222 protein-coding genes, 3 pseudogenes and 1 other annotated feature (2 of these 226 only partly in view) are annotated in these 230,686 nt (G+C 36.2%); of the genes and pseudogenes, 13 read left to right on the forward strand and 212 right to left on the reverse strand.

All coding sequences use genetic code 11. The annotated features are described in order from the left end of the window. From ACFQ3N_RS05490 to ACFQ3N_RS05560, 15 genes are all read right to left on the reverse strand, one after another. On the reverse strand, positions 1 to 1,555 hold the 5' portion of the coding sequence (locus ACFQ3N_RS05490; RefSeq protein ID WP_390360311.1) for a dynamin family protein. It extends 2,111 nt beyond the left edge of the window; only the first 1,555 of its 3,666 coding nucleotides appear in the window; it begins with the start codon at positions 1,553 to 1,555; its stop codon lies off the left edge, out of view. Positions 1,556 to 1,997: 442 nt separating this feature from the next. Beyond that, positions 1,998 to 2,462 (reverse strand): CBS domain-containing protein, encoded by a 465-nt coding sequence (locus ACFQ3N_RS05495; RefSeq protein WP_390360313.1) that lies wholly within the window; start codon positions 2,460 to 2,462, stop codon positions 1,998 to 2,000. A 59-nt stretch (positions 2,463 to 2,521) separates the two neighbouring features. Beyond that, positions 2,522 to 2,983: a flavin reductase family protein gene (locus ACFQ3N_RS05500; protein WP_390360315.1), complete on the reverse strand. Its 462-nt coding sequence runs from the start codon at positions 2,981 to 2,983 to the stop codon at positions 2,522 to 2,524. Positions 2,984 to 3,718: 735 nt separating this feature from the next. Next, positions 3,719 to 5,248, reverse strand: a complete 1,530-nt coding sequence (locus tag ACFQ3N_RS05505) for an acyl-CoA carboxylase subunit beta (protein WP_390360317.1) — start codon at positions 5,246 to 5,248, stop codon at positions 3,719 to 3,721. A gap of 19 nt (positions 5,249 to 5,267) precedes the next feature. After that, positions 5,268 to 6,047: an enoyl-CoA hydratase gene (locus ACFQ3N_RS05510; RefSeq protein WP_390360319.1), complete on the reverse strand. Its 780-nt coding sequence runs from the start codon at positions 6,045 to 6,047 to the stop codon at positions 5,268 to 5,270. A 209-nt stretch (positions 6,048 to 6,256) separates the two neighbouring features. After that, positions 6,257 to 6,469: an acetyl-CoA carboxylase biotin carboxyl carrier protein subunit gene (locus ACFQ3N_RS05515; protein ID WP_390360321.1), complete on the reverse strand. Its 213-nt coding sequence runs from the start codon at positions 6,467 to 6,469 to the stop codon at positions 6,257 to 6,259. 13 nt (positions 6,470 to 6,482) lie between these two features. Further along, entirely contained in the window at positions 6,483 to 7,838 is a 1,356-nt protein-coding gene (locus tag ACFQ3N_RS05520; protein ID WP_390360323.1) for an acetyl-CoA carboxylase biotin carboxylase subunit, read from the reverse strand. 10 nt (positions 7,839 to 7,848) lie between these two features. Then, entirely contained in the window at positions 7,849 to 9,483 is a 1,635-nt protein-coding gene (locus ACFQ3N_RS05525) for an AMP-binding protein (RefSeq protein WP_390360325.1), read from the reverse strand. Positions 9,484 to 9,507: 24 nt separating this feature from the next. Further along, positions 9,508 to 10,650 carry an acyl-CoA dehydrogenase family protein gene (locus ACFQ3N_RS05530; RefSeq protein ID WP_390360327.1) on the reverse strand — a complete coding sequence of 381 codons (1,143 nt, stop codon included), beginning with the start codon at positions 10,648 to 10,650 and terminating at the stop codon, positions 9,508 to 9,510. Between the two features lie 75 nt (positions 10,651 to 10,725). Beyond that, positions 10,726 to 11,355: a TetR/AcrR family transcriptional regulator gene (locus ACFQ3N_RS05535; RefSeq protein WP_390360329.1), complete on the reverse strand. Its 630-nt coding sequence runs from the start codon at positions 11,353 to 11,355 to the stop codon at positions 10,726 to 10,728. Between the two features lie 171 nt (positions 11,356 to 11,526). Continuing rightward, entirely contained in the window at positions 11,527 to 13,980 is a 2,454-nt protein-coding gene (parC, locus tag ACFQ3N_RS05540; protein ID WP_390360331.1) for a DNA topoisomerase IV subunit A, read from the reverse strand. Positions 13,981 to 13,999: 19 nt separating this feature from the next. After that, complete coding sequence (gene parE, locus ACFQ3N_RS05545) at positions 14,000 to 15,952, reverse strand: DNA topoisomerase IV subunit B (protein ID WP_390360333.1); 1,953 nt, start codon at positions 15,950 to 15,952, stop codon at positions 14,000 to 14,002. A gap of 449 nt (positions 15,953 to 16,401) precedes the next feature. Beyond that, a complete protein-coding gene (locus ACFQ3N_RS05550; RefSeq protein WP_390360335.1) occupies positions 16,402 to 16,818 on the reverse strand; it encodes a CoA-binding protein in 417 nt (138 codons plus the stop codon). Positions 16,819 to 16,838: 20 nt separating this feature from the next. After that, on the reverse strand, positions 16,839 to 18,362 hold the full coding sequence (locus tag ACFQ3N_RS05555) for an ABC transporter permease/substrate-binding protein (RefSeq protein ID WP_390360337.1): 1,524 nt from the start codon (positions 18,360 to 18,362) through the stop codon (positions 16,839 to 16,841). Continuing rightward, entirely contained in the window at positions 18,359 to 19,426 is a 1,068-nt protein-coding gene (locus ACFQ3N_RS05560; RefSeq protein WP_390360339.1) for an ABC transporter ATP-binding protein, read from the reverse strand. Before ACFQ3N_RS05560 ends, ACFQ3N_RS05555 begins: the two co-directional genes overlap by 4 nt. A gap of 1,007 nt (positions 19,427 to 20,433) precedes the next feature. Between ACFQ3N_RS05560 and plsY the strand changes: the two genes are divergently transcribed. From plsY to ACFQ3N_RS05580, 4 genes are all read left to right on the forward strand, one after another. Continuing rightward, the gene (plsY, locus tag ACFQ3N_RS05565) at positions 20,434 to 21,018 is read left to right on the forward strand and encodes a glycerol-3-phosphate 1-O-acyltransferase PlsY (protein ID WP_390360341.1); all 585 of its coding nucleotides are present in this window, start codon (positions 20,434 to 20,436) and stop codon (positions 21,016 to 21,018) included. A 92-nt stretch (positions 21,019 to 21,110) separates the two neighbouring features. Continuing rightward, complete coding sequence (gene folE2, locus ACFQ3N_RS05570) at positions 21,111 to 22,043, forward strand: GTP cyclohydrolase FolE2 (protein ID WP_390360342.1); 933 nt, start codon at positions 21,111 to 21,113, stop codon at positions 22,041 to 22,043. A gap of 17 nt (positions 22,044 to 22,060) precedes the next feature. Next, positions 22,061 to 22,294, forward strand: a complete 234-nt coding sequence (yidD, locus tag ACFQ3N_RS05575; protein WP_390360344.1) for a membrane protein insertion efficiency factor YidD — start codon at positions 22,061 to 22,063, stop codon at positions 22,292 to 22,294. Between the two features lie 28 nt (positions 22,295 to 22,322). Further along, on the forward strand, positions 22,323 to 22,610 hold the full coding sequence (locus ACFQ3N_RS05580; protein ID WP_390360346.1) for a HesB/YadR/YfhF family protein: 288 nt from the start codon (positions 22,323 to 22,325) through the stop codon (positions 22,608 to 22,610). 27 nt (positions 22,611 to 22,637) lie between these two features. Here the strand turns inward: ACFQ3N_RS05580 and ACFQ3N_RS05585 are convergent, their stop codons facing one another. The 7 genes from ACFQ3N_RS05585 to ACFQ3N_RS05615 form a co-directional block, all read right to left on the reverse strand. After that, a complete protein-coding gene (locus ACFQ3N_RS05585; protein WP_390360347.1) occupies positions 22,638 to 22,937 on the reverse strand; it encodes a hypothetical protein in 300 nt (99 codons plus the stop codon). Continuing rightward, positions 22,937 to 23,362 (reverse strand): acyl-CoA thioesterase, encoded by a 426-nt coding sequence (locus ACFQ3N_RS05590; protein ID WP_390360349.1) that lies wholly within the window; start codon positions 23,360 to 23,362, stop codon positions 22,937 to 22,939. Before ACFQ3N_RS05590 ends, ACFQ3N_RS05585 begins: the two co-directional genes overlap by 1 nt. A gap of 133 nt (positions 23,363 to 23,495) precedes the next feature. Continuing rightward, on the reverse strand, positions 23,496 to 23,726 hold the full coding sequence (gene tlp / locus ACFQ3N_RS05595; protein WP_390360350.1) for a small acid-soluble spore protein Tlp: 231 nt from the start codon (positions 23,724 to 23,726) through the stop codon (positions 23,496 to 23,498). A 154-nt stretch (positions 23,727 to 23,880) separates the two neighbouring features. Continuing rightward, a complete protein-coding gene (locus ACFQ3N_RS05600) occupies positions 23,881 to 24,015 on the reverse strand; it encodes an FbpB family small basic protein (protein WP_390360352.1) in 135 nt (44 codons plus the stop codon). An 82-nt stretch (positions 24,016 to 24,097) separates the two neighbouring features. Next, the gene (locus ACFQ3N_RS05605; RefSeq protein WP_390360354.1) at positions 24,098 to 24,679 is read right to left on the reverse strand and encodes a redoxin domain-containing protein; all 582 of its coding nucleotides are present in this window, start codon (positions 24,677 to 24,679) and stop codon (positions 24,098 to 24,100) included. 211 nt (positions 24,680 to 24,890) lie between these two features. Continuing rightward, positions 24,891 to 27,596, reverse strand: coding sequence for an aconitate hydratase AcnA (gene acnA, locus ACFQ3N_RS05610; RefSeq protein WP_390360356.1), 2,706 nt, complete (start codon positions 27,594 to 27,596; stop codon positions 24,891 to 24,893). 261 nt (positions 27,597 to 27,857) lie between these two features. After that, positions 27,858 to 28,964, reverse strand: coding sequence for an ATP-binding protein (locus ACFQ3N_RS05615; protein WP_390360358.1), 1,107 nt, complete (start codon positions 28,962 to 28,964; stop codon positions 27,858 to 27,860). 232 nt (positions 28,965 to 29,196) lie between these two features. Here ACFQ3N_RS05615 and ACFQ3N_RS05620 point away from each other — a divergent pair, with 232 nt between their 5' ends. Next, positions 29,197 to 29,625, forward strand: a complete 429-nt coding sequence (locus ACFQ3N_RS05620; protein ID WP_390360359.1) for a DUF2621 family protein — start codon at positions 29,197 to 29,199, stop codon at positions 29,623 to 29,625. Between the two features lie 269 nt (positions 29,626 to 29,894). Here ACFQ3N_RS05620 and ACFQ3N_RS05625 read toward each other — a convergent pair whose 3' ends face one another. The 9 genes from ACFQ3N_RS05625 to ACFQ3N_RS05665 all read right to left on the reverse strand — a co-directional run bounded on the left by ACFQ3N_RS05625 (position 29,895) and on the right by ACFQ3N_RS05665 (position 36,140). Next, positions 29,895 to 30,371: a CcdC family protein gene (locus ACFQ3N_RS05625; RefSeq protein WP_390360361.1), complete on the reverse strand. Its 477-nt coding sequence runs from the start codon at positions 30,369 to 30,371 to the stop codon at positions 29,895 to 29,897. 24 nt (positions 30,372 to 30,395) lie between these two features. Continuing rightward, positions 30,396 to 30,782, reverse strand: a complete 387-nt coding sequence (locus ACFQ3N_RS05630) for a response regulator (RefSeq protein ID WP_390360363.1) — start codon at positions 30,780 to 30,782, stop codon at positions 30,396 to 30,398. Positions 30,783 to 30,806: 24 nt separating this feature from the next. Further along, positions 30,807 to 31,232: a Na(+)/H(+) antiporter subunit B gene (locus ACFQ3N_RS05635; RefSeq protein WP_390360364.1), complete on the reverse strand. Its 426-nt coding sequence runs from the start codon at positions 31,230 to 31,232 to the stop codon at positions 30,807 to 30,809. A 74-nt stretch (positions 31,233 to 31,306) separates the two neighbouring features. Continuing rightward, entirely contained in the window at positions 31,307 to 32,011 is a 705-nt protein-coding gene (locus ACFQ3N_RS05640; protein ID WP_390360366.1) for a cytochrome c biogenesis CcdA family protein, read from the reverse strand. Positions 32,012 to 32,192: 181 nt separating this feature from the next. Further along, positions 32,193 to 32,414, reverse strand: a complete 222-nt coding sequence (locus tag ACFQ3N_RS05645) for a YneF family protein (protein WP_390360367.1) — start codon at positions 32,412 to 32,414, stop codon at positions 32,193 to 32,195. Between the two features lie 44 nt (positions 32,415 to 32,458). Next, positions 32,459 to 32,911, reverse strand: a complete 453-nt coding sequence (gene sirA, locus ACFQ3N_RS05650; RefSeq protein ID WP_390360368.1) for a sporulation inhibitor of replication protein SirA — start codon at positions 32,909 to 32,911, stop codon at positions 32,459 to 32,461. Between the two features lie 150 nt (positions 32,912 to 33,061). Beyond that, positions 33,062 to 35,062 (reverse strand): transketolase, encoded by a 2,001-nt coding sequence (gene tkt / locus ACFQ3N_RS05655; protein WP_390360370.1) that lies wholly within the window; start codon positions 35,060 to 35,062, stop codon positions 33,062 to 33,064. 118 nt (positions 35,063 to 35,180) lie between these two features. Continuing rightward, entirely contained in the window at positions 35,181 to 35,414 is a 234-nt protein-coding gene (locus ACFQ3N_RS05660) for a DUF896 domain-containing protein (RefSeq protein ID WP_390360372.1), read from the reverse strand. 87 nt (positions 35,415 to 35,501) lie between these two features. After that, on the reverse strand, positions 35,502 to 36,140 hold the full coding sequence (locus ACFQ3N_RS05665; protein ID WP_390360374.1) for a YneB family resolvase-like protein: 639 nt from the start codon (positions 36,138 to 36,140) through the stop codon (positions 35,502 to 35,504). Positions 36,141 to 36,438: 298 nt separating this feature from the next. Here ACFQ3N_RS05665 and lexA point away from each other — a divergent pair, with 298 nt between their 5' ends. Further along, entirely contained in the window at positions 36,439 to 37,062 is a 624-nt protein-coding gene (gene lexA / locus ACFQ3N_RS05670; RefSeq protein ID WP_390360376.1) for a transcriptional repressor LexA, read from the forward strand. An 87-nt stretch (positions 37,063 to 37,149) separates the two neighbouring features. Here the strand turns inward: lexA and glnA are convergent, their stop codons facing one another. The 43 genes and pseudogenes from glnA to pnp all read right to left on the reverse strand — a co-directional run bounded on the left by glnA (position 37,150) and on the right by pnp (position 84,264). Continuing rightward, entirely contained in the window at positions 37,150 to 38,487 is a 1,338-nt protein-coding gene (gene glnA, locus ACFQ3N_RS05675) for a type I glutamate--ammonia ligase (protein ID WP_390360378.1), read from the reverse strand. Positions 38,488 to 38,610: 123 nt separating this feature from the next. Further along, positions 38,611 to 39,003 carry a MerR family transcriptional regulator gene (locus ACFQ3N_RS05680; RefSeq protein WP_390360380.1) on the reverse strand — a complete coding sequence of 131 codons (393 nt, stop codon included), beginning with the start codon at positions 39,001 to 39,003 and terminating at the stop codon, positions 38,611 to 38,613. 187 nt (positions 39,004 to 39,190) lie between these two features. Continuing rightward, positions 39,191 to 40,414: a methionine gamma-lyase family protein gene (locus ACFQ3N_RS05685; RefSeq protein WP_390360382.1), complete on the reverse strand. Its 1,224-nt coding sequence runs from the start codon at positions 40,412 to 40,414 to the stop codon at positions 39,191 to 39,193. Beyond that, on the reverse strand, positions 40,407 to 41,657 hold the full coding sequence (hflX, locus tag ACFQ3N_RS05690; RefSeq protein WP_390360384.1) for a GTPase HflX: 1,251 nt from the start codon (positions 41,655 to 41,657) through the stop codon (positions 40,407 to 40,409). Before hflX ends, ACFQ3N_RS05685 begins: the two co-directional genes overlap by 8 nt. 87 nt (positions 41,658 to 41,744) lie before the next feature. Next, positions 41,745 to 42,665 (reverse strand): stage V sporulation protein K, encoded by a 921-nt coding sequence (gene spoVK / locus ACFQ3N_RS05695; RefSeq protein WP_390360386.1) that lies wholly within the window; start codon positions 42,663 to 42,665, stop codon positions 41,745 to 41,747. 101 nt (positions 42,666 to 42,766) lie between these two features. Further along, positions 42,767 to 42,994, reverse strand: a complete 228-nt coding sequence (gene hfq, locus ACFQ3N_RS05700) for an RNA chaperone Hfq (protein WP_390360388.1) — start codon at positions 42,992 to 42,994, stop codon at positions 42,767 to 42,769. A 39-nt stretch (positions 42,995 to 43,033) separates the two neighbouring features. Then, the gene (gene miaA / locus ACFQ3N_RS05705) at positions 43,034 to 43,969 is read right to left on the reverse strand and encodes a tRNA (adenosine(37)-N6)-dimethylallyltransferase MiaA (RefSeq protein WP_390360389.1); all 936 of its coding nucleotides are present in this window, start codon (positions 43,967 to 43,969) and stop codon (positions 43,034 to 43,036) included. Positions 43,970 to 43,993: 24 nt separating this feature from the next. Then, positions 43,994 to 44,443 (reverse strand): Dps family protein, encoded by a 450-nt coding sequence (locus ACFQ3N_RS05710; protein WP_390360390.1) that lies wholly within the window; start codon positions 44,441 to 44,443, stop codon positions 43,994 to 43,996. A gap of 57 nt (positions 44,444 to 44,500) precedes the next feature. Then, on the reverse strand, positions 44,501 to 46,324 hold the full coding sequence (gene mutL / locus ACFQ3N_RS05715) for a DNA mismatch repair endonuclease MutL (protein WP_390360392.1): 1,824 nt from the start codon (positions 46,322 to 46,324) through the stop codon (positions 44,501 to 44,503). A 21-nt stretch (positions 46,325 to 46,345) separates the two neighbouring features. Further along, on the reverse strand, positions 46,346 to 48,934 hold the full coding sequence (gene mutS / locus ACFQ3N_RS05720; RefSeq protein ID WP_390360394.1) for a DNA mismatch repair protein MutS: 2,589 nt from the start codon (positions 48,932 to 48,934) through the stop codon (positions 46,346 to 46,348). 111 nt (positions 48,935 to 49,045) lie between these two features. Next, a complete protein-coding gene (locus ACFQ3N_RS05725; protein ID WP_390360396.1) occupies positions 49,046 to 49,615 on the reverse strand; it encodes an outer spore coat protein CotE in 570 nt (189 codons plus the stop codon). A 184-nt stretch (positions 49,616 to 49,799) separates the two neighbouring features. Further along, on the reverse strand, positions 49,800 to 50,228 hold the full coding sequence (locus ACFQ3N_RS05730; protein ID WP_390360397.1) for a RicAFT regulatory complex protein RicA family protein: 429 nt from the start codon (positions 50,226 to 50,228) through the stop codon (positions 49,800 to 49,802). Position 50,229: 1 nt separating this feature from the next. Next, on the reverse strand, positions 50,230 to 51,798 hold the full coding sequence (gene miaB / locus ACFQ3N_RS05735) for a tRNA (N6-isopentenyl adenosine(37)-C2)-methylthiotransferase MiaB (RefSeq protein ID WP_390360399.1): 1,569 nt from the start codon (positions 51,796 to 51,798) through the stop codon (positions 50,230 to 50,232). Between the two features lie 228 nt (positions 51,799 to 52,026). Then, on the reverse strand, positions 52,027 to 52,287 hold the full coding sequence (locus ACFQ3N_RS05740) for a stage V sporulation protein S (RefSeq protein ID WP_390360401.1): 261 nt from the start codon (positions 52,285 to 52,287) through the stop codon (positions 52,027 to 52,029). Positions 52,288 to 52,393: 106 nt separating this feature from the next. Then, positions 52,394 to 53,191 (reverse strand): TIGR00282 family metallophosphoesterase, encoded by a 798-nt coding sequence (locus ACFQ3N_RS05745; protein ID WP_390360403.1) that lies wholly within the window; start codon positions 53,189 to 53,191, stop codon positions 52,394 to 52,396. Positions 53,192 to 53,574: 383 nt separating this feature from the next. After that, a complete protein-coding gene (gene rny / locus ACFQ3N_RS05750) occupies positions 53,575 to 55,137 on the reverse strand; it encodes a ribonuclease Y (RefSeq protein ID WP_390360405.1) in 1,563 nt (520 codons plus the stop codon). Positions 55,138 to 55,612: 475 nt separating this feature from the next. Further along, on the reverse strand, positions 55,613 to 56,647 hold the full coding sequence (recA, locus tag ACFQ3N_RS05755) for a recombinase RecA (RefSeq protein ID WP_390360406.1): 1,035 nt from the start codon (positions 56,645 to 56,647) through the stop codon (positions 55,613 to 55,615). An 854-nt stretch (positions 56,648 to 57,501) separates the two neighbouring features. Further along, a complete protein-coding gene (locus ACFQ3N_RS05760; RefSeq protein ID WP_390360408.1) occupies positions 57,502 to 58,746 on the reverse strand; it encodes a competence/damage-inducible protein A in 1,245 nt (414 codons plus the stop codon). Further along, entirely contained in the window at positions 58,746 to 59,324 is a 579-nt protein-coding gene (gene pgsA, locus ACFQ3N_RS05765; RefSeq protein ID WP_390360410.1) for a CDP-diacylglycerol--glycerol-3-phosphate 3-phosphatidyltransferase, read from the reverse strand. The genes ACFQ3N_RS05760 and pgsA overlap by 1 nt, the downstream gene beginning before the upstream one ends. An 80-nt stretch (positions 59,325 to 59,404) precedes the next feature. Further along, positions 59,405 to 59,734, reverse strand: a complete 330-nt coding sequence (locus ACFQ3N_RS05770; RefSeq protein ID WP_390360725.1) for a RodZ domain-containing protein — start codon at positions 59,732 to 59,734, stop codon at positions 59,405 to 59,407. 393 nt (positions 59,735 to 60,127) lie between these two features. After that, positions 60,128 to 60,340: pseudogene (locus tag ACFQ3N_RS05775) on the reverse strand (helix-turn-helix domain-containing protein); the annotation flags it as partial. 5 nt (positions 60,341 to 60,345) lie between these two features. Then, positions 60,346 to 61,137: a DUF3388 domain-containing protein gene (locus ACFQ3N_RS05780; RefSeq protein ID WP_390360412.1), complete on the reverse strand. Its 792-nt coding sequence runs from the start codon at positions 61,135 to 61,137 to the stop codon at positions 60,346 to 60,348. A gap of 220 nt (positions 61,138 to 61,357) precedes the next feature. Then, complete coding sequence (locus ACFQ3N_RS05785) at positions 61,358 to 61,618, reverse strand: DUF3243 domain-containing protein (RefSeq protein WP_390360413.1); 261 nt, start codon at positions 61,616 to 61,618, stop codon at positions 61,358 to 61,360. A gap of 179 nt (positions 61,619 to 61,797) precedes the next feature. Continuing rightward, positions 61,798 to 62,514 carry an elongation factor P 5-aminopentanone reductase gene (gene ymfI, locus ACFQ3N_RS05790; RefSeq protein ID WP_390360415.1) on the reverse strand — a complete coding sequence of 239 codons (717 nt, stop codon included), beginning with the start codon at positions 62,512 to 62,514 and terminating at the stop codon, positions 61,798 to 61,800. A 9-nt stretch (positions 62,515 to 62,523) separates the two neighbouring features. Then, positions 62,524 to 63,807: an EF-P 5-aminopentanol modification-associated protein YfmH gene (gene yfmH, locus ACFQ3N_RS05795; protein WP_390360417.1), complete on the reverse strand. Its 1,284-nt coding sequence runs from the start codon at positions 63,805 to 63,807 to the stop codon at positions 62,524 to 62,526. Beyond that, entirely contained in the window at positions 63,800 to 65,089 is a 1,290-nt protein-coding gene (gene yfmF / locus ACFQ3N_RS05800) for an EF-P 5-aminopentanol modification-associated protein YfmF (protein WP_390360419.1), read from the reverse strand. Before yfmF ends, yfmH begins: the two co-directional genes overlap by 8 nt. Before the next feature lie 137 nt (positions 65,090 to 65,226). Then, positions 65,227 to 66,186 carry an ABC transporter permease gene (locus ACFQ3N_RS05805; RefSeq protein WP_390360421.1) on the reverse strand — a complete coding sequence of 320 codons (960 nt, stop codon included), beginning with the start codon at positions 66,184 to 66,186 and terminating at the stop codon, positions 65,227 to 65,229. After that, entirely contained in the window at positions 66,187 to 67,233 is a 1,047-nt protein-coding gene (locus ACFQ3N_RS05810) for an ABC transporter permease (protein WP_390360423.1), read from the reverse strand. Beyond that, complete coding sequence (locus tag ACFQ3N_RS05815; protein WP_390360425.1) at positions 67,233 to 68,759, reverse strand: ABC transporter ATP-binding protein; 1,527 nt, start codon at positions 68,757 to 68,759, stop codon at positions 67,233 to 67,235. The genes ACFQ3N_RS05810 and ACFQ3N_RS05815 overlap by 1 nt, the downstream gene beginning before the upstream one ends. A 160-nt stretch (positions 68,760 to 68,919) precedes the next feature. Beyond that, positions 68,920 to 70,002: a BMP family lipoprotein gene (locus ACFQ3N_RS05820; protein ID WP_390360427.1), complete on the reverse strand. Its 1,083-nt coding sequence runs from the start codon at positions 70,000 to 70,002 to the stop codon at positions 68,920 to 68,922. Positions 70,003 to 70,127: 125 nt separating this feature from the next. Continuing rightward, positions 70,128 to 70,853: a GntR family transcriptional regulator gene (locus ACFQ3N_RS05825; RefSeq protein ID WP_390360429.1), complete on the reverse strand. Its 726-nt coding sequence runs from the start codon at positions 70,851 to 70,853 to the stop codon at positions 70,128 to 70,130. 316 nt (positions 70,854 to 71,169) lie between these two features. Beyond that, positions 71,170 to 73,458 (reverse strand): FtsK/SpoIIIE family DNA translocase, encoded by a 2,289-nt coding sequence (locus ACFQ3N_RS05830; RefSeq protein ID WP_390360431.1) that lies wholly within the window; start codon positions 73,456 to 73,458, stop codon positions 71,170 to 71,172. 125 nt (positions 73,459 to 73,583) lie between these two features. Next, on the reverse strand, positions 73,584 to 73,790 hold the full coding sequence (locus ACFQ3N_RS05835) for a YlzJ-like family protein (RefSeq protein ID WP_390360433.1): 207 nt from the start codon (positions 73,788 to 73,790) through the stop codon (positions 73,584 to 73,586). After that, on the reverse strand, positions 73,787 to 74,536 hold the full coding sequence (locus tag ACFQ3N_RS05840) for a ClpP family protease (protein WP_390360435.1): 750 nt from the start codon (positions 74,534 to 74,536) through the stop codon (positions 73,787 to 73,789). The genes ACFQ3N_RS05835 and ACFQ3N_RS05840 overlap by 4 nt, the downstream gene beginning before the upstream one ends. A gap of 112 nt (positions 74,537 to 74,648) precedes the next feature. Next, complete coding sequence (gene dapA, locus ACFQ3N_RS05845; RefSeq protein WP_390360437.1) at positions 74,649 to 75,515, reverse strand: 4-hydroxy-tetrahydrodipicolinate synthase; 867 nt, start codon at positions 75,513 to 75,515, stop codon at positions 74,649 to 74,651. A 17-nt stretch (positions 75,516 to 75,532) separates the two neighbouring features. Continuing rightward, positions 75,533 to 76,774: an aspartate kinase gene (dapG, locus tag ACFQ3N_RS05850; RefSeq protein ID WP_390360439.1), complete on the reverse strand. Its 1,242-nt coding sequence runs from the start codon at positions 76,772 to 76,774 to the stop codon at positions 75,533 to 75,535. Between the two features lie 15 nt (positions 76,775 to 76,789). After that, positions 76,790 to 77,836 carry an aspartate-semialdehyde dehydrogenase gene (gene asd / locus ACFQ3N_RS05855; RefSeq protein ID WP_390360441.1) on the reverse strand — a complete coding sequence of 349 codons (1,047 nt, stop codon included), beginning with the start codon at positions 77,834 to 77,836 and terminating at the stop codon, positions 76,790 to 76,792. A 54-nt stretch (positions 77,837 to 77,890) separates the two neighbouring features. Next, positions 77,891 to 78,496 carry a dipicolinate synthase subunit B gene (gene dpaB / locus ACFQ3N_RS05860; RefSeq protein WP_390360443.1) on the reverse strand — a complete coding sequence of 202 codons (606 nt, stop codon included), beginning with the start codon at positions 78,494 to 78,496 and terminating at the stop codon, positions 77,891 to 77,893. After that, positions 78,493 to 79,377, reverse strand: a complete 885-nt coding sequence (gene dpaA / locus ACFQ3N_RS05865) for a dipicolinic acid synthetase subunit A (protein WP_390360445.1) — start codon at positions 79,375 to 79,377, stop codon at positions 78,493 to 78,495. The genes dpaB and dpaA overlap by 4 nt, the downstream gene beginning before the upstream one ends. A gap of 155 nt (positions 79,378 to 79,532) precedes the next feature. Then, positions 79,533 to 79,772, reverse strand: coding sequence for a YlmC/YmxH family sporulation protein (locus tag ACFQ3N_RS05870; protein WP_390360447.1), 240 nt, complete (start codon positions 79,770 to 79,772; stop codon positions 79,533 to 79,535). 75 nt (positions 79,773 to 79,847) lie between these two features. Next, positions 79,848 to 81,071 carry a M16 family metallopeptidase gene (locus tag ACFQ3N_RS05875; protein ID WP_390360449.1) on the reverse strand — a complete coding sequence of 408 codons (1,224 nt, stop codon included), beginning with the start codon at positions 81,069 to 81,071 and terminating at the stop codon, positions 79,848 to 79,850. A 22-nt stretch (positions 81,072 to 81,093) separates the two neighbouring features. Beyond that, a complete protein-coding gene (locus tag ACFQ3N_RS05880) occupies positions 81,094 to 82,041 on the reverse strand; it encodes a polysaccharide deacetylase family protein (protein ID WP_390360451.1) in 948 nt (315 codons plus the stop codon). A 108-nt stretch (positions 82,042 to 82,149) separates the two neighbouring features. Further along, on the reverse strand, positions 82,150 to 84,264 hold the full coding sequence (pnp, locus tag ACFQ3N_RS05885) for a polyribonucleotide nucleotidyltransferase (protein ID WP_390360453.1): 2,115 nt from the start codon (positions 84,262 to 84,264) through the stop codon (positions 82,150 to 82,152). A 98-nt stretch (positions 84,265 to 84,362) separates the two neighbouring features. Here pnp and ACFQ3N_RS05890 point away from each other — a divergent pair, with 98 nt between their 5' ends. Beyond that, positions 84,363 to 84,497: a hypothetical protein gene (locus ACFQ3N_RS05890; protein ID WP_390360455.1), complete on the forward strand. Its 135-nt coding sequence runs from the start codon at positions 84,363 to 84,365 to the stop codon at positions 84,495 to 84,497. Between the two features lie 118 nt (positions 84,498 to 84,615). On the opposite strand, the gene rpsO is transcribed toward ACFQ3N_RS05890, so the two are convergent. The 55 genes and pseudogenes from rpsO to flgB form a co-directional block, all read right to left on the reverse strand. Beyond that, entirely contained in the window at positions 84,616 to 84,885 is a 270-nt protein-coding gene (rpsO, locus tag ACFQ3N_RS05895) for a 30S ribosomal protein S15 (protein WP_390360457.1), read from the reverse strand. 176 nt (positions 84,886 to 85,061) lie between these two features. Next, on the reverse strand, positions 85,062 to 86,000 hold the full coding sequence (gene ribF / locus ACFQ3N_RS05900) for a riboflavin biosynthesis protein RibF (protein WP_390360459.1): 939 nt from the start codon (positions 85,998 to 86,000) through the stop codon (positions 85,062 to 85,064). A 644-nt stretch (positions 86,001 to 86,644) separates the two neighbouring features. Then, positions 86,645 to 87,541, reverse strand: a complete 897-nt coding sequence (gene truB / locus ACFQ3N_RS05905; protein ID WP_390360461.1) for a tRNA pseudouridine(55) synthase TruB — start codon at positions 87,539 to 87,541, stop codon at positions 86,645 to 86,647. Between the two features lie 96 nt (positions 87,542 to 87,637). Next, positions 87,638 to 87,979, reverse strand: a complete 342-nt coding sequence (gene rbfA / locus ACFQ3N_RS05910; RefSeq protein ID WP_390360463.1) for a 30S ribosome-binding factor RbfA — start codon at positions 87,977 to 87,979, stop codon at positions 87,638 to 87,640. Between the two features lie 144 nt (positions 87,980 to 88,123). After that, the gene (locus ACFQ3N_RS05915; RefSeq protein WP_390360465.1) at positions 88,124 to 88,402 is read right to left on the reverse strand and encodes a DUF503 domain-containing protein; all 279 of its coding nucleotides are present in this window, start codon (positions 88,400 to 88,402) and stop codon (positions 88,124 to 88,126) included. Then, positions 88,402 to 90,579, reverse strand: coding sequence for a translation initiation factor IF-2 (infB, locus tag ACFQ3N_RS05920; protein WP_390360467.1), 2,178 nt, complete (start codon positions 90,577 to 90,579; stop codon positions 88,402 to 88,404). The genes ACFQ3N_RS05915 and infB overlap by 1 nt, the downstream gene beginning before the upstream one ends. A gap of 16 nt (positions 90,580 to 90,595) precedes the next feature. Continuing rightward, a complete protein-coding gene (locus ACFQ3N_RS05925; RefSeq protein ID WP_390360469.1) occupies positions 90,596 to 90,898 on the reverse strand; it encodes a L7Ae/L30e/S12e/Gadd45 family ribosomal protein in 303 nt (100 codons plus the stop codon). Further along, positions 90,888 to 91,169, reverse strand: a complete 282-nt coding sequence (gene rnpM / locus ACFQ3N_RS05930) for an RNase P modulator RnpM (protein WP_390360471.1) — start codon at positions 91,167 to 91,169, stop codon at positions 90,888 to 90,890. Before rnpM ends, ACFQ3N_RS05925 begins: the two co-directional genes overlap by 11 nt. A 15-nt stretch (positions 91,170 to 91,184) precedes the next feature. Beyond that, a complete protein-coding gene (gene nusA, locus ACFQ3N_RS05935; protein WP_390360473.1) occupies positions 91,185 to 92,279 on the reverse strand; it encodes a transcription termination factor NusA in 1,095 nt (364 codons plus the stop codon). Positions 92,280 to 92,294: 15 nt separating this feature from the next. Further along, on the reverse strand, positions 92,295 to 92,765 hold the full coding sequence (rimP, locus tag ACFQ3N_RS05940; protein ID WP_390360474.1) for a ribosome maturation factor RimP: 471 nt from the start codon (positions 92,763 to 92,765) through the stop codon (positions 92,295 to 92,297). A gap of 272 nt (positions 92,766 to 93,037) precedes the next feature. After that, positions 93,038 to 93,910, reverse strand: a pseudogene (locus ACFQ3N_RS05945) (STAS domain-containing protein). A 146-nt stretch (positions 93,911 to 94,056) separates the two neighbouring features. Continuing rightward, positions 94,057 to 98,349 carry a PolC-type DNA polymerase III gene (locus ACFQ3N_RS05950; RefSeq protein WP_390360476.1) on the reverse strand — a complete coding sequence of 1,431 codons (4,293 nt, stop codon included), beginning with the start codon at positions 98,347 to 98,349 and terminating at the stop codon, positions 94,057 to 94,059. Between the two features lie 116 nt (positions 98,350 to 98,465). Continuing rightward, the gene (gene rseP / locus ACFQ3N_RS05955; protein ID WP_390360478.1) at positions 98,466 to 99,725 is read right to left on the reverse strand and encodes an RIP metalloprotease RseP; all 1,260 of its coding nucleotides are present in this window, start codon (positions 99,723 to 99,725) and stop codon (positions 98,466 to 98,468) included. A 133-nt stretch (positions 99,726 to 99,858) separates the two neighbouring features. After that, on the reverse strand, positions 99,859 to 100,635 hold the full coding sequence (locus ACFQ3N_RS05960) for a phosphatidate cytidylyltransferase (RefSeq protein WP_390360479.1): 777 nt from the start codon (positions 100,633 to 100,635) through the stop codon (positions 99,859 to 99,861). Between the two features lie 15 nt (positions 100,636 to 100,650). Continuing rightward, positions 100,651 to 101,412 (reverse strand): isoprenyl transferase, encoded by a 762-nt coding sequence (locus tag ACFQ3N_RS05965; RefSeq protein WP_390360481.1) that lies wholly within the window; start codon positions 101,410 to 101,412, stop codon positions 100,651 to 100,653. Between the two features lie 454 nt (positions 101,413 to 101,866). Beyond that, entirely contained in the window at positions 101,867 to 102,424 is a 558-nt protein-coding gene (gene frr / locus ACFQ3N_RS05970; RefSeq protein WP_390360483.1) for a ribosome recycling factor, read from the reverse strand. Positions 102,425 to 102,426: 2 nt separating this feature from the next. Further along, positions 102,427 to 103,149, reverse strand: coding sequence for a UMP kinase (pyrH, locus tag ACFQ3N_RS05975; protein WP_390360485.1), 723 nt, complete (start codon positions 103,147 to 103,149; stop codon positions 102,427 to 102,429). A gap of 133 nt (positions 103,150 to 103,282) precedes the next feature. Further along, positions 103,283 to 104,167, reverse strand: coding sequence for a translation elongation factor Ts (gene tsf / locus ACFQ3N_RS05980; RefSeq protein ID WP_390360487.1), 885 nt, complete (start codon positions 104,165 to 104,167; stop codon positions 103,283 to 103,285). A 101-nt stretch (positions 104,168 to 104,268) separates the two neighbouring features. After that, a complete protein-coding gene (gene rpsB, locus ACFQ3N_RS05985; RefSeq protein ID WP_390360489.1) occupies positions 104,269 to 105,015 on the reverse strand; it encodes a 30S ribosomal protein S2 in 747 nt (248 codons plus the stop codon). A gap of 193 nt (positions 105,016 to 105,208) precedes the next feature. Then, positions 105,209 to 105,664, reverse strand: a complete 456-nt coding sequence (locus ACFQ3N_RS05990; protein ID WP_390360491.1) for a DUF6115 domain-containing protein — start codon at positions 105,662 to 105,664, stop codon at positions 105,209 to 105,211. Positions 105,665 to 105,674: 10 nt separating this feature from the next. Next, on the reverse strand, positions 105,675 to 105,989 hold the full coding sequence (locus ACFQ3N_RS05995; protein ID WP_390360727.1) for a hypothetical protein: 315 nt from the start codon (positions 105,987 to 105,989) through the stop codon (positions 105,675 to 105,677). Between the two features lie 14 nt (positions 105,990 to 106,003). Continuing rightward, entirely contained in the window at positions 106,004 to 106,810 is an 807-nt protein-coding gene (locus ACFQ3N_RS06000) for a FapA family protein (RefSeq protein ID WP_390360493.1), read from the reverse strand. A gap of 92 nt (positions 106,811 to 106,902) precedes the next feature. After that, on the reverse strand, positions 106,903 to 107,370 hold the full coding sequence (locus tag ACFQ3N_RS06005; RefSeq protein WP_390360495.1) for a flagellar assembly protein A: 468 nt from the start codon (positions 107,368 to 107,370) through the stop codon (positions 106,903 to 106,905). 26 nt (positions 107,371 to 107,396) lie between these two features. Continuing rightward, on the reverse strand, positions 107,397 to 108,170 hold the full coding sequence (locus ACFQ3N_RS06010) for a FliA/WhiG family RNA polymerase sigma factor (RefSeq protein WP_390360497.1): 774 nt from the start codon (positions 108,168 to 108,170) through the stop codon (positions 107,397 to 107,399). Between the two features lie 39 nt (positions 108,171 to 108,209). After that, on the reverse strand, positions 108,210 to 108,707 hold the full coding sequence (locus ACFQ3N_RS06015; RefSeq protein WP_390360498.1) for a chemotaxis protein CheD: 498 nt from the start codon (positions 108,705 to 108,707) through the stop codon (positions 108,210 to 108,212). Then, positions 108,700 to 109,335: a chemotaxis protein CheC gene (locus ACFQ3N_RS06020; protein WP_390360500.1), complete on the reverse strand. Its 636-nt coding sequence runs from the start codon at positions 109,333 to 109,335 to the stop codon at positions 108,700 to 108,702. The genes ACFQ3N_RS06015 and ACFQ3N_RS06020 overlap by 8 nt, the downstream gene beginning before the upstream one ends. A gap of 4 nt (positions 109,336 to 109,339) precedes the next feature. Continuing rightward, complete coding sequence (locus ACFQ3N_RS06025; protein WP_390360502.1) at positions 109,340 to 109,810, reverse strand: chemotaxis protein CheW; 471 nt, start codon at positions 109,808 to 109,810, stop codon at positions 109,340 to 109,342. A 23-nt stretch (positions 109,811 to 109,833) separates the two neighbouring features. After that, complete coding sequence (locus ACFQ3N_RS06030) at positions 109,834 to 111,855, reverse strand: chemotaxis protein CheW (protein ID WP_390360504.1); 2,022 nt, start codon at positions 111,853 to 111,855, stop codon at positions 109,834 to 109,836. A 1-nt stretch (position 111,856) separates the two neighbouring features. Next, the gene (locus ACFQ3N_RS06035) at positions 111,857 to 112,924 is read right to left on the reverse strand and encodes a protein-glutamate methylesterase/protein-glutamine glutaminase (RefSeq protein WP_390360506.1); all 1,068 of its coding nucleotides are present in this window, start codon (positions 112,922 to 112,924) and stop codon (positions 111,857 to 111,859) included. Positions 112,925 to 112,929: 5 nt separating this feature from the next. After that, entirely contained in the window at positions 112,930 to 113,793 is an 864-nt protein-coding gene (locus ACFQ3N_RS06040) for a MinD/ParA family protein (RefSeq protein WP_390360510.1), read from the reverse strand. Continuing rightward, entirely contained in the window at positions 113,786 to 114,901 is a 1,116-nt protein-coding gene (gene flhF, locus ACFQ3N_RS06045; protein ID WP_390360512.1) for a flagellar biosynthesis protein FlhF, read from the reverse strand. The genes ACFQ3N_RS06040 and flhF overlap by 8 nt, the downstream gene beginning before the upstream one ends. Further along, on the reverse strand, positions 114,898 to 116,931 hold the full coding sequence (flhA, locus tag ACFQ3N_RS06050) for a flagellar biosynthesis protein FlhA (protein ID WP_390360514.1): 2,034 nt from the start codon (positions 116,929 to 116,931) through the stop codon (positions 114,898 to 114,900). Before flhA ends, flhF begins: the two co-directional genes overlap by 4 nt. A gap of 19 nt (positions 116,932 to 116,950) precedes the next feature. After that, on the reverse strand, positions 116,951 to 118,039 hold the full coding sequence (gene flhB / locus ACFQ3N_RS06055; protein ID WP_390360517.1) for a flagellar biosynthesis protein FlhB: 1,089 nt from the start codon (positions 118,037 to 118,039) through the stop codon (positions 116,951 to 116,953). Position 118,040: 1 nt separating this feature from the next. Continuing rightward, positions 118,041 to 118,820 carry a flagellar biosynthetic protein FliR gene (gene fliR, locus ACFQ3N_RS06060; RefSeq protein ID WP_390360519.1) on the reverse strand — a complete coding sequence of 260 codons (780 nt, stop codon included), beginning with the start codon at positions 118,818 to 118,820 and terminating at the stop codon, positions 118,041 to 118,043. A 3-nt stretch (positions 118,821 to 118,823) separates the two neighbouring features. After that, positions 118,824 to 119,093: a flagellar biosynthesis protein FliQ gene (fliQ, locus tag ACFQ3N_RS06065; RefSeq protein WP_390360521.1), complete on the reverse strand. Its 270-nt coding sequence runs from the start codon at positions 119,091 to 119,093 to the stop codon at positions 118,824 to 118,826. Between the two features lie 34 nt (positions 119,094 to 119,127). After that, positions 119,128 to 119,793: a flagellar type III secretion system pore protein FliP gene (fliP, locus tag ACFQ3N_RS06070; RefSeq protein WP_390360523.1), complete on the reverse strand. Its 666-nt coding sequence runs from the start codon at positions 119,791 to 119,793 to the stop codon at positions 119,128 to 119,130. Continuing rightward, positions 119,786 to 120,442, reverse strand: coding sequence for a flagellar biosynthetic protein FliO (locus ACFQ3N_RS06075; protein ID WP_390360729.1), 657 nt, complete (start codon positions 120,440 to 120,442; stop codon positions 119,786 to 119,788). Before ACFQ3N_RS06075 ends, fliP begins: the two co-directional genes overlap by 8 nt. 13 nt (positions 120,443 to 120,455) lie before the next feature. Further along, the gene (locus ACFQ3N_RS06080) at positions 120,456 to 120,818 is read right to left on the reverse strand and encodes a response regulator (RefSeq protein WP_390360525.1); all 363 of its coding nucleotides are present in this window, start codon (positions 120,816 to 120,818) and stop codon (positions 120,456 to 120,458) included. 20 nt (positions 120,819 to 120,838) lie between these two features. Then, the gene (fliY, locus tag ACFQ3N_RS06085; RefSeq protein ID WP_390360527.1) at positions 120,839 to 121,996 is read right to left on the reverse strand and encodes a flagellar motor switch phosphatase FliY; all 1,158 of its coding nucleotides are present in this window, start codon (positions 121,994 to 121,996) and stop codon (positions 120,839 to 120,841) included. Continuing rightward, positions 121,986 to 122,984: a flagellar motor switch protein FliM gene (gene fliM, locus ACFQ3N_RS06090; RefSeq protein ID WP_390360529.1), complete on the reverse strand. Its 999-nt coding sequence runs from the start codon at positions 122,982 to 122,984 to the stop codon at positions 121,986 to 121,988. Before fliM ends, fliY begins: the two co-directional genes overlap by 11 nt. A 33-nt stretch (positions 122,985 to 123,017) precedes the next feature. After that, positions 123,018 to 123,437, reverse strand: a complete 420-nt coding sequence (gene fliL, locus ACFQ3N_RS06095) for a flagellar basal body-associated protein FliL (protein WP_390360531.1) — start codon at positions 123,435 to 123,437, stop codon at positions 123,018 to 123,020. Further along, a complete protein-coding gene (locus tag ACFQ3N_RS06100; RefSeq protein WP_390360533.1) occupies positions 123,430 to 123,648 on the reverse strand; it encodes a flagellar FlbD family protein in 219 nt (72 codons plus the stop codon). Before ACFQ3N_RS06100 ends, fliL begins: the two co-directional genes overlap by 8 nt. A gap of 45 nt (positions 123,649 to 123,693) precedes the next feature. Then, positions 123,694 to 124,803, reverse strand: coding sequence for a flagellar hook-basal body complex protein (locus ACFQ3N_RS06105; protein ID WP_390360535.1), 1,110 nt, complete (start codon positions 124,801 to 124,803; stop codon positions 123,694 to 123,696). An 84-nt stretch (positions 124,804 to 124,887) separates the two neighbouring features. Beyond that, positions 124,888 to 125,265, reverse strand: a complete 378-nt coding sequence (locus ACFQ3N_RS06110) for a TIGR02530 family flagellar biosynthesis protein (protein ID WP_390360537.1) — start codon at positions 125,263 to 125,265, stop codon at positions 124,888 to 124,890. Position 125,266: 1 nt separating this feature from the next. After that, positions 125,267 to 125,743: a flagellar hook assembly protein FlgD gene (flgD, locus tag ACFQ3N_RS06115; protein WP_390360539.1), complete on the reverse strand. Its 477-nt coding sequence runs from the start codon at positions 125,741 to 125,743 to the stop codon at positions 125,267 to 125,269. 9 nt (positions 125,744 to 125,752) lie between these two features. After that, complete coding sequence (locus tag ACFQ3N_RS06120; protein ID WP_390360541.1) at positions 125,753 to 127,099, reverse strand: flagellar hook-length control protein FliK; 1,347 nt, start codon at positions 127,097 to 127,099, stop codon at positions 125,753 to 125,755. A gap of 27 nt (positions 127,100 to 127,126) precedes the next feature. Next, complete coding sequence (locus ACFQ3N_RS06125) at positions 127,127 to 127,711, reverse strand: MotE family protein (protein WP_390360543.1); 585 nt, start codon at positions 127,709 to 127,711, stop codon at positions 127,127 to 127,129. Positions 127,712 to 127,719: 8 nt separating this feature from the next. Beyond that, entirely contained in the window at positions 127,720 to 128,166 is a 447-nt protein-coding gene (gene fliJ, locus ACFQ3N_RS06130) for a flagellar export protein FliJ (protein WP_390360545.1), read from the reverse strand. After that, the gene (gene fliI, locus ACFQ3N_RS06135; protein WP_390360547.1) at positions 128,166 to 129,485 is read right to left on the reverse strand and encodes a flagellar protein export ATPase FliI; all 1,320 of its coding nucleotides are present in this window, start codon (positions 129,483 to 129,485) and stop codon (positions 128,166 to 128,168) included. Before fliI ends, fliJ begins: the two co-directional genes overlap by 1 nt. Beyond that, positions 129,482 to 130,240, reverse strand: coding sequence for a flagellar assembly protein FliH (fliH, locus tag ACFQ3N_RS06140; RefSeq protein ID WP_390360548.1), 759 nt, complete (start codon positions 130,238 to 130,240; stop codon positions 129,482 to 129,484). The genes fliI and fliH overlap by 4 nt, the downstream gene beginning before the upstream one ends. Further along, entirely contained in the window at positions 130,233 to 131,243 is a 1,011-nt protein-coding gene (gene fliG, locus ACFQ3N_RS06145; protein ID WP_390360550.1) for a flagellar motor switch protein FliG, read from the reverse strand. The genes fliH and fliG overlap by 8 nt, the downstream gene beginning before the upstream one ends. A 14-nt stretch (positions 131,244 to 131,257) precedes the next feature. Continuing rightward, positions 131,258 to 132,853, reverse strand: a complete 1,596-nt coding sequence (gene fliF / locus ACFQ3N_RS06150; RefSeq protein ID WP_390360552.1) for a flagellar basal-body MS-ring/collar protein FliF — start codon at positions 132,851 to 132,853, stop codon at positions 131,258 to 131,260. Between the two features lie 105 nt (positions 132,854 to 132,958). Beyond that, on the reverse strand, positions 132,959 to 133,216 hold the full coding sequence (gene fliE, locus ACFQ3N_RS06155; protein ID WP_390360731.1) for a flagellar hook-basal body complex protein FliE: 258 nt from the start codon (positions 133,214 to 133,216) through the stop codon (positions 132,959 to 132,961). Positions 133,217 to 133,279: 63 nt separating this feature from the next. Next, positions 133,280 to 133,735 carry a flagellar basal body rod protein FlgC gene (gene flgC, locus ACFQ3N_RS06160; protein WP_390360553.1) on the reverse strand — a complete coding sequence of 152 codons (456 nt, stop codon included), beginning with the start codon at positions 133,733 to 133,735 and terminating at the stop codon, positions 133,280 to 133,282. Positions 133,736 to 133,737: 2 nt separating this feature from the next. Then, a complete protein-coding gene (gene flgB / locus ACFQ3N_RS06165; RefSeq protein ID WP_390360554.1) occupies positions 133,738 to 134,136 on the reverse strand; it encodes a flagellar basal body rod protein FlgB in 399 nt (132 codons plus the stop codon). Positions 134,137 to 135,695: 1,559 nt separating this feature from the next. On the opposite strand from flgB, the pseudogene tnpA reads away from it, so the two are divergent. Next, a pseudogene (gene tnpA, locus ACFQ3N_RS06170) lies at positions 135,696 to 136,082 on the forward strand (IS200/IS605 family transposase). 117 nt (positions 136,083 to 136,199) lie between these two features. Here tnpA and codY read toward each other — a convergent pair. The 23 genes from codY to smc all read right to left on the reverse strand — a co-directional run bounded on the left by codY (position 136,200) and on the right by smc (position 160,833). Continuing rightward, entirely contained in the window at positions 136,200 to 136,979 is a 780-nt protein-coding gene (codY, locus tag ACFQ3N_RS06175) for a GTP-sensing pleiotropic transcriptional regulator CodY (RefSeq protein WP_390360556.1), read from the reverse strand. Between the two features lie 30 nt (positions 136,980 to 137,009). Next, positions 137,010 to 138,401 (reverse strand): HslU--HslV peptidase ATPase subunit, encoded by a 1,392-nt coding sequence (hslU, locus tag ACFQ3N_RS06180; protein WP_390360558.1) that lies wholly within the window; start codon positions 138,399 to 138,401, stop codon positions 137,010 to 137,012. Between the two features lie 20 nt (positions 138,402 to 138,421). Beyond that, positions 138,422 to 138,967: an ATP-dependent protease subunit HslV gene (hslV, locus tag ACFQ3N_RS06185; RefSeq protein ID WP_390360560.1), complete on the reverse strand. Its 546-nt coding sequence runs from the start codon at positions 138,965 to 138,967 to the stop codon at positions 138,422 to 138,424. Positions 138,968 to 138,989: 22 nt separating this feature from the next. Then, positions 138,990 to 139,901, reverse strand: a complete 912-nt coding sequence (gene xerC / locus ACFQ3N_RS06190; RefSeq protein ID WP_390360562.1) for a tyrosine recombinase XerC — start codon at positions 139,899 to 139,901, stop codon at positions 138,990 to 138,992. A 403-nt stretch (positions 139,902 to 140,304) separates the two neighbouring features. After that, positions 140,305 to 142,383, reverse strand: a complete 2,079-nt coding sequence (gene topA, locus ACFQ3N_RS06195) for a type I DNA topoisomerase (protein WP_390360564.1) — start codon at positions 142,381 to 142,383, stop codon at positions 140,305 to 140,307. A gap of 105 nt (positions 142,384 to 142,488) precedes the next feature. Beyond that, positions 142,489 to 143,355 (reverse strand): DNA-processing protein DprA, encoded by an 867-nt coding sequence (gene dprA / locus ACFQ3N_RS06200; protein WP_390360566.1) that lies wholly within the window; start codon positions 143,353 to 143,355, stop codon positions 142,489 to 142,491. Between the two features lie 126 nt (positions 143,356 to 143,481). Further along, positions 143,482 to 144,384 (reverse strand): succinate--CoA ligase subunit alpha, encoded by a 903-nt coding sequence (gene sucD, locus ACFQ3N_RS06205; protein ID WP_390360568.1) that lies wholly within the window; start codon positions 144,382 to 144,384, stop codon positions 143,482 to 143,484. Positions 144,385 to 144,456: 72 nt separating this feature from the next. Then, positions 144,457 to 145,617 (reverse strand): ADP-forming succinate--CoA ligase subunit beta, encoded by a 1,161-nt coding sequence (sucC, locus tag ACFQ3N_RS06210; protein WP_390360570.1) that lies wholly within the window; start codon positions 145,615 to 145,617, stop codon positions 144,457 to 144,459. A gap of 111 nt (positions 145,618 to 145,728) precedes the next feature. Next, positions 145,729 to 146,010 (reverse strand): EscU/YscU/HrcU family type III secretion system export apparatus switch protein, encoded by a 282-nt coding sequence (locus ACFQ3N_RS06215; protein WP_390360572.1) that lies wholly within the window; start codon positions 146,008 to 146,010, stop codon positions 145,729 to 145,731. Next, positions 146,007 to 147,812: a hypothetical protein gene (locus tag ACFQ3N_RS06220; RefSeq protein ID WP_390360574.1), complete on the reverse strand. Its 1,806-nt coding sequence runs from the start codon at positions 147,810 to 147,812 to the stop codon at positions 146,007 to 146,009. Before ACFQ3N_RS06220 ends, ACFQ3N_RS06215 begins: the two co-directional genes overlap by 4 nt. Before the next feature lie 17 nt (positions 147,813 to 147,829). Further along, a complete protein-coding gene (locus ACFQ3N_RS06225) occupies positions 147,830 to 148,600 on the reverse strand; it encodes a ribonuclease HII (protein WP_390360733.1) in 771 nt (256 codons plus the stop codon). 745 nt (positions 148,601 to 149,345) lie between these two features. Then, a complete protein-coding gene (gene ylqF, locus ACFQ3N_RS06230) occupies positions 149,346 to 150,194 on the reverse strand; it encodes a ribosome biogenesis GTPase YlqF (protein WP_390360576.1) in 849 nt (282 codons plus the stop codon). 6 nt (positions 150,195 to 150,200) lie between these two features. Continuing rightward, positions 150,201 to 150,761, reverse strand: a complete 561-nt coding sequence (gene lepB / locus ACFQ3N_RS06235; RefSeq protein ID WP_390360578.1) for a signal peptidase I — start codon at positions 150,759 to 150,761, stop codon at positions 150,201 to 150,203. Between the two features lie 471 nt (positions 150,762 to 151,232). Further along, entirely contained in the window at positions 151,233 to 151,577 is a 345-nt protein-coding gene (gene rplS, locus ACFQ3N_RS06240) for a 50S ribosomal protein L19 (protein WP_390360579.1), read from the reverse strand. 475 nt (positions 151,578 to 152,052) lie between these two features. Beyond that, complete coding sequence (gene trmD, locus ACFQ3N_RS06245; RefSeq protein WP_390360581.1) at positions 152,053 to 152,790, reverse strand: tRNA (guanosine(37)-N1)-methyltransferase TrmD; 738 nt, start codon at positions 152,788 to 152,790, stop codon at positions 152,053 to 152,055. Next, a complete protein-coding gene (gene rimM / locus ACFQ3N_RS06250) occupies positions 152,790 to 153,305 on the reverse strand; it encodes a ribosome maturation factor RimM (RefSeq protein ID WP_390360583.1) in 516 nt (171 codons plus the stop codon). Before rimM ends, trmD begins: the two co-directional genes overlap by 1 nt. An 11-nt stretch (positions 153,306 to 153,316) precedes the next feature. Then, a complete protein-coding gene (locus tag ACFQ3N_RS06255; RefSeq protein WP_390360585.1) occupies positions 153,317 to 153,706 on the reverse strand; it encodes a YlqD family protein in 390 nt (129 codons plus the stop codon). A 76-nt stretch (positions 153,707 to 153,782) separates the two neighbouring features. Beyond that, positions 153,783 to 154,010: a KH domain-containing protein gene (locus ACFQ3N_RS06260; protein WP_390360587.1), complete on the reverse strand. Its 228-nt coding sequence runs from the start codon at positions 154,008 to 154,010 to the stop codon at positions 153,783 to 153,785. 14 nt (positions 154,011 to 154,024) lie between these two features. After that, complete coding sequence (gene rpsP, locus ACFQ3N_RS06265; protein ID WP_390360589.1) at positions 154,025 to 154,297, reverse strand: 30S ribosomal protein S16; 273 nt, start codon at positions 154,295 to 154,297, stop codon at positions 154,025 to 154,027. Between the two features lie 232 nt (positions 154,298 to 154,529). After that, complete coding sequence (gene ffh, locus ACFQ3N_RS06270; protein WP_390360591.1) at positions 154,530 to 155,873, reverse strand: signal recognition particle protein; 1,344 nt, start codon at positions 155,871 to 155,873, stop codon at positions 154,530 to 154,532. A 13-nt stretch (positions 155,874 to 155,886) separates the two neighbouring features. Further along, complete coding sequence (locus ACFQ3N_RS06275; RefSeq protein ID WP_390360593.1) at positions 155,887 to 156,204, reverse strand: putative DNA-binding protein; 318 nt, start codon at positions 156,202 to 156,204, stop codon at positions 155,887 to 155,889. 47 nt (positions 156,205 to 156,251) lie between these two features. Further along, complete coding sequence (gene ftsY, locus ACFQ3N_RS06280) at positions 156,252 to 157,250, reverse strand: signal recognition particle-docking protein FtsY (protein ID WP_390360595.1); 999 nt, start codon at positions 157,248 to 157,250, stop codon at positions 156,252 to 156,254. A gap of 16 nt (positions 157,251 to 157,266) precedes the next feature. Then, positions 157,267 to 160,833, reverse strand: coding sequence for a chromosome segregation protein SMC (gene smc, locus ACFQ3N_RS06285; protein WP_390360597.1), 3,567 nt, complete (start codon positions 160,831 to 160,833; stop codon positions 157,267 to 157,269). A gap of 253 nt (positions 160,834 to 161,086) precedes the next feature. Between smc and ACFQ3N_RS06290 the strand changes: the two genes are divergently transcribed. Then, positions 161,087 to 161,311 (forward strand): DUF1128 domain-containing protein, encoded by a 225-nt coding sequence (locus ACFQ3N_RS06290; RefSeq protein ID WP_390360599.1) that lies wholly within the window; start codon positions 161,087 to 161,089, stop codon positions 161,309 to 161,311. Positions 161,312 to 161,382: 71 nt separating this feature from the next. On the opposite strand, the gene rnc is transcribed toward ACFQ3N_RS06290, so the two are convergent. From rnc to sdaAB, 9 genes are all read right to left on the reverse strand, one after another. After that, positions 161,383 to 162,066 (reverse strand): ribonuclease III, encoded by a 684-nt coding sequence (gene rnc / locus ACFQ3N_RS06295; protein WP_390360601.1) that lies wholly within the window; start codon positions 162,064 to 162,066, stop codon positions 161,383 to 161,385. Between the two features lie 94 nt (positions 162,067 to 162,160). Then, on the reverse strand, positions 162,161 to 162,397 hold the full coding sequence (gene acpP, locus ACFQ3N_RS06300) for an acyl carrier protein (RefSeq protein WP_390360603.1): 237 nt from the start codon (positions 162,395 to 162,397) through the stop codon (positions 162,161 to 162,163). 61 nt (positions 162,398 to 162,458) lie between these two features. Beyond that, positions 162,459 to 163,199, reverse strand: a complete 741-nt coding sequence (gene fabG / locus ACFQ3N_RS06305; protein WP_390360605.1) for a 3-oxoacyl-[acyl-carrier-protein] reductase — start codon at positions 163,197 to 163,199, stop codon at positions 162,459 to 162,461. Further along, positions 163,199 to 164,140, reverse strand: a complete 942-nt coding sequence (fabD, locus tag ACFQ3N_RS06310; RefSeq protein ID WP_390360607.1) for an ACP S-malonyltransferase — start codon at positions 164,138 to 164,140, stop codon at positions 163,199 to 163,201. The genes fabG and fabD overlap by 1 nt, the downstream gene beginning before the upstream one ends. Next, entirely contained in the window at positions 164,137 to 165,144 is a 1,008-nt protein-coding gene (plsX, locus tag ACFQ3N_RS06315; RefSeq protein WP_390360609.1) for a phosphate acyltransferase PlsX, read from the reverse strand. Before plsX ends, fabD begins: the two co-directional genes overlap by 4 nt. After that, positions 165,128 to 165,721 (reverse strand): transcription factor FapR, encoded by a 594-nt coding sequence (gene fapR / locus ACFQ3N_RS06320; protein ID WP_390360611.1) that lies wholly within the window; start codon positions 165,719 to 165,721, stop codon positions 165,128 to 165,130. Before fapR ends, plsX begins: the two co-directional genes overlap by 17 nt. 92 nt (positions 165,722 to 165,813) lie before the next feature. Then, the gene (recG, locus tag ACFQ3N_RS06325; protein ID WP_390360613.1) at positions 165,814 to 167,847 is read right to left on the reverse strand and encodes an ATP-dependent DNA helicase RecG; all 2,034 of its coding nucleotides are present in this window, start codon (positions 167,845 to 167,847) and stop codon (positions 165,814 to 165,816) included. Between the two features lie 15 nt (positions 167,848 to 167,862). Further along, positions 167,863 to 168,738 carry an L-serine ammonia-lyase, iron-sulfur-dependent, subunit alpha gene (gene sdaAA, locus ACFQ3N_RS06330; RefSeq protein WP_390360615.1) on the reverse strand — a complete coding sequence of 292 codons (876 nt, stop codon included), beginning with the start codon at positions 168,736 to 168,738 and terminating at the stop codon, positions 167,863 to 167,865. A gap of 20 nt (positions 168,739 to 168,758) precedes the next feature. Further along, positions 168,759 to 169,421 carry an L-serine ammonia-lyase, iron-sulfur-dependent subunit beta gene (gene sdaAB, locus ACFQ3N_RS06335; protein WP_390360617.1) on the reverse strand — a complete coding sequence of 221 codons (663 nt, stop codon included), beginning with the start codon at positions 169,419 to 169,421 and terminating at the stop codon, positions 168,759 to 168,761. Between the two features lie 138 nt (positions 169,422 to 169,559). Here sdaAB and ACFQ3N_RS06340 point away from each other — a divergent pair, with 138 nt between their 5' ends. Continuing rightward, the gene (locus tag ACFQ3N_RS06340; protein WP_390360619.1) at positions 169,560 to 170,846 is read left to right on the forward strand and encodes an NCS2 family permease; all 1,287 of its coding nucleotides are present in this window, start codon (positions 169,560 to 169,562) and stop codon (positions 170,844 to 170,846) included. Positions 170,847 to 171,460: 614 nt separating this feature from the next. Here ACFQ3N_RS06340 and ACFQ3N_RS06345 read toward each other — a convergent pair. Both ACFQ3N_RS06345 and ACFQ3N_RS06350 read right to left on the reverse strand, forming a co-directional pair. Beyond that, positions 171,461 to 173,128, reverse strand: coding sequence for a DAK2 domain-containing protein (locus ACFQ3N_RS06345; RefSeq protein ID WP_390360621.1), 1,668 nt, complete (start codon positions 173,126 to 173,128; stop codon positions 171,461 to 171,463). Between the two features lie 127 nt (positions 173,129 to 173,255). Beyond that, positions 173,256 to 173,618, reverse strand: a complete 363-nt coding sequence (locus ACFQ3N_RS06350) for an Asp23/Gls24 family envelope stress response protein (protein ID WP_390360623.1) — start codon at positions 173,616 to 173,618, stop codon at positions 173,256 to 173,258. A gap of 323 nt (positions 173,619 to 173,941) precedes the next feature. On the opposite strand from ACFQ3N_RS06350, the gene rpmB reads away from it, so the two are divergent. Next, on the forward strand, positions 173,942 to 174,130 hold the full coding sequence (gene rpmB, locus ACFQ3N_RS06355) for a 50S ribosomal protein L28 (protein WP_085992429.1): 189 nt from the start codon (positions 173,942 to 173,944) through the stop codon (positions 174,128 to 174,130). An 800-nt stretch (positions 174,131 to 174,930) separates the two neighbouring features. Here the strand turns inward: rpmB and spoVM are convergent. From spoVM to ACFQ3N_RS06430, 15 genes are all read right to left on the reverse strand, one after another. Beyond that, positions 174,931 to 175,014 (reverse strand): stage V sporulation protein SpoVM, encoded by an 84-nt coding sequence (gene spoVM, locus ACFQ3N_RS06360; RefSeq protein WP_390360735.1) that lies wholly within the window; start codon positions 175,012 to 175,014, stop codon positions 174,931 to 174,933. Between the two features lie 31 nt (positions 175,015 to 175,045). Then, complete coding sequence (locus ACFQ3N_RS06365; RefSeq protein ID WP_390360625.1) at positions 175,046 to 175,714, reverse strand: thiamine diphosphokinase; 669 nt, start codon at positions 175,712 to 175,714, stop codon at positions 175,046 to 175,048. Positions 175,715 to 175,719: 5 nt separating this feature from the next. Further along, the gene (rpe, locus tag ACFQ3N_RS06370; protein ID WP_390360627.1) at positions 175,720 to 176,382 is read right to left on the reverse strand and encodes a ribulose-phosphate 3-epimerase; all 663 of its coding nucleotides are present in this window, start codon (positions 176,380 to 176,382) and stop codon (positions 175,720 to 175,722) included. 2 nt (positions 176,383 to 176,384) lie between these two features. Beyond that, a complete protein-coding gene (rsgA, locus tag ACFQ3N_RS06375) occupies positions 176,385 to 177,260 on the reverse strand; it encodes a ribosome small subunit-dependent GTPase A (protein ID WP_390360629.1) in 876 nt (291 codons plus the stop codon). Beyond that, on the reverse strand, positions 177,261 to 179,258 hold the full coding sequence (gene pknB / locus ACFQ3N_RS06380) for a Stk1 family PASTA domain-containing Ser/Thr kinase (RefSeq protein WP_390360631.1): 1,998 nt from the start codon (positions 179,256 to 179,258) through the stop codon (positions 177,261 to 177,263). It lies immediately after the preceding gene. Beyond that, entirely contained in the window at positions 179,252 to 180,013 is a 762-nt protein-coding gene (locus ACFQ3N_RS06385) for a Stp1/IreP family PP2C-type Ser/Thr phosphatase (protein WP_390360633.1), read from the reverse strand. Before ACFQ3N_RS06385 ends, pknB begins: the two co-directional genes overlap by 7 nt. A 125-nt stretch (positions 180,014 to 180,138) precedes the next feature. Next, positions 180,139 to 181,488 carry a 16S rRNA (cytosine(967)-C(5))-methyltransferase RsmB gene (rsmB, locus tag ACFQ3N_RS06390; protein WP_390360634.1) on the reverse strand — a complete coding sequence of 450 codons (1,350 nt, stop codon included), beginning with the start codon at positions 181,486 to 181,488 and terminating at the stop codon, positions 180,139 to 180,141. Next, positions 181,489 to 182,427, reverse strand: coding sequence for a methionyl-tRNA formyltransferase (fmt, locus tag ACFQ3N_RS06395; RefSeq protein WP_390360636.1), 939 nt, complete (start codon positions 182,425 to 182,427; stop codon positions 181,489 to 181,491). 620 nt (positions 182,428 to 183,047) lie between these two features. Then, positions 183,048 to 185,456 (reverse strand): primosomal protein N', encoded by a 2,409-nt coding sequence (gene priA, locus ACFQ3N_RS06400; RefSeq protein WP_390360638.1) that lies wholly within the window; start codon positions 185,454 to 185,456, stop codon positions 183,048 to 183,050. Beyond that, positions 185,453 to 186,661, reverse strand: a complete 1,209-nt coding sequence (gene coaBC / locus ACFQ3N_RS06405; protein WP_390360640.1) for a bifunctional phosphopantothenoylcysteine decarboxylase/phosphopantothenate--cysteine ligase CoaBC — start codon at positions 186,659 to 186,661, stop codon at positions 185,453 to 185,455. Before coaBC ends, priA begins: the two co-directional genes overlap by 4 nt. A gap of 74 nt (positions 186,662 to 186,735) precedes the next feature. Beyond that, positions 186,736 to 186,936, reverse strand: coding sequence for a DNA-directed RNA polymerase subunit omega (gene rpoZ / locus ACFQ3N_RS06410; RefSeq protein WP_390360642.1), 201 nt, complete (start codon positions 186,934 to 186,936; stop codon positions 186,736 to 186,738). Next, entirely contained in the window at positions 186,933 to 187,553 is a 621-nt protein-coding gene (gene gmk, locus ACFQ3N_RS06415) for a guanylate kinase (protein WP_390360644.1), read from the reverse strand. The genes rpoZ and gmk overlap by 4 nt, the downstream gene beginning before the upstream one ends. An 18-nt stretch (positions 187,554 to 187,571) precedes the next feature. Continuing rightward, positions 187,572 to 187,832 carry an extracellular matrix/biofilm regulator RemA gene (remA, locus tag ACFQ3N_RS06420; RefSeq protein ID WP_390360646.1) on the reverse strand — a complete coding sequence of 87 codons (261 nt, stop codon included), beginning with the start codon at positions 187,830 to 187,832 and terminating at the stop codon, positions 187,572 to 187,574. A gap of 106 nt (positions 187,833 to 187,938) precedes the next feature. Further along, entirely contained in the window at positions 187,939 to 188,820 is an 882-nt protein-coding gene (locus ACFQ3N_RS06425; protein WP_390360648.1) for a YicC/YloC family endoribonuclease, read from the reverse strand. Between the two features lie 113 nt (positions 188,821 to 188,933). Beyond that, a complete protein-coding gene (locus ACFQ3N_RS06430; RefSeq protein WP_390360650.1) occupies positions 188,934 to 191,588 on the reverse strand; it encodes a calcium-translocating P-type ATPase, SERCA-type in 2,655 nt (884 codons plus the stop codon). 126 nt (positions 191,589 to 191,714) lie between these two features. On the opposite strand from ACFQ3N_RS06430, the gene ACFQ3N_RS06435 reads away from it, so the two are divergent. Continuing rightward, positions 191,715 to 193,421: an Rqc2 family fibronectin-binding protein gene (locus ACFQ3N_RS06435; protein WP_390360652.1), complete on the forward strand. Its 1,707-nt coding sequence runs from the start codon at positions 191,715 to 191,717 to the stop codon at positions 193,419 to 193,421. A 642-nt stretch (positions 193,422 to 194,063) separates the two neighbouring features. Here ACFQ3N_RS06435 and ACFQ3N_RS06440 read toward each other — a convergent pair. Both ACFQ3N_RS06440 and ACFQ3N_RS06445 read right to left on the reverse strand, forming a co-directional pair. After that, complete coding sequence (locus tag ACFQ3N_RS06440; protein ID WP_390360654.1) at positions 194,064 to 194,483, reverse strand: organic hydroperoxide resistance protein; 420 nt, start codon at positions 194,481 to 194,483, stop codon at positions 194,064 to 194,066. A 63-nt stretch (positions 194,484 to 194,546) separates the two neighbouring features. Further along, the gene (locus ACFQ3N_RS06445; protein ID WP_390360656.1) at positions 194,547 to 195,407 is read right to left on the reverse strand and encodes a LysR family transcriptional regulator; all 861 of its coding nucleotides are present in this window, start codon (positions 195,405 to 195,407) and stop codon (positions 194,547 to 194,549) included. Between the two features lie 119 nt (positions 195,408 to 195,526). Here ACFQ3N_RS06445 and ACFQ3N_RS06450 point away from each other — a divergent pair, with 119 nt between their 5' ends. Continuing rightward, positions 195,527 to 196,288 (forward strand): class I SAM-dependent methyltransferase, encoded by a 762-nt coding sequence (locus ACFQ3N_RS06450; RefSeq protein ID WP_390360658.1) that lies wholly within the window; start codon positions 195,527 to 195,529, stop codon positions 196,286 to 196,288. Between the two features lie 61 nt (positions 196,289 to 196,349). On the opposite strand, the gene pyrE is transcribed toward ACFQ3N_RS06450, so the two are convergent. From pyrE to ACFQ3N_RS06610, 32 genes are all read right to left on the reverse strand, one after another. Beyond that, positions 196,350 to 196,964 (reverse strand): orotate phosphoribosyltransferase, encoded by a 615-nt coding sequence (gene pyrE / locus ACFQ3N_RS06455; RefSeq protein WP_390360660.1) that lies wholly within the window; start codon positions 196,962 to 196,964, stop codon positions 196,350 to 196,352. After that, positions 196,948 to 197,664: an orotidine-5'-phosphate decarboxylase gene (pyrF, locus tag ACFQ3N_RS06460; protein WP_390360662.1), complete on the reverse strand. Its 717-nt coding sequence runs from the start codon at positions 197,662 to 197,664 to the stop codon at positions 196,948 to 196,950. The genes pyrE and pyrF overlap by 17 nt, the downstream gene beginning before the upstream one ends. After that, positions 197,664 to 198,572 (reverse strand): dihydroorotate dehydrogenase, encoded by a 909-nt coding sequence (locus tag ACFQ3N_RS06465; protein ID WP_390360737.1) that lies wholly within the window; start codon positions 198,570 to 198,572, stop codon positions 197,664 to 197,666. The genes pyrF and ACFQ3N_RS06465 overlap by 1 nt, the downstream gene beginning before the upstream one ends. Continuing rightward, positions 198,572 to 199,327 carry a dihydroorotate dehydrogenase electron transfer subunit gene (locus tag ACFQ3N_RS06470; protein ID WP_390360664.1) on the reverse strand — a complete coding sequence of 252 codons (756 nt, stop codon included), beginning with the start codon at positions 199,325 to 199,327 and terminating at the stop codon, positions 198,572 to 198,574. Before ACFQ3N_RS06470 ends, ACFQ3N_RS06465 begins: the two co-directional genes overlap by 1 nt. Continuing rightward, on the reverse strand, positions 199,324 to 202,524 hold the full coding sequence (carB, locus tag ACFQ3N_RS06475; RefSeq protein ID WP_390360666.1) for a carbamoyl-phosphate synthase large subunit: 3,201 nt from the start codon (positions 202,522 to 202,524) through the stop codon (positions 199,324 to 199,326). The genes ACFQ3N_RS06470 and carB overlap by 4 nt, the downstream gene beginning before the upstream one ends. Then, the gene (locus ACFQ3N_RS06480; protein ID WP_390360668.1) at positions 202,517 to 203,617 is read right to left on the reverse strand and encodes a carbamoyl phosphate synthase small subunit; all 1,101 of its coding nucleotides are present in this window, start codon (positions 203,615 to 203,617) and stop codon (positions 202,517 to 202,519) included. Before ACFQ3N_RS06480 ends, carB begins: the two co-directional genes overlap by 8 nt. Continuing rightward, positions 203,610 to 204,893: a dihydroorotase gene (locus ACFQ3N_RS06485; RefSeq protein WP_390360670.1), complete on the reverse strand. Its 1,284-nt coding sequence runs from the start codon at positions 204,891 to 204,893 to the stop codon at positions 203,610 to 203,612. The genes ACFQ3N_RS06480 and ACFQ3N_RS06485 overlap by 8 nt, the downstream gene beginning before the upstream one ends. Beyond that, on the reverse strand, positions 204,893 to 205,777 hold the full coding sequence (locus ACFQ3N_RS06490; protein WP_390360739.1) for an aspartate carbamoyltransferase catalytic subunit: 885 nt from the start codon (positions 205,775 to 205,777) through the stop codon (positions 204,893 to 204,895). The genes ACFQ3N_RS06485 and ACFQ3N_RS06490 overlap by 1 nt, the downstream gene beginning before the upstream one ends. A 16-nt stretch (positions 205,778 to 205,793) precedes the next feature. After that, complete coding sequence (locus ACFQ3N_RS06495) at positions 205,794 to 207,173, reverse strand: solute carrier family 23 protein (RefSeq protein WP_390360672.1); 1,380 nt, start codon at positions 207,171 to 207,173, stop codon at positions 205,794 to 205,796. A 200-nt stretch (positions 207,174 to 207,373) separates the two neighbouring features. After that, entirely contained in the window at positions 207,374 to 207,916 is a 543-nt protein-coding gene (gene pyrR, locus ACFQ3N_RS06500) for a bifunctional pyr operon transcriptional regulator/uracil phosphoribosyltransferase PyrR (protein ID WP_390360674.1), read from the reverse strand. A 263-nt stretch (positions 207,917 to 208,179) separates the two neighbouring features. After that, positions 208,180 to 209,088 carry an RluA family pseudouridine synthase gene (locus ACFQ3N_RS06505; RefSeq protein ID WP_390360675.1) on the reverse strand — a complete coding sequence of 303 codons (909 nt, stop codon included), beginning with the start codon at positions 209,086 to 209,088 and terminating at the stop codon, positions 208,180 to 208,182. Beyond that, the gene (lspA, locus tag ACFQ3N_RS06510) at positions 209,085 to 209,561 is read right to left on the reverse strand and encodes a signal peptidase II (RefSeq protein WP_390360677.1); all 477 of its coding nucleotides are present in this window, start codon (positions 209,559 to 209,561) and stop codon (positions 209,085 to 209,087) included. Before lspA ends, ACFQ3N_RS06505 begins: the two co-directional genes overlap by 4 nt. Before the next feature lie 169 nt (positions 209,562 to 209,730). Beyond that, the gene (ileS, locus tag ACFQ3N_RS06515) at positions 209,731 to 212,487 is read right to left on the reverse strand and encodes an isoleucine--tRNA ligase (RefSeq protein ID WP_390360679.1); all 2,757 of its coding nucleotides are present in this window, start codon (positions 212,485 to 212,487) and stop codon (positions 209,731 to 209,733) included. A 53-nt stretch (positions 212,488 to 212,540) separates the two neighbouring features. After that, positions 212,541 to 212,764: a binding site (T-box leader), on the reverse strand. 65 nt (positions 212,765 to 212,829) lie between these two features. After that, complete coding sequence (locus ACFQ3N_RS06520; RefSeq protein WP_390360681.1) at positions 212,830 to 213,333, reverse strand: DivIVA domain-containing protein; 504 nt, start codon at positions 213,331 to 213,333, stop codon at positions 212,830 to 212,832. Between the two features lie 211 nt (positions 213,334 to 213,544). Beyond that, positions 213,545 to 214,321, reverse strand: a complete 777-nt coding sequence (locus ACFQ3N_RS06525; protein WP_390360683.1) for a YlmH family RNA-binding protein — start codon at positions 214,319 to 214,321, stop codon at positions 213,545 to 213,547. Positions 214,322 to 214,332: 11 nt separating this feature from the next. Beyond that, positions 214,333 to 214,599, reverse strand: coding sequence for a YggT family protein (locus ACFQ3N_RS06530; protein ID WP_390360741.1), 267 nt, complete (start codon positions 214,597 to 214,599; stop codon positions 214,333 to 214,335). Positions 214,600 to 214,605: 6 nt separating this feature from the next. Next, positions 214,606 to 215,034, reverse strand: coding sequence for a cell division protein SepF (locus ACFQ3N_RS06535; protein ID WP_390360685.1), 429 nt, complete (start codon positions 215,032 to 215,034; stop codon positions 214,606 to 214,608). A gap of 24 nt (positions 215,035 to 215,058) precedes the next feature. Next, positions 215,059 to 215,733 carry a YggS family pyridoxal phosphate-dependent enzyme gene (locus ACFQ3N_RS06540; RefSeq protein ID WP_390360687.1) on the reverse strand — a complete coding sequence of 225 codons (675 nt, stop codon included), beginning with the start codon at positions 215,731 to 215,733 and terminating at the stop codon, positions 215,059 to 215,061. A 27-nt stretch (positions 215,734 to 215,760) separates the two neighbouring features. Beyond that, positions 215,761 to 216,570, reverse strand: coding sequence for a peptidoglycan editing factor PgeF (gene pgeF, locus ACFQ3N_RS06545; RefSeq protein WP_390360689.1), 810 nt, complete (start codon positions 216,568 to 216,570; stop codon positions 215,761 to 215,763). 49 nt (positions 216,571 to 216,619) lie between these two features. Continuing rightward, positions 216,620 to 216,892, reverse strand: coding sequence for a YlmC/YmxH family sporulation protein (locus tag ACFQ3N_RS06550; protein WP_390360691.1), 273 nt, complete (start codon positions 216,890 to 216,892; stop codon positions 216,620 to 216,622). A gap of 181 nt (positions 216,893 to 217,073) precedes the next feature. Next, positions 217,074 to 217,886, reverse strand: a complete 813-nt coding sequence (sigG, locus tag ACFQ3N_RS06555) for an RNA polymerase sporulation sigma factor SigG (RefSeq protein WP_390360693.1) — start codon at positions 217,884 to 217,886, stop codon at positions 217,074 to 217,076. 87 nt (positions 217,887 to 217,973) lie between these two features. Continuing rightward, positions 217,974 to 218,693: an RNA polymerase sporulation sigma factor SigE gene (gene sigE, locus ACFQ3N_RS06560; RefSeq protein ID WP_390360695.1), complete on the reverse strand. Its 720-nt coding sequence runs from the start codon at positions 218,691 to 218,693 to the stop codon at positions 217,974 to 217,976. Positions 218,694 to 218,760: 67 nt separating this feature from the next. Beyond that, positions 218,761 to 219,684, reverse strand: a complete 924-nt coding sequence (spoIIGA, locus tag ACFQ3N_RS06565; RefSeq protein ID WP_390360697.1) for a sigma-E processing peptidase SpoIIGA — start codon at positions 219,682 to 219,684, stop codon at positions 218,761 to 218,763. 492 nt (positions 219,685 to 220,176) lie between these two features. Next, positions 220,177 to 221,310 carry a cell division protein FtsZ gene (gene ftsZ / locus ACFQ3N_RS06570; protein WP_390360698.1) on the reverse strand — a complete coding sequence of 378 codons (1,134 nt, stop codon included), beginning with the start codon at positions 221,308 to 221,310 and terminating at the stop codon, positions 220,177 to 220,179. A 130-nt stretch (positions 221,311 to 221,440) separates the two neighbouring features. Further along, positions 221,441 to 222,724, reverse strand: a complete 1,284-nt coding sequence (gene ftsA, locus ACFQ3N_RS06575; RefSeq protein WP_390360700.1) for a cell division protein FtsA — start codon at positions 222,722 to 222,724, stop codon at positions 221,441 to 221,443. Positions 222,725 to 222,898: 174 nt separating this feature from the next. Further along, the gene (locus ACFQ3N_RS06580; protein WP_390360702.1) at positions 222,899 to 223,684 is read right to left on the reverse strand and encodes a cell division protein FtsQ/DivIB; all 786 of its coding nucleotides are present in this window, start codon (positions 223,682 to 223,684) and stop codon (positions 222,899 to 222,901) included. A 166-nt stretch (positions 223,685 to 223,850) separates the two neighbouring features. Next, entirely contained in the window at positions 223,851 to 224,963 is a 1,113-nt protein-coding gene (spoVE, locus tag ACFQ3N_RS06585; protein ID WP_390360704.1) for a stage V sporulation protein E, read from the reverse strand. A 77-nt stretch (positions 224,964 to 225,040) separates the two neighbouring features. Then, the gene (gene murD, locus ACFQ3N_RS06590; protein WP_390360706.1) at positions 225,041 to 226,393 is read right to left on the reverse strand and encodes a UDP-N-acetylmuramoyl-L-alanine--D-glutamate ligase; all 1,353 of its coding nucleotides are present in this window, start codon (positions 226,391 to 226,393) and stop codon (positions 225,041 to 225,043) included. Then, positions 226,390 to 227,376, reverse strand: coding sequence for a phospho-N-acetylmuramoyl-pentapeptide-transferase (gene mraY / locus ACFQ3N_RS06595; RefSeq protein WP_390360707.1), 987 nt, complete (start codon positions 227,374 to 227,376; stop codon positions 226,390 to 226,392). Before mraY ends, murD begins: the two co-directional genes overlap by 4 nt. A 34-nt stretch (positions 227,377 to 227,410) precedes the next feature. Further along, positions 227,411 to 228,778: a UDP-N-acetylmuramoyl-tripeptide--D-alanyl-D-alanine ligase gene (locus tag ACFQ3N_RS06600; protein ID WP_390360709.1), complete on the reverse strand. Its 1,368-nt coding sequence runs from the start codon at positions 228,776 to 228,778 to the stop codon at positions 227,411 to 227,413. Next, positions 228,778 to 230,250, reverse strand: coding sequence for a UDP-N-acetylmuramoyl-L-alanyl-D-glutamate--2,6-diaminopimelate ligase (locus ACFQ3N_RS06605; RefSeq protein ID WP_390360711.1), 1,473 nt, complete (start codon positions 230,248 to 230,250; stop codon positions 228,778 to 228,780). The genes ACFQ3N_RS06600 and ACFQ3N_RS06605 overlap by 1 nt, the downstream gene beginning before the upstream one ends. A gap of 134 nt (positions 230,251 to 230,384) precedes the next feature. Next, positions 230,385 to 230,686, reverse strand: the 3' portion of a protein-coding gene (locus ACFQ3N_RS06610) for a stage V sporulation protein D (protein ID WP_390360713.1). 1,651 nt of this gene lie beyond the right edge of the window; the window shows 302 of its 1,953 coding nt (coding positions 1,652-1,953); the start codon falls outside the window, past its right edge; its stop codon occupies positions 230,385 to 230,387.

Here is a 230,686-nt window from a genome sequence, read left to right on the forward strand (position 1 = left end):
CCCGTTTCATCTTTTGTGACTGGACTTCTTGCAGTTGATCAAGTTGCTCTTTATAAATAGTGATTTCTTCATTGTTTTCCTGAAGGACAATACCATACACGTACTTCCACAGCTCACGTGCCTTTACCTTAAATTTATTTTTACTAACTGAACTGACATCATTCGTATAATGTAAGATATAATCACCATTTACTGTTGCACCCGGTTTTATCAAGTTAATCAGTTCTTCACCGGTAAATGTTACGCTTAACTCCTGAACACGTTTTTGGACAGAAGCATCAGTTACATTGTAGTTTTTCCATAATTTGATGAATTTTTCACGCAGTTTCCATTGAATCCCGGAATTTATATTTTCTTGTAAAGGAGTTAAGAAAGCTTCTAAGCGCTTATTTTTCTCCTCAGCAGTTTTACGTTTTGTTGCGAATAACCCAACTTTAAAATCACTTTGTTGTGATTCTAAAAATGAAGCGGCTTTATCACGTAATTCAGCAGGCATAATATAGGCGTTTTTTAGAGTTGTGTTTAATTCCTTGAGAAACTTCTTTTCTATTTCCACAGGTTCATTTTGTAGATTTGTTATTTTTTCTTTAAGTTTATCTATTTTTGTAAACATGTTCTCTTGGTCATGATCAGCTACAAAGCTGGACATTTTATCTTCATACTCTACTGATAAATAATGTTTATGTTCTTCCACAACCCCGTTCACAGCTTGTTCAATCCCAAAGTATTTGTCCTTGTTTGTAGCCATTATGGATAATAAAGCTTCCTGTATTTTTGTAAATTGATTATGGTCAGCAGTGGAGTCAATTAGAGATGAATAAAGAATAGCTTCAGGAAATATATTCCATTGATCAAACGTTTGTTTAATTTTTTCATCAAACGTATTAAACGGTAATTCTGTTTCATCATGCTTATCTATTTGGTTAACAATCACATAAAAAGGAACGCCTTTTTCCTGCAATAATTTTAGGAATTGCAGGTTAACTTCCGATTGAACATGATTATAATCCATCACATAAAATAGTACGTCTACTAGGTGTAAAGACCCCTCTGTAATTAACCGATCTGCATCATCTGCAGCATCAATTCCCGGTGTATCAAGTATGGAGCAGTCTTGAGGAATAACATTATTTAGAGTACTTAATTCGATATTTTTTATAGTATCTTTATCTTTGCAATACTCCTTAATCATTTCAATATCATATGGTGCTTTATATTCTAATGGCTCATCATGGTGAAAGAATATACGGGCTGCTCCTTCACCAGAAGTAATTTTTACAATGTTTGCGCTGGTTGGAATTGGGCTTTTAGGCAAAATATCCTCACCTAAGAGTGCATTAATCATAGAAGATTTCCCAGCAGAAAAATGACCAGCAAAGCTGATCATTAACTCCTGATTTTCCAATTTTTCATATAAATCAAGGATTTTATTAGCGCTCTTGTGGTCGTTTTGTTTATACATTGTTTCATGTATTGCTACTAAAGACGATAGTTTAGTAGCGGGTTGCAACTTTTCTTTTATCATCACGGTGTACATATCCTTTCTCAATACCATACTGCGTCTATTATACGGAATTTAATACTAAATTTCTACCATCTAAAATTTATCGAACTTAGGCGAGAAGACTCCTTCCTCAAAACACGTCAGTGTTTAGGTGGGAGAGGATGTCAAATATGAGGATATTTTTGCATTCTATTTTTATCCTTTAATTCAAGTCCTCTTGATAAAATGTAAAATGAGAAAATAACTAGTACAAAAGCTAATAATGGATAAAACAGTATCCATTGATAATCATATACCAATTATAGAGAATAAAAATATCATTCGTTTTAACCCCTGTTTCATCATTCTTGGTAGCTATAATGTCGTAAAATTCAATAATATTAAAGACCATTGCTAAAATAATTCGTCAATATTTACTATAATTCGACAATTATGAATTCATATATAAAAACCCCCGCAAACTGGTTGCGGAGGTTTTGTTTACAATTACAGTTTATAGATTAGCTACTAGTTTTGTGGATATATATCGTATAATATCTCCACGACTTATTACCCCTACGACTTTGTTCTCATCATTAATAACTGGTATCTTTTTTATCCTATATCTAGAGAAAATTTCTAATGCATCTTCCAACTGACCCTCGGAACGAACGGTGTGAATTACCTTCTTATGCATTATTTTTTCAACTGGATGTTCAATGGTATATTCAAGTTTTTGCCTCAAGTCTTCTTTTTCACTAACAAGAACTAATGTAAAAACATCATAAACTGTTCTTCCCTTTGGTTGGACATAGCGGATGACATCACCATCACTGATCATCCCAATAAGTTTATTATTGTCGTCAACCACCGGGACACCACCGATTTTATGTTCAACAAGGATTTTTAGTAAATTTTTAATTGATGTATCCTTTGTTACACAAATGACATCGGTTATCATAAAATCTTTGATCTTCATTACTTCACCTCTAGTTTTAATTGGTAACGTTGTGTGGGTTATTAGTGAAAAAACACTATTTACGGCTTTAATGTTCGATATTGACCACCGTGATACAGAATTGGATTACCGTCGTTAACTTGAAAATCAGTTACTTCAGCTATAAAAATCATATGGTCCCCAGCTTTAGCTGTTTCCTTTACATGGCATGCTAAAGTGGCAATTGAATCTTCAATAACAGGGATATGATCTAATGTTTTGAAATTGATCTCTCTATCTTTTTCTATTTGTTTAGCAAAAATCATGGATAATTCTTTTTGATCTTCTCTCAAAATACTCAATCCAAATTTATTTGTTTCCTGTAATTTAGTATACATTCTTGCTTTTTCATCAATAGATATAGCTATTAATTTGGGATCTAATGACACAGACATAAAAGCATTGACAGTCATTCCCATAATTTCATTATCGTCTTCAGTTGTTACAATAGTGATACCCGTTGCAAATTTACCCATTGCATCACGATATATTCTATTATCCATTTTTAAGATGTCCCCCTCTTTTCATCATGTACCACTGTTATTTTAGAATATCATTTATATGGATACATTTGAACAAAGAAGCATTATTGGTTAACATAATTATATTATCGAAAACTTGTGAGAGTATATTCTTTTATTTCTATTTTATGTAAATAATATTATTTCGTTATTATAAATAACAAAAAGAACCTTTGTATCCATTTAAGAATACGAAGGTTCTTTATAATGTCTAGGAAATTATAAAGTCAGGAGCCTGTAGATAATTTATTGACTGTGTAAGCCGCGTCCAGCTCCGACGTACAGGACGTACTAGTGCCGATGACGCCACAGGATAAGGAAAGCTCCCCTGAAAAGCATCGCACGCAGAAAAAGCGCTTTTCTTTTTCAAGGACGTGGCGTTTTCATCGGCCAGCGCCCGTACTGCTAGCGGGCTTCCTTATCCTCCTTACGATAAGTCAACATCGAATCGCTTAGCAAAGGAAGGCCGACTAAAAGCGGGCTCCCGACTCAACGTCGGCATACCCCTATGAAGGGGCATGTTTCCTTTTAGATGAACTTGACTTTTCGCCAATAATGGCGAAAGTCAGAGTGAATCTTATACTCTGGAGTGAATCTCATGCGGATTTGGAAGATCGACTAACTTCGCCGCTTTGCGCGAACGTCGACCCACCCGCGATGCGCGGACGCAGCCATACGTCGCTAAACGGGCGCTTGCGCTTTTGTTCGTACGTAACATTAAACTGGGTACACCCCATGTTTACGTTCTGTGAACGTTACGTTTTTTGACTCATACATGTTAAATCTCTTAATCAATTCATCTCTTAGTTTATCAGGATCTACAATCGCATCAATTACCATTTCAGAAGCTAACCTGTAAATATCAATGTTATCTTTATACTCTTCTTGTTTTTCCTTTATAAAGGCTGGTCTTTCCTCCTCTGGTAACGCTGCAATCTTATTTGCATAAACAGCATTCACCGCTGCTTCAGGTCCCATTACAGCTATTTGTGCCGTAGGTAATGCAATGCAGCAATCTGGTTCAAATGCAGGGCCTGCCATAGCATATAGACCTGCTCCATAAGCTTTTCGGACTACTACAGAAATTTTTGGAACTGTAGCTTCACTCATAGAAGCTAGCATTTTAGCGCCATGACGAATGATTCCCGCACGCTCTACCCTTGTTCCAATCATAAATCCAGGAATGTCCATTAGGAACAACAACGGAATATTAAAAGCGTCACATAACTGAATAAATTTGGCAGCCTTATCCGCTGAATCAGGGAATAGTACTCCACCTTTCATACGAGGCTGATTTGCAATAATCCCTACAGACTTACCGTTCATTCGCCCCAGTCCGGTAATTAATTCAGGTGCAAATTTCTTTTTAATTTCACAAAAACTATCTTCATCTATGATTCGATCGATGAAATCATACATATTAAAAGGAGCATTTTGGTTTTCAGGTATTAGGTCTGTTATAGTTTTTTCAAATGACTTTATTTCCTTTGGTTCAACTTTGTTAGGTTTTTCTTTAAAGCTAGCAGGGAAATAACTTAAATAATTACGGGTATAGCTAATAGCTTCCTCCTCAGATTTCACCAGCACATCTCCACAGCCTGAAATAGAACAGTGCATCTGAGCGCCACCCATTTCTTCTAGACTAACTTTTTCTCCAATTACCTTTTCAGCCATTCGAGGGGATCCAAGATACATAGATGCATTGCCGTCAACCATTATGACGATATCACAAAATGCTGGAATGTAAGCACCACCAGCAGCCGATGGTCCAAATAGTAGGCATACCTGCGGAACACGACCAGAAAGTTTTATTTGATTGTGAAATATTCTGCCTGCTCCACGTCTGCCAGGGAACATTTCAACCTGATCTGTAATTCTTGCTCCTGCTGAATCTACTAGATATAACATTGGTATGTCTAATTTTTCTGCTGTTTCTTGAATACGAATTATCTTTTCTACTGTATGTTTGCCCCATGAACCAGCTTTTACTGTTGAATCGTTTGCCATGACACATACAGCTTGGCCGTTGACTCTACCAATTCCAGTTACGACACCATCTGAAGGCAAACTATCATCCATACAGTTTGCAAAAAAAGCATCTTCAATATCGATCTCTTCATCAAATAATAATTTTAAGCGGTCACGAACAAATAATTTACCTTTTTCTTCGTTTTTTTGGTGATATTTCTCGTGTCCACCTTTTTCTATTTTTTCCACTCGTTCTTTTAAGTCTTCTACATATGACATGTTTTGTGACCTCCTGCGATTATTTACCTTTATATACAGGTTTTCTTTTTCCTCTGAATGCTTGTAATCCTTCTGTACGATCGCCTGTTGGAATCGTTTCTTTATAGCACAAGTGTTCTATAGCTAAACCTGTTGTAATATCTGTTTGAAAACCTTGATTAATAGCTGTTTTTGCCTGTTTTATTGCGACAGGACCGTTGTTACTTATTAATCTGGCTATTTCAATGGCACTTTCTACTACATCATTGGATATTGTTTTCTTTTCAATCAAACCAATCTCAAGTGCTTCCGTTGATGTTACCGGCTTTGCTGTATAAATCAGACGTTTTGCCTGCCCTAAACCAATCAAGCGGGAAAGGCGTTGTGTACCGCCCGCACCAGGTATAATAGCAAGTGAGGTTTCAGTGAGTCCCATCTTTGCGTTTTCTGATGCAATTCGAATGTCACAAGCTAGTGCAAGTTCTAGACCACCACCAAATGCAACACCATTCATAGCAGCTATAACTGGGATTTTCAGTTGTTCAACAGTAGTTACCGACTTACCAATGTAACTTACAGCACTAATAACTTGATCATCAGACATTTCTTTTCTTTCCTTTAAGTCAGCACCAGCACAGAAAGCCTTTTCACCTGCTCCGGTAATAATGACACAGCGAATCGTTTCGGTTTGATCAATACGTTGCAGGTGATTATTTAGTTCATCCAGTAAATTTTTCGACATTGCATTGGCTACTTCTGGGCGGTTAAGTGTGAGTATTGCAATGTGCTCTTCTATTATTTTGTAGTCAATTAAAGGCACATAAACACTCCTTTCCTCTATCATTATTTTTATTAGAAAACTGGGCTTATCGTTAAAGGGATTCTTAGTAAGCGTACTTTGCTTTCTTAGAGTCCCTTATGCTCTGGAGTGCAATCCTTTATGGAGAAAGCCTTAGTTGCACTTATGTAGATAAGAAAATTTTTTCTTTCTTATCTACTAAAATAGGATAGTAGTTTAGGCTCTATTTATTATCCAACAATTGCAATAACATCGCCTTCATTAACGAAGTCGCCCTCAGCTACTTTTAATTCCTTAACTGTACCTCCTGTTTCAGTTGCAATTGGTATCTCCATCTTCATAGACTCAAGTATGACGATATCTTGCCCATCCTTTACCTCTTCCCCTTCACTAACTGTTATTTTCCATACACTTCCTGCCATAGTTGCTTTAATTTCTTCCATGATAAAATCCTCCTTATTTTGTTTTAATCAGTGGTAAATAATAATCTTGCACAAAAGATGTCAACGTATTTCCTTTTTTAAACTGCTCATGTTCAATCGTTTTTAGTAACATTGGTATATTTGTTTTTATACCTTCTATTTTATACTGTAATAGAGCATCTTTTAACATGGAAATAGCCTCATCTCGATTCGATCCTTTCACTATTAATTTAGCAATCATTGGATCGTAGAACGGTGTGACATCATAATTATTTGTTACAGCTACTTCGTTTCTTATGTTCTCTCCTGTTGGTATGTTGAACGTATTTATATGCCCAGGTGATGGAAAGAATGTTTCTGGGTCTTCTGCATAAATTCTTACTTCAATAGCATGCCCATCAATTTCCAACGTATTTTGATCGATATCGAGTGCTTTACCGTTAGCTATATCGATTTGCTTTTCTACAATATCCAACCCGGTAATTTCTTCTGTTACTGGATGTTCAACCTGGATACGTGTATTCATTTCTAAGAAGTAGAATTTTTCATGATCATCAACTAAAAACTCAATTGTTCCTGCATTGATATAACCTAATGCTTTTGCTGCCTTAACGGATGCCTCGCCCATTGCATCTCTAGTTGACTGTGAGATGAATGAAGATGGAGCTTCTTCTATTACTTTCTGATTTCTTCGTTGGATAGAACATTCTCGTTCAAACAAGTGAACGACATTACCGTGTTGATCGGCTAAAAGCTGTATTTCGATATGTCTAGCATTCTCAAGCTTTTTCTCCATAAACATAGCACCATCTCCAAAAAAGGTTTGGGCACGTTTAGAATTATTTGCGAATGCTTTTACCAATTCATCATCAGATGTTACAACCTGCATGCCTATTCCACCGCCTCCAGCAGAGGCTTTAAGCATAATGGGATACCCAATATCTTTAGCAATCTTAATTGCTTCATCAGAGTCACTTAAAGCTCCATCTGTACCAGGAACTACAGGGACCCCAGCTGCTTGCATGGCTTTTCTGGCTTCGATTTTACTTCCCATTTTGCCCATCACTTCTTCTGTTGGTCCAATAAATAGAATGCCTGATTCTTTACATTTCATTGCAAATTGACCATTTTCACTTAAAAATCCATATCCTGGGTGAATGGCATCAACACCTGCTTCTTTAGCAATAGAAATAATTTTATCGACATGTAAATAGCTTTCATTAACACGAGATGGGCCAAGCAAATAACTTTCATCTGCCATGGAAACAAATGGAGCTTTTTGATCTGCTTCAGAAAATACTGCAACTGTATGAATACCCATTTTAGCGCATGTACGAATAATCCGGGAAGCAATCTCCCCTCTGTTTGCAATCAGTACTTTTTTAATCATCTACTCTCTCCTATTTGTTAAATTGTTGAACTGCTATTTCTTTTAGTTTAAATTTCTGTATTTTTCCACTTGCAGTCATTGGATACGCGTCAACAAATTCAATATACTTAGGGATTTTATGGTGTGATATTCTACCTTCGCAATACGATTTTACATCATTTTCAGTTAACAAATTACCTTCTTTTAAGATAATCCAGGCCATTACTTCTTCACCATATTTCGCATCTGGCAGTCCAATTACTTGCACGTCCATTATTGCTGGGTGTTGATAGAGAAACTCTTCAATTTCTCTGGGATAAATATTTTCGCCCCCTCGAATGATCATATCTTTCATCCGTCCGGTAATTTCCATATAACCATTTTCATCTATTTGCGCAAGATCTCCAGTATGAAGCCATCCAGCAGTATCAATAGCTGCATTTGTAGCATCAGGGTTGTTATAATACCCTTTCATAACATGATATCCTCTAGTACACAATTCTCCAGGTACTCCTTGTATCTGTTCTTCGTTTGTGCCAGGTACCATTATCTTCACTTCAACATTCGGGTGTGGTTTTCCAACAGTACTAGCCTTCACTTCGATTGGATCATCAGTTTTTGTTTGGGTAATAACTGGTGATGATTCTGTTTGACCATATGCAATGGTGATTTCTGATGCCCCCATTTTTGTCATCACATCATTCATCACTTCAATTGGACAAGTTGATCCTGCCATGATACCTGTACGTAAATATGAGAAATCATACTTAGAGAAGTTCGGATGATTCAGTTCTGCGATAAACATTGTAGGTACACCATGTAACCCTGTACATTTTTCCTCAGAGACTGCTTTCATGACTTGATCAGGATCAAACTGTTCCAAAATAACCATGGTTGCCCCTTTGGAAACCGCAGCAAGTACACCTAATACACAGCCGAAACAGTGGAAAAACGGAACAGGTATACAAAGGCGATCGTTGTTGGTCAATTTCATACAGTCTGCTATTTGATTGCCATTATTGACGATATTATGATGAGTTAGCATAACACCTTTAGGAAAACCGGTTGTTCCTGAAGTATATTGCATATTGATAACATCATCATAATGTAATGAGTTCTGCCTTACTATTAATTCTTGATCAGATATCGTATTTCTTTTATCAATTAATTCATTCCAAGTATAAGCATTTGAATAATCATCATCACTTATGACAATTATGTTTTTTAAAAATGGAACTTTATCTGAGTGTAGGTTACCTTTCTCAGCTTGATCAAATTCAGGGCACACCTGTTTTAAAATGTCAATATACGATGTTCCTTTATATGATTCTGCCAAAATAAGTGTAGTAGCTTCAGATTGTTTTAATAGATACTCTAGTTCATTTGCTTGATAACTTGTATTTACTGTAACGAGAACTGCACCCATTTTTCCAGTTGCAAATTGTGTTGTAAGCCACTCTGGTTTATTATCAGACCAAATCGCAACATGTTCACCTTTTTCAATCCCAATAGACATAAGACTTTTTGCTGCTTGATTAGCCATTTGATCAAATTCTTTGTATGTTTTTCTTAAATTTAACTCAGGATAGATAACTGCTTCTTGATCTGGATATAGATTCACTTGTTCTTCTAATAATTCGCCGACAGTTGCATTGATAAGAACCATGAATTTTCCCCTCCTGTATCTATTCTAGCAGCCTAGTTGTCTTGCAATTACCATTCGTTGAATTTCCGATGTTCCTTCGCCAATTTCTAATAGTTTCGCATCACGCAAATACCTTTCCACTTCATACTCACGCATGTAGCCATAACCACCGTGAATTTGAATGGCTTGATTAGCATTACGAAAAGCAGTCTCAGTGGCATATAATTTTGCGTAAGCAGCTTCTTTTGAGAATGGTTTGTCATGATCTTTTAGCCATGCAGCTTTGTACACCATGTTCCGTGCAAGTTCTACTTCCATAGCCATGTCTGCAAGCTTAAATTGAATTGCTTGAAAGTCAGATATAGGTTTACCAAATTGTTTTCGTTCTTTTGCATAATTTAATGCTTTATCCAAAGAAGCTTGAGCAATACCTAAACCAAGTGCAGCTATAGATATTCTCCCACCATCCAAGGTATAAAGAAATTGCTTAAAGCCTTTTTCTGGATCTCCCAGTAAATTTTCCTTTGGCACACGAACACTGTCTAATACAATCTCGGCTGTGTCTGAACCACGAACACCCATTTTGTCATAATTACTTGTAATCGATATTCCGTTCGAATCGGTTGGAACGATAATTGCTGAGATAATATTTTTTCCACGATGATCTTTACCTGTGACAGCGGTTACAATTATTGTCTTTGCAAAACTAGCATTCGTGATAAAGCATTTTTCGCCATTTATTATGTAATCATCGCCATCTTCCACGGCAGTCGTTTTCGTACCACCTGCATCAGATCCTGCATTTGGTTCTGTTAGACCAAAAGCCCCTAAAGCTTTACCTTCAGCCATTGGTGTTAAGAACTTTTTCTTTTGTTCTTCTGTTCCAAAATAATAGATTGGGCTTGCCCCAAGTGATACTGTAGCAGCAAAGCTTAACCCCGTGCTTCCGCAAACACGGCCAACTTCTTCTACTGCAATAGCATAGGAAAGTGTGTCGCCATCAGAACCACCATATTTTTCTGAGAAAGGTATTCCCAACAGACCCAATTCACCCATTTGCTCAAATATGTCTAATGGAAATTTAGCTTCTGTATCAATCTCAATCGCCCTTGGCTTTATTACGTTCTCTGCAAAATCTTGTACCATTTTTCTAATCATGGTTTGTTCTTTCGTCAATTCAAAGTTCATGTTGATCCCCCTTATAAATTGTAAACACAAGACCGACTGGTTGGTCTGTTCGGATGAATAAAAAAAACTGGATTGTCAAATAAAATTAAGATCACTGCTTGACTTTGTATTGTCTTCCAACAACGAACGCAATATCAAATCGACAAAAATGTCACCAATTTCATCTATTGTTTTTGAACCTGATTGCTTATACCATTTGTATGTCCAGTTTACCATTCCTAAAATAGCCATACCAGTAATTTCAGTGGACAAATCTTCTCTAAACTCCCCTTGATTCTTTCCTTCTTGTATTACTCCAATTAATAGATGTTTGAACTGGTCACGTTTTTTCTTTATTAATGTCTCATATTGTGGTTTCAGGTATATATTCTCCTGATAGAAAACAGATATATGAGGTTTATACAGATCAAATACCTTCACAAAATCCTTAACAATTGCTTGAAGCTTTTTTGTCGGTGAATGATACGTATTACTTGCTGTGGTTGCTTTTTCTAACACATAGGTTATAAACGTATCATGTATGACAAACAATAATTCATCCTTAGAAGTAAAATGGTGATAAAATCCACCTTTAGAAGTGCCAACCTCTTCTACAATTTGATTTACTGTAACACCGTGAAAACCATTCTTTTCAAACATTGGTAATGCAGTATGAATAATTTGTTTTCGTAAATCCGTTATAAACCCTCCTTCCATAAAATTCATAATAACTTTAACATAGTTTTCAGAATATATAAAGTGTTTTAAATAAATATTAGAAAACTTGGCTTATCGCCAAGCTTTAGTTGCACTTAATGCAGATAAGAAAATTTTATGCTTTCTTATCTGCTAAAAAAAGACAGCTTCAAATTACGAAGCTATCTTTTCCTATAGTAATTATTCATCTATGGAGTCCATAAAAGGTTTTGAATAAGTTGCTTTCTTCCAAACGTCGGTTACTTCGCCTTGATTGTCAGTATCAATGACAAATGAACCGTTACTATATCTGTCACTAGTTGAAAGTTCTAGCGGAAATAGACTGTGTGTTTCCCCCTTACTTGTTTCAAAACTAATGGTGTCGTTTTCATTAATCACAAAAAATCCTTTTACACGATGTGGTTTATTTTTCAGTTCACGTAGCATCACTAAACCACGTTTTGCACGACTCGATTTTTCAAACTCCCTTAATCGCATTCGTTTACATGCGCCACGTTGTGTCACCACTAAAATCGACGGTTCAGATAGATCATCAAATACTTGTCCATTAACGACGTATTCATCTTCTTTTAATTGAATTGCTTTCACACCTGCTGCCCGTTGACCAACAACAGAAACTTCGGATTCGTGGTACCATAATCCATAGCCTTTATTGGATGCAAGGAACACATCAGAATTACCATTAGTCTGATAAACATTAACAACTTCATCATCGTTTTTTAAATTTAATGCAATCAATGCTTTAGAATAGCGAGTTGCATCATACAGGCTTAATTCACTACGTTTTATCATTCCATTTTTGGTGAAGAACAGAAGGTAATTATCTTGATCAAAGTCACGAACCGGTATCGTTTGAATGATTCGTTCATTTTTATCGATCGAGACAATATTTGAAATATGTTGTCCAATATCCTTCCACCTAATATCCGGTAATTCATGAACTGGTAGGAATAAATATTTCCCCTGGTTTGTAAACAGAAGAATCTTATCTTTTGTATTTAGTTCTAGTAATCCAACGAGATGATCCTCATCTTTAATAGCTAAATCTTCACCGTTTGAGGCCCCATAGGAACGTAAACTTGTGCGTTTGATATACCCGTCTCTAGTTACAGATACTAGTATGTCTTCACTAGCAACTGTGACCTCGATATCTATCTTTAACTCTTCTATTTTGTTTTCTATAACTGTGCGACGTTCATCAGAAAAAGTCTTCTTGAGCTGTCTTAAATCTTTCTTGATGGTTTGATATAGCTTTTTTTCACTACCTAAAATAGATTCCATTTCCACTATTTTTTTACGTAATTCGTCCGCTTCTTTTTCAAGAGAAGTTATGTCAGTATTAGTTAATCTATATAATTGCAGCATTACAATCGCTTCTGCTTGTGCTTCAGTAAACTCATATTTATCAATAATGCGTTTTTTGGCATCTTGTTTATCCTTTGAAGCGCGTATGGTTGCAATTAATTCATCTAGTATGGAAATGGCTTTAATTAGCCCTTCTACTATGTGTGCTCGTTCATTAGCTTTTCTTAAATCATACGTTGTTTGCCTAACCATTACTTCCTTTTGGTGTGATATGTAAGCATCAAGCATCGATGGTAACGATAATACTTTTGGAGTCTTATCTTGAATGGCTACCATATTGAAGTGGTATGTAACCTGTAAATCTGTATTTTTATACAAGTAGTTTAAAATACCTTCACTATTTACTTCTTTTTTTAACTCTACAACGACACGAAGCCCCGTTCGATCGGTTTCATCACGTACTTCCGCAATTCCTTCTACCTTACGATCAATCCGTAACTCGTCCATTTTTTTAACCATGCTCGCTTTATTAATCTCATAAGGTATTTCATCAATCACAATTTGTTGTCGATTCCCTCGGATATCTTCTACTTTTGCTTTACCACGAACCATAACTTTTCCGCGTCCTGTTTCATATGCTTTCTTTATTCCTTCCATACCTTGAATTATTCCGCCGGTTGGAAAGTCTGGACCTTTTATCACTTTCATTAATTCTTCTACTGATACAGTAGGTTTATCAATTTTCATAATTACCGCATCAATTACTTCTGCAAGATTATGTGGTGGAATATCAGTTGCATACCCTGCAGAAATTCCTGTTGACCCATTAACTAATAGGTTGGGAAATTTAGCAGGCAATACAACTGGTTCTGAATCGGTATCATCAAAATTTGGTATAAAGTCTACTGTTTCTTTTTCAATATCACGTAACAGTTCAGAAGCTATTTTCGATAGTCTTGCTTCTGTATAACGCATTGCAGCCGGTGGATCTCCATCGGTACTACCATTATTACCATGCATCTCCACTAACACATTTCTTACTTTCCAATCTTGACTAAGACGAATCATCGCTTCATATACAGATGAATCCCCGTGTGGGTGATAGTTACCAATTACAGTACCCACTGTTTTTGCTGATTTACGGAAGTTTTTATCATACGTATTTTTTTCTTCATGCATCGCATATAGAATCCTGCGCTGTACTGGTTTTAATCCGTCACGTGCATCTGGTAAAGCTCTTTCCTGAATAATGTATTTACTGTACCTTCCAAACCGGTCTCCAATTACTTCCTCTAATGGAAGGTCTAAATAGTTTTCTGGCTGTGACAAAACAACCCCCCCTTTTTAATTAACTGTGAAGTTTATCGTTTTCTAATATATTTGCGTCTTCGGTCATACCAAATTCTACATGGCCTTCAATCCATTTTCTTCTTGGTTCAACCTTGTCTCCCATTAAAGTTGTTACTCTTCGTTCAGCTCTTGCAAGGTCTTCAATTGTCACACGGATCAATGTTCTTGATTCTGGATTCATCGTAGTTTCCCAAAGCTGATCTGCGTTCATTTCGCCTAAACCTTTATAGCGTTGGATAATATATCCGTTTTTAAATTCTTTTATTGCTTTTCTCATTTCATCATCATCCCAAGCATAGACAATTTTCTCTTTTTTACCTTTTCCTTTTGAAACTTTATATAAGGGTGGCAATGCGATATATATTTTTCCGGCTTCAATAAGGGAACGCATATATCGGTAAAAAAATGTCAGTAATAATACTTGAATATGAGCACCATCTGTATCAGCATCAGTCATAATTACTATTTTATCGTATTGTACATCTTCTAAATCGAAATCTCCGCCGACACCAGCACCAATTGTATGAATGATGGTAGAAATCTCTTCATTTTTTAAAACATCCTGAAGTTTAGCTTTCTCTGTGTTAATAACTTTACCTCTTAAAGGTAATACGGCCTGAAATTTACGATCTCTTCCTTGTTTAGCTGAGCCCCCTGCAGAATCACCCTCCACTAGGTACAATTCATTCTTTTTGGGGTTTTTAGACTGTGCTGGAGTTAACTTGCCACTTAAAATTGCATCTTTCCTTCGCTTTTTCTTACCCGACCTTGCATCTTCTCGAGCTTTACGTGCCGCTTCACGAGCTTCTTTTGCTTTGATTGCTTTACGGATTAGCAAATTTGAAACGTCTGGATTCTCTTCTAAGAAATAGGAAAGTTTTTCAGATACGACTGAATCTACTGCAGATCTCGCTTCAGATGTGCCTAATTTCCCTTTTGTTTGTCCCTCAAATTGAAGGATTTCTTCTGGAATACGAACAGAAACAATCGCTGTGAATCCTTCACGGATGTCTGTTCCTTCTAGGTTTTTATCTTTTTCTTTTAAGAGCGAAGTTCTTCTCGCATAATCATTGACAGTTCTTGTAATAGCAGTTCGGGCGCCTGACTCATGCGTACCACCATCACGTGTACGGACATGATTCACAAAAGAAAGCATACTTTCTGCATATCCATCATTAAATTGAAATGCAAAATCAACTTCAATGTCATGCTGTTCCCCTTCAAATGAAACAACTTGATGAAGTGTATCCTTTTCCTCATTTAAATAATCTACAAATGACTGCAACCCATCTGGAAACTGATACTCTTCCTTTAGTTTTTCGCGTTCATCAATAGCTTCTATCTTTAAGCCTTTTAATAAAAAGGCAGCCTCACGTAAACGTTCTGTAAGTGTTTCAAAATTGTACGTCGTATTAGAGAATATAGTTTCGTCAGGTTTAAAGTGAATAATAGTCCCCTTTTTCTTGGTCGGTCCTTTTTTTTCAAGTTTTCCAACTGGTTTCCCACCATGTTCAAACCGTTGATAGTATGTATTTCCATCACGGAAAGTGGTAATTTCCATCCACTCAGACAAAGCGTTAACAACAGAAGCTCCGACGCCGTGAAGGCCACCACTCGTTTTATATCCGCCTTGACCAAATTTACCTCCTGCATGTAATACAGTAAATATGACTTCCATGGTTGGCTTTCCGGTACTGTGCATTCCAGTAGGAATACCTCTACCACTATCTTCAACTGAAATGCTGTTATCCTTATGTACAGTTACTTTTATTCTTTCACCATAACCAGCTAAGGCTTCATCAACTGCATTATCAACAATTTCAAAAACCAAATGATGCAATCCACGCAGATCTGTACTACCTATATACATACCGGGTCTTTTCCTGACTGCATCTAAACCTTCTAGTACTTGTATGGAATCATCTGTATATTGTAATGATTGTTTTGACATGTAACTTTTGACCCCTTCCTTTTTTCCTTACCCCTTCACTTATCGTTCTATTATAATAATAGAACGAACGTTTGCCAATTTATTTTTATTTATTCGTCCTATTCTTAAACATGTTAATAAGTATACTACATTTAAAAACAGATTGTATAGAGAACAAAAACATTTGAACATACAAAGAACAAAAGCTAGAAGCGCCTTGAAAGACACGACAAGTATAAGCGTGGATGCCTTTATCACACCCTGGAGTGTCTTGAAAACACCACGTCCTTGAAAAAAGAAAAACGCTTTTCTGCGTGTGATGTTTTTCAGGGAAGCATTCCTTGTCCTTTACGTCGAATCTGGAGGTGGTATTCACAGTTAATACATTAATCCAGTCTCGGAAATTTTATGATTTTGCCTGTACGAATCAAAAAGGATGACCACTCACAGTCATCCTTTAAACTCGCTTATCAGTTTAATAATACAGAGTGTACCACTTTAATGCACATATCCATTATTACAGTGAAATTTCTCTCCTTCAAGTAATCATGTGCTTCTTCATTTACAATTCCTTGTTGTGCCCAAAATACGCGGCAGTCTGTCTTTGCTGCCTCTTTGGCAATCTCAGGCAGATGCTCAGGCCTTCTGAAAACATTTATAATATCAATTTCTCCCGGAACATCCGTTAAGGAAGGATACGCTTTTTCCCCTAATACTTCATTAACGGTTGGGTTAACCGGGATAATCTTATAACCGTTTTCTTGCATTATTTTGGAGACCTGATGTGATGTACGGTTAGGATTATCAGATAATCCTACAACAGCAATCGTATTAGCTGATTCAAGCACTTCTTTTATAGTTTCGTTTGTTGGGTTTTCCCAAGACATATAACAACACTCTCCTTTTATTATTCTATAATTCCTTGTTCTGTTAAAAATTCTCTTGCTACTTCACGGGGCTCTCTGTCCTCATAATCAACTTGGTAATTCATTTCACGCATTTCCTCATCCGTTATTTTACCACCAAGTTTATTTAATATAGCCTCTATTTCGGGATATTTGTCTAACGTATCATTTCTTAGAAGTGGTGCACCCTGGTATGGTGGGAATAAGTTTTCTGCATCTTTTAATGTAACGAGATCCAATTCAATCATGTAACTATCTGTGGCGTATGCATCAATAATATCGACTTCACCATTTGATAAAGCATCCTGTCTAAGACCTGGTTCCATTGTACGGATGGTATCCAAATTTAGATCATACACATCTTGCATGCCTACATATCCATCATAGCGATCTTTAAATTCCAAGGTAAATCCTGCCGTGACTCGATCTTCAATACCCTTGAGATCACCAATTGTTTCCAAATTATACTGTTCAGCAAATGATTGAGTGGTTGAAACGGTATACGTGTTATTAAACTGCATTGGTTGCAAAAATGCCATATTATATTGTGCATTCATTCCCTGCTCTGCTTGTTGATAAACTACCTGAGAATCATTACTCTCTGTTGCTTGATCTAGATGAGTAACAATTGCTGTTCCTGTAAATTCTGGGTAAATATCAATACTTCCTTGTTGTAATGCAGAAAACACAAAAGCAGTTTTACCAAGACTAGGCCTTAGTTCTACATCTAAATCAGTCTCTTCTTCGATTAATAGCTTATACATGTTGATTAAAACCGTGGGCTCTGACCCTAACTTTGCTCCGATTACTAAATCTGTATTTTTAGATGAATTGATCATAAACGGCGAGGCAACTACTAATACCGCAATAATTAACATCGCAATGAACGATTTAAACCCAGCTTTTTTGGAGATACGTTCAAAACCTCTCAAAATAATATCTAAAATAATTGCTAACAATGCTGCTGGTATAGCTCCTAATAGAATTAAATTAATATCAGCACCACGATCAAGGCCTAAGAGTATCAATTCCCCAAGCCCACCTGCTCCAATTAATGCAGCAATCGTAGTCGTTCCAACAATTAAAACCATTGACGTCCGGATCCCCGCCATTATTACAGGCATTGCGATCGGCAATTCCACTTTTGTTAATCGTTTAAACGAATTCATACCCATACCTGTTGCTGCTTCTTTCAAAGCAGGATTAACTTCTTTAATGCCTGTGTATGTATTTCTTAATATAGGTAAAAGACCATATGCAGTTAACGCTATAATAGCAGGGGTTGTGCCAATACCAAAAAATGGTATCAAAAAAGCTAAAACGGCTAGACTCGGTATTGTCTGCATAATAGCAGATATACCAATAATAGGTTCGGCAATTCGGTTATGTGTTGTCAACAAAAGACCTAAAGGTACAGCAATGAAAATCGCTATTATAAGTGACATTAATGAAATTTGTAAATGCTCCCAGATCGTTTCAAGTAAAATATCCTGACGCTGCTGGAAAACAGAAATAAATTCATTCATTTCTGAATCACCCCGTTTTCAACCTTAGTCTTTGTTTTTAAGAAGGACACAATATTTCTATTACTAAGTGTACCGATTAGTTGTTGGTTTTTAACAACCGGGAAAATCTCCTGATCACTTGATTGAATCACTTCTGTTGCCTTATAAAGTGGCATATCATTTGCTAATATCTCACTATCAATCTGTTTCCCGTCCTTCATTGCACCGATAAAAGTATGATCTTCATCACTGATCATAAACATCCCAGTCTCGGCAAACTCATGCTGATCTACATCTTTCTTACGTAACACTTGTTTACCTGATCGATCAGCAATTACATCAATCGCGGTTTGCCAAGGTGATTTTCGTTCACCAATAAAGTCTTTTACGAAATCTGTTTTCGGATTGAGAATTAATGATTGAGGAGGATCTATTTGCACTACCCTTCCATCCTTCATTAAGCATACCTTATCACCTAGAGCCAAAGCTTCATCCATGTCATGGGTTACAAAGACTATTGTTTTTTGTATTTCTTTTTGTAACGAACGAATATCATGTTGTAATTGTTCCTTACTTATTGGATCTAATGCACTAAAAGGTTCATCCATTAAAATAATATCCGGATCTGCCGCTAAAGCCCGGATCACACCAATTCTTTGTTGTTCTCCACCAGACAATTCTCTTGGCATTCGCTTTTGATATATGTTGGGATCCAGTCCTACCATATTTAATAATTCACTAACACGCTTACGAATATCTTTTCGCTTCCACTTTTTCATTTCCGGTACAACTGCAATATTTTCTTCGATCGTCATATGAGGAAATAATGCTATTTCCTGCAATACATACCCGATGTTCCACCGTAATTCATGGATATTATAATCCTGTACGTCTTTATTATTTATGTATACGGAGCCAGACGTTGGTTCTATTAAACGATTAATCATTTTCATTGTTGTTGTCTTACCACATCCACTTGGTCCAATTAACGTTACGAGTTCCCCGTTATTTATTTGTAAAGAAAAGTCTGTTAACGCTTTTGTTCCATCTGGATATTCCTTATTTACATTTTTAAATTCTATCATCTACATCCTCCCTTAAAACTTATTTTTAGTAGATAATAAACTTACTTATCTACATAACTGCATTTAAGGCTTTCGACATTAAGGCTTGGTGATAAGTCAAGTTTTCTAATCAACATGTTATTACCCTATTATAGTATAATCAAAACATCTTTTAAAAAAGATTGTTGCCCTACGACTATTCAACAGTTGATATAAAATGCGACATAACTTGAAAACACGATTAGTGCTCCGCTACCACTACGGAAATACACTTCGCTTTCACCCATCCGGGTACAAGTGCGACATCTGCTTCGTTTCACTGCGCAGTGTCTTCTACCCGTGGGCGGCTGATGAGCCTCCTCGAGCTAACGCTCTCTGGGGTCTCAGGCTAGGAGGCTGTCCGATGGAATAATTTCTGTGAATATATATGCATTCACACTGAATTATTAATGTATAATCCACCATATTTTGAATAAATATTCGGCAATTTCACTTCGTCGGACAGCCTCCTAGGCCTCTGCTCCCACAGGATAAGGAAAGCTACATAGCTAGACATCGTACGCAGAAAATCGGTTTGTATTTTCGAGGAGTCTACGTGTATTTCCTCCGCTGTTATTTCTGTTACTGTCGTGGGACTGTATTAGTATTAATAGAACCCCTTACCAGTCAGGGTGAGCGGAGGGAGGTGACTCCTGCGGGAACAGCACGTGTCTGAAGACACCGAAGCGGTGGTTTTCCGCTTCGGAGGCTGAAGCCGTGCCCGCGGAAAGCATCCGCCCGTAGCGATCCCAGACGGCGACAATAGCACGCGTTCTTAGAAATAAGCCTAAAGTTACGTCGCAGTTTATATCTATTATGTAACAATTAATATCAATAGTAACAAACTTGCGAAATAAACCTAAAATAATCATAAATTGGTTGCTAGCATCTTGCATTTAGTTTTATCTTTTAGGTTCTTTACTTCTCTACTTCATGATAAAATAAGATTATGCTTATTTACTAGAATAATTACGAAAGAAGGACATAATATGGATTATCTTATTTTTGCTATCATTTCATATTTATTAGGCTCTATTCCCTCTGCACTTATTGTTGGGAAGTCGATATATAATATTGATGTGCGTCAGCATGGCAGTGGTAATTTGGGAGCAACAAATGCATTCCGTGTACTTGGTGTTAAAGCCGGTAGTATTGTTACAATTGCAGATATTTTAAAAGGAACAGTTGCAACCATTATTCCAATCTTATTGGCTGCTGAAGTGTACCCACTACTAATTGGACTTTTTGCAGTTTTAGGGCACACTTATCCTATATTCGCTAAATTTAAAGGTGGAAAGGCAGTTGCAACATCTGGGGGAATTATCTTAGCAGTTAGCCCCTTACTATTTCTAATTGTAATTGCTACGTTTATCATCACACTATATATATCTAAATATGTGTCTCTATCTTCCATGGTTACGGGGTTAGTTTCTGTTCTTATGGCATTTTTATTACAAGAGGAAATAGGACTCATTGTTATTATGTCAGTATTAGCTATTTTTGTGTTATACCGCCATTCAGAAAATATTAAACGTATTAAAGATAAAACGGAACCAAAAATAAAATGGATGTAAAGTGTGTACTATACTGTAAAACCAATCAATTGAATAATAAAAATGACTTCAGTATACTTTGAAATAGGCAATAGGAGAAAGGGGACACCGTTATGGATAAAATACAAACATTCCCAAATAAATCACTACCAAATAAAGCACTACGACATAAATTATTCGGATCTGTTGAGCCAGGGCCAAGATCAAAACCTGTTGAGAAAAGTGATATGGCAGATTTACAAAATACTAAAAAGGACTTTTTATTTGATTTAGATGCTGTTGGTATCGCTAACGTGAAGCACCCTATAGTGATAAAAAGCAAGCTAAAACCTACTAGTCAAACAACGATTGGCACCTTTCAATTTACATCTAGTATTGATAAATCAAGTAAAGGTACGAATATGAGTCGTTTCACTGAACACTTGAACATGTATCATGAAAAAGGGTTTACTGCAGATTTTAAGTCACTGAAACAATTTACCAAAGAGTTAGCCGTTCGACTAAAACAAAAAGACGCTACTACCATAATATCGTACCCATGGTTTTTCGAACGTCGGGGCCCTCATTCAAACCTTCCTGGGATGAATCACGCTGATGTAACAGTTACTGTATCGTATGATAAAAAAGCAGGATTTGATATGAAAGCTTCTTTATCTGGACTTATTACAACATTATGTCCTTGTTCAAAGGAAATTAGTGAATACAGTGCCCATAATCAACGTGGGCGTGTTACGATGGAAGTTGATTTAGACGAGTCCTTTGATGAAGACCATATGGACTGGAAAGAATTGCTGTTAGAAGCAGCTGAAAGTAATGCTAGTGCTCGACTACATCCCGTTTTAAAACGTCCCGATGAAAAAATGGTCACCGAACAAGCGTACGAGAACCCACGATTTGTCGAGGATATGGTTCGGTTAGTGGCTGCTGATTTGTATGAAATGAATTTTGTGACACAGTTTCAAGTAGTTTGTAGAAATGAAGAGTCTATTCATATGCATGATGCTATTGCATCTGTAACCTATAATAAACTTAATAATAATCTATAAAGGAATCGGGTATTATTATGAAGTATATATTTATCGGCTTAATTAAATTTTACCAGAAAGTAATTAGTCCATTTAAGCCACCCACATGTAGATTCTTTCCGACATGTTCAGAATATGGGTTAGAAGCCTATAAGCGATTCGGTGTATTTAAAGGCAGCTACTTAACTATAAAACGAATTAGCAAATGCCACCCTTTTCACGCTGGTGGAGTCGATTTAGTACCAGAAAAAAAGCGAAAAGAAACTAATTAAAGTGGCTATTTACTAGGAGTGTGACTACGTGAAATTACTTGTTACGAAAGAGGCAGCAAATTGGTATAAAGAAGAATTCGACGTACAACAGCCCACTTCTTTACGTTTTTATGTTCGATATGGATTTGGTGGGATTATACCAGGTTATTCTCTAGCTATTACAACAGATAAAATGGATGATGTATATGCCTCCTGTGAAGTAGGAGATATTACTTTTTTCATCAAAGAAAAAGATGCTTGGTATTTTGATGATAAGAACCTTACAATAGAATTCAATCAAGAAAAACAGGAACCAGAATTTATCTACGATGAATAACCTATAAAGGGCGTTTGAAAACGCCTTTTATAGGTTAAATTTTTTGATATGATCCAACTGATTTTCCTTAAGTAATATTTCCCTTTGTCTTTCACCAAACAAATCGAAATGTGGATATACAGGATCATTATGTATCCATTCTGCTTGTAAACCGTATTTCTCACCCCACTTTATAAGCCTTTCCATATTATTACAACCAACTTTTGTTACTGTATAACAATTTGGAAATCGTTCATCAAGCCAATAATGGGTTAGAATAGATATATTCCCTTTCCGGACCTGGTCTTTCCAGACTCTCAATTCAATTTTATTAATCCCAAAAGCCATCAAGATACCCCATTTAATTGTTGTATATATGCTTCATGCCAATCAGGGAATTTTTTTCTTAGAGAAAGTGGACGAAAACTATCTTTTTTCACAATTACATGTTTTGTTGTTCCACTTACTGCAACGTCTCCCTCTTGATTTAGGATGTTATAACCATAAATCGTTCGTACTCCATCATATTGTTCAAGCCACGTCTCAACTGATGTTTTTTCACCATATCGAATCGGCTTTTTAAACGAAATTTGGGCATCGACTACAGGTGAAACGATATGGTGTTTTTCCATATCATTATAATTAAACCCAAGATGCTCAATAAATTTTGTCCGTCCTATTTCAAACCATATTAAATAATTAGCATGATAGACAACGCCCATCTGGTCTGTTTCTTGATATCTGACTTCAATCGGCGTTTTTACTTTATTCAATTTTCCTTCCTCCTTGTATCTCATTCCCTATTTATAATATATTCTAGCATAATTTGTATATCAAATCAGACTATGTTGCTTTAGGAATAAGTAACGACAGCCTTAAATCTTAAAAGGCTGTCGTTACATTTAATTAATCTTGATTATGATGATATTCGTCCCTAATCTCGTCACGCATCCCTTCAATCGCTTCTTCTCGCCGTTTATTTTTAGCTTTAATATTTTCCTTTTCCTCACCGGAAGAGAATTGCATGGTTTCGTGTGCTTTTTCAAGATTTTGAATCGTATCCTGAACCATACCTTGTAATTTTTCTACATTATCGCTACGATCGTCTGGTTTTGGTTGGTTATTTCTTTCTGTCATTTGAATTCTCCTTTTATATTACAAATTGATGAAATATAACTATATTTTTCACATTACAGCTTTAATTATGTATGAATAAGCGGACCTTATTTTTCCCAATATAAAAACAAGGCTCTAGGAATGTATTGCTTGTGTACCTAGATCCTTGTTTTCATTAATTTTCTTTACCACTTACATTTTTAAATGATTGATGCATTCTTGACTCCATATCTTGTTCTATTCTTTCCAGTAGTACTTTATCCTCTAAGATCTGTTTACGGTTTTCCTGAACTAGCTCTTCAAACGACATTCTTTTCTTGAGAGAAATAGTAATTCACTCCTTTTTAAGAAGTATTACCATTTACTCAAAATTTTATAAAAATAACGATAAATTAATTTAGTGATTCAATCATTTCCACCATAAATTCATATGTCATAGGTCCAATTTTTCTAGGTTGCTGAATCTTGCCATCTGTACCAATGAAATAAGTAGTAGGAAGTGCGTAAGCCATGTATGTGTCATTGCTCACTTTCATATCCTTATCTAATAAAATCGGATATGTATAATTATATTGATCAATAAAATTTTCTACTTTTTTTTCATTTTTTTCTGACCATGTTAAATTGACAGCAACTATTTCAACTTCATCCTGATATTCTTCATAAAAATCTTGCATCTCAGGCATTTCTTTTTTACATGGTCCACACCAGGAAGCCCAGAAGTTTAATATTACCTTTTTCCCTCTATAATCCGATAATTTTGCTGACCCTCCAGATAGTGTTTCCAGATCAAAGTCTGGTGCTTCCTCACCTGGCTCAATTCCGCCATATTCCTCTGTTGCATCAGGAGAAACGATGGTAGCCCCATTTGAATTAACATCCTCTGCAGTGTCATTATTGGATTCTAGTATATTAAATATAAAAACACCTATTAAAGCAACCATTACCAAAATTCCAAATAATCGCTTATACATGATAATTCTCCTCTAACTCACTAATTTTCAATCTAATTTCCCATTTTACTGTTTCTAATGCTATGCCCAATGTGAATGTTTGTAAAGTAAAAAAGCATCATTGTCAAACAACGTTCATAATACAAAAACGTAAATCCATGTTTCCTGCTGCTAACAATTAAAACAGCTCCTACACTGATATGTGTAAGAGCTGCTTTTGGCTAAAAGAATATTATGCTTTTAATTTATTACGTAATACCATTGGTAGAATTCCACCATGACGGTAGTAGTCGATTTCAACATCGCTGTCGAAACGTGCAACAACGTTAAATGTTGTTGTTTTACCTTTTTCATCAACAGCAGTTACTTTTACTAGATCATGTGGCTTAACATTTTCATCAATTTCGATGTTAAATGTTTCTTTTCCTGATAAACCTAGCTTATCTGCACTCTGTCCTTTTTCAAACTGTAATGGCAGAACACCCATCATAACTAAGTTTGAACGGTGAATACGTTCGAAACTTTCTGCGATAACTGTTTTGATACCTAGTAAGTTCGTTCCTTTTGCTGCCCAGTCACGAGATGATCCCATACCGTAATCTTTACCACCCATTACGATAAGACCAGTACCATCTTGTTCGTATTTCATGGCCGCATCATAAATTGGCATTACCTCTTCAGTAGGCCAGTAGGTTGTATAACCACCTTCAGTACCTGGTGCAAGTAAGTTACGAATTCGAATGTTGGCAAATGTTCCACGCATCATAATTTCATGATTACCTCGGCGAGAACCATATGAGTTAAAGTTTCTAGGTGAAACTTGTTTCTCCTGCAAGTATTGACCTGCTGGCATATCTTTTGCAATTGCACCAGCTGGTGAAATATGGTCAGTTGTCACCGAATCGCCAAATATACCAATTGCACGTAGATTGTTCAACGGATTAACCGTACCAGCTTCTTTTGATAACTGATCAAAAAATGGAGGATTTTGAATATAAGTTGACTCTTCATCCCACTCAAACAATGGTTCATCTGTTGTGTTGATTTCATTCCATTTTTCATTAGAATTAAAAACATTCTCATATTCTTTACGGAAGATCTCAGGTTTTACAACACTTTGAACTTCATGCTTGATTTCTTCCATTGATGGCCAAATATCATTTAAGTAAATTGGCTCTCCATCCGCATCAGTACCAAGTGCATCTTTTGTTAAGTCTACATCTACAGTACCTGCTAAAGCATATGCCACAACTAATGGTGGTGATGCAAGATAGTTTGCTTTTACTAATGGGTGAATACGACCTTCAAAGTTACGGTTACCCGATAAAACGGAGGATACAGTTAAGTCGCTATCAGTAATAGCCTTCTCAATTTCCTCACGTAGTGGTCCAGAGTTCCCGATACAAGTCGTACAACCATAACCAACTAAATTGAATCCAAGCTTGTCAAGATAGCTCATTAAGCCTGAATCTTCTAAATAGCGAGTAACAACTTTAGAACCAGGTGCTAATGACGTTTTAACGTAATCCGGAACATTTAAGCCTTTTTCTACGGCTTTCTTAGCTAATAATCCAGCACCTAACATAACATATGGGTTAGATGTGTTTGTACAAGAAGTAATTGCTGCAATGGCAAGTGCTCCCGTTTTCATTACTGAAGTTTTACCATTTGGATGTTCAACAGTTACTTCTTTATCGAATTCTGATTTATCCATTCCAAAACCTTGGGTTCCAGATGGAGCAGTAATAGCCTTGTTAAATTCTTTTTGCATATTTGATAAAGAAATTAAATCTTGTGGACGTTTTGGTCCAGACAGATTTGGTTCTAAGTCACTCAAGTCAATTTCTACTAGCTCTGAGTACTCAGGATCCTTTTGATCAGGTGAATACCAAAGATCATTTTCTTTACAATATGTTTCAACTAATGAGATATGTTCCTCACTACGACCAGTAAGACGCAGGTAATTAAGAGCCTCTTTATCAACAGGGAAGAAACCACACGTTGCCCCGTACTCAGGTGCCATATTTGAAATAGTAGCACGGTCAGCAAGTGGCATATCTTGAAGTCCTGGTCCGAAGTACTCAACAAACTTTCCAACAACATTTTTCTCACGTAAAACTTGTGTTACTTTTAATGCTAAGTCTGTTGCTGTAGTGCCTTGTGGGAAGCTTCCTGTGAACTTAACACCGATAACTTCAGGTGCTGGGAAATAAGATGGTTGACCTAGCATGCCGGCCTCAGCTTCAATTCCACCCACACCCCAACCAAGAACACCAAGACCATTAATCATGGTTGTATGTGAATCAGTACCAAATAGCGTATCTGGAAATGCATCATAATTACCATCTTCATTTTCTAATGCATGTACTACGTTTGCAATATACTCAAGGTTAACCTGGTGAACAATTCCGGTTGCTGGTGGTACTGCACGGTAGTTTTCAAAGGCTTTTTGTGCCCAATGTAGAAACTCATAACGCTCACCATTACGTTCAAATTCAAGATCCATGTTGGCTTGTAATGCATTAGGTGTACCGTATTGGTCCACTTGTACGGAGTGGTCAATTACTAAATCCACAGGTACTTCTGGATTGATTTTATTCGGTTCTCCACCTAAATCAACCATTGCTTTTCTCAATGATGCAAGATCTACAACTGCAGGAACCCCTGTGAAATCCTGTAAAATAACGCGTGAAGGTTTAAAAGGTACATCTACTGCTTTACCTTTACCCCATTCAGTCAAACCTTTTACATGTTCATCATTGATTACACGTCCATCATACTGTCTTACAAGTGATTCTAATAAGACTCTGATAGAAAATGGAAGTCGTGATACTTTTCCTAAACCTGCTTCTTCTAAAGCTTTTAATTGATAATAATTATACGTTTTTCCATTTAAATCAAACTGCTTCTTAGCGTTAAACGTATTATTCTCTCCCAAGATGCTAACTCCTTTCGATCTTACTTTTGTCATATGTGAAAACACCTTCTAAATATAGACAAAAGTCTTCATTTATTTACTTAAAAAATTCTCGTAATCTAAAAAAATACAAGAATATATATCTACTTTATTATCTTAAATGAAAAAATGGTATAAAACAAATGATTAATGTTTTATACCATATACTAAAATTTTATTTATAGTGATAAAAATTACTTATATAGTTCCTGAAGAAAAAAATTAAAAATAAAATATTATTTCTCATGCAGTTGGTAAACTAATTCTAAATGTACTTCCTTTATCATTATTTTTTAAGATGTCTAGTTTCCCTTCATGTTTATCCAAAATTTGCTTGGTAATCATTAAGCCTAATCCTGTCCCATTTTGTTTCGTTGTAAAAAATGGTTCACCTAATTTATGTATAACTTCTTCTGGTATACCAGGACCTTCATCAATAACGTCAATTATAATTTTTGAATGAGATGATTGCACTTTCATCTCAATTGTTCCTTCATCATCCATAGCCTCTATAGCATTTTTGACTAGGTTAATTAATACTTGCTTGATTTGCGAACGATCACAAAGAACAAATCCACTAATATTTTTATCCAGCTTCAAATTGATGTTTTGCAACTTTGCCTGAGATTTTAACAAAGAGATAACATCATCGAGCATGTCTTTAACTGATTCTTTATTTCTATTATCGGTTAAAGGCTTTGAAATAAACAATAGTTCAGAGGTTATCGTTTCCATCTTTTCAATTTCATCAATCATAATTTTATAATATTCTTCTTTTCGATTAACACCTGCTTGAAATAATTGTAGAAAACCTTTTAAAGAAGTTAATGGATTCCGGATTTCATGTGCAATCCCTGCTGCTAATTGACCAGCGACAGACATTTTTTCGGAACGAATCATCATTTCTTCCGCTTCTTTCTTGTCAGTTACGTCTTTTAAAATAGAAATTAGATATACCTTATTTTTTGCTTTCACTTGAGCTACCGTACATTCAAACCATATGTATTTTCCCTTTTTGTTTTTTATACTCACATTAAATAGTTGCGTTTCATTTGTATTGGGATCGAAATAGTTTTTGATATACGTAACATCATATGGTGCAAATTTGTCATACCACATAGTCCCAATAAGATCGGCTGCCTTATACCCCAACAAACGTTCGACAGAATTAGATATAAACTTGATAGTTCCATTCTGATCAGCTAATGTTACAATGTCATTGTTATTTTGATTAATCCATTGTAATATTGAGCGAGTAGGATCTGGTAAATCATTTAAAACCTCAATATTGGATCCCGTGTTACTGATATTGGAATTTTGTTTAATTTGTTTATCAATATCTTCCTCCATTATTCCACCCCTTTTCCAAAATCCAACATGATTTTTACCTTTTTATATACATATGACAATTTATACACAAATATGTTACTTGTTTGTATAATAGACTCCTATTATAATTATGAGTAGTGTATAAAATAATGCTTATTATTTGTAATGTTACTATAAATATTGGGAAAAATAAATATAATGTAAATTTTTGTAACAGTTTATTATATTTCAATAAAAAGAAACAGGTGATTACATGTCAATAATTATCGATTACATCATTATACTTTGGGGATTTCTTTTGCTTGGTCTTATGGGGATTGGTGGTTTTTTTATGTTTCGTAAATTCCTAAAACGAATGCCCAAAGAGGATGGGAAATCATCACTTGACTGGGAAGAATATTATATGAAAAAAACAAGGAACATGTGGAAAAAAGATGAAAAAAATTTGTTAGAGGAGCTAGTTTCACCAGTTCCAGAGTTATTTCGTGACGTTGCCAGACAAAAAATTGCAAGCAAAATTGGCGAAATTGCATTGAAAAAGAGAAAGAAAGTTATCACCCAGGATATATTAATAGAAGGATATATTCTTGCCACTCCTAAAAGGGATCATAAGTTCCTTCGAAAAAAATTAGACCAAAAAGAGATCGATGTAACACCTTACGAGCATCTATTTGAACAATAATTAGAAAACTTGGCTTATAAGCCTTAGTTGCACTTATGCAGATAAGAAAGTTTTATACTTTCTTATCTGCGAACAAAAGCGCAAGCGCCGTAAAAGCTAAGTTTTCCAACGCCTGTACTAGGACGTCCTCGAAAAAGAAGACCGCTTTTTCTTCGTGCGTCGTAGCCAAACGTGGCTTAAGGAGTTAATCAATAACCCACAAGCTCCTAATTTTATTATTTCCTAAGCTACTAATAAAGCGCTTGAACCAAATCGGTTCAAGCGCTTATTTATTCGTTAGAATATCTTACTTGCTTTTCTAATTGAAGATACTTATACAACATAGATATTCTCCATGTTAAGATCATACCAAATGCCAGTAAAAAAAACATCCCGCTCGTTTGTCCGAACGATATGGTGCTACCTATAGCTAACTTCATTATAATTCTAACAATCAATAATCCAAATAAAATAAATATAAATGCTTTAGAAGGTATTAAATAGATTTTATTATTTTTAATCTCGAATTTGGATGTTTTAATTAAAAAGACAGAAAAAATAATACCAACGCTTAAGGCTTCCAATACCTCAATCCATTTCACCTGAAATACTGGAAACAAAAACATGAATGCCCCTGTACTCATAAATAGTGGCGGTAAGATAATTTTTTTAACAGAGGCTGGTTCTTTCGCAGCTTTTAACCGAACAAAAATCATAACAACGGCCATAAAAGCAGCAACAATTGTACTTGCTACTATCCAAAACATGTAAAAATCACTCTTCCCTGTTCACTAACTATTGGTGCTTGTTATTTCAGATTCGTTTAACACACGACTAACCGTTTCTAATACCCGATTTTCGTCAAAAGGTTTAACGACAAAATCTTTTGCACCGAGTTCAATAGCTTCTACAACCACCTTCTGTTGTCCCATAGCGGAACAAACAACAATCCTTGCTTCAGAGTCCAGTTGCTTAATCGCTTTAAGTGCATCAATTCCGTTCATTACTGGCATTGTTATGTCCATTGTAACTAAGTCTGGCTTTAGTTTTTCAAATTGCTTAACGGCTTCTTCACCATTTTCTGCTTCACCAACAATTTCATGGTTTTCCCTTTTCAAAATGCTCGCTAAAGTTAATCTCATAAAGTTAGCATCGTCAACTACTAGTATTCTCGCCATTCTATTATTACCCCCCAATAATAGTTATTGATCATTTGCAATAGTTACAATGATCGTGATCGTTACACCCAGTACAGTAAGATATACACCAATATCAAATAACATAGCAGTCGCTAGCTCAATTTCTCCAAATATAGGAAAAACAAAGTAATCATATGTCTGTGCTAAAAAAGGCGCGTCAAAAATAAAAGCTCCAATTCCTGTTGCAACAGCAATTAATAAGCCAACTGAAATCATAGTCCTGAAATTAATTGGTATAATTTTCTTTACAGCTTCTAAGCCATATGCCATATACATGAGTAATATTGCTGAAGCAGTCATTAATCCACCAACAAATCCGCCCCCGGGTGAGTTATGACCTGCTAACAATAAGTATATAGCAAATCCTAATAAAATAAAGGCAATTAACGAAGTAGTTGTGCGTAAAATGAGATCATTCGGTTTATACATATAAAATGCCCCTTTATACTATTCCTACCTATTATCATAATACAAATTATATAGAAAATCCATTTTCATTACATTTAAAAACCAGTAAATCCAAATATTCCTGCTAAATAAGAAGTAAGCTTTGTCATCCAATCAAAGAATAATGCAACCCCCATAACAATCATGATATAACCACCAATTTTAACAAATCGAGCACTATTTTTTTTGATCCAGTTCATTTTCCCAATGAAGAACGATAAAATTAGAAATGGTACTGAGAACCCTAAAATATAACTGATCATCATGACCATACCTAAATCTGGATTTGTCGCAGCAAGTGATAAAACAATTGCCAAAATTGGTCCTGTACATGGTGTCCACCCTAAGGAAAATGCCATACCGATAATGAATGACCCAAAGAATCCTGCAGGTCTATTTTTAAATGTTATTTTTTTATCCTTCATTAGAAATTGGAAGTTAAAAATACCCACAATAACTAGACCGAAGAATATAATTAAAATTGCTCCGATCTGTCTTATAATTTCTTTATACGTTAAAAGAAAATCGGATACAAACGATGTTGTAAATCCTATCATAATAAAAATACTTGAAAATCCAAGTAAAAAGAAAATAGTATGTAATAAACTTTTTTTGTTTAACATTTTATTATCTTCTTTTATTTCGCTAACACTCATCCCTGTTATATAGGATAAAAATGCTGGATATAGAGGTAATACACAAGGCGAGATAAAAGATAAAAAACCTGCCCCAAACGCCAAGAATATATTAATTTCAGACATATACATATCCTCCTAAGTTAATTACTCGCATTTATTGTAACAGAAAGATATTGCATACATTACAAATGATTATGACAATAAATCGAAACCTTTTTTGCACCTTAAATATAGTATACCCCTTGTTACCTAGATAACAAGGGGTTTAATAGAGAATGCTCTTCCTTAAAATAATCGATCATTACTATTTATCTGTTTGATTATTCATAGAACGCATCATTTGATTGATTTTCTTTTGCGATGGTTTTTGTCCCATTTGCATCATTAAAGTTCTTAGCATTTGTTCATTAATTGGTGGGTTTTTCTTTAAATAATTCATCATGTATTTTCTTGCGATAAAGAATCCAAGAGCAACACCAGCAATCAATGCTCCAATTGCAATTAATACGACCCAAATCGTGCCCATTCCAGCTTTCCTCCTTCGTGTTGTCTCTCATTCAGTATAGTAAATTAAAGAAAAGAATACAATACTTGTTCTAGTTTTTGCTCTCTCTTCTTGGTTACTGGTGAAATCCAACCATAATTTTCATTTCCTATAATAAATAAAAACGGCTGAAATGCTCGTAAAGTAGGAAATAATAGTGATTCTGCCTCATGTAACATGTCACATTGGAATTTTATATGTTTTTGGTGAATATGTAAAGAAATATATTGACGGTCAGTGTATATTTCTATTGTATCACCATTCATTTTAATAGAATTGGTATTCCTATAATAATTCTTGATATAAGCCCGCACTAATTCTTTAGGAACATCTTTAGTAATATAACGAAACTGACCATTTAAGTCTACTCTATTATTTTCGTTTTCATATGTTTTAAAAAATCTATATAACACATCACATTTGTGAAAGAAATGATTGCCTATTTCTTCTTGAATCCAATAGATAGTATAATTTTTCAACAAAATCCCTCCTCTATTATATTTCATTATACGTATTCTTACTAAAATTTATGTCATATTATGAAATGAAATAGCACTAGTTTTGTCGAAAGTTTAAGCAAAATAAAAAAGATGGTACTTTGTATAAACAAGCACCATCTTTTTCTTCCGTTATTTAATAAATGATTCAACATGTTTTACAACATTGTTTACTGTAAATCCATATTCCTCTATTACTTTATCACCATTAGCAGAAGCGCCAAATGTATCAATTCCTAATACTAAACCGTTTTCTCCGGCATAGCGTTCCCAACCGAACGGTGAACCCATTTCAATTGCTACTCTATTTTTAACTTCAGGTGGGATGACTGAATTTCTATAGGACTCATCTTGTTCATTGAAGCGATCCCATGATGGCATACTAACCACACTAACATCTATACCTTTTTCTCTTAATGCGCCTTGAGATGCTACTGCTAATTGTACCTCAGAACCAGTAGCTAATAATAAAGCGTCAGGTGTATCTTTCTCAGAAGCACTTATTACATATGCCCCTTTCTTAACACCTTCATAAGCATTTTCCTTAGTTCCTTCTAATGTAGGTAAGCCTTGTCTAGTTAATACTAATGCTGTTGGCTTTTTAGATTCTAAAGAAAGTCTCCATGCAGCTTGTGTTTCATTTCCATCTGCTGGTCTGATTAATGATAGACCTGGCATAGCACGTAATGAAGCCAGCTGTTCGATAGGTTCATGAGTTGGGCCATCTTCACCAACAGCAACCGAGTCATGTGTAAACACATATGTTACAGGCGTATTCATAATTGCTGATAATCTAACAGCAGGTCTTAGATAGTCACTAAACACAAAGAATGTACCTGCATATACTTTAAGTCCACCATGTAACGCCATACCATTCAATGCTGCTGCCATGGCGAATTCACGAACACCAAACCATACATTTCTTCCAGCATAGTTATTTCTAGAAAAATCTTCTTCATCTTTAATTGTTGTTTTATTAGATCCAGCTAAATCTGCACTTCCGCCAAAAAAGTAAGGAACAGCTTTTGCTATTTCATTTAAAACTTCTCCAGATGATGCTCTAGTGGCAAGCTTATCTTTGCCGGCTTCATAAACTGGCAAGTTCTTTTCCCAATCATTAGGAAGTTCCCCATTCATTGCAAGTTTCAATTCACTTGCTAATTCCGGGTACTTCTCTTTATAAGCTGCAAATAATTGGTTCCAATTATCTTCGGCATCTGCCCCATTTTTTACGATCTTTTCTTTAAAATCAGCATACACTTCTTCAGGAACATGAAATTCTTCATGTGTCCACTCATAGTTTTCTTTTGTTAATTGAACTTCATCTTTACCAAGTGGCGCACCATGTGATGCAGCTGAAGCAGATTTGTTTGGTGAACCATATCCTATCACTGTTTTCACTTCAATTAATGTTGGCTGATCAGTAGTTTTTTGAGCTTCCGTAATTGCACTTCTTAATGCTTGGGTATCGTTTCCATCCTCAACACGAATTACTTGCCAACCATATGCTTTAAATCGTTGGTCTGTATTATCTGAAAACGCACGATCTAATTCACCGTCTAAGGAAATATCGTTTGAATCATATAATGCAATAAGTTTACCTAAACCTAAATGACCTGCTAATGATGCTGATTCATGTGATATACCTTCCATTAAGTCTCCATCACTAACAAGCGCATACGTATAATGATCAATGATGGAAATGTCATCTTTGTTATATTTAGCAGATAAATGTGCCTCTGCCATAGCCATACCAGTAGACATTGCTAAACCTTGACCTAATGGTCCAGTTGTTGCCTCTACACCATCTGTGTGATGAACTTCTGGATGCCCAGGTGTTCTAGAATCCCATTGACGGAAATTCTTTAAGTCATCAATCGTTACATCATACCCGGACAAATGCAGTAAACTGTATAACAGCATGGAACCATGACCTGCTGATAATACGAATCGATCTCTATTAAACCATTTTGAATGTTTTGGATTGTGATTCATAAAGTCTGTCCATAACGTATACGCCATAGGAGCAGCACCCATTGGTAAACCTGGGTGTCCAGAGTTAGCATTTTCGATTGCATCAATTGATAGTGTACGTATTGTATTAATTGATTGTTGTTCAACGTTTTTTACCATGAAAATTCCCCTTTCAATTTTAAAGGCTTACTGGCTTACTGTATCCTTTCTCATTCTATAATGAAACATAGCTAGTAACAAGCAATAACAGAAACATCTTGAAAAAGTGAAAAACAAGTTAATGTTTCTTATTTCGTTCTTGCATATCTCTAACCTTTTTGGGAGTTACATCATTTCCTTCTGGATCCATTACGGTCATCGTTTTAAATTGGTTTTTAAAAGACTTTCTTACATTTTTTAGATACTCTTGTCTCAACTCTTGTTGCTCTTCTTTTTCTTTTGATGTTAAACCACTGTTTTTTGCTTTTTTGGCAAGTATATTTATCCGTTGTAATTTTTCTTCAGAAATCATTTAGCTCATCCTCCTTTGAAACATAGAAAAAGCAAGAACTAAAGTGCAGTTCTTGCTTTTTTATATTACGCTTTCTATTGGTTATATTCAAGCATTTTGGTACTCCTGGAAACGACGGTGTACAGTTGCTTTGGAAACAGAAAATCCTAGCCCATTAAGAGTCTTTGTAATCTCATCGAAAGAAAGTTTATTTTCCCTTAATCGTACCACTTCTTCAATTGGGAATTCAATTCGTTCCCTTCCAGGTGCTTTAAACTTGTTTGAAAAGTTTTGTGTCGGATCAAATCCGTTATCAACTGCTTTTTTCATACCTCGTTTGATTTTCGTGTTATGTAACTTACGCTGGTATTCTTCTACAATACCTACTATTTGTAGAACCATTGAATCTGACTCAGATAATACCAGTTCTCCGTCATGGCTACCTGTATAAATGGTAATGTTTAATTTCTGCAGTTGATGAAATAAAGCAATTTTAGTATTACCGCGACCTAGTCGTGTCTCATCTTGTATGAGTAGGATGTCTGCTTTACCGGATGAAAAGTAATCTAGCATTTTAAAAATACCTTCCCGGTCTATTTCATAACCACTCATCTGTTCCTCAATACAATCAAAAACAGTAAATTGGTTTTTACTTGCCAAAGCAGTCAGTTCTTCTCTTTGTCTTTTTAATGAGGTTTCTTGTTCTTTTTTATCTGTACTTACTCGACAATAAATAATAGCATTCAACCCAATTACTCCTTACTATAAAATCACATATATTATGCGCTAGTTATCATTGTGAAATATAAAAATCCTAACGTCAATGCAAAAGAAACTAAATAAAATACATCCGTTTTTGTCACTTTTTCAAACATATAAATCAGCCCCTTCAAATAAAGTAAGAACTTTTGTTCGTGTTCATCTCTGATATCATTCTAAACCGAACATATGATCTTGTCAACAGATTCGCGAACGAATGTTTGCTTTTTCATATACCAAGTGATAAACTATCATTAATAAATCCTATGCGCGAGGTGTTCGCTAGATGACAAAACTTTCAAAAAGACAACAAACAATACTGGATTACATTAAAGAGGAAGTATCGCATAAAGGTTATCCACCTTCTGTTAGAGAAATAGCTGAAGCTGTTGGTTTGGCTTCAAGTTCTACTGTACACGGGCATTTATCAAGGTTAGAAAGTAAAGGATTCATAAGAAGAGATCCTACTAAACCAAGAGCGATTGAAGTTCTTAATCTATCAGAGGGAAGTAGCATACCTAGAGAAGAAGCACGCTATGCTCCAGTAATCGGTAAAGTTACAGCAGGTATACCAATAACAGCAGTTGAAAATATCGATGAATTTATTCCTTTACCAAGCTCAAGTGCAGGACCAGATGAGAATGTATTCGTACTTGTTATTGAAGGTGAAAGCATGATAGAAGCTGGTATCCTGGATGGGGATATGGTTATCGTGAAGCAGCAGAATACTGCACAAAACGGTGACATTGTTGTAGCAATGACAGAGGAAGATGAAGCAACTGTAAAACGCTTTTTCAAAGAGAAGGATCATATCCGTCTGCAACCAGAAAACGCCACAATGGAACCATTGATTTACCGAAATGTAACGATCCTTGGAAAAGTGATAGGGTTGTATCGAAACATTCATTAATCGGATTATGATTTACATTAAGAAACCCCTTGATATATTTTTTATCAAGGGGTTCTTTAGTATTACTAAATTATTTAACTTCAAGCTTTAATATGAAGTTAGATATTGTTCGCGTTCCCACGGGTGTACAGTTGTACGGAACATATCCCATTCAATTTCCTTTGCTTCGATGAAGTGTTCAAATAAATGTTCACCTAGTGCATTTACAATGGTACTATCTTTTTGCATCTCTTCTAAAGCGTCTATTAATGTAGCAGGTAAATCTTTAATACCATTTTTCTCACGCTCTGCACGATCCATTACGTAAATATTTCGGTCAACTGGAGTAGGAGGAGTTAGTTTGTTTTCAACCCCATCTAATCCTGAAGCTAATAATACCGCCATCGCCATATATGGATTTGCTGATGGATCAACACTTCTCACTTCAATTCGTGTACTTAAACCACGTGAATAAGGAATTCGAATCAATGGACTTCTATTTGCTCCAGACCAAGCCACATAACAAGGTGCTTCGTATCCAGGAACGAGTCTTTTATATGAATTAATAGTTGGATTCGTTACTGCAGTGAAATTTGTTGCGTGTTTAATGACTCCTGCAGTAAATTGGTATGCAACATCACTTAGCTCCATTTCACCAGATTTATCAAAAAACATATTCTCGCCATCTTTAAATAGTGACATATTTACGTGCATTCCAGAACCATTAACACCAAAAAGTGGTTTTGGCATAAATGTAGCATGTAAATTGTGTTTCCTTGCAATTGTTTTAACAACTAATTTAAACGTCTGAATATCATCAGCATGTTTAACTGCATCCGAATACTTAAAATCTATTTCATGCTGTCCAGGTGCAACTTCATGGTGAGATGCCTCAATTTCAAATCCCATTTCTTCTAGCTCTAAAACGATATCACGTCGACAGTTTTCACCTAAGTCGGTAGGTGCTAAGTCAAAGTAACCGCCTCTATCATTTAATTCTAATGAAGGATCACCTTTCTCGTCTAATTTAAACAAGAAGAATTCTGGTTCTGTCCCAATGTTAAATGCAGAGAATCCAAGCTCCTCCATTTTCACTAAGTTACGTTTTAAGTTATAACGAGGACACCCTTCAAACGGTGTACCGTCTGGATTATAAATATCACAAATAAAGCGTGCTACTTTTCCTTTGTCAGATGTCCAAGGAAATACAACAAATGTACTTAAATCAGGACGTAGATACATATCTGATTCTTCAATTCGAACAAACCCTTCAATAGATGATCCATCAAACATCATCTTGTTATCAAATGCTTTATCCAATTGACTTAATGGAATCTCGACATTCTTGATTGTACCTAGCATATCCGTAAATTGTAGACGGATAAAACGTACGTTTTCTTCGTCAATCATTTTCATAATCTGTTCTTTAGTTAAAGTAGAACTCATGTATTCTCCTCCTATTTTTTAATGGAAATTTATATTAACACTTAAAAAAGTATTAAACATATAGTTGTTTGACTGAATAAGAAAACCTTTTAGGTTAAAGCGCTATCTCTTACCTGTTCGGGTCTAGTGGAAAAACCTTGATAGCTCTCCTTGTCTTAGACTTGACTTTCCAAATCTACCAGCTTGGATCAATTCATTTCTGAGTAATTTACGTAATTCTTTATCAGTTAATGTTTGGTCTGGAGCTTCTTCTGTGTAAGTATTGCTAGGTTGTTCCTCTTTGATAAGTAAGAGTTTAATGCCGGCCATATTAATGCCTTTATCCAATAAATCTTTAATTTCAAGTAGGCGATCTACATCATTAAAAGAGAACAATCGTTGATTCCCACTCGTTCTAGCTGGATGCACTAATTTATGTTCTTCGTAATATCGAATTTGTCTGGCTGTTAATTCTGTAAGCTGTTTAACTATACCTATTGAAAATAAGGGCATAGAACGACGCTCCTGATCGTCCATCATGCATAACCCCTTTCCTTATTATATTTTAAAGTATACAATATGTTAACTACTTTGTCAAAACAATGTTAACTATCCTAACATATATGGGGGCGTAAGTATTTTTAACAAAAACCTTTTGTACTTGATTAGGTTGACATAGAAGTAAAGCAAAAAGAGTTGTGTTAACCAACTCTTCATCTTTCACCTATTCTAACAGGTGTTTTATCGCTTCTTGCAAGGCAATTTTTACATGGGCATATGTTAACCCCCCTTGCACAAAGGCAGTGTAGGGTTCTCTTAAAGGGCCATCTGCTGTCAGTTCTAAACTTGCGCCCTGAATAAATGTTCCTGCAGCCATAATAACGTCATCTGTGTACCCTGGCATTTCACTTGGATAAGGGGTCACGAATGAATTAACGGGAGAATTCTGCTGTATAACTTGGCAAAATGCTACCATTTGTTCAGCATTTTGAAATGTAACGGATTGAATTAGATCTGTTCGGGTCGTATTATAACCAGGTGATGTATTATAACCAATTAGTTCCAATAGTCTCGATGTAAATATAGCCCCTTTTAATGCTTCTCCAACGACATGAGGAGCTAGAAAAAATCCTTGAAACATTTCCTGCAACATATGTAATGTTGCACCAGTTTCCTTTCCTAGTCCAGGAGCGGTAAGTCTGTGTCCACATTGTAATACGAGTTCTTTCTTCCCTACTATGTATCCACCAGCCCGTACAATCCCTCCACCTGGATTTTTTATTAATGATCCAGCAATGATATCTGCTCCTATATGTAATGGTTCCCTCTTTTCAACAAATTCACCATAGCAGTTATCTACAAATACTATAATTTCTGGATTTATTTCTTTAACAAACGTTATCATTTTTTCCATATCACTTATGGAAAATGATGGTCGATCATCATATCCTTTAGATCGCTGGATCCCAACGACCTTTGTTTTGAAAGATATGTTCTTGCTTATCTCACTGTAATTAACACTACCATCCTGTCTTAACTCTACTTCGTTATATACTATATCGTAATCTAGTAGCGATCCCGTATTAACACCTGTTTTACCTATAACCGACTCTAGGGTATCATAAGGTTTTCCTGTAATATATAATAGTTCATCTTGAGGACGTAAAAGACCGAAAAGCGTTGTCGAAATAGCGTGTGTTCCGGATACAATTTGTGGTCGTACAAGAGCATCCTCGCCACCGAACACGTCAGCATATACCGCTTCTAATACATCTCGTCCAAAATCGTCATATCCATAACCGGTTGTTGAATTAAAATGGCTATCACTAACTCTGTTGTTTTTAAATGAATCCAGTACACGCTTCTGATTATGTTCAACTATTTGATTAACCAGTTTATGTTGTTCACTACAATCTCTATCTGCTTGTTTTACTAGTTCTTCAATCATTACTGTTTGGTTTCTCCTTTAATAAACTTTTCAACGGGTGACTACTTCTCATGTATCCTTTAACTATATATGTAGAACCTTCTTCATCAAAATACCTTTGTGTAACAATAGTTTCACGTGCAAGTCGGTCAAGGTTTTTTCCTTCTTCGGGATCAATTTTAACCGAATAAAAGTCCCACTCTTCCTTAAGAATAGATTCTATTTTAAACATGAGCTGGTTTAGATCTGATTGGTCAAAAGCACTTATGACCATATATGGATGCTGCATGGCTATAAAATCGCCATTAATAAGATCCTTCTTATTATAGACAGTTAACGTTGGAATTGTTTCTGCATTTAAATCGCTTAAAAGATCTAAAACCGTTTTTTGATGTTGTACTTGATCCAGATGTGCAGCATCTACGACATGTAAAATGAAATCTGCTTCCGTTACTTCTTCTAATGTAGAGCGGAAAGAAGCAATAAGTGCTGTAGGTAAATCTTGAAGAAAACCAACAGTATCTGTTATTAGTGTTTGAAAGCCAGAAGGTAACTGTATTTGTCTTGTAAGTGGATCTAGAGTTGCAAATAGTTGGTCTTCCTCTAGTGATTGCCCCTTTGTTAAACGATTAAACAAAGTTGATTTACCTGCATTAGTATAGCCCACAATAGCAATTTGAAAAGCCTGGTTGGTCTTCCTGCGCTTACGGTACTGTTCACGTTGACCAACAACGAGCTTTAAGCGTCGTTTGACATCATATATTCTGCGTCTAATATGTCGTTGGTCGGTTTCCAATTTTGTCTCACCTGGACCACGTGTGCCTATACCTGCACCTAATCGCGACATAGCTTCTCCCTGACCATGAAGTCTTGGGAGCATATATTCCAATTGTGCAAGTTCAACTTGAAGTTTACCCTCTTTTGTTTGTGCACGTTGGGCAAATATATCCAGTATAAGCTGACTACGATCTATCAGTCTTACACCAAATCTGTTGCTAAGATTTCGTAATTGACCTGCTGATAACTCGTCGTTAGATATCACTAAATCTATATCTAGATCCTTTATTTCTTCGGTTATCTCATCTATTTTACCTTCACCAAGGTAATTTGCAGGATGAATTCGTTGTCTATTTTGGATAACAACCTGTTGAACTGTACCACCCGCTGTTTTACTTAGTGATTTTAACTCTTCTAGAGATGAGTCAAATCGTTCCTGTTTCTGATTTGGTTGTTTTACTGCGATGATTAGTATTCTTTCTGTCATGTACGGCAACCTCTCTCACCTGACATTTAATCGAACTTTTATGCTTTAATCATAGCAAAGTACAGGTGTCATAACAATTTATTGATGTTATAGATTATCAAAACACAAGTCAATCCCGTTAATGCGTATTAAATCATTTGCTGAAAAACTTTCATTACAGAGGAGTCTTATTGCATGCTTTCTAATAGAATGCTCAATTATGTTTCGAACATATCGTGCATTAGAGAAATTCCGCTGGGTTTCATTACTTTTTTTAATTAAATGGTCTCTTAATTTCCACTCTGCTTCTTTGGATAACTGATACTCTCTAAGTGCTAGCATTTGTCTTGCAATATCTATTAGTTGTTCAACATTGTAATCCTGAAAATCAAGTATAAATGGGAACCTTGATTTCAATCCTGGATTTAACGTAAGAAAGCGATCCATTTCATATGGATATCCAGCTAGTATGAGAACCAAGTCATTATGATTATCTTCCATATGTTTTACTAATGTGTCAATTGCTTCCTTTCCAAAGTCCTTTTCTCCACCACGAGCTAATGAATATGCTTCATCAATAAATAATACTCCACCCATGGCCTTTTGAATGACAGAACGTGTTTTTTGAGCAGTTTGACCAATATATTCTCCAACTAAATCAGCCCGTTCAGCTTCGATAAAATGTCCCTTAGATAATAAATTCATGTCAAAATACATTTTCGCCAGTTTTCTGGCAACAGTTGTTTTCCCTGTTCCAGGATTGCCTTTAAAAAGCATATGAAGCACTTGTTTTGTACATGTCAATCCCATTTTCGAACGTTTTTCATTGATAACTATTGTTGCATATATTTCCTTTATTGTTTGTTTCAGTTTTTCCATTCCAATGAATGATGAGAATTCTTGATCTATATGAAAGAATGGACCACTTTCGCTATTTTTAGGACTCACCTGTTCTGATTGTACTTCTCGTTTGTTTTTTAACACGATATTAATTTGCCCATTTTTATTGCGTGTCTTTTGTGTCTCCACGTCATCACTCCTTAGTCACCTTAGTATACGCCGTGGATAAAAAAGTTGTGACAAACGCCCATGTCTAAACACAATTAAAAACGGACGCGTGTATGCGTCCGTTAATCATTTTTCTCAAGTGTTACATTTTTAACAGGTGCAAATGTTGAGATTGCATGTTTAAATAGCAGTTGTTGCTTCCCATCAGTTTCTAAGAGCACTGTAAAATTATCAAAAGCTTTTATAACCCCTCTTAATTGAAACCCATTCGTTAAAAATACGGTAACTGAAATATGGTCCTTTCTTAGTTGATTTAAGTATTGATCCTGAATGTTCACCGTTTGTGCCATCGCACTTCCTCCTCTTTTCTATCTGTATACATACTATTTCTACTTTTCTTTTAACATTCCTGCTAAATCAGCTAAAATTATTCTGAAATTTTCATTAACTGTAGCAGGTGTAATCGAATACCATTTTACATCCATCTTATTTTTAAACCATGTGTATTGCCGCTTAGCGTATCTTCTGGAATTCCGTTTTAATAACTCTACGGATTCCTCTAATGTACATTCACCCTTTAAGTAAGGTATAAATTCTTTATATCCTATCGCGTGCATGGATTGACACGATTCATATCCTTGTTGAAATAATCGATTTACCTCATCAAGAAGTCCAGATACAAGCATCTCATCTACACGTTGATTTATTCGTTTGTACAATAATTCGCGATCCATATCCAATCCTATAAGAATTGGATTGTATGAAGATTCTTGTTGTTGTTTTTTTTGGTAATCGGACATTGTCATTCCGGTTGTTTCATAGACTTCTAACGCACGAATCAAACGACGATGATTATTAGGATGAATTTTTTCAGCCTGTACCTGGTCAATTTTCATTAATCTCCGGTGTAACGATGCAGCACCTTCACTTTTCAATATGTATTCCAATTGACGCGTGACTGCTTTATCCCTTTTTTGATTAGAAAAATTGTAATTAAATAAGGCAGCTTGTATATATAGTCCGCTGCCACCTGCTATAATCGGAACGTGTTGATTGTTTAGAATGTTACTGATATTTTTTTGTACATGAAATTGAAAATCTGCAACAGAGAAATCCTCGTCTGGATCCTTGATATCAATCATATGATGTGGAATATCATGTATTTCTGTTTTTGAAACTTTGGCTGTTCCGATATCCATTCCCTTATAAACCTGCATAGAGTCTCCACTGATCACTTCCCCATGAAAAGCTTTTGCAATTTCAATACTGAGCTTTGTTTTCCCTACTCCTGTTGGTCCTACGACCGCAACTACTGTATCCTTCATCATTATTCCCCTAGATTTATAACATTATTCATATGCTCGATAGGCTTTTAACATCCATACGTATTTTTCTAGTTTCCCCTGAATTCCTATTAACAAATCCCCAGTTGGTTCATCACCATTCTTTGTAGCAAGTGGTATTCCGTCGTTACGTATCTCCTGAATTAACTGTTCATAATCCTTCGTTAGTTGCTCAATTATTTCATCTTCTTTATCGTCCGCGTTAGCTTCCGTTAATGTCGTCTCTTTCAAATACTTTATCATGGTTGCTAACGGCTTTCCGTCTATCATTAAAATCCGTTCAGCAATTTCATCAGAGTCAGCAGCAAAAGTCTTATACATGTCTTCAAAAACTTCATGGAGACCAAAGAAATGTTTACCTTGAACAAACCAATGATAACGGTGCAATTTGACATACATCACAAAGTAATTAGACAATAACTGGTTCATAAAATTAATTAATTTTTGATTATCCATAACACACCTCAGCTTTCTACAAATAGCTTTGGCGTGGGATTTATAATTTATACATGATTACATAACACGTTTAAACATTTTTTCTAGTTCATACGAAGAAAAGTGAACAATGATTGGTCTGCCGTGTGGACATGTAAATGGATCCGTTGTTTTCCGCAATGATTCTAGCAACTGAAACATGTCGTCATTATTTAAATAATGGTTTGCTTTAATGGACCTTTTACAGGACATTAAAATTGCGGCATCTTCTCGAATTTCCTCTATATTAATTTTTTCCTCATTCATAATTTGTTCAATCATTTCCCGAATCACTTCTTCTTCAAGACCTTCTGGGAACCAATTAGGATGTGATCGTATGACATAAGCATGATTCCCAAAGGGTTCAAAAAAAAGACCTACTTTTTCTAATTCATCTTTGTATTGGTCGATAAATATAGCTTCTTGCTTGGAGAACTCAAACGTTAACGGTAGTAACAATTCTTGTGACTCATTTGTTGTATGTCCTAATTTTTCTTTAAAAAACTCGTATTTCACTCTCTCTTGAGCTGCATGCTGGTCGATCATGTATAACCCGTTTTCATTTTGCGCTAAAATGTAAGTACCATGTAATTGTCCTACCGGATACATGGTGGGAACCCGCTCTACATCTGTTTCCTCAGGTTGATGGAACGTTACATTCTTATCTTGATTACTAGCTTGTTCTACTTTCCTATCAGCTGTTGGTGAATGTTCTGTGCCACTATGCGTGTGTTGGTGCATTACTGATTGGCGCTCATTAATTACCTTATCCATGTTCCAAGCAGGTGTTTTTTCTCTTCTCAGGGAGTTATCAAACTCCATTGCATGCTGGACGGACTTTTCTGCCTTTATTTCTTTTTTCTCCATTTCAGGAATTAAGGAGGTTTCCCGAAATTTACTACGAATTGTTTCTTCAATTGCGGCAAATAATTCTTTGTCCTTACTAAACCTGACTTCAAGCTTAGTTGGGTGAACATTCACATCAACTAAAATAGGATCCATCTTTATCGATAAAACAACTATTGGTAATCTACCAATCGGTAATAAAGTGTGGTATCCATTGGTTATTGCTTTTGATAGAGGTATACTTTTAATAAACCTTCCATTGATTATAGTTGAAATATAGGCACGCGATGCTCTTGTTACTTCTGGCTTTGCTATATAACCTTCTATCGAAAAATCCAGCGTTTCATGCTTAATGGGGAGCATTTTTCTTGCTACACCCATTCCATAAACATTTGATATCACTTGTAAGAGGTCACCTGTACCCGATGTTTTAAATAACGATTTACCATTATGTGTAGCTTCAAAGCGGATTTTAGGATGTGAAAGAGCTAAGCGGTTTAACAAGTCTGTTATATGACCTAACTCCGTATGAATGGTCTTCATATACTTTAGGCGGGCTGGTGTATTAAAAAACAAATCCTCAACGGTGATCTCTGAACCCTGGCGAGCATTACTCTTTTGTTTTTCAACTACTTTTCCTCCCTCTAAACCTAAAAATGTTCCAGCATCTTTTCCTTGGGATGTTCTGATCGTTAACTTACTTACAGCGGCAATACTCGCTAAAGCTTCTCCGCGAAAACCAAGCGTTTTAACGTGAAATAAGTCTGTTTCGTTTTTAATTTTACTCGTTGCATGCCGTAAGAACGCTGTTTCGCAATCTTCTTCCGACATACCCTCGCCATCATCGGTTATTTTGATTTTCTGTAACCCAGCTTCTTCAATCTCAACCTTTATCCATTTACTGTGAGCATCGATACTATTTTCGGTAAGTTCTTTTACAACAGATGCAGGTCTTTCCACCACTTCACCTGCTGCTATTTTATTTGCAAGTGCATCAGGCATCTGGAAAATTTTCATACATTAATTCCTTTCTAAAATCTATTTTTTAACGTCTTTCTGCAGACGATACAATTCATTCATAGCTTCCATTGGCGTCATTTCAAATAGATTCATCTTTTTTAAGTCCTGAATAATTTTAACTTCTGAATTAGTTGTCTTTTCATTTGGTTGTTTCTTTTGGTTTTCTTCAACAAAAAAGGCTAATTGAGCTGATTCAGCTTTATTTTCTTTTTCAGTTGTAGTTTGTGCTTTGTCGCTACCTTCAAGTTGATTTAAAATTGTAGTTGCGCGTTCAATTAATGGTTGAGGAAGATCAGCTAATTTTGCAACATGTATACCATAGCTTTCGTCTGCTGCCCCGTCTTTTATTTGATGTAGGAACACTACGTTACCTTCATATTCCTCAGCACGAACATGGATATTTTTTAACTGATCTAAACTATCCTCTAATGAAGTTAACTCATGGTAATGGGTAGAAAATAGCGTCTTTGCATGGATATTATCATGAATATATTCTACGATGGCTTGCGCTAAAGCCATACCATCATATGTGCTTGTCCCACGACCAATTTCATCAAGTAGTATTAAACTTTTATCTGTTGCATTGGCTATTGCGTGATTTGCTTCTAGCATTTCCACCATAAATGTACTTTGTCCTGAAACCAGGTCATCAGCAGCACCAATTCGAGTGAAAATTTGATCAAAAATAAGAAGATCTGCCTCATCACATGGAACAAAGCACCCAATTTGACCCATAATTACCGTTAATGCTAATTGACGCATATACGTACTTTTCCCGCTCATATTAGGGCCAGTAATAAGTAAAATATTCGTATCCTGATCTAATGAAACATTATTTGGTACGAACGAGTCATCCTTCATGACTTTTTCAATTACCGGATGACGTCCATTTTTTATCGATAGTTTATTTTCTACGAATCTAGGACGCTTGTAATTATTTTCTTCGCTAACCGTAGCAAAAGCCTGTAAAACGTCAATCTCACTAACCATTTCAGCCAAATGTTGCAATTGCGGTATGTGCTGTTTAATTTGCTCACGGATTTCAATAAATAAGTCGTATTCAAGTGCTACGCTTTTTTCCTCTGCTTCTAATATTAGCTGTTCTTTTTCTTTAAGTTCTGGAGTAATAAACCGTTCAGCATTAGTCAGCGTTTGTTTTCGCTCATACTTATTTTCTGGTAGTAAATGAAGGTTAGCCCTAGTCACCTCAATATAATAGCCAAATACACGATTATAACCAATTTTTAGTGATTTTATATGTGTTTCCTCTTTTTCCCGCTTTTCTAATTCAGTAATCCATTTTTTACCGTTTCTGGAAGCATCTCGGTATTTGTCTAGAGTCTCGTTATACCCATCTTTCATAATCGACCCTTCTTTAATCGAAATAGGAGGGTCTTCTAGTAAACTTTCTTCTAATAATTGTACTAAATGCTTCGGATAACCGAGATTACTACTCAATCTTCGGATTGGGTTAAAATCAAATTGATTTAAAATATCCTTAAGTTCTGGAATTTGCTTTAATGACTGTTTTAGTTGAATTAAATCTCGAGCATTTACGTTTCCGAACGAAATTCGTCCGGCCAGCCGTTCTAAGTCATAGATCGATTTAAGTGTTTCACGTAAAGCATCTCGCTCGATAAACCGTTTGTAAAACCCCTCTACAACGTCATGTCTATCTTTAATTTGCTGTTTATTTAACAACGGTCGTTCTAACCATTTCTTCAGTGTTCTTGAACCCATAGCCGTAACACTTCGATCAAGAACCCATAGCAAACTACCATGTTTTCCCTTTTTCAAAATAGTTTCCGTTAATTCCAGGTTTCTTTTGGAATACATATCGAGTGAAAGGAAATCATTTAACTCAATCACGTTTGCTGGTTGTAAATGATCAAGTGAGCGCTTTTGTGTGTGTTGAATATAATTTAATAATCGACTAAATGCCTTCATCAGACGTTCATCATTTAAATTGTTACAAAGACTTCTAAATTCGGCATTGAAGTTGACTTCATCTTGATAGGACAATGTAACATGTAATTTATCTACTAAATCTTGTTGTGAGTCCGATGAGAGGTTGGAATCTATCACCATTTCCTTAATAGGTTGATTGTACAGCTCATGAATGACTGCATCCCAGCCATTTTTTATAAGGGCAATGTTATTTTCACCAGTGGATAAGTCATTATATGCAATCGCATATGTTCCATCTTGAAAGTGGGATAGACTAGCTATGTAGTTGTTTTCTTGGTCACTTAGCATACTACTTTCCATTACTGTTCCTGGAGTAATAAGCTGTACCACTTCTCTTTTTACTACACCTTTTGCAGATTTTGGATCTTCTACCTGTTCACATATGGCTACTTTATAACCTTTTTCAACTAAATTTTTTATGTAGTTTGCAGCAGCATGGTATGGAACACCGCACATTGGTATCGGTTCTTTCTGACTTGAGTCCCGTTTTGTCAATGTAATCTCTAATTCTCTTGCAGCATGGATAGCATCATCGAAGAACATCTCATAAAAATCACCTAATCGAAAAAATAGAAAGGCATCTTTATAATCTGCTTTTATTTTTAAATATTGTTCCATCATTGGTGTGTACTTTGCCATATTCAATCCTCCAAAAAACCCGATATTCTTATCAAATTATAGCATAAATTCCAAAGGTAGAGGCGAATAGACAAAAAAACTTACGAGAGAAAATTTTCCCTCGTAAGTTCGTTAATCTTTGGCCTTATCACTTAAAAAATCAGGATTAACATCTGTTAATTCATCATCTGTTAATTGGAAATCCCAGTCGTCATCATCATCATCAATTTTAACGCCTTTTGGATTTACACGAACATAAACCTTCGTTTCACCAATAACCTGCACTAAAAATTCACGCTCAACTTCTACATTAATCTTATGACCTTTAGTTGCAATGTTACATTCTAGGCAATTGGGTTGTTGAATTACTTTAGCTACTACATCATAATCATCGCTAATACAATGATCATCCTTTACAGAAAGTGGAATATAATCACAATAGGTTACCCGTTCCGTGACTACTTCCGTTTTAGTATTATCATTATACGAATACCAAATATTAACATCATAGCTACCATTTACTTCAACAGTATCCTCTGATTTTTTATTGGCATTGTATAAATGATTAATAACCCAGCATCCAAGTATACTCGTAGGTCTATGTGATGGTGAGACAGGATTGGTTGCCTGCGTAAATTTACGTCCTTTTCCACAAACGGCTTTTGTAATGATTTCTCTATATTCTTGATCAAGAAAAGTCATAATTACATTTACCTCCTCTTTTTTCATAGTCATTTTATGCAAGACAAATACCTAAAGTGCATAGCTATTCTACGAAAGAAAGTGAAGTTACAAAATAAGTTGGCACAAAAGCAGGAGGGCTCTAGCTTTATAAACAAAAATCAGGTAGGAAAACAATTAAATTTTCCTACCTGATTGATACATTTTAGTGACCACATACGGATCCATTTTTAGATTTTGATCCAGTTTCACCTGATAAAAGATCTCCACCCGTAGATGAAATTACATTATTCGTAACTTCTCTGGCAATTGTACCAGAAACAAGTTGCAGTACATCGTTTACGACAATTTGTGTTTCTTTAAACTCTTGTACTACTGGAATATCATCTATTTCAGCCTGTAGTCGATCAATCTCAGCTTCCACTTTTTTCAGTGCTTCAGTCTTTTGATAGGCTTGAAAGTTCACAGCTTGCTTTTGTAAGGCTTTAATACGTTTTATTAATTGTTGTACTTTCTTGTTATCATTAATTTTTGCTTCGACTTGTTTAAAACGATCTATTTCTTCTGTACTTGCAAGCATTTTCGCTAGGTTTCTTGCCTCATCTAATACCTGTGTACGTGTATATTCAGCCATATTAATTCACCTCAACTGTATTTTCTACCATTTTACCATTTAATGACCATGTTTTGGTTTCTGTAATTTCTACATCAACGATCTTTCCGATTGAAGACCTTGGACCTCTGAAGTTTACTAGTTTATTTCTTTCTGTATACCCAGCAAGAACATCAGGATCTTTTTTACTTTCACCCTCAACAAGTACCTTAACAACCTCATTCTCATACGTCTTCATTGATGCTGCGGATTGTTTATTTACAAGCTCATTTAAACGGTATAAACGTTGCTTTTTGACTTCCTCTGGTACATCATCTGTTTTCCGAGCAGCTGGAGTACCGTCACGAGGTGAATAAATAAATGTATATGCAGCCTCAAAACCAACTTCCTCAACCAAAGTCATTGTTTCTTCAAACTGTTCTTCTGTTTCATTTGGAAAACCAACAATAATATCTGTGGTCAGCGTAGCATTAGGCATTGCTTCACGAATTTTACTTACTAATTCCAGATATTCTTCTCTAGTGTATTTTCGGTTCATTTTCTTTAAAACTTCACTGCTACCAGACTGTACTGGTAAATGAATATGGTCAAGAAGATTACCGCCTTTAGCCAACACTTCGATTAATCGATCATCGAAATCTCTTGGATGTGATGTTGTAAAACGAACTCGAGGTATATCAATTTTGTACATATCATTCATTAGTTCACCAAGACCATACGTCATATCAGTAAAATCTTTTCCGTAAGCATTCACATTCTGTCCGAGCAATGTAACTTCCTGATACCCTTGAGCAGCTAGATGGCGAACCTCCTGGATAATATCTTCTGGCCTGCGACTACGTTCTTTTCCGCGGGTCATTGGCACAATACAGTACGTACAAAACTTGTCACAACCGTACATAATGTTTACCCATGCTTTAATTTTACCTTTACGAGCTTTAGGAAGGTTTTCAATAATGTCTCCTTCTTTAGACCAAACTTCAATAATCTTTTCTTTTCCAAACATCGCTTCTTTCACCAAATGTGGAAGCCGATGTATGTTATGTGTTCCAAAAATTAAATCAACATGCTGGTGTTTCTTTAGGATACGATTTACAACGGATTCTTCCTGTGACATACAACCACATACACCTAATATAAGATCAGGATTTTCTAACTTTAGTGGTTTTAGATGACCAATTTCACCAAATACTTTGTTCTCCGCGTTTTCACGAATCGCACATGTGTTTAGTAAAATAATATCAGCTTCATTCGTATCTGTTGTTGACTCATAACCCATTTCAGTTAAAATACCTGCCATAACTTCTGTGTCATGTTCATTCATTTGGCAACCATATGTACGGATCAGATATTTTTTACCTTTACCAATGTTCGCCATATCTTCAGGGATACCAAAGTCATAATGAATTTCGACATCATCACGACCACGTTTTCGTGCTTTATTTAAATTTGGTGGTTCATATGTTGTTTCAAAATACTTTGCAAAGTCTGCACTTGTTTTCTCATGCAAGGCCTTGTCCTGACCGGATTTTCTGTCCGCGGCATCTACCTGTTTAATATGTGCTTGCTCTTTTCGTTGTTGTTCGTTCATATGAAATCTCCTTTCTTTAATCTATATATATTACATAAAATGCATAGACGTACATTACTACAGTATAAATGGTATACCTTAATTTAACAATACATCAAAAGCTCGGAGCAAATAAAAACCCTTCTAATCTTATAGAAGGATTACTAAATTTGTCACAAATAGTTCATTCTATTACATATAAAAATAGTGTTACGTAAAAAACGTAACACTAATGATAATATTATTTGATTATCTAGGCTCTACAATCAACTTGATCGCTGTACGTTCTTCGTTATCGATCATGATATCAGTAAATGCCGGTATACATATTAAATCTACTCCACTTGGTGCTACAAATCCTCTGGCAATGGCTACCGCTTTAACGGACTGATTTAACGCACCAGCACCTATTGCCTGCATCTCCGCTGTGCCTCGTTCTCGTAGGACGTTAGCAAGTGCACCTGCTACTGAATTGGGGTTTGATTTTGCTGAAACTTTTAATACGTCCATTACTAGTACCTCCTTCATTTACTATTGTAGTTCTAATGCTACTATATTCTTGGAGATGATAGCTTATTACCCTATTATGCACTAAAAATTCAAAACATTCAATAATTCAACCGAAGAATAGGTGGTCATCATTTATTAAAATTCGCTCCACTTTGCTTGCTTTTCCAGTTTTTTCACTTATTGTTACTAAAAAGCCATTTAATTGTGTTCTTCCCTTTTTATCAATTTCAAAACGTACCGGTAAATTTGTAAGAAATCTTTTCATTACGGCTTCTTTCTCAACACCTAAAATGGCATCGTAAGGTCCAGTCATTCCAACATCCGTTATATATGCTGTGCCTTGGGGTAATATTCGTTCATCTGCAGTTTGTGTATGTGTATGTGTACCCACAACCGCACTAACTTTCCCGTCAACATACCATCCCATAGCTTGCTTTTCACTTGTTGCTTCTGCATGAAAATCAACAAATATAATATTTGTCCGCTTTTTCGCTTCTTCAATTAATTCATCCACTTTACGGAACGGATCATCTAGTGGGGGTAGAAATGTACGTCCCTGCATATTAATAACAGCTACTTCTACACCGTTAACATTAGTAAAAACTAACCCCTTTCCAGGTGTTCCTTCAGGGAAATTTGCTGGTCTTATCATATTTTTGGCATCATCAATAAATTCAAAAATCTCTTTTTTGTCCCACGCATGGTTACCCAACGTTACTACTTGAGCTCCATACTCTAAAAATTGCTTATAAATCTTTTCGTTAATCCCTTTTCCTGATGCTGCGTTTTCACCATTTATAATCGTCATATTCGGTTTGTATTTTTCTTTTAATTTCGGCAAGTATTGTTGTACCATATCTCTACCAGGAGAACCTACAACGTCTCCAATAAATAAAATTTTCATTCATTAATCATCCCATCTAATTTAATACGTATAGTTTTTCATATTGCCTATGTATTGTCAAAATTAAGGAAAGACATACTCCCCCTTCTTCCTCAAAAGCAAAAGAACAAAAGCTAGAAGTGCCCGTTTAGCGACGCATGGGCTGCGACCGTGCATCGCGGGTGGGTCGACGTTGCCGCCGAAAGCGGCGGTTTTAGTCGGCCTACCATCGCTAAGCGAATCGATGTTGACTTATCGTAAGGAGGAGAAGGAAGTCCCTAGTCGTTGGGCGCTGGAACTTGACACGGCTTACACAGTCAATAAATTATACACAGGCTCCAAACATTATAATTTTCTAGACTACAAAAATAAAGACGGTCATTAGACCGCCTTCACTTTAACTATTATTTAGCATACTCTACTGATCTTGTTTCCCTAATTACTGTCACTTTTATATGCCCCGGGTAATCAAGTTCATTTTCTATACGCTTACGAATATCCCGTGCAATACTAACCGACTCAATATCATCAATTTCGTCAGGTTTAACCATAATTCGAATTTCTCTACCTGCTTGTATAGCGAACGATTTCTCTACTCCTTTAAACGATTCAGATATTTCCTCAAGCTTTTCTAAACGTTTAATGTAGTTTTCCAATGTTTCACTTCTTGCTCCAGGACGTGCAGCAGATAGTGCATCAGCTGCAGCTACTAAAACGGAAATAACGGAAGTAGCTTCCTCATCGCCATGGTGAGATGCGATCGAATTTATGACAACCTCGTGTTCCTTGTACTTCGTTCCAAGCTCTTTACCAATTTCAACGTGGCTTCCTTCTACTTCATGATCAATTGCTTTTCCAATATCATGCAGTAAACCAGCTCTTCTTGCCAATGTTTCATCCTCGCCTAATTCAGCAGCAAGTAGTCCAGAGAGGTATGCAACCTCTGTAGAGTGCTTCAACACATTTTGACCATAACTTGTACGATATTTTAACCGACCAAGTATTTTAACTAGATCTGGGTGTAATCCATGTACACCTACTTCGAATGTGGTTTCCTCACCAATTTCTCGTATATATTCATCAACCTCACGTCTAGCTTTATCCACCATTTCTTCAATTCTTGCTGGGTGAATTCTGCCATCCTGTACCAGTTTTTCTAATGCCATACGAGCTGTTTCTCTTCGTATTGGATCAAATCCAGATAAAATAACTGCTTCTGGTGTATCATCAATAATTAAATCAATACCAGTCAACGTTTCTAATGTTCGTATGTTGCGACCCTCACGACCAATGATGCGACCTTTCATCTCATCATTAGGAAGGTTTACAACAGAAACGGTTGTTTCAGCAACGTGGTCTGCAGCACAGCGCTGTAAAGCTAACGAAAGTATGCCTTTTGCCTTCTTATCAGCTTCTTCTTTCGCACGATTTTCAGCTTCTTTAATCATGATCGCTGATTCGTGTGTTACTTCTTGCTCTATGCGCTCTAAAATAACTTGTCTAGCTTGGTCTGTTGTATATCCTGAAATACGTTCAAGCTCCGTTTGCTGCTCTTTTAACCTAGCTTCCACTTTGCTTTCCACTTCTTCAATTTGTTGTTGTTTTTCTGTTAGTGATTGTTCTTTTCTCTCTAATAAGAGTTCTCGCTTATCAAGCGTTTCACTTTTTCTGTCCAGATTCTCTTCTTTTAGCATCAGACGATTTTCTTGTTTTTGAATTTCTGTACGACGTTCACGCAAGTCATTTTCTGTCTGCTGGCGAAGTTTATGATTCTCATCTTTCGCCTCAAGAAGTGCCTCTTTCTTAGTGGCATCTGCATTTCGGTGTGCTTCATCAACTATTTGTTTTGCTAAATTCTCTGCACTGGAAATTTTAGCTTCCGCAATAGATTTACGAATCAGATAACCAACAACAATACCGACGATTAGGCCAAGCAAAATGGAGATGATTAATACTGTTAAGTCCACGGGTTTCACCTCCTATTGCTATAAAGTTGTACAATTCATTATTGTCGGCATGTACCATGTTTAATGATAAATAGATAACTAAAAATGTATAATAAAAAATAAATATAAAATTATACAATTTAATTCTAATTGTACTAGTAGACAATGTCAAGGAATCGTCACATGTATTACTTTCTAAAAAAAATAGTTTAAATGAATAAATCCTTTACTGATTCCTAATCAGTAAAGGATTTATAACAATTTATGGTCAGTATTTGTTAAAAATAATTTTCCCGTTCTTATTAATTAAAATGTGTAGATAAGATGAGCTTGACTTATCGCCCGTAATGGCGAAAGTCAAAGTGCATCTTATACTCTGGAGTGAATCTCATTAAGATATGGAAGATCGACTAATACCACCGCTTTCGGCGTCAACGTCGCCCCACCATGATACGCGGGCGAGTCCTTACATTAAACGGTCGCTTGTGTTTTTGCCTTATACATCCAGACTTTCTTGACCAGCTTCTTCCTTTTCATCAACTGGTTCATCTAAATTATAATGTTTGCGTATTATATCGTGAATTTCCGCCATTACTTCTGGATTTTCTTTTAAAAATTGTTTCGAATTTTCTCTTCCCTGTCCAAGTCTATCACCATTATATGAGTACCATGCGCCACTTTTTTGAACAAACTCTAAGTCAGAACCAACATCTAGTATTTCACCCTCTTTGGAAATACCATGACCATACATGATATCTACTTCTGCTTGTTTAAACGGTGGAGCCACTTTATTTTTAACTACTTTAAGTCTAGCTTTGTTTCCTACTATATCGTTACCCTGTTTTAACGTTTCAGCACGTCGAACTTCCAATCTAACAGATGAATAGAATTTAAGCGCACGCCCACCAGGGGTTGTTTCAGGATTTCCGAACATGACACCGACTTTTTCTCTGATCTGGTTAATAAATACGGCAGTTGTTCTTGATTTATTTATTGCTCCAGAAAGTTTTCGTAATGCTTGGGACATGAGTCGTGCTTGTAGCCCCACATGCGCATCACCCATTTCACCTTCTATTTCCGCTTTAGGAACCAAGGCAGCTACAGAGTCTACCACAATAATATCCACAGCACCACTACGTACAAGTGCCTCTGCAATTTCTAGTGCTTGTTCACCAGTGTCTGGTTGTGATAAAAGCAATTCTTCAATATTAACCCCCAAGGCACGGGCATATGTAGGATCAAGTGCATGCTCTGCATCAATAAATGCAGCTTGTCCACCTTTGCTTTGTGCTTCTGCAATTGCATGTAAAGCAACCGTTGTTTTACCAGATGATTCTGGACCATAAATTTCTACAACGCGTCCTCTAGGATAGCCACCAATTCCTAATGCTACATCCAACGCTAATGACCCACTAGGTATAGTAGCTATTTTTTTCTCGGCTTGTTCACCTAGTTTCATTATCGAACCTTTACCAAATTGTTTCTCTATTTGTTTTAACGCCATATCTAACGCTTTTTTTTTATCACTCACTAAGACAACCTCCTTAAATTAACTATCTACATCATAACTTGTTTTTTGAGATTTAACAAGGAAAAAATCGAATAAACGTTCCCCTTTTTTGGGGGTGTTATTTTTAATAAAATGATAATTTAGCCTTTAATTTCAGGATGAAAATTACATTTTAGCACTATAACTCTATTAGACTTTATTATTTTGACTGTTTTCTACAAGATTACTGTTTTTGTCACAGTAGATATATAATGCGACGTAACTTGAGATGATGGGTGGTGCTTTTACTCGCTCTGGAAATACACTTCGCTTTTCGCGGGCGGCTGGTGAGTTTCTTCATGCTGACGCATTTCAGAATCTCACCTATGCCTATCCTCCCGCAGAAGTCTTCGTGTATTTCCGCCGCTGGAATAGCGTCCACAATAATACAACAACTGATCATTTCGTTTTTATAGCATAAACTACCACTTTTATGATGGTTGATTGGAGCCGATGGCGGTCGACTCTTTGAAAATACAAACCAATTTTCTTTGTGCGATGTAACGCTACCAAAGCTTTCCTTGTCCTTTGGGAAAAGCAAGTTTTAAGATACGAAACTTTAATTTTGAATGATTTTTCCTAAAATTAATTAGAACATCACTACCAGCGAAGGCAGAACACGGAGACTCCTGTGGGAACAGCACGTGTCCGAAGACCCCGGAAGAAGCGTTTTTTGCTTCTGAGGAGGGCTGAGGCCGTGCCCACGGAAAGCGAAGTGTTCTGCCGTAGCGGTGATACAGCACTCGATACCGAGAAAGCAAATCCACAAAAAAGTTACGTCGCAGTTTATATCAACTGCGAGGGATGAAAAGCAACAAAACTTACGAATTGGGCCATTATTTTAAATAGTTATATAAAAGTTCATAACCTTTTAAAATAGCTCTTCGTCTGATCGTTTGACGATCACCGAAAAATGAATAATTTTCTACTACAGTATCCTTATTTTTACGATGAATTGCTATAAATACAGTTCCAACTGGTTTACCTTCTTCTTCTTTTGGTCCGGCTACACCCGTAAAACTGATACCTAAATCAGCATCCATTACATGGCAACTATTAATGGCCATTTCTTTAGCGCATTCCTTACTTACCGTACCATATTCAAAGATCGTTTCAGTTGAGATGTTCAATACATCTGTTTTCACCTTTTTATCATAGCAAACGATTCCACCTCTACACACCTCAGAAGCTCCTGGTATAGAGATTAATTTTTCCGTGAACATACCACCTGTAAAACTTTCAGCAGCAGCTAGGTGTAATTCTTGTTGTTTCAGCAGTTGAAACACTTTTTCTTCCAATTTTTGATCGTCCACACCATAACAAAAAGATCCAACTCTCTTTAGAATCTCTATTTTTGCTTGATCAATTAATTCCTCTGCCTCTTTGGGACTAGATGCCTTTGCAGTTAGTCGAATAGCAACACCCTCATTTTGGGCTAAGGGCGCAATAGTTGGGTTTGATTGCTGGTGTATAATATCGCTTAGCTCATCCTCTAGATGTGCCTCTCCAATACCGATAAATTTTAGCATGGTAGATTTTATAATTGTATCTTCCCCAGAAAGTGTTTTCAAGTATGGGAGCACCTTTTGTGATAGCATATGTTTCATCTCTTTAGGAACACCAGGTAAGAACACCCACGTTTTATCTTGATAAGATAAAATCATACCAGGCGCCATACCAACTTCATTTTCTATTACATCCGAGTCCTTGAAAATTCTTGCTTGTTTCCGATTATTCGGTGTCATTTTAGTTTGTTGTTTTTGAAAGTATGCTTCTATTTTTTCCATAGAAAGGTTATGCTCTATTATTTCCAAATTTGATAATCGCTGAAAAGCTTCACGTGTTAAATCATCGTCCGTTGGCCCAAGCCCACCAGTAACAATTATAACGTCTGAACGTTCTTGAGCTTGTACAAACGTATCTTCCACACGTTTTAGATTATCGCCTACTACACCATGATAAAAAACATTGATACCGTATAGCGCTAGCTCTTTTGAGATCCATTGTGCATTCGTATTGGCTATTTGTCCTAATAGCAGTTCTGTACCAACAGCTATAATTTCTGTTTTAAATTGTTTCATTACTTCGAACCCCTCATTACATGCCAGTTTTTCACAAAATAGTCATAACCTGAAAGTACTGTAAAGAATAAAGCAATATATAACATAATAGTACCAAACGGGAACCCAATATATGCAAATGGATAATTATGAAGTAGTAATGCTGCTATAGCTACCATTTGTGTAACCGTTTTTAATTTCCCCATATTACCAGCAGCTAAAACAATTCCCTCACCAGCTGCAACCAAACGAAGTCCAGTTATCGCGAACTCTCTACTAATAATAATGATAGCAACCCAAGCTGGTGCTAGACCTATTTCTACTAATAATATAAGTGCTGCAGAAACAAGCAATTTATCAGCTAAGGGATCTAAAAATTTGCCCAAATTGGTAACTAGATTATATTTCCGCGCATAGTAACCATCAACCCAATCAGTAGCTGCAGCGATAATAAATAGCAGTGCCGCAACAAAATGAGAAATAGGAAGTACTGTTTCTCCGATGTTAAATTCTCCCCATTCAAAGGATACAGATAATAAAATAATAAAAATTGGAAGTAAGAATATCCGCGATAACGTAATTTTATTTGGTACATTCATTTTTAAATTGCCTCCTATTTCGAATTGCTACTTAAGATATAAAACCCTTCCAGATCAAATTAAGGAAGGGTTTACATCCACTATTCTGAAGTTTGATTAATATTTATCCAAAATCTTTGAACATCACTCTCGTTAGGATCGACTGGATATTCAAGTTCAATACCATTCACCGTTATCTGTAAATTAGGTGTACTACCAACATTGAAATAAACTCTTTCTTGACCAGTCAAGTCCAATTCCATCGGTGACTCTTCTGAAGTTAAAATGGCACCGTAAAATGATTCCCCATCACCATTTTCCACATCAAGCCATACATCATTACCAGCTTCAAAAGTAAAAACTAACTCATCATCAGGGTTATTCAATTCATATGTTGGATTTTGATTAGGCCCAGTACCTTCTTCCAACAATGTAAGTTCTGGCTCTACTTCATCTTCTTCCGCTCCATCATCATCGGTACTTTCATCATTGTTATCCGTATTTTCCTCATCTTCATTGTTGTCTCCTGTGTCATCTTCCGCATCTTCCTCATTATTTTCTTCATCGGGATTATAAATGATTTCATTATCATCGTTATCATCTACTGGTTCTGTACTACCATCATCACCTAACGTATCTTGAGTAAAATACCATGCAGCAAACACAATACCAATAACAAGTAACACGACAATTATCGTAGGAATTAATGAGAAAATTGCTGTCGATTTCGCTGAGTTATCTTCTTTTCTAGACCGTTTCAGCCGGGTATATTGAGGTGGATCGTCTTCTTGAGTATCCGGAATTTCTTCTTTATATTCCTCAAGTAATTCGTCTGCATTCAACCCAACGGCATTAGCGTATTCTTTTATAAACGCTCGAGCATAGAACTTCCCTGGTAAAATATTGAAGTTACCTTCTTCAATTGCTTGTAAATATCTTTTTTGTATTTTAGTTATTTCCTGTACACTATCCAGAGATAGATCCTTTGCTTCTCTAGCTTCTTTTAGTTTTAAGCCTATTTCCATCCATAACACCATCCATTTTAAAAATCAAAAGTAGAAAAGCCATCTTCTTGATTAAATTGCTGTTGTTCAATAGGTTCATATGTAATTTCTTCATTTTCGTTACTGCGCAGTTCAATTATATAATCAAAATCTTCCAGTTCATATTCTGTTGCCTGAATGAATATGTCCGGATGCTCAACCACTTTAATAGCAGGAAGTTGCATGATTTCTCGAATTAGCTGCCAATGTTTTTCATTAGAACGTCTTTTTGATACAACTCCATCAATGATGTATATATTATCCTTACTATATTCTCCTTCAATCAACTGATTGCGAACCGTTTGCTTCAGCAATGTACTAGACACGAATAACCATCGTTTATTTGCACATACACTTGCTGCAACTACAGATTCAGTTTTTCCAACTCTTGGCATTCCACGAATACCAATCAACTTATGACCTTCTTTCTTATATAGCTCTGCCATAAAGTCTACTAAAAGTCCCAAATCATCACGAACAAAACGAATTGTCTTTCGATCGTCTCCATCCCTATGAATATACCTGCCATGTCTGACAGCTAATTTATCGCGAAGTTTAGGTTTACGTAATTTTTTAATTACGATCGTATCCATCGTTTGAAGAATTGATTTTAACCTTGTAATTTGTTCATCTTCTTTAGATAAAAGCAACATGCCGCGTCTCGAATTTTCAACACCGTTTATTGTGATAATGTTAATGGACAACATACCCATTAATGAGGATATATCGCCTAGCAAACCTGGACGGTTATATTGAATCTCATATTCAAGGTACCATTCTGTCTTTTCCATAATAAGCCCCTTTATTCACATGGTTTATCCATGGTAGCCAATCGAGTATATAATGTACTATATCTATATCATAAATGATTTTTAGTCTAGTGAAAAGGAGATTGTACATTTATTTATATATTCTTTCCATAAAAACCCGAATTTCTATTGTTTCCTAAATTATTGCTGATTAGAAAAAAATAAAGAAGCTTACAAAGCTTCCTTATTTTATATGAACTATTTAGTTTGTATTCCCTTGATTCTGTACTAGCTTAACCATACTATTTGCGATTGCATGTTGTTCGTCTTCAGATGCTGCATTCCAAAGCTCTCGTAAAACTGCTTCCTCATTATTCTTTGCATTAACACTTTTGGATAGATAATCTCCCACTTCATAAGCAACATTAGATATCGTTTGTTGGTCCATACCTTGTGATTGCGCTTGATTGAGTCTATTTGCTAGGAAATCCTTCCAAGAGTCGAAATTATCCAATACTGACATTAAAATCTGCCTCCTTCGATATTTTTCAACTATAGTATTTGAATTTTAAAGAGGCTTTATACATGATAAGTTTTACTTTAGCAGGTAAGAAAGCATAAAACTTCCTTATCTGCATAAGTGCAACAGGTCATTCGCCATAAAGGCACGGCGAATGCCAAGTTTTGTAATATTAGTTAGACCTACCATCCACCTGTAACATTGATAATTTCACCTTGAATGTATGCTGACTTCTTATCCATTAAAAATGATACCGTATGTGCGACCTCAACAGGCATTCCTGCACGATTCATCGGCACTTCGTCCATGATTGCTTCCCGTTCATCCTGTGATAAATGATTATTCATTTTAGTATCAATAAAGCCTGGACTAACCGCGTTTACAGAGATTCCACATGTAGCTACCTCTTTTGCTAGCGCTTTTATAAAACTATTTTGTGCACCTTTAACAGATGAATAAACTACTTCGTAACTCGCACCAACTTTGCCCCAAATGGAAGTAATAAATATGATGTTACCAAACCTATTTTGGATCATTTGAGGTAATACGTGTTTGGAGATCAACCATGGCGCCTTCACATGCATAGCCAGCATATCATCCATTATTTTTTCAGAAGTATCCTGAAATAAGCCAAATTGTGCTTTTCCGCTGGCAAAAATAACGGAATCAACAGGAAAAACAAGCTGTGAAATAAGTTTCTTTACTTCAGGTTCCTTACTTAAATCAGCTTGTATTTCCGTGATTATACACTCACACGCAACATTTGCTTTGAACGTATCAATCACTTCTCTATTTTCATGGTAGTGCAATAATAATTGATAGCCATCTTCTGCAAGACGTTCAGCAATAGCTACTCCAATATCCCCACTTGCTCCAATAATTAATACATTCTTCCCCATAATATCTCCTTATTCTGAAACAATTTTACAAACAGATATGCGTTCTTCCTCGATCCAATTCTGTATGAATGAATTTGCATCTTCTAATGTGAGTGATTGAATCGATGGAATTAAATCGAAAAAATCCACACCCACTGTCTGATAATGTACATATTTATTTGCTATAAACTCTAAAGAATTCATAGCTCTTAACAATTGACCAATTTTTTTCTTTTTAGACCGTTCAAATTCTTCTTTTGATAGTGATATATTTCTAGTAGATAATAACATTTCCTTTACCTTAGTTGCGAATTGATCAGGTTGTGAAGTATTACCTCCAATCATGGAGTATCCAAAGTTATGTTCTAAATTCGTTTCAAAATAAAAACTGTCGTCGATCAGTTTTGCATCATATAACGCTTGATAAAAGGATCCACTTTTACTAAAAAAGAAGTCCAAGGCCATACTTTGAAACAAATCTTGCTTCAAAAAGGCTTCTTTCTCCAATGGTTTAATCGATTCTTTAATCCCAATTGTACATTTTGCAATCGATACTGGCATGGTAATTTTATTTTCCTTCATTGCTACTTCTTTTGGTTCCTCTGGAAAATCACGTTGGATATCATTCATTTGTTTAAAATCTTTCAATGATTGATTGTTTTCAATTAAATTCATCATGGATTCACTGTCAAAATTTCCTGCGATAAATAATGTCATATTCTCTGGGTGATAAAACGTGTTATAACACGTATATAAATCATCCTTTGTAATAGAGTTAATGGAATCCACTGTTCCAGCAATATCGATGTTAACAGGATGGTTCTTAAAAAGTGATTTTATAGTTCCCATGAAAGATTGCCAGTCTGATTGATCATTATACATTTGGATTTCTTGGGCTATAATCCCTTTTTCTTTCTCAACGGATTTTTCCGAAAAATAAGGATCTTGAACAAAATCAAGTAATGTCTCCACATTTTTCTCAATATTAGTAGTTGCTGAAAACAAATAGGCAGTTTTTGTAGATGATGTATATGCATTTGGAGAAGCTCCCTGTTTTCCAAAATCAGCAAAGACATCACGATCTTCTTTTTCAAATAATTTATGCTCTAGAAAGTGAGCCACACCTTCAGGAACAGTAACTTGTTCTTCTTTTCCAATCGGTACAAAGGTTTGATCAATCGAACCATAATTAGTTGAAAAAATACCATACGTTTTTGCCATTTCTTGTTTGGGTAACAAAAAAACTGTCAACCCGTTTTGAAGCTTACTTTTGTATATCGTTTCTTCTATATTTTGATAGGGTACTTTATCCATCTGTGTTCCCTCCCGTGTTCGTTAACAAATAAACAGTATCTTCCTCAATCTTTTTCGCAACTGTAACAACGTCTTCCTTCTTAACTTGCTTGATATTTTCTATTAATTCCTCAGGTTGCATTTTTGTATCTGCTAGTGCCTGTTGATACAATAATTCGATTAATCCCTGAGGATGGTCCATGGTTTCCAACAATTGATTTACGATCAACCCTTTTGTTTCATCCATTTCTGATTCAGTGAAATCCCCTTGTTTCATTGCTTCTACTTGAAGTCCAATTATCTCCTTTGCTTTTTCATAATCCTTAGGTGCAATTCCGCTAAACACTAGAAGGAGTCCTTTGTGGCTTTCAACTCTTGAAGATGCATAATAAGCAAGACTGTTTTTTTCCCGAACATTAATAAACAGTTTTGAACTAGGAAAACCTCCCAACAAACCATTAAATACTTGTAAAGCAGCATAGTCAGCATCACTGTACGTTGTATGAGTACGATAGCCTATATGCAATTTAGCTTGTTGAATATCCTGTTTTTCTGTGACAACTTTTGGGTCAGGACTTTTATTAGTTCCCTCATTTTGTTGTTCAACTGGTGCATATTCTGTTCTACGAATATTTTCTGCTATCGTATCTTTTATAATGGAATCATCCTCAAAATCTCCTGAAACATAAATATCAAATTGATCTTCTTTTAATAATGTCTGATGATACTCATATAATGTTTCAGCAGAAATATCGGATAAATCATCTTTATACCCATGGACATGTAACTGATACGGCTCACCTTCACACATTTCATCGATTAAACGCATATTCGCATAACTCATTTTGTCATCGACGATTGAACCTATTTTCTGTGCTAACGTTTCTTTTTCCCTCTCCAATATAGCAGGGTCAAAACCACTGTCTTTTTGTAGTGGATTAAATATAATTTCTTTCAATAAACCAATAGCGTCTTCCATAATAGATGATTCTTCAGATATAAATTTTTCATTCGCTATTTCCAACCGAGCACTTATTATGTGACTTTCTCCCTTTTTTCCCCCATTAATGGTCAAAACCGCTCCATACAAATCATCAAGCTTGGTCTGCAATGCATTTCTGCTTGGAAAATTCTTCGTTCCCTGCTGCAGAACATAAGGCAATAATGCACGTTTTGTTATTGTTTCTCGTACTAATGGTGATTTAAGCTTAAGTACAATATTTATCGTTTTATATTTTTTTGTGGGTATAATGTGTAGAGTAGTATTATTTTCTTCAAATACTTTTTCGTTGATAGAACCCATTTATTTTCCTCCCTAGTTACCAGTTTTCTTATACTATGGCATAAATAGTGTGTACAATTCCAACATTTTGTAGTCATATTAAAAAAACTGAGTTGCTATCCAAATAGGAATAACAACTCAGCTTGTGTTAAAAATAACTATCTATTTCCTTTAATATACGGCACACCGTTTGCTCTTGGTGCATCAGCACGACCAATAAACCCAGCTAATGCAAGAATTGTAAGTACATATGGCGCAATTAGTAGGTATACTTGTGGTACATCAGCAAGAAGTGGAACTCCTCCACCAATAACACTTAAACTTTGAGCAAAACCAAAGAATAGTGCCGCACCCAATGCACCTAATGGGTGCCACTTCCCAAATATGACTGCTGCTAGAGCCATAAACCCTTGCCCAACAATAGTTGCGTGAGAGAAGTTCAAAGCGATTGTCAAAGCATAGACTGATCCACCTAAACCACCCAAAGCCCCAGAAAGAATTACAGCTATATAACGCATTTTATAAACGTTAATTCCATTTGTATCTGCAGCCATCGGATGTTCTCCCACAGCTCTTAAGCGTAATCCAAATGAAGTCTTATACAAAACAATCCAGACGATAAGAGCTAAAATAATAGCTACATAGGATGTTACATAAATACCTTTAAAAAATATATCTCCGATAATAGGAATATCTGATAAGAAAGGTATATCGCTTGTGTAGAAAGGTCGTGATACCATATCTGTCTGACCTTTTCCATACCATTGTTTGGTTAAAAAGACACCTAAACCTAGTGCAAGGAAGTTAATAGCTACACCACTAACTACTTGATCTGCTCGAAAAGAAACAGAAGCTACTGCGTGTATAATGGAAAATATAGCAGAAACGACCATTGCAGCAATTATCGATACCCATGGTGTCCATGCACCTAATACATCAGCGAATGCAAGGTTAAACACAATTCCTACAAATGCTCCCATAACCATTAAGCCTTCTAGACCAATATTTACAACTCCGGAACGCTCGCTAAATACTCCGCCTAATGCTGTAAATATAAGTGGTGCTGAGAAGAAAAGCGCCGGTGGAATAATCGATTGTAAAAGATCAACAAATCCCATTTATTTCTCCTCCTTTTTAAAGCGAAGTATAAACCAACGAATAATATAACTGGATGCAACAAAGAAAATAATTAAAGCTATAATAATATCAACCAATTCAGTAGGTACCCCAGCTTCTGTTGGCATATTCAATGCGCCTACCTTTAATGCACCGAACAAAATTGCAGCGAGCACCACACCAAATGCTGTATTTGCACCAAGCAATGCTACAGCAATCCCATCAAATCCTAGATTTGTAAATCCAGATTTTACATTTAAATTACCGAAAGTACCGAGACCTTCCATAGATCCAGCCAATCCAGCAAAGATCCCAGAAATAACCATTGCTAATATAATATTTTTTGGTACATTCATTCCGGAATATTTTGAAGCATGCTTATTAAAGCCAACGGATCTTAGCTCAAAACCTACTGCTGTTCTTTCAATAATAAACCACATAATTACTGCTGCAAATAATGCAATTAAGATACCATAATGCATACGTGAGAAATAAGTTAAACCTTGTAACCATTCAGATGCTAATGATGCCGAGGCTGCAACTTTTTCTGTTTTGTCTTCATTGTCTGAAAGAACATTTCTCACAATAGAATTTGCACTGTACAAAGCTACATAATTCAACATAATCGTTACAATAACCTCATGTACGCCCAATCTTGCTTTTAATAGACCAGGTATAAAACCCCATATAGCACCAGCCAGTGCTGCCACGATAATAGCTAAAGGTAAGTGTATAATCATTGGAGCTTCAAATGATGTCCCAATCCATACTGCTGCAAGCCAACCAATAATCACCTGGCCTTCAGCACCTATATTAAATAAACCAGCTCGAAAGGCAAATGCAACAGCTAAACCTGTCAGTATATATGGTGTTACTTGTCTAACCGTTTCTCCAAAAACATAAAGATCCCCAAAAGCACCTTCCCATAATGCAGCATAACCATGGATAGGGTTATAACCAAAAATCAACATGATGATAGCACCTGCTACTAACCCTAAAAAGACAGATATGAGTGGTATTAGTATGTTAAACGCTTTATTTGAAGTCACTACTCTGCACCTGCCTTTTCTTTGTTACTACCAGCCATTAATAATCCTAGTTCTTGTTCATTTGTATCTTCAGGTTTTACATTTGCTACAATTTCCCCATCAAATATGACAGCAATTCGATCACTAACATCTAAAATTTCATCTAATTCAAAAGACATTAATAATACTGCTCTTCCCTTGTCCCGTTCTTCAATTAATTTATTATGAATGAATTCAATTGCTCCAACATCTAAACCTCTAGTTGGCTGAGCAGCTATTAATAGATCAGGTGAACGGTCAATTTCACGACTTATTATTGCTTTTTGCTGATTACCACCAGATAATGCTCTAGCAGGTGTGTAAACATCTGGTGTACGAACATCATATTCTTCAATAAGAGCTTTTGCCTTTTCATAAATTTCTTTATAGTTTAAAACACCATTTTTGGAATACGGCTTTTGATAATAGGTTTGTAAAACAATATTTTCACCAATAGGAAAATCAAGTACAAGTCCATATTTATGCCGGTCTTGTGGTATATGCGCTAAACCACTTTCCGTAACTTTGCGTGGCGATAAATTGGTTATATTTTTATCTTTTAACTTTATAGACCCGGAGTGTGACTTTGTTAACCCAGTAATTGCTTCAATTAATTCAGTTTGACCATTTCCATCAATACCTGCTAAACCAACAATTTCTCCTGCTCGCACGTCAAGATTTAATCCTTTAACCGTATCTACTTTTCTAGTATCTCTTACAAATAGATTTTCAATATTAAGCACTGTTTCTTTCGGTTCGGCTGGTGCTTTTTTCGTTTCAAAACTTACTTCACGTCCAACCATCAACGATGCAAGTTCTGTCACTGTTGTATCTGGAATATTTAAAGTACCAATTCCTTTTCCTTTACGGATAACGGTAACCCTGTCACATGCTTGCATTATTTCTTTCAATTTGTGTGTAATTAAAATGATAGACTTTCCTTCTGCTATTAATGAGTTCATAATTTCCATTAGTTCAGAAATTTCTTGTGGAGTCAGTACAGCAGTTGGTTCATCCAATATTAGTACATCCGCACCTCGATAAAGTGTTTTAAGAATTTCTACCCGCTGCTGCATACCTACAGATATATCACTAATTTTTGCAGTTGCATCGACCCTAAGTCCATATCTATCAGATAACTCCTGTATTTCTTTTTCTGCTTTTTTTATATTAACCCCACCAAATTTAGTGGGTTCATTACCTAGAATAATATTTTGTGTAACAGTAAAAGGTTCTACTAACATGAAATGCTGGTGAACCATACCAATTCCTAAATCGTTTGCAGCATTAGGGTCGGTAATATTTACCTTCTGACCATTAACCCGAATTTCTCCTTTTTCAGGTTGGTATAAACCAAAAAGAACGTTCATCAAAGTAGATTTTCCAGCACCATTCTCACCTAACAATGCATGAATTTCTCCTTTTTTCAATTGAACAGTTATATTATCATTTGCAACGATACCAGGAAATTCCTTACGTATATTTAGCATTTCTATAACGTAATCCACTCATGTTCACTCCTTTAATTTAATAGGCCTATTTATGGGAACCATTATAAAAATAGCCAAATAAAGAGGGCTGGAACTTCTCTTTATTTGATGATCTTTATTACCCAGTTTTATAAGGGAGAAAAGGCTGGTTGTTCCAGCCCTTTCCCTTTAATAAATACTATAATGATGATTCAAAAGATTCTAATTCATCACGTGTTTGTGGAACTTCAACGTCACCATTAATAATTTGTTCTTTCCAATTATCAATTTCAGTTACAATATCGTCAGTAAGTGCTTCTTCGTTTGTTTTTGCAGCACTAACACCTTCATCAGCTAATCCAAATTCAACAATTTCGCCACCCGGGAACTCACCATTTACTCCTAGGTTACTTACTTCCTGTACAGAAGTATCCACACGTTTAACCATTGAAGTCAACGTAACATTGTGATCTCCAATTTCTCCTTCTTCATATTGATCACGGTCAACACCGATAACCCATACTTGACGGTCAGGATCATTTTGTTTAATGTCTTTTGCTTGAGCAAACACACCATTACCTGCAGCACCTGCAGCATGATAAATAACATCTGCGCCATCATTATACATACGAGTTGCGATTAATTTTCCACTGTCTGCAGAACTAAAATCACCAACGTACTGAATATCCACTTCGATATCAGGGTTTACAGATTTTGCACCAGCTACAAAGCCAGCTTCAAATTTATTAATTAAATCAGAATCAACCCCACCAACAAATCCTAATTGATCTGACTCTGTTTTCATTGCTGCTGCTACACCTACTAGGAAAGATCCTTCATGCTCAGCAAATGTTATGCTAGCAACATTTGGTGCATCAACTACAGTGTCGACAATTGCAAAATTTGTATCTGGATATTGCCCTGCAACATCACTTACTGCATCTTCAAGCAAGAAACCAATTCCAAAAACTAAGTTGTAATCATCGCGAACAAGACTTGTTAAGTTTGGTAAATAGTCTGATGCATCATTTGATTGAGCATAGTCAAATCCTTCACCCTTAGATAGATCGTGCTCTTCTCCCCAAGCTTGTAAACCTTCCCATGCAGATTGGTTAAATGATTTATCATCTACACCGCCTTCGTCTGTTACAATAGCAGCAGTGTAATCAGGTGCATCACCTTCACTACCATTATCAACATCTGATCCACCGCCACAAGCTGCGAGAATCATTCCAATACTTACAAATAAAGCAAATAAGAACATTAATTTACGGTTTTTCAATCTAAATACCCCCAATTTTTAATTGTTAAATTTTGACTAACTCACGACTTACAACAATTCAACACGTTTGTCCACAATCACCTCCTAAAATTTTAGATTGACTATAATGCAAAACTCCAAACCCTTTATGTGCGTTTTCTTAAAACATGAAAACTAAACACATCTGAACGGAAATAGTTAGCTGAGTATAAGACTGGCTCATCCTCATCTGTATAATGCATTTGTTTTAACAATAATAATGACTGTTCGGGATCACATTTCAAAACCTCGAATATACGGTCATGAAACCCAATTGGTTCAATATATGTTACTGCATAGGCTATTCGTTTACCAGCATATTTTTCCAATAATTTAAACAACGAATCTTCTTTATTCATAAATTCCATTGGAACTAACCCTTCAGGAATTTTATCAATACAAAATACAACTGGTTCATTGTCTGCTGTACGTAAGCGCTCTATTTTAGCAACTGAATGTACATTTTTCGGTGAAAATCGTCTGAAATCATCCTCAGTAGCTTCCTGAATTTCAGTGGATAGATATTGTGAACCTGGTTCTTTTCCAGATTGTTCTATCGTATAAGTAACACTGTTTAATTGCTCAATACCTGATGAAAAAATTGGTTTGGGATTAACAAAAGTACCTACTCCATGTCTTCTTGTAACTACATTTTCTTCTTCAAGAATTCGTAGAGCTTCTCTAAGTGTAGCTCGAGATATTCCTAAATTTTTTGATAGTTGAAATTCAGAAGGAAGTTTTTCCTTTTCTTTATAGGTACCGCTTTCAATATCTCTTTTAATAACCTCGATAACTTGTAAATATAAATGACGTGAATCTAATTTTATAGACATAACATGTTGGCCTCCTATCAACCTTAAAAACTTAACAATGCAAAGTTTTAGGTTTAAAACTTTTCCGAATATTTAGGATGAAAGCGATTTTATATTTTAATAAAAAATTTGAGAGATCTGACCTCTGACGTATGACTCTACTATCCAAAAATAAATATAACACTTTTTAATACATAAATAAATAGATCTAGTACAAATTTCTTAAAAGTCAAACTGATTCAACATAGTTAAACGGACATTAAATATCCTTGGAGAATACTGTAAAAATACACTCCAAAGATTATTATTGTCCGTCATTAATGTTAATTAATCCATTCTATGAAGATTTTTCCTCTGTTACTTGAGAAATTAAAACGGTACGAGGTTTACTTCCTTCATATGGTCCAACGATTCCTCTGTCTTCCATTGCATCAATTAATCTAGCTGCACGCGTGTATCCGATACGGAATCTACGTTGAAGCATGGATACACTGGCACTATTCATTTCTGTAATCAGTTGGACTGCATCATCGTATAATTCATCATCAACCTCAGATTTTACTTCACTCGTCTCCTCAGGTATCATTTCTTCCTGATAAGCCGCTTTTTGTTGTTCGATACAGTGATCTACAATTCGCTCTACCTCTTCATCAGATAAGAAAGCACCCTGTACTCTAGTTGGTTTTGATGACCCAACAGGCATAAATAGCATGTCACCCCGCCCAAGAAGCTTTTCAGCGCCACCAGAATCTAGAATCGTTCGTGAATCAGTTTGAGATGAAACGCTAAATGCAATTCGTGACGGAATGTTAGCTTTAATCACACCTGTTATAACATCAACAGATGGTCGTTGCGTAGCAATAATCAAATGAATTCCAGCAGCTCTGGCCATTTGTGCTAATCTGGTAATTGCGTCCTCTACATCACTGGATGCAACCATCATCAGATCTGCTAACTCATCAACCAATACGACAATATAAGGTAAATTAGGTTGGTTTTCTTCATCAGATGTTTGATTATATTTTCGAATGTATTCATTATATCCTTCAATATTTCTGGTGCCTGTGTCTGAGAAAAGATCATATCTTCTTTCCATTTCAGAAACAACTTTCTTCAATGCTCTAGAAGCTTTTTTAGGATCTGTGACAACAGGTGCTAATAAATGTGGTATGCCGTTATATACATTTAACTCTACTTTTTTAGGGTCAATCATCATCATTTTAACTTCATGTGGTTTAGCACGCATTAGAATAGTCGTAATGATACCATTCACACATACACTTTTTCCGCTTCCTGTTGCACCTGCAATTAATAAATGGGGCATTTTATTTAATTCAGAAACAACCGCATCCCCTGATATATCACGACCTAATGCAAATAATAGTTTTGATGTTTTGCTAGCTACAGTCGTATCTAATACCTCACGCAACGATACCATTGCTATTTCTTGATTAGGAACCTCAATCCCAACCGCCGATTTACCAGGAATTGGTGCTTCAATACGAATATCCTTGGCAGCCAAAGCAAGTGCTAAATCATCATGCAGCCCAACAATCTTACTCACTTTCACACCTGCTTCAGGGTAAACCTCATATTTCGTCACTGCAGGTCCAACATGAACTTTTGTAACTCTAGCTTTTACCCCGAAACTATTAAATGTTCGTTCTAGTTTTCTTACAGTGGCTTGTATATGGGATTTTTCTTGCTGTTGGGAATTATGTGCTGGCTCCGTTAATAAATTTGGTGATGGGAGCTCATACTCATAATTCTCTGACTCAGTCATGGGTAATGTACTTGGCAACTCTTCTTCAGTTGCCTCTTCTTGTTCAGCAGTAGTATCTTCTAGTTCCATAGGTTTACTCGTATCTACTTCGTCTTTATACGTCGTATCAAACGAGTAAGCAACATCTGTGAAATCCTGAATAACAGGTTCTTCATCCATCGATTGTTCAACAGGTGCAGCGTCTTCAAATTCCTCTTCATCTCTAGCATCTCTGCGACTTTGTCTAGCCTGTTTCATTTTTTCTCCCCATGATTTTACAGTAGTCATCACTTTGTTCATTGTTTTAGAGAAAAAATCACCTAATGAAAATTCCGTTAAAAATATAATTCCTATTAGAATAGAAAAAACGGCGACAATTTTCGCACCTACAGAGGAAAATAAATAATAACAAAATGCAAAAAGTATTGCTCCTATCATGCCGCCACCAGTCTGCGCTGAACTTCCTTGTCCATCCATATAGGCAAAAAAGTTATTCCAAGTTGCTTTTATAATAGATGTGTCCTCTAATGTGATTAGTAATCGCTCAAAAGATTGAATATGTGTTAATAATAAAGCTCCAACAAGTATGATACAAAAACCAATAACTTTTTTATGTGTGAAATCCGGGTACCGTCGTTTAACAAGTAAAATGATACCTGTAATTAGTAGAAATAAGGAAGCCACAAAATACCAAATTCCTAGAAAAAACCTGAAAATATATTCTAATCCACCTGGGATTGCGCCATCACTTATTGCACTAGCACCACTACCAAATATAGCTAGAAAAATAAAGAGTAATCCCAACAATTCAAATTTCACTTGTTTTTTTAACTGCTTTTTCTTTTTCCGGCGCTTTTTCGCCATTTTATTCACCTCTATCACAGTAAGCCATTACATGAATAGCAAACCCCTGTCATTCATAGACAAGGGTTTCTACTATTGTATAGTTAATTGCATTATATCATATATTGACTTTGTGTCATTAAAGATTAGGTGATTTTTGTTCCAGGAAGAAAGTTTTCATCTAAAAAATCTTTTGGATCTGTAGAAAGAAGTTGTAGCAACTGATAGGATCCATCCTCGACTTGCTCTACGTACATTGACTTTCCTTGAACAGATATAAAATGTCGATTGGAAAAAGTATCTTGATTAGTGGGAAAGATATCTGATTCAGCTAATGGTGTATACAAAATCATTGAATCACCTTCTCTTCTTCAACCTTCATATTCTGGATCATTTCATTTACTTTTTTCATTGCTTCATTTACTCCACCAACACCGTCAATTAATCCGTATTCAACAGCGTCATGTCCAATTACATTGGTTCCAATATCCCTCGTTAAATTACCTTTGGCAAACATAAGCTCTTTGAATTTCTCCTCCGCTATATTGGAGTGGTTTACGACAAAATTTATAACCCTTTCTTGCATTTTATCTAGATATTCAAACGTCTGTGGAACCCCAATGACGAGTCCTGTTAGTCTAACAGGATGGATCGTCATCGTTGCAGTTGGTACTATAAAAGAGTGATCTGTTGCAACGGCAATCGGAACACCAATTGAATGCCCCCCTCCAAGTACAATAGATACAGTTGGTTTGGAAATAGAAGCAATCATTTCTGATAAAGCAAGGCCTGCCTCTACGTCACCGCCAACTGTATTCAATAAAATAATTAACCCTTCAATTTTAGGATTTTGTTCAATAGCGATTAATTGTGGTAATAGATGTTCGTATTTCGTTGTCTTGTTCTGTGGTGGTAACTGTACATGACCTTCAACCTGACCGATAATCGAAAGTACATGTATATTCGAATCGGGAGCCTGTGGTACATTAGATTGACCTAACTGCTGTATCTTATTAACAAGGGATGATGCGTTGTTTTGCTGATCCTGGTTCTGATCTTCTTTTTTTGGTGTACCTTTATTTGATGTATCTTCATTCATGTAAGAACACTCCTTTTCTATGTTCGTCCTTACATAGTAGTATGATCGAATTATTTTTTTACATGCGAAAATCTAACCAAAAAAATTACCGGCCGCTAAGCCGATAACCTTTTTATAACTCAATCAGTTGCTGTAATACCTTTTCCTCTTGTTCGGTTAGTGGAACTAGAGGTAAACGTACACCTCCAACATCTATACCTTTCATACGTAATGCTGTTTTTACTGGAACTGGTGAAGGTGATGTAAATATACCATTCATGATAGGTAAAAGTTTACGATGATGAGAAGCCGCTTCTTTCACTCTTCCAGAAAAGTATGACTGCACCATGGTTTGCATCTCATTTCCAATAATATGTGATGTGACGGATACAACACCATCTGCTCCTATAGCTAACATCGGCAATGTTGTTTCATCGTCTCCACAATATACTGTGAAGTCACTACTAGTACGTTCTATAATATCTGCAGCCTGACCTAGATCTCCACTGGCTTCTTTAACAGAAACAATGTTTTCAATTTCACTCAAGCTAATGATTGTTTCTCCACTCATTTTTATGGCAGAGCGCCCTGGTACATTATATAACATAATTGGAAGTTTCGTTTCTTTAGCAATAGTTGCAAAATGTTCGAAAAGTCCACGCTGGTTAGGCTTATTATAGTACGGAACAACCAGCATTACAGCATCAATACCACACGCTTCTGCTTCTTTTGTTAACGAAATAGACGTGGCAGTATTATTACTACCTGTACCAGCAATTACCGGAATACGTCTATTAACCACTTTTACTACATGTTTAAACAGACTTATTTTTTCTTCTTTTGTCAATGTAGGAGATTCTCCAGTTGTTCCTGCAACAACTAATCCCTCTGTACCATTTTCAAGTAAATATTCAATTAAATTTGTAGTTTGTTCAAAATCAATGTTCCCTGCTGCATCAAATGGCGTTACCATTGCAGTTAGAATGCTACCAAAATTCATGTTATCTTCACCTCTCTTTATAAATTAGTTGCTAAAGAACCTGTTACATTACTTAATTCAAATACATCATGTAAGGCGTTGACCGCTATTTTTAAGTCATTCTCGTGAATGAGTACCCAAATAGTGGTGTGACTATCAGCCGATTGCAAAATCTGAACTTCTGCGTCTGTCAGAGCCTGAACAATTCTTGAAGCAACTCCGGGCACACCAGTCATACCCGCACCCACCGTTGACACTTTTGCACACTTTTCAGTAATAGTAGGATGAAACCCTAATGTTTTTAGAATGTGGACAGCTTTTTGTGTAAAAACCTCAGGCACGGTATAAACAACTCCAGTAGGTGATATGTTGATAAAGTCTACAGAAATTCCTGCTCCTGCCATTGCTTTAAAAACCTCCGATTGAAGATGATATGATTCTTCTTTTGTCTGAACCTTTATTTGAGTAATGGCTGAGATATGTGCAATCCCTGTTATTAAACGGTCAGGTATATCGCCACCTAACTCTTGTAACCTAGACGACGTTACCAACGTACCGCCTTCAAGGGAATAGGTGGACCTGACCCTCATCGGAATTTTTGCTTGCATAGCAATTTCAACTGCTCTAGGATGAATCACCTTTGCTCCTTGATAAGCTAAATTACAGATTTCAGTATACGTTACAATATCCAATGGACGTGCGGATTCCACAACGCGTGGATCTGCTGTCATAATTCCATTTACATCCGTAAATATCTCTATTCGTTCAGCTTGTAACGCAGCGCCCAGTGCAGCGGCAGTTGTGTCACTACCTCCACGTCCAATTGTGGTTATGTCTCCATTTTCTGTTTGACCTTGAAAACCAGCAACAACTACTACATCATTAGTTTGGAGCTCTTTAATAATTCTCTCAGGCTTCACTTCTTTGATTTTGGCCTGTGTAAATTCAGAATTTGTAACAAATCCTGCTTGTGCCCCTGTTAATGCTGTTGAAGTAATATGATGTTTTTGGAGTTCATTAGATAGCACTACAGATGAAATTATTTCCCCACATGACATCAATAAATCTAGTTCCCGATTTGAATTATGGTTAGCAGGGAAATTAACCATGCCTAACAATGTGTCTGTAGCATATGGATCAGGATTTCTACCTAGTGCAGAAACAACCACAACGAGTTTATATTCCTTCACTAATGCCTCTTTTATATGTTTAATAACATGATTTCTATTTTCTTCTGTTTGAACAGACGTTCCGCCAAATTTCTGAATTAATACATGCATAGCTCCACCTCTATTTTATAACCAATTATTTTGTATTAAACGATCAGCAATTTGAACTGTATTCCATGCTGCACCCTTTACTAGATTATCGGAAACTACCCACAGATGAAAACCATTTCCTTTATCTAAATCCCTTCTTACTCTTCCAACAAATACATCTTCCTTGTTTGTAGCACTCATTGGGGTTGGGTATAGTTGTGAGCCTGGGTCATCCTCTAATACAACACCCTCTGCCCCAACGAGTACTTTCCATAAATCAGTAACCGTTAAACCTTCCTTTTCGACCTCAACATAAACACTCTCTGCATGAGAAGTAAATAAAGGGAGTCTAACACATGTTGCAGCAACAGAAATGTTTGGAGCATGCATTATCTTTTTAGTTTCGTTTATCATTTTCATTTCTTCAAATGTATATCCGTTTTCTTGGAAAACATCTATTTGAGGAATTGCGTTAAAAGCTATTGGATAATGTTTTTCTTCCCCTTTTACAGGTAATAGCTCTGTCGTCATTTCCTGATTATCCAAGTATTGTCTTGTTTGATTCTCCAATTCCTTTGATGCTTGTGTACCAGCACCTGAGACTGCTTGATACGTAGAGACAATGATTCGAGATAACCCAAATGCGTCTTGTATTGGTTTTAATGCAGTGACCATTTGAATTGTTGAGCAATTTGGATTTGCAATAATTCCATTATGCTGTTTTATATCTGCTTCGTTTACCTCTGGAACCACTAACGGAACATTTTCATCCATTCTGAATGCACTAGTATTATCAATAACGACTGCTCCACGTTTAACAGCCTCTGGTGCTAGTTGTTTAGACACTGAACCCCCAGCTGAGAATAGAGCAATATCTACACCTTCAAAACTTTCAGGAGTAGCCTTTTCCACTGTAATTTGCTTACTATTAAATGACACTTTTTTCCCAGCAGATCGTTCTGAGGATAAAAGTTTCAATTCATTTACAGGAAATTTCTTACGTTCAAGTATTTCAATGATTTTTTCACCGACAGCTCCGGTTGCACCAACAACTGCGACATTATATGCTACTTTTTTAGTCATATGGATGACTCCCTTCGTATTCAATAAATTTCTTCATTAAAATAAATATAGTATTTATTCTACCATATTTTCATCCACATAAGGAATAATAACAGGTTGAAGTTGTTTATGATGAAGAGCCGCTTCAACGGTATCCACTAAATAATCCATTTTTGCAACTAAGGAGTTTGGCTTTTTATAGGGATTATCTTGCCCGTATGGAATAAAATATATAAATTTACTTGCCATTAATCGCATTAAATTCACACCATTTAAACCAAGTGCATCATTAGTTGAAATGCCTAACACGACTGGATTTTGGTTTCTCATCGTAGCCTTGGCTGCCATTAGCACCGGGGAGTCTGTAAGTGCATTGGCAAATTTACTCAAGGAATTACCTGTGAGTGGTGCAATTACCATACAATCTAATGGATATTTTGGTCCTAATGGTTCTGCTTCTGGCATTGTGGAGATAACACGTTTTCCAGTAATTGCTTCTATCTTCTCAATATGATCCTCAGCTTTACCGAATTTTGTATCTGTGTTTCGGACTGTATAGGACACAATTGGAATAACTTCCGCCTTTTCTTTCATTAACCGTTCCAATTGTGGAAATACATCATCATAGGTACAGTGAGAACCAGTTAACCCAAATCCTATTCTTTTCCCTTCTAAACTCATATACGTTTCCCCTTTCCTAATAAAAATTGCTTAATTACATCTGCTAAGATCTTACCAGCAGTTTTTGGAGCTACTATTCCAGGTAAACTTCTTGCTAAAATAGCTTTAACGCCACGTTTTTCGGCATAAGCAAAATCTGTTCCTCCCGGTTTAGAAGCCAAATCAATAATTAACCCATGTGAAGGAAGTTGTTGAATGGATTTTTCATTTACTACTAATGCTGGAATTGTATTAATTAATAAGTCACAATCATGCGTATAATCTTGAAGTTCAGCTAAAGGTATTGCTGTTAGACCCATTTCTGTTATTCGTGCTAGATCCATAATACTTCTTGCACTTACCGAAACTTTGGCACCTAAAGCAGAAAATTTATTGGCTACTGTATGCCCCACACGACCAAAACCAACAACAATAACCCTTGATCCGTGGATTGTATAGTCAGTATGTTCAATGGCCATCATGATGGTACCTTCTGCTGTTGGTATCGAATTATAGATCGCCACATCATCCCGATTTAATAATGGTATTAATGAAACTCCCGCGTCTTTTGTTGCTGTTGTTAAATAATCATTGGTAATTCCAGTAAAAACCATTGCTGACTTTTTTAATTGTGAAAACCATTGTTTTGATAACTGAATATGTTGATCAGAAAAAACAGTTTCCACATTTCCATCATGATCTGTACCTGTTATTGGCAGAATAACAGCATCTAATACACCTAGCTCTAAGTCCGCAAAATCTACTTGTTTCAACCCCGTGTATCCTTGTTCTAACTTATCAAAACCTACGAGATAAATTGTTGTTCCCGATAATTCTTGTAATTGGCGAATTAACTCCAAATAACGTGCATCGCCACCTATCACACCTATGAATCGATCCATTATTTTTAAACACCCCTCCAGACAAACTCACATATATTATTCTTAATAGCTTATGTGCTTCCAGGGGGTTAGTGATTAGTAGTTTTTTTAAAATCAAAAAAAGGCTAGTATCTCTAAACCGAGACACTAGCCTATTCCTATATATGGATAAAAATTTATTTCGAGTCCAATTCAATCATAATCATATCCTTTCCGATTTTTTGAATTGAATTCCAGTGAATTGTAGTTTCATCTCCTTCTTTCTTAAGTCCAAACCATTTATAATTAGGAAGAATAAAAGATTCAATTTGCCCTGTTTTTTCATTAATTTCAAGATCTGTTTGTCCCAGTATACCTAATCTGGAGCCGTGATTAACATCTACAATTTCTTTTCCACTAATATCCTTATAACGCATATATTCATCCCCCAAAAAGTATGATCTACTTTCAATATATGCCCATAAAAAAAACCTATGTCTCTAAAACATAGGTTAGGTTGTTATCTTTGGAGCTATTAACGCAGTTGAAGATGATTTTTCAAACACTGTACGGATGACATCTTTAATCGTATTATCATTCACCGCATCTATTTGACGAATCATTTCATCCATTGTTCGATGTCTGTTTAATAACAATTCATTTTTTCCATTGCGGCTCATACGACTGTTCGTACTTTCCAAGCTTAACAATAAGTTTCCTTTTAGTTGTTCTTTACTGTTTTTCAATTCCTTGTCAGTCAAGCCATTTTTAATCATTGCATTTACAGTTTGATCAATTGTTTCCTGTAGTAGTGGTAATTGAGCCTTGCCTGTTCCAGCATAAATGGTTAAGAGTCCATTATCCAAAAAAGAGGAATGATAAGAGAATACGGCATATGCTAATCCCTGTTTTTCTCTAACATCTTGAAATAATCTCGAACTCATACTACCACCTAGAACATTGTTCATGATAATCAGACTATAAATATTGTCATCACCTACTGATAACCCATCATAGCCAAGGCATAAATGTGCTTGTTCTGTATCTTTATTTCGCTCAATCTTATTTGCAAGAAACGTCGGTTTACTAACAGATGATGGTTGATGACTTGATTCATAGTTACCAAAATAATTCTCAACATTACCTATAAATGATTCATCTACATTACCAGCTACGGATACAACAACATTTTCTGGTGTGTATCGTTCTTTTATATAATTACGCAATGTTTCTGGTTTAAAACTCTTTAAATGTTCTTCTGTTCCGAGTATAGGATAACCTAATGGATGATCACCATACGAAGCTCGTGCTAATATATCATGTACAATGTCATCAGGTGTATCTTCATACATTTTAATTTCCTCAAGGACAACTTTCTTTTCTCGTTCCATTTCTTTTTCATCAAACGTGGAGTTAAAAAACATATCTGCTAAAATTTCCAATGCATATTCCTTGTGCGTATCAATCACTTTTGCGTAATAGCATGTATATTCTTTTGATGTAAACGCATTCACCTGGCCGCCGATAGCATCAAATGCTTCTGCAATATCTTGAGCAGAACGGGTGAGAGTTCCTTTGAAAAACATGTGCTCTAAAAAATGTGAAATTCCGTTATTTTGATCGGTTTCATTTCGTGAGCCAGTTAAAACCCAGATACCTATTGTCACTGAACGAACAGTTGGTATAGTTTCTAATACAACTCGAAGTCCATTTTCACTCGTATGTCTTTCTACCATTTTTCTCCTCCTAGGTGCAGAACTATCTATCTTCACTTAATAAGCTATTAACCGATCCAATCTTGTAACCATTTTCTTTTATATTTAGAATCAATGGTTCTAGACCTTGAACAATGGAAGGCGTTGGATGCATTAATATCATAGCTCCTGGGTGAATTTTCCTAATTACTTGGTTCATCATAACAGAAACAGAGGGATTCTTCCAATCAATCGTATCAACACTCCACAAAATGGTCTCCATCTCCAAATCAGAAGCTGTATCAACAACTTGGTCTTTAAAACTTCCACTAGGTGGAGCAAACCATTTTGGTGTTCGATCAGTGATTGCTTCTAAAATTTCATTTGTCTGTTTTATTTGATTTACAATTTCCTGTTCAGATAAGCGAGCCATATCTGGATGATTATAAGCATGATTCCCTATCACATGACCTTGTTCATCAATCATTTTTACATAGTCAGAATGTTCTTTTGCCCATTTCCCTTCAATAAAAAATGTTGCCTTTATCTTATGTTTTTTTAATACATTTAACATATGAGGAATGTGCTCTTCACCCCAGGAGACATTAATTAAAAAACTAACCATCTCCTTTTCTGGATGCCCCCTGTAAATTGGCGATGCAGGTAAATCATCCATCGTAATCGTAGGGGGAACCTGTTCATAAACCAACAATGATTCATCAAATACCTTTCCCTTTTTCATTTGTTGATATGACTTTTCTATATCTACTTTAATTCCATTTCTTCCAGGAATCTTTTTCCATACCTTATCAATAACAGCATTTTGAGGAGCCTCTTCATACGTTGAGTGTTTCTCTGTAATCTCGATATACAATGGATCCTCTGATTTAACAGCAGTATGTGTCATGGTATTTATATCATTTATAGCAAAAGGATTATAACTTGTATCAAAAGCTATAGCAACAATGATTATGAATATACAAATATGTATTATTTTACGGTAACGGTACATACCTATCCCCTCCTCATTTCATCATATGAAATAAACGGACAAGATATGAAATAAGGGAAAATAAAAAAAGAAACTGGTTTACCAGCTTCTCATTTTCAACTTCTTTCTTTATGACCTTGACTTTTCACTTTTTTCTTTCTCTTCTTTTAACACTGCTTTACGAGAAAGATTTACCCTACCTTGGTGATCAATTTCTTTAACCTTAACCATAATTTCATCACCAATGGATACAACATCTTCCACTTTATTAGTTCGTTCTTCTGCTAGTTCGGAAATGTGGACTAATCCATCTTTACCTTTAAATAACTCTACGAAGGCACCGAATTTTTCTATACGTTTAACTGTACCTAAATACATTTGTCCTACTTCTACTTCACGTATAAGATCTTCAATAATTTTTTTAGCTTTCTCGTTCATGGAAGCATCAGTTGATGAGATAAATACATTACCTTCTTGTTCAATATCTATCTTAACACCAGTTTCTTCAATAATTTGATTGATTTGTTTTCCGCTTGGTCCAATTACGGCACGAATTTTATCTGGATTAATTGTCATGGTTAAAATCTTTGGAGCATATTGAGAAAGCTCTGTTTTAGGTTCATTAATCGTAGAAAGCATAGAATCTAATATTACCATACGACCTTTTTTAGCCTGGGTTAAAGCTTCTTCTAATATCTCTTTTGATAAACCACTTACCTTAATATCCATTTGCAGTGCTGTGACACCTTTTTCAGTACCAGCAACTTTAAAGTCCATATCACCAAGTGCATCTTCCATCCCTTGAATGTCAGACAAAATGGTATAATCATCACCAGATTTAACAAGTCCCATTGCAATACCTGCAACTGGAGATTTAATTGGTACACCTGCATCCATCATCGCTAATGTACTTGCACAAATACTTGCTTGAGAAGTAGAACCATTCGATTCTAATACTTCAGACACAAGACGAATTGTATAAGGGAAATCTTTATCAGATGGGAGTACCTTCTCAAGTGCTCTTTCTCCTAAGGCACCATGTCCAATTTCACGACGTCCTGGACCTCTAATTGGGCCTGTTTCACCTACACTATATTGTGGGAAGTTATAATGATGCATGAAACGTTTAGATTCTTCTAAGTCTAGCCCATCTAAAATTTGCACATCACCTAAAGCACCCAATGTACAAACACTTAGTGCTTGAGTTTGTCCACGTGTAAATAATCCAGATCCATGTGTACGCGGAAGCACGTTTATACGTGAGGATAATGGACGTATTTCATCAATTTTACGACCATCTGGACGTATTTTTTCTTTCGTAATGAGAAGTCGAACTTCTTCTTTAATCATCTTGTCCAGAATAGATTTTACTTGTTTAATTACTTCTTGTTCTTCTTCCTCATATTCACTCAGAATTTCATCTTTTGCATTGCTGATTGCTTCTTCTCTTGCATGCTTTTCGGTTACTTTAATTGCTTCAACTATCTTTTCTTTTCCTGCTGCTTCTATCTTGTTTGTTAATTCTTCGTCCAACTCTAATAAGGTTACTGGTGATTTTTCTAAACCAACAGCGTTAATAATTTCTGTTTGGAATTCGACTAAACGAATGATTTCCTGATGACCAAACATAATTGCTTCAAGCATTACATCCTCAGGTACTTCTTGTGCACCTGCTTCTACCATGTTAATCGCATCTTTGGTACCAGCAACTGTCAATTCAATATCACTTTTTGCTTCTTGCTCAATAGTAGGGTTAATGACAAATTCTCCATCAACTCGTCCCACATTTACACCTGCAATTGGTTCTGCGAATGGAATATCCGAAATACTTAACGCGATGGAAGTACCAACCATTGCTGCAATTGCTGAAGGGCAATCCTGATCAACACTCATAACCGTGCTTATTGCTTGAACTTCATTTCTAAAACCATCTGGAAAAAGTGGTCGGATTGGTCGATCAATTAATCGTGATGTTAAAATAGCTTTATCACTTGGTCTTCCCTCACGTTTAATAAATCCTCCTGGTATCTTACCTACGGCATATAAACGCTCTTCGTAATTAACCGTTAAAGGAAAAAATGGTAAATCCTTAGGTTCCTTTGACGCTGTTGCTACAGACAATACTGAAGTATCACCGTAACGAATCATACATGCGCCATTTGCTTGCTTAGCTAGTTCTCCTGTTTCGACGATAAACTTTTTACCGGCAATTTCTGTGGAGAATACTTGTTTTTCTTCTGCCATTAGTAATAGTACTCCTTTCAATAGAACATTCTAATATCATTTTATAGTTTTTAAGCAGGAATGTAAATTTTATGTAATTAAAATATTTTTCCTTATGTATGTTTTTCATTAGTAAAGTAGAACAAAAGCTAGAAGCGGCGGTTTTAGTCGATCTTCCATATCGGTATGAGATAAAGGAAACGCGTAGTGATTCGATGTTGACTTATCGTAAGGAGGAGCAGGAAGTCCAATAGTCGCTGGGCGCTGGAGCTGAACGCGGCTTACACAGTCAATAAATTATCCACAGTCTCCACATTTTATAATTTCCTAGATTATAAAAAAAGCAGGATTTCTCCTGCTTTTTAAAATACCTTAACGGCGTAAACCTAGTTTTTTAATTAAATCACGGTAGCGAGTAACGTCGTTATTACGCAAATAATTTAATAAGTTACGACGTTTACCAACCATTTTTAAAAGCCCACGACGTGAATGGTGGTCTTTTTTATGAAAACGTAAATGCTCATTTAATGTTGTTATTTCTTCAGTAAGTACAGCAATTTGTACTTCTGGAGAACCAGTATCATTATCATGAACTTTGTATTCACTTATGATTTCATTCTTACGATCCTTTGTGATAGCCATCTGGCTCACCTCCTATAATTTGTTTATATCCCCATTCCCCTAGCAAACGTCGGAGTCACGAATTGCCAAGCGATGGTTTTACGTTTCTAAGCGTACATCTTTTCACGATAAAATGCAAGAGAAAAATTATATCTCACAACAAGTTAGTTATATCGTTACGCTACATTCTATTCTGACTAGCTTGAAAAATAGTTACGAATTAATCTCTCATCATTTTCTATCTCTTTCACTAGTTCTTCTACTCCATTAAATTTCTTTTCCTCACGGATGAAATAGTACCACTCTATTTGGAGTTCCTCACCATATATATCATTACTGTAATCAAGAATATTAACCTCAACGGATGGCTTATCAATATCAGAATGAAACGTTGGTTTTACACCTAAGTTAGCCATGCCCTCATATACTTCATTTCTATAAAGTACTTTCACTGCATAAACACCCGGTTTTGGTAGTAAAGCATCAGAGTTTATCTCAAGATTTGCAGTAGGATATCCAATAGTTCTTCCGCGTTTATCCCCTTCAACCACTATGCCATGAATAGACAATGGGCGTCCGAGTATGTCGTTGGCTTTTTTCATTTCACCTGTCTTTAAGTATTCTCTAACTTTAGTAGAACTTACTTTTTCGTTATTCAATTGAACTTTATCAATTGTTGAATAACTAAATGCACCCCTTGAATGTTCTTCGATTTTGTTCATATTACCTTGTCCTTTATGACCATACGAAAAGTCAAAACCTGCTACTAGATGCTTTATATTCAAACCTATAATAAAATGATCCACAAATTGCTGCGGTTCTTGGGATGCTAGTGCTTTATTAAAGGTAATAATATAAAGCCGATCTACATCTAATTGACGCAATATCTCCTGCTTTTCTCTTAATGGGGTGATATATTCTACATGTTGTGTATCCTTTTTTAAAACAACTGATGGATGTGGATGGAATGTGATAACCGCACTTTCCATATTTTTAGTACGTGCATGAGTAACTGCAGTTTTAATAACTGATTGGTGCCCTATATGTATTCCATCAAAAAAACCTATTGCTGCCACGGTTTCAGGAAGTTCTTCTAATACTAATGTATGTGGGTATGTTAGCTCAATCGTTCTCAATTTGGTTCACCTACACTTTTTTCTTCATAAAATTTTTAGCTTTTCTTATGCGCTAGCTGTTTTCGTAAAAATTGTTGCTTTGGTGTGAATGGATCTAAACTGCGACGTAACTTCTTCGTGGGTTTGTTTTCGTGACATCGAGTGCTATAAAACCGCTTTCGCTAGTCATGGCTCACTGGAAGACCAAACACTTGGACCCTTGTAACATGACCTTGACCTTATTTCCTTGAACAGAAAGCTGTTGTTTTATTTTGGACGCTATACCAGCGGCGGAAATACACGAAGACTCCTTGAAAAAGGAAATCACTTTTTCTGCGTGCGATGTAATGCTGCCGTAGCTTTCCTTGTTCTGCGGGAGGATAGGCCTAGGTGGCTGTCCGATGGAATAATTTCTGTGAATATATATGCATTCACACTGAATTATTAATGTATAATCCACCATATTTTGAATAAATATTCGGCAATTTCACTTCGTCGGACAGCCTCCTATGTGAGATTCTGAAATGCGTTAGCATGAAGAAGCTCACCAGCCGCCCTAAGATGCGCGAATTGTATTTCCAGAGCGAGTAACAGCACCACCCATCATCTCAAGTTATGTCGTAGTTTAGATCAACTATGAATACAACAATGCATACAAAAACAGCCTATGTGTTAAACACACGAACTGGCTTTATTTGTTCGGGCTTTTCGGGATGTGTTTGATAGATTGCTAATAATTGTTTATCAAACATGACTGCGAAAGGATCAGTGTTAGGAACTATTTCTGGTTGCTTGAGCTTTTGTCCATGAAGAACTTTATTCTTCGTCTCTTCATCAACAAACAAGCAGTCCAAATGATCAATACCTCTCGTTATAGGCAATACTAATTTTTCCTGCAGATTTTGCTCGATAGCTTCATCCATTTCTGTAAAAGTTACTGTGTCTTCTTTTGAAATAGATCCTGTGGCTAACCGAATCAAGTTTGACATATGTGCTGGATACCCTAAAGCCTCACCAATATCTACACATAATGTACGAATATACGTTCCTTTAGAACAAACTACTTTTACTTGAAATGTATCTGTCTCATTAGTTGTTTGGGCTAAAAGTTCCAAGTGATGAATAGTAATCTGTCTACGAGGTCGCTCAACAGTTTCATTAGCCCTAGCATATTCATATAGTTTCTTTCCTTTTACTTTAACTGCAGAATACATTGGTGGTATTTGTGTTATCTGTCCTCTAAAAGATTGTAGCACGTTTTCAATAATTTGTAGAGAAGGGGGATTGAGAATTTCTGTTTGATTAGTAATTTTACCATGACTGTCCTCTGTATCTGTTGCTGCACCCAATTTTACTTCTGCGATATATGTTTTCTTTGTATCCGTTAAGAAAGGAACAATTTTTGTAGCTTCTCCAATACAAATAGGTAGTACTCCCTCAACTTCAGGGTCAAGTGTACCTGTATGACCGACTTTTTTGGTACGTAATAATTTTCGTACTTTCACCACACAATCATGTGACGTTAATCCCTTAGGCTTCCATAATGGCAAAATACCATCCATGTGCTCAACCTCCAAGTTAGTCATTAATTTATGATAAGGAAAAATCTGACTCAATTTTAGTATAACTTGAGTCAGATTTTTTATATACTTCTCGTTTTATTTGTTTAAATCGCGTAATATTGTTTCAATACGATTTCCGTATTCATAGGCTTCATCAAACTCAAAATTTAAATCCGGTGTTTTTCTCAAGCGTATACGCTGTCCGATTTCGGAACGAATAAAGCCTTTTGCTTTTGCCAAACCGACAAGTGTATCATGCTTTTGTTGCTCATCACCAAGCACTGAAATAAATATTTTTGCTTGCTGTAAATCACCAGTTACTTCAATATCAGTTACAGTAACAAACCCAACACGTGGATCTTTTATCTTTCGGGTTAAAATTTCACCCATTTCCTTCTTCATTTGCTCTGCTACACGATTTGCACGTAAATCACTCATTAAACCACCTCATTATGCCTTTACACAGTTTTAGAAAAACGTATCCATGTCTTAATGGTGATAGCTCACGAATTTGTTATAGTCTTATCTAAGGACTATTCTTCCATACGTGAAAAAAATATTAATACTTAGTAACATGAAAACTTATACTTCTTCAACATTGGTAATAGTACGTTCTAGTGTAGGGTACGTATCAATTATCCGCAGTGCCTCCTGAACTACTTGCTCGGCATGAATCTTGTCATTTGATATAGTTACAATACCAAATTTTGTACGTTGCCATAAGTTATGATAGTCAAGCTCTGTTACAGCCACATTTAATTCTTTTCGCAATTTAGCTAAAACAGGTTTAATAACAGAGCGTTTCGCCTTTAGCGATTGACCTTCATATAAAATACATTCTACTTCTGCAAAGACAATCATTACTTACGCTCAATTTCCTGCATAATAAACGCTTCGATAATGTCGCCTTCTTTAATATCATTGAATTTTTTAATGGTAATCCCACATTCATAGTTTTGTGCTACTTCTTTTACATCATCCTTAAAACGTTTTAATGCGTCAATTTCGCCTTCAAATTGAACAACACCATCTCGAATTAAGCGTATACCAGAATCGCGGGTTAATTTACCTTCTGTAACATAACTACCAGCAATTGTACCGATTTTTGATACTTTAAATATTTCACGGACTTCTGCCTGACCGATTATTTTTTCTTCATATTCAGGATCAAGCATCCCTTTCATTGCTGCTTCTATCTCATCAATCGCTTTATAAATGACACGGTGTAAACGGACATCCACTTTTTCAGATTCAGCTGCTTTTTTAGCATTAGCATCAGGTCTTACGTTAAATCCAATAACAATAGCATTAGAAGCTGAAGCTAAAATAACATCAGATTCGGTAATCGCCCCGACACCTGTGTGGATGATCTTAATTTTCACACCTTCTACTTCAATTTTTTCTAGAGAAGATGCTAGTGCTCCAGCCGATCCTTGAACATCTGCTTTGATGATGATATTAATATCTTTCATCTCACCTTGCTTAATCTGATCGAAAAGGTCATCCAAACTTACTTTCGTTTGCTCGGTTCTGTTTTCCTGGATATGCTTTTGTTGACGAGCTCCACCAATTTGACGTGATTTTTTCTCATCTTCAAAAACCAGGAATTGGTCTCCTGCTTGCGGAACATCACTTAAACCTGTAATTTCAACAGGCTGTGATGGTCCAGCTTCTTGAACACGTTTACCTAAATCATTTACCATCGCACGAACACGACCAAATGTATTACCTACTACTAATGAATCACCAACATGTAAAGTACCATCCTGAACAAGTAACGTAGCAACAGAACCTCTACCTTTATCCAACTGTGCATCTATAACTGTTCCAAAGGCACTTTTATTCGGATTTGCTTTTAATTCTTCAACTTCTGAAACGAGTAGAATCATTTCTAATAATTCGTCAATACCTTCTTGTTTTATTGCTGATAATTGAACAAATATGGTACTGCCTCCCCATGCTTCAGGGATTAATTCATATTCAGTTAATTCCTGCATAACGCGATCTGGGTTTGCACCCTCTTTGTCCATTTTATTAACTGCTATGATGATCGGTACTTCAGCTGCTTTAGCATGGTTAATTGCTTCGATTGTTTGAGGCATAACACCATCGTCAGCAGCAACAACTAAAATAGCTATATCTGTAACCTGAGCTCCTCTAGAACGCATACTTGTAAATGCTGCGTGTCCTGGAGTATCTAAGAACGTTACTTTTTTATCGTTGCTTTCTACTTGGTATGCACCAATATGCTGGGTAATTCCGCCTGCTTCGCCTTCTGTAACTTTAGTATGACGAATAGAGTCTAGCAATGTTGTCTTCCCATGATCTACGTGACCCATAATTGTAACAACAGCTGGTCTCTCAATAAGATCCGCTTCATTGTCCTCTTCTCTATACTTATCGAAATCAGTATCTTCTAAAATGATTTCTTTTTCCACTTCAACTTCATACTCTGAACAAATTAACTCAACAGCATCGTCATCAAGATCCTGGTTTTTAGTTGCCATAACGCCAAGGAACATTAGCTTTTTAATAATTTCAGAAGCATCCTTATTAAGTTTACTTGCTAAATCACTTACGGTTAATGTTTCACTATACGTAATATGTTTTGGTGTTTCCTTTACTACTTCTTGCTTTGGTTTTGTGTTCTGATTATTGGTATTTTGGTTTTGCTTGCCTCTTTTATTTTTCTGATTCTGGTTTTTGTGTTGGTTCCTGTTATTTTGTTGCTGTGGTTTATGCTGCTTTTTTTGTTCAGGTTTTGAATTCCCTTGATTGCCTTTACTTTTGTTTCCTGTTTGTGCTGGTTTACTAGTTACATTTTTATCTTGCATTTTAGTCGTAGTAGTACTTGACTTTGACTGATTGCTTTGATTCTTGCTAATAGTAAACTTTTTGTCTAATTTAGGTTTTAACTCATCAGATATTGTAGACATGTGATTGGAAACCTCAACATTAAGCTCTTTTAGATAATTAATCACATTTTTACTAGTTGTATTATTTTGTTTAGCATATTCATATACACGCATTTTACTCATACGTCCACCCCCGAAATTATTTATCGAGTAACGATTTAATCTTAGCGGCAAATCCTGCATCTAAAATAGCAATTGCTACTCTTTGTGACTTACCAATAGCATTTGATAAAGTATCTCGATCATCAACTTCTATTAGTGGTATTCCATAAGTATTACATTTATTGGTTAACTTCTTTTTCGTTTGTGGCCCAGTGTCACTAGCCATTAAAACAAGCTTTGCTCGTTGTTGCTGAATATCTTTAACAATTGTTTCTTCTCCTAACGAGCATTTCCTAGCTCTAAATGCCAGACCGACTAAATTCAGGTAATTATTTTTCATGTTGACTTCCTTCAGCGATCACTTTAAGATCCTCAAAGATAGATAAATCTATCTCCGTATTAAATTGACGGTTTAAAATACCGGTTTTTTTTGCTTTTTCAATTACGCTGGTATCTTTACTTAAATAGGCCCCTCGGCCATTTTTCTTACCCGTTTGATCGACAAAGACCTCACCATCTTTGTTACGTACTACTCGAATTAATTCTTTTTTAGGCTTCATTTCATTTGTCACAATACATTTACGTAAAGGAATTTTTCTTTTTTGCACCACGTGAAAATCCTCCTATTAAAACAAATCGTCCTCTTCATCAGAATAAGCAGTTTCCTCTTCTGTTAAAAGCCCTTCTTCTCTAGCTTCTGATTCACTTTTAATATCAATTTTCCAGCCGGTTAGTTTTGCAGCAAGTCGCGCATTCTGACCACGTTTTCCTATTGCTAATGATAATTGATAGTCTGGAACAATAACAGTAGTTGCTTTCTCTTCCTCATTAACAAGGACCTCTACAACTTTAGATGGACTAAGTGCGTTCGAAACATATACTACTGGGTCTTCTGACCATTCTACTACATCAATTTTTTCACCTTTTAATTCATTAACAATCGCCTGAACTCGTTGACCTTTTTGTCCCACACAAGAACCAACCGGATCCACTTCTGGGTCATCTGCAGATACAGAAATTTTAGAACGATCTCCTGCTTCTCGTGCTACAGATCTAATATCCACAATACCGTCATAAATTTCTGGTACTTCCATTTCAAAAAGTCTTTTTAATAGTCCAGGATGTGATCTGGATATATATATTTGTGGTCCTTTGCTAGTGTTTTCTACTTTAGTGACAAACACTTTCAAACGGTCATGTACGTAATATTCTTCAGTAGGCATTTGTTCTGCTTCAGCCAATTTCGCTTCAACCTTACCTAAATTTACGTAAACAAATCGTGGATCTTTACGCTGGATAATACCAGTCATAACGTCTTCTTCACGGTCTGAATACTCACTGAAAATCACCCCACGTTCAGCTTCTCTCACACGCTGGGTAACTACTTGTTTTGCAGCTTGGGCAGCAATTCTACCGAAATCCTTAGGTGTCACTTCCACCTCTATAACATCTTCTACAGCATATTTAGGATCAATTTTTTTTGCTTCCTCAAGTGAGATTTCCTGCTGATTATCTTCCATTTCTTCAACAACCACTTTTCTAGCAAATACTCGCATAGAACCTTCTGTTTCATCCAAATCTACCCGTACATTTGTAGCAGACTTGAAATTTTTCTTGTAAGCAGAAATTAATGCTGCTTCTAAGGCTTCTAGTAAAACTTCCTTATTAATACCTTTTTCCTTTTCTAAATAATCAATCGCATCAAACAACTGACTGCTCAATCTTCTTTTCCCCCTTTAAAATGCTACAGCAAGTCTTGCCTTAGCAATTTTGTCATATGGTATTTCAACATTTTTCTTTCGGGTTTTATCTTTATACTCTATTGTGACCATGTTATTTGTGAAGTCTTTTAAGATTCCTTCATATTTTTTTTCACCATCAATCGGCTCATAAAGTTTAACGAATATATTCTTATCCACATTTTCCTTGAAATCTTCTTTGGTCTTTAGCGGGCGTTCTACTCCCGGTGATGACACTTCAAGAAAATAGGCTTCAGGAATTGGATCAGCTTCATCTAATTTTTCACTTAATTGTTCAGAAACCTGACCACATTCACTAATATCAACACCATCTTGTTTATCGATATACACACGAAGAAACCAGTTACTTCCTTCTTTTACATATTCGATGTCTACTAAGTCTAAGTCTTTCTCCTGTAAAATCGGTTGCAGTAATTCTTCAGTTGTACTTATCACATGTGAACTCAACAGTTATCCTCCTTTATTCAGTTGTGCATTGTTATTTTCCTAATATCATTATTATGAACCATCATACAGAAATTCATTTGAGTATCCTTATTTTTAAATACAAAACCCTTGCCGAAATGTGTGGCAAGGGGGGAAGGTTGACTCAAGTTGGAAAGTAGTAAAGAAAGAGTGGGGTTCGCCCACTCTTTCAACCGTTCGTATCATCACTTACAAATAAAATATATCATAAGGAAACTCATATTGCAAGAATGACGGAACTACACCATTAGAGCTTATAATAGGCTGTTTTTCATAACACTATTTTCTGTTGAGTTGTTTAATGAAATATAGTCCTCTAATGCTCGTTGTAAACTGCCTTTGGTTTCAACCTTTTGCCCAAATTCATTATCTAAAGCAGCAATACCTCTTACTATCTCCGGACGCATTCCAGTTATAACAGCTTTACAACCCATCATGGAAATGCCATCCAATAACTTTAGAAAATGTTGAACAGCCTCTGTATCCATCTCAGCTAATCCCGAAAGATCCATGATTAATGTCTGTAAACGTATTTTACCAATTTCAAGTAAAACCTTTTCTTCAATAATATTAGCTCGATATGTATCGATCTTACCAATTAAAGGTAATATACTTATTGAAGAATTGATCGGAATGATCGGGACAGATAGATTTTCTACTAACTTTTTCTGAGATTCGAGCACCTCATCTTTGTAAGATGAATAACTGATAAAAAATCCATTTAAAAAATAATCAATAATTAACTCATTTACCTTACTTTCCAATGAATAAAAATTTTCACGATTACTAACCAAGTTGTTTTGTTTTTCATATTCATAAAGAAATTGCCATAAAGTTCGGCGAATCGCTTGAACCCATTCTAATTTAAAAGATAATGTTAATGAATATTTTGCCCAAATTACTCCTTATTGCCTTGAAAAGTCAACTACTTCTTGTTCTTTTTCATCAACTACTAATAAAATTAACCGATGAGCATTGTTTAATAAATCAACATTGCCAATTAATAATATTTCTTCTATTTTATCTCGTACATTAATTGCTTCTTCTAATAGTTGATTTTCAAAAATTTGTCTATTTTCGATTAGAAATTCACGAATTTCCATATCTTTATGTAACTTCAATTCCATTATGCACACTCCTCTATCATGATCATTGGAAGATATTGAATATTATAATAAAAAGTATTATAGCACAATCCTTTTGGAAGAACATAATGATAAACTTAACAGGAGATAAAGAAATTATCTCCTGTTTATTACGTAGCTATAAATCTCTAGAACAATGAAAGTTGGTTCTTTTCTGCCATCCCATCTAAACAACCGTGATTATCGAGGTACTCCAATACGGTTTTGGAAATCTTGCTACGCTGGCGAAGATCTTCTTTAGATAGAAATTCACCATCTTCACGTACATTAACGATATTTATAGCAGCATTTGTACCTAATCCGTCTACAGCATTAAATGGTGGTATTAAGGAGTTTTCATCAACCATAAATTCAGCTGCTCGAGATTTATATAAATCCACTTTTTGGAATGAAAAACCTCGTTCACACATTTCTAATGCAACTTCTAAAACGGTAGATAAGTTTTTTTCTTTCGGTGATGCGTCATTTCCTTTAACCATAATACTTTCAACCCGCTCTCTAATTGCCTGAGAGCCTTTAACCATTGTATCTAACTCAAAGTCTCCAGCACGCACAGAGAAATATGCTGCGTAGAAATAAATCGGATAATGCACTTTAAAATATGCAATCCGGACAGCCATTAATACGTATGCTGCTGCGTGGGCTTTAGGGAACATATATTTAATTTTTTTACACGATTCAATATACCAGTCTGGGACACCATGTTTTTTCATCTCATGAATCCACTCATCCTGTAAACCTTTCCCTTTACGAACAAACTCCATAATTTTAAAGGCTAATGAAGCTTCAAGTCCTTTATGCATTAGATATACCATAATGTCATCACGACAACCAATAACATCAGGTAATTCACAAATTCCATCATTAATTAATTCCTGAGCATTTCCTAGCCATACATCTGTACCATGGGATAAACCTGAAATAATAACGAGTTCAGCAAAAGTTTTCGGTTTTGTATCCTCAAGCATTTGTCTAACAAATTTGGTTCCAAACTCCGGCACACCTAATGTACCAGTTTGACAATTAATTTGTTCAGGAGTTAAACCTAAAGTTTCAGTACCAGAAAATATTTTCATTACTTCATCATCATCGGTCGGGATTGTTTTTGGATCAATTCCGCTAAGGTCTTGAAGCATACGAATAACTGTCGGATCATCGTGTCCGAGTATATCTAGCTTAAGCAAATTATCATGGATGGAGTGGAAATCGAAATGTGTCGTTTTCCATTCACTCTTACGATCATCTGCTGGAAACTGTATTGGTGTAAAATCATAGATTTCTTTGTCATCCGGTACAACAATAATTCCACCTGGATGCTGTCCTGTAGTTCGTTTCACTCCGGTGCATCCTTGTACTAATCGATCTACCTCTGCACTTTTATAATGGAGCTGTTTATCTGAGGCATATCCTTTTACATAACCATATGCTGTTTTCTCGGCAATTGTTCCGATTGTCCCAGCACGATAGACGTTATCAACACCAAATAACTCTTTTGTATAGTTATGAGCCTTTGGTTGATATTCTCCAGAGAAGTTCAAGTCAATATCGGGAACTTTATCACCTTTGAAACCTAGAAACGTTTCAAACGGAATATCTTGTCCATCCTTTGTTAATGGAGTGTTACAGCTTGGACAGTCCTTATCAGGTAAATCAAAGCCACTACCAGCAGAACCATCTGTAATAAATTCATGATGGTGACATTCCAAACATACATAATGAGGTGGTAATGGATTAACTTCAGTTATCTCCGTCATTGTAGCAACTAAGGATGATCCAACAGACCCACGAGAACCAACTAGATAACCATCATCCAGAGATTTCTTAACCAGTTTATGCGATATTAAGTAAATAACTGCAAATCCATTACTAATGATACTATCCAATTCCTTCTCCAGCCGGTCTACTACAATTTGAGGTACGGGATTTCCATATATCAGACTAGCACGATCATAGCAAAGATCTCGCATCTCCTGGTCTGCTCCTTCAATGGTTGGCGTATAAAGACCATCTTTAACAGGAGAAAGCTCTTCTATCTTACCTGCAATTAAGCTCGTATTATCAACAACAATTTCTTCAGCCTTATCTGCACCAAGAAAACTAAAACACTCTAGCATTTCGTTAGTAGTTCGCAATGGTGTATCTGGTAGTGTTTGTCTGTTCAACGGGTTACCCGCTTGAGATGCAATCAGTATTTGGCGATATAACTTATCTTGCTCATCAATATAATGTGCGTTTCCTGTCGCTACAACCGTTTTGTTCATACGAGCTCCTAATTCTACTAGTTTCGTAATTATATCTAATAGTTGTGATTCATTTTGTACAAGGTCTTTTTCAACTAGATGTGCATAGTTAGCTGGTGGCTGTACTTCAATGTAATCGTAGAATTCAGCAACTTTTTCTGCTTCCTCAGCTGATTTTTGCATCATTGTTTCAAAGACTTCACCCTTATCACACGCAGAGCCCACAAGTATCCCGTTACGCAGTTTTTGCAAGAGTGACCTGGGAATGCGTGGCACACGATAGAAGTAATCAATATGAGCACGAGAGACAAGTTTGTATATATTTTTTAATCCCTCTTGATTTTTAGCGAGTAATATACAGTGAAATGGTCGTGAACGTTGATAAGCGTTTCCTTCACCCATATGATTATTTAGTTGATTGTGATTCACGATTTCTTTTTTCAATAAACCTTTAACCAAATTCCAAAGTAAATAACCAGTCGCCTCTGCATCATAAATGGCACGGTGATGTTGTGTTAATTCAATGTCAAGATGTTTACATAATGTGTTTAAACGATGATTTTTTAATTCTGGAAATAAAAATCGTGCAAGTTCTAATGTATCTATTACAGGATTCTTTACTTTTTCATAGTTAATCTTCTTAAATCCTTCATTGACAAATCCGATATCAAAGCTTGCGTTATGTGCAACTAGTATACTGTCGCCCATCCATTTGTAAAAGTCTTTTAATACATCATCTATTTCTGGTGCATCCTTAACCATATCATCGGTAATTCCTGTTAAATCAGTAGTTATTTGAGCTAAAGGGTGATGTGGATTTGCAAACGATTCAAAACGATCAACTATTTCCCCGTGTTTAATTTTAACGCCAGCAAGTTCTATTATCGTGTCATATACAGCTGATAAACCTGTTGTTTCCACATCAAATACGACATATGTGCCATTCTCCAAATCAACATCCGTTTCATTGTAGGCGATCGGAACACCATCATCGACAAGGTTAACCTCAACACCATACATGACCTTGATATTGTTTTTCTGACCAGCAGCATGTGCATCTGGGTATCCTTGTACACCGGCATGATCAGTGATTGTAATAGCATTATGTCCCCATTTTGCTGCCTGCTCAATAAGACGGCTTGGAGAAACGACAGCATCCATCTGACTCATTGTCGTATGTGCATGCAGTTCAATACGCTTTCTGTCCTCTGGTGCTGTGTCACGACGCTCTTCAACCTTCACCTCATGGATATCGTTGGCCATCATCGCTAATTCATTTGTATACATGTCTGTCTGGATACTTCCTCTAGCTTTAACCCAGATGCCTTCTTTCACATGTTCAAATTTAGCTGCATCCTCGTCACCCTTAGAAAACATTTTTATTTGTAACGAATCCGTATAATCAGTAGCTTTAATAATTAATAGACTTCTACCTGATCGCAATTTACGAACTTCAACTGCAAAAACATACCCCTGTACTGTCACACGGCGCTCTTCGTCTTGGATCTCTTCCATTGGTAAAGCTTCATCCTGAATTTTATATCCAAGCATCAATGGCTTATCCTGGTTATTTTTAGACCTTTGTTGGTCACGCTTTTCTTTTTCCTGTACAGTTTTAAGTATCATCTGCTGATCTTCCATTGCCTTTTGTTCCCTGAATTTCTTAAAATCTGCATCCTCGGTTTTTGCATCAACCTCTAATGTATAAAAAGATGCACCAATTCTTTTACAGTAATCGCGAAATTCTTCTTCTAAGCGTTTTTTTAATGCATTTGCTTCCGCTTCGTTTCTCGCGGTTAACATAAGCTTATTATTGTTAACTTTGGGTACTTGGCTCTGGACTAAGTCCTTATAAGCAGGTGATAAATTGGATATCGTATGTAAAAAACGACTCCAATAATTACAGATGGTTTGATCATCACACTTTTTGTCCTCGGTATATAATGTTAACTCTACAGCAGCAAACTGTTTAAAAGTTTCATCTAATTTTGACAACATTAAGTCATACGTTTCTATAGGTAATATCTGTTTAAGTCGAACGTGAAAATGCCATGTTTTCGTTTGTCTGTATACCTCAAGTTTTTCTAATTCACTGTCTTGAAAATATTCACCAATACTATCTTCAGGCATTTGCAGCTGTTCTAATAATATATTCATTTTTTCTTTTTTTGAAATATCCATTACATATTCCCCCTGTTACAGCTTACAAATTAGGTATAATGATGGAAAACCCTTGTCAGAAAATAAGACAAGGGTTTTTCTACGTTGTTTATTATACTACATATTACTAGTTATGTTTATAAAAATAGCCGCTGGATATCATTCCATGTTACAACAATCATTAATAGCATTAATAAAGCGAACCCAACAAAATGTACAATTCCTTCTTTTTGTGGATCAATTGGTTTTCCACGTATTGCTTCTAAACCAACAAACAATAATCGTCCACCATCTAAAGCTGGTAAGGGTACTAAATTAATAATCCCTAGATTAATGCTTAATATCGCCGTCCACATGAGGAAGTTCATAAATCCGGTTTGGACAACTTGATCAGTTGCATCATATATACCAACTGGACCAGATAGCATTTCAATCGAAACCTGTCCAGTAACGAGCATCCCAAGATTAGTTAAAATTAATTTTGTTGTGTCAAATGTTTGGACAAAACCATACTGGAAAGTTTTAGCATACGATTTTTCAAAAGCCCGTTGTACACCTACTTGCCCTATTGTAACTCCTTGTGTTTCTATTTCTTTAGGAATAACGCTAAGTGTTTCAGTCTCCCCATTACGTTGGATGGTTATGCTTAATTCCTCTCCAGGACTATCCTGAACAATAGTTGTGAACTCATCCCATGTAGATATGGAGTTTCCTTCTATCTGTATGATCTCATCATTTGCCTGTAATCCGGCCTCTTCTGCTGGACTATTCGGTTGAATTCCATCAACTAATGCTCTCTCAGCAGGAACTCCTTGTACAAGCCCCAAGATAATGAAGATAAAGATAGCAAGCAGGAAATTCATCATTGGACCTGCAAATAATTGCATACCGCGCTTTCCAACACTTTTTGACGCGAATTGGCGGTCGTATGGAGCAATTTGTGTTTCTCTTTCATCCATAACAAACATCGCTTTAGGATCTACATCAAATGAAAGGCGTTGATCTTCTTCGTCAATTTCATAGCCCTGTATTCGTAAGTCATGATCTAAATCAGAGTGTTCTACTTCAATCACTCGAGCATTTGGATGCTTTGACTTATTGTTGACTATTATCTTATTCACTTTACCTTTATCATTAAATTCCAAGCCAATATGATGTCCTGGCTTCAGTTCGATTATCTCTGGGTCTTCTCCTGCAACACGAACATAACCACCAATTGGAAGTAATCGAATCGTATAAACAGTTTCGTTTTTAGTAAACGAAAAAATTTTAGGGCCAAATCCGATCGCAAATTCACGTGCTAGCATTCCTGCACGTTTAGCAAAAATCAGATGTCCAAACTCATGTATAAACACGAGCAAACCAAACATAAATATAAACGCTATCACTGTATTCAAAAAAAGCACCTTCCTTCATCCGCTGTAAGGATTATAGAATCGTTGATAGTTGAACAGACGAAAAGTATTCAACTATGTTTAACCTTATCAGTATATTTAAATGAAACTGTAAATATTTGTACAAATTATTCTTTTATTGAATAAACCCTATAAAATGCAGCAAAGGTAAAACAAAAAGAAGACTATCAAATCGATCTAACATTCCACCATGACCTGGTAAGATGTTACCTGAATCTTTCACACCATAATGGCGTTTGAATGCAGATTCAACTAGATCACCAATTTGCCCAAACACAGAAGCTAATATAGTAGCTCCTATAAGTATAATCATTGAAAAAGGGAATGGATCAATTAGTTGATATATTACGCCAACTATACATGCAAGTAAGACTCCCCCAAGAGCTCCCTCTACAGTCTTCTTCGGACTTATTTTTGGCCAAAGCTTCCTCTTCCCAAAAGCTCGTCCGACAAAATATGCTCCTGTGTCCGTTGACCATATTATTAGCAATACGAAAAAGAGGTAACTAAGCCCTTCATTTCTCGTTTCAATCAAATAAAAGAATCCCATCCCGATATAAATAGTCCCCAATAGAATGAATCCTGCATCATCAAATGTAAACTTATTCTTAGCTAAAACAGTATACGATAAGAGAAGCATGACGACAATCATCATTATTTCTATTTTATTAAAGAATGTTTCTGGAAAAGATGAAGATAAAATAATCCACAGCAATCCAAAAGATAATATAGATGGAATAGAAATTGCAGCAACCTTATGCATTCTCATTAATTCAAATAGAGCAACAGTCGCAATTATATAGATGAAGATAGCAAATGGTAAATTGCCGTAAATTACAAACGGTATAAATACGATTAGTGCTAAAATGGCTGTTATAATCCGCTGTTTCATATATAACTCAACACCTTAAATACCTCCGTAACGTCTTTTACGTTGTTGATATTCATGGAGGGCATTTTGAAAAATTTCTTCACTAAAATCCGGCCAAAGTACGTCAGTAAACCAGAATTCAGTGTACGCTAATTGCCATAGTAAAAAATTACTTAATCGTTGTTCCCCACTAGTGCGAATCAACAAATCTGGATCAGTTAAACCATCTGTATATAAATATTCTGAGAAGATATTTTCATCCAATGTATCGAGAGATAATTTAGAATCTTCTATATCTGTCATCACTTGTTTAATCGCACGCATTATTTCAAATCTACTACCATAGTTTAATGCAAAATTTAATAATAATCCATCGTTATTTTTTGTTTTATCCTTTGCATACTGAATTGCTTCTTTCGTATGTTCTGGTAAAGCTCCAAATTCTCCGATTGTTTCAATTCTTACATTATTTTCTATGAGATCTGGCAAATACGTATGTAAGAACTCTTTTGGCAATCTCATTATAAAATCAACTTCTGATTTTGGTCTTTTCCAATTTTCTGTGGAAAATGTATAGAGTGTAAGTATTTGTACGTTGTTATTCGTAGCAGCCTTGACAATATTTTTAACTACATTCATACCCTCTTTGTGCCCTGCGACACGTGGTAATCCTCTTTTTTGTGCCCATCTGCCATTTCCGTCCATTATGATAGCAACATGTTGTGGGATATTATCAAGATCATTCAATGTATTCGTTTCTGTTTTTTTATTTTTGAAAAAAGGAAGTTTCATTGACATCATTTGTCCTCCGAGCATAGGTGATTATCCTAATATAATTCTGTTTAGATTCTCTATATTAACGATTCTCAAGAATTATATACTTTCGTGCCCTTATAGGGTGAAACATCATTATAACATTAAAATCCATAAATTATTATAACGATTTATTTACGAATCGTGCAAGAACTGGTTGAGGGGGAAATAATTCAACACCATTTATGTATGTAAAGTAAAGAACAAAAGCTAGAAGCGCCTTGAAAGACACGACAAGCATAAAGCAGATCGGACCTTTCCACACGGAGTTGAACTGCTTATGATTCGAGTGTCTAGGCACTGGAGCTGGACGCGGCTTACACAGTCAATAAATCATCTACAGGCTTCTGATTTTATAATTTCCTAGTAAAAAATAAAACCCCCTTAAAACAAGAGGGTTTATTTATCTTATTTTACACGTAAGACATGAAATTGAAACTTATACTTCCATAATTTCCTTCTCTTTATCTTTAACAAGCTTATCGATTTCTGCAATTTGATTATTAGTTTCCTTTTGCACGTCATCTTGTAAGCTTCGTAAGTCATCTTCGGTTAGTTCACTGTTTTTTTCTGCTTTTTTCAGTTGGTCGTTTGCATCCCGGCGAATATTTCTTACTTGGACACGCGCTTCCTCTGCATACTTTCCAACAACTTTCACAAGATCTTTACGTCGTTCTTCCGTCAATTGAGGAATGTTTATCCGAACTACATTGCCATCACTTGATGGTGACAATCCTAAGTCCGCCTTCTGTATTGCTTTTTCGACCTCTCCAATTGCAGATTTATCATATGGTGTTATAACTAGTAACCTCGCCTCTGGTGCCGATATAGATGCTAATTGATTTAAAGGAGTGGAAGCACCATAATAATCTACATAAATACTGTCCAATAAAGATGGATTTGCTCGGCCAGCTCTAACCGTAGCTAAACTTTTAGAAAAAGCTTGCACAGCTTCTTTCATTTTGTCTCGCATTTCTTTCATTATTGATTCTGACATGATTATTTCCCCCTTATTGTTGTTCCGATTGTTTCACCTTGAACAACCCTCTTAATATTTCCTTCTTCAGTTATAGAAAAGACAATTAATGGCAAATCATTATCCATACATAACGATGATGCAGTTGAATCCATTACTCCAAGGCCTTCATTTAACATATCCATATACGTTAATTGATCATACTTTTCAGCATCTTTGTTAAGTTTAGGATCATCTGTGTAGACACCATCCACATTATTTTTCGCCATTAGGATAACTTCTGCCTCAATTTCAGCTGCTCGCAATGCAGCAGTTGTATCTGTTGAAAAATATGGATTACCTGTGCCTGCAGCAAAAATAACAACACGTTTCTTTTCCAAATGTCGAATCGCTTTTCTTCTTATGTATGGCTCTGCCACCTGTCTCATTTCAATTGATGTCTGGACGCGAGTTTCGACTCCAATGTTCTCAAGACTATCCTGAAGAGCAAGAGCGTTCATGATTGTCGCAAGCATCCCCATGTAATCGGCAGTTGCCCGGTCCATTCCCATTTCGCTTCCAACTTTACCGCGCCATATATTTCCACCACCAACTACAACTGCCACTTCTACATCCAGATCTGCTACTTCTTTCAACTGTGATGCTATGGATTGTATCACTTGAGGTTCAATGCCATAACCTTGTTCACCACTTAAAGCTTCACCACTTAATTTTAACACAATTCTACGGTAACGAGCTGCTGTCATAATAACCTCCATAGAAACCTCTATTATTTTTTAGCATTAATTTTTACTAGTATGTGCCAAACGCACTCATTTACATTCTATAACTATTGAGAAATAGGGAACAACAAAAGTGTTCCCTAAATGGTAACTCATATTATTTTTTCATTTGGCTCATTACTTCTTCAGCAAAGTTTTCTTCACGTTTTTCCATTCCTTCGCCAACTTCATAGCGAATAAATGTTTTAACGGATGCGCCTTTATCAGCTACATATTTTTTAACTTTTTGATCTGGATCTTTTACGAAATTCTGTTCTAGCAAACAAATCTCTTCAAAGAACTTCCCAAGACGACCTTCTACCATTTTTTCTACAATTTTTTCAGGTTTTCCTTCGTTAAGTGCTTGTGTTTTCAATACTTCACGCTCACGACTTACTTCATCTTCTGAAACAGCATCACGTGATACGTAACGAGGATTAACGGCTGCAACATGCATTGCAACATCTTTAGCAACTTCTTCTTCTGTAGTACCTTCAAGTAATGACAATACACCGATTCGACCACCCATGTGCAGGTATGCTCCAAAAGAATCGTTATCTGTTTTATTTAAAAGTGCGAAGCGTCGTAGAGATATTTTTTCACCAATTTTCGCTACTACTGAATTGATATATGTGTCAACTGTGTCGCCGTTACCGTGAAGAGGTTGTTGTAATACTTCATCAACACTTTTAGGGTTTTGTGTTACGATATGCTTGCCTAATTCAGATAACAATTGTTTAAACTGATCATTTTTTGTTACAAAGTCAGTTTCACAGTTTACTTCTAATAGTACTGCTGAATTACCAGCAACTTCTATAAAAGTAGATCCTTCTGCTGCAATGCGATCAGCCTTTTTCGCTGCTTTTGCTATTCCTTTTTCACGTAAGAAGTCTATTGCTTTTTCAAGATCTCCGTCTGTTTCTTGAAGTGCTTTTTTACAATCCATCATACCAGCACCAGTTTTTTCACGAAGTTCCTTAACCATTTTAGCTGTAATTGCCATGATAAATCCTCCTTGGTTTTCATGTTTATGTGTAAGATTTAGCTCGCTTAAAAAAAGGTGATAAAAGGCTTATCCTCTTATCACCTGACCTTTTACAACATTTAAGCTTGTTTAGTTTCAGAATTTTCTGTAGTAGCTTCTTCTGCTTGCACTACTTCTTCTTCTTCACCTTGTTTTCCTTCTAGAATGGCATCTGCCATTTTTGAAGTCAATAGTTTTACTGCACGAATTGCGTCGTCATTCGCTGGAATAACGTAATCAATTTCGTCTGGGTCGCAGTTTGTATCAACAATTCCGATAATCGGAATGTTTAATTTATGAGCTTCTGCAATTGCAATGCGCTCTTTACGCGGATCAATAATGAACATTGCATCAGGAATTTTCTTCATTTCTTTAATTCCGCCTAAGAATTTCACTAAGCGATCTTTTTCTTTTAGTAGACCTACTACTTCTTTTTTCGGAAGTACTTCAAATGTACCGTCCTCTTCCATACGCTCTATATCTTTCAAACGATTAATACGCTTGCGGATCGTTTGGAAGTTAGTTAACGTTCCACCTAACCAACGTTGGTTAACATAGTACATGCCAGAACGAGTCGCTTCATCACGAACAGAATCCTGTGCTTGTTTTTTAGTACCTACGAAAAGAATTGTCCCACCATTTGATGCGATTTCTTTTACATATTTATATGCTTCATCAACCTTCTTAACTGTTTTTTGCAGGTCAATGATATAAATGCCGTTACGCTCTGTGAAGATGTATTTTTTCATCTTCGGGTTCCAACGGCGAGTCTGATGTCCGAAATGTACACCAGATTCTAATAATTGCTTCATAGAAATTACTGACATAAAAATTTCCTCCTAAATGGTTTTTTCCTCCGTCTTAGGTCATTTTCGCATAAAGACCACTACTAAAAGTAAGTGGCACCATGAATACGAATTACTAGACGTGTGTTTTTTAACTTGCTCACTTGCATTTGGTGAACATAGTATTTACACCAAAAATAAATATATCATATGATGAATTAGCAATCAAGGATTATTATTTATTATTTGCATGTATTTTAATAATTAATTCTGTCTCCGTTTTGCCACAGTTTAATTTTTGTGCTATTTCATCTATGGATAAACCTTGGCCATGGAGCTGAAGAACTTTTGCTGGTACCGACATTTCATAATTATCTTGCACATTTTCTTCTTGAAGAATACTTGTTTCTACTGGTTTATCATTAATTGTTTTGGTATTCTCTGTCATTTGTGGTTGTACTGGTACTTTTGCAGGTTGCTTTTCTTTTTCATGCCTACTGTTTTCACTCAATAGTTCTTCTTGTAAAACTCTATTTTCTTCTTTGATTTCTAGCACATACGTCTCTAATAGACTCATTATATCCCCAGGGTCTGTTTTCTTTAATGTCTGGATGTGCTGAAATAACTTCAAAATGGCAAGTAACGCAACAATGTGTAACAAAAAGCTTAAAAAAAGTAATAATGATATCATGTAATCCCTTCTATCCACTAAAGTCAAAATGCTTACCTAAATAAGGGTGTTCCGTGTTTTCGAGTGTGTTGTTAGATGTTTCTGAATGATGGTCAACATTCGCATTGTTTGAATGGTCTTCTTCTTTTTTAATGGTAACATGATCAATATCTTCAAACTCATTCACACGTTTACGCTTTTGTTCTTCTTGTTTCATTTGACTTTGCGCAAGTGACGCTTGAAAATGTTGATTCTGTTTCAACATTTGATCTTGAAGTTTTCCAGCATCCTGTGTTCTTGGAAGTGCCACCTGCATTTCTATTGATTTCCAGCTCAATAGAATCACTTCCTTTACCAATTTTACTTAGAAAGAAAAGATATTTCATTTCTTTCTAATTTCATCTGCACGTATTGGTGTTCCTTTGTAATCTTTCGTTGGTACTTACCAAAAGCAACAATTACTTTAGGGTGAATGTGACCGTTCACGTTTAATACCGCTTCGTGTTCGTTTCCTAAATGGGCATTTATTTCTTGTAGCATTTTTTCTACTTCAGCTAGCTTTTCAAGTGTTTTATTATATGAATTCCGCTGTTTAAGTAACGCGATCCGTTGCTTTACATCTTGACCGCCTGAGACAGATTTCAGCTTTTCACCTATAATAGATAACTTCTGTAAAGTATCTTGTAAAACCTTTTTTTCAGCTATTAATCTTTTTTCTCTATCATTTACCGTTTTATTTATACCGAATATAATCTCTGTTTTAGAGCTCAGACGATTTCCAATATCCTTTGCTTCAATAGATTTCCCAGCCGACAAAGTACCACCTATTATATTACCCCGCTGGCAATATATATGATTCTTTGCTACACACTGACTATGGGTGATGGAGCTTTCAACATAAATATTACTACCAGCGTATACTATTCCTTGATTAATGTATCCTACATGGATATCTTCCACTGCTTTTATATACCCTTTTTGTAACCCAGCCAATCCTTCTGATATAAAAATAGATCCCCCTGCTGTTAGGGTAGCTGCTTCAACCATTCCATAAATCTTTATATCTCCTTTAGCATTTACCGTATAACCTGTTGGTACATCTCCGTGAATTGTAATCGATCCAACAAAATCTAAATTACCATTTTTCAAGGAAAGACTCTCATCCACCTCATAAACCTTATGGATCTGTATCTGAAGATCACTGGTACTTACTTGTCCTTCAGTTGTCGCGTAAAATGAATGATCTTCTTCTCGATAAACTACATTTTGCCGGCTTTAATCATATATGGTTTGCCTGGTTTTGGTTGAACTATTTTCCCATACACATCCATCCCATCCTCACCATGCGTTGGCAAAACTAAAGTAGCGAGACGTTGTCCTTGTTGAACAGAAGGGATACGCATGACATCACGAAAACTCCAGTTTGTTGTCTTATCAATATCAGTGTTTGAATCAAAGAAATAGTTTATGTCTCCATCAGTACCGTGTTGAACAGGTTTCCCCTTGGCTATAATAAGTGGGGATTTCTCCTCATCTATGTTTGTCAGTATTAACTGTATTACACTTGAGTTAACGCCATACGTAATCTGGTTATCTTTTAGTAATTCCAACATGGCATCCTCTGTTATCTCCTGATCTAAAGAATTGGACTTATCAGTACCGTTAATATAAGCTAACATGCGATCATCTGATGTAGAAATATAAAAATAATCCTTCAGCTGACCCATGACTATTCTCCTCTATTATATAATTTTCATGATTGCATTTTTTTAAGTGTGTGACGTAATTTGAATATGGACTTCCTGTGAATCTGAGAAATCCTTGAAGTTGTTAGCCCGAGAACTTGTCCAATTTCCGTCAATGTTAGTTCTTTATGATAAAACAAACTGATAACCATCTGTTCATTTGAATTCAGTTGTTTAATCCCTTCTGCCAATTCTTTTTGTATTTCCATTTTTTGCATATGTTCCTCAGGTAATGTAGAGTTTTCATCTGGTATCGTATAACCAATACCTTCTTTATAGTCACTAGAAGAGTCATTTGGCTTTTCTTCAATTGATAACACATTCGCAAACAGCGTATCCCTTATTAACCCTTCAACTTCATTTACAGGAAGATCAAGTTTCTCTGCGATTTCAGATGCACTGGGAGCTCGTTGATAACTTTGTTCTAGTTCCTGAGCAACTTGCTCAATCTTCTTTGTTTTTTCCCTAATTGACCTAGGTAGCCAGTCTTCTTTTCTTAACCCATCAATAATTGCCCCCCTGACACGAAAGGAGGCGTATGTATCAAACTTTAAGTCACGACTTGTATCGAATTTCTTTAAAGCGTCAAATAAACCCATTAATCCAAAGCTTTTCAAATCATCTTTGTTAACACTATTTGGTAAATGGCTGGCGATTCTTTCGACTTGGAAACTTACCAGGTACATATAGTTCTGAATTAACGCATTTGCTGCCTCACTATCCTTATCATCTATCCATTTGTTCCATAATTTCTGCTCTAGAGGAGAGTTACTACTTGTCAATCTAATGCTCCTCCTTTCTTGTCATTATAGTTAGTCTTCCTATATAAAACTTTGACCTTTAGTTACTGTACGTATTTTCAATTCGCCCGTGGCAGGATCAAATTCAATTGTTCTTCCGCAATTACCACCTACATCCATGGAGACAATTGGTATATAATGCATGTTTAGTTTTTCTTTTACTGCTTCCACGTTTCTCGGGCCAATCCGCATTATTTCAGATGTGGAAGAAAATTGAAACATTTGTGCCCCGCCCGCTAATTTTGCTTGTAAAGCATATTTTCGAGCACCGTTTTCACAAAGCTTCTCAATTAAAATGTCTATAGCTGTATCTGCATATTTATATGTATTAATAGAATCCTGCCTTGCTAAGCTTGAGTCCGGTAACATAATATGTGCTAATCCCGCTATTTTTTTCGGCAAATCATATAAAACCGCCCCAATACACGAGCCAAGCCCGGATGTCCGGATTGTTTGAGGTGCAGACACCATATTTAAATCAGCTATACCAACTTTTACAATAATCTGTGAATCATTCATGATCGTCAATTCCTAATGCTGTAAATATTTTGGGAATAGATTCAGGATCTGGCAGTAGAAAAAAGTGACCATGAATACCATTTGTTTCTTCATTATCATTAATCTTGGTATCTATAATTATAGCATAATCTGATACGTGAGATAGTTCGAGTAAGCCTACTGTTAAAACAGCTCCAGCCATATCCACACTAAGGTGTGGCACGGAAGGTTGCATATTTATTTCTGTAAAGTCTGACAATGCAGATAAATAGGACCCCGCTAATATATTTCCTGCTTCATGTAACGCAGAAATAGCTATCTCACTCGGTTGTTCCTCACTTAATAACTTAACGTTTGTATCTGTAGTAATTTCTCTTACTAAATGCTCTGCTTCTTCTATGGATAAAATGAAAAAAACGGAACCTGGTGCCTGTCCTTTAATACGTATATATATGGCTACAATAGGATTGTCTGGACCACCAACCAGATCCATTACCTCATCAAAAGCTACGATGTTCACAGAAGGAATTTGCATATCAATTTTCTTATTAAGTAATTTAGACATGGATGTAGCTGCATTACCTGCACCGATATTTCCTATCTCACGTAAAACGTCTATATGTTTAATTGATAGATGATAAAATTTCATGAATTTAACCTTCCACAGCTTTTAGATCATTCATTTCATCTTTCGTTAAAACCTTTTGCAAATTAAGTAAAATCAGTAATCTATCTTCTAGTTTAGCAACACCTTCAATATAATCAACATCTACTGTTCCTACTACTTCAGGTGCAGGTTCAATAGTGTTTTCAGGAATATCTATTACATCATTAGCTGCATCTACAATTAAACCAACTTCCATATCATCTAAATAAACAATGATAATCCGTGAAGAGTCACCAAGTTCTGTTTCTTCTAATCCAAAACGAATTCGAAGGTCAATAATTGGTGTTACCACTCCACGCAGATTTATTACACCTTTAACAAAGTCGGCTGTTTGAGGCACTCTTGTAATATGTTGGATTCGTTCAATCGAGCCTACTTGTTTGACAGAAACAGCGTATTCTTCATTCTTCAATTGAAAAACAATTACCTTCTTATTAATCATTGGTTCATTTTCCATCCTAATTCCTCCCACATTTAAATTTATTTAATTAAAGCGTTACTATCAACAATTAAAGCAACTTGACCATCACCAAGAATAGTCGCACCAGAGATAGCAAACGTATCTGATAGATAGACCCCTAATGACTTTAATACTACTTCTTGCTGCCCGATGAATGAATCTACTACGAGTCCAGCCATTTTATCTCCTTTACGAACAATTACAACCGAAAGATAGTCACTATTCTCGGTATATTCTTTGGGTACAGAAAAAATATCATTCAGAAATGCCAAAGGAACTATTTTGCCTCTAAAATCAATAACGTTTTTATTATGTGCATACATAATTTTGTCTTTATGAACAATGGCTGTCTCTATAATAGAGGATAGTGGTATAGCGTATTTTTCTTCATTAAGTTCGACTAGTAAAACAGATATTATGGATAACGTAAGAGGTAATTGAATCGAAAAGGTCGACCCCTGAATTACATTTGCATCAACCGTGATATTTCCACCTAATGATTCAATAGTGTTTTTTACAACATCTAGTCCAACACCGCGTCCTGAAATATCAGAAATGGCATCAGCTGTTGAAAAACCACTTGCCATAATTAGCTCAAAAACTTGTTTATCAGTTAATGTTTCAGCATGGCTCTCACTTATAACTCCATTTGAAATTGCTTTATTTAAGACTTTTTCTTTGTTAATACCTGCCCCGTCATCGGAAATTTCAATAAAAACATGGTTACCGCTGTGATATGCTTGAAGTTTTATGATGCCTTGCTCAGGCTTGCCTTTTTTCTTTCGTTCCTTGGGCGTTTCGATTCCATGATCCATGGCGTTTCTAATGAGGTGTACGAGTGGATCGCCAATTTCATCAATAACTGTACGGTCTAACTCGGTTTCCGCACCGACAATCTCAATATCAACATTTTTATGTAAATCACGTGCTAATTGCCGTATCATCCGCGGAAAACGATTAAAGACTTGATCAATCGGTACCATTCGCATCGTTAAAATTATATCTTGTAAATCACCGGAAACTCTTGTCATTCGTTCAACAGTTTCTTGAAGGTCATTATGATCTAGTTCTAATGAAATTTGCTCTAAGCGTCCTCGATCAATAACTAGTTCCTCAAATAAATTCATTAAAATATCTAATCGATCAATATTTACACGGATTGTTTTAGTAGAACTTCTCCCGCTATTAACTGCAGATTTATGTAAGTCAGTATCAGATGAATCAGGTTTTGGTGCATTAGGTTCCGGCTCGTTGTTTTCTGTATGTTCCTTGTCTAACGTTTGTTTATATGTAGTTACAGAAAAATGATTCACGATACAATTATCAACCTCTGATACCTTTTTAATTTTTTCTTCGATTTCATGATTCAGATGTTTTGAAACTAGTATTACAGAAAACGTTTCGTTGAAATTTTCTTCTTCTAAATCAGATATAGTTGGGTTGGATTTAATAACTTCCCCCATTTTTTCTAACAATTCAAAGACCATGAATACACGAGCACCCTTAAGTAAACAATCTTCTCGAAGAATTACAGTAACTTCGTAGTTGGAGAATCCTCGCTCTTGTGATTCCTGTAATATAGATAATTCGAATTCATCAAGAGAAGTAAACGTTTTTTCTTCTGATTTCAATGAAATATTTTCGTCCTTACTTGCAACTGCCTTTCCCGTTTCAATCCTATCTAAAGTGGAAACCATGTTTGATACATTCTGATTACCATTGCCACCACTGGCGATATCTTCTACCATAGCATTTAAATGATCTACGGCTTCAAACAGATGATCCACCATCGATGAATCGACCTTAATTTTGTCATATCTAATGCCGTCAAACACATTTTCCAGTTTATGTGTCAGATTGGCTAAGTCACTATACCCCATTGTGGCAGACATACCTTTAAGTGTGTGTGCTGCACGAAAAATTTCTTCTATAACCCCTTTTCCATTCGGGTTTTTCTCTAATTCCAGTAGTTGTTTATACAAAGCTTCCAAATGTTCTGTGCTCTCATCAATAAATACATCCAAATACTGTGCTGTATCCATATTACTTACCCCCTGTATTTTTATGTACTAGATTAGTAATCGTCTCACCAACTTGATGTAAATGTACAATATGGTTAACGTAATTGGTACGAACAGCAGCCTTTGGCATTCCATAAACTACAGATGACTGTTCAGATTCAGCAATTACAATTGTTTTTGATTCACTAGCTTTTAATTTCTTTATTCCCTCTGAACCGTCAGTTCCCATTCCAGTTAAGATAACTGCAATCTTGTTCACTTTCTGTACAATGGATAAAGATTCAAAGAGTTCATCTATAGATGGCCGGTGACCATTCCTTAATGAATCCTCCGTTAATTCGATCGCAAGTGTTGTCCCTACCTTACGTGTTCTCATATGATAATTTCCAGGCGCAATATATGCAGTGTGATCTTGTATGATCTCTCCATGGGTCGCTTCCTTAACATTAATTTTAGCTAATGAATTCAGACGTTCTGCTAATGACTTCGTAAAGCCTGCTGGCATGTGTTGTACGATTAAAATGGGAGCTCGAAAATCCTTAGGTAACTCTGTTAAGACACGCTGAAGCGCTCTAGGTCCACCTGTAGATGTACCAATTGCTACAATGGTCTTGTCATATGGCATAGAGATAGTTGCTGTATGTACAGAGGAAGTTAATAATGGTTGAGCAGCAACCACCTTTGATAATGTAACCTCAGAAGCAGTTATAACCTTTGCAATAATTTCTTCTTTTATATTAGTTAAATTTAATGTTATCGAACCAGATGGCTTACTGATAAAGTCGACTGCACCATATGAAATAGCCTGAATTGTTTTAGCCGTCCCCTCACTCGTTACGCTAGAAAACATAACTACTGAGGTCGGGTTTGTTTCCATAATTTTTTGTAATGCGGTTATTCCATCCATAATCGGCATTTCGACATCCAGTGTTACAACGTCTGGTTGTAATTCCTTAATTTTCTTGATCCCATCTTCTCCATTTCTAGCAGTAGCGATCACGTTAATTCGATTATCACTTGATAATATATCTGATATCATTTTCCTCATAAACGCGGAATCGTCTACTACTATAGTTTGTATGGGATTCATTTTATTTACCTCTCTATCATTAGTTGTTTTAACTTTTTTACAAAAGAAAAGGATTCTGACTTTTTTAATGGATTTCCATTATATAAATAGTTTTGAGTAACCTCAGTCATAGATTTAGAGATTGCTGCTGAATCGTTTAAAATCGTGTATGGTATTTGCCTAATTACAGCTGTTGAAACTAATTTATCTTCCGGTAGAATACCCAGCATTTCTATTTCAACATGTAAAAATTGCGTAATGACACGCTTGAATCTTTCTATTGCCTTTTTGCCACTTTTATACGTAGACGAACGATTCATTATTACATATATTGGCATATTCTGCTGGTTATTGATGATATGTTTGATCATACCATACGCGTCTGTAATGGATGTTGGTTCAGGTGTAGTTACAACCAAACACTCATCAGATGCAGTAATAAAAAGGATACTATCTTGTGTAGCCCCAGCTCCCATATCAAAGATTATATAGTCATATAGTAAAACTAGTTCTTTATATTGACGGAAGAAATGATCTAGTTTCTTCTGATCCATCGTAAAGAAATTAGTTAATCCTGAACCGGCTGCCACATAAGACAACCCCCTTGGTCCTATTTCAATAATTTCATGTATGGAAAGGGAATCATTAAACATATCAACAATCGTTTTCTCTGCACTTAAGCCTAGTAAAATATCAATATTTCCCATCCCTACATCAAGATCAAACAATAAAACTTTTTTATGCATTTTAACTAATTCTAAAGAGAAATTCAGCGCTATATTTGACTTTCCTACCCCGCCTTTGCCACTAACGATAGAAATCGTTTTTGCTTGTTTGGGTTCTTTGGAAATCTCCAATCGACGTCTTAGTGTCTCGGCTTGATCATACATTACGGTATGCCCCCATGATGTAGTTACTAATTACTTTAGGAGTGGGCAGGATGAGATCATCGGGCACATCTTGACCATTCGTCATGTAGGCAATACCCATCTTCTTATGTAAAGAAATATTGAGCATACTTCCATATTGTCTCGTTTCATCTATTTTTGTAAATATAACTTCTTTAATTGGTATATGTTGAAATTGCTCATAAATTTCTACAATATCTTTAGGTTTAGCTGTTAATGATAATACAAGAAAAGTCTCGATATCATCATTAAAGTCAATATTTGATTTTAACTCCTCGATATATCGCGGATCACGGAAATTTCGACCTGCAGTATCTACTAAAATCAAATCGTATGCTTCGAACTTTTTTATTGCTGCTTTATATCCTTGAATATCATATGCTACTTCAACAGGTATATCTAAAATATCTGCATATGTCTTTAATTGCTCGATAGCAGCAATACGATACGTGTCAGCGGTTATAAAAGCAATTTTTTTCTTCTTTTGCAACATACTAGACGCAGCGACTTTAGCCAGTGTTGTCGTCTTACCCACACCAGTAGGACCAACAAGGTGAATAATTTTTTTATGGAATGAGAGTCCCTCAAAAGATAACTTACCTAGACGAGATTCTATTTCTTTTTGTGTATCATAGAGAATTTCATCTAACTCTGGATTTACAGATTTATTTTCATGATCTTCCACAACAGAATTTATAATCTCAATTGCTATTTCGGCCACTATTTCTTGATCCCTCAAATGTTGATAGGCTATTTTGTAGTCTGCTTTATAATCCTGTTTCTCACTTGATTGCTGTTCTACCATCTTCTTTAAATGCCTAATTTCCCCTAGTATATCAGTATCTGTCTGTCCCTTAGGTAATGACTCTTTTATAACCGGTTTAGAGCGTGAAGTATCCTTTGAGCTCGGAACGTGAGGTTGTCGATCAAGCGCAGCAATCACTTCAATGCTCCTCTTTTTAAATAAACCTAAAAATCCCCCGTTATTTACTTCTTTTGAATTTAGTATAACCGCGTCAGAACCAAGCTCTTTTCGAATTTGATGCATGGCTTCTGGCATAGTTGGAGCTACATATTTTTTTACTTTCATGCTACATTCACCACCCCTACACTTTGAACCTGAACAGTTGGTTCAAGTTCATTATAAGATAGTACAACTACTTGAGGTAAGAACCTGTCTACTAATTGTTTAACATACATGCGTATTGCAGGAGAACATAATATAACGGCTGTTTCTTCCTGTAACGTCAATTTCTCAACTTCTTCATGAATTGTTTTGATAATAGACTGCTGTGTCTCTGGATCTATCGATAAATAATTCCCATGTTCAGTCTGTTGTATATTTTCAGCAATCGTTTTCTCTATTTTACCAGATAAAGTAATCACCTTTAAGGTCATATCATCATGTACATATTGTTTCGTAATCTGTGATGAGAGTGCCTGCCGAACATATTCACCTAGTAGCTCTGTGTCATTTGTCATCTTCGCAAAGTCAGCTAGAGTTTCGAATATTATTGGTAAATTACGGATAGAAACATTTTCTCTCAATAATTTGGCAAGAACTTTTTGAACATCTCCAATAGCTAATGGCTCAGGTGTAACTTCCTCTACTAAAATCGGATAACTCTCTTTTAAGTGATCCACAAGTTGTTTTGTCTCTTGTCGGCCTAATAAAGTATGAGCGTGATTTTTAATAACTTCAGTAATATGAGTCGAGACGACAGAAGGAGGATCAACTACTGTGTAACCAGATAATTCCGCTTCATCTTTTATATCTTCACTTACCCATTTCGCTGGAAGCCCAAATGCGGGTTCTTTCGTTTCGATTCCGTCAATCTCGTCATCATCAATATCTGGTGTCATTGCTAAGTAATGATCGAGTAATAATTCACCAAAAGCTACTTCATTGCCCTTGATCTTTAACCGGTATTCATTAGGGTTAAGTTGAATATTGTCACGAATTCGAACAACTGGTACGACGACCCCTAATTCAATTGCTAATTGCCTGCGGATCATGACAACGCGATCTAGTAAATCTCCGCCTTGGCTTGCATCCACTAGTGGTATAAGTGCATAGCCAAATTCAAATTCAATAGGATCCATATTTAATAGATTCACTACATTCTCAGGTGACTTCATTTCTGATGATTCCGTTTGTTCTTCTTCCTCTACATCTGATGTATCCTGTTCATTTGCTTGTCTTAACAATATATAGCCACTTAAAGCTAGTAACCCAGAAAGAATTGTTGTTAAGAAAAAGTTTATTGGTGTTAGCCCAAGTAAAAAAATGGTACCACTAGCGATATATAAGAGCTTTGGATATTGTAGTAATTGTCCAGTTACATCGCTACCCAGATTCCCTGTACTTGTGACTCTGGTTACCACAATACCTGTTGCTGTTGCAATTAATAAAGCAGGAATTTGGCTTACTAAACCATCTCCAACCGTTAAGCGCATATAGGTGTTAATAGCTTCTTGAAAGCTTAAATCCATTTGGACCATACCAATGATAAGTCCAAAAATAACGTTAATTAATACGATAACAATCCCAGCAATGGCATCTCCTTTAACGAATTTACTAGCACCATCCATAGCACCATGAAAATCTGCTTCATTCTCCACTTTTTCACGGCGTTCTTTCGCTTGATGTTCGGAAATTAAACCAGCATTTAAATCGGCATCAATACTCATTTGTTTACCAGGCATTGCATCTAATGTGAACCTAGCAGCTACTTCCGATACCCGCTCAGCCCCTTTTGTTATAACTAAAAATTGAATAATTACTAAAATAACAAATACAACAAACCCCACTAATGGATTATCCCCAATTACGAAACTTCCGAAAGTATCGACAACTCCACCTGCGTCTGCCTCTGATAAAATCGATCTAGTTGTTGAAACGTTGAGTCCTAAACGAAATAAAGTTAATAGCAATAAGAGAGATGGGAATATGGAAAATTGTAATGCTTCTTGTGTATTCATCGAAACCAAAATAACGATAAGTGCTAGACATATATTACATAAAATCAGAATGCTCAATATCCATCCTGGTAAAGGGATGACTAACATTATAATTATTAATATTACTGCTAAAAGTACAGATAAATCACGAGCTTTCATTGTTGTCTCCCCTTATTGCTTAAGCTTTTTTCTCGAGTCTATATACATATGCCAAAATTTCTGCTACTGCTTGATAAAATTGTTCTGGTATGACATCACCGATTTCTATCACATCATACAACGATCTAGCCAGTGGTCTGTTTTCTACTGTCACAACATCGTTTGCTTTTGCAATTTCTCTAATTTTAAATGCTAGATGGTCCGCGCCTTTAGCAACAACGAATGGCGCACTAGCTTTATCTTCGTTATATTTTATCGCAATGGCATAATGGGTTGGATTGGTAATGACTACATCAGCAGATGGTACCTCACTCATCATTCGGCGTGTGGCCATCTCCCGTTGTTTTTGTTTAATCTTTGATTTTATTAACGGGTCCCCTTCGATGTTTTTATGTTCATCTTTGATATCCTTTTTTGACATTTTTATATTTTTTTCAAAGTCATACCTTTGGTAGATAAAATCAAAAATAGACAGGAAAAATAGTGCTAGTGCTGAGGCAATCCCCATAGTCATCGCAATTCTACCAAAAAAACCAAGTGCGCTATCAACATTTTTGAAAGCTAGCATCATCATTTCATCTTTATAAAACCAAATGATTGCAAACGTAATAACTCCAATAAAAACGATTTTAAATAAAGATTTAAGCAATTCTACTAAAGCACGTACTGAAAATATACGTTTAGCACCTTGAATCGGATCAATTTTCTTCAAATCCATTTTTAAGGGCTCTGTCGTAAATAGAAAACCAAACTGTGTTAGATTGGCTGCTACCCCAGCTATAATTGCTACTAGCATAATAGGTGAAAGCATTTTAGCCATTTCTATCGTGGAGGAAACAAATACTTGATGCACAGCACTTTCTGTTACTTCCCACTGTATGTATTCACTGAAAGCGTTTTGAAATAATGTGGCCATATTCGTTTTGAAGAAACTACCAAATACTAGTAAGGTAATAAAACAAAAAAATAAAAGAAATGCTGTATTGATGTCCTGACTTTTGGCAACTTTCCCTTTTTTACGCTCATCTTGTCTTTTCTTTGGAGTTGCTTTTTCTGTCTTTTCTTCTGCGCCACCTGCAAAGAATTGTAAATTTAATTGTAATTGCAAGTTATGCACCTCCGAACAATTGCATCAAGCTTCTTATAGACTGGAACATCCATTCAAATAAATTTTTAGCTAATACAACGTAGAGGCTTAAGAAAAATAAAATTACGACAAAACTGACGAATATTTTCAAAGGTAAACCCACTACAAATACGTTTAGCTGTGGAACGGTTCTTGCAATAATTCCTAATGCTACATCTACGAGAAACAGACAACCCACAATCGGAATAGCAATTTGAAATGCAATTAGAAACATCGTATTAAATGTTTTGATAATATAATCGACGATGGACTCATTTTGAAACGGTATAAATGCATCAATCGGAATAAAATTATAACTATAAAAAATTCCATCTATTAATAAATGGTGCCCATCAACCGATAATAAAAATAATAGAGCAATAATATAAAAGTACTGACCAATTAATGGACTTTGAGCACCTGTTTGTGGGTCTATGACGTTTGCAATCGCAAACCCCATCTGAAAGTCGATAAAACCACCAGCTATCTGTACTGCTGATAGGATAATATAAGCCAACAAACCAATTAAAAGTCCTATTATTATTTCTTTTATAAGTAATAACAAAAACATTTCATCGAAAACAATCGATGGTGAATCAATGGTATAAAACATAATAAAGGCAAGGAAAAAACTAAAACCAATTTTAAAATGTGTTGGAATTGTCCGATAAGAAAATAAAGGCAACGTTACAAAAAAAGCTGCTACGCGCACAAATATTAGTAAGAAAATAGGAATGGCAGAAATGTTAATCATGTCTAACATGGTTTACCCTACAAATCTATTTAAATTTTGAAATACTTCTACGGTGAAATCAATCATTCTTGTTAACATCCAAGGTCCAAAGAAAACTAATCCTACTAAGACGGCTACAATTTTCGGAATGAAGGCAAGTGTTTGTTCTTGAATTTGGGTTGTTGCCTGAAAAATACTTACAAGTAGACCTACAGCTAATGCCAAAATAAGTAATGGTCCTGCTACAAGCAAAATGGTATAAATGCCTTTTTCAGCTAAGGTTAAAACATATTGACTACTCAAACAGCAGGCCCTCCTTCTTTCGTTAAATTGCCCATTAAAAGCCGTCTAGAAGTGATTGTGTGATCAAATACCAACCGTCTACTAATACAAATAATAATATTTTAAAAGGCAACGATATCATCACCGGTGGTAACATCATCATACCCATAGACATCAGCACACTAGCAACAGCCATATCAATAATTAAAAAAGGCACAAATATCATAAATCCCATTTGAAAAGCAGTTTTCAGTTCACTGATCGCAAAAGCAGGAACCAAAGTTGTCAAAGGAATATCTTGTACCGTTTCAGGTTTTTCCATCCCAGCATAATTTACGAATAATGCTAAATCTTTCTCTCTTGTATGTTTAGCCATAAAATCCTTCATCGGGGTACTAGCACGTTCATAGGCTTCATCCAGCGTAACTTCCTCATTAAAAAGAGGCTGCAGTGCTTCATCATAAACTTCACTGAATGTTGGCGCCATGATAAAGAATGTTAAGAATAGTGCTAACCCAATCAAAACTTGGTTAGGTGGCATTTGTTGCGTCGCAAGTGACGTTCTAACAAATGATAGAACAATAATAATTCGTGTGAAACTAGTCATTAAAATGACAATACTAGGTGCTAATGATAAAACAGTTAATAAAAGTAATAATTTTACTGATGTGGCAACAGATGAAGGATCTTCACTAGCAAACATATCAACAAACTCATTCATTTTTATCTTCCTTGTGTCGGTTAATTATTTTAGTTCGGTTTTTCTTCAGTTTATCAAGTTCAGTTGTAAACAAGTTTTTAAAATGATCTTTACTTGATTCTTCATCTGTGTTTTCTTTTTTAGGAAATAAAGATGTGATTAAACGATTAGGGTCAAACTTGGTTGGTTCCTCATCATCGTTTAAATCTTTTATCATCTCTTCATCTGTAATTTCTTGTAACATCTCAATATTATCTCCAACACCAATAACGTAATAGCTTGACCCAATTCGGATGATTTGTACCGATTTACTTGGTCCGACTGATATACCACCTAAATTTTCAAGGGCTTTTACTTTAGAAAAAAGTTTGTTTCGTTTGTTTAAAAATTTTAATAATCCATATATAAGTCCTAAAACTAGTAGTAAAGCTAAAACTAATTTGATTAAATTAAAGATTAATGACCCGGTGCTGACTCCAACACTTTCACTCTCTGCTGAATCATCTGTAGTTACCTTCGTTTCATCAGCTATTGGTTCACCTTCGTCATTACACTCTATTTCCATACATTCAGGTACTTTTGCTGCTTCTACTTGGAAGTTAACATTTAGACCCATCGTTATAAGTAATACTAGGATACTAACACGCGTTAAAGACTTTTTAATCACCATACTCACTCGTTTCTTAATCTAATGCCTTTTGTATTGCTTCAATTACTCGATCAGCTTGAAATGGTTTAACAATAAAATCTTTGGCCCCAGCCTGAATAGCATCAATTACCATGGCTTGCTGTCCCATTGCGGAACACATAATTACTTTTGCCTCTGAGTTAGCTTTCTTGATTTCTTTTAAGGCAGCGATTCCATCTAATTCAGGCATTGTAATATCCATGGTTACAAGGTCAGGAGATAATTCTTTGTATTTTTCAATTGCCTCTACACCATCTTGTGCTTCTCCAACTACTTCAAAATCATTTTTTGTTAAAATATCTTTAATCATCATTCGCATAAAAGCAGCGTCATCTACAATTAATATTTTTTTTGACATTTGTTTCATCCCCCTAAATATTATCTATTAAGTTTCATTAATCTAGCTGATTGACTAATAATATCCGTAACTCGCACACCGAAGTTTTCATCGATTACTACTACTTCACCTTTGGCCACTAATTTCTCATTAACTAATATATCGACAGGCTCACCAGCTAATTTATCTAATTCTATGATAGATCCCTTAGAAAGGTCTAAAATGTCTTTAATGGTTCGCTTCGTTCGACCAAGTTCTACTGTTACTTTTAATGGTATATCCAACAACATATCGAGATTTCGTTGCTCGTTCTTTTTAAGATCAACTTGTTCAAGGTTTGAAAATGTTGCTTGATGCACGGAAGAATTGTGTTGATCAATACTGTCACCTAAGTATTGCGGGCTTTCATTTTGATATTCTTTTGTTTGTTGTTTTATATTATTGTCCTGTGCAGGTTTCTCTAATTGTTCTAAAGATACAGCTGCCTCTTCCATAGAGTTCTCTGCTGATGAATCATTTAAGAGTTGTGCAGCTAACTCTTTTGCAAAATGGACCGGAATCACTTGCATTACATTAGAATCAATTAAATTTCCTACTTTCAACTGAAAAGATACTTTAACTAATACATCTTCATCAGGAATCGATTCCTCATTTGGTTCACTACCCTTTGAATTGAATGTAATAGACGGTGGTGAAATATCAATTCGTTTTTGAAATACTGTTGACATGCTAGTCGCTGCCGAACCCATCATTTGATTCATAGCTTCTTGTGCTGCGCTTAAATGAATTTCTTTTAACTCTTCTGGAGGACTTGTACCATCTCCACCCATCATGATATCTGAAATGACTGCAGCATCAGCGGATTTCATAACTAGTACATTTCTTCCTGTGAATCCTTCTACGTAATTTACTTGAATCGTGACATGATCAAAATCAAATTCATTATTTATATCTACTTTTTTAACAATCGACACTTTAGGTGTTGTTATGTCCACCTTTTGACTTAATAGTGTTGATAATGTAGTAGCAGAACTTCCAAATGAAATATTCCCAATTTCGCCCAATGTATCTATTTCAATATCTGACAAATAATCTTCCACGTTATCATTGAACTGTGTATCTACTTCTTCGTCTTCCTCTTCACCAACTTTTAATAGTGCATCTATTTCATCTTGGGAAAGCATTCCGTCATTCGTCATTATCATTCACCCCTTTAATTTCCTCTAACACTTGCACGGACATCTTGTTTTTATGTTTTCCAGGTTGCACATAAAATTTGGGTTCGTTATTAACTGTCAGTGTTAATGGACTGTCTATAGATTGATTTAGTCCTATTACATCATCCTTATGTAAATGTAGCAATTGATCTATACTTATAGTAGTTTCCCCTAACAGTGTTGCTGCATCAACAGTAGCTCTTTGTATATTCCTATTTAATTTTTCATAGTCTTCAGGATCTCTTTTCTTGGTACTTGTTTGCATCCAGTAATGAACTGATAATTTAGGGATTATTGGTTCGAGCACAATATGTGGAATACATATATTAATCATCCCACTTGCTTCTCCAATTGTCGTATTTAATGATACGACAACCACTGTTTCATTTGGTGAAACCATCTGCAGAAACTGTGGGTTTACTTCAAAATCTTCTAATACAGGATCCATTTCCACCAATGATGACCAGGCATCCTGAAGGTTCACCATTGCCTTCTCAAACAACTGAGACATGAGCAATGTTTCAATTTCTGTTAAATTTTCTACCTTATTTATTCCACTGCCTCTACCACCTAGAACGCGATCAAGCATACTGTAAGCTATATTCGGATTTACCTCCATTAAAATTCTACCTTCTAATGGATGGACACTATAAATATTTAAAACCGTCATTTTTGGAACGGAACGAATAAATTCCTCATAAGGTATTTGGTCTACTGAGGCAACTGAGATATTTACCTGTGTGCGTAATTGCGCTGAGAAAAACGTTGTTACTAAACGTGCGTAGTTCTCATGAATTCTTGTAATACTTCGAATCTGATCCTTGGAAAAACGTAAAGCACGTTTAAAATCATATACCTTTACCTTTTTTTCTTTTTCTTCTTTTTTCAATTCATCTGCGTTCATCTCACCTGTAGAAATGGCAGATAATAAATCATCTATCTCAGTTTGCGAAAGCACTTCCTGAGCCAAAACCCTCACCTCCATACCGGAGTATTAGTATAATTATTGCAAAATTTTATTGATCGTATAAACGTCTGTTATTTTCCCACTTGTCATTACTTCATTTAATTTTAATTGCACAACGTCTTCTAAATTAGAAAGACCAGTTTTAAAATCTTTTTCGTTCATCGTCGCTAATTCTTTAATGAGTATATTTTTCAACTGAAACTCACGTTTTGTAATTTCTTTTTTAGCTTTCTTTCCATCCGTAACGATTTGAAACTGAATCCGTACAAAACTGCCATCCTCTAAATCTGTTGTTATTTCAGATGTTTGATGGGAGTATTCAACCATATCGTCTATTGATCTAGCTTCCCCATTATTCTTGTCACCAGTTACATTCAGTACCACAACTAGTGCGATTACACCACCCAACATTAAAATCATTAAAGATGTTACCATTGTTTTCGCTAGTTTATTCACTTCCATCACCTGCCTTATTCAAACATCCGCTTAGCCCTATTTCCTGATAAAATCCGGTAACTAATTCACTAACTTTCGCCTCTGTATCTTTAACAACAATTTTTTTGCCGTTTGTTAGTGTAATTGTTGTATCGGGATAAGATTGAATTTGCTCAATCATTAGTGCATTTAATGTAAAAAGTTCATCGTTCAACCGAGTTAATTGAATCATATAATATGGCGGGAGCACCTATAACAGGTACCCCCTACCTCCCTACTATCGTTTTAGATTTACAAGCTCTTGTAATATTTCGTCCGAGGTTGTGATTATTCTAGTATTTGCTTGGAAGCTTCGCTGTGCGGTAATCATTTCAGTAAATTCTTCCGCTAAGTCAACGTTAGACATTTCCAGTGAACCACTAACAATGGAAGCTACACCGTCTGTTTCTGGTACAGCCAGCCCATTATAGCCAGCATTCTCTGAATTTAAGAACAGGTTACTACCCGCTTTTTGTAGACCAGCCGGGTTAGAAAAGTTTGCAACCACAACTTGGCCAGCAACTTGGTTATTTCCATTTTCGTCAATGTAATTGACAGTACCATTAGACTGAACACTAAAGCTTTGTGCAGTGTCAGGAATGTTAATAGGGTTTGTAACACCAGTATCCATTTCACCTGTTCTTACAATTGATTCTGTTGCTGTCGATTGATCACTAGGTCCCGTTACAGTAATTGTACCGTCTGCAGCAGTCTCAATAGTGTATTCATCGCCATTATCAGCTGTTATAGTAACTGTTCCGTTACCATCTACCGTAGTGCTATCAATCGGCACATCGGCTCCACCAACTGTTACAGTAGTTTCGCCATCAATTTGTGTAATAACTGTTTCTCCTTCTGCTAGATTTGCCACAGTTTCAGTTCCCGTTATTTCCGGAAAGCCCATCAAATACATTCCCTCTGCATTAACAATGCTTCCTTCTTCATCTAAATAAAAATTTCCTGCGCGTGTGTACGATACATTGGAATCTTCTAAATTACCAGGTTCTAGATCACTTGCTACAACAAACATCCCATCACCTTCTAATGCAAAATCTAACGGGTTATTTGTAGATTGACGAAAACCTTGCGTATGAATATTATCAATTGATCCTAATTGTGAACCTAAACCAACTTGTGCAGGATTTACACCACCACGCATTGGATTTCCATCTGGATTTATAGTTGCACCTTGTGCGCCTGAAGTCATTTGACTCATCATATCTTGAAATGTAACACGACCTTTTTTAAAACCAGACGTGTTGACATTGGAAATATTATTACCGATAACATCTAATTTGGTTTGGAAATTTTTCATACCTGAAATCCCTGCATACATTGAACGTAACATTTAACATTCTTCCCTTCATGGTTTCATAGAGTTTAGCTGTATCAATCCATCAACAACTAGTTGGCCTCCCATTCGGGTCCAGCCTTATTCATTAATTAAAATAGTTCCATTTATATTCGTGAAGATTCTGCTTGTTGCTTCTTCTCGATTCATTACTGTTACTACCGTGTTATTTTTAGTACTTACCAATAAAGCTGCGTTGTCAGTAACCACCAACGAATCGGTAACACCTTTTCCTCTTGCTTCTCCCATTTTTTCTGTAATGGCATTCCATTGTTTTTCATTTAATTGAATATTTCTTTCGTCCATTCGCTCCTGTGCATGCTTGCTTATTTTTAAATTCTGTTGCTCACTAAGTATATCCTTGAAATCAACAGTAGGTGCTTTTTTTACGTTTTCCTTTTTTACAGTAGGATACTGGACTGTATGATGTTGTTGTAGCTGGTGAATCCGGTGATCCATATTACTCACTTCCTTCAGAATCATCTGTAGCAGGCGAATCATCATTTGGTTCACTTATTTGAGTAATTGCTTCTGCGTAAATTTTTTCACCATTCTTTAATTCTAATACTGCATCACCTTCATGTTGACTAACAGCAATAACTCCACTTGTTTCTATATCAAGTTTTGCTCCTGTTTCCTGATCATACGCTTGATAAGAAACGTTTTTCCCAATCATATGGCTATATTGAACAACTGGAGAAACGGACTGGTTAGTAACTAACTTTTCGAGTGAATTTGCCATATTCATTGTCTGTTCTAATGAAGAAAAAGATGCCATTTGGGAAATGAATTCTTTATCTTCCATTGGATTTGATGGATCCTGATTTTGCAATTGGGTCATTAATATTTTTAAAAACTCATCTTTGCCAAGATCAGGGCTTGGTGTTCTGGAACTTGTCTGGTTTTTCAAATAAAGCGATGGATCAATTGTTGTCAATTACCTCACCTACACTTTCTCGTTCATTAATAATTCATGAAATTGTGTTTCAAAGTCATCCTCATCTTTTTGGTCATCATTATCTTCAGATTGGTGTGACGAGCCCTGATCTTCTTTGTTCAGTGCTTGTTCTTCCTGTTCTTTGTTCAAATCCTGTTGCGTTTGTTGTGAACTCAACTCTTGCTTTTCTACCACAACCTGATGTGGGGAGAACATGTTTTTTAATTGACTCAAATTAGACTCAAGCATTTCCTTTGCAGCATGAGAGCTTACCATTATCTTAACGGTCATCTCTCCATTAATTTGCGTCAACTTAACCATCATTTCACCGAGATTCTCTGGTCGCAAAGCAATCGATAGTTGGTTTGTTCCGTTATTCATAGATAAGAATTTACTAGTTTTCATTACCTTTTGAAATTGTTCCATTAGTTGTTGATCAGCTGATGGAGCGTTTTGTGTTTGATTAATATGAATAACGTACTGTTCCACTCGTGACATAGGCATTGTTGAGAAAGAAATACCTTGCCCTGCTACTTTCTCTGATTGCAATTGATTCTTGTTTTGTCCATTTAATGCACGTTGCAGCCATTTGGATACATCAGTACTTGTTACGGTCGCATTTGTATTATATTGCTGCTTTGCAACAAACTGGTTCCGTTTTTGGAAAGCTTGTACCAACTCCCTCCAAACAGCCTGTTCTTTCGTACCATCTGATTTGGAGATATCTAGTTGTGAGGTTCCAACTTGTTGATTAGTTGTCGATCTTTTCTCTAAAGAAACCCATTGTTGCATCAGTTTCAGTAATTGCGGTGCCATTTTTTGGACATTTTGTTGATTACTCACCTTTGATAGAATAGATTCAACTTTTGCATATATGGCTGCAAACTGTTTTTGGATCTCTGATTCATTAAGTTGGGAATCAGTAGATAGTTGAAAAATAGAAGCTACCGAGCTGCCTGTTGTAAATGCTGTCGAATTAGTCTCTTCTAGCATTTTTCGCAACATCTCTTCCAACTTCTGAAATCCTGCTTCCTTTGTGAAATTATTATTTTCTAGCAGTTGCTCCACTTTTAAAAGAACTTCCCCATCAATCTCTTTATCATTTACTAATTGTTCTAATCCTTTAGATCCTGACAAAAGTTGCAATAAGATGTTTTGCAAATCATCCGGCATTTCTGATAGCGAAGTCATTAACTCGGATGGTTCCATTCCATCTTCGTCAGTTGAGGATCTCATATCTCCAAGTAGATTTTGAAATACATTCGCTCCATCAGTTAACAACTCTTTACTAGGCTTGTTTGGTAACGCTTCAGTTGGCTGCACCATTTGTTGAAAAAGCATTCCGACTACGTTCAATATATCACCCCCTTTCAAAAGCTCGTTTTAATTTACAAATAACTGCGTTAATTCAGCTGCCAATTCCGGATCCATTTCTTCAAAAATTTCTCCTCGAACATCATTCGACAGTTCTTTCAGTATCGAAACCGCTAATTCCTTTTCTAGACTCTGAAATATTAATGCCGCTTGCTCACTATCCATATCTTTAAAGGATTTAGAGACTGTTGTTACTGGACTATCTACTAGCTCTGTATCATCATTATTGTCGGTTTCTTCACTACTTTGGTTGTTTTCTAGTTTTATAATTTCTTGCTCTAGTTGTTCCGTTGCAGCTTCAAGGGCACGCACCTCCTGGTTCAACTGTTCGATCTCATTATCTTTATTAGCAATTGTAGATTCCATCTTTTCTTCTATCCGTATTGTCTCTTCTTCCTCATCAGTTGTGATCCACGAAGATATAACTGGAATGTTATTTCCGGTATTCTTTGCCCAGTCCACAACATTAACACCTGCAACTGAAAAGATAATGATCGTGAGCGTTATGACAACTATAATGGGAATAACGATAGCAAAAAAGAACCATAATAGTGGATTCATTTTATTTTTTTCTGGTTTTGTTTGGTTAACCATGCTTTTTTTCACCTATGTTTCTGGCTTAAATATTGTTGAATTGATGTCTCATCCATTAGTGCATTGTCATTCTTCTTTATCATTTCTTCTTTTTCTTTATGCCGGTATTCAATGATTTTTTCAAACTTTTTTACTTCTACAAAAGCGCTTGTTAGTTTTTCTTGGTTGTTTTCCATGTCGGTTCTTGCTTTTTGTACATCATTTTGCAAACTCATAATCTGGTTATTTAATAGTTCGATATATATTACTTGTTCTTTAATTTTATCAATGGGAGTTGTTTCCTTGAGATACAGTTCGTATGAATCCTCAGCAGCTTCTTTTTTCTTTAATAAGTTATATAGCTGTGTAGCAATATTCTCAAAAAACTCAATGGATTGATGGTACACTCTTTGTGCATTCTTTTTTTCATTTTCTCGTATGTGTAAAATCTTCGACAATGCCATTGTTTCAGCCATCAATCAACACCTCCATTAAGCAACTGTTCCATCATTTGAATGGACTCATCTAGCGTTTGATATTCTAATACACCCTGTTTAAGAAAAGCTTGTATCTTCGGATAGAATGCAATGGCTTTATCAATCTCTCGATCCGTACCACGTTTATATGCACCTATTTGGATTAGTTCACTATTTTCTTCATAAGTAGCCATTAAAGACCGTATCTGCTGAGCAACATCTAAGTGCCTCTTACTTCCAATTTGATTCATCACTCGGCTAATAGACTTTAAAACATTAATGGCAGGAAATTGACCTTGTTCTGCCAGCTTGCGGTCTAATACGAAATGACCATCTAGGATACCTCGAACAGTGTCTGCTATTGGTTCATTCATATCGTCACCATCAACTAAAACGGTGTAAAAAGCTGTAATAGTACCCGTTTTACTTGTTCCAGTCCGTTCAAGCATCTTTGGTAAGGTAGCAAATACTGATGGTGTATACCCTTTAGTTGTGGGTGGTTCCCCAGTAGCCAAACCTATTTCTCGTTGAGCCATTGCTACTCTGGTAACGGAATCCATCATTAAATTTACCTGATACCCTTGATCTCGAAAGTATTCACTTATAGCCGTTGCCGTGTAAGCTCCCTTTATTCGCATTAATGCTGGTTGATCAGATGTAGCAACGACAACAATTGACTTTTTTAAGCCCTCTTTGCCGAGATCATTTTCGATGAATTCTCTTACCTCTCTACCACGCTCCCCTAAAAGGGCTATTACATTTATATCTGCATTACTATTTCTGGCAATCATCCCTAATAATGTACTCTTACCTACACCACTTCCAGCAAAAATACCAATCCGTTGACCTTTGCCGACAGTTAACAATGAGTCGACAGCCTTTACACCTACTTGTATCGGTTCAGTTATTGGCGGACGTGATAATGGGTTGGGTGGTGCTTGTTCTGTTAAGTAGTTAGATAATCCTTTTGGTAGTTTTGAGCCATCCAAGCTACGTCCTAACGAATCTACCACATTACCAATTAACCCGCGTCCGATCTTTACCATAAGAGGCTTTCCAGTTGATTCAACCAAACAGCCTGGACCAATTTCTGTTACCTCTGCATACGGCATAAGAATAATTTTTTCTTTATTAAATCCAACTACTTCTGATACTACAGGTGGCCGTTTGTTACTAGATGAATGGATGTAACAAACTTCACCTATGTTTGCATCTGGTCCTTGTGACTCAATCATTAAGCCAACTACACGTAATACTTTTCCATATCGTTTATACGTTTCAGCTTGCTCAATTGCTTCTAGATAAAGCTCTTTATTCATGGTGATTGCTCCATGGAGATCTCTGATAATACTTGTCTTAGTTGAATTAGTTGAGTATCAATACTTGCATCAATTTGACCATATGGATGTTTTATTAAACACCCGTTTTCTTCTAAATCTTCATTAATATATATGGAAACTTTTGTATCAGTGTCTAAAATCCGACATATCTCATCTTTTTGCTGTAAAACATATTCATAATTATCAGGGTGTAGATAGATCGAGATGTTTGATTGATCTTTTATCTCTTTAATTGCTGCTTTAACAATTTCCAAAAATGAATTCCGATCTTGTGATATATGTTGTTTAATCAATTTCTCAGCTGTTTTGATACCTAGTTCTAATATCGTTTCTTCACTTTTTTCAACTGTAGCATGATAGTCTGCATTAGCTAGCTCCACTATACTGTTTGCTTTAGCTATCAGTTCCTTATACTGGTTTAAACTATCCTGCTTCCCACTGGTAAAACCTTCATTATAGCCTTTATTTTTAGCCTCTTCTATATATTGCTGTTTTTCTGATTCCCATTTTTGCTTTGCTTCTTCAATCTGAGCATCTGTTTCATGAAGTAGTGATTCCTTTTGTTCTTTAATTTGTTGTAATTCCTCATAGCCTTTTTGAACTTTCATTTGTATATCTTCGTTTTGATTAATCACTTCAGTCTCCGTATTATCTTCCTCTTTTATAAACTGAATTGGTTTTAGTCCTATAACTTTTTTATCAAGCTTAGAATTATTCGAAAAGATATTAGACAATAATATCGTCACCTCCACCACGTGCTATGACAATTTCCCCTATCTCTTCTAATCTTCGTATGATGGCAACAATTCTCGTTTGAGCTTCTTCTACATCACGAAGGCGAACAGGTCCCATATATTCCATTTCTTCTTTAAACGTTTCGGCCATACGCTGAGACATATTTTTAAATACTATATCTTTTACTTCATCACTAGCTACTTTTAAGGATAATCTTAAATCCTCATTTTCTACTTCGCGAATTACACGTTGAATTGCGCGATTGTCAAGGATCACAATATCATCAAAGATAAACATCCGCTTTTTAATTTCATCCGCTAATTCTGGATCCTGTATCTCCAATGCATCAAGTATTGTTCTTTCTGTACTGCGATCAACACCATTTAAGACTTCAACCACAGCTTGTATTCCGCCAGTTTGTGTATAGTCCTCTGTTAGAGAAGAAGAAATTTTTCTTTCTAACACTTCCTCTACTTGACTAATTATTTCAGGGGAAGTGGAGTCCATTGTTGCAATTCGTTTTGCGATATCTGCCTGCATTTCTGTTGGTAACTCAGATAATATTTGCCCAGCCTGTTCAGCATCGAGATATGATAATACAAGAGCAATTGTTTGGGGGTGCTCCCCTTGAATGAAATTAAATAATTGTTGTGAATCTGCTTTTCGTGCAAAATCAAATGGTCTAACCTGTAAGGACGATGTAAGCCTGTTTATGATACCAGTTGCTTCCTGTTTACCAAATGCTTTTTCCAATACCGTTTTGGCATATCCTATACCGCCCTGGGAGATATAATCCTGGGCAAGTGCTATTTGATGAAATTGGTCGAGTACTTCTTCCTTAATACCTGTTTCAACTTTTTTTACAGAAGATATTTCCAAGCTTAACTTCTCAATTTCCTCTTCTGATAAATGTTTGTAAACTTGTGCGGATACATCTGGACCTAAGGAGATTAAGAGTATAGCTGCTTTTTGTTTACCTGTTAATTCTTTTTGTCTTGCCATCTATGAATCCCCCCTTAATCATCAGAAATCCAGCTTCTTAACAGTTTTGCAAATTCCTCTGGTTTATCTTTCGCCATTTTTTCCAGTTGTTTTTTACGAACAACCTCTTCTGAATCTTCTTTTTCAGGAATGTCTGGTATTTCTGTTTCTACTTCAGTAGTAACCGCTTCTTGAACTACTTCTTCATCTTCATTTTTATTACGCATTAATAGAATAATTAAAATGATAATAATTACTAGTAAAACTCCACCTGCAACATACATCCAGGTTGGTATTGGCGAGGACGTCGTTTTAGGTGTGTCAGCACCACCACTGAATTCTTGAAATACTATTGATATCTTTTCTTCGGGATTTACTTCTCCATACTCTTTATCAATTGATGTTCCAATCATAGAATCTAGTATGGAAGCTATTCCAGCTTGAACTGCATCCTGGTCTTGTTGCGTTAGATAAATTATTTCGTCCCCATCCTGTTGTTCTCTAGCATTATCAACTGCTACTTGGATACCTAAATCACGAACTTTATAGGGACTTTCAACGATATCTCTTCGAATGCGATTAAATTCATTATTTATAGTTTCTTTGGATAGTTCATATTCCCCGTTGTTTCCATTCTCTACGCCTTCGTAGTTAGGAATGTCTTCATCGCCAACTCCTGCATCACCACCAACTGGAGGGTCCCCTGTATAGGATTCCTGGATAGATTCAATACTGACTGGAAGACCTTCCATACTCTCTAGGTCGACTGGTTCTATAAGTTCTTCTACACGGTTTTCCTGTGTAAAATCGATATCGGCAGTTACAGAAACGATTACATTTTCCATACCTACCATTGCGCCTAACATCTGTTGTAGCCTTCGTTGGATATCACGTTCAATATCCTTCTTCACTGTTTGTTGATATGTATATACGTCTTGGTCACCATAAGTATTTTCTGAATTACGGTCAAAGTATTCAAAGTATTGATTCATGATCACGATGTTTTCTGCAGATAGATTTGGCACTGCTTTTGAAACTAAGTGGTATAAAGAATCTACCTGATTGCCTTTAAACTGATAGCCAGGCTGCGTGTTAATAACAATGGATGCAGTTCCTTCCTGTGCAGCTTCACTAACAAACACGGGATCCTTAGGCATGTTAATCATTACCTTTGCACTTTCGATGCCATCAATGCCTCGCATTAGGTTAGCTAATTCCGTCTGCATAGCATCTAATTTCATTACATCGAATTCATTATCACTTATTCCCCATGATGCGTTTTCACTGAAAAATGAATAATCGATACTTCCACTGTTGGGAATACCCTGACCAGCAAGGTCTACAAGTAAGGAGTCAACACGATCCTCTGGGACGGTTATGGTTGTTCCTCCACCTTGCAATTCGTATGGGATGCCTCTTGCGTCTAATTCGGTCTTTATTTGACCTACCTCTTGTAAAGATAAATTATTATATAATGGCACAAATTTAGAATTAGACGTGAATAGGCTAATAGCTACTATCAAAGCAACAACTATTGCTAAAGATCCTATAAAAATTCCTTTCTGGCCTTTCGAACGACTTGACCAATAGGAACTAGCTGTGTCTTTGAATGTCATGATTTTTTCTTTCATATATTCCCCCGCCAAATTCTAAAAGTTTAATAGATGCATGTATTAAAGTTGATAATTAGCACCTTAACACCTTTAGTACCTATAAATCTTTTCTAGTTATTATTTCTATACTTGCATTCTCATAATCTCGTTATATGCATCAATTACTTTTGACTGAACCTGAACAGTAGTCTCTAGTGTTATACTCGCTTTTTGAGCAGTGATCATGACATCATGTAAATCGTCAATTTGCCCGTTAGCTAGAGCTTCCGTCTTTTTATCCGATGCCTTTTGTGCGTCGTTAACATTTTCAATAGCACTCTTTAATGTGTTAGCAAAACTTGCCTGAGCTTCACCAGGTGAAATAGTTTGCTTTGCATTCAATTGATTAGGTGGTACAGGTTGTGATAAACCATTAACAAATTGGTTCAATTCTTTCACTCCTCATTATTTTCCAATCTCTAACGCTTTCATCAGCATGCCTTTACTAGCATTTACAGCTGTTATGTTTGCTTCATACGATCTGGTTGCGCTCATCAAGTCAACCATTTCTTTTAACGGATCAACGTTGGGCATCTCCACATATCCATTTTCGCCTGAATCAGGATGTGTAGGATTGAAAACGAGTTTAAAAGGTTCATCATCTTCTGTAATTCCTGATACTTTAACACCATTTCCTGGATTTGAATAAGTATTAGAAGCTTTATGTAAAAAAGATTGAAAGCTTTTGTCCTTTGGTTCGATCTCGACCATTTTTCTTCGGTATGGCTCAAATTCTCCATTTTCATTTACAGTAGCTCGTGTTGTTTGTGCATTAGCAATATTTGAAGAAATAACATCCATCCGCAGCCTTTGAGCAGTTAATGCACTTGCACTTGAATTTAAGGCATTAAATATTGACATTTTTAGTTCCCTCCTCTAATTACCGTCTGCAAACTTCCAAGCTTCCCATTAATTCGATCTACTAAACCTTGATAATAAATTTGGTTTTTTGCAAGTTCCGACATTTCTTTGTCTATATCTACATTATTACCGTTATGATTGTAAATGGTGTTATTATCGGTGGAAATTTGAAACGGAGTATTATTATTCTCTGTACCAAACGCTATATGTTTTGGGTGTGTTCGTTTAGTTTGATGGGTTGAGGATAGTTCATCACGTAATACATTTTTAAAATCGACACTCTTCGATTTGTAATTAGGTGTGTCTACGTTAGCAATATTATTTGAAATCGTTCGGTTTTTAGCCGATGCATAATCAAGTGAGTTTTCTAACGTATTAATAGTTCCACTAAATAGGTTCATTAAAACTCCTCCTATTACAAAAATATTTCAACGGTCATAATTCTATCATTGTATACGAATATTGTAATTTATATATGAGGTAAAGTCTATCATATTTCGACAACTTTCTTTATATGACCCCTATTTGGTTACAATTATCTAGGACTTATACCCTATTTTTATTACAATAATTGTCATAAATTGTGTGATTATAAGGATTATTGAAAATAGTTAAACTTATTAGCTAATCTCATACATATCAGTTAGTAGAAATGCTCGAAAAAGCTAGTAGTCTTTTTCCTATCACAAACATTAAAAATGTAACGTAAAATGCCCATCAAGTTGTTTGCAAATTTGATGAGCACTTTTTGTTGGTATAATAGAAATTTATGTTTAAAATCCATTATAATTGTCGTGTGATTTATACCCCCGATTTGTTTGGTAACAATAGCAAGTGTAAGTCTACATTTTGACATACAAATTCGGATGCAAATTAGCATACATAAATTTACCAATAAATTGGGAATCGTTTCGTTTCCCTTTATTCTACAAGATTTATGGATGGCACAAGAAGAGCAGACGCTTCTTGTGAAAAGAGGTAGATAATGGACGGTGAAATTTTAAGCGGACCCCAGTGCCCTTATTTGTGTCAAAAACAATGATTTTTAAGGTCGAGCGATAATTATACATAATGAAAGAAAATAAGGTCCAATGAGTTCGCAAAAAAGATAGGCTGTCTCCATGTTCAAGCAGTGTAGTTTCTAATCAAGTAACGAGGCTGCTTTAGTTCAAAAAGAGTTGAAAATTAATATAAGAAAAGCGCAAGCGCCCTGAAAGACACGACCGCATAAGCAAAACGGCTGGAGAAAGGTGTTTTTTCCTTTCGCAAGATGGATTGCTTATGTCGCGAGTGGCTGGGCGCTGGAGCTAGACATGGCTCTTGCTGACAAGAAACTTTATAGTACCAAAATTTTATACTTTCCTTACCTTTTAGAAAAACCGGGCAAACCCCGCCCGATCCTTTTCCTAGTTAGAGTACATCCGATAGTTTATATTCCTGACCATTCCTAACCATGTACGCCTTTATAATACTCAGGGTACATCTCTCCTCCACATTGTTCACAGTTAAACGACTGCCACTTTTATGATGGTTGATTGGGAGCGGAGGGCAGTCGACTCCTCGAAAATGCCTACGCATTTTATTCGTGCGATGAGTCGCTTTCGTAGCCTTCCTTGTCCTGCGGGAACAGCACGTGTCTGAAGACCCCGCAGTGGTGGATTTTCGCTACGGATGCTGAAGCCGTGCCCGCGGAAAGCGACTGCCCGTAGCGGGAATCAACCTGGCAGTTACGTCGCATTTTATATCTTTTCTCTCAAAAGCAACAAACTTTACGAAAATAGCCTTTTTTTAAAACCACAGGCTATGCCTGTGTGAAAATAATCCTTTAAGAGATGTAATAGAAAAATCTCCAATCATAGAATAGAAATGGCCGTCAAACCAACTCTAAATACGAAAGGAGATCCCACTCATGTCGAGTGACAATAGTTTATCACACACCCGGTAGAATTGTAAGTATCACATAATCTTTATCCCCAAACATAGAAGGAAATTATATGAAGTTATGAGACATCGGGGTGATTTTAAAACGATTATGTGAGATGAAAGATGTGAAATATCGAAACACTTGCCATGCTACCATATCCACATGTTGGTGAAAATTCAAGCCAACATGTCAGTTTCTTAATTCATGAGATACTTAAAAAATAAATGCTCTTTAATGAACCATGATAGACATGCGAACTTTAAATATAACAGGAATCGTACATTCTGGGCAAAAGGCTATTGCGTCAGTACAATTGGGTTAAATCAAAAAACTGTAGCAAAGTATATTCAGGAGAAAGAATCCGAGGACAGATTACGAGACAACAAGAGTAGTGAATACGTAGATCCCATTAAAAGTAGATAGGAAGATAAACGGTTGACGGTAAATTCAAAAAGCCCCTTTAGGGGCTTTTTGATTAAGTGCCCTTATAGGGCGAAACTAGAACCGCTCGTTTTACGGGCGGTTCCTTTTTACATCATTTTATCTTGAACGTAATTTTTCAAGTTCTACTAGGAATTTATTGTTCAGTACTTTAATGTATGTTCCTTTCATTCCTAATGAACGAGATTCAATAACACCAGCACTTTCTAATTTCCTTAGTGCATTTACAATTACAGAACGGGTAATTCCAACTCTGTCAGCAATTTTACTTGCAACAAGTAAACCTTCATTTCCATTTAATTCTTCAAAGATATGATCAATTGCTTCTAGTTCACTGTATGATAATGAGCTTATAGCCATTTGCACAACAGCTTTACTTCTAGCTTCTACTTCAATTTCTTCCGTTTTTTCATGTAGAATTTCCATACCTACAACTGTTGCTCCATATTCAGCAAGTAGTAAGTCATCATCATTAAAGCTATCCGTTAATCTACTTAAAACTAAAGTACCTAGACGCTCTCCACCACCGATGATAGGGACAATCGTAGTTAAACCATTTTGAAAGAGTTCACGGTTCTCCACTGGAAATGCTGTATAAGGGCTATCAATATCTAAGTTTGCAGTTGTTTCATGAACATTAAACATTTTTTGTGTATATTCTTCTGGGAATTGTCTATCTTCTAGCATAGACTTCATTCGTTCATTTTCAATTTCTTGATTAATGGCAAAACCTAGTAATTTACCTCTTCTGCTTAAAATGAATATATTGCCTCGTATTACATCCCTAAGAGAAGCTGACATTTCGTTAAAGTTTACTGACTTTCCTGTTGCCTTTTGTAACATAGCATTAATTTTTCTTGCGCGACTTAATAGTTCCATAATGATCCTCCATTTCAAATAAAAAAATTTTTATAGTATAAATTGACTTAAATCTTTGTTTTTTACAATAGTACTTAACTTTTCATCGACATAATCTGGGGTAATTGTAATTGTTTCCATGTTTATGTCTGGAGCTTCAAAGGACAAATCTTCTAGTAATTTCTCCAAAATGGTGTGAAGTCTTCTAGCACCTATATTATCTGTATCTTGATTTACCTGATAGGCAATTTCTGCCAGTCTGTCTATAGCTTTGTCGGTAAAAACAACATTTATACCTTCTGTTTTCAATAAAGCCTGATATTGCTTTAATAATGCATTAGAAGGTTCGTTTAAAATTCGTTTAAAATCTTCTACATTTAATTTATCCAATTCTACTCGTATTGGAAACCTTCCTTGTAATTCAGGTATTAAATCAGATGGTTTAGCCATATGAAATGCTCCTGCTGCTATGAAGAGCATGTGATCTGTTTTCACTGGACCATGCTTTGTAACAACAGTAGAGCCCTCAACAATCGGTAAGATATCGCGCTGTACACCCTCCCTGGAAACGTTTGGTGAGTTGTCATGCTTCCCAGCAACCTTGTCGATTTCATCAATGAATAGGATCCCAGCTTCCTCAGCAAGCTTAATTGCTTCCTGTGCTGCCTCCTCCATATCAACAAGCTTTCCCGCCTCTTGCTGTGTTAAAACTTTTCTAGCTTCAGATACTGGGAGTTTGCGCTTCTTACTCTTTTTTGGCATAAATTGACCAAAAGCATCCTGCATATTCATACCCATTTGTTCCATCCCTGAACCCTGTAGCATATCAAACATAGAAGGTGGTAATTCCTCTAAATTGACGGTAACCACATTATCTTCAAGCTCACCTAATGCCAGCTGATGTTCAACACGATTGCGTTTGTTTTTGATTTCTTCATCTTGATTTGTTTCTTTATCATCTTCATCACTTTGTTGGCCTGAAAAAAGCATCTCAAAGGGGTTTTTCATCGAGCTTTCTTTTTTCACTTGTGGTACTAAGAGTTGAACAAGTTGCTTATTCGCTTCCACTTCCGCTTTACCCATAACAGCATTCATTTTTTCTTCCTTTACCATACGTAAGGACATTTCAACAAGATCTCTAACCATTGATTCAACATCTCGCCCTACATATCCTACCTCGGTAAATTTTGTTGCTTCCACTTTTACAAAAGGGGCACCAACTAGTTTCGCTAATCTTCGGGCAATTTCAGTCTTACCTACACCGGTAGGACCCATCATCAAAATGTTTTTAGGTACAATCTCATCTTTAATGGAATCATCTAATTGCATACGGCGATAACGGTTTCGCAATGCTACAGCAACTGACTTTTTAGCTTTATTCTGACCGATAATATATTGATCCAACTGACCAACAATTTGTTTCGGAGTGTAATCTATTCCCATTCTCCACGAAGGCCTCCTTATTAATCAAGTACCTCTAACGTAATCTGATCATTCGTATAGACACAAACTTCTCCCGCAATCTCAAGAGCAGATTGCGCAATTTCTTTAGCAGTCATATTCTTTGAATGCCTAGCTAAAGCTCGACCTGCACTCAATGCATAATTCCCACCAGATCCAATTGCTAAAATACCATCATCAGGTTCGATTACTTCACCGGTTCCAGAAACTAAAAACATGTTTTCTTTATTCATTACAATAAGCATTGCTTCTAATTTACGAAGTACTTTATCACTACGCCATTCTTTGGCTAACTCAACAGATGCTCGAGCTAAATTCCCATTAAAAGCTTCCAGTTTTCCTTCGAACTTTTCAAATAGTGTAAATGCATCTGCAACAGAGCCTGCAAATCCTGCCAACACTTGAGAGTTAAATAAGGTACGAACCTTTTTGGCCTTATGTTTCATTACAACTGCATTTCCCAATGTTACTTGACCATCACCACTCATTGCACATTGCCCATTATGTGAAATTGCAAAAATAGTTGTGGCATGCATTTCCATCGCCACTTACCTCACCTCTTTGATCAAATTATGAATCATTAGCTCGTGGATGACTGTTCATATATACATTGCGTAAATGATCTTTGGTTACATGGGTATAAATTTGTGTTGATGACAAATTTTCATGTCCTAGAAGTTCCTGCACTGTACGAAGATCAGCACCCTCATTAAGCATATGTGTAGCAAACGTATGCCGTAATTTATGTGGATGAACGTGAACTGTTAAGGCCGTATTGTCTACCATTTTATTTAAAATCAGACGAATTCCTCTTGAGGTTAATGGTCTGCCTCGTGCATTCAAAAAGACGGATTGTGTATTTGTGTTAGCCTTTTTTACAAGATGTTCTCTTCCACCATTTATGTAAGTCTCTAAGGCAACCTCAGCAAAACGTCCGAATGGAACATACCGTTCTTTTTTTCCTTTACCCTTTACGAGCATTGTACCAATTGCAAAATCAATATCGCCTATAAGCAGTCCTTCGCATTCACTTATTCTCATACCTGTTGCATAAAGTGTTTCTAAGATCGCCTGATTTCTTTGCCCAATTGGATCTTCTAAATCATTTGCTTCAAACAACTTTTCTAACTCTTCGGTAAATAAAAATCCTGGTATTGGATTACTTGTTTTTGGCAATGTTACTTGTTTAAAGGGATTTGTGAGAACCTTATCTTCTCGCTCAAGAAATTTATAAAAGCTCCTTAAACTCGAAATCTTTCTCGACACAGATCTTCTACTTAGTTTATTATTATAAAGCTCTGTAAGAAATAAACGTACTGCTCGATAATCTATGTTTTGAAGGTTACCAATTCCTTCTCTTTCCATAAAGGAAAAGAACGTTTCAAGATCATTCTTATAATACTTAATCGTATAAGGTGATGCGTTTTTTTCAATTTGTAAGTATTCTACAAATGCATGACAGTCTCCTGAATAATTATTCAATTTTTCACCCCACAAAACAGCGAATAAATCATATCATACATTACAGCATGAAAGCAACACATTTGACTAAAAATTCAGAATTAATCTTTAAGCTATTATTTTACGTTTAGCTCATGCAAAACCCTTATTGTTACTGTAAAGTAAATATCCTTACCAATGCGTTATTATATCTTTTTCAAATACAATAGTCAACAAACAACAATTGAATTATTCAAAAAAGTTATATACGATTAAAAATTCGTGAAAAGGAGTTTATATAGTATGCCCTTTTTTGCTCCCATATAAACCTTTTTTACGTACTATTGGTAAGTTGTCACTAAATGTTCATCAGTTTAAATTTGTAGGAAAATAAAACAATATACAAAGGAAAACTGCTCACTGAAAATGAGCAGTCAAATTATCATTAATTTTGTGTGAGCTCTTTATAATCACAATTGGTACACTGGATCTGAGTTTCTTTTTTCTTTTTCTTTTCTACTAGTAAAGACTCACACTTTGGACAAGGTCTGTTGATTGGTTTGTCCCATGATACAAAATCGCATTCCGGAAATCGGTCACAGCCATAAAATACGCGACGCTTTTTGGACTTTCGTTCCACAACATTTCCTTCTTTACACTTGGGACATCCAACACCTATTTCTTTTAAGATCGGCTTTGTATTTCTACATTCTGGAAAGTTCGAACATGCTAGAAACTTACCATAGCGACCCATTTTATAGACCATTTCATGTCCACAATTTTCGCAATCTATACCAGCAGGTTCATCCCTAATTTCAATTTTTTCCATCTCTTGTTCTGCTCTTTGCAGACGCTTATCAAAATCCTTATAGAATCCATCGAGTATATTAACCCAATTTGTTTTCCCCTCTTCTACCGAGTCTAAGTCACCTTCCATTTTAACAGTGAAATCCAAGTCAATAATTTCTGGGAAAAATTCTTTTAATATATCAATCACTATTGTCCCTAGTTCAGTCGGAACAAAACGTTTATTATCAATACTTACATAACCTCTGCGTTGGATGGTGTCTAAGGTTGGGGCAAACGTAGATGGTCTACCAATACCTTGTTCTTCCATCGTACGTACCAGCCTTGCTTCTGTGTATCTTGGTGGTGGTTGTGTGAAATGTTGGTTTGGTGTGATTTCTTTTGCTTCAACAACCATACCTTCTGTCAAATTAGGCAAAAATTTATTTTCCTCTTTTTTGTTATCATCCGTACCTTCAACATAGACTTTCATAAACCCTTTAAATTTTACCTTAGAACCTGTTGCACGGAACTCGACACCATTATTAACAAGGTGAACTGTCATCGTATCCATGATTGCAGGAGCCATTTGACTTGCTAAAAACCGTTCCCATATTAACTTATATAGTCGGAATTGATCCCTGGACAAAATTGGCTTAAGTGATTTAGGATCACGAATAACAGAGGTAGGACGAACTGCCTCATGGGCATCCTGAGCACCTTCTTGCTTTTTAGCCTTTTTAGAGTGTCCCAAGTATTCTTTTCCATATTGTTCTTCAATAAAGCCCTTAGCTTCCTGTTTTGCGGTTTCAGAGATTCTAGTTGAATCTGTTCGCATATAGGTTATTAGACCAGTTATTCCCCCTGACTTTTTACCCAGATCAATTCCTTCATACAATTGCTGGGCAACCATCATCGTCTTTTTTGCACGAAAATTTAATTTTCGTGCTGCCTCTTGTTGTAATGAAGACGTTGTGAATGGGACAGAGGGATTTCGCTTACGCTCTCTTCTATTTACTTTATCGATCGTAAACTTCTTGTCCTGTAATTTATTTAAGATATTCTTCATATCTTCTTCTGTTTTTAATTCCTGCTTTTTCCCATTTACTCCATAAAAAGCACCTTCAAATTCATCATTATTCTTAAGAAAATTTGCTTCAATAGACCAGTACTCTTCAGGTTTAAACTTTTCTATTTCGTTTTCGCGATCAATAATCATTTTAACTGCTACAGATTGAACTCGTCCTGCACTTAGCCCTTTTTTTACTTTCTTCCATAACAATGGACTAATATTGTAGCCCACCAACCTGTCAAGGATTCGTCTTGCTTGTTGGGCATCTACTAAATCGGTATCAATAGACCGAGGATTTTTAAATGATTCTTTTATCGCATCTTTTGTAATTTCGTTAAAAACAACACGACACTCCGAGTTTTCATCAACATTTAAAATATGTGCTAAATGCCAAGCGATCGCTTCTCCTTCGCGATCGGGATCGGCTGCTAGATATATCTTTTTTGCTTTTTTGGCAGCTGTTCTTAATTCTTTAAGAACATCACCTTTTCCACGAATGGTAATGTATTTTGGTTGAAATGAATTTTCTACATCGACTCCCATTTGGCTTTTCGGTAAGTCTCGAATGTGCCCCATGGAAGCTTTTACTTTGTATTTTTTTCCTAAATAGCGCTCAATCGTTTTCGCTTTTGCAGGCGACTCAACGATTACGAGGTAATCTGACATATATAATTCCTCCTACATGAGGTTTACGAATAATAGAATTAGAAATCTTCACTAATATTAAATTTATCCATAGCATTTGTCAAACTTGAAATGACAAGATTTTGTTTAATCGGAAATATTTTCTTTCCTCTTTGTTGGTATAAAACCCCAAGTAGTAAGGCCTCTGTCCCAGTCTTCTTTAATATCCTTAGCTACCTGAACTAATTTTGCACCATCTTGTATCATTCGATTGCATCCACTTGTTTGTGGCAACAGAGGTGAGCCTGGAACAGCATAAACCTCTCTCCCCTGATCAAGTGCCTGATCAACCGTAATTAGTGTACCACTTTTTTCAGTTGCTTCAATTACCAATGTCCCAAAGCTTAATCCACTAATAATTCGATTTCGTTCAGGGAAATGAAACTTTTTTGGCTGCGTATCAGGAGGATACTCTGATAATACTAAACCCTCTTGTACTATTTGCTTGAACAATTCCATATTTTGCTTAGGGTAAATATGATGGAACCCTCCACCTAATACAGCAATTGTTTTGCCTTTTTGTTTTAAAGATAACTGGTGAGCATAGCTGTCTACTCCTTTAGCCATACCACTTACAACGACCCATCCTTCCTGTATTAAAGGAGCCATAATATGTATCAATTTAGCTTTTGCTTCATGTGAAGGATTCCTTGTACCAATCACACTTAATGCTGGGGAACGAGTAACTAAAGAAACATCCCCGTAAGCATAAAGTACTAAAGGTGGATCATTTATAGTTTTTAACACACTAGGGTATCCTTCGTCAACTATTGTTATAACAGTATAGTTCTTTAAATCGTTTTTTATGTGGGATTTAATTGCTGGGTCACGGAGGTCTACATATAAAAGAGTTGCATATTTCTGAGGAATGAAAAATGTGTGACTAATCTGGGATGAGGATAATTTGTAGATTGTTTTTAATGAAGGATCGTAATGAAATATTTTTTGTAACACCTTTCTTGATATTCCTCGACATCTCAATAAATGAATCAGCCGACTTCGAACTTGCTGCAAAAAATCACTTCCTTTACAAGTATTATGAAATTGGGACCCAAATTAATTTTGGGTCCCATGGTTCATTTAATGTGTTTTACATTTTTCTTCTAGACCTTTTTCTTTTAAAGCACTAATCATTGTTTCGCCCATTATAGCTGGAGTTTCAGCAACTTTTATGCCACACTCATTCATAATTCGTGTTTTTTCATCTGCTGTACCTTTACCACCAGAAATAATCGCACCAGCATGACCCATACGTTTTCCTGGAGGTGCAGTTGCCCCTCCAATGAAGCCAACTACAGGTTTTTTCATATTAGCTTTAACCCACTCAGCAGCTTCTTCTTCAGCTGTTCCACCAATTTCACCAATCATGATTACAGCTTCGGTGTCAGCGTCTTCGTTGAACGCTTTTAAAACATCTATAAAATCTGTACCGTTTACAGGGTCTCCACCGATACCTACAGCTGTAGATTGTCCGTAACCAGCTTCTGATAATTGGTGTACTGCTTCATATGTTAGTGTTCCCGAACGAGAAACAACACCGATATGTCCTTTTTTATGAATATATCCTGGCATGATACCAATTTTACATTCTTCTGGTGTAATGACACCTGGACAGTTCGGTCCTACTAAGCGTGTCTTCTTACCTTCCATATAACGTTTTACTTTTACCATATCCATTACTGGAATATGCTCCGTAATACAAATAGCAAGATCTAACTCTGCATCTACAGCTTCTAAAATAGCGTCAGCAGCAAATGGTGCTGGTACATAAATGACAGACGCAGTTGCTCCTGTTTGTTCAACAGCTTCTTTTACAGTATTGAATACAGGTACACCCTCTACTTCAGTACCGCCTTTTTTCGGTGTAACACCACCAACGATTTTCGTACCATATTCAAGCATTTGTTTTGTATGGAATTTCGCAGTACCACCTGTAATTCCTTGGACAATTACTTTGGTATCTTTATTAACATATACACTCATTTTCGTCCGTCCTTTCCTCATGATCTGTACATTGCTTAAAAATTATATACATACACATAGTAAGCTTACGATTTATTTAACCATGGAAACAATTTTTTCTGCTCCGTCAGCCATAGAACCTGCTGATGTAATGTTTAAACCAGATTCATCTAAAATCTTCTTACCTAATTCAACATTTGTGCCTTCTAAACGAACTACAAGTGGAAGTTCTAATCCTACTTGTTTCGTTGCTTCCACAACACCTTCAGCGATAACGTCACACTTCATGATACCACCAAAAATATTTACAAAAATACCTTTTACATTAGGATCAGACAAAATGATTTTAAATGCTTCGGTAACCTTTTCAGCAGTTGCACCGCCCCCAACGTCAAGGAAGTTAGCGGGATCGCCGCCGTAATGTTTAATAATATCCATTGTAGACATGGCAAGACCTGCACCATTAACCATACAACCAATGTTACCATCTAAAGAAATATAACTTAAGTCATATTTAGATGCTTCAATTTCTTTTTCATCTTCTTCATCTAAGTCACGTAGTTCTTGTACGTCTTTTTGACGGAATAATGCATTATCATCAAAATTTAACTTAGCATCTAATGCTAATACTTGACCATCACCAGTTGTAACTAATGGATTAATTTCAGCAATAGAGCAGTCTTTTTCAACAAAAGCACTATAAAGGCTAGTCATAAATTTAACTGCTTTACCCATTAATTCATGTGGAATGTTGATGTTGAATGCAAGTCTACGAGCTTGATAACCAGAAAGTCCAACTACTGGATCAATTACTTCTTTGAAAATCTTCTCTGGTGTTGCTTCAGCAACTTCTTCGATTTCCGTACCGCCTTCTTCAGATGCCATCATTACAACACGTGAAGTAGCACGATCCATCACAAGTCCAACATAATATTCTTTTTGAATATCGCATCCTTCTTCGATAAGTAGGCGTTTAACCTCTTTACCTTCTGGGCCTGTTTGATGTGTAACTAGTGTTTTACCTAAAATCTCATTTGCGTATGTACGCACTTCATCCAAGTTTTTTGCAATTTTAACGCCGCCAGCCTTACCTCGGCCTCCAGCATGGATTTGTGCTTTCACTACCTTAACGGGACTGTCTAGTTTTTGTGCAACTTCAACAGCTTCGTCTACTGTATATGCAACATGCCCATTAGGAACATTTACACCATAGCTTCGCAAAATCTCTTTGCCTTGATACTCATGAATGTTCATTATTCATCCTCCCATCAAAAATCACTGCATTTCCATTGTATAAAAAAACAACAAATTTCACAACAAAAAGCGACAATTATATTATTTAATCTGATTATCTCAGTAAAATACTTATTTTTTGTTTGAGTTTTCCAGGTTTTGGTCTGTACGATATACAAAAGCAAAAACTTCCGCAACTGCTTGAAATAATTCTTCAGGAATTGTTTCATTTATATTTAATGCTGCTAATAACTCAACTAAAGTGGAGTCCTCCTGTATTGGTACATTGTTAATTTTTGCCTTTTCTATTATATTTTCAGCAATAAGACCTTTACCTGATGCCGTTACTCTAGGTGCGTAATCCTGTGTTTTATCATAATGAAGCGCAGCTGCTTGCTTTCTTTTTTCGGTCATATTCTATAATCAACTCCCTGATAAGAAGATTGATATGCTTTTAAAACTGTGTTTTTCTTCGAGTCATTTGCTTGTTGTTGATATGGCTTATATGTTATAGTTGAAAGTTGATAATTAAGCCTTTCCAGACCTTCTTTTAATAGCTTCTTTAATGGCGCGGTATTCTCTAACTGCTCCACCTTTTCACTTAAAATAGTAATAGCAACTGTTCGTTTTTGAACATTCATATCAATAACCGTTTCTTTTAAATTAGCTAAATTTAAATAGAATAAAATCCGGCAATAGTCAGGATTAATCTCCCCATTTTCCGTTTTTTTTCCTTCAAACTCTAAATCCACATCGCTATTCAGGCCAAGTTTCTCACCTGGAATTTGCAAACTTGCTTGCATAAAATTACTTGATTCATTTACCGATTGTAGCTGCATGCCATTGATAAAATGCAATAGCTGTCCTGAACGTTCTTGAGTCATACCCTCACCTTGCTGAGCCATTTGTATGAGCATAGATTTAATCGTATTTACTTGATTTTGTTTGATATCTTGAGCTATTGCGTTTTCATGCGTCAAGCCTGTAAGCTGTAATACATTCCTTACTTGAGTTAAAAATTGTTCTCTTGGACTAGCTGAAAATAATGCTTCCCCTTGTTTAGCATTTGCAATAAATTGCTCTATTTTAGTAAACGTCGGCTCATTTGCCATGGTTTGTAACATTGTTTGAAGCTGACGTAATGATGCTGGATTATTACCACGCTGTTGTTGCTGATTAGAGATTAACGGCATCACTTTTTGAGAAATATCTTGTTGTAGCTTTGAAAAAAGTTGAGCTGACAAATTTCGATTGTTTGCAGCAGTCTGGTTTATTACATTAGACCACTTTTGTGTTAGTGCTTGTGCGTCAGCTCTTATTTCTGCTTTATGATTTATCATATACTTCAAACGTTGCATAACCTGCGTTTCATCCATTTGAAATGGCAATTTTACATGAGTAATCTGTTGATTGGAAACAGTAGATGATTGTATACTGTGTTGCTTCATGAATCGTTCCCACCCGGTTTTCCATTGTGAAAATTCCATAGATGAATTGATCGCTCCAGATGCCTTTAAGCCATTAAAGAATGATTGATTGTTGGAAGATACTTCTGAAATAATTTCCTTAACTAAAGAGGCCTTACTGGTTAAAAAACTTTCTGTTAGCTGATTCAGTCGATTGATCATATTCTGGTGCAGAGGTGTTTGATTCATATCTTGAGTTAATGGTTGTAATAGACTACGCATCTGAACTGAAAAACCATTTGTGCTTTTCGTATGTAAGGCTTGAAAAATAGACTCGGTAACCGGAAGTTTATTAACTATCATTTCTTTTAACACTTGTTGTGCTTGTGTTTTATTATTTGACTCATGTAAGAACTGAAATGCTTTGGTTAGCTGTCCTTTTTCAAATGGAATTCTTTCATCAACTAGCGTCTGCATAAAAGCGTTAGTTGATTTGGTAGCTTTCAGTCCCAGATGATGCATAAGTCTTTGGATATTAGTTTCTGTTTGATTTGTCAACTGATCACCAATAACCTTCAAATGGACTAATCTTTCTGAGGATTGGACTTGCAGGTGATACTTTCCACCAACAGATAAGGAGGCTTCCAATTGAGCAACCATCTGGCGTGAACCAAGTTGTATTTGTGCTTTATTATCGGGGTATATTTTTAAAATTTTACCCTGAATAATTTGCCCTGGTCTTAGTGTTGTTAACGCCTCAGTTGTCTTTCCCAACGAAGTTCGTTGTCCAGAAACGTGATGTACGCTCAATTAAACCACCTCCATTACTAATTAACTATATTTCTTACTGGTGCATATGACCTTCTGTGATAAGGAGAAGCACCGTGCTCTAGTAATGTTTCCATATGATGCTTGGTACCATATCCCATATTTGATGCAAAATTATATATAGGATATTCACTATGTATTTCTCTCATGAGATTATCGCGCGTAACTTTAGCCAAAATACTAGCAGCAGCAATTGAAATACTTTTTGAATCGCCTTTAATAATTGCCTCAGATGTACACGGGAGTCCCCCAAGATTAACAGCATCGATCAATATGTGATTTGGCGCTGGATCCAATTGGCTTATTGCATTGCGCATTGCTAGTTTTGTAGCTTCATAAATATTAATCTGATCAATTTTTTGGCTGTTAATAATTGATATCCCATAACTTATAGCCTGTTCCTTTATTATAGTAAAGAAACGATTACGAGTTGTTTCGTTTAATTGCTTTGAATCGTTCAATCCTAATAATTTAAAGTCTCTAGGTAAAATAACAGCAGCTGCTACGACCGGGCCTGCCAACGGCCCCCTGCCAGCCTCATCCATACCTGCTACATACTTACAACCATTTGCATAATTTCGCTGTTCATAACGGGACATTTCCAAATAATTATTTTCTTGTGCTTTTTCTTTCAGTTTCTTATTTTCATAGCTTTTAATTAAAGCTTGAACTCCTTTACGTTCATCATTTTTTAAATCCACTAATAAATCTTCATTAATTTCATCTTCCTGAAATAATTGCTTTAAAATAGCAATTGATTTGTGTTCCATTTCAGCACCTATCTTTCCTTTTAATATCGGCATTTTATTTTCTTTATGTAGTAAAAACAAAAGCTAGAATCACTTACCAAATTAAAAATTTCTTCAATAGTTTAGGCTGTTTTGATTTCTAAAATATTATTGTTTTTGTCACATTAGATGTAAACTGCGACGTAACTTTAGGCTTATTTCTAAGAACGCGTGCTATTGCCGCCGTCTGGGATCGCTACGGGCGGATGCTTTCCGCGGGCACGGCTTCAGCCTCCGAAGCGGAAAACCACCGCTTCGGTGTCTTCAGACACGTGCTGTTCCCGCAGGAGTCACCGCCCTCCGCTCACCCTGACTGGTAAGGGGTTTTATTAATACTAATACAGTCCCACGACAGTAACAGAAATAACAGCGGAGGAATTACACGTAGACTCCTGTGGGAGCAGAGGCCTAGGAGGCTGTCCGATGGAATAATTTCTGTGAATATATATGCATTCACACTGAATTATTAATGTATAATCCGCCATATTTTGAATAAATATTCGGCAATTTCACTTCGTCGGACAGCCTCCTAGTTGAGACCCCGCAGAGCGTTAGCTCGAGGAGGCTCATCAGCCGCCCACGGAAAGCGAAGTGTATTTCCGTAGCGGTAGGTTAACCGTCACATCAAGTTACGTCGCATTTTACATCAACTGCGAGGATTAAAAAGCAACAAAATATATGAAATGAACCTTAACTTAAAAAGGCACCACCCTTGGATGCATGCCTTTTATACTTGTGGGGTTTCTAAGGTAATATTACCAAGTCTTCCTGTTCGCAGATCGCGAATAACAATGTCTGAAACTTTTTGAAAATTAACATGTCCCCCACTTTCCAGTGCTCCACGCTGCTTTCCTATTGCCTCAAAAATTTCTAACATATCATCCATGTCTCTAGTTATTGAATACCTATCTTCTAACTTTTCAGGATAATGTTCTTGCATGTATGTAATAACAAATGCAACAATATCCTGCAATGAAAGTAATTGGTCCTTAATCGTCCCAATTGCGGCTAACCGGTAACCTACTATCTCATCTTCAAATTTTGGCCATAATATTCCTGGGGTATCCAATAATTCAAAGTCCTTTTTCACTTTAATCCATAATTGTTGCTTCGTAACACCCGGTTTGTCACCTGTTTTTGCAATATTTTTATTTGCTAAACGATTAATTAACGTTGATTTACCAACATTCGGGATACCAACAATCATAGCTCGAGCTGCTCTTGGTTGAATTCCTTTTTTCATAAGTTTTTCCATTTTGTCTTTCCCTAATTCTTTTCCAAGCTGAATAACACGTTTAATGTCCGCTTTGTCATTTACATTAATAGCTATTGCTGTAATGTTATTTTCTTTAAAGTAGGAGATCCATTTATCAGTCTCACGCTGATCCGCTAGATCCCTTTTCATTAATACAATCATCTTCGGTTTATTTTGTAATACTTCTTGAAGCATTGGGTTTTGTGACGATAGTGGTGCACGGGCATCAACTAACTCCATAACAAAATCAACTAGCTTTAATTTTTCTTCCACTTGACGTCTTGCTTTTGCCATATGTCCTGGAAACCACTGAATTGCCATAACTATCTACTCTCCTAGTAACTGCATTCGATCTAATGGCCAGTAAACCAGATTCGTTTTACCAACAATCTGATCCATTGAGATTAGTCCAAGTATACGGCTATCGGTAGAATTACTCCGGTTATCTCCTAATACTAGAACCTGGCCTTCTGGAATTTCTTTATAACCCCCAGGTAAATATTCCAAATAAAAATCAGAAGTTAATGTCTGATTCGAATTTATATTTTTGTTTTGTTCATTAAAAAAAGATTGTTCAACTTCATTTCCATCCACATATAATGCATTATCCTCCACTGCAATATGTTCCCCTGGTAACCCTATAACACGTTTTATAAAATCCTTTTGAGCAGATGCATGAAAAACAACAATATCAAAACGTTTTGGTTCAGAGATGCGATAACTAAATTTATTCACAATCATCTGATCTCTGTCATGGAGTGTTGGTAACATCGAGGGACCATCTACAACAATTGGAGCGAATAAAAACATTCGAACGATAAAAGCTAACGCAAAAGCAATTAATAATGCCTTCACCCAGTCAAACCATTCACTTTTCCGGTTAGCCATGTATTCCCCTCCGAAACATACAATATGTATAGTATTATTCTATGCTAGCATTATTATATCATTTTACGTAAACTTTTTAATGTTAATTAAAGAACAAAAGTGCAAGCGCCCATTAAGCGACGTATGGGTTGTGCCCGCGCATCGCGGGTGGGTCTACGTTGCCGCCGAAAGCGGTGGTTTTAGTCGATCTTCCATATCCGCATAGATTCACTCCAGAGTATAAGATTCACTTTGACTTTCCCACTATTGGCGATAAGTCAATAACGGGAAAGGAAACACGAAGAGCGTAAGCGAATCGATGTTGACTTATCGTAAGGAGGGTCAGGAAGCCCACTAACAGCACGGGCGCTGGAGATGGACGCGGCTTACACAGTCAATAAATTATCCACAGACTTCAAAATCTAAAATTTCTTAGACTAACAAAAAGGAGCTTGCACATTGCCAAGCTCCTTTCCAATAACATTATCTTTATTAGCGACGTTCTTTAATACGTGCTGCTTTTCCACGTAGATTACGAAGATAGTATAGTTTCGCGCGACGGACAATACCACGACGTGAAACTTCGATTTTCGCGACACGAGGTGAATGTACTGGGAATGTACGTTCAACACCTACACCGTAAGAAATCTTTCTTACTGTAAATGTTTCGCTGATTCCGCCATTTTGGCGTTTGATAACAACACCTTCGAAAACCTGAATACGTTCACGAGTTCCTTCAACAACCTTCACGTGTACTTTGACAGTATCACCTGGACGGAAATCAGGATGATCAGTGCGAAGTTGATCCTTTGTAACGTCTTCTATTAATTTTTGCATCTTGTTTCACTCCTTCCAAACCAATGCTCATATCTCACTAGGGACAGCGGAACATCGTTTATACGACTTAAGTATTGTACTTAAGCACAACAATAAATATACCATAATGATAGTCTGAGTTCAACTAAAACTGAAAATCAATTATATTGATTATCGCATTGTTGCTTTTTCATCTTCATAGTTGATGTAAACTGCGACGTAACGCTTGGTTGATTTCCATAAGTTGTGCTATGCCGCCGTCCGGGTTCGCTACGGACGGATGCTTTCCGCGGGCACGGCCTCAGCCGCCCACAGGTAGAAGACACTGCGCAGTGAAACGAAGCAGATGTCGCACTTGTACCCGGATGGGTGAAAGCGAAGTGTATTTCCGTAGCGGTAGGTTAACCGTCACATCAAGTTACGTCGCAGTCTATATCTATTCTCTCAAAAGCAACAATTTTTACGAAAACAGCCTTGAATAGACAATAATCATAACTTATTTATCTTTATTTTTAATTTCATTTACTATTTTTATATCTTCATCACTTAAGTTTTGTTCACGTAATAATTCTTTCCGGCGTTCATAGGTTCGTTTCAAAGATTCTCTCTTTCGCCATGCTTCGATTTTCGCATGATCACCAGACATCAAAACGTCTGGTACTGTTAACCCGCGAAAATCAGCCGGTCTTGTATAGTGAGGATGTTCTAGCAAACCAGTAGAGAATGAATCTTCCGGTGCAGATTCTTTGTTACCAAGCACATCAGGTAACAGTCTGACAACACTGTCAATTACGACCATTGCCCCTAGTTCTCCACCTGTTAATACATAATCACCAATTGATATTTCATCCGTTACAAGATTTTCCCGAATACGTTCATCGTAACCCTCGTAATGTCCACAAATAAATATAAGATGATCTTCCCCTGCTAATTCTTCAGCTTTTTTCTGATTGTATGGTTCACCTTGGGGACACATGAGAATAACACGAGGTTTAGTTTTTTTTTCTTTGGTTACCGCTTCAACAGCATCAAAAACAGGCTGTGGAGTCAACACCATTCCGGCTCCACCACCATATGGATAATCATCAACTTTTTTGTGCTTGTTCTCTGTATAGTCACGAAAGTTTACCAAATTATAACTGAACTTATCATTATCACTTGCTTTTTTAAGAATCGAAGAATTGAAAATGCCAGATATCATATCCGGAAAGAGTGTTAATACGTCAATATGCATTAGTCAAGCAGTCCTTCCATAGGCTCAATGATCACTTTTTTTGAAGTCACATCTATTTCTTTGACAACATCCTCAATATAAGGAATGAGTATGTCTTTGCCTTTTTCAGGTTTTACTACCCATACATCATTAGCTCCTGGGGATAAGATTTCCTTAATTACACCTAATTTTTCGCCATCTGTAGTGTGAACAACACAACCAATAATTTCATGATAATAGAATTCATCTTCTTCTAATTCGGTTAACTGTTCTTCTGTAATCTTTAAAAAAGCACCTTTAAAATGCTCTACGTCATTAATATCCTCAAGTCCTTTAAACTGTAAAAGGTCAAAACCTTTGTGGATACGGTGACTTTTTACTTCCAATGTAACCGGCTCTTGATTTTCCCTCACCAATATAAGTGTTTCACCAACCGTAAAACGTTCATCAAAGTCACTTATCCGATGTACCTTCACTTCCCCACGAATTCCATGAGTATTTACTATTTTTCCTACATTAAACATTTTTTCAGTCATCATTTCACCTGCTATTCATCAATACGTATCACAACATCATCTTCAATAACGATTGCTGATTCGTCCATGATCTCATTCCAATGCGCTCCAAGACCCACTTCAACAAGAGCCTCAACTTCTTTTTCAACAATTTCACGGCCAATTTCTAGCATATCCAATTGCTCAATCTTAAAATCAATTAGCTTAATTTTTTCTTTGCGATTTTTGATTTCCTGTTGAAACCGTTGACTTAACTCCTGCTTTGACACCCCTGTTTTATTCTGCACTTTACGTTGTTCAAACAGGAGCTGTTGACACTCTTGTTCAAGTCGCATTTTATGATTATAAAAGTTTTTATGTAGCTTTTGTTTGCTCTTCTCTGTGATAATTTGCTTGATTAACACTTTCTTTATTATTTTCACTATTGTTCCTCACTCTCAAAACAATATAGAATAGAATACAGAGATTAGTAAAAAGGGAAAGGTATCCCCTCTCCCTTTACATAATATCCAAATAAATACGTTTGTTTGCATCCGATTTAGCTGCATAAACAACTGTTCGAATTGCTTTTGCGATACGTCCATTTTTGCCGATAACCTTACCAACATCGTTTTGATTCACAGTTAGATGGTAAACAATTTTTGTTTCCTCTTCTGTTTCAGTTACAACAATGTCTTCTGGTTGATCGACTAATGGTGTAACGATTGACTCGATTAGGGCTTTCATGATATCACACTACTTTACTTTTGATTTTTCTGTTCGTGGAATTTCTTCATGATGCCTTCTTTTGAGAAAAGATTGCGAACTGTATCACTTGGTTTTGCACCGTTTGTCATCCAGCTTAATGCTTTATCTTCATCTATTTTTACTTCAATTGGATTAACAACTGGGTTATATGTTCCAATTTGCTCAATAGAACGTCCGTCACGAGGAGAACGTGAATCAGCAACTACAATACGGTAAAAAGGATTTCTTTTAGAACCCATACGTTTTAAACGAATTTTCACAGCCATGTCTTGCACCTCCAATAATAATGTTTTTCATTAGATAACTTGTCGTTTGCCAAGCCTTTATGGCAAATGACCTAGTTGCACTTATTCAGATAAGGAAGTTTTATACTTTCTTACCTGCCAAGTTTAGATTCTATCAGAAACTTGGATGTCTGTAAAGTGTTTTTCCATTACATTAAAGTATTAAATAAAATATGCACCAAAGCAACTGAATAAATGTTGTTTCTGTTGGTTGTTACATAAACGGAAACTTCATTCCTTTACCTTTTTTGCCTTTTTGCATGTTCGTCATTTGCTTCATCATTTTCTTCATTTCATCGAATTGTTTGAGCAGACGGTTTACTTGTGAAACCGAAGTTCCAGAACCTTTTGCTATTCTTTTCTTACGACTAGCATTCATGATACTTGGTTCTTGCCGCTCTTTTTTGGTCATCGATTGAATAATTGCCTCTACGTGGGATAACTGTTTCTCATCCAACTGTGCATTTTTCAATCCTTTCATTTTGTTAGCACCTGGAATCATTCCCATTAAGTCGTCTAATGGACCCATGTTTTTCACTTGACCCATTTGTTCTAAAAAGTCATCAAATGTAAATGATGCTGTCCGCATTTTTTCTTCTAATTCTTTTGCTTGCTTTTCATCAACATTAGTTTGTGCTTTTTCAATTAACGTTAAAACATCACCCATACCTAGTATTCGGGATGCCATTCGTTCTGGGTGGAATGCTTCTAATTCATCCAATTTTTCACCCATACCAGCAAACTTAATTGGTTTATCCGTTACGGCTTTAATGGAAAGTGCAGCACCACCACGTGTATCACCATCAAGTTTTGTTAAAACTACACCTGAAATATCAAGTTGCTCATTAAAGCTCTCTGCAACGTTAACCGCATCCTGACCCGTCATTGCATCCACCACTAAGAAAATTTCATCTGGTTTTACCGTTGATTTAATTTGCTCAAGCTCATCCATTAGATCCGTATCAACATGCAGCCGACCTGCAGTATCAATAATGACGTAATCATTGTGTTCGGCTTTAGCTTGTTCAATCGCTTCTGAGGCTATATCAACTGGATTTGCTTCTGTACCTTTTGAAAAAACAGGCATATCTAGTTGTGTCCCGAGCGTCTCCAATTGCTTAATTGCTGCCGGACGATAAATGTCACAAGCTACTAACAATGGGGAACGATTATGATTTTTTCGTAAGTGATTTGCAAGTTTTCCTGTTGTGGTTGTTTTACCTGCACCTTGCAGACCTACCATCATGATAACGGTTGGGGAACGATCGGCTACAGCAATTTTACTTTGCTCGCCACCCATCAGTTCTGTTAATTCTTCTTTTACAACCTTAATAACCTGTTGTCCAGGTGTTAAACTTTCCATAACTTCCTGACCAGTAGCACGTTCTTTAATGCGTTTAATTAAATCTTTTACCACTTTAAAGTTAACATCGGCTTCAAGTAGCGCCAAGCGAACCTCACGCGTCATTTCTTTAACGTCTTGTTCACTAACTTTACCTTTACCTGTTATTTTCTTCATCGTACCTTGTAAGCGGTCGGCCAATCCTTCAAATGCCATAGAAGGTGTCCCCCTAATCTAGTTCTATTAATTGATGTAGCAGATTTATACTTTTTTCATCTGTTACGGATTCTTCCAGTTCTTTCAAAAGATCAGACCGTTGCTGGAATTTTTCGTATAAAAGTAATTTATCTTCATAAGTTTCCAGCATCGTTTCTGTACGTTTAATATTATCATATACAGCTTGTCTTGAAACTTGAAATTGCTCGGAAATTTCACCCAATGAGTAGTCTTCCAGATAATACAATTCCATGTAGTTACGCTGCTTTGGGGTTAATAATGCTTGATAAAAATCAAATAGATAATTAATTCGCGTTGTCTTTTCCAGCAATCCATACACCCCTTGTTAAGTGAAAATCCTTTACAAAAATAATAACATTATTTTTCGTTCTCTTCAAGAAGATCGGCAAACAACCCATATACAAATGCGTGTGCATCAAACGGTTGAAGGTCCGTAATTTGTTCACCAAGTCCAGCAAATTTAACGGGGATGTTTAACTCATTACGTATCGCTAATACAATACCTCCCTTTGCCGTTCCATCAAGCTTCGTTAATACAATCCCAGATACATCTGTTGCTTCTGAGAAAGTTTTAGCCTGACTTAGTGCATTTTGTCCAGTTGTAGCATCAAGTACAAGTAATACTTCATGTGGAGCACCTGGAACTTCTCGCTCAATTACACGTTTCACTTTAGATAGCTCATTCATTAAATTAACCTTGTTTTGAAGACGTCCAGCAGTATCACATATTAATACATCAGCTTCTCGTGATTTGGCTGCTTTTATTCCATCAAAGATTACTGCTGCCGGATCACTTCCTGCACCTTGCTTAACAACATCAACTCCTGCACGCTCTCCCCAAATTTCAAGCTGTTCGATAGCTCCTGCACGGAAGGTATCACCAGCAGCAAGCACAACACGTTTGCCGTCTTGTTTTAATTGTTGTGCCAATTTACCAATAGAAGTTGTTTTTCCAACACCATTTACACCCACAACTAATATAACCGACAGTTGATTTTCCTGTAAGTTTAATGCTTCTATTTGTTCATTATCATCGCCATAATAAATTTCTACTAACTTTTCTGAAATAACGTCCTTAACTTCCTTGGTATCTTTGATGTTACGGCGTTTTACTTCCATTTTTAATTCATCAATTAAATCCATGACCGTCATAACACCAACATCAGCAGAAATCAGAACTTCTTCTAATTCCTCAAAAAAGTCCTCATCCACTTTACGATAGCGGGCAATTAAATCATTGATTTTCCCCGAAAAGGAGTTTCTTGTCTTTTTCATACCTTCTTTATATTTTGTTGATACCTCTTCTGTTTCATCATTTTGTTTGAATTTGTTTTTCAATTTATCCATGAAACTCATTTACTATATTTCCTCCTTATGACTGTACTAATTCTTTCGTATCTTCTAGTCGAACCGAAACAAGTCGTGACACGCCAGATTCCTGCATAGTCACACCATATAGTACGTCCGCTTCTTCCATCGTACCTTTACGATGTGTGATTACAATAAACTGCGTATTTTCACTGTATAATTTCACATATTTTGCGAACCTGACAACATTTGCTTCATCTAGTGCCGCCTCGACTTCATCCAATACACAGAATGGTACAGGACGCACACGTAGAATCGAGAATAATAACGCAATAGCTGTTAATGCACGTTCTCCCCCAGACAGTAAACCTAAGTGTTGCAGGTTTTTACCTGGTGGTTGAGCAACGATTTCAACACCTGTATCCAACAGATTTTTGGGATCGGTTAGCTTTAATTCAGCGCTACCCCCTCCAAACAACTGCTGAAAAACAACAGCAAACTCTTCCTTAATCTTTGAAAATGTTTCACCAAAACGCTTTTGCATTTCTTCATCCATTTCAGCAATAACAGAATATAATGTCTGTTTTGCTTCTACTAGATCATTTTTTTGCTCAGATAAAAATGTATAACGCTCAGAGATTCGTTCGTACTCGTCAATTGCTCCTAGGTTAACTGTTCCTAAATGATCAATTGCTTGTTTTATTTGCTTGACTTTGGATTTTGCTTCCTCTATACTTTCAACTTTTTCATATTCTTGTCTTGCTTTTTCATAGGTAATTGTATATTCATCTTGTAGTTGGGTTAAGCGGTTTTCTAAATCGACATCTAATCGATTTGCCTTTACTTCTTTTTGTTGGATCGCTTGCATGTATGTTTGGTGCTTTTTATTTTCTTCTTTTAACTCTCGTTCCTGATCTTCCATTCGTTTCGTTCGGTTTGATCTATCTGAGCGCTTTTGTTGTATCGTATTGATTAATGCTTCTTTTTCTTCTTTTTGGGATTGAATCGATTGGTCAATCTCTACTTCTGTTTCCTCTGACTCCTTTAGAGCCAAAAGTTCATTCAAATCTGTAGAATAAACTTCATGCTGCTCGTTAAGTTCTGTTAACTGTGCCTCAATGCCATTCGTTTTTTCACGTTGATTTTTGACGCGCTCTTCCTGTTCAGCCAAAGAAACCTGATAACGATGTAAGTCGTTCTGTAACTGTTCTTGGTTCTCTTTAAATTCAGCTTCTTGATGTGTTAATGCATCAATTTCTTTTTGTATTGTTTCCAATTGTTGTTTTATCTCATCTAAATCTACTGACAACTGTTGATCTCGGTTTTCTAGTTCATTACTATCCTGATCAAATTGTTGTTTATCCTGATCATATAAAGCAAGATTGTCATTAAGGGATGAAAGCTTCATTTCTAGTTCTTTTAAAGAAGATTGAATGTCTTGTAAAGCCTGTTGTTCGGTATACTTTGACTGTTCTTGGGTTTTAAGCATTTTTTCCTTTTCAACCATTTGATGCTTTTCTGTCTTAACTTTCTGTTCAAAAGCCGTAGCTTTTTCCTGAAATTCTTCTAGTTTTTCGGTCATTTCCTGCAAATCTTTTTCTCTTGTGAATAAGGATTGATTTGTTTTCTTCTGTGCACCACCTGACATGGAGCCACCTGGATTAACCACATCCCCATCAAGTGTTACCACTCTAAACTTTCGCATAACTGTCTTAGCGATTTCATTCGCATCTTTTAATGATTTAGCAATCAATACATGACCCATTAGGTGATCAACAGCTTTTTGATATGCGGGATTTGTTGTTACTAAATCATTGGCTATTCCAACAAATCCGTCATGTCCGTTAATTTTTGCTAGTATATCTTTGGAAACAAATCGAGGTTGTATCGATCCTAGTGGTAAGAAAGTTGCTCGTCCGTTATTTGATTGCTTTAACCACGTTATTGCCTTTCTTGCTGCCTGATCATTATCTACTACAATATGTTGCGCTTGTCCACCAAGAACCGTTTCGATGGCAGTAATATATGGATTAGGTACGTCTATGAGCTCGATAACTGCACCATGAATGTCTTGGAGTTTATTTTCTTCTCTCGCTTTTAGTACTGACTTAACACCATGAAAAAAACCTTGAAAATCTTCTTTCATTTCTTCAAGCATTTCTTTCTTCGATTTCAGTTTTTCAATATATTGATAACCTTTATTAAGTTTAATCTGGGATTCTTGATATTGCTTTCGTTCATTTTCTAAATCACTTTTTAACTGATTTATCGTCATTTCCTTTTCTTCAAACTTCTTTTCTAGTTTTTTATAGTAGGATTGCGTCTGATTTTGCTCCTTTATTAAAGCATCTCGTTGCACAATAAGACCTTCGAATTTTTCAGCTTGTTTATCTTTTTTTCCTGTTATTTGTTCTAGCTGCTGCTGAATAGATTGTTTCTCATTTCGCTTTGCAGCCTGTTTATTCAAAAACTCGATATACTCTGATTTCATTTCTTCAATACGATCAGCTATATTTTCTTTCTCTGTTGTCAATCTAGCTTCAAGTTGTTCTACTTTTCGCTTGGTATCCCGTTTAATTGCTTGAACATCTGCTAACTTGTCTTTTTCCAATTCAAGCTCTTTACTTATTTTTTCAATTCTGCTTGCTGTTTCCCTTTTTTGTGACTCAAGCTTTTGCTTATTTTCATCAAAGTGTTTTGTACGTTCGTTAAGCACCTGTTTTTTACCTTCAAATTGTTCGAGTTGTTGTGTCGTTTTTAGAAGGTTCGACTGAAGCTCTTCAATAGCCTCATCTAAGCTTTGAACCTTTTGTCTTTCATTCTCTAATGTCGCTTCTTTTTGCTGTATTTCTGTCTTCAGATTAATTTCCTGCATCTTTTCGTTTTCCAGTTCATTCAACAATGCTTGCCATTGTTCATGAAGCTGTTCAATTTCCGTAACAAGAAGCGAAATCTCCTGCTGTTTTAACTGTTCTCTTTTATCGAGATACTTCTTAGCTGTTTCAGCTTGCTCTTCCAATGGATCGATCTGTTGCTCAATTTCATGAATGATATCTTCTACACGATTTAAGTTTTCTTGTGTTTCAGCTAATTTGTATTCGGCTTTTTTCTTTCGTTGCTTATATTTCAAAACACCAGCAGCTTCTTCAAAGATCGTACGTCGTTCTTCTGCTTTTGAACTTAAAATTTCTTCTACCTTTCCCTGACTGATGATCGAAAAGGCTTCTCGCCCTAATCCGGAATCCATAAATAAATCGACAATATCTTTTAGTCGACACGATTGTTTGTTAATATAAAATTCACTTTCCCCTGAACGGTAGACTCGTCTTGTTACGTTTACTTCCTCATAATCTAAAGGGAGTGCTTGGTCACTATTATCTAAAACTAAGGAAACTTCTGCTACATTTAATTGCTTTCTAGAGTCACTACCTTGGAAAATGATATCTTCCATTTTGGATCCACGTAGTGATTTTGCAGATTGCTCACCTAGTACCCAGCGTATTGCATCGGTTATATTACTTTTTCCGCTTCCATTTGGGCCTACAACTGCTGTAACTCCGGGCACAAAGACAACATTAATTCGCTCAGCAAAAGACTTAAAGCCCACACTTTCTAACCGTTTTAAATACATATACATTCTCCTATTCGGATTACAAACAGTTATAAAAACCATGTTTAATTCTTCTTTATGTATGATCCGTTTTCTACTTATTTCGTCATTAATACTTATAATATGTAAAGTTTTATTCTAAAATAATTTGGTTTTTTATCGCATTTATTTTATCATAAACATAGTAACAAAAGAAATACGGAACTGATTATTCTATTCCCTACATACCATGCGTTCCATCCTTTGTTATTATTCTAAATGGTGAGGTGTATATATGAACTTAGAAAACCCAACACAAGAAAATTTGAAGTTTCTCTTAGATGAATTAGCAGATCGCTTGAAAGTAGTTAATCGGACCATTATGGATCCGGAAGATTATGACATAGATAAATATGATGATATAAAATTTATGTATGACATGATTGTTCAAAAAGGACATTTAAGCGCTTCAGAAGCACAAGCTTTCATTGATGAGTTACGGTCAGTGCGGAAAAGTTAAAAGTATGATGAAGTAAAAAGGCTGTTCATTCACACGACGTGAAGCACAGCCTTTTTACTGCTTTATTACTATTAATTATTATATGTGTCCAATGCATTCTTTGCAGCCCGTTGTTCAGCTTCTTTCTTCGTTCTACCAACACCAACGCCTGCTATATTTTCTTGAATAACTACTTGAGCTACAAACTCTTTATTATGTGAAGGGCCTTTTTCTTCTACTATTCTATATTCTATCGTACGATTTTTATATTGTTGTACGAACTCTTGCAACTGACTTTTATAATCCATCGCATGCGAAAAAGCACCTGTACTTATTTTCGGAAATACATATTTTTTCAAGAAATCTAGTGCAATCTCGAATCCTTGATCCAAGTAAAGTGCTCCTAGAAATGCTTCAAAAACGTCTGCAAGTAGAGCGGGTCTGTCCCTTCCTCCAGTCTGTTCCTCGCCTCTTCCTAGCAAAATATGATCGCCTAACTGTAATTCACGAGCAAAGTTTACTAGTGAAGCTTCACAAACAATTGCAGCTCTCAGCTTGGTTAATTCTCCTTCTGCCATATTATCATTTTTGCGAAATAAATATTGCGATACTCCTAATTCTAATACGGCATCCCCTAAAAATTCCAAACGTTCATTATCCGAAGAAGGTACTTCACGATGCTCATTCACATAGGATGAATGGGTAAAAGCTTGAGTAATTAAGTCATGGTTATTAAATGTTATACCAAGTTGATCTTGCAATTGTGAAACATTCATACGTTCTCACCACTTTATGATTAAATTTACGTTTATTTTACAACAAAAGGTTAATATACGGAAAGTCTCGCAAGACGCGAGACTTCCAACTTTATTATGACTGGGTACTGTTTATGTAGTTAACAGCATCTCCAACAGTATTAATTTTTTCTGCTTCTTCATCAGCAATTTCCATATCAAATTCATCCTCAAGCTCCATTACAAGCTCAACAACGTCCAATGAATCTGCTTCTAGGTCATCTTTGAAAGAGGCTTCCATTTTCACCTTAGATTCTTCAACTTCAAGACGGTCAACGATAATTGTTTTTACGCGTTCAAATACATCTGCCATAATACGTCACCTCCCTTCAATATCTTTCACACAGACCGGGCCAAGCTTCTGCTTTTGGTTTTCACATTACCATTCCGCCATCAATATGAATGGTTTGACCTGTAATATAATTTGCATCATCTGATGCTAGAAAGCGAACAACCTTTGCAACATCTTCTGCTTTTCCTAGCTTTTTTAATGGAATCATCGACAACATCGATTCTCGTTGTTCATCTGACAAAGCATTTGTCATGTCTGTCGATATAAACCCTGGTGCCACAGCATTAACTAAAATATTTCTGGCAGCAAGTTCTTTAGCTGTTGTTTTGGTTAAGCCGATTACACCAGCTTTAGCCGCTACGTAATTCGCCTGTCCTGGATTTCCACTCACACCGACAATAGAAGCAACATTAATTATTCTACCACTTTTTTGCTTCATCATTTGTCTTGTTACACTTTTCGTACATACGAATACACCTTTAAGATTCGTATTAATTACCTGATCAAATTCTTCTTCTTTCATTCGCATCAATAAATTATCACGTGTAACACCTGCATTATTAACGAGAATATCCAGACTTCCGAATTGAGTGACTACTTCCTTCACCATATCTTTTACATTTGATTCATTAGCCACATCAGCCTGAATTTTAAATGCTTTAACACCAATTGATTCAATTTCCTCCACTACAGCCTCTGCTTTCGCTTCACTTCCAGCATAGTTTACTGCTACATTTGCCCCTTGCTTAGCTAATTCTAAAGCAATTGCTTTACCTATGCCTCGTGAAGCACCTGTAACGAGCGCATTTTTACCTTGCAACATTAGGATTCCTCCTTATACCATGAGATGAATGCTTCCATTGATTCTGGGTCCTGTATGGCAAATGTAGGTGTTTTTCGGCTTATCTTTTTCACTAATCCGCTCAACACTTTTCCATTACCAACCTCTACAAAAGCATCAACACCTTCATCAAGCATGTTTTTGATCGACTCTTCAAAACGTACTGGTGAATACAATTGTTTGATTAATAGATCCTTGACTGCATTGCTTACTGTCTCTGGATTACCAGTAACGTTAGCAAATACGGGAATGTTAGCATTATTTATATGTACTTGATTCAGCTTATCTGTAAAATCTTCGTTCGCGGCTTTCATTAACCGTGAATGAAATGGTCCACTTACGTTTAATGGTAACACTCGTTTAGCTCCATTTTCTTTTAATAGCTCAGATGCCTGATCAATGCCTTCTTTAGAACCAGATATAACAATTTGTCCTGGGCAATTTATGTTCGCAATATCGACTATTTCATCTGTTGATAATTTCCCTAATGTATTCGTGATTGCTTCCTCATTCATCCCAAGAACAGCTGCCATGGCACCTTTACCTTTAGGAAATGCTTTTTCCATCAATCTACCTCGGGTATTAACGAGCGGAATGGCATCCTCTAAAGCTAACGCACCAGCTGCTACTAATGCACTGTATTCACCTAAACTATGTCCAACCGCCATAACAGGAATAATCTCTTCTTTTAACAATAAAGTATGGACAGCTATACTAGATAAAAGCAGTGCAGGTTGTGCATGTTCTGTTTCTGTTAGCTTTTCCTGTGGGCCATTAAACATAATCTCACTTATCTTCTCATCCAGTAATTCGTCTGCGTTGTGGAACATTTCCTGAATTTCGGGATAGTTATCATAAAAGGATTTCCCCATTCCAACTGTTTGAGATCCCTGTCCAGGAAACATAAAAGCTACTCGTTTCATTCCGTATCCTCCTTGTCTAAATCAATTGTTTCAATCATCGTTTTAATTGTCTCTGTCACATCATAATCCACCATATGACAAGCTTGCTTAATAGCATTGAATACGGCACGACGATTTGATGAACCATGTGCTTTAATCACTGGTGCTGCTAATCCAAATAACCCTGCTCCACCGTACTCGGAGTAATCTAGTTTATCTTTAAGCCCTCTTAAATCTTTTTTAACCATTCCAGCGGCCATTTTTGTTTTAAATGATGACATCAGTGTTTCCTTTAACATAGAAAACATGGTCATTGCAGTTCCTTCAATCGTTTTTAACGCTATATTCCCACTAAAACCATCTGTTACCACTACATCAGCCGTACCAGATAAAATATCACGTGCTTCTACATTACCAATAAAGTTAATGGGAGCATCCTTTAAAAGAATAAATGCCTTTTTAGTAAGCTCATTACCTTTCCCATCTTCTGTTCCTACATTTAAAAGCCCTACTGTTGGGCGTTCAATAGCTCGCACTTTTTCGGTATAAATCGAACCCATAATAGCATATTGAACTAGGTGATCTGCTTTAGCGTCGACATTTGCCCCAACATCCAATAATAAAAAACCTTTACCATCAATTGTTGGTAATGTTGGACTTAGCGCTGGCCGGTCAATTCCTGGAATTCTCCCAACACCAAACAATCCCGCACTCATTAAGGCACCGGTATTTCCTGCTGAAATACAAGCATCGGCTTTTTTCTCTTTTACTTCCTTTGCCATAATAACGATGGAAGCGTTTCTCTTACGACGTACTGCCCTAACTGGTTCATCGTCTGCTGTTATTACTTCGTCTGTATGTATGATATCAATGTGTTTTGAGTTGGATAAATGTGGCTTAATTTTTTCCTCATCACCAATTAATGTTATTTTCAAATTAGCTATTTGTGAAACAGCATCCACAGCACCTAGTACAATCTCTTTAGGGGCATGGTCTCCACCCATTGCATCAATTGCTAGTCTCATTTGAATATTCTCCTTTTTGTTCCTTTGATCTATACATACTGAATAGTCCAGTAAACACGACTTCATTACCAACATAACTAGTTACTCGCACAATCGTTAACCCTTTATCATTCTCCCCATCGACAAATGCTTTTGCAATTACTCGTTCTCCCTGATTAACCTGACGGGTAAATTTCAATTCAGATGTTGCGGTTAAAGCTAATTCATCATTGATTACTGCAACAGCAAGAGAATTTGCTTGTGCGAACAAATGGTGTCCTCGTGCAATTTTATTACGTGAAAATACATGCTCTTCGTTAATTACTAAAATGGAAATCGCACGATTGTCTAACTCAAGATCAATAATTTCCCCAATCACTTCATCGATGGGGAGTGCTTTTACCGTCTCATTCCTTTGATATGTAGCAACTGATTTGATACGTTCCCTCAGCTCTGGAATGGCAAGTTCCATACGGTCAAGACGTATAGTTTGGATACTCACATTAAATTTCTTGGCTAAATCATCATCTGTTATAAATGGTGTTTGTTCAATAGTCTCTGTTAATAATCGTTGCCGTTCTTCTTTTTTTATTTTCATCGCTGGCACCGTCCACTGTTATAATCGTCAAAATTATGACTTGGTACTAATAGTAATATATAATAGCCTTTTTAAATATGCAAGTATTGATTTCAATCCATCTTTTCTTGTAAAAATGAATCATTTTCTAAATAGGTACGTAGATTTGCAAAATCTTTATTGTCTTCTAGCAAGTTTGTTTCAATTATTTCCTGTGCATCATTACGTGCTGTTTCTAATGCCCGGTAATCGTGAATCATGTCTGCAACTTTAAATTCAGGTATCCCACTTTGTTTCTTGCCAAAAAAGTCACCAGGACCACGTAGTTTTAAATCTTGTTCCGATAGCTCAAAACCGTCATTAGTCTCTGTCATGATTCGCATGCGTTCTTTTCCAACTTCACCTTTTGGATCTGCAATCAATATGCAATAGCTTTGCTTATCACCTCGTCCAACTCTCCCTCTTAACTGGTGTAACTGTGACAATCCAAATCGCTCTGCATCATAAATGACCATGATTGTCGCATTTGTTACATTGACCCCTACCTCTACTACTGTAGTTGAAACAAGTACTTGAATTTCATTAGCTGCAAATTGCTTCATTACGTTATCTTTTTCATCGGTTTGAAGTCGACCGTGCATCAGTCCAGTTTTAATAACAGACGGATAAAACGCTTGTATTTGCTCATATAGATCAACAGCATTTTGAATATCCAGTTTGTCGGATTCCTCAATTAAGGGACAAATAATATATGCTTGTTCACCATTTGCAATGCGTTTCTCAATAAATTGTAATACACGCTCAAAGGTGTTCGCTTTAGTCCAATACGTTTCAATTTCTTTTCTCCCAGCAGGCATCTCATCAATTACAGAAACGTCCATATCACCAAAAGCTGTAATAGCTAATGTACGCGGAATAGGTGTCGCGGTCATAAAGAGTACATCAGGATTTAACCCTTTATCTCTTAATACTCGGCGCTGTTCTACACCAAAACGGTGTTGTTCATCAACAATTACAAACCCTAAGTCGTCAAAAATGACATCATCCTGTATTAAGGCATGTGTTCCAATTACAATATTGACTTCATGGTTTTGAACCAATTCTAAAATCTCTTTACGTTTTTTACCTTTTACTGATCCAGTTAAAAGAGCGATATTAGCCCGTTCGCCAAACATATCTACTAATGACTCGTAATGTTGTTCTGCTAATATTTCAGTAGGAACCATTAAGGCTCCTTGTTTACCAGCTGTAATCGAAGCATATATACTTACTGCAGCAACAGCTGTTTTCCCTGATCCAACATCCCCCTGCAGTAGACGGTTCATTCGATAGGTTGATTTCATATCTGAAAGAATCTGCTTTAGTGATTTTTGCTGGGCATTTGTCAATGAAAATGGAAAGCCTTCCATAAATGCCTTTACTTTATTTACATCGTAATGTTGTGCATTACCTTCTGTTGCTTCACGTTTTATCTTACGTAACAATTGCATTTTTAGTTGAAATAATAAAAATTCCTCATATGTAAATCTTCTTCTGGCATGTTTAAGCTCCAGTCTACTCTTTGGAAAATGCATGGTAACGAGCGCGTTTTTTCGATCAGGCAGTTTATATGTGTCTAAATAAAATTGTGGAAGAATCTCTTCTACCTTATCTGCATATTCCTTTATAGCTGTTCGAATCGTTTTCTTTATCTTTAAGTTGGTAAGGTCCCCTTTTAACGAATACATTGGTTGAATCGATGCATGGTTTTCTGCTGGACCTATTTTGTAAGAGCTAACCGTTATTTGTAATCGATGGGCATCCCATTTTCCTGTTAACGTAACCGTATCTCCTGTATTAATTTGTTTTTTTGCAAAGGCGCGGTTAAACATAACTGCTTTAATGGCAACATTTTCTACTTCAAGCGTGAACATTAATCTGGATTTTCTTTTTGCAAAAAATGTGAGGGAAGGTTCATGTACAACACTTCCCTCAATCGTTACTTTATCATCATGAATTAATTCGCTAAGGGGTTTGATTTCAAATACATCATAACGGTAGGGGAAATAATTTAATAAATCTTCAACAGTAAAAACATTGACAACTGCTAAATCTTCAGCAAATTTTTCGCCCACGCCTTTTACCTGCACAACGGAGTCACTTAGCATATTTAATCACTCTTTCTACACAGTCATCCCAAATATTTTCTCTTTTAATAAACGGCCTGTTGGCGTATCAGCAAGGCCACCTTCACCTGTTTCACGTAGCGAGGTTGGCATTTGTTTGCCAATTCGATACATGGCTCCTATTACCTCATCACATGGAATTGTGCTTGTAACACCAGCTAATGCCATATCCGCAGATACAATCGCTAGTGATGAACCTCCAGCATTGCGTTTTACACAAGGAACTTCTACTAGCCCTGCAACAGGATCACACACAAGGCCAAGCATGTTTTTTAACGTCATAGCAAATGCCTCTGCTGATTGCTGTGGTGCCCCCCCTGCCATTTCGACTATTGCAGCTGATGCCATTGCTCCAGCTGAACCTACTTCTGCTTGACAGCCACCAGCAGCTCCTGAAATAAACGCATTATTTGCAACTACAAATCCAAACGCACCTGATGTAAATAAATAGCGAATCATTTGTTCTCTTGTTGGATTTAGTTGATTTTTAACTGCGAATAATGTGCCAGGAACACAACCGGCACTTCCGGCTGTAGGTGTAGCACAAATCGTACCCATAGCAGCATTAACCTCATTTGTACCCATTGCTTTACTAACAGCATCCATTAATAAATTGCCTGAGAGTGGTGTTTTTTCTTTCATATAATTCTGAATAAGAACAGCATCCCCACCAGTAAGTCCTGTTACAGATTCCACACCCTTTAAGCTATCCTCTATAGCCTTTTCCATTACCTCAAGATTTCTTTCCATCTCAGAATAGACTTCTTCACGTGATTTATTTTTAACGTCCATCTCCTGACGAATCATCACTTCAGATATTAATATGTTTTCTTTCTCTGCCATTTCCACTAATTCTGCTGCTGTACGAAACATATGAAAACTCCTCTCTATAATCAGCTGACAATTTTTGAAATTTGAATGATATGATCAGCATGTTGCAATTCTTCTAAAACGTTGTCATTTACGTTTTGGTCTACCTCTATAACCATTAATGCCTCTTTACCTACATCTTTTCGATTAACTTCCATGTGACCAATATTTATCTCATGTTTTGCCAGTATTTTTGTAACCGATGCTATCGCTCCAAACCGATCATTGTGCATAATTAAAATAGCCGGATGATTTCCTGATAAACGTAATTCAAATCCATTTAATTCGGTGATCTCGACTTTACCCCCACCGATAGATATGCCGACTAATTCCAAATCTTCCGTGTCATTACCGATAATCAATCTAGCAGTATTTGGATGTGCTGATGCTGCACTATCCTCTATAAATTCTATATCCATATTTTTTTCTTTTGCTGTATCTAGTGCTTTACTCATTCGGGTATCATCGGTTTCGTATCCCAACAAACCACCAACTAATGCAAAATCTGTTCCATGGCCTTTATAGGTCTTGGCAAACGACTCATATAAATGGATACGTGCCCATTTAGGTTCTTTACCTAATAAATTACGTGCAGCTTTCCCTATTCTTGCTGCACCTGCTGTATGTGAGCTAGAAGGACCAATCATAACTGGACCAATGATATCAAACACTGAATTATATTTCACGTAGCAACACCGCCTATTTTTCTAGTATAATTATCTCTCCATTGTAAATTATAACAAAAACATCTATAATTATCATTTGTGGATTATAAAATCTTATAATCGGGTGGGAGAGGGACAGCAGAAATATGAGGAGATTACATGCCTTATAACGAAAGCGAATCATTACAACATAGCTCTGAGGGAACATGGCGTAAAGAAATTACAGCCGGTTTAATCGGCTATCTAACTACAGTATATATTGTTGCTGTTAATGGCGCTATCTTGAGTGAAGCAGGAATTTCACTTGAAACAGGTATGATCGCTACCATTTTAGCAAGCTTTGTTGGAACACTTCTTATGGGTTTATATGCTAAGCTCCCCTTGATTTTAATACCTGGTATGGGGATCAATGCATTATTTGCTTATTCAATTGTTGAAGGAACCGGACTTAGTTTTCAGGAAGGTTTAGCTGTTGTTCTAATAGCGGCCATACTTTTTCTAATCACCGCATTTACCCGATTGGGGCTCGTATTAAAAGATGCTATACCAGACTCGCTGAAACATGCTATTACAGTTGGCCTCGGATTTTTCTTAATTTTAATTGGTTTAGAAAATACTGGAATTGTTGTCAGCGGAAAGCAATCAGTGGTTGCAATTGGAGATTTCACATCACCTACTGTAATCGTTAGTATCTTGACATTATTCTTTGCTATATTCTTATTTATGAGAAATGTTCCAGCTAATTTTCTTATAACGATGCTTGCCGGTACTGCACTTTCTTATTTTTTCGGTGTCTTGGATACCGAAACTAGAAGTCTATCCTTAGATGTTAGTGAAAGCTTCTTTCTTCCTTCTTTTACAGCGATAGGAGATATAAGCTTTTGGCTCGCTATATTCCCATTAGCGATGATATTAATTTTTGAAAACATGGGATTATTACATGGTCAGCTTCACATGTTGAAACGAAGTAAGAGTTACACAAAAGCATATCAAGTTACAGCATTTTCTTCCCTTACCTGTGCGTTCTTTGGTACATCACCAACTGTTTCAGCAGCCGAAAATGCTGCTGTTATCGCATCTGAAGGTAAATCCAGAAGAGCTGCAATAACTGCAAGTTTGTTATTCTTAGCAACCATTTTCATTATACCATGGATATCTATGATTCCTAGTACGGCTATAAGCCCTATTTTAATCATTGTTGGTGTATTAATGGCTCAAAATATTCGTCATGTACCATTAGATGATTTATCAGAAGCACTTCCTGCATTTTTAATAGCTGTGATGGTTCCTTTTACGTACAGCATTGCAGATGGAATGGCATTTGGTTTTATTGCCTACCCAATTGTTAAAATTGCTCTAGGTAAAAAGAAAGATCTGTCAATCGCTTTAATAGTCATTTCTCTATTGTTCCTTTTTGACTTTATTATAAAGATCATTGGTCTTTAAAAAGGCTATCTCGTACAGCTTGTTGCTTTTGAGAGACAATAGATATAAACTGCGACGTAACTTGATGTGACGGTTAACCTACCGCTACGGAAATACACTTCGCTTTCCGTGGGCGGCTGATGAGCCTCCTCGAGCTAACGCTCTGCGGGGTCTCAACTAGGCCTCTGCTCCCACAGGACAAGGAAAGCTACATAGCTTGGCATCGCACGAAGAAAATGTGGTCTTTACATTTTCAAGGAGTCTACGTGTATTTCCTCCGCTGTTATTTAAGTTACTGTCGTGGGACTGTATCTGTATTAATAAAACACCTTACCAGTTCGGGTGAGCGGAGGGCGGTGACTCCTGCGGGAACAGCACGTGTCCGAAGACCCCGCAGAGTGGTTTTCTCGAGGAGGCTGAGGCCGTGCCCGCGGAAAGCATCCGTCCGTAGCGATCCCGGACGGCGGCAATAGCACAACTTATAGAAATAAACCAAGCGTTACGACGCATTTTACATCAACTATGATGTTGAAAATGAAACAACGCGTGAGAAAACAGCCATAGAAAAATAAAAAATTGCCTCCTAACTTAGGAGGCAATTTTTTATTTAGCGGTCGATTTAAGCTTTTGTTCTATTATTCCACTGAAAATATATATGAATATATTGGTTGGTTTCCGTGATGTACTTCAACTTCCACATCTTCATATATATCCTCTAAATAATTAACCAATTCTTTGACTTCTTCATCACTAACATCTTCACCCTGAAGAATTGTTAAAATTTCATCATCTTCTGTGATCATTTCCTTTAACAATAGCTTAACAGCTTCTGTTTTATCTTGATGAGAAGTTATAATTTTCCCGTCAGCTATCCCCATGAAATGATCCTTTTCAATTGTAATTCCATCAATTTGTGTATCACGAACAGCATATGTGATTTGGCCTGATTTAACCTCTTCACTAGCACTTTCCATCGTTTCTTTGTTATCTTTTATCTCGGCATCAGGATGAAAAGCAAGCATCGCACTTATTCCTTGTGGGATTGATTTTGTAGGTACTACTTCCACATTTCCCTCAGCAAGGTCAGCTGCTTGTTCTGCTGCCATGATAATATTTTTGTTATTAGGTAGAACAAGTACATTTTTAGCATTTGCTTGTGAAATAGCATTTGTGATGTCTTGTGTACTTGGGTTCATGGTTTGTCCACCTTCAATCACAACAGAAGCACCTAAGCTTTCCAGTAATGATTTTAAGCCTGTTCCCATCGCAACAGTTACAATCGCATAATTAGCTTTTTCCTTTGGTACAGCTTTTTTAGGTCGTTGTTCCCCAACGATCGACGTATGCTGTTCCCGCATATTTTCGATTTTTATATTAATTAAACTTCCATATTGCTGAGCTAAAGTCATAACTGTTCCAGGATATTCTGCATGTATATGTACCTTTACAATCTCATCATCGGATACCACCAATAATGAATCTCCATGCTCACTGAGTTCATCACGGAATGCATCATTGCTAAATGGATTTTCATTTGTCTTTTCTTCTTCAAACTTAACCATGAACTCTGTACAATACCCAAACTCAATTTCAGATGTCTCCATAAAATCTTGGGCTATTTTATGATGTTCAGCATTAACCATCTTATCCATTTCAACCGAATCTGCCACGCTTTCCGGAAGTTCTTCACCTTTTAACGATGCTAAAAACCCTTCATAAATGGTGACAAGACCTTGTCCACCTGAATCAACTACACCTACTTCTTTTAATACAGGCAGCAAATCAGGAGTACGTTCTAATGATGCTTTAGCTTCTTTCAATACTTTTTCCATTAAAGCGATTACATCTTTTTCTAATTTTGACTCTTTTATCGCTTGGTTTGCGGCATCTTTTGCAACTGTTAAAATGGTGCCTTCAACAGGTTTCATTACAGCTTTATAAGCAGTATTTACACCACTTTCGAAGGCATTTGCCAGATCTTTTGTAGAAACAGAATTTTTGTTTTGCATTCCTTTAGCAAAACCGCGAAATAGTTGGGATAAAATTACACCAGAGTTACCTCTTGCACCCATTAGTAACCCCTTCGAAAAAGCTTGGGCTACCTCTGAGATATTATTGCTATTAATACGTTTTACTTCATTTGCTCCAGAAGTCATAGATAAATTCATATTCGTGCCTGTATCTCCATCCGGAACCGGAAAAACGTTTAAAGCATCTATGGTCTGGGCATTATTAGTTAAATGGTGTGCTCCAGCGAGTACCATTTGTGTAAATGCTACTCCGTCTAACTTTTGAACCGTCACATTACTTCCTCCTCCACAACTAGTAGAAAAATATGGCTAATCGCTAACAACATAAAGCGATAGCCAACATCTTTCCTATGATTCATACGTTTAAATAATTATTTTAAACGTACAAATTAGCAAAGGTTTATTCCTTTGCTACACGAACTCCTTGAATATAAATGTTTACTGAGTCAATTGATAAACCTAATGACTTATTTAAGGTGTATTTTACTTGAGATTGTACATTGTGTGCCACTTCAGATATCTTCGTACCATAACTAACAATGATATACATATCTATATGAAGATGATTTTCTTCCTGTCTGACAACTACACCTTTTGAGAAATTTTCTTTTCTAAGGATTTCTGCAATCCCGTCCCTGATCTGGCTTTTTGATGCCATACCAACAATACCGTAGCACTCGACTGCTGCGCCACCAGCAATTGTAGAAATAACTTCATTTGTAATCGTTACGTGACCATCATTTGTATTAAGTTCAATGGACATAATTATCCTCCTCTAATACCCACTCGTTATAAGGATATTTTACTACAAGCAATTCAATATTAAAAGTATCATTATTCCATACTAATTTTATTTCTTATAAAGAATGGATGAATTCCGTTGATCTGTCAAGTGTTCTTTCTTTATAGTTTAGAAAACTTGGCTAATCGTCATGTTAATTGCACTTATGTAGATAAAAAAGTTTTATACCTTATTATTTACTAAAAAATACGCCAATAATTACAAGGAATAATTGCATTATATCGGCACCTGTGATAAATTATATAAGTACTAAATGACACTTGTATAGAGTAGGAGGGATTACCATGGCTAGAAAATGTGTTGTAACTGGACGTAAAACTCGCAGTGGAAACCAACGTTCTCACGCTATGAATTCCAACAAGCGTAATTGGAAGGCTAATGTGCAAAAAGTTCGTATTATGGTAGATGGAAAACCTAAAAAAGTTTATGTTTCTGCTCGCGCCCTTAAATCAGGTAAAGTAGAGCGCGTATAATATACCTGATGACTTAACATTAGTTAGTGGCTAAAGAGCACCCAATCATATTGGGTGCTCTTTTATGTTTAGTCTGTTTTCGTAAAGTTTGTTGCTTTTTAGAGAATAGATATAAACTGCGACATAACTTGATGTGACGGTTAACCTACCGCTACGGAAATACACTTCGCTTTCACCCATCCGGGTACAAGTGCGACATCTGCTTCGTTTCACTGCGCAGTGTCTTCTACCCGTGGGCGGCTGATGAGCCTCCTCGAGCTAACGCTCTCTGGGGTCTCAGGCTAGGCCTCTGCTCCCACAGGATAAGGAAAGCTACATAGCTAGACATCGCACGCAGAAAATCGGTTTGTATTTTCAAGGAGTCTACGTGTATTTCCTCCGCTGTTATTTCTGTTACTGTCGTGGGACTGTATTAGTATTAATAGAACCCCTTACCAGTCAGGGTGAGCGGAGGGCGGTGACTCCTGCTGGAACAGCACGTGTCTGAAGACACCGCTCAGATGCGCCTGCGTCTTCTAGTAACGCTTCGAAGTATGCTTCCTCAGCGCAAGGGAACGAAGAAGATGATTCAAGTAGTACCCTGGCTGAAGCCGTGCCCGCGGAAAGCATCCGCCCGTAGCGATCCCAGACGGTGGCAATAGCACGCGTTCTTAGAAATAAGCCTAAAGTTACGTCGCAGTTTATATCAACTATGAAGTTGAAAAAGCAACATGCGTGCGAAAACAGCCAATGTTTATGATTAACTTGTACAAATAAAAAAATGAGCTTCTGTCAAGAATATTGACAAAAGCTAGCTTACATTACTTATCTTTTTTAAACATTCCAATAACCACTCGAACAAATCCACCTAAAAACCTTGGGAGCTTAATAGTATAAAATTTCATGAGTTCGCCCTCCTCCATTTACCAACACAGGTCACTTTGGAATCGCATCAGAAATAGCATCACGACTCTTTACTAGTAATAGTATGCCTTCTTGATACGAAAAAGTACCATTATTTGAAAGAAGCTTGTTTGATATACAGAGAGTTGAACCCCACGAAACAGTTTCATGTTCTAATGGATAATAAAATCCTTCTAACGTTAACCCATAAACATCAGGAGTATAAGCAATAAATGAAATATTGGGATATTCTTCACTCCGTACAACTGTATGAGTACCCGGGAGTGTTAACGTTAGTTGATTATATTTATCGACAATAGTCCCTTGAATGTTATTTTTTATAATAGCATAAAGAAGTTGGATGTTGATCAAGGAATGATCTAATCTCCCACCAGTCACACCAAACAAATAAATAGATACAGGATTTAATTCATACGCCTTAAATATGGCAATCTCTAAATCTGTATGATCTTTTTCAATGGGAAATTCCTCAAAAAAATGTGCTTGTTGTTGAATAAGTGATTTTTCTTCATTTGAAATAGAATCAAAATCTCCTAGTGCATAGTTAAGAGGTAGATCATTATCTATGATTGTAATGGCACCGCGATCTGCACCAATCCAAATATCCATTTTGTCTTTATAATTATCTAGGTCTGGGATAAGTTCTGTTGGACCATTCCCAATTATACCCACGTTTTGCATATTCATTACTCCACAGTGTTTGTTGCGTCTTTGATTTCTCTTATAGCCTGATTTCTGTTTGATCTATTAAATACAGCACTTCCAGCTACTAAAACATCTACACCAGCATCTGTGCAAATTTTCGCTGTATCAACATTAACCCCACCGTCGACTTCTATTTCAAATGATAAGTTAAGCTCTTTTCTCCAAGCTGCAATCTGTTTCATTTTGTTTACAGTCCCTTCGATAAATGACTGTCCGCCAAAGCCAGGATTAACCGTCATGACCAGCACAAGATCAACATCTGGTAATATTTCTTTAATTGCCTCTGCTGGTGTTGCTGGATTAATTACTACACCAGCCTTTGTTCCAGTGCTTTTAATTAATTGAATAGTCCTATGTAAATGAGGACATGTCTCTTGGTGTACAGAAATAATGGATGCACCGGCTTCACTGAACATTGGTATATACCTATCCGGATTTTCAATCATTAGGTGAACGTCTAACGGTAGATCTGTAACAGGTTTAATTGCCTCAACTATTAGTGGGCCAATTGTAATATTAGGTACGAAATGACCATCCATTACATCCACATGTATATAGTCGGCTCCTCCCTTATCCACCTCCATAATTTCTTCGGCAAGCTTCGAAAAATCTGCTGATAATATCGATGGTGCAATTTTTACCATTTTCAATACCTCGGCTTTCTTGTTTGAATTTCAGTATAAAAACTTAAATAATGTTCGTATCGATAGGATGCTATTTCTCCCTCTTCCACAGCTTGTTTTACTGCACATTTTGGTTCTTTATTATGCATACATCCTCTGAATTTACAATTTTCCTTCCGTTCTCTCATCTCTGGAAAACAATCTGCTAATTCTTCAAGTTCTATTTCATTAAAGTCGAGTGAACTGAAACCGGGAGTATCAGCAACTAGACCATTACTCACCTCTATCAGTTCTACATGCCGTGTTGTATGCTTCCCTCTTCCAAGACTTTTAGAAATATCGTCTGTCTTTAAAAGCAGGGAAGGCTTTAGTGCGTTTAGCAACGACGACTTTCCTACACCAGATTGACCTGCAATAACCGATACATGATCTGAAAAATAAGAATCTAAATGATTTAATTCTTTTTTTGTTGAAATTAATTCAACTTGATAACCAATAGCTTTATAATCTTGTTGATATTTTTCTATATTCTTGTTTAAATCCTCTGAGATGACATCCATTTTTGAGATAAAGATAATCGGCTCAATATCTTTAGACTCGATAAGGACTAGAAATCGATCGAGCAACAAAGGACTAAAATCAGGCATTGTAGCAGAACTTAGAATAACTGCTTGGTCAATATTAGCTATAGGTGGTCGTATTAGTTCGTTTTTTCTAGTTTCAATAGTTGAAATATATCCCTCACCAGGGTTGCTTATATCAAATGTAACGAAATCTCCAACGAGGGGGTTGATTTTCTTTTTACGAAAAACGCCTCTACCTCTACACTGATATATGTCTACACCTGATTTTACATAATAAAATCCACTTAATGCTTTGATGATTCTGCCCTTTGTCATTTATTCACCTTCTTCATAGGAAACTGTTTTATTGATTACTATATCATCATCTCTCATTACTTTATATTCTGCACTTTCACCATGTGGAATAGTTAGCGTAATACTAAATGGTGTATCTTCTGTAATTGTTTCTTCATCATATACATTTTCAATATCATTTTCCATATCTCCTATATATATTCTCACCGTCTGTTCTACTGGCTGATCCTGATTTTCATCAGATTCCTCAGGATTATAATCTATAGTAAAGCTTTCCTCGTGAGATACAGGAGGTTTTTCTTCAGGACCCATCGAAATATATACCTCCACCGTGTCCCCTTCTTCTAATTCCGTATTTGGTGCAGGATCCTGGCGAATTACTTCCCCTTCAGGAGCATCCTCTGAATGTTCTCTTATAGGATCCATAACGAGGTTTTGGCCTTCTAGGGAATCTCTTGCCTCTTGTTCACTCATTCCTCTTAAATTGTTTAAACTGATCGGTTCAGGACCAGAACTCACTTCAAATATAACACGCGTTTCACTTGGAACTACTTCTGTACCTGGTTCCGGTTGTATTTGTTTGACAATTTCTCCTTCTGGCTTATCAGAAGATACCTCCCAAGAGATTATTTCTGAATAACCTAGTTCATCGAGTAATCGCTGCTCTTGGCGGAAGTCTTTACCAACATAATCGGCAAATTCTACTTTCTCTTTTCCTTGACTCACGTATAAAGTAATAGAATCTTCTTCTTTAACTGTTCTTCCCGCTCTTGGGTCTGTTTTAACTACAAACCCTTCCTCAATATCCTCTGAGTACATGTATTCACGATCTGCCTGTAAATTACTCTTTTCGAGTTCATCTACAGCCTCTTCATACTCAAGCTCTACCACATCAGGAACTTCTACATCCTTTGGCTTAAGCAAGCTTGGAATAATAAATAAAGCTGCAACACTGGTTGCAAGGAGGATAAATACTATTATCGAAATAATTAACCATTTTTTCTTTCGCTTTTTCTTCTTCTTAGGAGGTTGCTCGTCCAACGCTTCCTCAGCAAATTTTTTCGTATTACCATTTGTAGCGTGTACAATTGTATTTTGATTAGCATAATCCTGCATCTGATTATCTGTAATTATCGGAATTGCTTTTGTTTCCTCCCCTGCTTCAACAGGAGGAGTAAATTTTTCTTCGTTTATTTTACTAGGATCTAATGCAGTTACTAACCCTTCTTCCATATCATATACGGTATCATAGCGATGAAACGGATCTTTTGATGTTGCCTTTAATACGATATTTTCAACGCTTTGGGGCACATCCTGATTAAACCTTCTGACAGATGGTGTGTCACTTTGTAAATGTTTTAATGCAATAGACACAGGAGATTGTCCTGAAAAAGGTAAACGACGAGTTAAAAGTTCAAAAAGTACGATTCCAAGTGAATAAATATCGGATTTTTTTGTAGCCATTCCACCTCGGGCTTGTTCCGGTGAAAGGTAATGTACAGATCCTAAAATAGAATTGGTTTGAGTTAAGGACGTTGCACTAAGCGCAACAGCAATCCCAAAGTCAGTTACTTTTACTTGTCCATATGTATCAATTAAAATATTTTGCGGTTTAATGTCACGGTGTACAATATCATTTGCATGTGCATGAGCAATGGCTGCTGTTACTTGTTTCATAATATCTAATGCTTCTTGGACATCGATAGGCCCATAGCGTTGTATGTATTCTTTCAAAGTCATTCCATCCACATATTCCATTACCATATATAAGAACTGGTCTTCATCTCCAACATCGTATATGTTTACAATATTAGGATGCGAAAGGCTTGTTGCGGACTGTGCTTCACGGTCAAAACGCGCAATAAACTCTTCATCATTGGCATATTCAAGACGAAGTACTTTTATAGCAACGTCACGATCTAAAATGGTATCCTTCGCCAAGTAAACATTAGCCATTCCGCCGCCGCCAATTGTTTCAATTATTTTATAACGATCATTCAATAGATGACCTTTTAACACAGATTTTCACCTTCTTTCGCAGGAGAATCATGACTTATTATTGCGAGAGAGATATTATCCTCCCCACCCCGCTCATTTGCTAAATTTATAAATTGTTGCATTGTTTCCTCTAAACCACTGTCTGACACTATCAATTCAGCTAATTCTTCATCCGTAACCTTATTAGTTAATCCATCCGAACAAAGCAAGAGTCTATCACCTTGTTCCCAACCGATAGATTGGATTTCTGCGGTAATTTGTTCTTCAGTCCCTAATGCTCGTAACAGAACGTTCTTCCTTGGATGCTGCTCTGCATCATCCTTAGATATTTGTCCTGAACGAACAAGCTCATTTACAAGTGAATGGTCGTCTGTGATTTGGGTGAAATTATTTTCATTCAACAAATAGCACCTACTGTCCCCAATATGGGCTATTGTGACAAACTCATCGGTGCAAACAGTAACCACAATAGTTGTTCCCATTCCTTGACAAGCTTCATTATTATTTGCCTCATGATAAATAGACTTGTTCATTGTTATAACGGCATTCCAAAGCCATTCTTCTATTTCTTCTGGAGATGCTTTGGAATCGGTCTCCTCCCATTTTTCTTGAATGATCGAAGTTGCCATTTTACTAGCTATATCTCCAGCCTGATGACCACCCATTCCATCAGCAACTATTGCTAATAATTGTTGGGACCGATTATAAAAGACACCACCTGAGTCTTCATTATGGTTTCTTACTTTACCCTGGTCAGTTGTAAATTTCCCTTTCATCCTATCACCCCTTTTTCCTACACTATACACAGTAAGATTTACGTCCTGCCTATAGTATCGTAAAGCAGCATGAACAATACTATAAGTATTACATAATTTTACTAAAAACTACAATAGTATTCCATTTATTTACTTTTTATAAGTCGTGTTAGAAAGAATCCATCTGTTTGAAACGTTTGAGGAAAAAGCTGTAGACCCAGTTCAGTATGACCTGGTGAATTTGCTACATTGCTCGGTAGTTGGTCAAACAGTTGGTAATCGACATTATAATCTGTATGTTTTTTTAAGAAAGCTTCGACTACACCTTCGTTTTCCTCTTTATCAACAGTACATGTGCTATAAATTAACTGACCGTCTTTTTTAAGTAAAGGTGCTACACTTTCCATAATCTCTAATTGAATATCTGCTAAGCGCTCAATATCCTTTTCCTGTTTATTGTACTTGATATCAGGCTTACCACGAATAACGCCTAAACCTGAACATGGTGCATCAACCAGGATACGATCAAAGGTTTCCTTCTCATACATCTGGTGAAGATCTCTGGCATCAGCTTGTTTTGCATCTATTATAGTTAAATTCAATTCACTTGCTTTTTTGTTGAGAAGTTTTGCCTTTTTGGCATGCAGATCATACGCGTGAATAACACCTTGATCCTCCATCTTTTCTGCAATGTGAGTCACTTTGCCACCAGGTGCACTACATGCATCTAAAACCTGTAAACCTGGTTTCAGATTCATAACCTCACCAACCAGCATCGAACTTTGATCTTGGACTGTAACGAAGCCTTCAGAAAACAACGAAGTCTTTAGGACGTTTCCTTCTTTAATAACGATACCTTGACTTGAAAAATCAGAGGCGATAACATCCATACCTAGTTCTTTTAATCTTTTTATTGTTTCATCCCGTGTTCCTCTTAACGGTTGAACCCTTATTGACATTGGTTTACGACCTAAATTGGCTTCACACATTTCTCGTGTGATTGTTTCACCATACATGGACAACCATCTTTTAACCAACCATTCAGGATGACTTGTCTCAATAGAGATTTTTGTAGAAGTATTGGTAATTTTACTTGTGTCACGAACACCTTGTCGTTGCAGACTTCTAAGTACACCATTGACTAGAGAGGAGATCCCTTTGTGACCCTTACGTTTAGCTATTTCAACAGCTTCATGAATGATCGCGTGATCGGGTATTTTATCTAAGAATACCGATTGATAAACAGACATTCTTAATAACATTCTTACCCAGGGTTCTAGCTTCTTTTTGGGGTTTAAAAAATCCTCAAGGTAGAAATCCAGTGTGATTTTTCGCTGCATGGTTCCATAAACGACTTCCGTTAAAAGGCCCTCATCCTTAGGATTTATTTTTCGAGATTTTAATTCATGATCAATTAATAAATGACTATATCCACTGTCTTGCTCAATTCTTACTAAAATGTCCACAATCGCTTCTCTTAATTGGTAGTTACTCATTTAATCACCCATCTTAGTACCTATTTTAATTCGTTCAGTAGAGCCACGAAGGTATTCACTTACTGACATTCTTTTTTTACCTGAAGGTTGTATTTCTGTAACACGTATTCCTTTTTGATTACCACAAACAACTGTAAAATCTTCATCTGTTACCAGAACAATCTCTCCAGGGGAACCATTAAAATCCGAATCAACCATGTCCCCCCACCAAATCTTCATCGGTTTATCCTGATATATGGTAAATGCTACGGGCCAGGGATGAAGACCACGAATGTGGTTATAGATTATTTCATGACTTTTTTTCCAATCAATTTTTTCCTGATCTCGTTTTATATTCGAAGCAAATGTTGCATTTGACTCGTCTTGTTTAACAGGGTTTAGCTTTTGGTCAAATAACTGTGGTAACGTTTGTATTAATAAGTCTGCACCAGTAACTGATAATTTATCGTGAAGTGTTCCTACATGATCATTTGTTTCAATAGGAATTTTCCTTTGCGTTAAAATATCTCCTGCGTCTAGTTTATTGACCATATACATGATGGTAATACCGGTCTCTTTTTTCCCTTGTAAAATAGCATAGTGAATCGGTGCTCCTCCACGAAGTTCGGGTAAAATGGAGGCATGCACATTTATACATCCAAATGTTGGTGAATCAAGTAATGCTGTTGGTAGTATTTGTCCATATGCAGCTGTAACAATTAAATCAGGCTTATACTTCACTATTTCCTGGTAATTATCTTTTAATCTCTCAGGTTGAAATACAGGAATTTCATGTTTTTCCGCTTCGGTTTTAACTGGTGGTGGTGTTAGAATCTTTTTTCTTCCTTTTGGACGATCGGGCTGGGTAACTACTAAAACTACGTCGTACCCCTTTTGAACTATTGATTGCAGAATTGGGACAGAAAAATCAGGTGTACCCATAAAAACAATTCTCTTCATCTAAAAACCCCTTTCGTGTTTTAAAAAGGCTTATTTCGTAAGTTTTGTTGCTATTTAATCCTCGCAGTTGATATAAACTGCGACATAACTTGATGTGACGGTTAACCTACCGCTACGGAATTACACTTCGCTTTCACCCATCCGGGTACAAGTGCGACATCTGCTTCGTTTCACTGCGCAGTGTCTTCTACCCGTGGGCGGCTGATGAGCCCTCGAGCTAACGCTCTGCGGGGTCTCAGGCTAGGCCTCTGCTCCCACAGGATAAGGAAAGCTACATAGCTAGACATCGCACGCAGAAAATCGGTTTGTATTTTCAAGGAGTCTACGTGTATTTCCTTCGCTGTTATTTCTGTTACTGTCGTGAGACTGTATTAGTATTAATAGAACCCCTTACCAGTCAGGGTGAGCGGAGGGCGGTGACTCCTGCGGGAACAGCACGTGTCTGAAGACACCGAAGCGGTGGTTTTCCGCTTCGGAGGCTGAAGCCGTGCCCGCGGAAAGCATCCGCCCGTAGCGATCCCAGACGGCGGCAATAGAAATAAGCCTAAAGTTACGTCGCAGTTTATATCTATTGTGGCAAAAACAACAATCTTTTAGAAAACAGCCTTTAAAAAACTTTTTTACATCATTTGATATGGTTGCATATCAACCGTAATAAATAGATCGTCTTTCCTTGTTTCTTCCGAAAAATTTTGAATTATATTTTGGATTAACGTTCGAATATGTGGCTCATTTCTGTATTTTATCATGCATTGATAACGATATCTATTTTTGATACGAGCAAGTGGCGAAGGTGTAGGTCCTAGCACAACCGTTTCATCACTAACATGATCCAATAACATTTTCGTAATCTTTTGTGTCGTTTGTATAACCTTTACTTGATTTTCATGGGAAATAGTCATCAATGCCAAAAAAACGTATGGTGGATATTTAAACGTTTTTCGCATTGCCATTTCCTTTTTATAAAACTGAGTAAAATCATATTCACTTGCTAGTTCGATACTATAATGGTCCGGGGTATACGTTTGGACAATAACCTCACCAGGTAATTCATGTCTTCCCGCACGTCCACTTACTTGTGTTAATAATTGAAAGGTTTTTTCTGATGAGCGAAAGTCTGGCAGGTGCAGCATCGAATCAGCAGTTAATACTCCTACCAGTGTTACATTTTCAAAATCCAAACCTTTTGCAATCATTTGAGTTCCTAGTAAAATATCTGCTTCTCTATTTGCAAATTGATTAAGTAGTTTTTCATGCGCACCCTTACGTCTTGTTGTATCAACATCCATACGGATAACATTTGCCTCTGGAATTAACTGTGTTAATGCTTCTTCAACACGTTGGGTACCTGTTCCAAAGTATCGGATTAAATCACTGCTGCACTCCGGACAAATTGTAGGCATTGGCTCCTCATAAGAGCAATAATGACATTTTAGTTGATTACTATTTTTATGAAACGTAAGAGCGATATCACAATGTGGACATTCTTTCACATGACCACAATCACGGCACATCACAAATGTTGAATATCCTCTTCTGTTTAAAAGCAATACTATTTGTTCTTGCCGCTGGATACATTGTTCTATTCTCTCTTTCAAACTTCGTGAAAACATGGTTCTATTCCCCGCATGAAGTTCTTTACGCATATCAATTATTTCCACCTCAGGCATGGCTTGAGAGTTTGTTCGCTTTTCTAAGACAGCTAACCTGTATACACCTTTTTGTGCCCTTGCATATGATTCTAACGCGGGTGTAGCACTTCCTAGTATCACAGGGCATTGATGATTTTTTCCACGGTGAATCGCAACATCTCTAGCGTGATAACGTGGATTATCTTCTTGTTTATAGCTATTTTCATGTTCTTCATCAATTATAATTATTCCGAGATTCTCAAATGGAGCAAAAATAGCCGATCTTGCTCCGACAACAACCTGAACCTCTTTACGGTGGATTCGGCGCCACTCATCATATTTTTCCCCAGATGATAATGCACTATGTAATACCGCCACCTTGGAACCGAATCTTCCTTTAAATCGCTTGACCATTTGTGGGGTAAGTGATATTTCGGGTACTAAGACGATAGCTTCTTGACCCTTTTTTATAACATCCTGAATCGCTTGCAAATAAATTTCCGTTTTACCACTTCCTGTAACACCATGTACTAAAAACACATCATGCTCATTCGCGACTATTTTTTCCTTGATTGGAATAATTGCTTGTTCCTGCTCTTCAGTGAGTTCCAGTGCAGTGGTTTGAACGATTGACTCATCATCAAATGGGTTACGATAAACCTCTTCACTATAATTTTCAAGTATATGTTTATCTACTAAATTCTTTATCGTGGCATTTGACGTCTGTAGTTTATGTATTAATGTTCTCTTTTCAATTGGGGCTGGATTTTCAATAAAAAAAGTAATCAATTCATGTTGCTTCTTCGCATTTGTCGATAGGTCTAGTAGAGTTTCTTCTAGCAAGTGAGAACTTCGTAATGGCTTAATCATGGTTACACGTTTTTTGGTGATTTTTGATTTCACTAAATAGTTAACTGCAATATCACCGTCCTGAACAGCCTTTTGCAGTTGGTAGTAACTAACGGGAGAATGGTCGACCTCTTCATAGGGAATGACATCACGTCCAGCAAAAAAATTCTCTAATTCATTGGTCATCTCTTCATCAGTTAATCGTATTAATTCTTTTTGATAGTGTGCTTTTAACACCTGTGGAAGCATGGCTTGAAGTGCAGTAATATACAAGCTTAACGTTTCTTCAGCTAGCCATCTCCCTAATTCGAGTAGTTCATTCGTTAGTACAGGTGTTAAATCAAGCACTTCGAGGATATCTTTTAATTTAGTTAACTCTGTTTGAGAAGTAAATTCCACAACGAACCCCATAATTTTCCGTGGGCCAAACGGTACAATTACCCGCATTCCCTTTTGTAGTACTCCTTGGAATTGCTTAGGAATCTGGTAATCAAACGTTTGATTAATTGAACTTGCCGGAACATCTACAATCACTTTTGCTATATTCACTGAACTTCATCCTTCATATCTCGAGCGATATAATTCATTAGCTTATCTGCAACATCCAATTTAGAAGCTATTTCGATCTCTATCGGCTCCAATGATTTGTTTACATATGTTGCAATATTAGTATCACCAGCAAAGCCTGCGCCCTCACTAGCCACATTATTAATAACAATTGCGTCTAAATGTTTATTCTTCAACTTCTGAATACCATATTCTATTGGATTACTAGTTTCAGCAGCAAAACCTACTAAAAATTGATGTGTTTTTTGTTCTCCAAGAGATTGCAATATATCCTTTGTCCGCTCCATTTCCACATTCCAATTATTCGGTTGCTTTTTCATCTTATCATCAAAAGTTACTTTCGGACGGTAGTCTGCCACTGCTGCTGCCTTTATAACAATATCATGTTCTGAAAAATTCGAGTGCATCGCTTCGTACATTTCCTCGGCTGAGGTAACATTAATTCTTGTTATATGGTTGGCTGTAAGTCTAAGATCAACAGGCCCTGTAACAAGTGTAACCTCAGCACCAAGTTTAGCTGCAGCTTCAGCTAGAGCAAATCCCATCTTACCAGATGACCTATTCGTAAAATAACGAACGGGATCTATTTTTTCTCTAGTAGGCCCTGCAGAAATTAAGACTTTTTTTCCTTTAAACAATGAATTACTTGCTATATGATTTGAAACAGTATCTATAATGCTTTCTGGTTCTTCCAATCTGCCCTTACCAACATAACCACATGCCAAATAACCATCACCAGGTTCTATAAAGTGGTAGTTCCATTCTTCTAGCTTTTTCATGTTTTCGATTACTGCTGGATGTGCATACATGTGAACATTCATTGCTGGAGCAATATAAACACTTGCTTGTGTGGCCAATAAAGTAGTGGATAGCATATCATTTGCTATGCCGTTTGCTAGTTTTCCAATAATATTTGCTGTCGCAGGCGCAACGATAGCAATATCGGCCCAATCAGCAACATCAATATGAGCAATTTTTTCTGGATCTTTTTCATCAAACGTATCTATGTAAACGGGGTTTCTGGATAAAGCTTGAAACGTTAATGGAGAAACAAATTCAGTTGCATTTTGAGTCATCATTACTTTCACATTTGCACCATGTTGTGTTAATTTACTTGTTAATGCGCATGCTTTATAAACTGCTATTCCTCCAGACACTCCCAAGAGAATATTCTTACCTTGTAACATATTTCAAACCCCTTTCTTCATATAAGAGAGATTTAATATAAAACCCTCGCATAAAATAGCGAGGGCTCTTGTTGCTAATTATCTTCGTCTACAAATAGCTTTCCAGATTGGACCTCTTCAAGTGCCATACCTACAAACTTAGATGATTTTGGGTGATCCACCTGTAAATTATTTTTCTCCCGAAGTTGTCTAGCACGTCTTGATGAAAGCGTAACAAGTACATATTTTGACCGGATCTTTTCTTGTAAAGCATCAATTGACGGTTCTAACATCATTTCAATTCATCCTCCAATAACTGTTTATATTGTTTGGCAATACGTTCTCGCTTACAATGTTCGCTTTGAATGATAGACTGTATTTTTTCTACAGCATGATCTACATGATCATTCACAACGACATAATCATACGCATCCATCATTTCAATTTCATTTCTTGCTTCCTTTAAACGATTTAATACGAGATCCTGTGTTTCGGTCCCTCTACTTAAAATACGATTTTTCAGCTCTTCCAAACTAGGTGGGAACAAGAAGATAAATACACCCTCAGGAAAGTTCTCTTTGACTTGTAATGCTCCTTTTACTTCTATTTCCAGGAAAACATCATGACCTTCTGCTAAAGTTCGCTCCACATATTCTCTTGGTGTCCCATAATAATTATTGACATATTGTGCGTATTCTAACAGCTGCCCCTTTTCGATTAAGCTTTCAAATTCACTTTTTGATTTATAAAAGTAATCAATTCCATCTGTTTCACCAGTTCTAATGTCTCTAGTTGTCATAGAAATAGAATACCTTAAATCTGTATCTTGTTCAAAAAGCTCTTTCCTAACAGTCCCCTTCCCGACACCTGAGGGGCCGGAAAGAATAAATAATATACCTTTCTCTTCAATCAAAACAGTTCCTCCTACTACTTATTCGTCAGACATTTCTTCGTGACTCAGAACACGCTGACCAACGGTTTCAGGTTGTACAGCAGATAATACGACATGATCACTATCTGTAATAATTACAGCACGAGTTCGTCGACCATAGGTAGCATCCACTAATTTATTGTTATCCCGTGCTACTGTCACAATTCTTTTGATTGGTGCTGATTCTGGTGAAACGATGGAAATGATTCGATTTGCTGACACTACATTTCCAAATCCTATATTTATTAAACGTAAACTCAAATTGGCTCCCCCTCATTTGCTATCTTTCTATAGCAATTCCTACATATTTTTTCTCTTTTTTATAGTACGTCTATTATATGAAAAATGGAATACAAAACTCAAATGATTACTCTATATTTTGAATTTGCTCTTTGATCTTTTCGATATCTCCTTTTAACGACACTACCCACTCCCCGATTTTAGCATCTGTAGACTTCGATCCTATCGTGTTGGCCTCACGATGCATTTCCTGACTAATAAAATCAAGTTTTCGACCTATAGTTCCCTCTTGTTTGATTGTTTCCTTAAATAGATCGATATGACTTTGTAACCGGGTTATTTCTTCGGTTATGTCTCCTTTTTCTGCTAGAAGAGCAATTTCTTGATAAATTCGTGAATCCTCAAGCGGTATATTTTCATTAAGGTAATCCTTTAATCGATTATGTATCCGCTCCCGATACTCCTCAATCACACTACTCCTACTCGAATGCAATAATGAAACTGTGGTTTGCATCGTTTCCATTATGTTCACTATATCACGAATAAGATGAGTTCCTTCCTCATTACGCATTTTTACCACTTGTTCGCATGCATTTTTTGTACTATTTAATATCGCATCCTTTATTCCATCAGGATGTTCTTGCATTTCTTCGACACTGATAAGTTCTGGCATGGAAGAAATAACACTAATCGGTATTTCTCCTGGTATATGATGTATATTTTTCACTTTGGTTAATTGCTCGACATATTGCTCCAACAAATCCCAATCCGTTTTTAAATGTTTTCGAACAAAGCCTTCTCCCTCGATCCCAATATAAACTTCAATTCTACCACGTTGAAAATAGGATTGAATTATTTTGCGGATTTTATCCTCTAGAAATAATAGAGAACGAGGTATCTTGGCTGAAAAATCTAAAAAACGGTGATTAACTGTTCGAATCTCAACTGTTACAGTAGTATTTTCATCAGTTAGAACATCTCTTCCATATCCTGTCATGCTATTTCCCATTTTATCACATCCATTACGATCAAAAGTGTTCTTTTAATGAGCTTATTTAATTATAGCAGTGATAGGATGAAATACAAAACCCCTTACATACAAAATGTAAGGGGTCTATCCATTTATTTTTTTGTGAATCCAAATAATACAGTCGGTAAAGCGGAGAGAACAAGGATAAACATCCAATCTCTAACACCTAAGAAAGTAGTATGGAAAATAGGTTGTAAAGGTTCCCAGTAAATAACGATGAGTAGTAACAGTAGCGATGAAATAACGGCAAAAATTAAATACATATTTTCAAACGGGTTTCTTGAAAAAACCGTATTTTCACAGCGACAGTCAAATACATGTATTAATTGGGCCATTACCAACGTTGTAAAAGCTACTGTTTGCCCATATATTAAATTATCCGGGTTATTTTGATAGGTCAACATAAATGCTATTAATGTTACCAATCCTATTAAAATACCACGACTTATGATTTTAAATCCTAGGCCTCTGGCAAATATTCCTTCCCGTGGATTTCTTGGGCCTTGTTTCATGACATTTTCCTCAGATTTATCTAAGCCTAGCGCCATGGCAGGAAGCCCATCTGTAACCAGGTTCACCCATAATATTTGTACAGGCACTAATGGTAACGGCAATGCCAATAACATCGCAAACAACATCACCAAAATCTCCCCAACGTTTGATGCTAGTAAATAACGAATAAATTTACGTATGTTTTCATAAATGTTACGGCCTTCTTTAATGGCTGCTTTAATCGTTGCAAAGTTATCATCCATTAGAATAAGTGAAGAGGCTTCTTTCGTTACATCTGTTCCGCTTCTCCCCATACTAATACCAATATTACTCGCTTTAATAGCAGGTGCATCATTAACACCATCACCAGTCATAGCAACGATATGACCTTTTTCTTGGAAAGCTTGTACGATCTTTAATTTATGTTCTGGGGTAACTCGGGCAAATACATAAACTCGTTCAATGATGTCTCGAAGTTCTGTAACAGACATTTGATTTAGCTGGTATCCGTCTAATACCAACCCCTCACTTGGAAGTAAATCTAAATTAATTGCTATTGCTCGTGCTGTTTTCTCATGATCTCCTGTAATCATTACTGTTTTAATACCAGCTTCCTTACATTCTTTTATGGCTGTTTTTACTTCTTTTCTTGGAGGGTCCATCATGCCATATAACCCAATAAACGTTAAATCTTTTTCTATTGAAATAGGATCGATCGAATCATTTTTAGAAATAGGTTTCATCCCGATTGCAATAGTACGCAATGCCTTTTCAGCCATCTTGTTGATGGCTTCATCAATACCTTTTTTATCCTCCGCTCTTAATAGCTTCCTACCACTATCATCGAGAAAAAAGGATGATCTTGGGAGCAATACGTCTGGTGCACCTTTTGTTATAATAAAACGGCGCTTATTCTCATCTTCTACAATAACACTCATTCGTTTTCGGTCTGAATCAAAGGGAATTTCCTTTATTACTTTATATTGTTCATCATCAGTTGGTGACAGACCCATTTTTCTAGCTGCAACTAGTAACGCACCTTCAGTTGGATCTCCATCAACTAGGTACTTCCCTTTTTTGACTTGTAAGGATGAATTATTACAAAGCATTCCATATAATAACATCGATTCTAAATGTGGGTACGCGCGATCTACTTTCGTTTTATTCAGAAAGTAATCTCCACGGATGTCGTATCCATCTCCACTTACATATAAGTATTGACCGTTTATATAAACTTCCTTAACTGTCATCTGGTTTTCCGTCATTGTTCCAGTTTTATCTGAACAAATAACAGAAGCACATCCTAATGTTTCAACGGCTGATAACTTCCTTACGATTGCTTTTTTCTTGATCATACGTTGAACTCCTAGTGACAATGCAACTGTCACAATTGCAGGCAACCCCTCTGGAATAGCTGCAACTGCCAATGAAACCCCTGCTAAGAACATATTATAAACAGGATGCCCCTGATACACACCAATACCTACTACTAAAGCTGTTAAAAATAACGCCAAAACAATTAGTATTTTACCTAATTCTGCTAATTTATATTCCAGTGGTGTTACAGATTTTTTTGTTTTTACCATTAGGGAAGCAATTTGTCCCATTACGGTATTCATTCCAGTACCAACCACAATACCCGTAGCTGATCCGCGTGTTACCAATGTTCCCATAAACCCCATATTCACCTGGTCTTGGGGATCAAGTTGATCTTTTGAAATGGCTGTTGCGTGTTTCATGACAGGTAAAGATTCTCCAGTTAAAGCAGATTCTTCCGTTTCAAGACTATTTGATTTTACGATACGAAGATCTGCTGAAATACGATCTCCGCTATTAATCCGTACAACATCTCCAACAACCAATTCATGTGATGGGATTTTACTCCACTCACTATCTCGTAAGACATTCGCTACTGGTGCGGATAACTCTTTTAGCTTTGATAACGATTTCTCTGCTTTTTGTTCTTGAAAAAATCCTATAAATCCATTAACAAGTACAATAACCATAATAGCAATAGCATCAACATACTCACCGAGTAATCCAGCTATTAATGTGGCTGCCAATAACACTAGCACCATAAAATCCTGAAATTGTTTTAGAAAAATTAACCACTTGGATGTATTTTTTTCAGTTTCTAATACGTTTAACCCAAATTGTTTACGGCGCTCGTCCACTTTCTTAGCTGAAAGTCCCCTGTTAGTAGTTACATGCAGCTTTTGTTCCACTCGATCTACGTCCATTTGATACCATTTCACAACGCATTCCTCCAGCTTCGTCTGTATGCTTAAGTAAAAATAGATATAGTTGTCCAATCATTCTTTATATGAATATCTATGCAGACTCCTTGGAAAAAATGCTATAATTACGCATGAGGTGATTGAATGCCATTTGATGGAATCGTTACTCGAGCAGTAACAAAAGAACTTAGTGACACTATTATTCCTGGTAAAATTAACAAAATATATCAACCAACTGAAACCGAACTAGTATTCACCATACGTAGTCAAGGGACGAATCATACACTCCTTTTATCTATTCACCCTATGTACGCACGTGTTCACCTGACAAAGGATGTTTATAAAAATCCTAAGGAGCCATCCATGTTTTGTATGCTCCTTCGTAAGCATTTATCCGGTGCCATTGTTGAATCTATAGAGCAGTATGGGATGGAGCGAATCATAACCTTCACGATTAAAATGCGAAACGAAATCGGTGATACTGTCTATAAATCGTTAATTGTAGAGTTAATGGGAAAACATAGTAATGTTATGCTAGTCGACCAAGATAAGGGACATATCATTGACAGTTTAAAGCATGTTTCTATGGCACAGAACCGTTTTCGAACCATATTACCAGGGCATGAATATAAAATGCCACCAACTCAAAATAAGTTAAACTTATTGAAAATAGACAGTGAAACATTTATCAAAAAAATCGATTTTAATACTGGTAAAATAGATATGCAGATCGTTCATGCACTAGTAGGTGTTTCGCCTCTAATTGCAAAAGAAATTGTTTATCGTGCAAAGCTTGGTTCTACCAACACATATATGGAAAAGTTTTCTGAGATCCAGCTATTAATTCAAAAGAACCATTATACACCAGCAATTTACCGAAATAATAAGGAAGACTTCCATGTTCTTCCTCTGACATCATTTGTTGAAGAATCAGAAACTTTAGCATCCACAAATGAAATGCTTGATCAATTTTATTCCGGAAAAGCCGAACGTGACCGCGTAAAACAACAAGCTAAAGACTTATATCGATTTATTAAGAACGAGCAGGATAAAAACAAGCGTAAACTTAAAAAACACCAGCAAACAATGAAAAAAGCTGAGAGTGCTGATCAGTTTCAACGAAAAGGCGAGCTGCTTACCGCAAATATGCATATCGTTAAACAGGGAGATAAAACTGTAACGGTAGTTGATTATTATGACCCTGAACAAAATGAAATAACAATTGAATTAAATCCAATGAAAACGCCAAGTGAGAATGCACAAAGCTTTTTTAAGACATATCAAAAATTAAAAACGTCTAAGGATAAGATAAAACAGGAAATGAAGAAAACGGATGAAGAGATTGCGTACTTTGACCAGCTTTTGCAACAAATCGATGTAGCTAGCGAATATGATATTGAAGAAATTCGAGAGGAACTTCGCGAAGAGGGCTATCTAAAAAGGCAAAGTAAACAAAAGAAACAGAAGAACAAATCATCTAAACCCGTTCCAGAAGAATTCATTTCTTCAGACGGAACCCAGCTGTTAGTTGGTAAGAATAATAAACAGAATGAATATGTAACGAGTAAAATGGCAAGACGTGATGATATATGGCTCCACACAAAGGACATTCCAGGATCACATGTAATTATACGAGATAGTGAACCAAGTGAAACCACATTATTAGAAGCAGCACAAATTGCAGCTTATTTCAGTAAGTCACAGCAGTCATCTTCTGTACCTGTTGACTATACAAAAATAAGATACGTCAAAAAGCCAAACGGAGCAAAACCAGGGTTTGTAACATATGACAATCAAAAAACAGTATATGTAACCCCAGACAAGACTACGATTGAAAAACTGAAAAAATAATCGCAAAAGCGGATAATTCTCTTTGAATTATCCGCTTTATTTCTGACTCATTTTGAAAGTTTTGTTGCATTTTCATTCTCAAAGTTGATGTAAACTGCGACGTAACTTTAGGCTTATTTCTAAGAACGCGTGCTATTGCCGCCGTCTGGGATCGCTACGGGCGGATGCTTTCCGCGGGCACGGCTTCAGCCTCCGAAGCGGAAAACCACCGCTTCGGTGTCTTCAGACACGTGCTGTTCCCGCAGGAGTCACCGCCCTCCGCTCACCCTGACTGGTAAGGGTTTTATTAATACTAATACAGTCCCACGACAGTAACAGAAATAACAGCGGAGGAAATACACGTAGACTCCTTGAAAATACAAACCGATTTTCTGCGTGCGATGTCTAGCTATGTAGCTTTCCTTATCCTGTGGGAGCAGAGGCCTAGCCTGAGACCCCAGAGAGCGTTAGCTCGAGGAGGCTCATCAGCCGCCCACGGGTAGAAGACACTACGCAGTGAAACGAAGCAGATGTCGCACTTGTACCCGGATGGGTGAAAGCGAAGTGTATTTCCGTAGCGGTAGGTTAACCGTCACATCAAGTTATGTCGCAGTTTATATCTACTGTGACTAAGACAACATTCTTTTAAAAAACAGCCTTATTTTATATAGATTTAGGATTCAACGTTACGTCGATATTACCTCTGGTAGCTTTTGAATATGGACAGACTTGGTGAGCATCTTTTGCAAGCTGATCTGCTTCGTCCTGACTTACTCCTTTTATACTTATATTTAACGTAACACCTATTTTAAAGCCGTCATCTTCTGAATCTTTTAAAAAGCTGACTTCTGCCGTTGTTTCAGAGTCAATATCTTTGTTTTGCTTTGAAGCAACCAAATTTAAAGCACCATCAAAACATGCAGAATATGTTGCAGCGAAAAGCTGTTCTGGATTAGAGCCTTTATCCTCTTTATTTGTTGCTGGATTAACTAATTTTAGATCAATTAATCCATCATCGGATTTAACATGACCATCTCTTCCATTTTTAGCAGTTGCTTTAGAAGTAAATATTACATTACTCATTAGAAACACTCCTTTTAACCTGTTTACTATAAATGTACCTCAAATAGACCAATAGTAAACGAATTATAGGAATTTTTCTGTTTGGAGAGCTTCAATGAACTGGTCTACCTGCGATAATTCCCGCACCCCTTCCTGGTAACATATCCAGGTGTCCCGTGTAACATTTACACCGTCCAATGTTAATGGAATATGGGCATAAGTATCCATTAGTGAATCAGAGACGCTTTTTGGTAATACAGCCATTCCAAGACCTTGTTTCATAAACTGTTTACACGTTTCTATTTGATCCACCCTTATTGTCTTCACTGGCTTTATTTGATCCTGGTGGTGGTACAACCAATGGTCCACTAGCTCATGCATACTATCATCACTTTTAAATGAAATGATTGGACGCTCTTTAATTGAAGTTTGTGGAAATTCCTCTGTATCAAAAATAAATAATGGATCATCAAATAGACGAATACATGTACTTTCCTTAAGCTTTTCTCCACGTATAATACAAACATGATAATTTTTATGATCTCGTTTAATGTCTTCGCTAATTCCTGTCACAAGATCAATAGCTACTTTAGGGAACTTTCTCGTATATTCTGCTAAAATTGCAGGTAAAAAACGCTGGCTAATGAGAGAAGAACAGGCTATAGATAGAGTTCCTTGCACCTCTTCACTTGATTGTGCAAGTTTATTTTTAATTGAAACTTCATGTTCTATAACACTTTTTGCATGGTTTACTATCATTTCACCACTGGATGTTAACATTAAGCGTTTTGGCGTTCGAATGAAAATCTTTTCCCCGAAATATTCCTCTATATATTTTAGACGCTGGGTAACAGCTGGCTGTGAAATTAGTATTGCTTTAGCCGTTCCTCGTATCGTTCCTATTTCATCTAACTTTAACAACAGTGTATAATCATCTATTCTCATTAAAATTACCTCACTGATAAGAAATTATTATATAACATGATTATAAACTACTATTTTACTTATTGCATATCAAATCATATGATAAACATATATAAAATAATTGAAAAAGCAGGTGTGTTATGAATAATAAAGATTCTGTTAAGAAGACTTTTTCAACAAATAAGGAGGCATATATTAGTAGTTCTACACACGCAAAAGAAAGTGATTTGACATTAATAACGGATTGGTTAAATCCTTCTTTACAAATGGTAGCTCTTGATATTGCTACTGGTGGTGGACACGTTGCAAAACAGCTTTCAAGTTTCGTATCTATAGTAGTGGCAACAGACCTAACAGAAGAAATGCTGGAAAATACGGCAAAGCATTTACAAGACTACAAAAATATTACGTATAAAATTGCAGATGCAGAGAACCTACCTTTTATGGATGACATTTTTGATATCGTCACATGCCGGATCGCAGCTCATCACTTTCCTAACCCCGATCGGTATATTTATGAAGTTGCTCGAGTATTGAAGTCAAAAGGAAAATTCTTATTTATTGACAACATTGCTCCCACTTATTCTGTACATGACCAGTTTATAAATACACTAGAAAAAATCAGGGATAACAGTCATAACCGTTCGAGAACCATATTAGAATGGAAAAACATATTAACTAGTAGTAACCTTTCTATATTAAAGGAGTTAACACGAAAGAAACGATTGCCCTATCAAGAATGGCTCGAACGAACAGTGGAGGATAAAAACGACCAGGAGAAAGTAAATCAGTATATATTAGCTGCCCCACAAGACATTCGGGAATACTTTCAATTTGACATAGATGATACTACAATACATTCCTTTTCGATTGATGAGTGGATGGTAATGTGTGAGAAATAATAATAGAGCTGCCTTTGAAGGCAGCTCTATTATTAAACGTGTACTTACATTTTAGTATTTTTTATATACTATCACGCCATGCTTGTAATGTTTGTTTCTCCGTTTGATTAATCGTTCCATCATCCAACAAAAGTTGAAGTACTGCTTCATAGTTAGTGATGGTCTGAAAATCTATATTCGCATTAGAAAAGAGATCTTCTGATTTTGCTAACCCATATGTGAAAATGGCCATTACTCCAAGTACCTTAAAACCTTCTTTTTCAATCGCTTGTGCAGCATCAATAGAAGAACCGCCGGTGGAAATTAAATCTTCAATAACTAAAACCTTATCTCCTTTAAAAATTGCTCCTTCTATTAGATTTTCTTTTCCGTGTCCTTTGGGCTTGGATCGTACATAAACCATTGGTAAGTCGAGACGTTCTGCTAACCATGCAGCGTGTGGAATGCCGGCAGTAGCACAGCCTGCAATTACATCTGGCTTCTCCTTTAATCCAGCTATCAATTGAACAAAAGCTTCTGTTATTTTCTTCCGAATAGACGGGTAAGACATAGTAAGTCGATTATCACAATAAATGGGAGATTTTATTCCAGAAGTCCATGTAAAGTAGTCATTTGTTTTGATTTGAACCGCCTTAATTTCCAATAAATCTCTTGCTAACTCATTCGTTAACCCCATATGCCCACTCCTTTTTGACTGTTTCATATGCAATATATGGATCTTTTGATTGGGTTACACTTCTTCCAACCACTAGAATATCAGAACCGTTCTTTCTGGCAAAGGCTGGTGTTGCTACTCGCTCTTGATCATCCACACTTGACTCTTTTAAACGAATACCTGGGGTTACGGTTAAAAATGATGACCCGCATACCTCTTTGATTTGCTTAGCCTCATGCACAGAACATACCACACCATCAGCCCCATAATGATTAGCAAATTCAGCAAAATGAACAACATTATCTTGTAAATTCCCCTGTATTAAAAGCTCTTTATTCATCAGTTCATTCGTATGAGACGTTAAGATGGTAACTGCAATCAACTTTGTCTTCAGATTATGGTCTGCTCCTGATAATAAACCTTCCTTAGCCCGCATTATCATTTCACTTCCGCCAAGTGCGTGTACATTTACCATATCCACATCAAGTTTGGCGATATTTTTCATCGCTTTCATGACAGTTGTTGGAATATCATGTAATTTCAAATCTAAGAATATAGCATGATCATTTTCCTTTAATTTTTCGATAACTTTCGGTCCTTCACGATAAAATAATTCCATTCCAACTTTTACCGGAACACCTTGTAAAGCGTGTTCATCGAGAAAATTCCTCGTTTCAACCCAACTTGGAAAATCAAGTGATAAATATATACGATTATCCATTAAATGATCCCCTTTCCAACTGCCTCCTGGGCCGATGTAAATCCATTAGATTGTAGTACATTCGGTAAATTCTCAATTATTTCTGGACATATAAATGGATTTTGAAAGTTCGCTGTCCCGATAGCAACAGCGCTGGCTCCTGCCAATAAAAATTCCAATACGTCTTCTGCACTGCTTATTCCTCCCATACCAATGATTGGAATGGATACGTGTTGTTTCACTTCATAGATCATTCGAATCGCAACTGGTTTTATGGCTGGTCCAGATAATCCCCCTGTTTTGTTTGCTAGTAATGGACGTTTACTAGGTAAGTGAATCTGCATTCCAGATAGGGTATTAATCATGGATAACCCGTCGGCACCAGCTGCTTCTACCGCTTTTGCCATTGAAACGATATCCGCTACATTTGGAGAGAGCTTAACATAAACTGGTAAGTTACTGACTCGTTTTACTTTTTCAGTTACCTTAGCAGCCATATCAGGGTTTGTTCCAAATTGAATCCCACCCTCTTTAACATTCGGACAGGAAATATTTAATTCAAGTGCTTGAATGTGTTCTGCTTGATTAAACGTACGTGCGACTTCTTCATACTCTTTTAACGTACTTCCTGCTACATTAGCAATGATCGGAATATCATAATCTGCTAGAAAAGGTACTTCGGTTTGAATTATATTTTCTACTCCTGGATTTTGTAGACCAATTGCATTTAACATTCCTGATGCAGTCTCAGCTACACGTGGTGTTTGATTTCCATAACGCTCATTTCCAGTGGCTGCTTTCATGATAACCGCACCTAATAAGTTTAAATCATAGAATTGACTATACTCACGTCCAAAGCCAAAACATCCTGATGCTGGCATGATTGGATTTTTTAATGACAAACCTGGTAAATTTACGGCTAAATCTATCATAAACTCACCTCATGAGCTGCAAAAACTGGTCCATCTTTGCATATTTTTTTATAACCACCATTGTCATCTGTCGGTATGACACAGGCAAAACAAGCACCGACCCCACAGCCCATTCTTTCTTCAAGTGAAATGTACCCCTCTTTATGTGGAAGCTCTGTACATACTGCTTTCAGCATAGGCAATGGACCACAGGAGTAATAACGATCAATCTCCGCAATATCCCAAAGCACATCCGTCACAAAACCACGAGAACCATAGGAACCATCGTTTGTAACGATATAGGTATCACCTAACTGTTTAAATTTTTCCTCATAAAAAACACTTGCACCTGTTTGAAATCCTAGTACTGAAATAACCTTCACGTTTTTTTCAGCTAAGGCTTTTCCGAGATAATATAGTGGTGGAACGCCTATCCCCCCACCAACTAGCAAAACAGTAGATGACTCTACACCGATATAATCAAAGCCATTCCCACTCGGTCCCAACACACTAATTCGTGACCCAGGTTGGTACGCTGCTAGTTTTTCTGTTCCTGAACCAACTTTTTTAAATAAAATGGTAAGTGTATTATTGAATTTGTCGACATCAGCGATTGATATCGGGCGTCGCAATGTATGTCCTTCCACATAGATGTGAAGAAACTGCCCAGGAACCGCATGCTTACATATATATTCACTTTTTAATTCCATTTCCATGGTATCTAATGCTATATCAGTTGATGAAAGAACTTCTACTTCTAATTTTTTCATCATACCCGTCCTGCCTCCTTGTTTGCCATGGGTTTTGCACTAAATGTAGTAGAATCAATCACATTTAAGATGGCATTGGCAGTATCCAGGTTCGTTAAACATGCTATTCCATGCTCTACTGCTTCACGACGAATTTTAAAGCCATCTGATCTCGGTTTTTTCCCTGAGTTAAGTGTATTTACAACAAATTGTACATCACCATTCTCTATGATGGATAATACATTTGGCTCAGCAGACCCTATTTTTGCTACTTCTGTTACCGGGATTCCAGATTGGTTTACAAATGAAGCAGTTCCTTGTGTTGCATACAAATGAAAGCCTAGTTGGTGAAAACGTTCTGCTATTTCCAGCATTTCGCCCTTGTCCTTATCTGCAACAGTTAGTAAAACGGAACCTTCATGCGGCACATGTAGTCCTGAAGCAATCAGACCTTTATATAATGCCTTTTCCAAGGTTTTATCATAGCCGATAGCTTCTCCTGTTGATTTCATTTCAGGACCTAAAGTCGTATCAACGCTTCGTAATTTTTCAAATGAAAATACAGGAACTTTAACCGAAACATGATCCTGTTCTGGAAGTATTCCTGTTTGATAACCCAATTCAGGTAACGCTGTTCCAAGGATGCATTTAGTAGCAATGTTAGCCATCGTCACTCCAGTAATTTTACTTAAGAATGGTATCGTTCTGCTTGCTCGAGGGTTTACTTCCAGAACATATACATCTTCACCTCGAATGATAAATTGTATATTTATTAACCCCTTCACGTGTAAGGCTCGTGCTATTTTTACAGTAGCATCCATACATTTCTGTTTAACCGTTTCACTCATCCGTTGCGGTGGATAGACTGCAATGGAATCTCCTGAATGGACACCAGCTCGTTCTATGTGTTCCATGATTCCTGGAACAATAATGGTGTCTCCGTCACTGATAGCATCAACCTCTACTTCAATCCCTGTAATATACTTATCTATCAGAATTGGGTGCTCATCATGTTGCTGATTACCTTTTTGTAAATACGCATTTAATTCTTCATCATCATACACGATTTCCATTCTGCTTCCACCTATTACATACGAAGGACGAACCAATACAGGGTAGCCAATCGCATTTGCAACGTCCATTGCCTGCTCAAGCTTTATTACCGTTTTACCTGTTGGTCGCATCAGATTTAACTGATCAAGCAACTGTTCAAATTTATCTCTGTCTTCCGCACGGTCAATAGCTTCTAGGTCTGTTCCTAAAATTTTCACACCCCGGCGTTCTAATCCAGCTGCTAAGTTAATTGCTGTTTGTCCTCCAAACTGAACAATTACTCCTTCTGGCTGTTCCAAGTCAACCACATGCATCACATCTTCTAAGGTTAGTGGTTCAAAGTAAAGTTTGTCAGAAATGCTGAAGTCAGTTGAGACGGTTTCGGGATTATTGTTCATAATAATAGCTTCATATCCCAATTCCTTAATAGCCAGTACGGAATGAACAGTGGCATAATCAAACTCTATCCCTTGACCAATTCTAATTGGCCCTGAACCAAGTACAAGTACTTTTTTGCGATTGGATGAAAGTGACTCATTTTCTTCTTCATACGTACTGTAAAAATAAGGTGTTTCAGATGAAAACTCAGCAGCACACGTATCAACCATCTTGAAAACTGGTGAAATCTTTTCCGTTTTACGAAGTTGATACACCTCATCAACTGTTGTTTCCCATAACCTAGCAAGTTGTGTGTCAGGGAATCCATGTTCTTTCGCTTTTAGCAGTAATTCATATGAAAATCTATTTTCTATTAGCTCTTTTTCCAAATTAATTAGCTTCTCTAGTTTCCATAAGAAAAAACGATCAATTTTTGTTAACTTGAAAATTTCATCAACACTCATGCCTCTTCGCAGTACCTCAGCTATTACGAATAATCGTTCATCATCTGCTTTTTTCAACCTTTTTGTTAGATCACCCATCGAAAGGTCAACTAAGCTTTTCAACCATAATTCCTCTGTTCCACTATCAAGGGAGCGAACTCCTTTTAACAATGACTCTTCAAAATTCCGTCCAATAGCCATTACTTCTCCAGTTGCTTTCATTTGGGTACCAAGGTAACGGTCTCCAGTAATAAATTTATCAAATGGAAAGCGAGGAATTTTCGTAACGACATAGTCTAATGTTGGTTCAAAACACGCATATGTTGTTCCTGTAATCGGGTTAATAATCTCATCCATCGTTAACCCGACCGCAATTTTAGCAGCCATTTTAGCAATCGGGTAACCGGTAGCTTTTGATGCAAGGGCTGATGATCTGCTTACGCGTGGATTAACTTCGATAATATAATAATCAAAGCTATTTGGATCAAGTGCTAATTGCACATTACATCCGCCTTCAATTTTGAGAGCGCGAATGATTTTTAAAGAAGCGTTTCTTAGTAACTGATATTCTCGATCACTTAAGGTCTGTGACGGAGCAACAACGATGGAATCTCCGGTATGAATTCCTACTGGGTCAATATTTTCCATGTTACACACTACGATAGCCTGGTCATTTTTATCACGCATTACTTCATATTCAATTTCTTTAAATCCTGCAATATTTTTTTCGATTAAACATTGATCTACAGGTGATAAAGCTAATCCGTTCCGGGCGATTTCTCGTAATTCAGATTCGTTATAGCACATGCCCCCACCTGTTCCGCCTAGTGTATATGCTGGACGGACTATTAATGGAAAACCGATAACTGATGCAAATTCACAAGCCTGTTCCACAGAATTTACTATACTGCTATCTGGTACAGGTTCGTTTAATTCCTGCATTAAATTTCTAAACTTTTCACGATCTTCTGCTTGTTGAATCGCCTCGAGAGACGTACCTAGTAAATTCACGTTATATTCCGCTAGCACTCCTGTTTCTTCTAGTGCTACAGCCAGGTTTAAGCCAGTTTGGCCTCCAAGTGTTGGCAAGAGAGCATCTGGTTGTTCCTTACGTATGATTTTGGTTAAAAATTCTACTGTTAATGGTTCCATATAAACCTTATCTGCAACCGTATGATCGGTCATGATGGTGGCAGGGTTTGAATTTGCCAAAATAACTGTGTAACCTTCTTCTTTCAACGCTTGACATGCCTGTGTACCAGAGTAATCAAACTCGGCTGCTTGCCCAATTACGATGGGACCTGATCCAATGACGAGAATCTTTTTAATAGCTGTATTTTTAGGCATATGCTTCCTCCTCATTTTTTAGTTGATGATGGTTAATCATTTGTAAAAATTCATCAAATAAATAATTCGTGTCTTCTGGACCTGGTGAACTCTCAGGATGATATTGTACCGAGAATGCTGGGTAGGTTGTATGAGCTAGACCTTCAATCGTATTGTCATTTAATGCTACATGCGTTTGTTGTAAATTTGTATTTTCAAGAGATGCTTCACGCACAGCGTAACTGTGGTTTTGAGAAGTAATGTAAGTACGTGATGTACGCATATCTTTTACTGGATGATTCGCGCCTCGATGTCCAAACTTCATTTTCTCCGTGTCAGCACCACTTGCTAAGGCTAGGAGTTGATGGCCTAAGCAAATACCGAAAATGGGAATGGTACCTAGTAAAGCTTGAATCATTTCAATTGCTTCTGGAACATCCTTGGGATCTCCTGGGCCATTTGTAAGCATAATTCCATCAGGCTTCAACCTTGCTATATTTTCTGCATTATAATTGTATGGAACGACTGTCACATGACAATTTCGTTTCGTTAATTCCCGCAATATACCGTGCTTCATTCCAAAATCTACTAATACAATTCTCGTTCCACGCCCTGGAACAACATAAGGTTTAACAGTTGATGTCTGTCTAACTTGATCTGTTGGTAAGGATACGTTTTTCATCTCATCAACTATGTCGTTGGTTGTGTCCTTCATTGTCACAATTGTTGCTTTCATTGTTCCATGTTTGCGAATGATTTTGGTTAGCTTTCGCGTGTCTATCCCAGAAATACCTGGTATGTCATTAGCTTTTAAATAACTATCCAAACTTTCCTCATTTCTAAAGTTAGATGGAGTGTCACAGAGTTCTTTTACAATAAAACCTTGAATAAATGGTGTTACCGTTTCAAAATCATCACGGTTTATCCCGTAATTACCTACTAATGGATAAGTCATCATAACAATTTGCCCGCAGTAAGACGGATCAGTTATAACCTCTTGATAGCCCGTCATACCCGTATTAAAAACTACCTCTCCAATTGTTGTGCGTTCACTTCCAAAACTGTCCCCAACAAAAACCGAACCGTCTTCCAAAATTAAATGTCGTTTAGCCATGAAGATCCTCCTTGTATACGATTTTTCCATCAACTATCGTTAAAACTGGTGTTCCTTTGGTACTCCAGTTATGAAATGGTGTATTTTTTCCTTTTGAGAAAAAGGTATTTTTATCAATTTTCATTTCCTTTGTTAGATTAACTACTGTGAGATCTGCTGCAACTCCTTCTTCCAACATTCCATAAGGTAACTGAAAGACGCGTGCAGGCTTAATGGTTAACCAATCAACCAATTGATGAAGCGTTATTTTGTTCGTTTGAACGAGATTTGTATAAAGTAATGAAAAAGCAGTTTCAAGACCTACAATTCCAAATGGTGCTTTTTGAAAACCAAGTGATTTTTCTTCCTCACCATGTGGCGCATGGTCAGTAGCTATAAAATCAATTGTTCCGTCTAACAACCCTTCTAATAAAGCTTCCTGATCTTCTTTTGCTCGTAATGGGGGATTCATTTTGAAATTGGCATCATCAGTTTCTACTGATTCTTCATGTAAAATTAAATGGTGGGGAGTTACTTCTGCTGTAACATGTATACCTGCATTTTTCGCATCCCGTATAATTCGAACCGATTCTTTTGTGCTTACATGACAAACATGATAGTGACAACCCGTTGCTTCGGCTAATAAGACATCACGAGCTATTTGTACTGATTCACTAAGCGAAGGGATACCAGGTAAACCAAGCCTTTTACTTACCTTTCCATCATGCATGACTCCACCATAAACAATGGAATTGTCCTCACAATGAGCAACAATTGGCATGTCACAGGCGGCTGCTTCCTTCATTGCACGGAACATGTAATCAGCTGTTTGAATGCCAACCCCATCATCTGTAAAGGCAAACACCCTTAAATTAGAAAGCTTTTTAATCGGCGTTAATTCTTCTCCATTTAAATTTTTGGTGATAGCCGCATAAGGTAGTACACGAACTGTAGCATCTTTTTCAATTCTTTTTAACAGGTCTTGAACCGTTTGAGTGCTGTCTGGGACTGGATTAGTATTAGGCATAGCGCACACAGTTGTAAAACCCCCACGTGCTGCTGCTTTGGTACCAGACTCAATTGTTTCTTTATATTCACCACCTGGTTCACGCAGGTGAATATGGACATCAATAAACCCAGGTAAGATTAATTGTTGTTGACAATCAATTATCTCCTCAGCACTTTCAGAAATGGATGTGCCCAGCTTTTTTATTTTTCCATTTTCAATTAAAACTTCACAATCTTCCAATTGGTTGTTTACTGTTAATCGCTGTCCGTTTTTAAGTAAAATACTCATTATGACAATCCCCATTCCTTTAGTAATTTCAGCATTAAAGCCATTCTAACGTACACACCGTTTTGCATTTGTTTAAATATCCTAGATCGTTCACATTCAACTAACTCAGAATCAATTTCAACTCCTCGATTGATCGGTGCAGGATGCAAAATAATAGCATGATCCTTCATCGTTCGTTCACGTGCCATTGTTAATCCGTAGTCATTCAGATAAGTTGTAGTCGATTGATAGTTTGCATGATGCCGCTCATGCTGTATTCTTAGAAGCATCATAACATCACCTATCTCGACTGCCTCATCCATTGATATATATGGAAACCCTAATGTTGAATCCTCAAATCCCGACGCAGCAGAAAGGTACACATTCGCTCCGAGTCTTTCTAAAGCATAGGCGTTAGATCGAGCTACCCTACTATGTTGAATATCCCCTGCAATAACTACATTCAAGTTGTAAAATGAACCAAATTCTTGATAGATTGTCAAAAGATCTAACATGCATTGGGTAGGATGCTCTCCGCTACCTGCCCCAGCATTAATGATTGGTATAGACAGATGCGGAAGGAGATCATCATACCAGTGATCATCATGATGTCTTACAACAAGTAAATTTGCTCCGATTGCTTCAAACGTTTTAACTGTGTCATATAAGGTTTCCCCTTTTTGAACGCTTGACTGTTCTGTACAAAAGTCTAAAACTTCAAGACCAAGTTTTCTTTGTGCAACCATAAAACTGGATTTTGTACGAGTACTAGGTTCAAAAAATAAATTTGCTGCAAATAGCTGTTCTTGAAGGGGTTTAACTCCAAATCTATACGCTTCTGCACTTTCTAGGATAGAAAAAATTTCATCAGTTGATAATTGAGCAACAGATACAAAATGTCTTATTGACTTCGCCTTTAAATTATTCATTTGAATCACCTTGAGTTACTTCACTAGTATCAAACATCGATCGGTTACCATAACCACTCTCTTTTCCTGGTAATGCTAGGTTTAATAAAACACCGATAATGGCAGATAGTGCCATCCCTGCAATTTGCATATTATCCGTTATTTGAATAAATGCTCCACCAATACCGATTACTAAAATGACAGATGAAATAACTAAATTACGTTTGTTACTCAAGTCGATTTGGTTATCAATCAGCATTCGTAAACCGTTGGAGGCAATTATCCCGAATAACAGAATGGAGACACCACCCATTACAGCGGTAGGAATCGAACTAATAGTTGCTGTGATAATTCCGATAAATCCAAAGGTAAGTGCCAATACCGCGGCCCCACCGATAACAAACACACTAAACACACGTGTGATAGATAAAACACCAATGTTTTCACCATACGTTGTATTAGGCGGCCCTCCAATGAAGGATGCAATGATGGTTGCTACACCATCTCCTAATATGGAACGATGAAGACCTGGTTTCTTCAAAAAGTTACGCCCTACTACTTTAGATAAGACCATCTGATCACCAATGTGTTCAGCTATTGTTACAAGCGCAACAGGTGCCATGAGTAACACTATTTCCAAACTAATGACACTTGACGGGGAATAATGAACAAACGGTACTATAAAGTCTGGCATTTGAAAGAATGCTACAAAAAACTCTCCAACTGAACTTGCAGTTGTCATATTAGTCCATTCTGCTTTAATTCCAGTTGTATCTACAACACCTAGGAATAACGCAAACGTATAACCGAAAACAATACCAATTAAGATAGGGATAAGTCCAAAAAATCCTCTGAAAAATATAGAAGCAATAACCGTCACTGCTAACGTTACAAAAGCTACCAAGAGATGAGTACTACTGTACACTTGCTCATCTATACCTGGAATATACATACTCATATCAATTGCTGTTGATGCTAACCCTAAACCGATAACAATGATCACAGGACCTACTACGATAGGTGGTAAGATTCGCATAAGCCAACCTAATCCCAATAATTTTATGAACAAAGCTACAATTCCATAGACAATACCTGCTAAGAAGCTTCCTAACATAGCGCCTTCAGGACCACCTGCTGATACAGCGCCTATAATAGGAGCAATAAATGCAAAGCTAGATCCTAAATAGGCTGGAATCTGCCCACGTGTTATAAGCAAATATGCGAGCGTTCCAAGACCACTTGATACTAAAGCTACTGCTGGAGATAAACCAGTAAGGAATGGTACTAAAATGGTGGCACCAAACATTGCAAATAAGTGTTGTAAGCTTAAAATAAACCATTTTTGCGGTTTTGGTACTTCGTGAACGTCCATTGCTATTTTATCCTGTCTCATTTTTCATTCCTCCGATTTAAGTTTATAGTTTTGCCATTAGAAAACTGGGTTTATCCCAGATAAGAAAGTTTTATACTATCTTATCTATCTAAAAAACCTCTTTGCAAAAGATTGCAAAGAGGTTTACGTGTAGTATTGTACACGTTTATCTTCTACAACCTTTTAAATCTCTCTGGATTTGGTTAAAGGTCTTCGTATATTTATTTTTCATAAATACTTACTTCATCTTGATCATCTTCTTCGTTTAAGTTTACGACAATTATTTCTTCGTCGGATGTCGGAATATTTTTACCAACATAATCAGCACGGATCGGTAACTCCCTGTGTCCTCGGTCTACTAGTACAGCTAGCTGCATTTGCGAAGGTCTTCCAATATCCATTACTGCATCCATTGCTGCTCTTACCGTTCTTCCCGTATAAAGTACATCATCAATTAGTATTACCTTTTTTCCGATAATATCCACATTAATATTTGTATTTTTTAACTCCGGCTCATTTGATTCTACTGCTTTTGCTAAATCGTCCCGGTATAAGGTAATATCCAATTCCCCAATCGGAACATTTATGTTCTCAATCTGTTTAATTTTCTCCTGTAATCTTTTTGCAAGTGGAACTCCTCTTGTTTTAATACCTACTAATAAGAGATTATCTCCGCCTTTATTTTTTTCCAGAATTTCATGTGCGATCCTTGTCAGCGCCCTGTTTATGGCAGGCTGGTCTAATACTTCGGTTTTTTTATTCATAGCCTCACCCCTTTTAATAGACATCATTAGAAAACTTGGCTTATCGCAAAACCTTTATGGCGAGCCTTAGTTGCACTTATGCAGTTGGAAATTTTTATACTTTCCTACCTGCTAAAAAGTCCCTTTTCTCCGTGAGGAAAAAAGGGACTTTAGATACATGTATCTCTACATACATATATCTTACCGCTTCCTTCTCAGCCTCACGGGACTAGATTAAAGGATCTTATTCATTCCATTTATTATTACAAACACTACCTGACTTGTCAATACATTTTTTCAATAGTTGTTAGCACTTCGTTAAAGTAGGTCGGTGGTTCCACTTCAAAATGTACCCACTCTTTTGTACGTGGATGTGTAAATCCTAATACTTTTGCATGTAACGCTTGGCCATTAATATCCATTGTTTTCCGCGGTCCATATTTTGGATCTCCCACTAAAGGGTGGCCAATATACCTCATGTGAACACGTATTTGGTGTGTTCTGCCTGTTTCTAATTGACATTCCACATGTGTGTAATCATCATACCTTGATATAACATAAAAATGCGTAATAGCAGGTTTTCCATCATCAACTATACCCATTTTTTGACGATCTTTTGGATCTCTTCCTATAGGTGCGTCAATCATTCCTGTTTCATGCGAAATTTCTCCGTGAACAATAGCTATATATTTACGTTCAATTTCTTTTGAAGATAATTGCTCAGCCAAGTTGGTATGGGCGGAATCATTTTTAGCAACAACTAATAAACCACTTGTATCTTTATCAATTCGATGAACAATGCCTGGACGTTCAACACCATTGATACCTGATAAATCATTACAATGATACAGTAATGCATTCACTAAGGATCCACTCCTGTGTCCTGCTGAAGGATGTACAACCATCCCTCTAGGTTTATTAACAACGATAACATCACTATCTTCGTAAATAATGGACAACGGAATGTTCTCTGCCTCTATCTTTAAAGGTTCCACTTCTGGAATAGACCAAGTGATCTTATCATCCGTATGGCATTTATAATTTGCTTTGACGAGTTCGTCATTAACGAAAACATGTTCTTTTGTTATCCACGTTTGAATCTGAGACCGTGAAGCTTCTGGGTTAATCTCAGAAAGCAGTTTATCTATTCTTTTTTTATTCTCATCTGTTGTAACGATATGTTCGTGCGTCATGATTTTAATGTTCCTTTCTTCTGCTTCTTTTCATCCAAAATTGTAGCAATAATAATGAGACCTACACCCACTACTAAGGCAGAATCTGCTACATTAAATATTGGAAAGTCATATCTAATGATTATAAAGTCAAAGAAATCAACAACTTCTTTTCGAAAGAGACGATCAATAAAGTTACCTATCGCTCCCCCTAAAACCAAACTTAATGATATGACTAACAGTCTACTATCTTTTGCATACCTTTGCATGTAATACACAATTCCGATAATAACAACCGTCGTAATAATATAGAAAAATATCATTTGCCCTTCTAATATACCCCAAGCTGCTCCTGAATTGCGGTGTGATGTAATGTAAAAAAAGTTATCAATAACCGTAATTTGCTCTCCTAAATCCATTGTTTTTATAATAGCCCATTTCGTTAACTGATCAATTACAATAATAATAAGTGCGATTATGTAATACAAATACATGCTATTTCCCCCGATTTCTTAGAAAACATAGTTAAATATTGGTTTATCAATCAGACCTAATAACCAAAGCCCTAGGTGTTATTATACTTTAAATCGACAAAAACTTATACTTTTTTAAGGCAAAAAATATTCCCCTGTCATTACAGAGGAATATTTAATACAAGTATTCTTATGCCGGGTAGTGCTCTTTCACGATACCTGCACAGCGAGTACACAGCTCTGGATAATCATGCTCCTCACCCACTGTTTCAGATGCTGTCCAACAACGCTCGCATTTCTTGCCTGGATGCACATCTACCTTGATACTGACATTTCGGTATTCTTTTGCATCTGAATTCTCTTCAACGAGAACAGCTTCAGATACAATAAACAATTGATGTAAGTTGGAAACCGAGTTCAGTACATCTAACGTATTAGCATCATTAGGAACTACAGTTATTTTTGCTTCTAATGATTTACCAATTACTTTTTCAGTTCTTGCTTCTTCTAATGCCTTAAGTACATCATCACGTACACTCATAAATACATTCCATTTATCTTGTAAAACATCAAAACCAGCAATCTCTCTTGGCTCTGGAATGTCCGTTAGTTGAACACTTTCCTCTTCTACTCCAGGAATGTACTCCCATACTTCATCGGCTGTATGCGGAATAATTGGTGTTAACAATTTAACTAAGGTTGTTAAGATTTCATAATATCCCGTTTGTATACTTCTGCGACGATGATTGTCTTTTGCTTCGATGTATAACACATCTTTTGCAAAATCCAGGTAGAATGAACTTAGATCAACCGCACAAAAGTTGTGAATTTGAGAATATATCGTTGAGTATTCAAATTTTTCATAGCTGCCACGAACGTTTTTAACTAGTTGTTGTAAGCGATGAAGCATATAACGATCTACTTCTTCCATATCTTCTTCAGCAACTCTATCTTCAACTGGATCAAAGTCAGCTAAATTAGCAAGCATGAATCGGAATGTATTACGGATTTTACGATAAGCCTCTGAAATTTGTTTTAGAATTTCTTGTGAAATTCTTACATCTGCCTGATAGTCTACTGATGATACCCAAAGACGTAGTATATCTGAACCTAATTGCTTTTGCACTTTGGATGGTACCATAACATTTCCTAATGATTTACTCATTTTTCGTCCATTGCCATCTAACACAAAACCATGACTGATAATATTTTCATATGGTGATTTACCAGTTACAGCAACAGATGTGGATAAAGAGGAATTAAACCAACCGCGATATTGGTCACTACCTTCTAGATATACATCTGCAGGACGCTTGTGGTCATCACGGCCGACTAAAACTGCTTCGTGTGATGAACCGGAATCAAACCATACATCCATAATATCGGTCTCTTTTGTAAAGGTACCGTTAGGGCTATGCTCTGATGTAAATCCTTCTGGTAATAAATCTTTTGCTTCCCATTCAAACCAAATATTAGAACCGTGCTCATTAAATAAATAAGAAACATGTTCAATCGTTTCATCTGTTATGATTGGTGTATTATTCTCACCATAAAACACAGGAATAGGAACACCCCAAGTACGTTGACGTGAAATACACCAGTCTTCCCGGTCACGAACCATATTGTAAAGACGGGTTTCTCCCCATGACGGATACCAGTTAATCCGATTGATTTCATCCAGAACATCCTGACGGAAATCTTTAATGGAAGCAAACCATTGTGATGTTGCACGGAAAATCGTTGGCTTTTTGGTACGCCAATCATGTGGATAAGAATGCGTTATGAACGTAAGCTTTAACAATGCGCCAACTTCTTCAAGCTTTTCTGTAATTGGCTTATTAGCTTCATCATAAAACAGCCCTTCAAAACCAGGCGCTTCATTTGTAAAACATCCACGGTTATCAACTGGTGAGAACGCATCAATGCCATATAAGCGAGATACAACAAAGTCATCCTCCCCATGTCCTGGTGCAGTATGAACACAACCTGTACCTGCCTCAGCAGTTGCGTGCTCTCCTAACATTACAAGTGAATCACGATCATAAAATGGATGTTTTGTAACAACCCTATCAGCTTCTTGACCTTTGAATGTTTTTACTACTTTTGGATTTTCCCATTCTAGTTCTTCTGTTATTGTTTCTAATAAATCATGTGCAATAATATACTTCTCTTCGTTAACCTTAACAACAACGTACTCTAAATCAGGGTTTAAGGTAATACCCAAGTTAGCAGGAATTGTCCAAGGAGTTGTCGTCCAAATGATTACTTTCTCTCCACCATCAAATAACTCTTTTCCATCAGTTACTTCAAAAGCAACATAGATAGATGGTGATCGTTTATCGTGATACTCAATCTCAGCTTCAGCTAATGCTGACTCAGAAGACGGAGACCAATATACAGGTTTTAATCCTTTATAGATGTATCCTTTTTTCGCCATTTCACCAAAGACTCTAATTTGTGCAGCTTCATAATCTTTCGTTAATGTAATATATGGATTATCCCAATCCCCACGTACACCTAACTGCTTAAACTGAGTACGCTGACTATCAACCTGACCCATTGCATATTCAGCACATTTTTGACGGAATTCTGCAATGCTCATTTCCTTACGTTTAATTTTTTTATTCTTTGTTAGTGCCGTTTCAATCGGAAGACCATGAGTATCCCAGCCTGGCACATACGGTGCATGATAACCAGACATAGATTTATAACGTGTAATAAAATCCTTGAGTATTTTGTTTAGTGCATGACCAATATGCAAATCGCCATTTGCATATGGTGGACCATCATGCAAAATGAACAGTGGTCTTCCTTCTGTCCTCTTTTGTACCTTCTCATATAAATTTGTTTCATCCCATTTTTCTTGACGTAATGGTTCTTTATTCGGTAGATTACCACGCATTGGGAAATCTGTTTTTGGCATCAATAATGTGTCTTTATAATCCACTATGTTGTTCCTCCTTACAGTTTTTTTACATTAAAAAAAGCCCTCATCATCCCAAAAGGGACGAGAAGACTCGCGGTACCACCCTTATAAATTTAAAATAGCGTACTATGTTAAATTCACTCGATACTCGTAACGTGAGTAAACCGTCCATTTCTACTAAATTTCAAAATGGATACTCCAGAGTGATTTTCTAAAAGTTTTACTGTGCCAAGCTTCCACCATACCTTGGCTCGCTAATCAGTAATAACCAATATACTTTCTCCATCACCGTATTTATAATTATTTACATATAACGTAATGTGTAACTTGAATTATATGTAAAATCACAGATAACGTCAAGACCTAAGCTTTGTTTTCAGCAAAATCGAATTCTTCGCCTACAGCCTCATCAAACAATTCTTCCCAGTCGTCTGTCCCAATCATATCTAATTGAGCCTCAACAAGCATCTTTAAACGAGTACGAAATACTTTTGCCTGTTTTTTCAATTCTTCTACGTCCATCGAAATGCGGCGTGATTTATTTAATGCCTCATTAATGATACGATCCGCATTTTTTTCAGCTTCTTTAATAATTAATTTAGATTCTTTGGTTGCATTTCCTTTTACCTCTTCAGCCGTTTCCTGGGCAATCAATATTGATTTATTTAATGTTTCTTCAATGTTCGTAAAGTGACCCAGCTTTTCATTTAACTGTTCAACTTTCTCACCTAGATCCTTTTTTTCACGGATAGCCATTTCATAATCCTTAATCACTTGGTCTAAAAATTCATTTACTTCATCTTCATCATATCCGCGGAAGCCTCTTGTAAACTCCTTATTATGGATATCTAATGGTGTTAATGGCACAATGGCCACCTCCTAACGTATATTCTCAAAAATAATAGTGTTACATCGATTAGAGAACTTGCATTCACCAAGCCTTTATTGTGAATACCTTAGTTGGCTTATGCAGAAAAAAAGTTTAAACTTTCTTTTCTGCCAAAAAAAGATAGATAATTCCTCGTTATATTTTTATTCGACAGAAATTGGTGAATTCCTGCAATAATTTATAAATAATTTATATTATTATAGCTATTGCTATTTTCCACTTGTCTTTTTTGGTACGTCCATTTATCTTAATTAATTTACTTCTGCCTTTTCCTCTTACAGAAAGTAAATCTCCTTCTTGGAGTGAAAACTTACCATCTTCTACAACCTTGAAATTCACTTTTACTTGACCTTTATGTATAAATTCAGAAGCATCTTTACGTGAAACATTATAAATTTCTTTTAAAACAGCATCTAATCGTAAAGAAGAAACAGTTTTATCCATCTCTTTCCAATGTAATTCATTTTCTATCTTTTCAGAAAGAGGTTTCTCTTCTAACTTTATCTTTGCCTTCTTGATCGATGTCAAATTTGCTAAAATAAAAGGTGCTATTTCTGCAGCAGTTATGATTTGTATCATTCCGTTTTCAACAAAAATATCCCCAAGTTTGTTTCTTTTTATGCCTAAAGATAAAAATGCTCCCATTACATCCGGGTGTGTTAACGTTATAAATTTATTTTGATAGGATGCTTGCAACAGGGATAGTTGAAATAAATCATCCATTCTTTCTTCATAAAAAGGTGCAATTATTACACGCTTTCTTTCCGTATGTAGTCCTCCACCAAAAGAATACATGTTTATATCGTCATTGGTAGGTCCAATGATCATTTCGATAATGTGCTGTTCGCGAGGATCCAAAAATTCGGTTAGCTTAGCCTGAAATGTTTGTTCCACTTGTTCTTTCCATGATAAAACCTGATCGATAAATGGTTGCTCTTCTTTTCTGAAATGCTGATAAATATCCATTTTTTTAAACCTTAAAAGAGAAGCATGGAAAACAATTCATACAGCCCATACCTTGCCAGGTGTAGAACCATGATTGCTACAATTGGGGATAAATCAATCATTCCAAGTGGCGGAATAATTTTTCGAAAAGGTTCAAGATACGGTTCGCAAATTTTCGTCAGAAAGCTACCGAATGCTGACTCCCGAGCTCCCGGGAACCAAGACATAAAAATATATACGATTAAACCATAACTAAAAATTAATAAAGCATAATCTAATATTGTAAATAATTGGTACATCATTAATTACCATCCTTTTTCATATTCATCTTCTTCTTCAAATGTTTCTGATATAGAACCGGATACATCAACGTTTTCAGGCGTACATAAAAATGTTTGTGAACCCAGTTTTTGTATATCACCACTAATCGCATAAACAGTACCACTTAGAAAGTCTACAATTCTTTTTGCTTGTTGATGATCTACGCGTTGTAAATTAATTACTACTGCTCGTCTGTTTACGATATTATCTGCAATTTCCTGTGCTTCATTGTAAGTACGAGGCTCACACAAAATAACTTTAGATGACGAATGTTGCATGCTTGTTAAACTGACTACATTTTGATTTTTTTGCTTTTGATTTGATCTTGTTTCGGGTATATCCACTTCTTCTTCGACATATTCATACTCATCATCCATCGTAAAAAAGGTTTTGATTTTATTTTTTATGCTCATATTTTTTCACCTCATTGTATTTCCTTATTGTGATCCAACTAATTTCGAACCAACACGTATATGAGTAGCACCTTCTTCTACAGCAATATCATAGTCATTACTCATTCCCATAGATAAAAAGTGACATGGCGCATGTTTGAACTGCTTGTCTTTCACAGTATCCCTTAAGTTCGCTAGATTCTTAAATATTTGTCTTAACTTCTCTTTATCTTCTGCGTGAGGTGCCATTGTCATTAAACCGACAACATGTATGTATTTAAATTCTTTGGTGTTTTCTAGAAATGGTATAACATCTTCAGGATTTAGTCCATGCTTTGATTCTTCACCACTTACATTTACTTGAACAAAACAATCAACAGCTTTTGTTGCCCGCTTATTAATCTCTTTAGCAAGTGATAATCGATCTAACGAATGAATAGCATCTACTTTATCAATAACATCCTTTACTTTTCTGGACTGTAACGTTCCAATGAAATGCCATTTAGCTTTATCCTCTAAATGAGTATATTTTTCTAAAAATCCTTCTAGACGATTTTCACCAAGATTTGTAATACCTGCCTCAATGGCTTCCTCTGTTCGTTCTATTGTAACATATTTCGTAACCCCAATAATGGTTATTTCGTCGGGATTTCTACCATTTTTAGCACAAGCTTGTCCAATATTATCTTTTATAGCGGCTAGATTTGCTGCTACGTCCATTATTACCATCTCCCTTCCTATGTATAATCATGTTGAATAGCCTATGTATCCCAACATTCTTCCTGTCTTACCATTATCACGTCGATGTGAAAAGAATAAATGATTATGTTGTAATGTGCAATATTTGGTTACATCTATATTATTACGTAATATACCGTATTGTAAAAGGATTTCTACATTAAGTTGCTTTAAATCAAGTAAATACCGATTATTTTCTTTAGGTATAGCCACTTTCGAGCGAAGATTGTCGTCTACATAATGGATAACATTTTCATCCACTTCATAAGCTTCCTGAGAAATACATGGTCCAATAGCAACTAGTATATTAGTTGGATCTGCTCCAACGTTCTTAAAAGTTTGAATCATTTGTTCAGCAATCCGGTTTACAGTTCCTTTCCATCCCGCATGTGCTATACCAATATAGCCTGTTATAGGATCAAAAAAATATAACGGAACACAATCAGCAAAAAAAGCGGTACAGGCTATGCCTGGCTTATTTGTGATTAAACCGTCTGTATCCTTGAGTGCATCATGGACATCAACAGAACCTTTCCCCTTGTCTTCCTGCGATATTATTTTTATGTTTGTTTTATGCGTTTGTTCTCCTGAAACCCAACTTTCTAAAGGCAATTTTAGCTTATTTGCTAACAATTCACGGTTAGCAATCACCTCAGCTTTATGGTCAGACACATGCAAACCAAAATTCAGTGAATGAAATGGTGCTTTACTAACCCCGCCATTTCTAGTTGTAAATCCAACCTTTAGTCTTTCATTCATACGCTGCCATTTTTCTATATGCAAAAACGATATGTCGTCCTGATAAAATAGATCTGCCATGTAAAATACCTCCTAAAAATACACTTGTACTATTTTATCACATTTTGCTTTACTCCATATAATGGTTATTAGAATACAATAAAGGTTTTTTATTATCGTTGACTAAAATAACATCAGAACCAATGGTAACAATTTGGTCCCAATCAATTATTAACTCTCCTGTCTTACCAAAAATACCTGATTTCTTATCCCGTAACATAAGAACTAATGATAGTATTTTTCCGTTATTTTCATCAATTTCCAAATCGGCAATATGCCCTAATCGTCTTCCGTCTTCAATCACAATAACTTCTTTTATTTGTAGCTCAGATAATAATATCAATATAGTCACCCACCTTTACTATAAATATATATGCAAGCATGTGGCGATTTTTCATAAAATCAAAAAAAAACAAAGGAACAGATTGATTTCTGTTCCTTTGGTTACATTAATTTTTTATCCGTTTTTTGATTTCTTACTTATGCGTACGCTTCTAAACAGTCGCCTCCGCTTTTCTTCCTTATCATTCAAACATTTGTTTGTTCATTTGTTGGATGGCTGCTTTTTCTAGTCTTGATACTTGGGCTTGGGATATGCCTATTTCATCAGCAACCTCCATTTGTGTTTTACCTTGGAAGAATCGTTTATTTAATATCATTTTTTCACGTTCATTTAGCTTGTACATTCCTTCTTTTAATGAAAGCTTATCAACCCATGTACCATCTTTATCTTTGTCATCACTTATTTGATCCATTACATAAATGGGATCACCACCATCATTATAAATAGGTTCAAATAACGAAACTGGATCCTGGATCGCATCCATAGCAAAAACAATATCAGAATGTGGAACGCCCATTTCTTCGGCTATTTCCATTGGGGTAGGCTCTTTAGACGTTTTATTAATTAACTTTTCTCTTACTTGTAAAGCTTTATAAGCAATATCCCGTAAAGATCTAGAAACTCTGATCGGATTGTTATCTCTTAAGTATCTTCTTATTTCACCGATAATCATTGGAACAGCATACGTTGAAAATTTTACATTATGCCCTAAATCAAAGTTGTCAATCGATTTCATTAACCCTATACAGCCTACTTGAAATAAATCATCTACGTATTCACCGCGGTTGTTAAATCGCTGAATTACACTTAAAACAAGTCTTAAATTCCCATTCACTAGTTCCTCTCTTGCTGAAATGTCTCCATCCTGCATTTTAACAAATAATTTTCGCATTTCATCGTTTTTTAAGACAGGTAATTTTGATGTATCTACACCGCATATTTCTACTTTATGTCTAGCCATCCTTCTACCCTCCCAGTTGGAGATGCTGTTCATGGACAGTATCTCCGCATAGGAGTTTTTTATGCAGTGAATGATGATCAAAATAAGGTCAAAATCGCTACACTTTCTAGTAGATCAAGGCTAAACCATTTTATTAAATTCTTTTTTTAATCGCCTAATAATTTTTTTTTCTAATCGTGAAATATATGATTGAGATATACCCAACATATCTGCTACATCTTTTTGTGTTTTTTCTTCCTCACCTATTAAACCAAATCGAAGTTCCATTATCTGCTTCTCGCGATCATTTAATTGTGACAAAGCATCTTTTAACAAATGCTTATCTACATTTGTCTCCAAGTTTTTCGTAATAATATCTTCATCTGTCCCTAAAACATCGGATAATAACAATTCATTACCATCCCAATCGATATTGAGTGGTTCATCAAATGAGATTTCTGATTTTAATTTATTATTCCTGCGTAAATACATTAGTATTTCATTTTCAATACACCTTGATGCATAGGTCGCAAGTTTAATTTTTTTCTCTGGATTAAATGTATTGACCCCTTTAATAAGTCCTATCGTCCCAATGCTTATTAAGTCTTCAATATTAATTCCAGTATTCTCAAACTTACGTGCTATATAAACAACCAATCGTAAATTCCTCTCAATCAATACAGCCCTAGCCGACTTATCACCTTTTGGTAAAAGTTCTAATAATTCTCGTTCTTCATCTTTAGATAGCGGTGGGGGAAGTGCTTCACTCCCTCCAATATAATAAATTTCATCAGATTTAACTCCAAATTTTATTAAGAGTTTATACCACCATAGTCGTAGACGTAGTTTCCATACCCTCAAATTTATCGCTCCTTTATTTGCAATTACTTGTTATGTGTTGTACAACCCACACAAATTGAAATTCTTGTTATGCTGTGTGAACAGTTGCTACTTTAATAATTTGCGGATGAAGTAAGCAATGATAGCTTTGATCTTTTGTTAACTGTCCAAATTGAATACCAATTAAAACCTTACTTGTAATCATTTTTTCATTGTTATGATAAACTACTAATCTATCCGGCTTAATAGCTAGCATAAACATACTTTTCCCTTCCACGCCTTGAAAGGGTATAATATGTATTCGTTTTTCCCATTCATTAGGAAGATCTTCAAAATTTAATTCTTTATTAGCCACTTCCAACAATTTCCAATCTGTTTCAGAAAACCAATTCTTTAAAAATTCTTCATCACAAACAATTACTGGTTTTTTTGTCAAAGGGTCTACCAACTGGTTACCACTATCGATATAACCAGTTGTAGAAAAACTAATATTATTTACTTGAATCGTAATTGGGCATAACTGCTCATAACGAATTTTTTCTGCCGCATGCCTGTCCATACGGTGCTTAGTGAACAACGAGATAATAGGGAATCCTACAATAACAAAAACCCAACTAATCGGGTCTCCATATCCACTGTCAAACGTAAGTATGCCACTAGATGCTACACCAATTGGATTTTGAAAAATATAGTGTGTTGCTATTAATCCACCTCCAATAGCAAATGTTGTGAAATAAAATAACAATAGCAATTTTAGCGTTTGATAAATAGATTGGAAACGGAATGTACATAAGATGATTAGTACAGAGTATATAAGTTTTCCAATTATGCTAGTTAAAAAAGATTCTGGAAAATAAAGTGAGATTGGTACAAGGAATGATGCGATCATTGCACCAAGTACAAGTCTAAATTTACGAGTATTGTTCCTTCCCAGAGCCTGTGTAAGCATTAAGAGCATCAAGTCCAAACAGAAATTAAGCAGCCATACGGCATCAAGATAGATAGTCACCATTATCTTCCTTTCCAGCTAGTAGAGTGCTGTAATTGCCTTTTTACTAGAAGAAAATCTGTTGACTAACTAGGCAAATTTTATAACTTACTTGAGTTACAAAGAGTATATCTCAGTTTATAGGCAAAGTCTGTCGCTTCTTGTATGCATAATAGTGCTAATTTTAGCTAGTTATTGGAAAGTTTGTCGGCAGAAAGTTATGGACAAGTTAAATGGAGATAGTAAGAATTTGCCCTAACAGCATGGCCAGACTACTAAATGAGTTTTAAAATAACTTAACAACAAAAAGCACAAGCCTGTGGCGTCATCGGCACTAGTACGTCCTCAAAAAAGGAGTTCGCTTTTTCATCGCTGTCGAAGCCTTCCTTGTCCTGTACGTTAAAGCTAAACGTGGCTGATTCGGTAGATAAATATACATAACTTCAAAGTTATACTTTCCTTACTATTAAAAAAAGCAATCAGAGAATTCTCTGATTGCTTTTTTTATTTCACATTTTAGCGATTTCGATTTCGATTTCGTAAAAATGTAGGTATGTCTAATGTATCTTCTTCTGGTTTAGAACGGTGATTTTGACCCGCATCTCTTGTTGTTGGTATTTTTTCATTCGCTCTAGTTGCTGCATGCTGGTTATGATTAATTACAGGACGTTGCTTTGGCTGATTATCAACTTGTTCATTTTTATCAAATCCAGTTGCAATAACAGTCACAACAATTTCATCCTTGAGTTCTTCATTAATTACAGAACCGAATATTACATTCACATCATTATCAGCTGCTGAAGTAACTAAATCGGCTGCTTCTTGTACCTCAAAAAGACTAAGATTAGTACCACCAGTAATATTCATTAAGATTCCATGAGCCCCGTCAACAGAAGTTTCTAATAATGGTGAAGAGATTGCTTTTTTGGCTGCCTCGGTTGCACGATTTTCTCCAGTTGCTACACCAATTCCCATTAATGCAGACCCTTTATCAAACATAATGGTCTTAACATCTGCAAAATCCACATTAATCAAACCTGGTTTAGCAATTAAGTCAGATATACCTTGTACACCTTGTCTAAGGACATTATCTGCTTCACGGAATGCTTCTAGCATAGGTGTATTTTTGTCTACAATTTCTAGTAATCTATCATTTGGAATTACAATTAATGTATCTACACTATTTTTTAATGCATCAATACCCGAAATAGCTTGGGTTGAACGTCTTTTCCCCTCAAATGAGAATGGACGAGTAACTACACCTACAGTTAATGCACCTTGTTCTTTAGCAATCTGAGCGATTACTGGTGCAGCTCCGGTTCCGGTTCCTCCACCCATTCCGGCAGTTACGAATATCATGTCAGCACCTTGTAATATTTCTTCTAGCTGTTCTTTGTTTTCCTCAGCAGCTTTCTTCCCAACGTCTGGATTTGCACCTGCACCTAATCCACGTGTGAGTTTACCACCAATTTGAAATTTAACTTCTGCTTTTGATAAGTTTAATGCTTGAGCATCTGTATTAACAGCAATAAATTCGACGCCTTCTACACCATGCTCAATCATGCGGTTAACTGCGTTACTTCCGCCACCGCCAACGCCAATTACTTTTATTGTAGCTAGTTGATCCATATTCGTATCAAACTCTAACATATCTTCGTTCCTCCTAATATGCAAAATTACAAGAGCCCTAGAAGCTAATTTTATCAATGAAATATTATCATTGTATATAGATAACCAAACCCAAGCATCTACTTACACTATTGTGCTAGGGAATATTTGTCTAATCAAAGAAATACTTAAACAAATTAGCCATTCCAGAATCTTTTTTCTTCTTTTCAGTAGTTTCATCTGTTTTCACTTGTTTTTTGTTACGTTTAGGTTTTTGTTGATCTTGTGTGTTTACGGTTACAGATGGAAATAAATCTTTTCCTTGTATTTTCGCATTATGATAGGCAAATTGCAAGATTCCTACACCAGCTGTGAATTGTGGTTCTCTTACACCTATGTAATCAGGTATTGCCATTCGTACGTTAGACTGGAATAGATCTTGTGCAAGTTCTAAAACCCCAGGCATTTGTATCGTACCACCTGTCAGCACATAACCACCAGGTAATTGACTATATCCCATCCGTCTGATTTCTCTTTCTGCAAAAGCATATATTTCTTCTAATCTCGCTTCAATCATATCAGCAATTTGCAGTTGATTAAACGTCTGAGTATTATTACTGCCTATGATTGTTGCTTCAAATGATTCTTCCTCTTGAGCATCATCAAAAAAGGCATGTCCATAATTTAGCTTAATACTTTCTGCTTCCTCTGTTGATGTTCTTAACCCGATGGATAAATCCTTTGTAATATTATCCCCACCAAGTGCAACAACACTTGTTGCTACTAAATGATCATTTTCAAAAACAGATACGGTAGAACATCCACCACCAACATCGATAAGTGCAACTCCCAGATTTTTTTCATCTTTAGATAAAGCTATTGTTCCAGAAGCAAGTGGCTGAAGACAAATATCTGAGATCTGTAAATTAGCACGCTCCACGCACTTTAAAATATTATGTAAAACCGTTTTTGAACATGTGATTATAGTCCCTTCCATTTCCAGCCTAACACCAATCATCCCTCTTGGGTCAGTTATTTCATCCAGGCCGTCGACTATAAACTGTTTTGGAATAACGTCGATTATTTCTCGTTCTGGTGGAATAGATATTACTTGAGCTCCATCAATCACTCGAGTAATATCATCATTACCAATTTCCCGGTTTTCACTTTGAACAGCAACAACACCATGGCAAGGCTGTAATTGAATGTGGTTTCCGTTTATTCCTACAACCACCCGTTCAATTTGCATTCCAACCATACGTTCAGCTTGTTCAACCGCGTTTCTTATCGAATGTACGGTTTGATCAATATCTACAATAGCACCTTTTTTCATACCATTCGATTTTGCTGAACCTACTCCTATAATGTTTAGGGAATCGTTTAAAACTTCTCCGATAATTACTTTGATTTTTGATGTACCTATGTCAAGACTCACTAGTACGTCACTGTTGTTCAAAAGAAAGGCACCTCCCAATTCAGAAGCATCTGATAAATGTTTATATATCAGATGGTTTCTTGCATTTACTATTCTCTATTCTATTATTCTAAAGGAATTTATTGAAAAAGAAAATATATTATAGGTTATTCAATAAAAAATAACATTTTCCCTTTATTTTTTTTAACTTTTTTACTATTCTACTTCATCTTCTACTTCTTCATCTTCAACCTCAGTCTCGTATTCTTCAAAATATGCCCCTACACCAATATGGACAATACCTTTTCTTTCTGCCTCTAGCTGAGAGACAATTGAAGGATAAACTTGCATTTTTTCAGCAAAATTTCTTATTGTACCATTTACCACAAACCCATCATTCATGTACAATAAGATTTTATTCCTGTTTTCATCCGTAGGACTCCAATAGATTTCTGAAATTAGATTCAAAATACTATCAGGTAGTTTTTTAAGTTCATTTGTCATTTCATTTAAGTAATCTTCATCTGTAAAGTCAAGTATCAAAGGTGCATCTCCATTCATTGAATCCAGTTTAAAAGAAGAAAGCGTTACACCATTTCCTAAAATAGGATAATAGCTACCTTGATTTTTAATGTACCCCACCCTTTCATATTCAGTCAATTGAATTTCAACTGTCCATGGGAGTTTTCTTATTACTTCCACCGATTCAACTACAGGGTTTTTACTAATCGATTGTTGAATCTCTTTTTTATTAATAGTCCATATATTCGTATCCATAGTGAGATTACTTACTTCTATAACCTCATCAGTTGTAACAAATGAATTGCCATTTACGGCAATTGTCTTAATATTACTCAATGGGGACTGTAAATAAACTATAATGGATAACAATAAGAAGAAAATAGAAAGATAGAATATTAAGCGACGGTTCGCCTTCTTTTTTCGTGCTTGCTTCAATTTTGGAATGCGCTCCTCAATTGAAACGATTTTCTTTTTACTCATTCTATTTCTTCCTTTATGAAAGATTAACAGAATGAAACGGCATATAAATGCCGTTTCCATTTGTTATATGAATTATATCACATTATTTACTTAAATAGGTAGTACACATTACCCAGTTTAATAGGTTTTATCTTTCTTTTGGAGTTCTAATTATTACCAGTAGCCATTATAATTTCGAATACCTGCTTACGTTTAGTAAAATTCCAATTGAACAAAGGGTCAATGTTAAAGAGGAACCTCCATAACTTAAGAATGGTAACGTAATACCTGTAACAGGTATTAGCCCTATAACTACACTGACATTAATCATAACTTGGATCGTTAGCATAGATACAATACCTAGTGCCAAAAACCGCCCAAAGGAATCAGGTGCCTCCAAAGCTATTTTGATTCCACGCCAAAATAGTATCAAGAATAATATAATAACAAATGTTCCCCCAATAAATCCTAACTCCTCACCTAAAATAGCAAATATAAAATCTGTTTGCGGTTCTGGTAAATAAAAATATTTTTGCAAGCTTTCTCCAAGCCCTACACCCATTAATCCTCCCGGACCGATAGCATATAAAGATTGTATAATTTGAAATCCATCACCTAATGGATCCTCCCAAGGGTTTAAGAATGCTGTTATACGACTTATTCGGTATGGTGCTGAAAGAATTAAAAATAGAAATCCAACAAGGCCAACAAATGCTAACCCAAAAAAGTGGGATAACCTAGCTCCTGCTACAAATATCATAACCATACATGTTAATACAAGAACTACTCCTGTTCCGAGGTCTGGCTGTAGCATGATTAATCCAAATGCTGTAAAAACTAATATTAAAGATGGGAAAAAGCCTTTTTTAAACGACGTGATATACTTCTGGTTTACAGATAAAAACGCTGATAGGAAGATTATCAAACCCAACTTCATAAACTCTGAAGGCTGAACACTAAACGCTCCAACACCTATCCAGCTTTGTGCACCACCACGGACCAAGCCAACTCCTGGGATTAGCACTAGTAATAATAATATAAAACAAAATAACAATAGTACTTTTGCATACTTCATCCAGGTACTATACGGAACAGTTGCTATAAACAACATAGCGACAACTCCAACACCTATAAAAAGAAACTGTCGCTTCACAAAATATAGTGTATCAGCATATTTATAGTCAGCCCAAACAAACGAAGCACTATAGACCATAACTAGTCCTATGATTAATAAAGTAAAAATGACACCTAGTAGTGTATAATCAGGTGCATTTTGATGTTTGAATATTTTCCGTAACAAAAAAACACCTCATTTCCATATTCTTGGAATAGAGGCGTTATTTCATTTATAGTATAAATTATCATTGAAACAAGCCCCTACATTAATGTATGCACAGCTTGTATAAACATGTCTCCTCTTTCTTCAAATGTTTTATATTGGTCCCAGCTTGCACATGCTGGAGATAACAAAATCACATCATCAGTCACTGAGAGGCTGTATGCTTTCACTACTGCATCCTCAACATTTGCAGCAATTTTGACCTCTTGTATATCAGCTTCTTCAGCTAGTTTTTTTAACTTTTCTGCAGTTTGACCAAACAATACCATTGCTTTTACATTCTTCAAATATGGAAGTAAATCTTCAAATTCATTTCCACGATCAAGACCACCAGCAAGTAAAATGGTAGGTTGAGTAAAAGAGGATAACGCCTTTTGAGTGGCCAAAATATTGGTAGCTTTGGAGTCATTATAAAACAATCGATTATTTATAGTTTCAACAAATTGCAATCTATGTTTAACACTTGAAAACGACGTTAAAACACTACGAATACCTGCATTTGTAGCACCACTTAGTTTAGCAGCACTTAAGGCCGCCAATATATTTTCTAAATTATGATCGCCAACTAAAACGATTTCACTTCTATCTATTATCTTCTCATCTTTAAAGTAAATACTTTTCTCATCTGCCCATGCACCGTCCAAAAGGCGATTCGTAACTGAGAAAGGGACTAACCTAGATGCTGCCCGCTTCACAGCTTCAACTACTTCATGATCATCTGAATTGTATACCAGGTAATCATCAAACGTTTGATTAGAAAAAATATTGAATTTAGCTTCTTTATAGTTGGCAAACGTCTTATGGTAGTCAATATGAGCCTCATAGATATTCAATAATACAGCAACTTTTGGCTTGAAAGATTCAATACCTAACAATTGAAAAGAAGACAATTCCAATACTAATTTTTCCTTGTCTTCAAGCTCCTGGGCAACTTGAGAAGCAACAGTTCCTATATTACCGGCAACTTTTACTTTACTATTACTCGCCAACAACATTTCGGTTGTTAGTGTTGTAGTCGTCGTCTTTCCATTTGAACCTGTAATTCCAATAATCGAATCCCCTGCTAATTGACCGGCAATTTCAACCTCGGTAATAATCGGAATGGATCTATTTTTTGCCTCAACCAAAATTGAATTATCATAAGAAATCCCAGGGTTTTTGACTACTATTTCAATATCATCTAATACAGATAAAGGATGAGATCCTACTATTACTTCTGCACCCATTGATTTCAATGTTTGAACATTTTCATCATATTCATTTGCACTCATATCATTGATTCGCACTTTTTTATCGTTTTGTAATAGCACTAAAGAAGCAGCAGTTCCACTTCTTGCAAGTCCTAATACTAAAACGTTTGAATATGGAAATTTACTTGTTAGTTTTCTCAAGTCAGCCACACCTCAATATATATGCCAAGAGAAGCAAAAATTAATCCTATCAACCAAAATGTTGTAACAACTCGCCACTCTGACCAGCCTAGGAGTTCATAATGGTGATGCAATGGACTCATTTTAAATACCCTTTTCCCTGTTGTTTTAAACGAGATTACTTGAATGATCACTGATAATGTTTCTATTACAAAAACTCCGCCAATAATCACTAACAATATTTCCAGTTTGGTTAGGATAGCAACTGCAGCAATTCCTGCGCCTAACGCCAACGACCCGGTATCACCCATAAATACTTTAGCAGGATGCGCATTAAAGACTAAAAACCCTAATAGTGCTCCAACTACAGCTAGTGAGAATATGGAAACTTCATATTGGGGAAATCCATACCATGCTAATACCCCGAATGCTCCAAAGGCTATTGCTGCTGTGCCTGCCAATAAACCATCTAAACCGTCTGTTAAATTAACTGCATTAGATGCCCCAACTAAGATAAAGATGACGAATATAGCATATCCCCATCCAAGCTCCATTTGAAAGTTCGTACCTGGTATCTGAATAAAAGTAGGAAATTCATTATAGCGTAGAATAAAATAAAAAACGAGTGCAATAAATAATTGACCAAGCATTTTTTGTTTGGAAGTCAACCCTAAATTCCGTTTCATTGCTACCTTAATAAAATCATCTAAAAATCCTAAAAATCCATATCCCACTAATACAAAAATGAGTAGCCAAAGCTCATATCCGATTCCATTATCAGTAAACTTAGTAGTCATAATAATCGATGTAATTATGACGCTGACTACAATCATTATGCCTCCCATTGTGGGAGTACCCTTTTTTTTCATATGTGATTGTGGTCCTTCTTCTCTAATACTTTGCCCGAACTTTAAACGTCTTAAAAACGGTATAAATAAAGGTGATAAGAGGACGGTAATTAGAAAAGCTATTGCTATTGTCATCATTAATATAGATATATTCATTGTTTCTCCTCCTCGTACAAAAACCGTCCATTCCTTATAACGGAAGCTTGATTTTTTCAGCTAGCTTTTCAAATTGCATGCCTCTAGATGCTTTAAATAAAAGTAATACATCATTCGATAAATAAGGCTGCAATGCTTGCAACAATTGTTCTCGTGCATCGAAATGTCTACTAATTATCTTTTTTTGATGCTCTTTTACTGTTGTAGAAATTTCTTTTGCGTGTTCACCATATGTAAACAAAACAGCAATTTCTTCATCAATTGCTTCTGCAACAGATTGATGCAGCTCTTTTGCGTAGTTTCCAAGTTCAAAGATATCTCCAAGCACTAGAACCTTTTGCTTAAAACCTTTCATTTGTTTTACCACTTCAATCGATGCTCTCATTGACGTAGGAGAGGCATTGTAAGCATCATTGATAATGGAGACACCATTAATGCCCTTTACTAGTTCAAAGCGCATAGAAGTGAGCTTAAGAGACTTTAAAGCCTTTTTTATTTCTACTTTATTAATCCCCAACCTCTCTCCAAGGGTGATCGCAAAACTTGCATTAAGTGCATTGTGCTTACCCAATAAAGAAATAGTATATTCTTCATGATCCGAAAGGTGAAACGAAGTATATTCTTGCATAACTTTAGGTTGTGACACTATTACGTTATTGTTAGCATTAAAACCACATGTTATTACTTGGTCATTATTATGGATTTTTTCTAACAGCTTTTCATCTCCATCAATAATAATCTGTCCATTCGGTTTCATACCGACAAGAATTTCCAGTTTTGCTTCTGCAATTCCTTCTCTTGATCCTAAGTATTCAATATGAGATTCACCAATATTTGTAATAATTGCATAATCAGGTTTCGCAATATTTGATAACTGTTCTATTTCGCCAAAATGATTCATACCCATTTCTAGTACTAACATTTCAGTATTAGCTGGCATGGACAAAATCGTTAATGGTAAACCAATCTGGTTATTAAAATTACCTATTGTATGGTGTGTTTTATATGAGGTTTTAACTACAGCTGATACAATATCCTTCGTTGTAGTTTTACCATTAGATCCAGTAACACCTACTACAATTGGATCTACTTTATCTCTGTAAACAGATGCTAATAGTTGTAGAGCTTTTAAGGTATCTGTTACATAAAAAATTGGAAAATCAGTTGGTAAAAAGTGTGGACGTTCTTTTTGCTTGTCCCAAAAAGCTGCTACAGCTCCATTATCAAATGCTTGTTTTATATAGTCATGCCCATCAAAATTATCCCCAACTAAAGGAATAAACAATGACTTTTTCGTTTCTACTCTGCTATCTGTTGTAACCTGTTCAAGAGGTATTGAATCCCCCGCAGCACCTTGGAAATCAACAAATAGCTCTGAAAGCCATTCAGTAGTAAATAACATCATCGATTCTCCTTAACTTTAATTGCTTCTAAGGCAATTTTACGATCATCAAACTCATACTTTATTTGACCGATTTGTTGATATGTTTCATGCCCTTTACCTGCAATAAGGATAATATCATCCTTTTTTGCTAGTTCGATTGCATGAAAAATAGCTTCTTTCCGATCAATAATTACATCAAACTCATCTTTATTTAACCCATTTATCATATCATCTAATATAGCTTGTGGATCCTCTGTTCGTGGATTGTCTGAAGTAAAAATGGCATGATCAGCATATTTCAACGCTATCTCCGACATTAGAGGACGTTTTGTTTTATCACGGTCTCCACCACACCCTACTACTACATAAACCTTCTTTTTCGCAAAACCTTTTATTGTCTGTAGTATGTTATCTAGCGAATCAGGAGTATGTGCGTAGTCAACTATCGTTGCAAATGGTTCCTCAATAGCAACTGGCTCGAACCGTCCACTTACCCCAGCAATGTTTTCAAAAGCTTCTTTTATAACCGTCAACGGGATTTTTGAGGCAATAGCTGCAGCACTAGCAGCAAGCATGTTATATACGTTAAACTTTCCAATTAGTTTACTGGTTATCTTAATCGATCCCACCGGTGTAGTTAATAAGAAATTCGTACTACTTGCATCAAGCTCAATATTTTCAGCCATAACCTGTGCCTGGTTTTCACAACCATACGTTAAAACATGCTGAGCGGTACTGCGTTTTAACAAGTCATGCTCGGGGTCATCTATATTGATAATGGCATACTTCTTTTTGTCAGTGGTATAAGTATTGCCTAATTGAGCAAACAAGAGACTTTTTGCTCTAACATAATCCGCCATATCTTTATGATAATCCAAATGATCCTGTGATAGGTTCGTAAAAACTGCTATGTCGAAATCACAGCCATACACTCTCCCTAAATCCAAAGCATGGGAAGAAACTTCCATAATTCCTGTCGATACGCCTTCGTCCAACATCTGTTGAAAGGTTTTCTGTAAAAATAAAGCATCTGGTGTGGTATTACTTACAGGATATGCTTGTTGACCAATTTTCATTTGTATCGTACCAATAACTCCTGTTTTCTTATTGTATTGGTTGAAAATCGATTCTAATAAATAGGTTACTGTTGTCTTACCGTTGGTACCAGTAACTCCTATTAATGGCAACTTTTTAGTTGGGAAATCATAAAATGCTGCTGCAATCATAGCTATTGCCCTTGACGTGTCCGGCACAATAATAGTTGGTACCGATGACGCCACTTCCTTTTCAGCAATAATAGCAACTGCACCATTATCAATAGCCATTTGTACAAAATCATGTCCGTCTACAGTGAATCCTTTAATACACACAAAAAGATTATCCGCTTTTACATGACGCGAATCAACTTCAATATTATTAATATTAATATTTTCTACTGTTGCTGTTGCTTTATAAAAAGATAAAGCAGAAAGAATTTTTTTTAACTCCATTTTAAAAAACATCCTATCATCAGAATTCAGATACCCTACATACTGTTCTTGTTAAAATCATTTTTTAAGAGGGTGGTTTCACCCTCTTTTAAAATATATTTGTAATTGTTTACCCATTATAGCAAATTTCCCATCTAATCACGATTATTTTTCTTAGAATTATTATTTTCAGACAAATAGATTCTGACCTTTCCCCCCTGTTCAAGCTTTACACCCGGTTTAGGTGCTTGATCGATAATATAGTCACCTGTCCCATTTGTTTCAATCGATAAGTTCGTCATGTATTCCATTAAATCACTTTTCTCTAATCCTATTAAATCCGGAACTTCTACTTTAGGTTGGTCTGGCCATAAGTAGTCTTTATCCATCCCATCTTCTCTTGGCTCAACTCCCATTGCCCGTAAACTGTCACCAATAATGGTTCCGACTATAGGTG

Origin of the sequence: Virgibacillus byunsanensis (assembly GCF_042675965.1) — a bacterium.
Taxonomy (GTDB): domain Bacteria; phylum Bacillota; class Bacilli; order Bacillales; family Amphibacillaceae; genus Virgibacillus_R; species Virgibacillus_R byunsanensis.

Coding starts and splice junctions, on each gene's coding strand:
- ACFQ3N_RS05495 (WP_390360313.1), bottom strand. CDS start 2,462: ATGAAGATCAAAGATTTTATGATAACCGATGTCATTTGTGTAACAAAG.
- ACFQ3N_RS05500 (WP_390360315.1), bottom strand. CDS start 2,983: ATGGATAATAGAATATATCGTGATGCAATGGGTAAATTTGCAACGGGT.
- ACFQ3N_RS05505 (WP_390360317.1), bottom strand. CDS start 5,248: ATGTCATATGTAGAAGACTTAAAAGAACGAGTGGAAAAAATAGAAAAA.
- ACFQ3N_RS05515 (WP_390360321.1), bottom strand. CDS start 6,469: ATGGAAGAAATTAAAGCAACTATGGCAGGAAGTGTATGGAAAATAACA.
- ACFQ3N_RS05520 (WP_390360323.1), bottom strand. CDS start 7,838: ATGATTAAAAAAGTACTGATTGCAAACAGAGGGGAGATTGCTTCCCGG.
- ACFQ3N_RS05525 (WP_390360325.1), bottom strand. CDS start 9,483: ATGGTTCTTATCAATGCAACTGTCGGCGAATTATTAGAAGAACAAGTG.
- ACFQ3N_RS05530 (WP_390360327.1), bottom strand. CDS start 10,650: ATGAACTTTGAATTGACGAAAGAACAAACCATGATTAGAAAAATGGTA.
- ACFQ3N_RS05535 (WP_390360329.1), bottom strand. CDS start 11,355: ATGAATTTTATGGAAGGAGGGTTTATAACGGATTTACGAAAACAAATT.
- parE (WP_390360333.1), bottom strand. CDS start 15,952: ATGTCAAAACAATCATTACAATATACAGATGATTCCATACAAGTACTA.
- ACFQ3N_RS05550 (WP_390360335.1), bottom strand. CDS start 16,818: ATGTCTTGGGAAAACCCAACAAACGAAACTATAAAAGAAGTGCTTGAA.
- ACFQ3N_RS05555 (WP_390360337.1), bottom strand. CDS start 18,362: ATGAATGAATTTATTTCTGTTTTCCAGCAGCGTCAGGATATTTTACTT.
- ACFQ3N_RS05560 (WP_390360339.1), bottom strand. CDS start 19,426: ATGATAGAATTTAAAAATGTAAATAAGGAATATCCAGATGGAACAAAA.
- plsY (WP_390360341.1), top strand. CDS start 20,434: ATGGATTATCTTATTTTTGCTATCATTTCATATTTATTAGGCTCTATT.
- folE2 (WP_390360342.1), top strand. CDS start 21,111: ATGGATAAAATACAAACATTCCCAAATAAATCACTACCAAATAAAGCA.
- yidD (WP_390360344.1), top strand. CDS start 22,061: ATGAAGTATATATTTATCGGCTTAATTAAATTTTACCAGAAAGTAATT.
- ACFQ3N_RS05585 (WP_390360347.1), bottom strand. CDS start 22,937: ATGGCTTTTGGGATTAATAAAATTGAATTGAGAGTCTGGAAAGACCAG.
- tlp (WP_390360350.1), bottom strand. CDS start 23,726: ATGACAGAAAGAAATAACCAACCAAAACCAGACGATCGTAGCGATAAT.
- ACFQ3N_RS05600 (WP_390360352.1), bottom strand. CDS start 24,015: ATGTCGTTTGAAGAGCTAGTTCAGGAAAACCGTAAACAGATCTTAGAG.
- ACFQ3N_RS05605 (WP_390360354.1), bottom strand. CDS start 24,679: ATGTATAAGCGATTATTTGGAATTTTGGTAATGGTTGCTTTAATAGGT.
- ACFQ3N_RS05615 (WP_390360358.1), bottom strand. CDS start 28,964: ATGGAGGAAGATATTGATAAACAAATTAAACAAAATTCCAATATCAGT.
- ACFQ3N_RS05620 (WP_390360359.1), top strand. CDS start 29,197: ATGTCAATAATTATCGATTACATCATTATACTTTGGGGATTTCTTTTG.
- ACFQ3N_RS05625 (WP_390360361.1), bottom strand. CDS start 30,371: ATGTTTTGGATAGTAGCAAGTACAATTGTTGCTGCTTTTATGGCCGTT.
- ACFQ3N_RS05630 (WP_390360363.1), bottom strand. CDS start 30,782: ATGGCGAGAATACTAGTAGTTGACGATGCTAACTTTATGAGATTAACT.
- ACFQ3N_RS05635 (WP_390360364.1), bottom strand. CDS start 31,232: ATGTATAAACCGAATGATCTCATTTTACGCACAACTACTTCGTTAATT.
- ACFQ3N_RS05640 (WP_390360366.1), bottom strand. CDS start 32,011: ATGTCTGAAATTAATATATTCTTGGCGTTTGGGGCAGGTTTTTTATCT.
- ACFQ3N_RS05645 (WP_390360367.1), bottom strand. CDS start 32,414: ATGGGCACGATTTGGGTCGTATTAATTGCAATTGGAGCATTGATTGCT.
- tkt (WP_390360370.1), bottom strand. CDS start 35,062: ATGGTAAAAAACGTTGAACAACAATCAATTAATACAATACGTACACTA.
- ACFQ3N_RS05660 (WP_390360372.1), bottom strand. CDS start 35,414: ATGATTTCTGAAGAAAAATTACAACGGATAAATATACTTGCCAAAAAA.
- lexA (WP_390360376.1), top strand. CDS start 36,439: ATGACAAAACTTTCAAAAAGACAACAAACAATACTGGATTACATTAAA.
- glnA (WP_390360378.1), bottom strand. CDS start 38,487: ATGAGTTCTACTTTAACTAAAGAACAGATTATGAAAATGATTGACGAA.
- ACFQ3N_RS05680 (WP_390360380.1), bottom strand. CDS start 39,003: ATGGACGATCAGGAGCGTCGTTCTATGCCCTTATTTTCAATAGGTATA.
- ACFQ3N_RS05685 (WP_390360382.1), bottom strand. CDS start 40,414: ATGATTGAAGAACTAGTAAAACAAGCAGATAGAGATTGTAGTGAACAA.
- hflX (WP_390360384.1), bottom strand. CDS start 41,657: ATGACAGAAAGAATACTAATCATCGCAGTAAAACAACCAAATCAGAAA.
- hfq (WP_390360388.1), bottom strand. CDS start 42,994: ATGGCACAAACGGTGAACATTCAGGATCAATACTTAAATCAACTAAGA.
- miaA (WP_390360389.1), bottom strand. CDS start 43,969: ATGAAGGATACAGTAGTTGCGGTCGTAGGACCAACAGGAGTAGGGAAA.
- ACFQ3N_RS05710 (WP_390360390.1), bottom strand. CDS start 44,443: ATGGATAATCAAAAATTAATTAATTTTATGAACCAGTTATTGTCTAAT.
- mutL (WP_390360392.1), bottom strand. CDS start 46,324: ATGAAAATTTTCCAGATGCCTGATGCACTTGCAAATAAAATAGCAGCA.
- mutS (WP_390360394.1), bottom strand. CDS start 48,934: ATGGCAAAGTACACACCAATGATGGAACAATATTTAAAAATAAAAGCA.
- ACFQ3N_RS05725 (WP_390360396.1), bottom strand. CDS start 49,615: ATGACTTTTCTTGATCAAGAATATAGAGAAATCATTACAAAAGCCGTT.
- ACFQ3N_RS05730 (WP_390360397.1), bottom strand. CDS start 50,228: ATGGCTGAATATACACGTACACAGGTATTAGATGAGGCAAGAAACCTA.
- miaB (WP_390360399.1), bottom strand. CDS start 51,798: ATGAACGAACAACAACGAAAAGAGCAAGCACATATTAAACAGGTAGAT.
- ACFQ3N_RS05740 (WP_390360401.1), bottom strand. CDS start 52,287: ATGGACGTATTAAAAGTTTCAGCAAAATCAAACCCCAATTCAGTAGCA.
- ACFQ3N_RS05745 (WP_390360403.1), bottom strand. CDS start 53,191: ATGAAAATTTTATTTATTGGAGACGTTGTAGGTTCTCCTGGTAGAGAT.
- ACFQ3N_RS05760 (WP_390360408.1), bottom strand. CDS start 58,746: ATGAAACAATTTAAAACAGAAATTATAGCTGTTGGTACAGAACTGCTA.
- pgsA (WP_390360410.1), bottom strand. CDS start 59,324: ATGAATGTACCAAATAAAATTACGTTATCGCGGATATTCTTACTTCCA.
- ACFQ3N_RS05780 (WP_390360412.1), bottom strand. CDS start 61,137: ATGGAAAAGACAGAATGGTACCTTGAATATGAGATTCAATATAACCGT.
- ACFQ3N_RS05785 (WP_390360413.1), bottom strand. CDS start 61,618: ATGTCAGTATTGGATAATTTCGACTCTTGGAAGGATTTCCTAGCAAAT.
- ymfI (WP_390360415.1), bottom strand. CDS start 62,514: ATGGGGAAGAATGTATTAATTATTGGAGCAAGTGGGGATATTGGAGTA.
- yfmH (WP_390360417.1), bottom strand. CDS start 63,807: ATGGATAAAGTACCCTATCAAAATATAGAAGAAACGATATACAAAAGT.
- yfmF (WP_390360419.1), bottom strand. CDS start 65,089: ATGGGTTCTATCAACGAAAAAGTATTTGAAGAAAATAATACTACTCTA.
- ACFQ3N_RS05805 (WP_390360421.1), bottom strand. CDS start 66,186: ATGGGATTTGTTGATCTTTTACAATCGATTATTCCACCGGCGCTTTTC.
- ACFQ3N_RS05825 (WP_390360429.1), bottom strand. CDS start 70,853: ATGTCTATAAAATTAGATTCACGTCATTTATATTTACAAGTTATCGAG.
- ACFQ3N_RS05830 (WP_390360431.1), bottom strand. CDS start 73,458: ATGGCGAAAAAGCGCCGGAAAAAGAAAAAGCAGTTAAAAAAACAAGTG.
- ACFQ3N_RS05835 (WP_390360433.1), bottom strand. CDS start 73,790: ATGATTTTGTATACACCATTAGCTGAATCAGATATCTTTCCCACTAAT.
- ACFQ3N_RS05840 (WP_390360435.1), bottom strand. CDS start 74,536: ATGAATGAAGATACATCAAATAAAGGTACACCAAAAAAAGAAGATCAG.
- dapA (WP_390360437.1), bottom strand. CDS start 75,515: ATGAATTTTGGTAGCATTCTAACTGCAATGGTAACGCCATTTGATGCA.
- dapG (WP_390360439.1), bottom strand. CDS start 76,774: ATGCATGTATTAATTCAGAAATTTGGCGGAACGTCTGTTCAAACAGAA.
- asd (WP_390360441.1), bottom strand. CDS start 77,836: ATGACTAAAAAAGTAGCATATAATGTCGCAGTTGTTGGTGCAACCGGA.
- dpaB (WP_390360443.1), bottom strand. CDS start 78,496: ATGAGTTTAGAAGGGAAAAGAATAGGATTTGGGTTAACTGGTTCTCAC.
- dpaA (WP_390360445.1), bottom strand. CDS start 79,377: ATGGATCGATTCATAGGTGTGATAGGTGGCGATGCACGTTATTTGGAG.
- ACFQ3N_RS05870 (WP_390360447.1), bottom strand. CDS start 79,772: ATGCGTTATAAGGATATTAGTGGAAAAGAAATTGTAGATGTTAATCAC.
- ACFQ3N_RS05875 (WP_390360449.1), bottom strand. CDS start 81,071: ATGGTAGAAAGACATACGAGTGAAAATGGACTTCGAGTTGTATTAGAA.
- ACFQ3N_RS05880 (WP_390360451.1), bottom strand. CDS start 82,041: ATGTACCGTTACCGTAAAATAATACATATTTGTATATTCATAATCATT.
- pnp (WP_390360453.1), bottom strand. CDS start 84,264: ATGGCAGAAGAAAAACAAGTATTCTCCACAGAAATTGCCGGTAAAAAG.
- ACFQ3N_RS05890 (WP_390360455.1), top strand. CDS start 84,363: ATGTTTTTCATTAGTAAAGTAGAACAAAAGCTAGAAGCGGCGGTTTTA.
- rpsO (WP_390360457.1), bottom strand. CDS start 84,885: ATGGCTATCACAAAGGATCGTAAGAATGAAATCATAAGTGAATACAAA.
- truB (WP_390360461.1), bottom strand. CDS start 87,541: ATGGATGGTATTTTGCCATTATGGAAGCCTAAGGGATTAACGTCACAT.
- rbfA (WP_390360463.1), bottom strand. CDS start 87,979: ATGAGTGATTTACGTGCAAATCGTGTAGCAGAGCAAATGAAGAAGGAA.
- ACFQ3N_RS05915 (WP_390360465.1), bottom strand. CDS start 88,402: ATGATTGTCTTTGCAGAAGTAGAATGTATTTTATATGAAGGTCAATCG.
- infB (WP_390360467.1), bottom strand. CDS start 90,579: ATGAGTAAAATGCGTGTATATGAATATGCTAAACAAAATAATACAACT.
- ACFQ3N_RS05925 (WP_390360469.1), bottom strand. CDS start 90,898: ATGAAAAATAATTACCTGAATTTAGTCGGTCTGGCATTTAGAGCTAGG.
- ACFQ3N_RS05950 (WP_390360476.1), bottom strand. CDS start 98,349: ATGGATATTTCAAAAAAAGAAAAAATGAATATATTATTAGAACAGCTG.
- ACFQ3N_RS05960 (WP_390360479.1), bottom strand. CDS start 100,635: ATGAAACAGCGGATTATAACAGCCATTTTAGCACTAATCGTATTTATA.
- ACFQ3N_RS05965 (WP_390360481.1), bottom strand. CDS start 101,412: ATGTCAATGAAACTTCCTTTTTTCAAAAATAAAAAAACAGAAACGAAT.
- frr (WP_390360483.1), bottom strand. CDS start 102,424: ATGTCAGAATCAATAATGAAAGAAATGCGAGACAAAATGAAAGAAGCT.
- pyrH (WP_390360485.1), bottom strand. CDS start 103,149: ATGACAGCAGCTCGTTACCGTAGAATTGTGTTAAAATTAAGTGGTGAA.
- tsf (WP_390360487.1), bottom strand. CDS start 104,167: ATGGCAATTACAGCTAAAATGGTTAAGGAACTTCGTGAAAAAACTGGT.
- rpsB (WP_390360489.1), bottom strand. CDS start 105,015: ATGTCAGTAATTTCTATGAAGCAATTATTAGAATCTGGTGTACATTTC.
- ACFQ3N_RS05990 (WP_390360491.1), bottom strand. CDS start 105,664: ATGATATCATTATTACTTTTTTTAAGCTTTTTGTTACACATTGTTGCG.
- ACFQ3N_RS06005 (WP_390360495.1), bottom strand. CDS start 107,370: ATGGGTCAGCTGAAGGATTATTTTTATATTTCTACATCAGATGATCGC.
- ACFQ3N_RS06015 (WP_390360498.1), bottom strand. CDS start 108,707: ATGAATGATTCACAGATTATTGTAAAAGTTGGTATAGCTGATTTAAAT.
- ACFQ3N_RS06020 (WP_390360500.1), bottom strand. CDS start 109,335: ATGAAATTTTATCATCTATCAATTAAACATATAGACGTTTTACGTGAG.
- ACFQ3N_RS06025 (WP_390360502.1), bottom strand. CDS start 109,810: ATGGAAAATGAACCAATGATTAATAAGAAGGTAATTGTTTTTCAATTG.
- ACFQ3N_RS06030 (WP_390360504.1), bottom strand. CDS start 111,855: ATGGATACAGCACAGTATTTGGATGTATTTATTGATGAGAGCACAGAA.
- ACFQ3N_RS06035 (WP_390360506.1), bottom strand. CDS start 112,924: ATGAATCCCATACAAACTATAGTAGTAGACGATTCCGCGTTTATGAGG.
- ACFQ3N_RS06040 (WP_390360510.1), bottom strand. CDS start 113,793: ATGTATGATCAAGCCGAGACACTAAGACGTCGATTGGAGATTTCCAAA.
- flhF (WP_390360512.1), bottom strand. CDS start 114,901: ATGAAAGTAAAAAAATATGTAGCTCCAACTATGCCAGAAGCCATGCAT.
- flhA (WP_390360514.1), bottom strand. CDS start 116,931: ATGAAAGCTCGTGATTTATCTGTACTTTTAGCAGTAATATTAATAATT.
- fliR (WP_390360519.1), bottom strand. CDS start 118,820: ATGTTAGACATGATTAACATTTCTGCCATTCCTATTTTCTTACTAATA.
- fliP (WP_390360523.1), bottom strand. CDS start 119,793: ATGAATGAGTTTGTTGATATGTTTGCTAGTGAAGATCCTTCATCTGTT.
- ACFQ3N_RS06075 (WP_390360729.1), bottom strand. CDS start 120,442: ATGGTGATTAAAAAGTCTTTAACGCGTGTTAGTATCCTAGTATTACTT.
- ACFQ3N_RS06080 (WP_390360525.1), bottom strand. CDS start 120,818: ATGTCAAAAAAAATATTAATTGTAGATGACGCTGCTTTTATGCGAATG.
- fliY (WP_390360527.1), bottom strand. CDS start 121,996: ATGACGAATGACGGAATGCTTTCCCAAGATGAAATAGATGCACTATTA.
- ACFQ3N_RS06100 (WP_390360533.1), bottom strand. CDS start 123,648: ATGATTCAATTAACTCGGTTGAACGATGAACTTTTTACATTAAATGCA.
- ACFQ3N_RS06105 (WP_390360535.1), bottom strand. CDS start 124,803: ATGTTACGTTCAATGTATGCAGGGATTTCAGGTATGAAAAATTTCCAA.
- ACFQ3N_RS06110 (WP_390360537.1), bottom strand. CDS start 125,265: ATGGATCACCGGATTCACCAGCTACAACAACATCATACAGTCCAGTAT.
- ACFQ3N_RS06125 (WP_390360543.1), bottom strand. CDS start 127,711: ATGGTTAACCAAACAAAACCAGAAAAAAATAAAATGAATCCACTATTA.
- fliJ (WP_390360545.1), bottom strand. CDS start 128,166: ATGGCTGAAACAATGGCATTGTCGAAGATTTTACACATACGAGAAAAT.
- fliI (WP_390360547.1), bottom strand. CDS start 129,485: ATGAATAAAGAGCTTTATCTAGAAGCAATTGAGCAAGCTGAAACGTAT.
- fliG (WP_390360550.1), bottom strand. CDS start 131,243: ATGGCAAGACAAAAAGAATTAACAGGTAAACAAAAAGCAGCTATACTC.
- fliF (WP_390360552.1), bottom strand. CDS start 132,853: ATGAAAGAAAAAATCATGACATTCAAAGACACAGCTAGTTCCTATTGG.
- flgC (WP_390360553.1), bottom strand. CDS start 133,735: ATGTCAATATTTAATGCCTTAAATTCAAGTGCAAGTGCATTAACTGCT.
- flgB (WP_390360554.1), bottom strand. CDS start 134,136: ATGAACCTATTTAGTGGAACTATTAATACGTTAGAAAACTCACTTGAT.
- codY (WP_390360556.1), bottom strand. CDS start 136,979: ATGGAACTATTAAGTCGCGCAAGAAAAATTAATGCTATGTTACAAAAG.
- hslU (WP_390360558.1), bottom strand. CDS start 138,401: ATGGGAATAGATTACACTCCGAAACAAATTGTTGGTCAGTTGGATCAA.
- topA (WP_390360564.1), bottom strand. CDS start 142,383: ATGTCAGATTACCTCGTAATCGTTGAGTCGCCTGCAAAAGCGAAAACG.
- sucD (WP_390360568.1), bottom strand. CDS start 144,384: ATGAGTGTATATGTTAATAAAGATACCAAAGTAATTGTCCAAGGAATT.
- sucC (WP_390360570.1), bottom strand. CDS start 145,617: ATGAACATTCATGAGTATCAAGGCAAAGAGATTTTGCGAAGCTATGGT.
- ACFQ3N_RS06215 (WP_390360572.1), bottom strand. CDS start 146,010: ATGACCGAAAAAAGAAAGCAAGCAGCTGCGCTTCATTATGATAAAACA.
- ACFQ3N_RS06225 (WP_390360733.1), bottom strand. CDS start 148,600: ATGGAACACAAATCAATTGCTATTTTAAAGCAATTATTTCAGGAAGAT.
- ylqF (WP_390360576.1), bottom strand. CDS start 150,194: ATGGCAATTCAGTGGTTTCCAGGACATATGGCAAAAGCAAGACGTCAA.
- lepB (WP_390360578.1), bottom strand. CDS start 150,761: ATGGCTAACCGGAAAAGTGAATGGTTTGACTGGGTGAAGGCATTATTA.
- rplS (WP_390360579.1), bottom strand. CDS start 151,577: ATGCAAAAATTAATAGAAGACGTTACAAAGGATCAACTTCGCACTGAT.
- trmD (WP_390360581.1), bottom strand. CDS start 152,790: ATGCATATTGACGTATTAACACTCTTTCCGGATATGATATCTGGCATT.
- rimM (WP_390360583.1), bottom strand. CDS start 153,305: ATGACTGAAAAAATGTTTAATGTAGGAAAAATAGTAAATACTCATGGA.
- ACFQ3N_RS06260 (WP_390360587.1), bottom strand. CDS start 154,010: ATGAAAGCCCTAATCGAGTCAATCGTTACACCATTAGTCGATCAACCA.
- rpsP (WP_390360589.1), bottom strand. CDS start 154,297: ATGGCTGTGAAAATTCGTTTAAAACGTATGGGTTCTAAAAGAAATCCT.
- ffh (WP_390360591.1), bottom strand. CDS start 155,873: ATGGCATTTGAAGGATTGGCCGACCGCTTACAAGGTACGATGAAGAAA.
- ftsY (WP_390360595.1), bottom strand. CDS start 157,250: ATGAGTTTCATGGATAAATTGAAAAACAAATTCAAACAAAATGATGAA.
- smc (WP_390360597.1), bottom strand. CDS start 160,833: ATGTATTTAAAACGGTTAGAAAGTGTGGGCTTTAAGTCTTTTGCTGAG.
- ACFQ3N_RS06290 (WP_390360599.1), top strand. CDS start 161,087: ATGAACTTAGAAAACCCAACACAAGAAAATTTGAAGTTTCTCTTAGAT.
- rnc (WP_390360601.1), bottom strand. CDS start 162,066: ATGAATGTTTCACAATTGCAAGATCAACTTGGTATAACATTTAATAAC.
- acpP (WP_390360603.1), bottom strand. CDS start 162,397: ATGGCAGATGTATTTGAACGCGTAAAAACAATTATCGTTGACCGTCTT.
- fabG (WP_390360605.1), bottom strand. CDS start 163,199: ATGTTGCAAGGTAAAAATGCGCTCGTTACAGGTGCTTCACGAGGCATA.
- fabD (WP_390360607.1), bottom strand. CDS start 164,140: ATGAAACGAGTAGCTTTTATGTTTCCTGGACAGGGATCTCAAACAGTT.
- plsX (WP_390360609.1), bottom strand. CDS start 165,144: ATGAGACTAGCAATTGATGCAATGGGTGGAGACCATGCCCCTAAAGAG.
- fapR (WP_390360611.1), bottom strand. CDS start 165,721: ATGAAAATAAAAAAAGAAGAACGGCAACGATTATTAACAGAGACTATT.
- recG (WP_390360613.1), bottom strand. CDS start 167,847: ATGCTAAGTGACTCCGTTGTGCAGGTAAAAGGCGTGGGCGAAAAATTT.
- sdaAA (WP_390360615.1), bottom strand. CDS start 168,738: ATGTTTCGTACAGCAGCAGAATTAGTGGAAATGGCAGAGAAAGAAAAC.
- ACFQ3N_RS06340 (WP_390360619.1), top strand. CDS start 169,560: ATGCCTTATAACGAAAGCGAATCATTACAACATAGCTCTGAGGGAACA.
- ACFQ3N_RS06350 (WP_390360623.1), bottom strand. CDS start 173,618: ATGTCCATTGAACTTAATACAAATGATGGTCACGTAACGATTACAAAT.
- rpmB (WP_085992429.1), top strand. CDS start 173,942: ATGGCTAGAAAATGTGTTGTAACTGGACGTAAAACTCGCAGTGGAAAC.
- spoVM (WP_390360735.1), bottom strand. CDS start 175,014: ATGAAATTTTATACTATTAAGCTCCCAAGGTTTTTAGGTGGATTTGTT.
- ACFQ3N_RS06365 (WP_390360625.1), bottom strand. CDS start 175,714: ATGCAAAACGTGGGTATAATTGGGAATGGTCCAACAGAACTTATCCCA.
- rpe (WP_390360627.1), bottom strand. CDS start 176,382: ATGGTAAAAATTGCACCATCGATATTATCAGCAGATTTTTCGAAGCTT.
- rsgA (WP_390360629.1), bottom strand. CDS start 177,260: ATGACAAAGGGCAGAATCATCAAAGCATTAAGTGGATTTTATTATGTA.
- ACFQ3N_RS06385 (WP_390360633.1), bottom strand. CDS start 180,013: ATGAAAGGGAAATTTACAACTGACCAGGGTAAAGTAAGAAACCATAAT.
- rsmB (WP_390360634.1), bottom strand. CDS start 181,488: ATGAGTAACTACCAATTAAGAGAAGCGATTGTGGACATTTTAGTAAGA.
- fmt (WP_390360636.1), bottom strand. CDS start 182,427: ATGAAGAGAATTGTTTTTATGGGTACACCTGATTTTTCTGTCCCAATT.
- coaBC (WP_390360640.1), bottom strand. CDS start 186,661: ATGTTACAAGGTAAGAATATTCTCTTGGGAGTGTCTGGAGGAATAGCA.
- rpoZ (WP_390360642.1), bottom strand. CDS start 186,936: ATGATGTTAGAACCGTCAATTGATGCTTTACAAGAAAAGATCCGGTCA.
- ACFQ3N_RS06425 (WP_390360648.1), bottom strand. CDS start 188,820: ATGGGAAATAGCATGACAGGATATGGAAGAGATGTTCTAACTGATGAA.
- ACFQ3N_RS06435 (WP_390360652.1), top strand. CDS start 191,715: ATGCCATTTGATGGAATCGTTACTCGAGCAGTAACAAAAGAACTTAGT.
- ACFQ3N_RS06440 (WP_390360654.1), bottom strand. CDS start 194,483: ATGAGTAATGTAATATTTACTTCTAAAGCAACTGCTAAAAATGGAAGA.
- ACFQ3N_RS06445 (WP_390360656.1), bottom strand. CDS start 195,407: ATGAGAATAGATGATTATACACTGTTGTTAAAGTTAGATGAAATAGGA.
- ACFQ3N_RS06450 (WP_390360658.1), top strand. CDS start 195,527: ATGAATAATAAAGATTCTGTTAAGAAGACTTTTTCAACAAATAAGGAG.
- pyrE (WP_390360660.1), bottom strand. CDS start 196,964: ATGGGGTTAACGAATGAGTTAGCAAGAGATTTATTGGAAATTAAGGCG.
- pyrF (WP_390360662.1), bottom strand. CDS start 197,664: ATGGATAATCGTATATATTTATCACTTGATTTTCCAAGTTGGGTTGAA.
- ACFQ3N_RS06470 (WP_390360664.1), bottom strand. CDS start 199,327: ATGATGAAAAAATTAGAAGTAGAAGTTCTTTCATCAACTGATATAGCA.
- carB (WP_390360666.1), bottom strand. CDS start 202,524: ATGCCTAAAAATACAGCTATTAAAAAGATTCTCGTCATTGGATCAGGT.
- ACFQ3N_RS06480 (WP_390360668.1), bottom strand. CDS start 203,617: ATGGCTAAACGACATTTAATTTTGGAAGACGGTTCGGTTTTTGTTGGG.
- ACFQ3N_RS06485 (WP_390360670.1), bottom strand. CDS start 204,893: ATGAGTATTTTACTTAAAAACGGACAGCGATTAACAGTAAACAACCAA.
- ACFQ3N_RS06495 (WP_390360672.1), bottom strand. CDS start 207,173: ATGAGACAGGATAAAATAGCAATGGACGTTCACGAAGTACCAAAACCG.
- pyrR (WP_390360674.1), bottom strand. CDS start 207,916: ATGAATAAAAAAACCGAAGTATTAGACCAGCCTGCCATAAACAGGGCG.
- ACFQ3N_RS06505 (WP_390360675.1), bottom strand. CDS start 209,088: ATGACGCACGAACATATCGTTACAACAGATGAGAATAAAAAAAGAATA.
- lspA (WP_390360677.1), bottom strand. CDS start 209,561: ATGTATTTGTATTACATAATCGCACTTATTATTATTGTAATTGATCAG.
- ACFQ3N_RS06525 (WP_390360683.1), bottom strand. CDS start 214,321: ATGGATATTTATCAGCATTTCAGAAAAGAAGAGCAACCATTTATCGAT.
- ACFQ3N_RS06530 (WP_390360741.1), bottom strand. CDS start 214,599: ATGTACCAATTATTTACAATATTAGATTATGCTTTATTAATTTTTAGT.
- ACFQ3N_RS06535 (WP_390360685.1), bottom strand. CDS start 215,034: ATGAGCATAAAAAATAAAATCAAAACCTTTTTTACGATGGATGATGAG.
- ACFQ3N_RS06540 (WP_390360687.1), bottom strand. CDS start 215,733: ATGGACGTAGCAGCAAATCTAGCCGCTATAAAAGATAATATTGGACAA.
- pgeF (WP_390360689.1), bottom strand. CDS start 216,570: ATGGCAGATCTATTTTATCAGGACGACATATCGTTTTTGCATATAGAA.
- sigG (WP_390360693.1), bottom strand. CDS start 217,886: ATGAACAGCATCTCCAACTGGGAGGGTAGAAGGATGGCTAGACATAAA.
- spoIIGA (WP_390360697.1), bottom strand. CDS start 219,684: ATGGTGACTATCTATCTTGATGCCGTATGGCTGCTTAATTTCTGTTTG.
- ftsZ (WP_390360698.1), bottom strand. CDS start 221,310: ATGTTAGAGTTTGATACGAATATGGATCAACTAGCTACAATAAAAGTA.
- ACFQ3N_RS06580 (WP_390360702.1), bottom strand. CDS start 223,684: ATGAGTAAAAAGAAAATCGTTTCAATTGAGGAGCGCATTCCAAAATTG.
- mraY (WP_390360707.1), bottom strand. CDS start 227,376: ATGAATATATCTATATTAATGATGACAATAGCAATAGCTTTTCTAATT.
- ACFQ3N_RS06600 (WP_390360709.1), bottom strand. CDS start 228,778: ATGTTATTTACTACTGAATGGCTTTCAGAGCTATTTGTTGATTTCCAA.
- ACFQ3N_RS06605 (WP_390360711.1), bottom strand. CDS start 230,250: ATGGAGTTAAAAAAAATTCTTTCTGCTTTATCTTTTTATAAAGCAACA.